This window comes from Marinobacter salsuginis, from assembly GCF_009617755.1.
In the GTDB taxonomy this organism is placed as follows: Bacteria; Pseudomonadota; Gammaproteobacteria; order Pseudomonadales; family Oleiphilaceae; genus Marinobacter; species Marinobacter salsuginis.
The window spans coordinates 115,344-345,245 of sequence record NZ_BGZH01000002.1 but is presented as its reverse complement, the minus strand read 5'-3'; the positions used below and the strand labels follow the sequence as shown (position 1 = coordinate 345,245).

The window sequence follows — 229,902 nt, the reverse complement described above, 5'->3', positions numbered from 1 at the left end:
AGTCCATCGCTTGCAGCCCTTTGGCGGCTACCTGTCAGAGTTTCGGGAGTTTGACGGGTTTCATTTACCGACCCGGGTGGAAGCCGGGAACTTCTTCGCCACGGAAAATTATTTTCCTTTCTTCATTGCAAGCGTAACGGGCATCGAATTTCCGAAGCATGACGCACTCGGGCACCCGGAATAGGGCCCCGGATGCCCCGCTATCTTTAACGAACAACAAATACCGAAATATCACTGTGTTTGACGATATTGGCGCCGTTCGAGTGGAGAATGTGTAGCCGGTCGCCAATTCCCGGAGGATGTGAGGCCATCACCACCAGGTCAGTGCCGGTTGTTTTGATCGCCTCAAGCAACTTGTCATCAAGCTCTACGGCCGTATCAGCAGATTCAATCACCATGCTGTCGGTGTCGATCCCATGGGATTTCCCCTGCTCTTCCGCGAACACACTCAGCTTCTCGGCAAGCTCTTTCGGGTTATGGGCAGCCGCTCCCGGGGTGCTGTTTGTCACGCTTACGTAGCACAGGGTGGCGTTGTAGTGTTTGGCAATATCAATGGAGGTATTGAGCGCCTTGACCATTTTATCGGTATGGGCGAGGTCGACCGGAACGAGTATCTTGCTGTACATACGAGTTCTCCTTTTCCGCCTGAGCCGCAGAACCTTGGTCTTCTGTCCTGAACCCAGATTGGCAGTACCCTTTCAGGTATGTCAAAAAAAGCCCGGTGAAGTTCACCGGGCTGTTGCGGTCCAAGGTGCCTGGTTACCGTTACACCAGGTTGTAAAGAAACACCACGGCGATACCCGCAGGCGTCAGGTATCGAAGAATGAACATGAATGCCCTGTAGCTGCTTCCCTGCAGACCAATATCGGCCGGCAGGCCTTCACGTTTCATTGCCCATCCGGCAAACAGGGCAATGGCCAGCCCGCCGAGTGGCATCATCAGGTTGGAGACCAGGAAGTCGAGCAGGTCGAACACCGTCTTGCCCTCGAAGAACGGGATGAAGCCGAGCGGATGCACGCTATCCCAGACGTTGAACGACAGCACGGTACCGATACCGATAAACCAGATCGCGAGGCCACCACCAAGCGCGCTTTTCGCCCGGCTGACGCCTTTGTGTTCCTCCAGCCATTCCACCACCGGCTCCAACATGGAAATGGCAGACGTGATGGCTGCGACCAGTAGCAGGGCGAAGAAAATAGTGCCAAACAGAGCGCCACCACTCATCTGGCCAAAGGCCAGTGGCAGGGTGACAAAGATGAGGCCGGGGCCGGCACCAGGTTCCAGGCCATTGGCAAACACCAGCGGGAAGATGGCGAGTCCCGCAAGAAGGGCGACGCTGGTGTCCAGAACGGCAATGGTCATGGCGGTTCTGGCAATATTCACCGTCTTTGGCAGGTAAGAGCCGTAGGCCATCAGAACACCAATGCCGATGCTCAGGGTGAATGCTGCGTGACCCAGGGCGGTCAGAACACCAGCGGTGGTGAGCTTGCTGAAGTCCGGCGAGAACATGAAACTCACGGCCCGGCCAAAGCTGCCGCTGTTCATGGCGTAGATCACCATCGCAATCAGCAGCACGAACAGCAATGGCATAAGCATGTTCACGGCTTTCTCAAGCCCGGAGCGAATGCCCCGACCGACGATAAACGCGACGATGGCCATGAACACGGAATGCCACATCAGCAGTTCCCAGGGATTGGCCAGCAACCCGCCGAACTGGCCGCCAATGGCCTCGGCATCGGCACCGGTAAACAGTCCGGTTGCAGCCTTGCCGATATAGACCAGCGCCCAGCCGCCAATCACGGCGTAAAAAGACAGCACCAGGAACGAGGCAATAACGCCATTCCAGCCGATCGCCCTCCAGCCTCTGGCGGTGCCTTCGGTTTTGGTCAGGGTGCGCATGGTCGCTACAGGGCTCTGTCCGCCCCGGCGGCCAATCATGGTCTCGGCAATCAGAACCGGCACACCAATCAGGAAGATGCAGGCCAGGTAGATCAGAACGAAGGCGCCGCCGCCGTTCTCTCCGGTAATGTATGGAAACTTCCAGATATTCCCGAGGCCTACCGCCGAGCCGGCAGCGGCCAGGATAAACGCCATCCGTGAAGACCAGAGGTTGTTGGCCTGCTGGTGTGGTTGGGTACTCTCACTCATTCTTTTCTCCGGCTAATTGTTTTTGTCGGATTGATGGTTATTGTCTCAACAGTAATTACTTGCCGAGCACCTCGCGCAGGGCTGGAGCCACTTGTGGCAAAACGCGGTCATTCAGGCCGGCGACATTCACCCGGCTGCTGTCGAGCATGTAGATGCCATGCTCCTTGCGTAATTCGCTAACCTGCTCGGGGCTGATACCGAGGAACGAGAACATGCCCCGCTGACGGGCGATGAAGCTGAAATCGCCCACCGGCGCGAGGGCGTCAGCAAAGGCGTGCCGCAGGTGCAGGATGCGCTCGCACATGCCGTCAAGTTCCTGCTGCCACTGGGATCGCAGGCCGTCATCGTCGAGGATGGTCTCCACAATCGCGGCACCATGGGCGGGCGGCATCGAATAGTGGGACCGGATAACGCTGAGCAGTTGACTGGTGGCAGCTGCGTTCACCGATGCTGTTCCCGAAATCAATGCGAGAGCGCCGGTGCGCTCCCGATAAAGCCCAAAGTTTTTGGAGCACGACGCTGCCACCAGCATTTCCGGTACCGCTCCGGCCAGATGCCGCAGGCCCGCCGCATCCGCATCCAGGCCCTCGCCAAGGCCCTGATAGGCCATATCCACAAACGGCAGCAGACCCTTCCGCTGGATCAGGCTGGTCACTTCCTGCCACTGGGCCAGGCTCAGGTCGGCGCCAGACGGGTTGTGGCAGCAACCGTGTAGCAGCACCACATCGCCCGCGTCGGCCTGCTCCAGGGTTTCCAGCATGGCGCCGAAGTCTACCTGCAGCGTCTGTGGATTGAGGTAGGGATATTCGCGAATGGTCAGGCCTGCGCCACCCAGCAGGGGGAGGTGGTTGGCCCAGGTGGGCGTGCTGACCCAGACTTTTGTATCCGCCTTGCACAGGCGCAGGAATTCGGCGGCCATGCGCAATGCGCCGCAGCCTCCCGGCGTCTGTATTACCGATACACGGCCGTCCCGGATCAGCGGGCTGTTGCTGCCCAGAATCAACTCCGCCATGGCACTGTTGAAGCTGGCAGAACCGGCAGGCCCCACGTAGCTCTTGGTGGTTTCTCCCTCAAGCAGGCGACGTTCTGCTTCATGCACGGCGGCCATGATGGGCGTATTGCCGGCATCATCCTTGTAGACTCCGATGCCCAGATCTACCTTGTCCGGCCGGGTGTCCTCGCGGAAGGTCTGCATCAGCTTCAGGATCGGATCCTGGGGCAGGGGCTGGAGCGCTTCAAACATGGTTTGCCTCCTTGTCGGCCTGTTGCGTGCGGATCAGCGTCGGGCGACCGGTGTCGAGCGCCTTGATCAGCTGTGTCTGTTTTTCACGGATGCTCTCTGCAGCTTGTTCCCTGACAGGACCGTAGCCCCGGACATCAGCGGGCAGTTCTGCCAGTTGCAGGAAGGTTTCGTAGTTGCTGGCATTGAGTTCACGGCAAATTCGCGCAACCAGGTTCTGGTAGTCCTTCAGCATGGCGCGATCAAGCTTGCGGTCTGCGGAGTAGCTGAACGGGTCCACTGCGGTTCCTCGCAGGCCGCGAAGTTTGGCCAGAAGTCGGAAAGCCCGGAACATCCAGGGGCCGAAACGGCGCTTTTTCGGGCGACCCTGGGCATCGGTTTCACCGCTGAGCAGTGGCGGGGCGAGGTGGAAATGAACCTTGTAATCGCCTTCGAAGGTTTCCTTGACCTCTTTCATGAAGTCGGTTTCGGCAAACAGTCGGGCCACTTCGTACTCATCCTTGTAGGCCATGAACCGATACAGCTGTTGGGCCACTGCGCGGGTCAGCAGAAGATTGGTTTCACCGAGGGCTTCCTCGGCCTTGCGGACTCCGGCAACGGCGTCCCGGTATTGGTCGGCCCAGCGCTGGTTCTGGTAGTTGATCAGATGCTTGTGACGGGTGTTGATCAGCTCGTCCAGGGTTGGTTCGGGCTTAACCTCGACCACCTGGGCGTTGTTGTCGTCCAGCAGATCGGTGACAGCGCTCGGATCCACGGCTGCCAGACGGCCCCAGCCGAAGGCTTCCTTGTTCCTGTCGATGGCGACGCCATTGAGTTCGATGGCTTTCATCAGAGCCGCCTCTGACAGGGGCAGCAGGCCTTTCTGCCAGGCAAAACCGAGCATCATCACGTTGGAGAACACGGTGTCGCCCATCAGCTTTTCAGCGATACCGTTGGCGTCCAGCTGGTCGAAGTGATCCTCGCCCACGGCGTTCTTCAGTAGCCCAAGGCGCTTGTCGGCCTTCATATCGGCGTCGCGGAAGAGCACGTAGTCGGCAGTCGGCAGTTCCGCCTCGTTCGCGACAATCCGTGTGTGGTTTGGCCGGAGCACGCTCAGGGCCTTCTGGGAAGACGCCACCACCAGATCGCAGGCGATGACCGCATCGGCCTGGCCATTGCTGATCCGCACCTGATGAAGCTTGTCCGGAGACGGTGCCATGCGCACGTAGCTCAGTACCGTGCCGCCTTTCTGGGCGAAACCCATGAAATCCAGTACCGAGGCACCGCGGGATTCCAGATGAGCAGCCATGGTGATCAGCTGTCCCACGGTCACTACGCCCGTGCCGCCGACACCGCCCACGAGCAGATCGTAGGAGCCGCTCATCTCCGGTAATTTCGGAGCTGGAATGTCAGCCAACTTGCGGGTGAGTACGGAGCCGGTGTCCACGCCCCGGGATTTGCGTAGCTGCCCGCCTTCAATGGTAACGAAACTGGGGCAGAAGCCGTTGACGCAGGAGAAGTCCTTGTTGCACGAGGACTGGTCGATCTTCCGCTTGCGCCCCAGTTCCGTCTTGCGGGGTACAACCGAAAGGCAGTTGGACTGTACCGAGCAGTCGCCGCAGCCCTCGCACACATGGTGGTTGATAAAGGCCCGCTTGGCCGGATCCGGGAACTGCTTGCGCTTGCGCCGGCGGCGCTTCTCGGCAGCACAGGTCTGGTCGTAGATCAGAACAGTACAGCCAGGGATGTCGCGCAATTCACGCTGCACCTGGTCGAGCTCGGATCGATCGTGGAAGGTGACATCTTCGGGGAACAGATCATGATGACCATCGTATTTCTCCGGCTCATCGCTGAGCACGACAACCCGCTTCACCCCTTCTGCGGCCATTTGCTGGGCAATCCGGTCGACGGTGATCTGCCCGTCCACGGGCTGACCGCCGGTCATCGCCACGGCGTCGTTGAACAGGATCTTGTAGGTAATGTTGACGCCGGCGGCCACCGCCTGGCGGATCGCCATGGAACCGGAGTGGAAGTAGGTGCCTTCACCCAGGTTCTGGAACACGTGGGGGTTGCCGGTATAGCGGCTCTTGCCAATCCAGTTGACGCCTTCGCCACCCATCTGGATGAGGGATTCGGTGTTTCTGCCCATCCAGGATGCCATGAAGTGGCAGCCAATGCCGGCCAGGGCCTTGCTCCCCTCCGGCACCTTTGTGGAGGTATTGTGGGGGCAGCCGGAGCAGAAATAGGGCATACGCTTGACGCCACCGGGGTCCTGGGCGTTGGTCATGGCGCTGATCTCTGCCATCCGCTCGCTGAAGTCCATCGAGAAAAAGCGCCCTAGACGGGCGGCCAGAAAGCCAGCAACCAGTTTGGGACTCAGTTCACCAACGTAGGGGATCAGCGGTCTGCCCAGTTCGTCCTGCTTGCCGGTGATCAGAACCTCGCCGGGGCGGTCCGGCTCGGACATGTATTCCTTGATCTGGCTCTCAATAATGCCGCGCTTTTCCTCGATCACCAGGACTTCTTCCTTGCCGTGCACGAAGTCCAGGATGCCGCGACGCTCCAGGGGCCAGACCATGCCAACCTTGTAGATATCCAGCCCCGTGTCCCGGGCCTTGTCTTCATCAATGCCCAGCAGGTCCAGGGCTTCAAGCAGGTCCAGATGGCTCTTGCCGGTAGTGACAATGCCGAAGCGGGCTTGCTTGTTATCGTACAGGCAACGGTCTATGCGGTTGGCGCGGGCAAAGGCCTGAACGGCCGCAAGCTTGTGTTCGATGCGGGTTTCCAGTTGCGGACCCGGCAGATCCGGCCAACGGTAATGCAAACCGCTTTCAGGGGCGGTGAAGTCATCCGGCGTGATGAAATCCGGTTCCGGCGGGATTTCGACAGACGCCGCGCTTTCCACGGTTTCCGAGATCGCCTTGAAACCGACCCAGCAGCCGCTGTAGCGGGACAGGGCGTAACCCCAGAGGCCGAACTCCAGGTACTCGGCGATGTTGGCCGGGTTGATCGTCGGCATGAAAAAGCTCATAAACGCCACATCGGACTGATGGGGCATGGACGACGACACGCACCCGTGGTCGTCACCCGCCACGACCAGCACACCGCCATGAGGCGAAGAACCGTAGGTGGTGCCGTGTTTCAGGGCATCGCCGGCCCGATCCACGCCCGGGCCCTTGCCATACCAGAGGCCGAAAACCCCATCCACCTGCCGGTCTTCATCGGTCTCCACCTGCTGGGTCCCCAGCATGATCGTCGCGGCGAGATCCTCGTTGATGGCGGGAACAAAATCGATCCGGTTCTCGTCCAGCAGGCCCTTGGCCTGCCAGAGCGCCTGGTCGACGGCACCGAGGGGGGATCCCCGGTAGCCACTGACCATGCCTGCGGTGTTCAATCCCTGTTTTCGATCCAGGGCGGCCTGCATCAGGGGAATTCGAACCAGGGCCTGCGTGCCGGTCAGGAAAACCCGGCCGGATTCCCGCAAGTAACGGTCTTCGAGTTTGTAATTGTCGAGCTGGGGGGTATCGGCGGACATGGCGCCCTCCTTTTTGTGCGTTTTATGACCAAAATTCTAGAGGGAAGTCCGCAAAAGGTGCTTGCTTATTGGGTCAGGGTTTTGAGAGTTTGCGAAAGGTTCTTTGATAAATGACAATAAAGAGAAAGAACCTTTGATTAAAATCAGGTGTTACCAAATGAAACAGGTGGGATTGGACAAGTTGGACCGGAAAATCCTCTCGGCACTGCAGCAGGATGGGCGCATCAGTAACCAGTTGCTGGCAGAGCAGGTGGGGTTGTCACCGGCCGCTTGCTGGCGCCGCGTGCGGACACTTGAAGAAAGCGGCGTGATTCAGGGGTACAGCGCCAGAGTGGATCCGGAGCGCATTGGTCAGGGCCTGTGCGTACTGGTCAATTTGTCACTGCAGCGGCATAACATCGATAGCACCGCGGAGATCGAGCAGCAGGTGAGCAGTTACCCGGAGGTGCTTCAGTGTTTCGCGGTGACCGGGAATGCCGACTTTGTGCTCAGGGTCATCGTGCCGGACATGGCCAGTTACGATCGGTTCCTGAACGAAAAGATCTTCACCCTGCAGGGCATTGCCCAGGTGAATTCAAACTTTGCGTTGCGGGAGATAAAGAATACCGAGACGATCCCGGTGGAAGGGATGCAGTAGGTTTGGTTGGGAGCAACAACGAAAAAAGGCAGCCTCGGCTGCCTTTTTCTAAACGTGTAGCCTGTTATTTACAGGGCAACTACGTTTTCCGCCTGAGGACCTTTCTGGCCCTGGGTAACGGTGAACTCGACCTGCTGGCCTTCAGCCAGAGTCTTGAAACCGCCGCCCTGAATAGCGCTGTAGTGAACAAAAACGTCCGGGCCGCCTTCGCGAGTAATAAAACCAAAACCTTTTGCTTCGTTGAAAAACTTAACGTTGCCGGTAACTGTAGACATAGTATTCTTTCCTGATTTCAATCATTTAGTGTGCCGTCAGATCATCATTCGTGATCATTGATCGGCGGTATGCGGGAAACAAAAAACTGGCGGGATCAAAAACAGGACAAGCTACTTATTACAGCTGAGCGGTCTTATTGATGAAATGCTTTGCTCAATCTTTCCAACGAGCCCCACTGTACTCCTGCCAATGAGAAAAGCAAAGCTATTTCTTGTAGGCATAAACCGGGTTAGTAGAAGTCCCGGTACCAAGGCTGTCCAGCCTGCGCGGTTTGGCAATGGCAAAGCCCTGGGCGTAGTCCACCTGGATCTCCTTGAGTGTGTCCATGATTTCCATGTCCTCGACGTACTCCGCAATGGTCTGCAGATCGAGGAAGTGGCACAGTTCGTTGATCGACCGCACCATAGCGTAGTTGGTCAGGTTGGTGGCCATGTCCCGCACGAAAATGCCGTCGATTTTCACGAAGTCCACGGGCAGTTTCTGAAGGTAGGCGTAGGAAGATAGCCCGGTGCCAAAGTCGTCCAGCGCGAACCGACAGTTCAGGCGCTTCATTTCACGCATGAAATCCGAGGCAAAGTGGAGGTTGGCGACAGCCGAGGTCTCGGTGACCTCGAAACACAGCTTGTGCGCCAGTTCCTGATGGGCCCGGAGGTTTGACTCCAGCCCGAGCATAAAGCTGTCATCGCTCAGTGAGGAGCCTGACAGGTTGACGTTCAGGGTGGCAATCCTGTCGAGCGACTCGGGGTTGTTACGCATCCACGCCAACACTTCGGAAATGACCCACAGATCAACCCGGGTACTGCGTTTGAATTGTTCGGCCGCCTCAATGTAACCCTGGGGCGAAATCTCATTGCCCGAGCTGTCTTTCAGGCCCAGCAGGAGTTCATACATCTTGCCTTCGCCGCTTTCAGGAGCGAGTGCAACAATTGGCTGTGCCCGGAGGTAGAGGCTGCCGTCGCGGATGGTCCGGTCGATTTCCGTAACCCACTGAGGCGTGCCAAGCTTTGACGGGTCCCTCTGTCCTTTCGCCAGCTCAATCCGGTTTCCTCCCAGTTTCTTGGCCGCCTTGAGGGATAGGCTCGCCTGGTTGAGAAGATCGCCGGGGGAGTGAGCGGCACCAGTAACCGGTCGAATACTGATACTGACCGTTGCCTTGTATTCCGCCGGCCCATGCTGGAAAACCTGCTGCTCGAAGTTTCGCCGCAGGGATTCTGCGAAATCCAGGCAGTCCTCCGTGCTGATGTTATTGATGAGCACGGCAAACTCATTACCGCTGATTCGGCCAACGTAGGATTCCGGGAACTTGGAACCGCACGCTCTCCGCAGCAGTTCGGCGACATCTCGCAACAGGGCATCGCCGGCTTCCGCACCATAGGAGGCGTTGATGACACTGAACTCGTCTATATCCAGGACCATAAGTGCGGAATCACTCTCGTCCGGCGACGAGGGTGCCGCGCTGATCAGCCTTGATACCTGTTTTTCGAAGTCGTGGCGGTGCATACAGCCGGTCAGGGCGTCATGTGTGGCCTGAAAATTCAGCTTCCGGTACACGTCCTCAACAATGCTGAACAGGCTTTGATCAAGGAACGGGATGTCGCCATCTTCAACCAGCCAGGCTTCGCCTTCGGCGAGTTTCTGGACAAACTCCGGGAATCCGTAACTGACTTCACTCATACCTTTGGGCGAGAGAAAAACAAACCGGAGTGAATCCTCGCCACCCCAGACCAGGCGCATGCGACGGGTCTCCCCGTTTTCAAACCAGGCTTCAACCCAATCGCCGACGGCAATGTCCTTTGCCCTGGAAACCCAACGGCTGTCTTCGAGCTCCGGGGGCAGCGTCAATGGTGTCTCATCGGCGTCGCCGTATTCCTCCACCCAGGTGGTCTCTGCCTCCGTAGTGCCCTGCAGGATTCCGGATAGCTCGTCTATGGCTGGTCGGGTTCGGGAAATATCACCGGTGGTTTTGAGTTCCCGCTCAATGAATTGCAGCATAACACTGCTTTCAAGTTCCCGTTCAAATGCCAGCTCACCAGAGGTGCCGGCTGGAGACAGCCAGGCCTGGAGCTGTGCTACGACATCAACAAGTTCCTCACAGTGTCGGCTTTCCGGGCCTTCCCGCAACATTGTCAGGACGATCAATTGTTCCCAGCCCGCCTGAAGCAGTCGAATCAGCGTTTTTGGAACCTGCCTGCCGCCGAGGAGTTCATTCAGTCGTTGCCGGGCTTCCTTGCGAGTTTTGCGCAGGCGCTCTTTGCCCTCCAGGGTTTTGGCCAGCCGTTCCGAGTTTCGGATAAATGATTGGTCCTGCCGCTCAACCAGCTGTTTCAGGCGTTGGCCCAGACTTTCCAGCAGGTCTGGATCCGATACCTCGATTTCCGTCAGTTCCTCGACAATGTCGGCAACCGTCGCTTCCAGTTTCTTGCTCGATGCCCTCTCTGCAAGGCAGATGTGCATCAGGTTATTGATTATGTCCCGGGCGGGGTGATCGTCGGTATTCAGAAAGTCCGGTGTTTCGACCAGCGTTTCAAACACCGGCAGCCGAAGTTTCTGCAGTTGGTGGCGAAGCGAACCCGAGAGTCCTTCGTTTGTTTCCAGCGGTGCAAACAACCGGTCCACCAGGTTGGCTTTTTCCACGGCTGTCCGGTCAAGGGCGCTGGCCAGTTCGGCGTCCGAGTCGGCCAGTTCCCGCAGCAAACCTGCCATATTCGGTTCATCCTCGTGCAACCTGTTCAGGAGTTCGCGGCGCCTGGAACGGAGGTTTTCCGAGAGCTTCGGATTGGGTTCCTCCCAGTCTGCGGGTTCAGACGAGGGGCTTGCCTCAAGCGCCATCAACTGGAACAGGGAACGGCCAGCCGATGGCATCCCTGACATTGAGTGCCCGGTGGCGTCGGCTTCCGCCGGCTTGTCCGATGTGCCCTTGTCCGTTTCACCTGGAGAACCTGTGTCCTCCTGGGCGTATTCCCTGAGCGACCAGTTCGCCGGCAGCTCGGTGATGTCCAGGGCTTCCAGTCCTGCCCGGCGGCAATCATTGATCAGGGAGCGGATGGCTGCGGGCCACACCCTGCCCAGAGCGCTCTCCCAGGCCCGGTAGATGGTCAGGCGGTGCTCCCGCGCAATACCCAGGTGGTCGACCATGTATTGCAGGCACACGCACAGTGCGCGAGGCGTTAGCGGGTTGTTGTCGTCGTTGACGTCCTGACGGAAGATCTGGTTAAGGAACTGGTTGAGCAAAAAGGTTGCGCCGGAGTTTGCTTTACTTATGCCCGTGGCGATGGCCTGCAAATCAAGCCAGTCTTCAAACTCGTGCTGTTGCAGCAGATGCAATTCTTTGGCGTTGTTGCCGGATTCGGGAGCTGGTTCAAGAGTTGTCTGGTTGGCCTGAAACTGCGCCTGAAAATCCTGGAGCATCCGCTGCTGTCGGCTCTGGAAGATGAAGCGCATATCCTTGAGTCGGGTGATTTCACGGAGCTCGGCCGCTTGTTCCAGATCGGCTTCAATGCCTTCGAACGTGCCCTCCATAAATTCCGGAAGCAACTGTTCCAGAAGTCGCCGGCAATGCTGGTGATAAAGTTGTTTCAGCGCGGGCGCCGGCCCGGGGTCCGCCAGTTTGCTCTTGCCCGTGTGCTGCACCAGAAGATCAACTTCGCGTTCGAGGTCCGGGGTGATGCCCTGGAGTTCGAGCGAAATACTGTCGCCCCGGCCGCTGCGAACCGCTCCCCGAAAATGGAGATGTTGCTTGTCATGATCATGATCGAGGAAAACGTGCAGATCCGCCTGGGCGGAGGCAGACGATGACAGTTGATCAAGCACAGCGGGTGAGGAGAAATGCTTCAGGCCGAGGCGGAGTTCTTTGCTGTCCAGAGTCACGCTGTCGATGATACAGCCACAAGGAATGAGGCCGGGAGTGACGACGACCGCATCCTTGCTGAGACTGGACTGTTTTGCGTTAAACCGGGCCATTGACCGCCTTCCTGAGCAGTGAAAAGTGAATTGTTGTTCAGATTATCCCCGATTGCAGTGTAATTTGAACTTCGCCGAACGCAAAGGCGAATCTACAAAAGCGACACATCAATTTGCTGACGGCCCAGGAGCCACGCCCTCATTATAGACGCTCGGAAGGTCTCAGTATCAGATCCCTGCCAAGCTCATAGCAGGCAAAGTCGTTTGCCAGATACAGGTTCCCTCTATAGATGCCCCTGGCTTCGGATTCGATCTCACCAATGTGTGGATAGGCGTTCGGGTTGAGCTGGTAGCGGGAGCTGAAATGGGTCAACACGAGATGCGGAACACCGGCGGCCTCAGCGAAACGGGCTACCTGGGCCGCGGAGCTGTGTTGTGGCCAGGGGCCGACCCGGTCCGAGACCTCCTGCGTGTAAGTTGCCTCGTGAATCACAACCTGGACATTCGTGCTTGCTTCGAGAAGCAGGTCAGGTTGGTCATTGTCACCGGCAACAATCACTTTGCGTGGTTTTCTGGCAATTTGGGTGTAGTCGTCGCAATGGGCCAGGCGGCCATCTTCCAGAACCACATCGTGGCCCTGTTGCAGTCGGCCCCAGGCTGGGCCGGCCTCAATACCGTCAGCTTCAAGCTTGTCACGCAGCAGCTGGCGTTCGAGGTTCTTTTCAGTGAACACAAATGCCCGGCAGGATACGCGATGGGAGAGGGCAACTGCCGTAACTGACAGCGCTTCGTCCTCCCAGTGGAAGCTTTCTGCCTCGGAATCAACAAATCGTATTTCAAAACTGAGGCTTGAGTCACTGTTGCCCAGCGCTGCCTCAACGAAGGTTTTTACCGGACGGGGCGCGATCAGGTAGAGCGGGGCGGTTCGGCCCAGCATGGAGGCGCTTGTGAGCAGCCCCGGCAGCCCGAATGTGTGGTCGCCGTGAATGTGGGTGATAAATATGGCCTGGAGTTGCATCACCGAATGATGCGTTCGCAACAACTGGTGCTGGGTGCCTTCCCCGCAGTCAATCAGGTACCAGTGTTTGGGGCCTCCATGACTCAATGCCAGGCCGGTTACGTTGCGAGCTTTCGTGGGTGTTCCGGCTGACGTGCCGAGGAAGGTGAATTCCATACCAGGCCTTTTCGGGTTAACGTGTCGTCTCTCTGTCCGCCATAATACGAAGGTAGCAGAATAGAGAAACCATTATTCGCGGTGATCGCTTAAGAGCCGGTTTTCGGAATACATAATAAGGAGTGCTGTCTTGTCTGAGTTGTCCAGTTACGAGAGTTTTTCGATCGAGGTCAAAGACCATATCGCCCATGTCCAGTTCAACCGCCCTGAGGCGCTGAACACCATGAACAAGGCGTTCTGGCTCGAGTTGCCCCGTTGCATGCAGGATATTGAAGCCAACACCGACGCTCGCGTGATTGTCATCTCTTCCACCGGCAAACACTTTTCGGCCGGCATGGACCTGGGTGTGTTCAGCGATCCCAAAGCGGTGCCCATGAATGGGGACCCTGGCCGTATGGCGGAGAACCTGCGCAGGGTTGTGCTGCAGTTGCAGGATACGCTGACCTCCCTGGAAAAAATCCGCCTGCCGGTACTTGCTGCCATCCATGGTGGTTGCATTGGCGGAGCTCTTGATCTGGTGTGTGCGGCGGACAGCCGTTATTGCACGGAAGATGCCTACTTCACCATCAAGGAAACCGAGCTGGGCATGACCGCCGACGTTGGCACGCTTCAGCGCCTGCCCAAACTGATGCCCGAGGGTGTGGTGCGCGAACTGGCGTACACCGGGCGCAAATTCTCCGCTGCTGAAGCCCGGAATCTCGGCTTTGTAAACGCAGTATACCCTGATCAGGAAACCATGCTGGAAGCGGTCATGGGCATTGCCGGTCAGATTGCCGCGAACTCACCACTGGCGGTGACTGGTTGCAAGGAAATGCTCAATTACAGCCGCGATCACAGTGTGGAAGACAGCCTGAAGTACATGGCCACCTGGCAGGCGGGCATGTTCCGTCCGACGGACATGATGAAATCCTTCCAGGCGAAAGCCCAGAAGCAGGCGCCCCAGTACGATGCGCTGTTTCCGCTGAAGCGGCTGTTCGATCAGTAAATGGCGCTTGGTAAACGGCGAAAATCCGGTATTTCCCCCAATGCTGCGCTGCTGTTCCAGGGCGGCATTGGGGTCGTAGGGTTGGTGGCCATTCTGGTATTCGGGATTCCGGTGCTGCTTATCGGCCCGGGGCTCTGGCCAAGCCTGATTTACGGCACATTGGGTGCCGTTGCGACTTACGGCTTGCTGCTTCTGCTGACGCGCGTGCCACGCCTGTTTCCGGAGAATCTTGAACGCCAGATGCAGGGGCTGTATGACTTTGCCTCCAGTTATTCTCCGTTGGTGTTGGTCTTGCTGTCCCTATTGGCCGGCGTTGGTGAAGAGCTGTTGTTTCGCGGCGCAATCCAAGGCTGGCTGATGGCGCATACCGATCCGGTGACCGCCGTGTTGGCGGCATCTGTGCTGTTCGGGCTGGTGCACTACGTATCGTTCACCTACTTTCTGGTAGCAACCGGGCTCGGTTTGATACTGGGCGCGGCCTATGCGCTATCAGAGAGCCTGGCGCTGGTTATGATCTGGCATGCCGTTTACGACATGATCGCGCTCTATTGTCTGCTCCGGTTTCCGCGCTGGTTTGGTGTGAAGATTGTCGAGCCCGCCGCAAACCGGCCTCATGAATAGTCGACATCTTCCCGGCCGGCACTCTTGCGCGCCTCAAAGTTGGACAGCTCAACGTTGATCGCATTGGTCGAGATCTGGATTTCATACAGTGAGTACAGCAGCGAGAGAGACAGCAGCACCAGGCTGGCGCCAAACGCCACCACGCCCGGCAATTCCGCGCCCAGGAACAGCAGGAACATGGAGACGGTACACAGGAAGAAACTGAGTACCCCGAATGCCTGCATGCGTTTGGTCAGCACAATCCGTTTGCGCAGCATGCTGATCTGCCGGGCGATGAGCGCGTGATCTTCCTCGGTGTCCATCTGCTTGAGCTGGCGTATGAGCTGCGCGAGCACCAGAAAACGGTTGGTGTAAGCGAGCAATAGCAACGAAATGGCGGGGAAGAGCAGGGCAGGTGTTGTCAGATCCAATCTCGTGTCCTTTTTTGTGGCGGGGTGTGAGCTGGCCTACCAGCTTCCGGAGTTCAGCCGTTGGATTGTTTTGACCGGCCGGTTGTAAAGATACACCCAGGCCGGCCCGTGGCGGGTGTCCATGGTCCGACGGATATACAGACTGCTCTGCGGGCGTTCAGGAAAGAAGTCTTCCAACTCGTCCAAAATCTTCAGCGTGGAATCGTTCACTTCATAGATTTCCACGCGAACGCCCGTGGAAGGTTCCTCTACAGCGCCTGGGTAGGGGCCCAGATGATACAGGCTCAGCTTCGGCATCCAGTCGGTTCCAACAAACCGCTCGCCTCGCAGAATATGGCTGTTGTTTCGGCCTCGCTTCAATGTGCCGTAAACCGCTACACGGTGCTTGAATCTGATTGGTGCTCCTCCTTTGTTCATGCGCTTGAATTGAGCATGGCAGCAGAGCGCAGGGCAGAAGTCAGTCGGTCCATCACGCCGCCACCGTGGCGCCAGAAGTGCCAGTATAGCCGTACTTCCAGGGTTTGTTCAGGCGCAATGCTTACCAGCCGTCCCGCAGCAATTTCCGGGCGTGCCTGCATTTCCGGAATCATGCCGTAGCCCATGCCGGCCAGCGCAAGGTTCACAAAACCTTCCGAGGAAGGACAGAGGTGGTGGGGGAAGGTGCCGTGATAGCCGCACTGGGCCAGAAACCTGTGTTGCAGCTGGTCATTTGGCCCAAAAACGATGGCCGGGGCATTCTGCAGGCTGGCCTCACTGAGTCCGTTCCCGAAATATCGGTCAACATACTCCGGCGTTGCCAGGGGCATGTAGATCATGGTGCCAATTGGCACGCATCGCGCACCGGCAACTGGCTGGGGGCTGCTGCACAGGCAGGCCGCCACATCCCCCTCGCGCATTCGGCGAAGGCCGATGTCCTGGTCCTCTACCACGAGATCCAGTAGCAGGGTTTCGTCCGCGCAGAAACTGCCTACGGCGGCCGCCCACCAGGTGGCCAGGCTGTCGGCATTCAGTGCAATGCGGAGTCTGGCGGTGGGTTCCGAGAGCGCCGGAATGGATTTGGTCAGGTCTCTTTCCAGCAGTTGCACCTGCTGAACGTGATTGAGCAGGCGCTGCCCGGCGGGTGTCGCTTTGAGTACCGGACTTCGGACCAGAACCGGTTGCCCCAGCCGGATTTCAAGTGTCCGAATGCGTTGGGAAACGGCCGACTGGCTCAGCCCAAGCGCCAGACCGGCGCGCTCGAACCCCCCGCACTCAACAACCGTCGCCAGCGCTTCCAGCAGTTTGTAGTCAATCATAAGGAAAACTGATGCAGCATAATGAGTATGAATTTCCAGTATAGATGTAAACCGGTAACCTTGCGCCATTGAGTGAGGAGAAACCAACGTGCTTGAGAGTTACCTGACCGGATTGATCGTGTGTGGCGGCATTATCGTGGCGATTGGCGCGCAGAACGCCTATTTGCTGAGCCAGGCAATTCGCCGGGAACACCACTGGTGGTCAGCCGGCTTGTGCATGGTGGCGGATGTCACGCTTTTCACGCTGGGTATGTTCGGCATCAGTGCTGCCCTGATGGCCATGCCGGAGGCCCTTGAGATTCTCCGCTGGCTGGGGGTGGCGTTCCTTGGCTGGCTTGCAATCCAGTCATTTGTTCGCGCCAGCCGCGGCAGGGCAGCCCTGGAAGCGGGTGAGGTGACCAAGCGAAGCCTGAAGGCCGTCGTGTTCACGACCCTGGCGGTCACACTGCTCAACCCTCAGGTTTACCTGGATACGCTGCTTCTGATTCCGGCTGTCGGCGCCCAGCAGGAAGACGCGACTACCTTCGTGGCTGGTGCGAGTAGCGCCTCGATTCTCTGGTTCGGCCTGCTGGCCTGGGGTGGCTCGGCGCTGGCCCCGATTCTCGCGCGGCCGCTGGCCTGGCGCATTATTGATGGCGTCATCGGCGTTATGATGGCTGCTATCGCCCTGCACCTCACGTTCAGTGGTCTTTAATATCGGTGGTCTTTAATATTCAAACGGTCGTATGAATTTCTTGCATCAGCGCACGACACAGAGGAAGATAGTGTGCTACTGAATTTGCAGTCATTTTTACCACCGAGGATATGTGATGAATTCCACCATACGTCGCTGGCTTGCCAGCGCAGGGGCCATGCGCCGCATGCTGTCCACGTTTGCTCCCTATCTCGGAGCAGGCATTCGCGTTACCGATATTGCCGATGACTTCAGCTCGGCAACGGTGGAGATGGGCCAGCACTGGTACAACACCAACTACGTCGGCACCCACTTCGGCGGCTCTCTCTACAGCATGGTTGATCCCATGTACATGCTGCTACTGATGCGTAGGCTGGGGAACGACTACATCGTGTGGGACAAATCCGCGAGCATCGATTTTATTCGCCCCGGCAAAGGCAAGGTGATGGCCCGGTTTGAGCTGACCGATGAGCGTGTTGACGAGATCCGCGCCGCAACGGCAAACGGAGACAAAATGCTGCCAGAGTGGGACGTGGATATTGTTGATGAATCCGGTGATCTGGTCGCGCGCGTGCACAAAGTACTCTACGTGCGTCGCAAAAATCGTTGAAGCGGGCTGGTCAGCCCGGCTCAGTCGAAGCGCCGCGCTTCGGTCAGGCGCCCTTTCCAGTAATAACCGCTGATTGAAGACTGGATAACGCCGGCAGACGTGGAGGCGTGGATAAACCGGTCTCCGCCCATGTAGATGCCCGCGTGCTGCTCCTTGCCGCCAATCTGGAAGAACACCACGTCGCCCGGCTGAATCTCGCCAGGATGTACTACATCACCACTGGCCAGCATTTGGCCGGTTGTCCTGGGCAACTGTTTGCCGAGGCCTTCCTGATAGGCGGTAAGAATAAATCCGGAGCAATCGAAGCCGTCAGAAGAGGTGCCGCCGTATTCGTAGGGGGTTCCCCGGTAGCGCTCGAACACCTGCCAGAGCTTTTGTGCCTTGTCGGAACCGGATGCCTCAACAGGCAACGGCTGCACCGGCGCGGATGAGGACGGCTTGATATTTCCGCTGCTGGCGCAGCCGCCAAGTAAGAGCGCCATGACTGCCAGAGCGAGAAGATTTTGCAGGGAATTGCGCATGCTCAATCCTGTATCGGTGTCCTCAGCCTACACTCTAAGCCCCGGGCCGCCTGATGTCAGGTTACGATTCGTGAGATTTTGTAGATCTCGTTATTGGTTTACCGGCTGATTCCGGAGGCCTCGAACCGGGATCACGAACCTCCGGACAATCAGGTTTCCCGGATCAGGTCCGGCCTGTCATGTCTCGGGTTATTGACCTCCTGGGACACGGGAACGGCTTTCAGATGTTCCGGGTCCAGGCGGTGGGTTACTGCCCGTATCCGGGTGCGATCACTGATTTCCGGGTTCAGCCAGTCCCTCAGACAGCCGGGGTGGAGTACCACTGGTTGGCGATCATGAATGTGTTTCAGGCTCTCGCTGGCGGGCTCGGTAATAATGGCGCAGGCGGTGGTTTCGTCGCCCTCCCTCGGTGTCCAGAGACCGGCAAAGAAAATGGCCGGATTCTCCCCGGTGTCCGATGGCGTGATGTAGTAAGGCGTCTTGCCCTGTTCACTCTGCTGCCATTCGTACCAGCCATTGGCAGGAATCAGGCAGCGGTGGTGGGCAAAGGCGTCCCGGAAGTACTTCGAGGTAGCCGCTGTTTCTGCCCGGGCATTGATCGGGGCGGGGGCCTTTTCATCTGCCCAGGACGGGCGAAAGCCCCAATGGGAGTGCGCCATGATCAGGCTACCGTTCATGCTCATGCGGATCATGGGAATGCCAGTACCGGGCGGAATGTTGTAGCTGGGATTAAAGCGCCCGTCCACTTCCATACCTTCGGGAAAAAACTCGAGGATCAGCGTATCCGGAGGTGTATAAAACGTGAATCGTCCGCACATGGTGTCGGCTGCTTCCTGTCCCGGGTTTAATGGGGAGCGGTCCTCATGGGAGCCCGCTGGTTCGTATTTTGTTAACCTTAGCAGATGCTGAAAATATCCAACGCTGTTGAAATTGGCGACTGGGAGATCGAAATCACCCAGATCCGCGCCCAGGGTGCCGGTGGCCAGAACGTGAACAAAGTGGCCTCCGCCGTACACCTGCGCTTTGATATCCCACACTCTTCCTTGCCGCCTTTCTATAAGGAGCGGCTGATGTCGCTCAATGATCAGCGAATCAGCAAAGAGGGTGTGCTGATCATCAAGGCGCAATCTTTTCGGACCCTGGAACTGAACAAGGAAGATGCACTGGAGCGGCTGAAAGAGCTGATTCTTGAGGCGGTAAAGCCCCGCAAGGCCCGCCGACCCACCAAACCGACCCGCGCTGCCCAGCGCAAGCGGGTGGATCGTAAAACCCAGCGAGGCAAAACCAAGGCCCTGCGGGGCAAGGTGTCGGTCTAGCCAGTTCCCGACCGACTGTTCAAAGTCAGGCCGAAGCCGGGCTCAGGTCGCCAGATTCAACCTCTGCCAGGAAGGCCCGGATATCCTCGAAGGCCTCTTCGGCTTCCGGGAGCAGTGGCACGAATATCTGCCACACATGCACCATGCCTGGCCAGGTGTGGAGCGCGACCGGAGAGCCGGCAGCCTTTGCCCTGGCGGCATAGCGACGGGCATTGTCCAGCAACATCTCGGTGTCGCTGGCCTGTATCAGTGTTGGTGGCAGGTCCCTCAGGTCCCCGCGCAGTGGCGAGGCAACAGGACTTGTCGGTGAGACCCGGAATGCCGCCAAGGTGGCCCACCAGATCACTGGCAGGGGGATTTTCGACAAGCCGCCGAACACAGGCCCGAGCAGGGGATCGGTACCAATGTTGTTGCGGTTGCTCGGCGCCGTCAGGGTCAGATCGGTGGAAGGCGAAAAAGCGATTGCGGCGTCGGCCTGTCGCAGGCCATTGTCACGAATCCACGCAATGAGCCCCAGGGTATGACTGCCGCCGGCCGAATCCCCGGCGATCAACATAAAGTCTGAAGGCTCGTCACCGTCCGGCCCGTGCTTCAGCAGCCAGGAGTAGGCATCCCGGCAATCCCGGACACCGTCCATGAAACGGTTCTCAGGCATCAGCCGATAATCCACGGCAAAAACAGCGGCACCAGTGATCGCCGACAGCCTGTCCGTAATCGCCCGATGGCTTCTGGGGCTGCCGGCAGCCCAGGCACCCCCGTGGATGTACAGAACTCGCCGCCGCGTATCGCAACCCGGGGCCAGGACCCACTCTCCCCTGGGCGATGCGTTGAAACGAAACTCGGAAGCCAGTTCCAGCCCTTCACTCAGGCCATCCATGTGCTTGCGGAGCGCCATCAGTCTTGCCTTGCCCCGAAGTCCCCGGGAGGACTCGCCCATCTCCCGGATGCGCCCCAGTACCTCGCGATTTGCCGGGCTTGGTTTGCCCTCCCGAACCGGAGGATTGTCTCCGTCCAGATGCGACAGATCTTCAAGCCGGAACAGCAGAAACGTTGCGGCAACAATGAATACGATGACGGCAAGAATAATCCAGAGCATGGTCGATCCGTACGTTATTGGCCCCTCATTGCGGGGCGAACTATCCTTTAAATAATACTCGCAGATTTGTCCCGGTTCTGCCCGGAACGGTCACAGAAGGAGTCGCGTGTTGCAAATTGCCTATCGGGCCAAAGACATAACCGAAGCCCACATCGTGGCAGGTCTGTTGGAAGCCAACGGTATTGAGGCTTATGTGGGCGGCCACTATCTCCAGGGGGCAATGGGCGAGATCGGTGCCGCAGGTTTCAGTAATGTCCATGTCGATGACGAGGATCTCTACCGGGCAAGACAACTGGTGTCAGAGTATGAGCAGACTTCCGGTGGCAGTGTCAGCCGCGCGGTCAGCGACGATGAGGATCGCCCCGACCACTACGCCCGCTGGTTCCTGTTCGCCTTCGCCATCCTCACCCTGATCCTGCTGCAAATCTACTGACTGATCGATCTGGTGTCAGCGGGCGTAGCCCTAACCACATATCACAAGCAACAGGAGACGAATCTTATGGCAGACCAACCTGTAATGCTGATCACCGGCGCGTCGTCGGGTATTGGTGCAGAGACAGCGCGAGCAGCGGCGAAACAAGGCTATCGTCTGGTGCTGGCGGCCCGTTCCGAAGACAAGCTCAAAGGCCTGCAACAGGAACTGGGTGGCGAGGACACGGTGTTGACGGTGCAGTGTGACGTCCAGAGCGGTGATGATCAGAAGAACATGGTCGACCAGGCTCTGAAAGCCTTTGGCCGTATTGATGCGGTGTTCGCCAATGCCGGCCGGGGCGGTGAGCCGGGCGGATTCAGTGGCGCTGATCCTGAGGTCTGGAAGGACATGATCCTCACCAATATCTACGGTGTCGGGCTCACGCTTCAGCACTGCATGCCAGCACTCAGGGAGAGCAAGGGCCACTTGCTGCTTACCGGCTCTGCGGCAGGCCGTACCACCATCCCCGGTTCCATGTACAGTGCGACCAAATGGGCGGTTTCCGCCATTGGATATGGTGTTCGTGAGGAGCTTCGTGGCTCCGGTATCCGCGTTACCCTGATTGAGCCAGGCATGGTAGACACGCCTTTCTTCGATGAACGTCCTGGCCACGCACTGAAGCCGGAAGACATTGCCAATGCGGTCATGTATGCCGTGGCGCAACCGGCACATGTGGATGTCAACGAAATTCTTGTCAGGCCCACGCCGAAGGTTGAGTAAGTCGGCGGATCAGCCAAAAAGGAGGTTGTTTTGAGCCAAACAGATCGCGTCGCATTGGTAACGGGCGGCGCTCGGGGCATCGGCCGGGGCATCGTGCTTCACCTGGCCGGTGCCGGTTGGAAAGTGGCGTTCTGTGATACCGACAAGGCCGTGGGTGAGCGATTGGCCGCCAGTGCCGAGCACCAACTGCGCTTTCTGCCAGGCGATGTGACCTCGGAAACCGATGTGGAGCGTATCGTTGCCGAGACTCTCCGCTGGGGCGGCCGCCTGGACGCCGTTATCAACAACGCCGGAATCGCCAATCCGGAGACCGGACCGGTGGAGGAGCTGAGCCTTGAACAGTGGCAGCGTCGGCTGGATGTGAACCTGACCGGGCCGTTCCTGGTCACCAAACACTCGGTACCGCACCTTCGAAAAACGAAAGGCGCTATCGTAAACATGGCCTCGACAAGGGCGCTTCAATCCGAGCCAGACACGGAGGCGTATGCCGCCACCAAGGGAGGCATTGTGGCTCTGACCCATGCCCTGGCCGTGAGCCTTGGTCCGGATGTCCGGGTTAACTGTATCAGTCCGGGCTGGATCGATACCCGGGCCTGGCAGGGGGACTCAGAAGAGTTTGAACCGCTCTCCGAAACCGATCACTTGCAACATCCGGCGGGCAGAGTAGGGCAGCCCGGTGATATCGCCTCATTGGCGGCTTACCTGATATCGCCCGAAGCTTCGTTTATCACCGGTCAGAACTTCGTGGCAGATGGCGGCATGGTACGCAAGATGATCTACGAGGAATAAGGAATTGCCACGGATCTTCTTCGGCCTGGAGCTCCCCTCCGAAATCAAGGAGCGCTTGCTGAACGTCAGGGTCTCGGTGCCGGGCGCCAAATGGCAGAGTGCCGAACAATTGCACATCACACTGCTGTTCCTGGGTGGGGTGGAAGAGAGCCGTCTGGAAGCCGTGGTTGATTCTGCCCGTGCAATTCGACCAACCCCTTTCGAGCTGGAAGTCTCTGGCCTGGGCTGTTTCGGCCAGTCGCGGAGGCCGCGGAACCTTTGGGCCGGCGTTCAGCCGGAAGCGCCGGTGGCCGACATCCACGAGGCGCTTGGGCAGCGAATGGAGAAGCTCGGGTTTGAGGCGGAGCGCCGGTCCTTTCTTCCGCATATTACCCTGGCCAGATTCAAGCGACAGCCGGGCTCTGTTGAGCGCCTGCTGGCCGAACAGGGTGCATCCGTGTTCGGGCAATTTGCGGTAACCGAGTTCGCCCTGTTCGATAGCAAACCGGGCCCGGCAGGGTCTGAGTATCGTGTCATCGAACGCTTCCCGCTGAGTGGGCCCGGGTAACGGATTTAGCTTGACGAAAAGCCGTTGCTCCACCAAAGATGAGGGCAAATCAACGCCTTTGCTGAGGTGTCTATGTGTCCCCCGTTTTCCGATCCTGATCAGCGCCTGTATGTCCGCAATGCCACGCTGGCGGATATTCCCGGCATCATCCAGCTCAGCCGTCGGGTTTATGAAGGCACAGGCATGTACGGCTACACCAAGGGGCCGCTGACCGGGCAGATCAATACCTTTCCTGACGGGCAGTTTGTCGCCATGCTTGGGGATACTGTAGTCGGCTACTGTGCCACGTTCCGGATCGCCGAGGAGATCGCCCTGGCCGCTCACGACTGGACGTCCATAACCGGCAATGGCTATGCCTCAAGGCATGATCCGGAAGGCGACTGGCTCTACGGAATGGAAGTCTGTGTTGATCCGGAATGCCGTGGCTACCGCATCGGTGAGCGGCTCTACAACGAGCGCAAGCAGTTATGCCAGACGCTGGGGTTGCAGGGTGTGGTCTTCGCCGGGAGATTGCCGAGTCTGCGCCAGCGCCTCAAGAAATTCACCAGTGTCGAAGAATACGTCGAAGCGATCCGGAGCAAGGAACAGAAGGATCCGGTGCTGTCCTTCCAGCTTCATCAGGGGTTCGAGGTACACGGTATCATTCCGCATTATCTCGACGCCGATCACGACTCCATGGGCTATGGCATTCACCTGGTCTGGCGCAATCCGAAAGTACCCCAATCCGAGAAAAACGGGCGCAGGAAACGGTACGGTCAGCGCATGCGCGATACCGTGCGAATCGGCACGGTTCAGTATCAGCAACGCCCGGTAGCGTCGTTCGATGAATTCAGTGAGATTGTCCGGTATTTCGTGGACGTTGTTTCCACCTACAAAGGCGACTTTGTCGTGTTTCCGGAGCTGTTCACCCTGCAGCTTCTGTCCATTGAGGCCCGCAAGGGCAGCCCCGCCGAGACCTTTGCCGCCGTTACTCATTACGCCGAGCGCTACCGCGAACTGATGCGCGATCTGGCGTTGCGCTATAACATCAATATTGTGGCCGGCTCCACCCCGGTCCGTGAGGAAGACGGCACCATCCGGAACATGGCGTACGTGTTTCTCAGGGATGGCCAGGTGTTCAGCCAGCCCAAGATCCATCCGACGCCCAACGAGGCCTTTTGGTGGAACGTGCAGGGCGGTAACCGGGTCAGCGCCATCGAGACCGACTGTGGCACAATTGGCGTGCTGATTTGCTATGACGCGGAGTTTCCGGAGTTGACCCGGCATCTGGTGGATCAGGGCGTGCATATTATCTTTGTGCCCTTCTGTACCGACGAACGGCAAAGCTATTTGCGGGTGCGCTACTGCTGTCAGGCCAGGGCCGTTGAAAACCAGGTCTACTTGGTGTTGTCCGGCAACGTGGGCAACCTGCCGAACGTTCCGAACATGGAAATCCAGTACGGACAGAGTTGCATCCTGACACCCTGCGACTTTCCGTTTGCCCGGGATGGCATTGCTGCTGACACGGAACCCAACGTGGAAACCGTCGCTTTTGCCGATCTGCGCCCGGAAGTGCTGATCACCGCCCGCAACAGTGGTACCGTGAAAAACCTTCAGGACCGCCGGCACGATCTTTACAGCGTGACCTGGCGCGGTGAGTGAACCGGATCGACAGGAGTGTCGTTTTGCCCGATAAAGGGTCCGTACAGTCCAGACGCATCGGACGTCGGCTTTTCTGGATCGGTGGCCCGGCACTGCTCGCCTGGCCCCTGGCAGTCGCAGGCTGGTCTTTTGCCATTGATCAGGGCTCGATAGGCATGGCGTTGCCGGATATCCGGTCTGGTGGTTGGGAAGTCACCGGAAGCCAGGCGGATATCAGACCCTCTGTCACGGCCGATAGTGATTCTGCGATTATCGAATTTGCTCCTTCCTCCCTGATTATCACGGAATATCTCGCCTATACCGGGGCGGAGCAGCCGTTGAGGTTCAACACCCTGCGCACAGACCTGAGCAATTCCACCGTTACATTGGACTATGGCGCGTCAGGCTCCTGGGCAGACCGAATTGCGATTGACGGCGATATCGCCGTTTCTGCCACCCGTGTTGAGCATCCGATCCTGTTGCCGCAGGCATGGAACTTCGAGGGAAGGGCAGAAGGTCGCCTTTCCGAACTCCGCGTCCAGGGAACCTTGGTTTCTGACTCTGGTTTCTCCGCCGATCTCGACGTTCAGCTTGACCCCGATGGCGGCGTTTCGGTTGCTATCGAGTCTGTTATCGACGGTAAACAGGGCGTTCGGGCCCTGGCAGGCACTCTGTCTGGCTGGCCGGATCTTCTGACCGTCGATTCCGGCAATGCCCGCCTTCGGATGGCAGTTTCCACCGGCAGGGGCGGTGAGCTTGAAGCCAGTGGGATCGCGGATTTGCAGGATGTCGGGGGTGTGTATAACCGCACGGCCGTGTCCGGACTCTCAGGCCGGGTGCGGGTATCTCTTGAGAATTCGCAGGTGGCGGGCAGTTTCAGGGACCTGGCCGTTGGTGAGATCAATGCCGGCATCCCCGTCAGCTCGGTTCGGTTCTCGGCGAACTACAACGCCCCGATGACGGAACTGCTGGCCGGAACTCTGGAGGTTCAGCAGGCCAGAGCCCGGTTCCTTGAAGGTACGCTCAGAGTTCCTCCTGCGGTGTACGAGTTGGCAGGTGGCTCTGGCCGTATCCCCGTTGAGGTTGAGGATATCTCCCTGAGCCGTCTGATGGCGGTGTATCCAGCGGAGGGGTTGTCCGGAAGCGGGCAGCTTCGTGGAAGAATCCCTCTGGGTATCAGTGGCGACGGGGTGCAGGTGAGTGCAGGAACAGTGTCAGCCATAGACCCGGGTGGCCGTTTGCAGCTGCCGGCGGACAAGCTTCAGGCAATGCTGGGTGGCAATCAGGCCATGGATGTTGTGGTTCAGGCGTTGCAAAACTTTCACTATTCAGTGCTTAACAGCACGATAGACTACGATGAACAGGGTAAGTTGACGCTGGGCCTACGACTTGAAGGTAAAAACCCGGAGCTCAGGGGCGGGCAGCCAGTCGTGCTCAATGTCAATCTTGAGGAAGACATTCCGGCGCTGCTGACCAGTCTTCAGTTGAGTGGCCGGGTGAATGAAGCCGTTACCAGACGTGTCCGGGAGTTGCTGCAGGAATCCGGTGAGGAGACAGCACCATGAGAAAGCCCTTGCGGCCGGAAAGGCCGCCATATGCGAGAATACTGATGACAGCGATGCTGCCAATGGCCATGGCGGCCTGCACACCCACAGTGCAGATGGCGGCACCCAAAGAGCCGATTACGGTCAACCTGAACGTGAAAATCCAGCACGAAATCTACGTGAAAGTGGATAAGGAAGTGGATGACCTGTTCAGCGAACAGGGTCTGTTCTGACTGTACGCGGAAAGTTTGAGGGGTTAACGATGAAACGATTGATGCAGATGTTTGCGCTGGTTCTGGCGTTCGGTATCAGCGCCTCCGTTCTTGCCATGGGGCTGGACGAAGCCAAGCAGAAACTGGAATCGGTCAAGCAACAGGGGCTGGTTGGAGAAACGCCAACGGGTTATCTGGAGGTGGTGCGCGCCGAAGGGCAGGCCAGCGAAGTGGTGGAAGCCATCAATAGCGCCCGCCGGGATGAGTACAAGCGGATCGCTGAGAAACACAACATTCCCGTCACCCAGGTGGAGACGGTTGCAGGCAAGAAGGCGATCGAGAAGACTCCGTCCGGCCAGTACGTGCAAATGGGCGGCAAGTGGGTGAAAAAGTAGCCCGACGCGGCCAGATGCAAGCCTCGCTTACCGTTTAACGCTCTTCTGCCTTGGTTTGCCGCCTTTGGGCCGTTTACCGGAGGTGGGTCTTTTGCCAGGCGTGGGTTTTCCTTTAGGGCCTGGTCGCCGAGCAACGCCGGGCTTGCCCGGTGCTGATGAAGATCCAAGCTTTCGATTGGTCTGTGGTTTGGTCTTCGCCCCGGGCTTCTTTTTTGCAGGCTTGCCAGAGTTGGGCGGCGCCTCTGACGACGAATCCCGTATGGCATCGAACAGCCCGGCCAGTTCTTTCTCGGTCAGGTCCCGCCATTGGCCCACCGCGAGCCCTTTCAGACTGACGTTCATGATCCGGATACGTTCGAGTTTGGTAACCTCGTAACCAAAATACTCACACATCCGGCGAATCTGGCGGTTAAGGCCCTGAACCAGGATGATCCGGAAGACAAATCGTGACTCCCGCGACACCTTGCACTTTTTCGTCATGGTTCCGAGGATCGGCACACCATTGGCCATACCCTCCACGAATTCCCGGGTGACGGGCTTGTCGACGGTAACCAGGTATTCCTTTTCGTGGTTGTTGCCCGCCCGCAGGATCTTGTTGACCAGGTCGCCGTTGCTGGTCATGAAGATCAGGCCCTGGGAGTCCTTGTCCAGGCGTCCGATCGGGAAGATGCGTTCGCTGTGACCCACAAAGCGCTGGATATTGTGTTTCTCCGCGCTGTCCGTGGTACTGACAATCCCTACCGGTTTGTTCAGTGCAATGAACACGAGATCTTCTTCAGCCCGTGGCTCGATCACCTGGCCGTTCACCTTGACCGTGTCACCCGGAAGCACCTGGTCGCCGACGGTCGCCCGTTTGCCGTTGATGTAAACATTGCCTTGCTCGATGTATCGGTCAGCCTCCCGGCGGGAGCACATACCGCTTTCGCTGATGTATTTGTTGAGCCGGGTGGAATTGCCAGAGGTCATCGGGAGTCCGGTTGCCAGTGAGAATGTCGGGCATCATATCAGTCTGGAACACCGGTCGCAGCAGGGCTGGTTCTTTCTAACCGTCTCTGCCATTCTTGGCGGCGCCCTCAACCAATCAAACAAAAAAGACCATCATGGAAAAGACACGCATCACTATTGTTGCCGTTACCTGTATTGCCCTGTTCTTCCTGACCAACTACCTGTTCCGGTATCTGATCGGATTTACCGGGTTGTTGGCTTCATTGGTCATTGCGGCCCTGATTGCCGTCTACATGAGCTTCTCGGTGGCCCGGACCCTCGAGCGTTTGCCAATGCCGGAGGAGCGCTCACGGGCGCTATGGATTTATGGCGGTTTTCTCGGAGCCCTGTTCGTCGCTTTCGGCGCCTGGATGTTCCTGGATGCCGGGATGGATGCGGTCACCCTTGCCACCCTGTTTGTTCACTATTTGCCCTATCCGGCTCTCGCGCATGCGCTGCTATCGGATAAGGCCGTCGGGATGTTCCTGAAGAAGGATCGTCCTGGGGGATAAGGTGTTACAATATAACGTTTCGATTCTTCAAGGAGTGCCTCCGACGCCATGGCTCAACCTATTCCCACCAGTCTGATACTTGGTTTTCTCGGTGTCGGTAAAACCACCGCCATTCTGGATTTGCTGAAAAACAAACCGGAAAACGAGGTCTGGGCCGTTCTGGTCAACGAATTCGGCGAGGTGGGCATTGATGGCGCCATGCTGCAAACCGAGGGCGCCTTCATCAAGGAAATACCCGGTGGCTGCATGTGCTGCGTGGCCGGCCTGCCGATGCAGATCGGGCTCAACCAGCTGATCCACAAGGCCAAGCCGGATCGGCTGCTGATTGAGCCCACCGGGTTAGGGCACCCCTCCCAGATTCTGGATACCCTGACCAGCGAACACTACCAGGATGTGCTGTCGATGGGGCCGGTGATCTGCCTTGTGAACCCTCGCAGGCTCGAGGAGCCGAAAGTGCTGGGCAATGTCCAGTTCCGGGATCAGGTGGCTGCGGCAGATATTCTTGTCGCCAACAAGACTGATCTTTGCACTCCCGAACAACTGGCCCATTTCGATAACTGGGCGGCTCAGCTGGAGCCGGCCAAGCGGGCGATTCACCACACACGGTTCGGACAGCTTGCGCCGGGATGGCTGGACGGCCAGTCCGATGCCCTGCCAGTGACCAATCCGGACGCTCACCATCACCACCATCACAAGAACTCAGCGCCGGCCCCCGCTATTGATGACGAACCCTGGCAGCAGATGACCAATCAGGGGCAGGGGCACTTCAGTGTTGGCTGGCGGATTCATCCGGAACTGATCCTGGACGAGAACGCATTGCTGGTGATGGCCATGGACTCGGCGTTTGTGCGCTTCAAGGCGGTCGTTCACACAGTCGATGGCTGGCGGGCTATCAATGTTGTGGATGGTGCTCTGACCGTTATTCAGGGTGAACCGCAGGCCTATAGCCGGGCGGAAATAATCGCGTCTGATCAGATTGATGCCCGGGAACTTGATGCCCGCATGCGGGCGGCCGCAGGTCTGGATCCGAGGTGAACGAGTGAGCCTTTGTCCGGTATGTGAGCAGGGCAGTCTCTTGAAGTTCCGGGTGGTAAATACCCAGCGTTACCTTCGATGCGATGTCTGCCAGGCCACGGTGATGGATGCGTCCTGCCGGCTATCGCCCGAGCAGGAACGGGACATCTATCAGCTCCATGACAATGACCCGTCTGATGCGGGTTACCGGAAATTTCTCTCAAAACTGACGGAACCTCTTCTTGAGCGACTGCCACCGGGCGCCAGCGGCCTCGATTTCGGCTGTGGTCCAGGCCCGGCTCTGGCGCAGATGCTTGAGGCGGAAGGTATGGACGTCAGTCTCTACGATCCCTACTTTTATTCATCGACGTCCGTCCTTGATCAAACCTACGATTTCATCACCTGCACCGAGGTGGTCGAACATCTCTATGCGCCGGCTGCCGTATTCAGGGATCTGGACCGGATGCTCAGGCCTGGTGGCTGGCTGGGCGTGATGACCTGCTTCCAGACCGACGATGACCGGTTCGACAACTGGCACTATCGCCGCGACCCGACCCATGTGGTTTTCTACCGGGAATTCACCTTCAAGCTGCTGGCCAACCGGTTTGGTTGGCATCTGGAGATACCGAGAAAGGATGTGGCGCTGTTCCGGAAGCCAGCCTAGGGCCTTTTTTGCGAGCACTCCGGTAGTGCAGGACAGTGTTCTGCGGATTTGGCATCGTCATGGCTCAGCAATTCCGACTGACCAAAACGATCCGGTGCCAGAGACGCAGCACACCGCGCAGCCTGCTTTGCTGTCCCCGAACAGCCGCTTTCCTGCAATGCGAAAGCAAGGTTGTTCCAGCCCTCGGCGAACTCCGGAAAACGTGTTGCCGCGCGCAGGAAATGGCCCCTTGCCTCATCCCGGCGGCCCAGTTTCCAGGCCAGGTTGCCTCTGGCCATGGTGGCCGTCGGTTGGTCTGGCCAGGTGATTTCGGCCGTCTCATAGGCGATGCCAGCGGCGGTGGTTCGCCCGGTTGTTTCAAGGTCATGGGCGGATTGCAGAAAACGAAGTGGTTTTGCGGTCGCAGGCACCCGGTCCGGCGGCAGAATGGTCACGGCCCAGTTGTCCGCCCGCCCCCAGGTGTTGCTGAAAACCTCCAGATCTATGGCCTCCCGCTTGCGGGTATCGGTATGGAGGATCAGGTCTCGCTCCTCCGAGTCGTAGCCCATGACAACTGCAAAGTGCCATTGGGGCCACCAGTCGAATCTCAGATTCTGCATCACCAGCACCGGGTTGCCCGAGTCGATTTCGACCAGCAGGCTCTCGAGCTCTCCATCCAGCGGGTAAACCAGCATGCCGTGCGCCCGCGCGGCGGCCACCATCTCGACCTGAAGGGACCCTTCGCGACCGGGGATGTAGACGAGTTCTTTAAGGATGTCGGGGTCGGTGTGAAGTCCCTGGCTATTGAGCATCATTGCCAGGGACGCCGGCCCGCACTGATACTTCTCCTGCGGGTAGAAAGGCACATCGTCCAGAGTAACCCGATCGGGCCTTGAGAGCTGGTCGTCTTTAGGTGACGGCCATTCTGGCGTGCTCGCACAGCCAGCCAGCAGGCTGACCGTCAAAAACACGGTCAGCCCGCCGGAAATGGCTTTCAGTCTGGAGAACAGGACTGTCACTGCCCGCTGCTAGCGGATGCAGTTCACGAACGGGAAGATGTTCGTGGCGCAGAGCATATCGGTGATGATGAACACCAGCAGGAACAGCACAATAATGCCGACAACATCCTGCCCTGCAGGTGCTTCGGCAAGCTGACGCTCGAAATCCGCCAGTTCCGCGGGCGTGAGGTTCTGGATGCGTTCCTTGACCTGGTCCTGGCTGACCCCGAGGTCTGCCAGCTTGGCCTGAACGTCCTGTCTGTCGAGCATGCTGATAAGCTCTTGCCGATCCAGTTGAACCTGTTGTTGGCCGATCATCTCGCCGGTTCCAACCATGCCGGCAGTAGCGGTAGCCGACCAGACAGAGCCCAGCGCCATCATCATCGCCATGAAAAAGGAAACGTACCTCAGGTGTTTGCGAATGCCTGACATGATTCACTCCTGTTATTGGCTACTTCCGCTGTAGCTGATGTGTTGGGTCATGTTGCACTACTTTCACGATAGATCAGTCTGTTGCGTTCCCTCAACCTACAAAATGTTCATGATCCCCGGACTTCAAGCTTGCGCTCCGGCCAATGGAGGATCGCTGAGCGAGTAACCATCCTGGTGGCCAGCTCAGGAAAAGCCTGGCGGATAACCTCGGCCCCGAAGTCTGCCAGGAATGCCGATTTCAGTTCCGCCCGGGCTTTCTGCGTGCCCGGCTCCTGATAGGGCGCAGAGCAAAGCAGCAGGAAACCATCGTCGGGAATCCGGCCGCTGTCCATATTGCTTTTGATAATCCCTGCCGCCTGGCGGATGGGGTGAGATAGATCCGGACTGTAGGGACCAATGATCAGGGCCACGTTCGGCGCGTGCAGGAAATCGAATCCCCGGCCGAGGCAGATTACCCATTCCCGGTGCTCGATGTTCAGCTCCCGGTCAAACTGGCGGATCTCGTTGACGTGTCGGATATTGCCCTCAACCAGGGGCAGCAGATCGCGTTGCACCGGTTCCGGCATATCCGGACAAAGGGAGGCGATTTCGGAGGCCATGTCGTCAAGTCTCGACACAGGAATGGTGGACAGATCCAGCGTTCGCTCCTGGCTACCGTGCAGAACCAGCGCATCCTCGTCACTCTCGAAACCACATACCAGGGGATAGACCGTGCGGTGGCCGTTCCCGAACAGTTTTTCCACCTGGCTGCGGATCTGGAACGCATGGCGCATGGCGGCCTCACGGTCGCAGTCAAAGCCGGCGCAGCCCCGTTCCCGTAAACCTTTTGAGTAGTGATAGGTAATGATGATCAGCACCCGGCGCCCCTGACTGACTGCCTGCTGTACCGTGTCCGCAAGCATGTCGCCCAGATAGGGCCAGCCCAGCTCAAAGATGCCGCCGAGATTCCTGAAGGGGTGTATGACCCCAAGGGGCGTCTGGGTCACGTAGGGCAGGTGAATGCGACCGTCCATGCACTTCATGGCAATGATCTGGGTGTTGTGCTCCGCCAGGTAACGCTGCCTGGCCAGATGGTTTTCCGGACTGCAGAAGCTGGCCGAGTGGGCCCGGCTCAGTTCCATCAGCCAGTCGATCCGTTCTGAAATGGGGCGTGCATGTACCGGTGTTGTCATGGCTGTGTCCTGTGATGTTCAGAAGGTCGACAGGCCGGTGGCCTCCATTATCCGGTAGCGCCAGTAGCGAAGCCTGGATTCATCGGCCCAGTCCTCGTAGGGCAGGCTCATTACCGGATCGTCCCCGGACCCTTGTTGCCATTGTTGGTCGAAAAAGTCTCTGGCCCGGGTGGCAACCTGCGACTGGTCGGCCACCGACACCCAGACATCGGCTTCGAGATTCAGGTCGTCAAGATTGCGCCGGGTAAAATTCGCCGATCCCAGCAACAGCTCTGTTGCGCCGTTTTGTTTGCCCAGCAACAGAAGCTTACTGTGACATTGCTCGCCCAGGGTATTACACCAACGGACGGGAACGCCTGCCCGAACCAGTTCCATGGCTACCTGTCGATTGGGAATGCCACTCTTCTGGTGGCCGAAGGCCTCGTTGTTGGCATCAAGCAAGACCCGCAGCGCCACGTTCCGTTTTGCCGCATCTATCAGGGCTTCGACGATATCGCGGTGGGAAAGATAGAACATGGCCATATCCAGTTGGTCGCCTGCTGAGGCCTTTCGAATCATCGCCAGGGCCTCATCCAGGATGGCTGATTCGGTCAGCACTGCCACCCGGGGCATTGCAGGTTCATCGGGTGGCGCAGTCGCTTCGGAAACCTGACTGATTTGCTCATCGATCGGTTGGGTGTTGGCGCCGGACATGGCGAGCACGGCACGCTCGCTTTTCAGCAGATCAATCACCGCCGGGCCCTTGAAACTCAGCCCCAGGTTGCTGTGCCGGCTGCTGCCGTCGTGGGGGTTGGCCGAGGTAACAATGGCTCTGAGGGAACCGGCCTCATCCGCAACTACAACCTTGCGATGGTTGGCCTTGAAGTTCAGCAGCGCGAGGTAGCTTCGAAGGGTAACGGGCCTGGTGCCCAGGGCGTTGTCCAGCCAGCCGTCCCGTGGGTTGTTTCCGAACCACTGGCAACACAGGCGCCAGATCGCAGACCAGGTCGGGTTGCTGTCTCTGAGTGGACGAAGCGCGGTCTCCACAACTGGAATGCCACCATTACGCAGGGCCTCGAACCAGGGTGAGATAGTGCCGCCGTACATGGTGTTCAGAGGATCGGAGATCACCGTAATGGAGAGCTCCGGTTTCTCAGCTTTCCTGGCCAGCAGTGCCTCGGTCAGTTGTTGTGCCAGAGGGCGGTGGGCGACATTCTCCGGTGCGGTGCTGTTAAATAGAAACATGTCGACGAGAATGAACTCGTTGGCCTGTCCCACAAGCCGGAACACCTCGTCGAAGATTTCATGGTCGCGCTCTTCCCGGCCGTCCTGATAGTGACGGGTGACGTCTGTCAGCAGCACGGGTTCTTCCAACGGCACCGCGGTTCCACGGTAGCTGATGCCCGGTGGCAGTGGCTTTTGAGTGTGGTACAGGCCGATGCCGGCCAGGGTGAGCAACAGCAGGAGAATCAGTAACTTCAGTGTCATGTGTGTATTTCCATCATCCCTGAGGTAAACGACGGCATAACTATACGTGACCTCTCTCTCAGGTAAACAAACACTTACAAAAAACACCCCGGCCGTTGTATCGAAGTTCCGCCACGCTTCCTAAACTAGTCAGATCAACCATTTATAACAAAGTTGCCTGTGAACGCCATACTCTCTTTCATACCGCGCCTGTTCAGTTTGCGGGCCGTTATTCTCGTTCTGGCTGTTGTGTTTGCCCTGATGGGGGACCAGCTTGCTCTCGTTGGCTGGGCCGACCGCGCACTGTTCAGCATTCTCGGCGTGCCAGACGGCTCTGACCCGTCCACGATTGTCCCGCAGGAGGCATTCGGGCCGGCCATGGCTGATCGGGGCCTTTCGGAACCACTCTGGTCCGACATGGCAGTGACCGCAGGGCTGGCAATTGCGGCCCTGTATCTGGTGCTTGCTATCCCGGTGATGGGCGCAGCCGTTTCCCTGCCTGTCACGCTTTTGCTTGGCGGCTCGCTCGTGGTGATCCAGGCCGCGTTGATGTTCTACCACAACGCCTGGGTTCCGTTTGGCGTTGTGCTCACTTTGCTGGTGGTTGGTTATGTGGTGATGCTGTTCTGGCTGCAGCCACGGAAACACATCCGTGCACTGACAGACAATGTGCGCGATGCGCGGCTGAAGCTGGCCAAGGTGTTTCTGCAGCAAGGCCATACAGACGAGGCCCTTGAAGCGCTGGATCGCTGCCCCGACTGTGAGAGCGAGATCGAGCTGCGCTACGATGTCGCCATCCAGCAAGAGCGCAAACGCCAGTACGACAAGGCGGTCAGCACCTACCGCAGTATTCAGGAACGAAAAAAAGGTTTTCGGGACACCGCCGCGAGGCTGTCGGCACTGGAGAAGCTCGCACCGGATAACTCGTTGGTGCAGGGAGGGAGTTTCGACAACACCCGCACCCTGTTGATGCCGGAACCGTCAGTGAGTCGCCCGACCCTGGGGCGCTATGAAATCGAGCGGGAGATTGGTCGTGGTGCCATGGGTGTGGTCTATCTGGGCAAGGATCCGAAGATTGCCCGAACCGTTGCTATCAAGACCCTCAGCTACCAGGCGTTTGATGATGGCCAGCTGCAGGATCTCAAGGAGCGATTCTTCCGGGAAGCGGAAGCCGCTGGCCGCCTGAGCCACCCGGCTATCGTTACCGTGTATGACGTGGGAGAGGAGGCCGACCTCGCCTACATCGCCATGGACTATGCGAAAGGGCGGCCGCTCAGTGAATTCGGCAGATCCGGCCGGTTACTGCCCCTGCCCAGGGTGCTGGATATCGTTGCCCGAGTGGCAGACGCATTGGCCTACGCCCACAGCCAGAAAATCGTCCACCGCGACATCAAGCCCGGAAATATTATCTTCAATCCCGACTCTGGCGATATCAAGATCACCGATTTCGGCATTGCCAAGATTTCCGATGACTCCCGAACGCGAACCGGGGCGGTCATGGGCAGCCCGCTGTATATGTCGCCGGAACAGTTGAAGGGCCAGAAGGTCACCGGAGCCTCTGATATCTATAGTCTGGGCGTGACCCTTTACAAGCTGGTGAGCGGCGAAACGCCCTATCAGGGCGACACCCTGGCCAACCTGACCTACCAGATTCTCAACAAGCGCCCGCGCAGCGTCCGCGAGTTCAACCCGGACCTGCCAAACGGCGTGGTCCGTCTGATCAACAAGGCCATCCAGCGTGAGCCGGACAAGCGCTTCGCCAGCGCAGCAACCATGGCAGAGGCTGTGCGTCGTCTGGCCGTTCGCGAAGCTGGCCAGGAGGTGTCCTGATGCGCTATCACGTTGCTGGTCAAAGTCACCGGGGAGCCGTGCGGGAGTCGAACCAGGACGTTGTCGACTGGCGGATCAATGATGCCGGTGATCAGGCGTTACTGGTGGTTGCCGACGGCATGGGTGGGCATCAGGGTGGTGAGGTCGCCAGCCGTCTGGCAGTTGATGCCGTTATCGAATCCCTGGAACCGGCCATTGCTGGTGGCGCGTTCGACGGCACCGATGGTGCCATCCGGGAACATCTGGAGCGGGCCTTCTCGCTGGCCAATGAGCGGATAGTGAACCGCCGTTCCGGGGACCCGAAACTTGAAAAGATGGGCACCACACTGGTGGTGGCCTGGGTGATTGAGGATCAGGCGCACATTGCCCATGTTGGAGATTCCCGGTGTTACAGCCTGCGTAGCAGCCAGGCGGTGTGTCTGACGCGGGACGATACCGTGGTCCAGAATATGCTGGAAGACGGCAGCATTACCGCGGCGGATGTGCCCAATGTGCCGTTCAGGAATGTTCTGACCCGGGCAGTGGGAACAGTGGAGCAGGCGGTTCCGAGTTATCGGCGTGAAACCCTCGAAAAGGGGGATGTGCTCCTGCTGTGTTCCGATGGGTTAACCGATTCGGTCCCGGAATACCGGTGGCTTGAGATCCAAAAGGAAAGTGGCGGCATGGAGCGCACGGTTCAGGCACTGATTGATGCCGGCCTGGCAAACGAGGCTGGCGACAATCTGTCTGTGGTATTACTGACGTTGGAGTATTGAGGAAACTGACATGGCTTCGCTTTCGCAACTGGTGGATAACGTGGTTGTTACCACCTTTGAACTCGGGCAACCGGAAACCCGCATCGGTCGGCGTCCGGATAACGATATCCAGATCGATGAGATTTCCGTGAGCGGTCAGCACGCCCTGATAGAAGCGGTGCCCAACGCCTATCTTGAAGGAACGGTGGATTACTACATCACCGACAGCAACAGCACCAATGGCACCTTCGTGAACGAGCTACGGGTTGCTGACCGGCAGCGCCTCAACAGCAACGACATGGTGCGCATTGGCTGGAACGAGTTTCGCTTTATCGACGAAGAAGAGCAGGCGCTGGAAAAAACCGCTTACATCCTCGACTGACAGAAACCGATGGTGCCCGTTTTAATGGATCCGGTCCTGAACAAACCGGCTAAAACGGGCCAGTAGCGAGGACGCGTCTGGCGCTGGCTTTACGCCGGCGATCAGGGCCTCCGCATCCAGCCCCTCCCGGATCAGATCCGGCGCCTGTACTTTCAGGTAGGCACTCATAATGGCGTCCGTGAACTCCGGATGGAACTGCACGCCCCAGGCGCAGGGGCCAATTCTGAAGGCCTGGTGCGGCTCGAACCGGTTACGCCCCAGCAGCACCGCGCCTTCAGGCAGGCGCAGTACGGATTGCCGATGCGTCAGTTGTGCCGGGAATGTCTTTGGGAGGTCGCGGAACAGGACATCGGAGGCGGCTTCTGGGAGAAGTTCAATCTCGTGGGTGCCGGTTTCCCGGCCATTCGGATGGTAACCCGCTTCACCTCCCAGCGCGTGGGCCAGTAACTGGTGGCCGTAGCAGACACCCAGTACCGGAACTTCACTTTTCACAGCCTTTGCGAGCCAGCGTCCCGCATTCTCGCTCCATTCGGCCCGGTCGCTGACCATGGCAGGCGAGCCTGTCACCACAATGCCGTCCCAGTCCTCCGGGTTGCCCGGCAGTTCGCCGGCTTCGGCGTTGGCTACAGTGATCTCCAGCTCCTCTGAAAGCCCCCGCAGGAACCATTCGTCAAAATCGCCAAACTCTGCCCGAAGGTCCGGGTAGGTGGTTCCTGTTTTCAGGACCACCACTCGCGCTTTGCGGATTGCGGGAGCGTTCTTCTGCATGGTGTTATCTTCCTGCATGGCCGGAGGCCGGGCTGTTTACTGGTCTGGCAGCTCGGCATTGTGGAACACGTTCTGTACGTCGTCCAGCTCGTTCAACATGTCCAGGAATTTCTCGAACAGGGGGATATCATCACCTTCCACCACCGTGGTGGTTTTGGGCAGGAACTGGATTTCATCCACCTCAAAATCGATGTCTTCAATGGCGTCCACCAGCGCCTGACGGGCTTTAGCGTATTCGGTGTTCGGCGTGAACACGGTGATCAGACCGTCTTCATTTTCGATGTCGGTGACATCCACATCCGCTTCCATCAGCGCTTCGAGAACGGCCTCTTCATCCTCGCCCTTGAACGCAAAGATAGCGCTGTGGTCGAACATGTGAGACACCGCACCGGGCGTTCCGATCTTGCACTTGGTTTTGGTGAAGGCCAGACGCACATCGCCAAAGGTGCGGTTCGGGTTATCGGTCAGGCAGTCGACAATTACCATGCAGTTGCCCGGTCCATAGCCTTCGTAGCGAGCGGGGGAATAGTCCTCGCCAGCGCCACCCTTGGCTTTGTCGATGGCTTTCTCGATCACGTGGGAGGGCACCTGGTCTTTCTTGGCCCGCTCGATCAACCCGCGCAGGGACAGGTTGGCCTGGGGGTCGGGGCCTCCGGACTTGGCGCTCATGTAAATCTCGCGGCCGTACTTGCTGTAGACCTTGGTTTTTGCCGCAGCCGTCTTGGCCATGGATTCTTTGCGGTTCTGGTAGGCTCTGCCCATCTGCGCTGCCTCTTGGTTCTCTGGAAAAGGCCGGATTTTACTCAACATTGCCGGTTTGGGACAGGCTTATTTGGCAACCGTTCTGGCCTAGACGTAATCAACCGGTCGGCGATAGTTATCCTGTGTCATCAGGTCGATACCGCACTCGATGTCGCTGACCCAGTTCAGGAAGCGATCAACCATTACTGGCCCTTCAAAGCGTTTTCCATGCTGGGGCACGATCATCGAAACGTCCATGTCGCGGACCATGTTGGCCCACAGTCTGCAGACTTTCTGGGAGGCGATGTAGCGCCGATGGAAGCCAATCATGCTTGGTATGTGCTTGTCGAAGTCTTTCACTGGCAGATGATCGTCCTCACCGCCCAGCGAAGCTCCCAGGTCGCCGGAGAAGAGGATCCTGGAGACCGGATCGTAAAACTGAAGATTGCCTACCGAATGCATGAAGTGGGCTGGCAGGCACTGCAAATAGGACTCGCCAAACTTCACATTGGCACCGGCATCCGGAATGCTGACGATGCGGTCGTACACGCTGCCGCTGAGCTGATTGGTCACGTAGCTGGAAACCAGGTGCGGAAGGAACCGCGCCCAGAGTTTCGAGGTGACGATTTTCGCGCGGGTATGAACAATCCAGCGGTCGATGGCGCCAATGATGTCCGGGTCCTGGTGAGAAGCGAACACGTAGTCCATATCGCGAATGTTCATATAGCGAGACGCGGCCACCGACAGGGGAGTGTAGGTAAGGTCACCGCCCGGATCGATGAGCGCTTCGTGTTTTCCGTCGACAATCAGGAACTGGTTGGACTGGACGCCCTCGCCGGTCACCAGGGAATCGAACATCAGGCATTTGTGGTGTCCATTATCGAACAGGACAATCGGCTCGGCTGCCATTTCGGTCTCCCGCTGAATACAGTGTGGTCCGGCCGGAATGGCCGGATATTGCAAGCTGCGCGGAGATTACAAAATTGACAAAAGCCAACTATTGCCTCAGGTCAATTCTCTGATATTCCTCAAGTAACGATTTGTTGTTGCCGACCATCAGGCCAGCCGGGGCACCCGTTTGATCCCGCGGCGAATGCCCTGTTCCAGGGCGCTGCTGACCACCTTGCCGGTAAACGGCACGATGTCTTCAAAGGTGATGGTGTAGTTCACCCGGGTATGACCTTCAGGCGTGTCCTCGAACCGGATACGGCCAAGGTGATTGCGGATCGGACTCATGCTGGTGATGGTGTACTCGATCAGTGAATCCGGCTCGAAGTTGGTCACGGTTTCTTCCAGCCCCACCGGCCCGATGCCGATCTTACGGACGGAACCAATGCCATTGGGATCGGCCTGGTCGCTGTCCTTGATGCGTTTTACGGGCGCACCCAGCAGTTTTCCAAAACGGTGGTGGTCGGCGAACAGGGCAAAGACCCTTCGTCGCGGTACATCGAAGGTTTCATCAATTTCTATGGTGTACATGGCCATCAGCTCACTCTTTTTGTCGTTCGATACACCAAGCCTAAACCCTTGGCTCCTACAACAAAAGTCGTAGAAAGCGGCAGGTTTCAATCTGGCCCGGACTGACCGTTCAGTGCCGCGCAGTATGCCGGTAGTCCCGGGGCGACTGGCCCATTACCTTTTTGAAAAGCCGCGAAAAATAGTAGGCGTCGTCGTAGCCCAGCCGTCGGCTGATGTCGGCAAAACTCAGGCTGCTGTTATCCAGCATCTGGCACGCCCGCTCTACCTTGAGGTGCAGGAAGTGCTGGATCGGGGAGGTTCCGGTCTGCTCCCGATAGCGGGTGGCGAAATGGGCGGGGGACAGGCCGGCAAGGTCAGCCAATTGCTCCAGGCTGATACGCTCATCCAGGTGCTCCCGCATATAGTTGTGGATGGTTTCCAGCTCGGCCTGCCGTTCATGCCCGGTCTCGTCGGCGTTGATCGGAACCGCCGCTAACAGTTGCCGTAGCCGGTTGGCCGCGTGGATAAGGCCGCGGACCCGGAAACCGGTCTGCCGCACCGACAGCAGACCATTGAAGTCAACCAGAAGCCGGGGTTGGCGGCCCATGTGGCGAATGCGGGTCGGGCCGTCAAAACCCATATAGTGTCGGAAATCCTCAGCCAATGGTCCGGTGTAGTGCACCCAGTGAATGGTCCATGGATTGTCCGGATCGGCGGTATAGCGGTGGTTGGCGCCGGCCGGCAAAAGCAGCAGGTCGCCAGCCTCCACCGTGTAGGGCTCACCGCCGACGTTCAGGAACGCCCGGCCCTCGGTACAGTAGATCAAAAGATTGTCGTGATGGTGCTCCCGGTGCATGTGATGGCCTACGGCGCGCCGATAGTGGCCGAACGCCAGCGGGTAAAGATCCCGGGTGAGCGGATGGCTCGCCAGCAGTCGGATGATTGGTTCAGGCACGACGTAGCGAATGCTGTCTTTGGGCACCGGCCACTGTGAGGTTTGGGTCATTTCAGGTCTTTTGTTTTTAGGCTTAATCGAAAGATAGTCCATTACGGGCGAAATTTAGTCAATCGCCCCTTGGTCGATCCCGTGCTAGCCTTTGGTTAAACGTGGCCGCAACCCTTTGGTTCTGGCCGGCTTCCCGCACAACAACAAACAGGGACATCAACATGAAAAATGTACCGCTGTATCTCGCAGGTGAGTTCGTCGATAGCCAAACCAGTGAATGGATCGACGTTACCAACCCCGCCACCAACGAAGTGATTGCCAAGGCGCCTTGCACCACCGATGCGGAAATGCGCAAGGCCATCGAAAGCGCCGGCGAAATGTTCAAGACCTGGAAGGAAGTGCCTGTCTCTGAGCGCGCCCGGGTTATGCTCCGTTACCAGGCTCTGCTGAAAGAGCATCATGATGAGATCGCCGAAATCCTGGCACAGGAAACCGGCAAGACCTTTGATGACGCCAAAGGTGATGTCTGGCGCGGCATTGAAGTGGTCGAGCACGCTGCCAACGTCGCTTCCATGATGATGGGCGAAACCGTTGAAAACGTGGCTCGCGAGGTGGATACCCATTCCTGGATCCAGCCGCTGGGCGTCTGCGCGGGTATCACCCCGTTCAACTTCCCGGCCATGATTCCGCTGTGGATGTTCCCGATGGCCATTGCCTGCGGCAACACCTTTATCCTGAAACCGTCCGAACAGGATCCGCTGACGCCTATGCGCCTGGCAGAGCTGTTTGAAGAAGCCGGTGCGCCCAAGGGCGTTTTGCAGGTGGTTCACGGTGGCAAGGAGCAGGTTGACGTACTGCTGACTGATCCCGCCATCAAGGCCGTCTCTTTTGTAGGTTCTGTGCCAGTCGGCCGTTACATTTACGAAACCGGCACCCGCAACATGAAGCGTGTACAGAGCTTTGCCGGCGCCAAGAACCATATGGTGATCCTGCCGGACGCTGACAAGCAGCAGGTGATCAATGCCCTGGTTGGTGCTTCAGTAGGTGCTGCCGGCCAGCGCTGCATGGCAATTTCCGTCGCCGTTTTCGTGGGCGAAGCCCAGCAGTGGATCCCCGAGCTGAAAGAAGCCATGGCTAAAGTGCGTCCCGGCGCGTGGAACGACTCCGGTGCCAGCTATGGCCCGATCATCTCCGCCAAGGCGAAGGACCGCATTGAATCTCTTATTGCGACTGGCGAAGCCCAGGGCGCCAAGCTCCTGCTGGACGGCCGTGGTTGCACAGTAGATGGTTTGCCGGACGGCAACTGGGTTGGTCCGACGCTGTTCTCCGGTGTAACCACCGACATGGACATCTACAACGAAGAGATCTTCGGCCCCGTGCTGTCCTGCGTCGAAACCGACACCCTCGGTGATGCCATCGAACTGGTCAACAAGAGCCCGTACGGCAACGGTGTGTCCATCTTTACCAGCTCCGGCGGTGCCGCACGTCGCTTCCAGCATGAAATCGATGTAGGACAGGTGGGCGTGAATATCCCCATTCCGGTGCCCCTGCCGTTCTTCTCGTTCACCGGCTGGAAAGGTTCCTTCTACGGTGACCAGCATGCCTACGGCAAGCAGGCGGTTCGCTTCTACACTGAGACCAAGACGGTTACCTCCCGCTGGTTCTCCAGTGAAGCAACCAGCACCGAAGCTAACTTCTCTATCCAGTTGCGTTAATTGCGTTGAAGGTGGGGTATTTGGGCCGGAACCTGTTTCCGGCCCCTTGTTTTCCCTGCCCAATGCCAAGCCTTCTCTATCTGGAGCGTAACGATGGACTTTAACCTCACCGAAGATCAGCTGGCGTTTCGCGAAGCGGCTCGGGCGTTCGCTGAAAAATCCATGGCACCCCATGCGGCGAAGTGGGATGACGAGCATATCTTTCCGGTCGATGTGATGAAGGAAGCCGGAGAGATGGGTTTCATGGGTATGTACACGCCCGAAGCACTCGGCGGCATGGGCCTTTCCCGTCTGGATACGTCGGTTATCGTGGAGGAACTCGCCGCTGCGTGTCCTTCAACCGCTGCGTTTATCACCATCCACAATATGGCTACCTGGATGGTCGCCAGCTTTGCGTCTGATGATCTCAAGCAGGAAATCGTGCCTAAGCTGGCCAGTGGCGAATGGCTCGCCTCCTACTGCCTGACCGAGCCGGGTGCCGGTTCAGACGCGGCCAGCCTTCGCACCAAGGCCGTGCGGGATGGCGACAGCTATGTGATCACCGGCAGCAAGGTATTTATTTCCGGCGCCGGTGCCACCGATATTCTGGTGCTGATGGCCCGGACCGGAGCGCCGGATTCCGGTTATAAAGGCATTTCCACCTTCGTGATTCCTGCAGATGCCGATGGCGTTTCCTACGGCAAGAACGAAGAGAAAATGGGCTGGCACAGTCAACCGACCCGGATGATCAGCCTCGAGAATGTCCGCATTCCGGCCAGCAACCGGGTGGGTGACGAAGGTGATGGGTTTGCCATCGCCATGAAAGGCCTCGATGGCGGCCGGCTGAACATTGCTACCTGCTCCCTAGGCGGTGGTCAGGCGGCTCTTCTCCGCGCCCGAAACTACATGCATGAGCGCGAACAGTTCGGCAAACCGCTGGCTGCTTTTCAGGCCTTGCAGTTCAAGCTGGCCGACATGGCCACCAATCTGGTTGCCGCGCGGCAGATGGTTCGCCTTGGCGCGTTCAAGCTCGACAACGCCGATCCGGAAGCGACACTGCACTGTGCCATGGCCAAGCGTTTCGCCACCGATGCCTGTTTCGAGGTGGTCAACGAAGCGCTGCAGCTTCACGGCGGCTATGGCTACATTCGCGAATATCCGCTTGAGCGTTACCTGCGCGACCTGCGCGTGCACCAGATTCTGGAAGGCACCAACGAAATCATGCGTCTGATTGTTGCCCGTCGCCTACTCGATGACGGCGTGGCTGAGGCAATTCAATAAGCATAGAAATGGGGCCAGATGACGATTTCGTCTGGCCCCATTTTCAGGATGAGGAATAAGAAATGAGTGACCTGATTCAGCTCGAAAAACGCGGACACATCGCGGTACTGACTATCAATAATCCACCGGCTAACACCTGGACAAAGGATTCCCTGATTGCCCTGACGAAAATCGTCAATGAACTGAACGAAGACCGGGACATCTTTGCCCTGGTGATGACCGGGCAAGGCGAGAAGTTCTATTCCGCCGGCGCCGATCTGAAAACCTTCGCCGATGGCGACAAGGCACGGGCCAATGAGATGGCCCAACTGTTTGGCGAGGCCTTTTCCACGCTTGGTCGTTTCCGGGGTGTCTCCATCGCCGCCGTGAATGGCTATGCCATGGGTGGTGGCCTGGAATGCGCCATGGCTTGCGACATCCGCATTGCCGAAGAGCACGCCCAGATGGCGCTGCCCGAGGCCGGCGTTGGCTTGCTACCCTGCGCCGGTGGTACCCAGAACCTGCCCTGGTTGGTAGGTGAGGGCTGGGCCAAGCGGATGATTCTGTGCGGTGAGCGGGTAAAAGCTGATACCGCACTGCGGATCGGCCTGGTTGAGGAAGTGGTGCCGAGCGGACAGAGCCTTGATAAGGCGCTGGAGCTGGCGGAAATGGCGTGCCAGCAGAGCCCGTCGTCTACCGCCCGGTGCAAGACCCTGGTAATGAGCGCCCGTGATGGCCGCAGCCACGACGACGGCTGGCGCATGGAGCGGGAACTGTTTGTCGAGCTGTTCTCCACCGAAGACCAGAAAGAAGGCGTAAACGCATTTCTCGACAAGCGCAAACCGGAATGGAAAAACCGCTGAAGCCGGCTGGAAAAGGCTGGCTCAAGGACCTGTTATGAGTGATCAACCCATTGTCTTTGAAGAATGGAAAACGGGCGACGGCACGCTGATCGCCGTGGCCCGATTGAATACGCCGAAGGCGCTGAACTCGCTGTCTCTGGAGATGATCCGGTTACTGACGCCGCAACTGAAGCGCTGGGCGGAAGATCCTGCAATCCAGGCTGTCTGGTTGGAATCTGAAGGCGACAAGGCGTTCTGCGCCGGTGGAGACATCGTCGCGCTGTATCGCAGCATGACTGAGCCGCAGGGTGCGAGCGAGGGCGAGGCGTTCTTCAATGAGGAATATGAGCTGGATTACCTGATCCATACTTTCCAGAAACCGATCGTATGCTGGGGACATGGCATCGTGATGGGTGGCGGCATGGGCATTATGGAGGGCGCTTCCCACCGGGTGGTAACCGAAGGCTCGAAACTCGCCATGCCCGAGATCACTATCGGCCTATACCCCGATGTCGCCGCCGGCTGGTTCCTTAACCGGACCCCCGGCCGCACAGGCCTGTTTCTGGGGCTGACCGGCGCCCGTCTCAACGGTGCCGATGCAGTTTTCACGGGGCTGGCGGATCGCTTCATCCGGCATGATCTGAAGGCCGATGTTGTTGCTGAACTCTGCAAGCGTGACTGGCAGGGCGACGATCCCCATGCCGTGGTTGGCAGCGTGCTCCGTCAATTCGAGCGTGAGAGTGCCGACGCCATGCCGGAATCACCGGTTCGTACGCATTTCGATGAGATCAACCGGGTAACCGATGCGGACTCCCTGGAAGCAACGGTTAGCCAGTTGAAAGAACTGTCCGGAGGCGACGGATGGGTGGCAAAAGCAACCCGCTCCCTGGCGAGTGCGTCACCCACATCTCTGGCTCTGGTCTGGCGGCACCTGCACGGTTGCAAACACAACAGCCTGAAAGAGGTGCTCGACAAGGAACTGGTACTTTCCACCAAGTGCCTCACCAAGGGCGAATTCGCCGAAGGTATCCGCGCGCTTCTGATCGACAAGGATCAGCAGCCCCGCTGGCGCTATGCGTCTCTTGCGGAAATGGATAGTGCGTGGATCGACGACTTTTTTAGCTGATCTATTACAAGAACAAGGAGAAAAGGCATGGCAAAAATTACCTTCATCGGCCTCGGTAATATGGGCGGCCCCATGGCCAGCAACCTCGTGAAAGCGGGCCACGAGGTCACCGTATTCGATCTGTCCAAAGACGCTGTTGCCGCCCTGGTGTCCGAGGGCGCGAAAACGGCAGACACCGCCCACGAAGCAGCCAACGGCGCAGAGTGCGTCATCACCATGCTGCCGGCCGGCCAGCATGTGGAAGCGGTATACCTGGGGGACGATGGTCTGCTGGCAAAACTGCCGGCCGGCACCCTGGTCATCGATTCTTCCACCATCGCACCGGAAACAGCCCGGGGCGTTGCCGAAGTGGCACGTGCCAAGGACATTCCATTCCTCGATGCGCCAGTCTCTGGCGGCGTTGGCGGTGCCAAGGCCGGTACCCTGACGTTCATTTGTGGCGGTTCGGAAGAGGCCTTCAACAAGGCCAAGCCGATTCTCGATGCCATGGGCAAGAACATTTTCCACGCCGGTGATCACGGTTCCGGCCAGGTGGCCAAGATCTGCAACAACATGCTGTTGGCCATTCTCATGTCTGGCACCAGCGAGGCGTTGGCGCTCGGCGTGAAGAACGGTCTGGATCCGGCGGTGCTGTCGGAAATCATGAAGCAGAGCTCCGGTGGCAACTGGGCGTTGAACGTCTATAACCCCTGGCCGGGAGTGATGGAAGGTGTACCCGCGTCCCGTAACTACGAAGGCGGTTTCCTGGTGAACCTGATGACCAAGGATCTGGGTTTGGCCTTCGACAACGCTGTGAAGAACCAGGCCTCTATTCCCATGGGCTCTCTGGCCCGTAACCTGTTCCAGCTGCACGCCGGGCAGGGTAATGGCAGCCTGGATTTCTCCAGCATCCAGCGGCTTTACAAGCCTGAATAAAGATTGGGTAAGGACACGATCAAAACGCCGGACGGGCGCTACCTTGTGGTAAAGGGGCGCCTGTGGCGTTGTTCGAATCCCGATCTTCCGGAGCAGGTGTATCGGGACCAGGTCAAGCGCCTGATGTCTGCTCGCCGGAAGGTGCGCGATGCGAGAGCGTCCCGCGATGAGAGTCAGGAGCGTGAGGCTCGGCAACAGGTGGATCAGGCCAAGCGCGCCCTGGGTGAGCGCGGGCCGGTTTGGTGGTCTGATGGCGAACCGGACTACACCCAATGCAAGATCGAGAACACGCCTTACGCCGAATGGTATCGTTCGCTTCAGGAGGCGAGTAAGTAACGTTTGGTCTTTTCGTTGAATAACCGCGAATACGCTGTTAATGTTTCACCCGCTACGATGGAAGAGCTGCCAGGGATAGTGCAGTTTCTGTAGCAGAATCATCCGGATTGATGACTTCAAAGGATTGAAGACATGCCCCAGGCAAATGGATTGCAGTTCACCGTCCGTGTTGGCGGTCTCCCCTCTGATATTTTTTCACTTGTTGGCTTTACCCTGACCGAACGCCTGTCCGAGGTTTTTTACGGTCGGCTTGAGCTGGCCAGCACCGATCCGTCAATTCAGGCCGCGGAAATTCTTGAGCAACCGGTGGATCTTGTGGTCTGGCAGGATGGCGAGCCGCTCAGGCGCTTCACCGGTGTGGTCAACGAATTCGTTCGGGGCGATGCCGGTCATCGGCGAACCCGCTATGAACTAATCATCCAGCCGCCGCTCTGGCGCCTGGGCCTGATGCACAATAGCCGGATCTTTCAGACCCAAAGTACCGAGGTCATCGCGCGAACTTTGCTGGAAGAGCGCGGCATTATCGACTCGGTTTTCGATCTGAAACGCACTCCAGAGCAGCGGGAGTATTGTGTTCAGCATCGAGAAAGCGACCTGGCCTTCCTCGAACGCCTTGCGGCTGAAGAGGGTTGGCATTACAGGTATGAACACGGGAGCGTGGACGCAGAAACACAGCCGGCGCTTATAATCGCCGACCATCATGGCGATGCACCGAAGCTTGAGCCGGCAGAATATAACGCCAAAGCCGGCGGCAGCAGCAGGCGCCCGGTCGTGTACCGATTTCGATATGAAGAGCGGGTGCGGGTGGCCTCTGTGGCCATGAAGGATTATACCTTTAAGAATCCCGCCTATAGTCTGATGCATCAGCATGCTTCCGGCGACCTGAAGCACCGGGAAGACTACCAGCACTACGATTACCCCGGCCGCTTCAAGGCCGATGTCAGTGGCCAGCCGTTTACCGAAGCCAGACTTCAGTCTCTGCGTAATGATGCCAGTACCGCATCCGGTGAGAGCAATCGCCCGGACTTCAGCGTCGGCGCCAAGGTTGAACTGAAAGAACATGACAGCGCCGGCTTGAACCGGGAATGGCTGCTAACCGAAGTTACTCATACTGGTTCTCAGCCCCAGGCGTTGGAAGAAGAGGGAGGCAGCGAACCCACCACTTACCACAACCAGTTCAATGCAATACCGGCCGATCTGACCTGGATACCGCAGAGGGCCCACCGTCCTCTTATGGACGGCCCGCAAATCGCGATTGTTACCGGCCCGGAAGGCGAGGAGATCCACTGCGACGAATATGGTCGGGTGAAAGTGCGCTTTCCCTGGGATCGATATTCAAAGAATGATGAGCACAGCAGCGCCTGGCTCCGAGTCAGTCAGGGCTGGGCCGGCGGGCAGTATGGCTTCATGGCCTTGCCACGAATCGGCCACGAAGTGATTGTCTCCTTCCTGGATGGCGACCCGGACCAGCCCATCATCACCGGGCGAACCCATCACATCTCCAACACGCCACCCTACGGGCTGCCGGAACACAAAACCCGCACCACCCTTAAAACCAAAACCCACAAAGGCGAGGGCAGCAACGAACTGCGGTTTGAGGATGAGGCGGGCCAGGAACAGATCTACGTTCACGCCCAGAAAGACCTGGACCTGCTCACCGAGAATAACCGCACGGAGGTGATTCGGAACGACAGTCACCGTACGGTCGAAAACCACGATTTCACTCACGTGAAAGGCAATGAGCACCGCACGGTCGATGGCGAACAGCGTGAATCGGTCGGAAGCGATTACAGCCTATCGGTCGGTGGCAGTCTTCACAGCAAGCAGGGCAAAAACCAGCTCGTTGAAGCCGGCACCGAGATCCACCACAAGGCGGGCATGAAAGTGGTAATTGAGGCAGGCGCCGAACTCACGCTCAAGGCTGGAGGCAGCTTTCTGAAGCTGGATCCCAGTGGCGTGACGGTGTCCGGACCCTCAGTCCGAATGAATTCCGGTGGTGGGCCAGGGAGTGGAAGTGGGGTGGCAGATAAAGCCCCTGCGCTGCCTGCCGGCATTGTTGGCCAAGACGGAAGTTCGGGCGCTGCGCAGCTAGAGGAAACCGACCAACGTGATACAGGAAAGAGTGCTCCGCAGGTTCTGGCAGATCACTCAACACTGCTGAAGGAATCAGCCAACCAGGGAGCGCCAGTCGTTTCCGATTGTGAGTTTGACGAGAATGGACGCTGCAAACTACATCAGCACGCTTGATAGTCTGGACTTGCTGGCCCAGGAACCCTCCAGCGCGGACTTTGCCATCATTGACCTTGCGGTCGACGATCGCTTCCTCAGGTTTCTTTACGAAGCTGATCAGCACGGCTCGGTTCAGTGGTGGAGCCTTCTGGAGAATACCCGATGGCAGGCCTCATGGAATCAGGGACCCATACTCCTAGCGTTCAATGGAGACACCCAATTTCATAAAAAGCTTAAAGAGAAATTGAGCTTTATGCCGCTGGGAATCGTCATTGACTCGCCGGAAAGCTCGACATGTGTCTTCAATTGGGCTCAGGGATGGTTGCTAGCCCTTGGAAAGTCAGATGAGCGCCTTTTTCGATTTTACGATCCAAGATCTTTTCGTCCATTGCTGGCGGCTTTTGCAGGGCGAGAAAAACAGATCATTAGTTCCGGTGTGACGATCTACTGGCATAACGGGTCTGGTTGGCATGGATACCGGTCGCCTGACAACGCCATAAAGGAAGAGCTCCCTGAACAACCTTCGTTGGTTCAGGCTGAACTCTCCGAGTTGCCGGCCTTCAGATCGGCTGATCGTGCAATGGTCTATGAGCAAGTCTATCGGGATTATTTGCCTGAAACCGGAGACCGAAGAGTCTGGGTTTTGGAGCAGCTTCAGAGAGCCTCGAAACTTGGTTTTGAAACTGTTTCTTTACAAGAGCGTTGGTTAAGACTTTGCATCCGCATTGGCTCTGATCCGATTGCTAGGGCAGATGTTCAGGAAGTGATTAGAAGGTCGGAGATGACGCCGGCGGACCGTTTGAATGCGATGGAGAGCATATTGGAGGGCAAGGATGCCACAGCATGAAGTTCAGTCAGGAGAGACACTCTCAGCTATTGCTTCGAAATATCAAGTCTCGTTAGATGCGATCAAAAGTGAGAACCCGATTATCAAGGATGTGAACCACATAGAGGCTGGCTGGAATCTAACTGTCCCTGAAAACTCCGCTGATCGGGGTGTACTTCCGGCAGCGCAGTCGGCTAACGATGATACAAAAGATGATCTCGAGTGCTCTCAGTGCTCGATCGAGTGCGAAGCGCTTGTTCATGTCACTGGTGAGGAGGACACGGTTTATGCGCTTAGCCGCACTCAGCTGCAGGATCTGTATAGGGAGATTGAGACTCTCAACAAGCCTTTGGCTGAGTTGAAAAGGGCCGAGGCGGGGCCTGAAGAGGATATACCTGCTGCGCGCGAAAAGGCTTGGGGCAGCCTTCGAAAGTTGGGGGCACTCCCCGAAACTGAGCAAAGTTCTACAGCAAAGGAGCTGCTCAATGACTACGAGGCCCGCTGGAAACGAGAGCGACAACGACTCGAGCATCAGCGCCGTAGAGAAAAACGGATTGAATATGAGATCAACCAGATCCGAAGCCAGATTCTGTTGCCCGCGAGCCAAGCCAACCTAACTGAAAGGAAAGATCTGCTCTCAGTAAGAGTTTTCACAACGCTTTGTGCCGAACTGGAAGCGACACTGCCTGGAGTGAAGGCAAAGGTTGAGGCCCACGAGCTAATAACTGAAGCCAGTAAGCAAGATCTGGATGAAATGGACGAGAGGCTCAGGTTCCTCAGGGCGGCTTTGGAGGCTGAGCTTCAGTATCGGATGGTTCAGAACGATCAGGACGCAGATAGCCATCAAGTGCAAAGGCTCAAACATGAAACCCAGGAGCTGAAGAAATACACGCGTTGGCCGGATTTCATTGCTGAGGCTGATCTTCAGTCTTTGGTAGACAAAAAGAAGCGACTGAACGAGCTCGATGATGAGCTGATTCCCTACATGGATTACGTCAACGAATATGCAGCGAGAGTGTCCTGGGTCGTCCGGCTTTGGAACGTAATCCACCATGAAGAAGTCGAAAAGCACCGTAACGAACAGCAGGAACGACGGGATCTTATCGTAGATATAGAGAAAACCCTTAGGCGTTTGGTGGAAACCAGTCCGCCTTCGGCCGTCGATGTTCTCGCCAAGCCGAACACCGGCTCGATGAAGTCTCGCCCACTGGTTGAACTTAAGCATACCGGTGGCGCGGGTTATCGCTACGCCCGCCAGGAGGTTCTGAATCAATTGCGCGGTAACTGGAAGGCGCTCAAGACTTCGGATGTTCGTGCAGTGATGAGTGCTTCCGACTTTGAACGAGCCTGGGACGAGGCGAAAAACGGCCTTAAGAACGACCGGTCGCTCAAGGTGAAGTTTGCAGAGTGGAAGAGCAAAGAGGACAACTTCTTTAACCAGTTGGAAATTGAATTACTTAAAAAAGAAGCTTCAACCGAAGATGGTCGTTTCGCCGCAAGTGCCGAAGCCCAGATGTTCCGGTTTGCCGCGCAGTGCAGCCTGGAAGCCAACTACGAGCCCGAGAAGGGCCATGCCTATATTGGTACCCAAATGCAAGGAGCGTACAGTCTCCTGCAGGGTGAGGCGACCTTTGCCGCCAGGCTGCCGGATGAGACCGGAGCAAAGGTGCTCCTCGAGTACGAAAATCATCAGGGAAATTCGATAAAGCTCCATTGTGGATACTTCAGGGCAGACGCGGAATATCGGATTCAGGGGTTCGCGGGTGCCTGTCTGTCTCTCGCAGCAAACGCGAAGTTATCGAGCGCACCTGGGGACGTTAGTATCTCTGGAGAGACCAATGGTGAAGCTTTTGCTGGAGCGACCTTGAGCAATGAGGCCAGCTTTGGGGTCAAGTGGAAGGCTGCGTATCAGGAAATGGAGATTCCAGTCACTGAATTGAGCCCAAGCCAGCGTGACGTCGACCAAAGTTATCGATCCTTGTTAGAGGTTAAACCCGAATTCGCGATATCAACTGGGATCGGTGCGGGGTTTGACTTTAAAGTGTTCTTGGCGGATCGCCAGTTGTACATGACAGTAAAGGGGAGGCTGGTCTTAGGGCCTGGCGGGGGCGGCGGTATTGCTGCAGAACTGAATGGCGAACAAATTTGGGAGTTAGTTAAGTTCGTTAGGTGGTCCTTAGAAGTGAGTGATTTTCGTTTTTTGGACTGGATTTCGGAGGAAGCTTTCGAAAGTTTATCTCGCCTATTGAGCATGTTTGCCTTCAGTGAGGAAGCTTTTGCGTCGATAGTTGCCAAGGGGACAGATACCTTATCGGAAATCTGGCGGTCGCTTTATCAAGCAGATGGAGAGGTTCGAAAGATTGCTGAGGGTGTGCTCAAAAATAATCGTCTGGAGGTACTGACGCCCTCTGCTAAAGCACAGTTACTGACGGTGTTGAATCAAGATAGCAGGCCCGTATTGGGCGGCGACGATCCCCATCAAAGAATCGCTAATCAAGCTATGATCGAGATCTTTGAAACCATTCATAGTCATCGAGAGTTTATCGAAGTCCTAAAAAGAATCGGGAATGAATCAGGAAAGGGATCGCTTCAAGACTTAATGAGCAACTATTACAAATTGTTCCCGCGACGATTGTTCCAATCGTCTCAAGCGCAAAGAGCAGAGAATTGGCTTGATTCGATAGTTTAATTATCGGCGAGGGAACAACGAAAACCGGTGGTTTCATTGGTTACTCGTTGTATAGCTTTGCGCCTTGTAACTGTTGTGTTTCCAGAAAAATCTTTGAAGTCACCACCTCGAAGAACCCTGAAGGGCTCGTTGCTCCAGCTTTCTATCATTGGGCTCTCGGGTCCTTTAGGGTTATTTACGGGGGAACGCTCATAATAATCGGCGTGATAATAATCTCTCACCCATTCCGCAGCATTCCCTGACATGTCGTACAGGCCAAGCAGGTTTGGAGGGTAGCTCCCTGGCGGCTGCGGAAGTGATTTTTTCTGTCGTCTGTACTGTGATGGGCGTGCTGCCATTGTTACACCTTCTTTCGCGTCTCCGTTCTCAGTAGCATAGCGAAACGGTTTGCCACCGCTTCGGGCTGCATATTCCCACTGTGCCTCTGTCGGAAGTTCAACGGCTCTACCAGTCTGAGATCCAAGCCATTCGCAAAAATTCGACGCATCTTTCCATGAAACTACTGCCGGGAAGCTTGATTGAAAGCGATCTGGAGAATGATCTTTAAGGCTTTCATAGGAACTGTTCGAGTGTTCATACCCCGTCACCGCCATAAACAGCTCAAAGTCCCCCTGAGTAACCTCATACTTTTGAATATAGAAATCGTCCAGCACTACTTTATGCGGCGGCCAGCTGTCTTTGCTTCCGTCCCATCCCCCAGGATTCCCCATCATAAACTCCCCACCTTCGACAAAAACCATGGCGTCCATCTGGCGCTGAACCATGTCTTTTGCCTGGGATTCGTAATAGAGGCTGCATCCGGAAAGGGCAGAGGTGACAACAAGTAAAGAAAAAACGAGGTAACGCATGCTTGCTCCGTGCAATGGGGTTAACACTCCATGTGTTAGCAGCATTCTATCAACTTGCTTGAAGCAACAGAATTACCAGAGAGACAGTTTGTGCCCATTGGCGGAACCGCGTCTTATCTCATGACTTCCAAGCCCTGTTGAATCAAGTATAATTTCGACGCTCGAAAACAGGGTGTTTTCGAAATAAGGAAGCAAACTTCAAAGGAACTGATATGAAAACCTTCAATACGCTGCGGGTGATTTTTGCACTCGTGGGTGTCGGCATGCTTGTCGGCGCCTTTTTCTCTTTCCAGAGCACTTCAACCTTTCTTGAAACCGCAACAGCCAAGCGGGGTGTTGTAACCGACCTGATTCGATCACGATCCAGCGATTCCAATGCCTACTATCCTCTCGTCCGTTTTGAAGACGAAAAAGGCAGGCTCACAGAGTTCCTCTCATCCAGCGGGAGCAACCCTCCGAGTTATAGTCGCGGAGAGACGGTTCGTGTGTTGTTCATGCCCGGCAATGCTGAGTCTGCAAGAATCGACGGTTTCTTTTCGCTGTGGGGAGTAACCCTGATCGTCGGTGGTTTGGGCGGCGTTTTCTTTACGGTTGGAGCCGGTATGTTTGTTGTGCCGGCTGTCAGGAACAGTGGGGCTGCCAAACTTCGCAAAACCGGGCAACGGGTTCAGGGTATGTTTCAGGGTGTCGAAAAGAACCAGATGATCGTCATGAACGGCAAGAGCCCCTATCAGATCGTCTGCCAGTGGCAAAATCCAGTCACTTCCGATGTCCATGTCTTCAGGAGTGGCAACCTCTGGTTCGATCCCTCCGACCATATCCAGAGCGAGTCAATTCCCGTTTACATCAACCCCACGAACCCCAAGCGGTACTGGGTGGATACCTCCTTTTTGCCAAAGATGGCGAGCTAATCGCGCTGAAATACGACTCATGTGAACCTCACGTAACTCTCTCTTGGGTGCGCCCGGTCAATGGTGAATGTAGACTGACCGTCTTTAACGCTGGCCTGGATTTACCAGGCCAGCCTTTTTCCACGGTATACAGGCTTCACCATGGACGACCAATCCACAGATAGGGAACCGGTTGGCGAGAACAAGCGCCCGCTGATTTCATCAGATCTTGCCACGCCGATCTACGGGCTATTCGGCCTGGGCATCCTGTACACCCTGTACGTCGCTCACCAGATCGTCCTGCCCATCATTCTCGCGGTGATGACAAGCCTGCTACTCTCGCCTCTGGTCAAGAAGGCTTACGTTAAGTGGCGGATTCCCCGGATGATCAGTTCCCTGGTTCTGGTCCTGTTGGTACTGGCCGGAATCGTCGGCATAACTTTGGCCGTGGCGACTCCGGCGCTGAAGTGGGCGGAAGAGGTCCCGCAGGGCATCTCGCGCTTGCTGGTCGGTGAAAGTGAAATCAGTCGCCAGATCGCCCGGGTTACCGAATCTGCAGAGCAAGTTGAAAAGTCGGTGGAGGAGCTCTCAGAGTCAGAACAGCAACAGCCAACGGCGGTGGTTCTGCAAACGGACTCCTGGCGCAGCCAGTTGATGACCAAGGCTCGAAACGGCATTGCCGGCCTGGCATTGGCACTGGCATTGACCTATTTCCTGTTGGTCAGTGGAGATCGTCTGATCAAGAACTTTGTCCGTCAGCTCCCGATTGATCAGCGAAAAACCGTACTTCGGATTACTCACGATTCCCAGCATCAGATTGCCCAGTACCTGGGCGTTCTCGGCCTGAGTAATCTGGCCGTCGGCACCACAACGGGCCTGATCTGCTGGGCCGTCGGGCTGCCGGATCCAGCTGTGTGGGGGTTGGTCGCCGGGCTTGCCCGGTTTATTCCCTATCTGGGCGTTATTCTCTCTATCTCCATGTTGACGATTGTCTCTGCCATCAGCCTTGATGAATTCTGGATGATGGCCATTGCGCCGCTGGGGTTCCTCGGCCTGACCACGCTGGTCGGGTTCTTTATCGAACCGTGGATTCATGGTTTTCGGATGGCGATCAATCCGGTGATCATCTTCGTCTCGATCTTCTTCTGGGGCTGGCTCTGGGGGCCGGTGGGTGTGCTTCTGGCAGTGCCTTTGATGACCGTGATTCAGGTGGTTCTCAAGCAGATTCCCAAGCTGCGACCAGTCTATAAAGTGATTGCGAGGTAGTCTGGTAATGGATACCCGCAACACGCACTGACACGCCCGGTAAACTCACCTATCCTCTCTGAATACCCGAAATTCAGCAAACAGGGAGGATCGTCAGCCCATGATCCCGAACACCATGAAAGCCATGGTTCTTACCGGTCACGGTGATGTCGATAAACTGGAGTATCAGGACGTGTCTGTTCCTGCTCCCGGGCCGGGAGAGGTGCTTGTCCGGGTCACAGCCACGGCGAAGAACAACACCGATCGCAAGGCGCGGGAAGGGCTTTATCCCACCAAAAAAGGCGAAATGACATCCTTTCAGATGGGCGGTAAGCCCACGCTGACGTTTCCCCGGATTCAGGGGGCGGATATCGCCGGGCGTGTCGCGGCCGTTGGCGAAGGGGTGGATGAGTCCCGAATCGGTGAACGGGGCCTGCTGGATTTCAACATCTACGCCAATGATCGGCGGGACATCAACCTCACGCCCGATTACTTTGGTCACGGCGCCGACGGCGGCTATGCGGAATATGTAGCGCTCCCGTCGGACCAGTTTCATCACATACCCAATGCCGAACTCTCAGATGCCGAAGTGGCGTCCATGGGCATGTGTTCCTATCAGACTGCCATGCACATGCTTACCTCGGCCAACATCAAGGCCGGGGAGCGGGTTCTGGTTACGGGGGCCAGCGGTGGCGTTGGCACCGCGCTGATCCAGCTTTGCCGGATCATGGGGGCTATTCCCTATGCCCTCAGTAAACAGGACAAGGCGGCAGCGCTGCTGGAACTGGGTGCCGAGGCGGTACTGGATCGCTCGGACATGGATAGCTTCGTGGATCGGGTGAAAGCGGAAACTGGCGGCAAACCCATTGATGCGGTGATGGATCTGGTCGGCGGTGAGATGACCGATGTGTTCATCGACACCATGATCTTTGATATGAACGCCCGCAGCACCTATCCGCGACTCAGTATTGCTGGCGCCAGCGGCGGCAATATCAGCGAAATCCTGTGGACCCGGATCTACCTCTACCAGGTACAGATCTTCGGGGTATCCCACGGCACCCGGGAGGAGGCCGAACAGTTGATGGCCTGGATCCGGGGAGGGCAACTGAAACCGGTTCTGCACGGTGCCTTCAGGCTCTCTGATCTGCATCGGGCAGAAGAATACTTTGTGAACCGGGGTAGCAATTATCTCGGCAAGATCGTGATCGTTCCCGACTCACAATGGGAAGAACACGGCCAACCCTGGTCACTGGAGAGAGCCTGATGAAACCCGAGCTAACCATTCAGTTGATGGATACCCATGCCGGCGGTGATGTCAGCCGGATCGTGACCGGTGGCATTGATCAATTGCCCGGCGATACGGTTCGTGCGCAGATGGAATACCTGCGCGATGATGCCGATGGCCTGCGTCGGCTTTTGTTGGAAGAGCCATATGGCGTGCCCGAAATGTCCGTGGATTTGCTGGTGCCGCCAACGGATCCCCGAGCGGCCGCCGGTTACATCATCATGGAAGTCATGGGTTACCCGATTTACTCCGGCTCCAACACCATCTGCACGGCCACCGCAGTGTTGGAATCAGGTATCGTGCCGAAACAGGAAGGCAATCAGAACTTTCTCCTGGAATCTCCTGCTGGCCTGGTTCAGATCGAGGCGACCGTACAGGACGGCGTGGTGGAAGCCATCACCTGTGAAGGGTTGCCCAGTTATATTCACACCTACAAGGCCAGCATCGACGTGCCCTCGTTGGGTGAGATTACCTACAGCGTGGCCTACAGCGGTGGCTTTTATGCGCTGGTGGATGCGTCCAGTCTGGGCTTTGATCTGACCCTGGACGAAGAGCGCAAGCTGTCGGAAACCGCCCATGCCATTGTTGAGGCCATTCAGGCCGAACGGGGCTTTTCTCATTACACCCTTGGGGACGTGGGGCCACTGCCGTTCCTTCACTTCATGGGGCCCGTAGAGCATGTGGCCGAAGGCTATTATCGCTCCCGGTCTGCAACCTATGTGCATCCCGGTGTGATTTGCCGGAGCACCACCGGCACTGGCACCTCCGCCCGCCTGGCTTTGATGAACTACGAAGGCAACATTAAGCCGGGCGACAAGCTCGAAACCGTTTCCCTGAGAGAGACCGGTTTTATCGGTGAATTTACCGCCGTTGAAGAAGAGGGTGAATACCAGGTAATCAAGAACAGCATCACCGGCAAGGGTTATGTCATTGCCCGCTCCGACATTGTGGTGAACTGTGACGACCCAATGGTTGAGTGCGGATCCCTCCACCATATCCTGTCTAGCCGCCATTCCGAAAAATTTCCCCCTCAATCCTGAGGTCCGTTCGGGAGCTCTTTCCCGGGCGCGGCATGCCCGCTGCGCCCGGTTTTCCACCTCATAAAACCACGCAGATTTCTTCCTTTTTGGTCTAAAGTTTACCTTTACGTAAAGTGAAGCCTGTGCTAAACCTTGACCCGTGCTTTCAATGATAAAAACAACAGGAGTTGAGAATGAGCCTTCCGGAATATACCGACGTTTACAACAACTTCGATCCTGCTGCTCTGGAAGCGGACATCCTGGATGGACGTCTGGATAGCGGGCTCAACGTATGTCACGAAATCTGCGACAAGTGGGCGGATGATCCCAGTCGCGTTGCCCTTTACTACGAAACCGAGGATGGCGGTGACGGCACCCTGACTTTCGCCGAACTGAAAGAGGCCTCCGCGCGTTTTGCCAATTATCTGAAATCCAAAGGCATCGGGAAGGGCGACCGGGTGGCTGCACTCCTGCCGCGCACGCCTGAGCTGCTGATCGTTATCGCCGGAACCCTGCGTGCCGGCGCCGTGTATCAGCCACTGTTCACTGCCTTCGGTTCCGGGGCCATCGAATACCGTTTTGAACGAGCCTGTACCAAGCTGGTAGTGACCAACCCTGAAAACTACCCCAAGCTGAACGACGTCAAGGTGTGCCCGCCAGTTGTTGGCGTCAACGCCAGTGAGATTGGTGCGGACATTCCCGATTTCGAACAAACTCTGGCCGCCCAGTCCAGCGAGTTTGAGCCAGTCATGATCAAGGGCGATGATCCGTTCCTTCAGATGTTCACCTCCGGAACCGTCGGTAAATCCAAGGGCGTCGCGGTTCCCGCCAAAGCACTGCTGGCGTTCTACGTCTACATGAAGTATGCCATTGATCTGCAGGACGGCGACAAGTTCTGGAACGTGGCCGATCCTGGCTGGGCCTACGGTCTTTACTACGCGGTGGTAGGGCCCCTGCTGATGGGCCACGCGACCCATTTCAACCCGGGCGGTTTCACGCCGGAATCCACCTACGACATGATCCGCAAATACAAGATCACCAACCTGGCAGCGGCGCCTACGGCTTACCGCCTGCTCAAGGCCAACGATCACGTTCTGCCGGAAGGCGAAAACCTGGGCCTGCGGGTTGCCAGCAGTGCCGGTGAACCTCTGAACCCGGAAGTGGTGAACTGGATTCGCAATCGCCACTTCTGCCCCGTGAAAGACCACTACGGCCAGACCGAAACCGGCATGACCTGTTGCAACTTCCACGGTCTTGCGCATCCGGTCCGCGAAGGTTCCATGGGCTATGCGTCCCCGGGCCACAAGGTGGTTGCCCTGAATGAGAAGAACGAAGTTGTGGGCGAGGGCGAAGTCGGGCAGCTGGCTGTCGACGTGAAGGCCTCCCCGCTCTTCCATTTCGACGGTTACACCTGGGGTGAGAAAGATCCGTTTGTGAACGGTTACTACCTCACCGGCGACATGGTTATCAATCACGGCAACGGCAACTTCTCCTTCAGCGGCCGGGACGATGACATCATCACCACCGCCGGCTACCGCGTGGGCCCCGCCGACGTGGAAAGCACCTTGCTGGAGCACGCCGCTGTGGCGGAGTCAGGTGTTGTCGGCAAGCCCGATGAGAAGCGCGGCTCCATTATCAAGGCCTATGTGGTGATCAAGGGCGATTATGCCGTCGGAGATGAACAGGCCCTGAAAGATGAGCTTCAGGAACTGGTGCGTCGCAGACTCTCCACCCACGCCTTCCCCCGGGAAATCGAGTTTGTTGATGAACTGCCCAAGACGCCCAGTGGCAAAATACAGCGGTTCGTTCTGCGTAATCAGGCCAAGGAAGAAATCGGCGCATGATCATTACGTTTGAAGAGCTGCAGGCCTTCCTCGACGAGGAGTTTCCGCAGGGGGCCGCCTACGGCACCCTGCAGAAGCTCGGGGATGGCTGGGCAGAGATGAAGCTGGAAGTGGATGAGGAGCACCTCAGGCCCGGGGGAACTGTCTCCGGGCCGGCCATGATGGGACTGGCGGACGTCACCCTTTATGCGGCGCTGTTGAGCAAGATTGGCCTGGTTCCCCTGGCGGTAACCACCAACCTGAACATCAACTTTCTCCGCAAGCCAGTGGCCCATCAGCCCATCTGGGCTCGGGCTACCATGCTGAAAGTCGGCCGAACCATGGGTGTGGGCGAAGTGTTCGTTTACTCCGAAGTCGCCGAAGAGCCGGTTGCACACTCCACCATGACCTATTCAATTCCTCCAAACAGGTAGCGCCATGCAGATTCGAGACACGATGGTGCCGGTGGGCGACGGTGTGGAGCTGGAGGTCAGACGAATCCAGCATAAGGAGCCGAAAGGGCCGGTGCTGGTTTTTCTGCATGAGTCCCTCGGTAGCATTGCCCTGTGGCGGAAGTTTCCGGAAAAACTGGCCAAAGCCACCGGCTGCGACGCACTGATCTACAATCGTCAGGGTTATGGCCACTCGTCTGACGAAGAGCTCCCTCGCCCCTATGATTACCTGGAAGTTGCCGGTCATCGGTGGTTGCCCAGGTTGCTGGACAAGCTCGCAATTCAGGATATTGTGCTGGTAGGGCACAGTGATGGTGGATCCATTGCCCTCGTGACGGCCGGTACCATGGGTGAACGCGTGAAGGCTCTGATAACCATGGCTGCGCATATCTATGCGGATCACCTTACCCTTGCCGGCATAGAGGAGATGGCTGTTCGTTATCGGGAGACCGATATCCGGGAGCGTTTGGCACGTTATCATGGCGACCGGACCGACGACCTTTTCAATGCCTGGCAGACAGTCTGGCGCGATGAGGGCTTTCAGTCAGCCATGGATTTCCGTCGCTGGCTGGCAGCGATCGAATGTCCGGCTATGATCATTCAAGGGGAGAACGATGAATACGGCGTGCCTGAACAGGTTGCAGACATCGTTGCTGGCATCGGGGAGAGCGCCCACGGCGTGATTCTGGAGGATGCCGGGCATTCTCCGCACCTGGAAAAGCAGGACCAGGTAGTAGACCTTCTATACGACTTTTTGCGTAGCGAGAGTGTACTTAAAAACTGCAATTAAGTGTTGACGTTTACGTATACGTCAATCTAATCTGGTAAACAGATAAAACGCACAACAATAACAAAGGTAGATTGGCTCATGAGTGAACAGTACGTTCTGGAGACCCGTAACCTTGTCAAAGAATTCAAGGGCTTTGTTGCGGTCGACGACGTGAACCTGAAGGTCCAGAAAGGCCATATTCACGCCCTGATCGGCCCTAACGGTGCTGGCAAGACCACGGTCTTCAATCTGCTCACCAAATTCCTGATCCCGACTCGTGGTCAGATCCTGTTCAAGGATCAGGACATCACCACCATGAAGTCCGCCGCCATCGCCCGCCAGGGCATTGTCCGCTCGTTTCAGATCTCTGCCGTATTCCCTCACATGACAGCGCTGGAGAACATCCGCGTAGCCTTGCAGACGTTCGAGGGCACCTCCTTCAGTTTCTGGAAATCCGGCAATTCCCTGCACAAGCTGAATCAGCGCTGCATGGAGCTTCTGGATGCCGTTGGCCTTGCAGAGTTTGCCAATACCACCACCGTTGAGTTGGCCTACGGGCGCAAGCGTGCACTGGAATTGGCAACCACGCTGGCCATGGAGCCGGAAATCCTGTTGCTTGACGAGCCAACCCAGGGCATGGGTTCGGAAGACGTGGATCGTGTGGTAGAGCTCGTACGCAAGGCGGCAGCGGGACGAACCGTTCTGATGGTTGAGCACAACCTCAGCGTGGTCAGCAAATTGTGCGATCGCATCACCGTGCTGGCTCAGGGGGCTGTTCTGACCGAGGGTGATTACGCCTCGGTCTCTGCAGATCCAAGGGTGCGCGAGGTATACATGGGTAGTGATGGTAGTGGAGAGCGGGGTACTACCGCTGACAGCGAGCAGTCGGAGGCGGCGCAATGACCAGTAAATCAGATCGCGAATACGAGCAGCTCCGACTCTCGGGATTGCACGCCTTTTACGGCGAATCCCACATCCTCCATGGTATCGATATGGTGGTGCACCGTGGTGAGCTGGTGACCCTGCTGGGCCGCAATGGTGCAGGTCGGAGTACAACCCTCAAAGCCATTATGAATATGGTTGGCCGGCGCACCGGCTCAATCATGATTAACGGTGAGGAAACGATGTCTTGTGCGCCTCACCACATTGCCAGGTTGGGTGTCGGGTATTGCCCCGAACATCGGGGCATTTTTTCCTCGCTCAGTGTCCAGGAGAACCTGACGCTGCCGCCAGTTGTGCGCAGTGGCGGCATGAGCCTGGAAGAAATCTACAACATGTTCCCTAACCTGTATGAACGACGTTTCAGCCAGGGCACCAAGCTGTCCGGTGGCGAGCAGCAGATGCTGGCTATGGCGCGCATTCTGCGCACTGGCGCCAACATGCTGCTGCTGGACGAAATCACCGAGGGTTTGGCCCCGGTTATTGTAGAAAAGCTGGGTGAGGTCCTGATTGCCCTGAAAAACAAGGGGCTGACCATTGTCCTGGTTGAGCAGAATTTCCACTTCGCAGCACCGTTAGCCGACCGTCATTACGTTGTTGAGCACGGTCAGATTGTGGAAGAAATCAGCGCCAACGAACTGAGTTCCAAGCAGTCGGTGCTGGATCGCTATTTGGGGGTCTGATCCCGGATAGGACGAGAGCAAGAAAAGCAACAACAACCCGAACCAACGCAAGACAGTAGCGGAGATACAACAATGACAATGATGAAAAAGCTTCTGACATCAGCCGTTGCATCAGCCATGATGGCAAGCGGAGCCCAAGCGGCTATTTCCAACGACACGGTCAAGATCGGTTACCTGGCAGATATGTCCGGCACCTACCGTGACCTGGCAGGTCCCAACGGGCTGAAGGCCCTGGAAATGGCGATCGCTGATTTTGGTGGTCAGGTAAATGGCGCCAAGATCGAAGTGGTCAGTGCTGATGACCGTAACAGCCCCGATACTTCCTCCAGCACCGTTCGTCGCTGGGTTGAGAACGAGGATGTTGATCTGGTGGCCGGTATGGTGGCTTCTTCCGTTTCCATTGCCGTGAGCAAGATTCTGGAAGAGAACGATCGCCTGGGTATCATCTCCGGTTCAGCCGCTTCCAGTATCACCAACGAGCACTGCACCCCGAACCACATCCACTACGTTTACGACACTTATCCGCTGGCCAACGGTACCGCCAGTGCGGTGGTTAAAGAGGGCGGCAAAACCTGGTACATGCTGACTGCGGATTACGCGTTCGGCCACGCTCTGGAAGGCGACGTTACCCGCGTTGTTGAGGCTAACGGCGGTGAAGTGATCGGCACCGTGCGCCATCCGTTCCCGACCCAGGATTTCTCCTCCTTCATCCTGCAGGCCCAGGCGTCCGGCGCTGATGTAATCGGCCTGGCAAACGCCGGTGCTGACACCACCAACGCCATCACAACAGCCAGTGAGTTCGGTGTCACCCAGTCTGGCCAGACGCTCGCGGCTCTGCTGCTGTTCCTGACTGACGTGCACGCACTGGGTGCGGAAACCGCTCAGGGCATCCAGTTGACCACCGGCTGGTACTGGGACATGAACGACGAGACCCGTGAATGGTCTGATCGCTTCATGGAAGAGACCGGTGTTCGTCCGACCATGGTTCACGCCGGTATCTACTCCAGCACCATGCAGTACCTGAACGCAGTCAAGGCGACCGGGTCTGATGATGCCCAGACAGTGCGCAAACAGATGATGGATACGCCCATCAACGACATGTTTGCCAAGAACGGCAAGATCCGTGTTGACGGCCGCATGGTGCACGATATGTACCTGGCGGAAGTGAAAACCCCGGCTGAGTCCACGAATGAGTGGGATCTGTACAAGATCCTGAGGACTATTCCGGCGGAAGAATCTTACCGTCCGCTCTCCGAGAGCAAGTGCAAGCTGGTTAACAACTAAGACCGGCATCAGGGCTCACCCGGCAACAGGGCAGGGTGAGCCCGCAACTCAGAGAATTGAGTAAGAACAACAACCAACCCCTGTGCTGCTTCTGGAGTTAGCCCAATGTCCATGATTTTCGGCGTCCCTGTAGCTGTGCTCTCCGGCCAGCTCCTGATCGGAATCATCAATGGCGCCTTTTACGCCCTTCTGAGCCTTGGGCTCGCGGTCATCTTCGGTTTGCTGAAGATCATCAACTTCGCCCATGGTGCCATGTACATGCTTGGCGCCATGACCACCGTCCTGATGTTTGACTATCTGGGCGTTAATTACTGGGTCGCGCTCCTGCTGGCCCCCCTGCTGGTCGGCGCTTTCGGCGTCGTCATAGAGTATTTCCTGCTGCGCCGCATCGCGGGGCAAGATCATATTTACAGCCTGCTCCTGACTTTCGGTGTGGCGCTGATCATCACCGGCGTGCTCGTGAACTGGTTTGGTGTGTCGGGCCTTCGCTACACCATGCCCGACATGTTCAAAGGCGGTGTGAATCTCGGCTTTATGTTCATGCCGTATTACCGGGCCTGGGTTATCGTTGCGGCACTGGTCGTGTGCTTCGGAACCTGGTTTGTGATTGAAAAAACCAAGCTGGGTGCCTACCTGCGGGCCGGTACCGAGGATTCCCAGCTTATGCAGGGTTTTGGTATCAACGTGCCCCTCCTGATCAGCCTGACTTACGGCTTTGGTGTGGCGCTGGCAGCGTTTGCCGGCGTCCTGGCCGCGCCGATTTACTCGGTGACCCCTGTCATGGGGTCTGCCACCCTGATTACGGTCTTTGCGGTTGTGGTTATCGGGGGTATGGGTTCCATTGGCGGCGCTATCATCACCGGTATTCTCATGGGTGTTATTGAAGGCCTCACCAAAACCTTCTACCCGCCGGCTTCCTCGGCGGTCATCTTCCTGGTCATGGTTCTGGTTCTGATGTTCCGTCCCAGTGGCTTGTTCGGTAAGGAGGCATAAACATGAATCAGCCAGTCAATTCCGCCGATATTCACAAGTCTATCGTTCAGGAACAGGCCAACCAGGATCGCAAGAAAATGATGCTCAACGGCGTGCTGCTGCTTATCCTGCTCGCTGCGCCGTTTGTGATTTACCCGGTCTTCCTGATGAAAATCCTGTGCTTCGCGCTGTTTGCGGTTGCCTTCAACCTCCTGTTCGGGTTCACCGGCCTGCTGTCATTCGGTCATGCGGCCTTCCTGGCCACGGGTGGCTATACCACCGGTTACCTGCTCAGCAATTACTCCGGGCTTACCACGGAGATGGGGATCATCGCCGGCACCCTGGCGGCCACGGTTCTGGGCACTGGCTTTGCCTTGTTGTCGATTCGTCGGCAGGGCATCTATTTCGCCATGGTTACCCTGGCCCTGGCGCAGCTGGTTTTCTTCTTCTTCGTCCAGTCCGAGTTCACGGGCGGCGAAGATGGTATGCACGGTATCCCCCGGGGTGAGCTGCTGGGATTCATCAATCTCGAGGATAACCTTAACATGTACTATTTCGTGCTAGCGGTGTTTATCGCCTGCTATCTGCTGGTACAGCGCATTGTCAGTAGTCCGTACGGTCAGGTATTGAAGGCCATCAAACAGAACGAGCCCCGCGCTGTATCGCTTGGCTATAACGTGGATCGTTACAAGGTGCTGGCATTCGTGATTTCCGCAGCGCTGGCCGGTCTTGCAGGTTCCATGAAATCCGTCGTGTTCCAGCTCGCTTCCCTGAACGATGCGCACTGGCATATGTCGGGCGAGGTCATCCTGATGACCCTGGTCGGCGGTATGGGCACCCTTCTGGGCCCGGTGGTGGGTGCAACCTTCGTGGTGAATATCGAGTACAACCTTTCCCAGGGTCCCTTACGGGATTGGGTAGATCCGATTCTTGGAGGCATCTTCGTGATCACGGTTCTGGCTTTCCGAAGCGGTATCGTGGGCGAGATCCAGAAGTTCGTGAAAAAGAATCTGGGCTGACGCACTTTTTTCCCTGACAACCAAAAGGGCCACCTCTGGGGGTGGCCCTTTTGCATTGCCCGGGGTTGGATGATTGTCACGGCTTCAGGCCGGATGCCTGAAAACAAAGGCATCCATGGCCAGAACGCCGTGTTCGATCCCGCCATCAATCAGCACGCCGGGTTGCTGTTCCCCGGCCGCACCGGCCGCCACCAACAGAGGCAGGAAGTGCTCTGTGGTGGGGTGCGCACGTTGTGCATGGGGCGCTTTCTCCAGCGTCGCAATCAATTGTTGGTGGTCGCCTGCCGTGACCTTTGCGCGAACCCAATCCGTGAACTCCCGAGCATAGCCAGAGGCGTTCTCGTCCCCCCAGCGAACCTCATACAGGTTGTGGGTAAGGCTCCCCGACCCGACAACAAGCACACCCTCATGCTCGAGTGGCTGCAGGGTCTGGCCCAGCTGCCAGGCCGAGGCAGGGTCAAGATTGGCAGGCATTGAAACCTGAAACACCGGAACCGAGTGATCGGGGAAAAGGTGCATCAGGGGAACCCAGGCCCCGTGATCCAGGCCCCGCTTTTCGTCAGCTCGTGCCTTCCAGCCTCCTGCCTCAAGCAAGGCGAGGGTGGTATGGGCCAGTTCCGGATGCCCGGATGCCGGATATTCAAGTTCATACAGTTCGGATGGGAAGCCGCGAAAATCATGAATGGTCTCGGGCGTTCCGGAAACGCCCACCCGGACTTCCGGCGTCATCCAGTGGGGTGACACCACCAGCACAGCTTCGGGCCTGGTAAGGCGTTTGCCCAGCTCCGTCAGGGCCGGGCCAGCGAGGCCCGGCTCCAGTGCGAAGGTGGGAGCGCCGTGGGAAACAAACAGACTCATGATTGCTCCTCCGGGTTGCGGTGGTTATCGGGCTGCAATCGCGCGATCAATGGACGCGCGGCCTGCGCCGCTGAATACCAGGGACACCGACACGGCCAGCAAGGCCAGGCCAAACTCGTAGCCATTGTTACTCATGAACAGGCCGTTGCCGATATGAACGCTGAAAATGGCGACCAGCATGGCAAATGCAAGTACCGCGCTGGCAGGGCGAACCAGCAGGCCGATGATCAGTGCCAGGCCGCCGAAGAATTCCGCGCCACCGGCCAACAGGGCCATCAGGTAGCCCGGGCTCAGCCCGATGGAATCCATCCATTGCCCCGTGCCTTCCAGGCCGTAGCCGCCGAACCAGCCAAACAGTTTCTGGGCGCCGTGAGCGGCGAAAATGATACCGACGGGAATCCGGAGGGCCAATGCGCCCCAGCCTGCGTCAGTGCTGATCAGTTTGTTCAGGAATGCGTTGTTCATGATGAATCTCCTTGGGTGTGTTTTGACCGTGGGAGAACTTTACAAATATCAATAAACGGGATAAACATGGCTTTATTGAATTAACTGTTCCGGAATTTGAGACAATGGATCGACTGTTGGAGATGCAGACGTTCTGCAACGTGGTTGAGGCCGGCAGCTTCGTCGCTGCATCAGAGAATCTGGGAATGTCCAAGGCCGCTGTCTCGCGCTATGTCAGCGAACTGGAAAGCCGTCTCGGGGTTCGGTTGTTGCAGCGGACCACCCGCCGCCTGTCTCTCACGGGGGAGGGCGAGGTGTTCTATGTCCGGTGCCGGGAATTATTGGCCGGGGTTGAGGAGGCCGAAGCAGAAATTACCGCCCGTAATGATGTCGCAAGGGGCACATTAAGGGTGAATGCGCCGGTCAGTTTCGGAATCAGCCACCTGGCACCTTTGTGGGGAAAATTTCACGCCCGCTATCCGGACGTGGAGTTGTCGATCGACCTCTCGGACCGGCTGGTGGACATCGTCGAGGAAGGCTTTGATCTGGCCATTCGGATTGCCACCCTGCAAAGCTCTACACTGGTCAGCCGAAGGATTACCTCCACCCGGTTAATAGCCTGCGCCTCGCCGGATTACGTTGCCACCCATGGCTTCCCCGTCAAACCGGATGATCTGGCGAGCCACAGGGTCATCGGCTACAGCAACTTCACCACGGGCAATGACTGGCCCTTTGAGGGCCCGGACGGCAAGACCAGTGTGCGGGTCCGGCCATGGATGTATGCCAACAACGGTGAAACCTGCTGCGCCGCTGCCGTGGCCGGGCAGGGCATCGTGCTGCAGCCCGGTTTTCTGGTACACAAAGACCTGGAAGCCGGGCGGCTGGTGGAGCTGATGCCTGACTATCGCTCCACCGAACTTGGCGTTTACGCCGTCTATCCCACCCGCAAGTTCGTGACGCCCAAAGTCCGGGCGCTGGTGGATTACCTTGTCTCCGCCTTTCCCGATGCGCTCTAAAGCGGTGGGCTAGGCGTCCGGAGTCTGCAACCGCTTCCGTTCCGCCCGACGCATCAGGTACCAGGCAATGAACGCAATCAGCGAGACTGCCAGAATGATCAGGGTGGCCAGCGCGTTGATCTTCGGCGAAACCCCCATCCGCACGGATGAAAACACCACCATCGGCAGCGTGGTCGCCCCTGGCCCGGACACGAAGCTGGCAATCACCAGGTCGTCCAGGGACAGTGTGAATGCCAGCAGCCAGCCGGACACCAGCGCCGGAGCAATCACCGGCAGGGTGATCACGAAGAAGGTCTTCAGGGGCGTACAACCCAGGTCCATGGCCGCCTCCTCTATGGAGCGATCCACTTCCTGCAACCGCGCCGATACCACCACCGCCACATAGGCACTGCAGAAGGTGGTGTGGGCAATCCAGATGGTTGCCATGCCGCGGTCAACCGGCCAGCCAATGGTCTGGGCCATCTGCACGAACAGCAGCAACAGTGACAGGCCGGTTATGACCTCGGGCATAACCAGCGGCGCGGTAATCATGCTGGACAGCAGCGTGCGCCCGCGCATCTTCTTGAACCGGGTAATCACAAACGCACACAGCGTGCCCAGGCACACCGCCATGCTGGCGGAGTAGAAGGCAATCCGCAGGCTCATCCAAACCGCCGACAGAATCTGCTCATCCCGGAACAGCTCGCCGTACCAATGGGTGGAAAATCCGGCCCAAACCGATACCAGCCGGGACGCATTGAACGAATACACGATCAGCACGAACATCGGCAGGTACAGGAACAGCAGGCCCAGAATCAGCATGACCTTTGAGAAACTGAACGAGCGTGACTTAACCATGCTTTTCCATCTCCCGGGCCTGGAACCGATGGAACAGCACAATCGGCACCAGCAGTAACAACAGCATCACGATCGCGAGGGCAGACGCCACCGGCCAGTCGCGGTTGTTGAAGAACTCCTCCCACAACACCTTGCCGATCATCAGCGTGTCCGGCCCGCCGAGCAGCTCCGGAATCACGAACTCGCCCACCGCGGGAATAAACACCAGCATCGAGCCGGCGAGGATGCCGGCCTTTGAGAGCGGCAGGGTGATGGCCCAGAAGGTGGTCAGGCTTCGGCAACCGAGGTCTGAGGCTGCTTCCAGCAGGCGCACATCCAGCTTCACCAGATTGGTGTAGATGGGCAGCACCATGAACGGCAGGTAGGCGTAGACGATGCCCAGCACCACTGCGAAGTTGGTGTTCAGCATCTTGAGGGGCTGGTCAATCAAACCCAGCCACATCAGGAAACTGTTCAGCAGCCCCTGATTGCCGAGGATGCCCATCCAGGCATAGACCCGGATCAGGAACGAGGTCCAGGAGGGCAGCATCACCATCAACAGCAACACCAGTTGCCAGTGCTTGGGCGCCCTCGCCATGGCGTACGCCATCGGGTAGCCAATCAGCAGGCACACGACGGTGGCCAGGAAGGCGGTTTTCACCGATCCCCAGTAGGCCGCGAAATACAGGCTGTCGGACAGCAGGAACAGGTAGTTCCCGATATTCACCACCACCGAGAAGGTGTTGTCCACCCACCGGAATACGGGCTCGTAAGGGGGAATGGCCATCACCGCCGAGGTCAGGCTGATCTTCAGCACCAGCGCAAACGGCAGGAGGAAGAACAGCAGCAGCCACAGGAACGGGATACCGAACACCACCCGCCGATTGAAAAGGACTGCACGCACCCGCTCGGTCAGAGGGGCGGGTAAAAGTTTGCGTCTCATCGGCTCAGTTCCAGAGCAGGATGGGGCTGGAGGCTTCCCAGGATACGAATACCCTGTCGCCCCAGGTTGGCCGCTCACCACGACGTTCGACGTTCGCCATGGTCGCCTGCACCCGTTTGCCGCTGGCCAGCTTCACGTAGTAGGACGTGATGTCGCCCAGGTAGGCAATGTTGTCCACCGTACCGCAGCTCCAGTTGTGCTCGCCGTCCGGTTTGTCGGCGGTCAGATAGATCTTCTCCGGACGCAGGGCGATCAGGGTTTCGGTGGTTTCCGCTGGCGTGGTTACGCCACGGTCGATGAACACCGGCGCATCCAGCAGGGTGCTGGTCAGCGTGATGCTGTCGGCCTCGTCTTCGCGGATGTGCGCCTCGAAAATGTTCACCGAGCCGATGAACTCTGCCGTCATGCGGCTGTTCGGGCTCTCGTAGATATCGATGGGCGAGCCGATCTGGGCAATCCGGCCCTGGGCCATGATCGCAATACGGCTGGCCATGGTCATGGCTTCTTCCTGGTCGTGGGTCACCATCAGGCAGGTGGCGCCAACATTTTCCAGAATTTCCACCAGTTCCAGCTGCATTTCGGTACGCAGCTTCTTGTCCAGGGCACCCATGGGCTCGTCCAGCAACAGCAGCTTGGGACGTTTGGCCAGTGAGCGGGCCAGGGCAACCCGTTGTTGCTGTCCACCGGAAAGCTGCTGGGGTTTGCGCCGGGCATAGGGTTCCATCTTGACCAGCTTCAGCATGGCCGCCACACGGTCGCGAATTTCGCTTTTCGGCAGCTTGTCCTGTTTCAGACCCATGGCAATGTTCTGCTCCACCGTCATGTGGGGGAACAGGGCATAGGACTGGAACATCATGTTAGTCGGGCGCAGGAACGGGGGCAGAGCCGTAACGTCCTGGCCGTCGAGCATGATGGTGCCGGCGTTGGGCGTTTCAAAACCTGCGAGCATGCGCAGCAGCGTGGACTTGCCGGAACCCGAGCCACCCAGAAGGGCAAAGATCTCGCCCTTGTGGATGTCCAGATTGACGTTGTCTACGGCCAGCGTGCCATCAAAGCTTTTGGAAATGCCCCGAATGCTGAGTAACACCTCCGCTTGCGCGGAGGTGTTGTTGCCGTTTTCCACCGCTTAACGACCAGACTTCACGTTGGTCCAAGTGCGGGTCATCAGACGCTGGGCGTCCTGAGGCCGGCCTTCCATGATGTACAGCTTCTTCATCACTTCGTCTGTGGGGTAGATGCTGGTATCGCTCAGAATCTCCGGATCAACAAACTCGTTGGCCGGCTTGTTCGGGTTGGCGTACCACACGTAGTTAGTCACATCGGCGATGATTTCCGGGCGCATCAGGAAGTTCATCAGCTTGTGGGCGTTCTCCACGTTCGGCGCACCGGCCGGAATGGTCATCATGTCGAACCACAGCGCCGCGCCTTCTTTGGGAATGGTGTAGCGGATCAAGTTGCCATTTTCGGCTTCCTCGGCGCGTGCGGCGGCCTGCAGGATGTCGCCGGAGTAACCGGCAGCCACGCACAGGTCACCGTTGGCCAGGTCGCCAATGTAGCGGGACGAATGGAAGTAGGTGATGTTCGGACGAATGGCCTTGATCACCTCACCGCCTTTCTTGATGTCGTCGGCGTTGTTGCTGTTCGGGTCCAGGCCGATGTAGGCCATGGCCGCACGCACCATCTCTTCGCCGGAATCCAGCATGGCAATACCGCAGCCGCCGGCGGCGAGCTTGCCGGTGACTTCCGGATCGAATACCAGGGCCCAGGAATCGGTAGGGGCGCTGTCGCCCAGGATTTCCTGAATGCGGCCTTCGTTATAGCCATAACCGTTGGTACCCCAGAGGTAGGGCAGGGCAAACTGGCTACCCGGGTCAACCTTTTCCAGATCGTCCATCAGATCCGGGTTCAGGTTGCTCATGTTTGGCAGTTTACTGTGGTCCAGAGCCACGAACGCGTTGGCAGAGATCTGCTTGGCCACGTAGTGGTTGGAGGGCACAACAAGATCATAGCCGGAACGACCGGAAAGAAGGGCAGCTTCAAGGATCTCGTTACTGTCGTAAACGTCGTAGATCACCTTGATGCCGGTTTCTTCCGTGAACTTCGCCAGGGTGTCCTCGGCGATGTAGTCGGACCAGTTGTAGACGCGCACTTCCTCGGCTGCAAAAGCGGAGGAGGCACACAGAGACAACGCAACAGAGGCGGCCAGCGCCTGTGGCTTACACAACTTCAACATTGGATGATGTCCCTCACTCAAAAGGGATTAATACAAAACGTGCAGGACGCACGCAGTGTTGTGCAGGTCTGCTGAGGGTGGCCGCAGTTGGCTGTTGTCCCGGACGGAACCCGTCGCCGCCTTTTGACTCCTTTAAGGCTTGTCCTGGAAACGGCGGTTGGGAATCCGCCGAATTCTCGCGATATGTATCATGAGATTCCGGGTTGCGCTATAAAAATTTAACTCCGGGATTTGTGGTATGTCCCTATCTTGCCAAACACCCCGGAAACCGGGATAAAGGAGTGTTGAAACTCCTGCGCCGGCTCCTCGGCACCAGGCCTGTTTGCGTTGTGGAAGGCGTTCCCTATGGCTTCTGGTTCTACGAGTGCCGACTCGTTCCTTCTGGCACACCCCGAACTGCAGTTTGTTGATCTGCTCATCCCGGATATCAATGGCATTGTTCGCGGCAAGCGGGTGGATCCGTCTGCGCTGGCAAAAGTATTTGAGCGTGGCGTGGCCATGCCGGCTTCCATCTTTGCCCTGAACATCCAGGGCACCACGGTGGAGGAAACCGGTCTGGGGCTCGACATCGGCGAGGCAGATCGCGTCTGCCTGCCTATTGAGAACACCCTCACCATGGAGCCCTGGCAGAAGCGGCCCACCGCGCAACTGCTGCTGACCATGTATGAGCTGGACCGTGAGACACCGTTTTTCGCCGACCCGCGGGTGGTATTGCAGAACATTATTAAGCGGTTTGAGGAATTGGGGCTGACCCCGGTGGCTGCCTTTGAGCTGGAGTTTTACCTGATCGACCAGGAGAACCTCTCCGGTCGCCCGCAGCCGCCGAAATCGCCGCTTTCGGGTAAACGCCCGGCGGGCACCCAGGCCTACTCCATTGATGATCTGGACGAGTACGCGGAATTCCTGGCGGACGTGCTGGATGCCGCCCACGAGCAGGAGCTGCCGGCGGATGCGCTGGTGGCCGAATCGGCGCCCGGCCAGTTTGAAGTCAACCTGCATTACGTGGATGACGCCGTGCAAGCCTGCGACCACGCCACCCTGCTCAAGCGCCTGATCAAGAACATGGCCTACGACCATGAAATGGACACCACCTTCATGGCCAAGCCGTATCACAACCAGGCCGGCAGTGGCATGCACCTGCACGTGAGCCTGGTGGATAGTGAGGGCCGCAACGTATTCGCCGGCGACGCCGAGCAGCCAAACGACATGCTGCGCTGGGCCGTGGGCGGGTTGGTGGCCACCATGAACGATGCCATGGCGTTGTTCTGCCCGAACATCAATTCCTACCGACGGTTCAGCCCGGAGTACTATGTGCCCAGTGCGGCTACCTGGGGCGTGGATAATCGGACTGCGTCACTGCGTTTGCCGGGCGGTGATCCTGAAGCTCTTCGAATTGAACACCGTGTGGCCGGCGCCGATGCCAACCCGTACCTGCTGATGGCAGCCGTGCTGGCGGGCATGCATTACGGTATCTCCAACCGGATCGAACCACCGCCGGTCACCGTGGGTAATGCCCATGAACAGCACGAGGCCTCATTGGTGAATAACCTGCGGGATGCCTTGCGGGAGCTGGGCCAATCCAGAGTCATGGCTGACTATCTCGGTCGGGAGTTTCTGGACGTGTTCGTGGCCTGCAAGGAGCATGAGCTGAATGAGTTCGAGATGACCATCTCGGATCTTGAGTATCTCTGGTACCTGCACACAGTCTAGTAGATGCGGGATTATCAAAAACGGCGCCTTCAAGGCGCCGTTCTCGTTTGTGAAGCGGCGTTTCCTGTTTATTCCAGAACCAGCCAGGTGGCCTTGAGCTCGGTGTACTTGTCGAAGGCATGGACCGACTTGTCGCGGCCGTTGCCGGACTGTTTGAAGCCACCGAAAGGCGCTGTCATGTCGCCGCCGTCATAGTGGTTGATCCACACGCTGCCAGCCCGCAGGGCCTTGGCTACCTTGTGAGCGGTGTTGATATTCGAGGTCCATACCGCCGCAGCCAGGCCATAGATGGAATCGTTGGCAATGCTGATGGCCTCCTCGGTGGTATCGAATCCGATGACCGAGAGCACCGGCCCGAAGATTTCCTCAGAGGCAATACGCATCTGGTTGTTTACCCCATCAAACACCGTGGGCTGAACAAACAGACCGCCGGTATCCTCCATGATCCGCTGGCCACCCTCCACCAGGCGTGCGCCCTCAGACTGGCCGATGCCAATGTAGTCGATAATACGATCCAGCTGTCCCTGGTCGACGATTGCGCCACAAGTGGTGGCCGGGTCCAGCGGGTGGCCAGGGCGCCACGTTTTCAGGGCCTCGCGAATCAGCCCAACGAATTCTGCACGAATGCTGTTCTCCACCAGAAGGCGACTGCCGGCGGTGCACACCTCGCCCTGGTTGAAGGCAATGGCACTGGCTGCATCGGCAGCGGCCTTTTTCAGGTCTGGCGCATCAGCGAAGACAATGTTGGGGCTCTTGCCACCGGCTTCCAGCCACACCCGTTTCATGTTGGATTGGCCGGCGTAAACCATCAGCTGCTTGGCCACATTCGTGGAGCCGGTAAACACCAGGCAATCCACGTCCATGTGCAGGGCCAGGGCCTTGCCCACGGTGTGGCCATAGCCCGGAAGCACATTGAAAACGCCCGCGGGGACGCCCGCTTCCTCTGCCAGAGCAGCCAGTCGAATAGCGCTCAGGGGCGATTTCTCGGAAGGTTTAAGAATCACCGAATTGCCTGTGGCCAGGGCCGGGGCGATTTTCCAGGCCGCCATGATCATCGGAAAGTTCCAGGGCACGATGGCCGCCACCACACCCATGGGTTCCCGGGAAATCATGCCGATCTGGTTGTGGGGGGTAGGCGCAAGCTCACCGTAAACCTTGTCGATGGCCTCGGCGGTCCAGCGGATTGCCCGGGCCGTGGCCGGTACGTCCACGGTTCTGGCGTGGCTGATGGGTTTGCCCATGTCCAGGGTTTCCAGCAGGGCAAGCTCGTCGCCGTAGGCCTCGATAAGGTCAGCGAACCGCAGCAGCACCGCCTTGCGTTTGGCGGGCGCCAGTTGGCTCCAGATGCCCGCCTCGAAAGCAGTCCTCGCAGCCAGAACAGCCTGGTCCGCATCGCTCTGGTCACAGCTGGCAATGGCGGCCAGTTCCCGTCCGTCGATCGGGCTGATTGAAGCAAACGTCCCACCATCAACGGCCCATTGATAGGCGCCGTTCAGGTAAGCGCGGCCCTCAAGTGTGAGGTTGTCGGCCAGTGCTTGCCATTCGGCCTGGCTGGAGGGAGTGGAAGAGCTGACGGATTGGTTCATGGGCGCCTCGCAGGCTGTAGAGTTGAGCAATCATAGCAGCACTTTCATGCCCGGGCGCCGCCCTCGATATAGGTATAAGAACGTGTCTTTCCGAACGCCCTGCGCTGGAATAGACTTTCTGCGGCGCGCAGCATCGCCGCCGGCCTCTGAACGTCTCTTTCACCCTGTCTGGCGTCATATAATGATCGAGTATCCCCTGGTTCCCTCGTATTACGCAGCTTCCGCCAACGCGGCCCCTGTGCGCCCGGCTCTGCGCGGGTCCTGCGAGGCAGATGTGTGTGTCATAGGTGCCGGTTATACCGGCCTGTCCACGGCACTGTTCCTGGCAGAGGCCGGGTTCAGGGTGGTGGTTCTGGAGGCCGCAACCGTTGGCTGGGGTGCGTCGGGTCGCAATGGCGGGCAGATCGTTAACAGCTTCAGCCGTGACCTGGACAGCATCGAGCGGCAGACCTCAAAAGAGCATCTGGGGTTGCTGGCTGAAATGGCCTTCGAGGGCAGCCAGATTATTCGCCAGCGGGTGAAGAGTTACGGCATTCACTGCGACCTGAAAGAGGGCGGTATCTTTGCCGCGCTCAATTCAAAGCAGCTCAAGCACCTGGAATCCCAGCAGGCGCTGTGGCGCCGATTCGGTTATGACCAGCTGGAATTGCTGGATCGAAACGCTATCCGCGCCCGGGTTGTTACAGAACGGTATGTCGGCGGCGCCATCGATCACACCGGCGGCCACATTCATCCCCTGAATCTGGCTCTGGGCGAGGCCGCTGCGCTGGAGTCTCGCGGCGGCGTGATTCACGAGCACTCCAGGGTAACGAGCATCGTCCCCGGTAAAACCGTAACCGTTAAAACCGAGATGGGTGAGGTGAGGGCGCAAACGGTTGTTCTGGCGGGCAACGCCTATCTTGGCGGTCTGATACCGGAACTCGGCGCCAAATCCATGCCATGCGGCTCGCAGATCATTGCCACCGAGCTGTTGGACGAAGCCGTCGCCAGAGAGCTGCTGCCCAGCGACAACTGTGTCGAAGACTGCAACTACCTGCTGGACTACTTCCGGTTGTCTGGCGACAAACGCCTGATCTACGGCGGTGGTGTGGTCTACGGTGCCCGCGACCCGGTTAACATCGAAAGGCTGATTCGTCCGAATATGCTAAAAACCTTCCCACAACTGGCGAACGTGAAGATCGACTACGCCTGGACCGGTAATTTCCTTCTCACCCTGTCGCGCCTGCCTCAGCTGGGGCGCCTGCACGAGAACGTGTTCTACTCGCAGGGCTGCTCCGGGCACGGAGTCACCTTTACCCATGTAGCCGGTAAGGCATTGGCACTGGCAATTCAGGGTCAGGCGGAAAGGTTTGATGCCTTCGCCAGCCTGCCCCATTACCCGTTCCCGGGTGGAAGGGCCTTCCGGGTGCCTTTGACGGCAATGGGCGCCTGGTATTACGCGTTGCGCGACAGGTTGGGCGTTTGATTCTCCGGAAAACTGTGAAATCGCTCTCGTTCTGTCAACGTTTAAATTTGTAATCGGGGAGTCCGCCGATCCTTATAAGCTCAAAGCCTGAAAAAGAGCGTCGAACACAAAATCACAACAAAACAATATCTTATGCATCCTGATTCGGGCATCAGGCTGTAACCTTCCATCACAACGTGTATCCCTCCGTAACCGCCAAATTCCTGACGGACTTGCCCCGGTAAATCCGGAACTGCGCCGCATATAACCGAAAACTGCCGCTGTAAGATTTGCTCAAATTCGTCAAATAATTGGTGTGAAACGATGTCATATTGCGGCAAAAAACTAACGAAGCAAGGACTGCTGATGTTTCCTGCGGCGGTCTTGCTATCGGGCTGCGGTCTGGACATTTCCAGTGAAGACGACAATGCCTCGACACAGTCTTCGGTCGCGGCCGAGCCAACGGTCCAGATTGCTGGCGCAGCGATGAAAGGTGTCATCCAGCAGGGGCTGGTTGTTGCCAACCGTCTGATTGCGGACAAAGATGGCTATTACGCCCCCCAGCGCCAGGCAGCAAAACCGGTGTTGACGGCAGACGACGGCAGTTACGAGTGGCAGCTTCGCGGTAAGGCCGAAGGCTGGGCCCTGGTTGAACTGACGGCTGATGGCGGCACCCGCATGATCTGCGATGTGGTGCCCCAGTGTGATCAGCCGGGTAGTGCGCCGGTGGCATTTGGTCAGCCCATGCCGCTGGATAGCAGTTTCAGCCTCCTTGGTGCCGGCGATCTGCGCATGGAAACCGTCAACCTCACTCCGCTGACCCACCTCGCCGTAACACTGGCCGAGCGTAGCGGCGACGGCCTTTCACCGGTTGCCATTTCCAATGCCTATTCCACGGTCGAAAACTGGTTCGGGCTCCCGGCCGGCGCTCTTCGCCTGACCCCGCCGGACCTGACCAGCCTGGATGAAATGACCAGTGTATCCGCTGACGCCATTCAGGTGGCGATTGCCAACGCGGCTTTTCTGGCTCTGGTTAACGACAACACCCAGTGGGATTCCATTTCTGATGTGCTGGCGGATGTTACCTCACAGGTCAGTGCCACCGGCCAGATCAGCGTGATGGGTGATGGCACCAATGTGGCGCTGGCGGACCTTATCAGTGCCGCTGCCCTGCAGTCTTCTGAGCTTCAGAATGCGGTTGATTCGAGCGTCATCAGCCAGAAACTGGTGGTTGTCGAGTACCGCAACGTGCAGCGCTTTAAGACCATTGCCGATGTAAACGAAGAGACTGACACCGGTGTTGCCGACTCGGGCGAGACCACCACCGACACCTCAACGGATACCAGTACGGATACCTCTACCGATACCTCGACTGGTTCAACAGACGAGCAGGTTGCCGGAACAACCGAGCCGGATACGTCAGGCGATGTCACCTCAGGCGGTGATACAACCACTGATACCACGACTGACGAAACCGTCGCAGATACCGGGACAGACACTGAAACCAGTGAGCCAGTCACTGAAACTACGCCCGAGGAAACTGTCCCGGCAAATACAGCACTGCTGAGCTGGACCGCGCCGCTGACCCGCGAGAATGGCGAGAGCCTGGCCATGGGCGAAATCGCAGGCTTCGAGGTGGTTTACGGCACCAGCGCTGAAAACCTGGACCAGAGCCTGGCCATTGGTGATGCCTCGGTGGATGAGTTGCTGGTAGACGAGCTGACTGAGGGTACCTGGTACTTCGCTATCCGCACCCTGGATACCGATGGTAACCGCAGCCGGCTGTCCGAGGTGGTCTACAAACAGATCTGATAAGGCACGAAAAGGCAGCGCTGTCCTCTGTGGGCTTCGCTGCCGGCCTGCTACCATGTACTGGAACGAGGCCCCACTCCGAGTACATGATGGAATTTTCAGACGATCATCAAGCCCTCCTTGAAGTCATCCCCGATGTGCGCGATGGCCTGACGCGTACCGAGCGAATCATTCTTTACGTTCTGCAGCAAACGCAGCGCGAGCTGGAAGGCCGCAACGTGCCGACTGCCATGCTGTATGGCCGGGTGCTCGAATACGTGGATATGAGCGAGGCGGAGCTTCATCTGTATCTGGACAGGTTGGGCGTGAAGGGAGATGGCAGGTAGGTTTGTTTGCGGTTCGTGTTGCCGGCCGCTTTCGCCAGTGAGCCTAGCAGCCGGCAATTCCGCAGCGATTATTTCGCGGTAATGGTCGACATCACCAGCTTTCCGTCCCGCTTGATCGGGCCGTCTTCCTTGGCACCCAGGGTGTACTCGAAAATTCCGGTTTTCATGCCGCCGTCTTCGCTGTGAACCATCAGCATCAGCATGTCACCGGATTGCACCTCTTCGGTCAGGATAGCCGCGACATCCATGTTCATGCCTTTGCGCAATGGTGCATGGGCAACGACAGGGCCGGGCTTCATGGATTCGTCGGTGCGGTGAACCACCAGCCAGCCATTCTGTTCGGCAACCACCTTTCTGGCGGATACTACACCGTTGGCAACGGACTGATCATTGGTCCAGACTCCGGCTTTGTGCTCAGCGGCCAGTGCCGAGCCGGTTGCGAATGCGCCGGAAAGCAGGGCGGCCAGAAGTGCGGATGTTTTTGCGTGCTTGGTCATTGCGTTCTCCTTAGTCTCAGTATTTCCCGCCCGTTGGGTTGTTGTTGGGCGGGTTAACTGCAGCTACGGGAGCGGATGCGCAAAGTTTCAGGCACCGGTGATTTTTTGTGATGCTGACTACGGATTGTTCCCATCGGTGGGGTAGAGGTAGCCATGAATCGCCGGCCCGGTGGGTTGACCTGTCGGTGAGCCGCCCTCGGGCTCGACACTGATGCCAAACGTGGCTTCCTTGAGAAGGGCCGGTTCGTAACCGCTCAATGCTCCCTCATCAAGCCTGAAATCGTTGCCCAGAACGCCCACTGAACGCGGGTTTGGTCCCAGCTCGTCCGCCTTGATCCACAACTGATAGGATTTTCCGGGCCTTGGCTCAGCGGTCACCGGCCGGATATTGAGCCGTTGCGCCTCCAGGTCCACCGTAAGCAGGAAGGCAGGCTGTTCATCATTATGCTGGAACACCGCCACGAAAGACTGAGTTTGTGGCGTGGGTTGTGGCTGGAACGCCAGAATGGCCACCAACACCAGGGCAGCCGCCGAAGCAATTGCCGTACTCCAGCGCCAGCGGTTCAGCTGGCTGCGCAAAGCAACCACTTTGAGGGTTTCGGAAGGCTGCCGGGGCGTCGATTCGATGCGGTCCAGCGCCTTCTCGATTTTTGCAAACAGCGCAGGCGAGGGCTGAACGGGCTCGGTTTCATCTGCCAGCCTGCCCAGTCGCTCTTCCCACTGCAGGATTAGAGTTTCTACCTTGGGATCCTCGCGGCGTCGGGTTTCAACATACTCCCGCTCCGGGGCCGGCAAAGTGCCCAGAACGTACTCTGCAACCAGCATGTCCAGGTCGTCGCGTTCCGTCATGATTCCAGGCACCTTTTGATCTGTTTCAGGGCGCGGTGCAGCCAGGTCTTTATGGTATTTACTGGCTGCTCGAACTGGCTTGCCAGTTCTTCCCGGGACCAGCCGTTGAGGTAGGCCAGGCGTACCATGTCCTGTCGGTCTTTCTCAAGTTGGTCGATGCAGTGATTCAGTTTATTTGCCGCCCGCTGGTCTTCCAACTGTTCCTGGGCCGTTGACTGTCTTCCCGGCATCTCGTCCAGCTCATCGCTGTTCGTGGTACGACCGGCAGGGTGTTTGCGCAGCTCATCAATTGCGCTGTTACGGGCGATCGAAACCAGCCAGGTGATGGGCGACGATTTGCCGTACTGAAACTGTTCGGCCCTTTGCCAGATCTTGAGGTAAGTGTCCTGAATAACATCGTCTGCCCATGCTCTGTCTCTGAGGATACGCAACACGGTGCCCAGAAGTTTCGGGGCCGTTGCCTGGTAGAGGAGGGCGAAAGCCTGGCGGTCTTTCTGAGCCACATGGTGAATCAGCCCAGCGACGCGCTCGGGCGACTGCGAACTCTGTGCGTCGATGGCATTGCCTGGGAGCTGATGGGAGTCGGGCTTCATGAGGCCTCGGGCTGTGGTGTCTGTTCAGCAGGGTACTTGCTGGTTCGCTGCTGCTCAACAGGAATTTGCCCTTGGGCGGCAACCCATCCTGAGAGGTAAAGCTCTCGTTAGCCAAGATGCTTCTGCTTGCGCCACCGCACCGGCGGCATGCCCGTCCAGCGCCGGAACGCGCGGTAAAACGTGCTTACCTCGGCAAAGCCCAGCGCCTCGGCGATTTCGGGTAGGGAAGAGCTGGAATCGGCCACCGCCTGCAGAGCCTTTTCGCGGCGAACGTCGTCAACAAGCCCATCGAAGGTCTGGCCCTGTTCCCGGAGCCGCCGGGCCAGGCTGCGTTCGCTGATGCCCAGGGCTTCCGCGGCGTCTGAACGGCGGGGCAGCACCGGCCCGATGCGAGCAGTGAGCCATCGGCGTATTTCCGGCACTGAGGCACTGTTAATGGAGAGGGCGGCAAGGCGGGCATTGGTGTAGCGCTCGTGCACCTGGGCAAGCTGGGGGTCCGCCTGGGGCAGGGGCTGGTCCAGAACGGAGTTGTCGATCTGTACGCCGCTGAATGCCTGCTCGAACTCCACCGGGCAGTTGAACACGGTCTGGTACCCGGCCAGCGGCCCGAGCCGGGGCTGACTGAATTGCACCCGGGCCGGTTGCATCCGGGTTCCCGTAACCCAGCTCCCGAAGCCCACCACCGATGCCAGCACCGCCTCAATCTGGTGGGGACTGAACGCCAGTCGGCCCTGCCTGGGATGGTAAACCAGCCAGGTGGCAGCATTGCCGGCGACAACCTGGAAGCGCCCGCCATCGGAGATCAGCCGCTGAAAGCGCTGAACCATCACAATGGCCTCCCGAAGGGTGGCGGCGGACTGCAGCGCGAACCCGACACCACTGATGCTCATCGGCGAGAACTCCGCGCCCACTTTCAGGCCGAAGCCCGGGTCGCCAGTGCAACGCTCGGCGGCGTGCCAGAGCCGGGTAATGTCGTCGATCGGCCAGCGTTCCAGTTCGCAGGCGGAGTGCGGAATACCTGCGGCGGCCAACAGCTGGTCTGCCGTAACAGATAGCCTCTCGGCAGCACCGATCACGGTGTTGACCCAGCCAATGGAAACCGTGGCCTCTAAAGTCAATTTTGTTGGCCTCTAAAGTCAATTTTAAAGCTATGGTACCGGTATATCTTTAAACCTGACAACTCATTGCAATCGGGTCGGATGCGATATGGCCAAGGTAATTACCTCGGATATTCTGGTGGTCGGCGGAGGGCTGGCAGGCATTGTCGCCGCGCTTGAAGGCTTGCGTGCTGGTAAGTCGGTAACCCTGGCGGACCGGGACACGGAAGAGCGGATGGGTGGCCTCGCGCTGTGGGCCTTTGGCGGAATGATGCTGGTGGGCACGCCGCTGCAGAAACGCATGAAGATTGCCGACACACCGGAAATCGCCCTGGAAGACTGGCTCAGTTTCGGCGAGCTGGCACCCGAGGATGAATTGCCCCTGCAATGGGCCCGTTACTATGTGGAGCATTCACGCTCCGAAGTCTACGACTGGCTCAGCAAAGAAGGGATTAAATTCCTGCCGGCCGTTAACTGGGTTGAGCGTGGCCGTTTCGGCGATGGCAACCGTTTGCCCCGTTACCATGTGGTCTGGGGCACCGCCCGGGAACTGGTGCGTTGCCTGATGACGGCGCTGCATCGGGAAAACACCAGCGGCAAGCTCACACTGCTGCACCAACATCGCATCACCGAACTGGACCACCAAGCAGGCAAAGTCAGCGGCGCTCTGGCCATTAACGAAGCCACCGGTGAAGAAGTCCGCTTCGCGGCGTCGGCCGTGGTTCTTGCCACCGGCGGCATCAACGGCAGCCACAAAGAGTGCCGCGCCAACTGGCCGGTGGATCGCCCGCAACCCACCCGCATGCTGAACGGCGCCCATCCCTATGCCGATGGCCGCATGCATCACTGGGTGGCCGATGCCCTCGGGGGGCAGATTACCCACGCCGGCGAAATGTGGAATTACGCCGCCGGCTTCCCGCATCCGTACCCCCATTTCCCCGGCCACGGCCTGTCCACCATACCCTGCAAATCCGCGCTGTGGCTGAACCACCAGGGGGAGCGGATTGGCCCGGAGCCCCTGGTAACCGGCTTTGACACCCACTGGCTATGCCAGAGGGTGGCGGAACAGGAAAAGCCCTGGACGTGGCACCTGCTGAACTGGCGCATTGCCGCCAAGGAATTTGCCATCTCCGGCGCCGAGCACAACGCCCGCATCCGCGATAAACAGTTCCCGCTGTTCGTGAAAGAACTGTTGCTGGGCAATCACGCCCTGATACGACAAATGCAGCACGAAAGCCGGGATTTCCTGGTGGCGGACAGCCTGACGGAACTGGCCGGCAAGATGAACGCGCTCACCTGTTCCAACGACATCAACCCGGCCACACTCAAGGCCACCGCCGATGCCTTTGATGCCAACTTCGCCGCAGGCACCAGCCTTCACGACGATCCCCAGATCCGCATGATCCAGCATGCCAGGGAATGGAAGCCGGACCGCCTGCGCACCTGCAAGCCGGCCCCGCTGCAGAAACCGGGCGCCGGCCCCTTCATCGCCATCCGCATGCAGCTGATCACCCGCAAAAGCCTGGGTGGCTTGCAGACCGATCTGCAGAGTCGCGTTCTCAATGGCCATGGGCAGCCGGTGGGCGGCCTCTACTGTGTTGGCGAGGCAGCCGGCTTCGGTGGCGGTGGTGCTAATGGCAAACGATCCCTGGAAGGCACCTTCCTGCCTGGTTGCATCATGACCGCCCGCGCAGCGGTGCGCTCCATCGTGGCCGGAGGCTGAACCCCGTGGGCAAATCATTCAACCGAAACCCTGAACCCGGAAAGCTTGGAGAACAACAATGACAAACGGCGCTCAAGCCCTGATGAAAACCCTGGTGGATGCCGGCGTTGAGGTTTGCTTCAGCAACCCCGGCACCAGTGAAATGCATTTTGTGGCCGCCCTGGACGACGAGCCCAAAATGCGGGCGGTGCTTGCCCTGTTCGAGGGTGTTGCCACCGGCGCTGCGGATGGCTACGCCCGCATGGCCGACAAGCCCGCCGCCACCCTGTTGCACCTGGGTTGCGGGCTGGGCAACGGCCTGGCCAACCTGCACAACGCCCGCAAGGGCAAGGTGCCGGTGCTGAACATTGTTGGCGACCACGCCACCTACCACGTGAAATACGATGCCCAGCTGCAGTCGGATATCGAGACCGTGGCCCGTAACGTTTCGCCCGGGTTTGTGCGCACTGCCACGAGTACCGAAACCCTGTGCCAGGATGCCGCCGAAGCCATTGCCGCTGCCCGCACGGCCCCGGGGCAAGTCGCCACATTAATACTGCCTGCGGATGTGTCCTGGGGTGAGGGTGGTGTGCCCAGCGCGCCCATGGCACCGCCAGAACCGGAGCCGGCAGACGATGCCACGGTGGAAGCCATTGCCAAGGCGATCCGCTCCGGCAAGAAAACTGCCTTGCTGATGGGCGGCCATTCCCTGCGCGAACCCAGTATGCTGGCGGCTGCCAAACTGGCTGCCCACAGCGGCGTCACCCTGCTGGCGGAAACCTTCCCCACCCGCATGGAGCGGGGTGCCGGGCTGCCTTACATCGAGCGAATCGCCTACCTGGCCGAGCTGGCCACGGTTCAGCTTACCGACATCGAGCAACTGATCCTGGTGGATTCAAAAGCGCCGGTTTCCTTCTTCGCCTATCCCGGCAAGAAGAGCTATCTGGTGCCGGACACCTGCCAGGTACACACCCTGGCCGCCCCGGACCAGGACATCCTCGCCAGCCTCAACAAACTCAATGACGCCGTTGGCGCCAGCCAGGCGCAGCCGAAGCTTCAGCCCGCGAAACGCCCAGGCCGCCCCCGGGGCAAGCTCACTGCTGAGAAAGTCTGCAAAGCGGTGGGTGAGCTGATGCCGGAGAACGCGATCATTGTGGACGAGGGCATTACCTCCAGCCTGATGCTCTCGGTGATGACCGCCGGAGCGCCCCGGCACGACATGCTTACCCTTACTGGCGGCGCCATCGGCCAGGGCCTGCCCAATGCCGTGGGTGCCGCCGTGGCCTGTCCGGATCGGCCAGTCATTGCCCTGATCGGCGATGGTACTGCCATGTACACCATCCAGGCCCTGTGGACCATGGCCCGGGAGCAGCTGAATGTAACCTCCATTATCTTCAACAACGCTTCCTACTCCGTGCTCAACATCGAGCTGGAGCGGGTAGGAGCGGAAGACGCCGGAGAGAAGGCCAAGTCCCAGCTGGACCTGCGCGGCCCGGTGATCAACTTCGCGGAAATGGCCAACGGCATGGGCGTTCACGGCGTGCGGGTGCACACCGCCGAGGAAATGGCAAAGGCCCTGGAATACGCCCAGAGAATGCCGGGCCCACACCTGATCGAAGCCGTGATCCCGGAATCCCTGAGCGGGGTGAAGCGCCGGATATTGCCCTGGATGCTGCGCTCACTGCCCAGCCTGCCGCTGTCGGTTTCCAAGGCGCTGAAGCGCAAGCTGGCGCCCTGAGGCGGGAAGGAGGGGTTAGCCTCCCTGATTGGTGAGGCTGACCCTGTCTGCCAGTGCCTCGGCAATATAGCGGTAGCCCTTGTGGCCGGGGTGATAGCCATCCCTGGCCAGAAGCTCAGGATCGGTAACCACCGGGTAGTTCAGGTAACGGAAGTCTTCAGGAAACTGACGCGCCAGACTGATATAGAGGTTATCCAGCTGCCGGGCTCTCCACCCCATTATGTGCCGAAGCGGAGAAGGCAGTGCCGTGAACAGATGCATCGGCGGCACGCTCAAAAGCAGAATGGGTACTGAATACTGTGGTGCCAGCAATTGACGCAATTCCCGCAGTTGCTGGCGGAAACGAAACCGGGGTGTGAAGCCAGTGGTGTCGTTCACGCCCATGCTCAACAGCACCACATCCGCCTCTGGCAATTCAGCGGTTTCCAGCTCCCTCAGCAGCGCCCCAAGCCGAATACCGTTAACGCCGAAGGTATGCCAGGCAATGGACTTGCCGGTGCGCTCGTGAATCTGCTTCGCCAACTGGCTGGCCAGCCCCTGATCGTGGGTTCTAACACCCACGCCGGCTGCGGTGGATTCGCCAATCACCAGGATTCGCCTGGCGGGATTGCCTTCACCATATTGACCGCACGGAGACCCGCCGGCTTCCGGCAACCTGGGCGTTGTGCGGCGCGCCTGCTTGCCCTGGTAGAGCAGTACCGGAAAGAGCAGGGCGGTGGTCAGCCAGAATGGAAGGTGCATTGGAAGGCTCCTGATTTACCGGCAGGCTAGTGAGCGACCGACTTGGAAAACAGATTGATCACCGCAACACCGGTGATGATCAGCGCCATACCAATCACAGTGGCGGCATCCAGAGCCTGCCCGTAAATCAGCCAGCCGATAAGTGCTACCAGCACAACGCCCATCCCCGCCCAGATGGCATAGGCCACGCCTACGGGAATTTCCTTCAGGGTCAGCGACAGGAAGTAAAAGGCAATCGTATAGCCGATAATCACCAACAGGCTGGGCCAGAGTTTGGTGAAGCCTTCACTGGCTTTCAGGCCGGTGGTGGCAATCACTTCCGCAACGATGGCAACGCCCAGAAAAATCCAGCTCATCACAACTGACACACTCCTGTTGGTTAAAACCGCCCTGCGATTACAGGGTTACTCTTTGGGCGGTGGAGTCTATCAAAAACCAGGCTGAACGCGCGCGGGCTTAGCCCGGCCAGAGCGGTGGCCATTGGCCGTGGGTCTTCTCGAATTGTTCGATCGGCTCGCTGCGGTAACCACTGGCGTAGCGTTCTTTCACGCTCGGATGGACCCAGGTGCGGTTATTGTCAGGTGGCGGTATCGTGCGCACCAGCTTGCCCAGCAGCTTGTACTTGCCCTTGTATTCGTTGTGCTGTTTTGCGTTGGTGTGGGTTACGGAGGGCAGGGAATCGTTGAACACCAGGGACTGCTTTTGAGCTTCCGCCTTCAGCCACAGCAGGGGAATATCGGCCAGGGTGCGACCCTGCTTGTCTGGCCCATAACCACCGCCGACGTCCGAGTGCACGCCAGCAAACCACACCTGCTCCAGATCCGTGCCGTCTCGCGGCTCCCAGAGCGTGGGCTCGAAATCCTCCCGCTGCTCGTCCAGCGAGAGCGCGTGGCGGGCGACGCGAATGTTGCTACCGATCTTGCGATCGTAGAACAGGTCCTGATCCTTGATCAGACCGAAGAACGTGAAGGGCAGGCCCAGTGCGCCCACGGTATCCCACACCCCGACAAACCGGATCGGCGTGCGCTGCTCCAGCGAATACTTCGCCTTCCAGGCCATGGAGTGGTCGCCATTGGCTTTGTGCTTCTTGGTTTTGTAGAGCTTGAAGGCCTCCTCGATCCGGCTGCCATGTTCCTTTCGCACAATGCTGCAGTTATTGATCATCCCGCACAGGCTGCGGGCCGTGTAGGCACCGCGACTGAACCCGAACAGGAAAATTTCGTCGCCCGGCTCGTAGTTGTGCACCAGAAACCGATAGCCGTCCATGACGTTCTTCTCCAGCCCGTACCCGGTGGCACCGGCCCGAAGTGAATCGTGGTAGGAGCCAATGCCCCAGTCGTAAAACACCACCTGCTCCACCCCGTTACCGTCGGTAGGCCGGATGGCGCGGGCAAATTGCAGAACGTTGGTGGGATAGTCCTCACCCAGAATTTCCTCCGGGCGGTTCCAGGTGCCATCAAAGCAGACAGCAATGCGTTTCATGGGAATGACCTCCTGTCGTTTTTGTTCCACGTTGCCCCGCCTGTAAACCAGGGAGCAACTTTGCCCACTCTCCGGCGGATGGAAACGGCCGGTACATCCTGTTTGGTGGGTATAGATGAGTATCTCAGGTATGTGGCTGGGAGGGTAGTGCCACGACCCAGAGTGCCGGAGTTATACGAACGCGTTCGCAAAACTCCAGAAACCGCGTGAGAAATGTCGGTAACTATCTGATAGGGTTAAAAAGTTGGAAAAGGATGGGTGGAGTTATACGCCCACGGTAGGAGCAGGAGTGGCTTAAACAAGGGCGTATAACTCCGGCGGTAGCCGTGGTAAGTGGTGGTTAAGAGCGTGTTTTTATTCAACAAACTCATATCTTGTTGAGCGTTTTTGAATGGAGTTTTACGAATGGGTGATATACGAACGCGTTCGTATAATTAGCTGTTAACTGTCATGGAAGACATCAGTGAAATTTGAAGTATCGAGCAATCTGAAAATCAGTCCCGAAGATGTCGATGGGCTTCTCACCATGAAGGGTGTGAATAGGGAATTGAGTCCTCTCATCCGAATGACGGCACCGTCAGAATGGTCAAGTAAGCCGATCTTTGAATGGCCTACGGGCAAGGTGCTCTTCTCAAGCTGGATACTCCTTTTCGGCATCTTACCCATCGATCGGCACACGTTCTTTTTTAACTCCATTGATCGCCAACGGGGTTTTGCGGAGTCGTCGAGCTCTATAACCAATAAGGTGTGGCACCATCGTCGAGACATCAAGATAAATGAGGCGTTGCCCCAGATCACAGATACTGTCGAATTCCAGTGTAGGTTGCCGATGCTGGCATATGTTCTGGCACCTGTTTACCGCTTCATCTTCACGCATCGTCATCGGGTGCTAAGGTCTTACTATGGTGGTAGCGCCAGTTAACCAGTCAATTAAGTTCGTTCCGGCCTGCGGCCTCCACCGGACGACCCTGTCGGGCCGCCGCTTATTTCAGCGTTAGAAAAGATCTTTATTGCAAGTCTACTAGGGGTATAGGGATTGTACGCGCTAATAGAATTGTTCCTCGGAGTGGGTTTTGTAGTTGGCTTAATCTACCGCGGTGAGTATCTATTACATAATCGTCGTCGAAGGCCTTGTCCTCGTTGTGGAGGGACAGGGTACTTGCCGCACTTCAAGCATGTTCAGAATGGAATATGTTTTTTATGTCGAGGTGGTGATGGTCAGTACATTAATCCGGTAATTGAGCGACAGGAACAAGAAGCGCGGCTGAGGGAAAAAGCACTGCAGTACGAGGTTGAGTTCCAGCACTCCCGATCCATGTACCTGTCGGAGCGTGAATCTCACTACAGGTCCTTATCGGAAAACGACTTGTTTGATTTATGGACCCAGCGTGAGTCGCTAGATCTGGAGCAGGACGAAATTGAGCTGATCCGAAAAATTCTCCGACAGATCAAGGGTATAAGTAGCATTGAGAAACCTGCGCTCCATGTTTGTGCTGACTGTGGCATGGTAGGAAGCAACTGTACCTGCCGAAAGGTCTGACATTTTCTAACCAGTGGAGGCACGGCGACGCCCACTACATTGCGCCTTCGGCTCCATTTCGCAGGCACGCATGCTGCAAGCGTTATATTTTTTGAGTCAAGAAGAGGATCTTGTCATGGACGAACCAAGAAAGTCTCGATTGAAGCAGTTGGTTCAGGCTTACGCTTTCATTGGTGACAAAAGCTCGGACAGGGCTCGCCGAATCATGCGTTTGATCAATGTCCTCCGAGCGCGCCGTGACTTGAAGCGTTTGGAAGAGCAAAGGGCAAATGAAGCCGAGTACCGAGAAACGTCCCTGATGCACAACAAAAATATCCACGGATACTGCACCAGGTGCCACAACAAGGGAATGGGTGTCTACAGGCACATTTTGCGCGGAGTTTGTTTCCAGTGCGGGAGAATGCCGACACCATGAAAATATAACCAGTCATTCCAGTTTGTTCCGGCCCTGAAGGGCCTCCACCGGACGGCCTTTTCTCCGCTTCGCTGCGCAAAGGCCGCCGCTGAATATTGGCGTTAGGAAGCCTGATGGAATCTATATGGTCGACAAGAAAAGCCAAAAATTAACCAAAGTGCAAGCTGAAGTGCTGGGGCTTCTAGATGCAGGAGCGGTCATGGCTATTGATTCCACTAATCTCGCCAAGATCGGTGATCGGGACATTGCATCGAAGACCCGCTATTTTTTAACAGACAATAGACTTGTGACACGCAAAGACAAAAACAAAGCTGTAACAACAACTGGAAATGGTTATGTGATTACAGAGAAAGGTAAAAAGCTCTTATCTGAGTATCAGGGAGGTCAAAAATGAGTGCGCGCCACATATCTGCTGAAAAGCTCGCAGCGCTAGTACCAACCGCCAGCTGTTGTGATTGCTCAAGGGAAGCAAGCCAGGCACCGAATTCACAAATTTGGACAATTTGGAATGGATCCCGTTATTACTGTCCTGCTTGTGCCGCAAGCGAAGGCATTGGGGCCAATAGCTGAGATTTTCCAAGATTCCTAACCATTCATTCTAGTTCGTTACGGCTCTGGCGGGCCTCCACCGGACGGCCTTTTCTCCGCTCCGCTACGCAAAGGCCGCTGAATATTGGCGTTAGAGCTGATAAACCATGAAGCCCAGAAAGGTTATTCTAGCGACCAACAGACGATACTCTGATCAGTATGAGCCACTGTTGGAAGAACTATTCAACCGGCGCATAGAATTGTTTTGCGCATGGGGAGCCCATTGTGAGCAGTGGGAGTCGGCAATGGACCTGTTTGCGACGGATCCTGATCGTATTGAAGAGCATCATATCACCACGACCAGCCACTCGGACGAGTCACTGGAAGATGTTCAAAGCATGGCTCGCATGTGTGTTGTCGAGGGCGGTGGCAGCAATGACGTTGAGATCATCAGGCTCTAACCAATCGGTCAACCGGACGCCAAAAGCGTACCGCTTTTGGTTCCCTCCGCTGCGCTACGGCGCCGGTTACCATCAGCGTGAAGTTCTACCATTTACCCGATAAGGAGAGGCAACATGGGAACATATTTTACGAGTTCAGGGTTCAGTAGCTGTGAAGTAGGCGGGTTTGTTGCGTCTGCATTGCTTCACGATCTCAGGGTCAACAATTTTACTTTTACGAATTTTCCAGAAGTCGACGTTTCCTGGGACGACAACCATTTTCACATAACCCTAAAAGTCCATGGGGTTAGTAGCTCGACCTTCAGTTTTGATTACGAGACAGTCAAATCTGAGGTTAAGCGTTTTCAAGATAAAAAGGACGTGAGCGCTCAGGTATTCGATGTTATCCAAAAGCATGCTGCGGAGTTAGAGGGTGCAGTCAAAAGAACTTAACAATCGCAGGTACGGCGACGTCTTTTCCATTGCGGCTTAGCCTCCATTCCAAAGCCTCGCGTGCTGCGGGCGTTAAGCTTTATTGTTGCGTGATGCGCAACATGCTATCTTTTCCTCATGATTAAATCATTCCGTCACAAAGGACTGAAACGGTTCTACTCAACTGGCAACACGTCTGGCATACAGCCTGACCACGCCAAGAAGCTGCGAATGCAGCTGGCTGCTCTGGATACGGCCACTTTGGTGGAAGATATGGATATACCGGGTTTCCGGCTTCATCCATTGAAGGGTAGAGATAAAGGGCGGTGGTCGATTCGTGTTAACGGAAATTGGCGCATGACGTTCGAGTTTCAGGACGGCAACGCCTACATTCTTGATTATGAGGATTATCACTAATGACTATGCATAATCCGCCGCATCCTGGTGAATTCATTCGGGAGGTGTACCTGGAGCCTTTTGGCATCAGTTCCCGTCAGCTTGCGTCTAGCCTGGGGGTCTCACCTTCCACGTTGTCTCGTCTGCTCAAAGGAGATAGCGGCATAAGTCCGGAAATGTCTCTGCGGCTATCCAAGGTTCTCGGGCGTACACCTGAAAGCTGGTTGGCGATGCAGGATATGTACGATCTGTGGGTGGCCCGCAAAACGGTCAACCTGGATGGAATCCATCCCCTGGACTTCGAGGCAGCTTAACCAATGGCTGTTGTCGGACGCGCCTGCGCTGGCGCTCCGGCACGCCGGAAAGCCAGGCGTTATCGGCTTTAGTCTCAGATATGGAAGTTTAGAGTGGAAATTAAGATCTTCGGCATTTCGTTAGCGATAGGCATAGGGTTAGCCGCTGTGTTCTGGTTACCCGTCTTGTGGGGTTATTTCTTTGCCAGATGGAAGGGGCTTTGCTCTCCAAAGCGCTTCGCGTTTTTCAGTGGTTGTACGAGCTACGGGATTCAAACTCTGATCGGAGCACTGCTGATATTTCCCTTTTGCCGTCCCAGCGACAAAGTCTGCGCCGCAGTATTGTTATGGCAACCCTGGTGCGTGGCTCTGCCACTTTCTGGATTTCGCCGAGGATTGGTCCGGTACATTTGGGTTGATTGCGGCTGTGGTCGTAACAGTCTTAGCACCGGCAATATTTAATAAGTATGTGTGGGCCGGTGCCAATAGCCGTTAACCAAGCGGTCAACCGCACGCCAAAAGCCTGCCACTTTGGGTTCCCTCCGCTGCGTCCCGGCTCCGGTTACCATAGGTGCTATAAGGAGAAGGCGTGCATCATCTAGCTGTCCAGTGGATTGTGGGGTTACTGAGGGATAGGAATATTCCCTTTCTGATCTGTGGCGGGCTCGCAGCGAAGGGATATGGCTCTGAGCGCGATCTGAATGACATCGATCTTTTCGTGCCCGGTGAATGCTTTTGGTCAGTGGTTGAGGCTGGCCAGAAATTTGTATCCAAAGCTGCCGCTCACCGTCGGGAGGAAGGCTGGGATCTGACCTACGTCCAGTTCAAGTATGAAGGTGTCAAAGTGGAGGTGGGCAGTTCTGATGGTCCGCGAATTTTTGATGCAAACAGGCAAACCTGGGTTCCGCTTAGCATAGATTTCTCTCGATATGCGACGGTGTCTTTGCTTGGCATTGAACTTCCCCTTATGTTGAAAGAGGACTTGGTCCATTATAAGACCGCGCTCTCACGCCCAGTGGATATCGAGGATGTTTGTGCTATCCGTGAGAGTGAATAAACAGACTATGCACCGGAGACCAGAACCTCTGCTTCGCGCCGGTTTTGTCACCGGTGATAGTGAACCATGCCATAAATCAAGGAGTCAGATTTGAGATCAGGAATCTTCATTGTAGTCAGTGCTTTGCTGGTTGGATGTGCAACCCATGAGCAACCCATTTCTACAGCAACAAGTACAGGCGAAATCGTCGAATCCTCTTTCGACCAAAAGGCTGTTGGAGAGAACTCGCTCATGACAAATCAAGCCTTAAAGTCTTACCGAGAAGGGTATGTTCATGCAACCGAACACAAAGCTTTTGCGCAATCTGATGTGGGTGCCTGGTCCTGGAAATCAAACAGAACCTCAGTCAGGTACGCGATAGAGAACTCTTTGAAAGATTGCCAAAGAAACAACAAAAGACATGAAGCTGAATACCCGTGCAAGATCATTAATGTTGATGGGAAATGGGTCGGAGAGCAGTAGACCCTGTAGCCGCGCATGCTGGCTAGTGTTGAATCAAGGAGACTTTCCGCTGCGGAAAGTCTCCCTAAAACACCTGGGTGCTTATTGGTAGGCCCCCGCACTGTAAATCAACTCATAGCTGTGGCTGTAGATTTCCAGGATGTTGCCAAAGGGGTCTTCCATGTAAATCATGCGGTAGGGCTTTTCGCCAGGGTAATAGTAGCGGGGTTTCTCCATGCGCTTTTTACCGCCCGCAGCCACAATCCTCTCAGCCAGTTCCTCTACGTTCGGGTCTTGCACACAGAAGTGAAACACCCCGGTTTTCCAGTACTCGAAATTGTCTTCCGGGTTGGTCTGGTTCTTGAACTGAAAAAGCTCCACGCCGATTCGATCGCCTGTTGACAGGTGAGCGATACGGAAGCTGCCCCAGCCTGCGCCGAATACATCAGTGCACATCTCTCCGATGGCGCTGTCGTCCTCTTCGATCTCGGTTGGTTCCATAATCAGGTACCAACCCATCACCTCTGTGTAAAACTTTACGGCTTGCTCAAGGTCGGGCACGGATATGCCGATGTGTGAGAAATTTCTTGGGTAAGCGTTGTTCATGTCCTGTCCTCCTCTGTTGAGACTGAGAGCAGGTTACATTTGCTGATTGATCATTTAAAATTATCATTTATTCTCGTAAAGATTATGTAGTGTAATGATAAATACGACCTGGTTGCGCACCTTTTGCACACTGGTGGAAGTTGGTCATTTCACCCGTACGGCTGAACGCCTTCACATGACACAGTCGGGCGTGAGTCAGCATGTGCGTAAACTCGAGGAGCAACTGGGTGCCGAATTGCTGGTGAGGCAGGGCAAGCAGTTTTCTCTATCCGGTGCAGGAGAGAGGCTGTACACCGAGGCGCAGAGCATCCTTTTCGCGTTGTCGAATCTTGAGCAGACAGTGGGAGAGGACCCGCCTTTTGAAGGCAGTGTGCGAATCATGTCGCCGGGCAGTGTCGGGCTGAAGCTCTATCCACACCTGTTGGCTCTTCAGAGCAAACACCCGAAGCTGGTTATCGATTACCGGTTTGCGCCGAACCCCGATGTGGAAACTGCCATTGCCGGGTCTGCTGTTGACCTCGGATTCATGACGTCGAGATCGACGCTGGCCGACGTAAGTTGCACGCCCGTCGCCCAGGAATCGCTGCTGTTGGTAACACCGGCCACCGTGAAGGAACCGGATTGGGACACGCTGATGAACCTCGGCTTTATCGACCATCCCGATGGCAGTCATCACGCCAGTCTGCTTCTTGGTGCCAATTACCCCGAGTTTCAGCACAGCAACCTGTTTCCGAAGAAAGGCTTCTCAAACCAGATTGGTTTGATTCTGGAACCGGCAAGTATGGGGTTGGGATTTACCGTTCTGCCTGCCCACGCCGTTGAAGCCTTTGAGAAGCGTGAGCACATCAGAGCTCATCGTCTTGCTAACCCGGTGAGTGAAACGCTGTATCTGTGTGTTCCACGGCACCGGGCACTTGCGGCGAGAATGCGGACTATAATTGCGGAAACCAGGAAATGGCTTTAAACCGGCCTGGAATTTGGCACGTCGCGCCACTCGTGTGCGCAGTGATGTTGCCATCTAACTGCTCAGTAAGGGATTAAGATGACGACGCATTCTGGCTCTTGCCTGTGTGGCACCGTGAAATATGAGATAGAGGGCGACTTCGAGAGCTTCTACCTCTGTCACTGCCGGCACTGTCAAAAAGATACTGGATCGGCTCACGCGGCAAACCTGTTTTCACAGTCCGCTGAATTAACCTGGTTGGCCGGTGCCGATGCTGTAACCTCCTTTACGCTTCCTGGCACTCGTCATAACAAGAGCTTTTGTAAGCTGTGTGGTTCAGCATTGCCCGACACTCAGATAGCCGGTTTGCTCGTTGTTCCAGCAGGGGGCCTGGACACGGAGATCTCTTTGTCGCCAACGGCGCATATCTTTTTATCCAGTAAAGCCGCCTGGGAAGAGGCGTCAGCGGGAGTGCCAGAGTTCGAGGGACTGCCACATTGAGCTGTCTGGGGCTCTGAGTTCTTCGGCCACGGACACTTGCGGTGAGAATAAGGACTATAATTTCTGGGGCCAGGCGGGAGATTTAGTGCGATCGACTTTGAGATTCGTCGAATGTGAGGGTCTGGATTATGGACGAGAAAAACAGACCAAGTGATAAAACAAGCTGGGCTATAGGTGGCGGCGTATTGCTCGGGCTTGGCGTTGGTTTTGTTTTTTTGCCGACCTCAGCTTTGGCATTTGTTGGCTCAATTATCGGAGGCTTGGGTATTGGCCTGATTATCGCAGCGGTATTGTCACGCCTGTAGACCGTTGTTCGAACCCCCAAACAGAACGCTGCGCGAGATAACTGGCCAGCCATCGCTCACAAATCCCCGCTCAGCGTCGCTTAGTCCCTCTAACCTACCAGGCGCTATCGCTTGGGCAGCGCATCATCAATGTCGACGATTCTACGGTCATAGAAGAAATGCCCGTTGGGCTGATAAGACTCCGGAAGTGTGTATCCGTTGGTCTTGAGCACCAGGATCTGTGAAACCAGCTTCCAGCCCATGGCGTTGGTGTTGTAAAGCACCTCGCCACAGTCAGCACAGAACACGCGTTTCATGCGTTTGGAAGGGTGCTGGAATGTTTTCACACTCGGCTCGCCCTTTGTCACCGAAACCTGCTCTGCTTCCCAGGCCAGCACTGAGTGATAGGGGACCTGAAGCAGGTCTCGGCAATCTTCACAGTGGCAGAAAGCGTGGACTTTTGGTTCACCGGTCATGGTGACTTCCACGGTGCCGCAGTCGCAATGTACTTGATGTGTTTCAGTCATGGTGCTTTCCTCCTGACTAAAAACGTTGAATTCGCACTAGCGTTGCTCCGGATGAACCCGGTGAAGGCTATGGATCATGAGGAGCACATCGAGCGATCGAGCCATAAGCGGCTCCGATTGCTCATGGTTTGTCCTCAACAATGATTGCAACCACCTCGCTCTTGCCGCTGTTAGTGACCTGATGGGTCCAGCTCTCGTGCCACATCACGTGTCCATCAGGCACGTTCGCCTGAAATGATTCTCCGCCCGGCTTGGTGATGGTGAGTTGGCCGCCTTTCTGGAAGTAGACCGTTTCATTGTGATGGCGGTGCATGGCGTCTGATTCACCAGGCTGCAGTACCATCTTCAGCACTAAAACATGCTCGTTCTCTTTGAGCACGCTGTAATACTCGGGGGAGGCCACGTGCGCGGCTTGGTCCGCCTGGCTTTCTGCGGTGGCGCCCCCGGTGGCCGCCAGAAAGGCGGCGCCGAAAAACAGGTTCCGTAGATTGGTGCTGGGCATGGCTGCCTCCTTTAGGCGGTTGGAATTTGGGCAGCGAGGTGGGCCCGAAAACGCTGAAAATCTTGCTCCACCTGCGGATTTTTCATCACGTCGTAGCAGGCGAAGGTGTTCAACGCTTCCATGCCGAAGAAGCGGAAGTTCATGTGCATGGGGAATAGCAGGTCGTCCACGCTACCGCCCCGGAAGAGATATTCATCCGGGTTATTGAAGGCTTCTTCGGGGGCATTGAAGGTGAGCGAGAGCAGGTATTTTTTGCCCTGCAACGTGCCGCCATTGCCATAATTCGCCTTGGGTGCTTCTTCGGTGCGGCCATCGCCGTTGCACAACGCGCCGCCCATTCCGGCTGTGTAGACTTCGTCCATGTATTTCTTGAAGCTCCAGGGCACGCCCATCCAGTTAACCGGGGTTTGCAGCAGGATGATGTCTGCCCACTGGTGGTTTTCCAGCTCCTGGTCCACGTCCCAGCCTTTATCGACTTCCACGATTTTTGTCTGATGCCCGTCGGCAGTAAGCAACTCGTCGGCCATCTGAACCAGAGTTCCGTTGAGTTTGCCTTCTGCGAAGGGATAGTAATGGTGCGCATTGATGATGAGGATATTGCTCATCGGAACCTCCATCTGTGGTAACGAATGTAGTGCTGGTATACTATGGTTACCTGTAAATGATGATCAATTAGTATACTTTTGGTAACCTTGTTCCAAGTGCTGGAGAACGGATGGAAAGTCGCGTAGAAACAGACGATTACGGTCGGAAAAAAGTTTTTAACGCCTGCATGGAACCCTGCGCTATTGAAAGGGGCATGCGCATCATCGGCGGAAAATGGACCGGCTCCATCATTTATCACCTGAAAGACGGCCCGGTGCGCTTCAACGACCTTGCCCGCATGCTCGGCGGTGCCAGCAAGAAGATGATTGATCAGCGCCTCAAGGAGCTGGAGTCGCGGGAGATGGTGGTGCGAAAGGTCATCAATGACCGGCCGGTCGCGGTTACCTATGAGTTGACCGATTTTGGTCGCAGCGCGCTGAAGATTCTTGATGACCTGAGGGTGTGGTCTGAGAAATACGATATCAGCTAGTTTGTTGTGCTCCGGCCAATTTCAACGTCATTTCCCCGGCTGCGATTTCCTCGCACCCCGTAGTGTTCTGCCCCGCCCACAGTGGCGAAAAGTCTCCCTTTCCGCACTTTTCAGCCTCCGATCTCAAGGGCGCCAGCGCACCTGCGGCATTGGGAAAGTCCGGCACGCGCGTACTGAGAGGGCCTTGCTCTCTGATAAGGCGGTTGGCGATGCCGCGCGCCGGGCGACCGGAAAATACATTGGTGATTTCGGTGTGGGACGCCTGCTCGGACTGGAGCGCGGCACGGTGGATGGCGCTGGTTTTCGTTTCGGTGCAGAGAAGGTAAGCAGTGCCGACCTGGGCGGCGACGGCGCCCAGTTTTCTGGCTGCTTCGACGCCTGCGGCGGAGGCAATACCCCCTGCCGCAATAACCGGGATTTTTACCCTGGATACGATTTGGGGGAGCAACGCAAAGGTACCCATGTGCAGGCCAAGGTCGCCAGACAGAAAGTGGCCGCGATGGCCACCGGCCTCGAGCCCTTGTGCAATGATGGCGTCTGCGCCTCGTTCCTCCAGCCACAAGGCTTCGGCCACGGTGGTGGCGCTGGCCAGTACCTTCACTCCGCTGGATTTTATGTAGGCCAGCAAGTCGGGGGCCGGTAAGCCGAAGTGAAAGCTCACTACCGCAGGCTTCAGTTCAGCCACCAGATCGGCAGTTTGTTCATCGAAGGGTCGACGGCTTGCGCCGCCGGCGTCATCGTTCAGGTCTAGCCCCAGCTCTTCGTAGTAAGGTTGCAGGCTTTGTCGCCAGGCCGCTTCTTTCTCCGGGTCTTCCGGTGGCAGGGTGTGGCAGAAGAAATTCAGGTTGAAGGGCCGGTCGGTCGCGGACCTTATCCTGGCGACTTCTTCGAGTATTTTGTCGCCTGTGAGCATGGCACAGGGGAGCGAACCCAGCCCTCCCGCTTTGGAAACCGCGATGGTCAACGCGCTGTCCTGCACGCCGGCCATGGGTGCCTGAATCACTGGATACTCCACTTTCAGTAATTCCCTGAGGATGGTCATGGTAAGTGTTGCTCCCCTGTTTGTTGGTTATCGTTTTCGCAGATTGGTGACGGTTTCTCCTTTCACGCCCCAGTTGTCGGTCGACAATTCGTCGATGACCACGTGGGTGGCGTCAGGATTCTTGTTCAGGACATCGACCAGTAGCTGCGTTGTTCCCTGAATTAATTGGCGTTTCTGTTCGACGGTTACGTTGTCGTCGGTGACTTTGATATTGACATAAGGCATTCGAAATTCCTCTCGATAAATGGTTTCGGGTTTTCGGTCAGGCGGTGGCTGGCGCGTACATTTTGTTTACGATCTTCCAGACACCGTCTTCCCTGAGGAAACCCAGATAGTCGGTAAAGTCGCCGTGGGGCAGGGGGCACGCCACTTTCACCATGGCCTGGTTTCCGGCCAGTTCCACCCGGAGGATGCGATAGTCCTCCGGGTGTCCGATGTTCGCGGGTATTGGTCGCGTTGCGACATCGGCCAGCCATTCATCCAGTGTGCGCCGCAGGCCGGGTGCCTTGAGTACACAGTCCCTGTGGAACAACGGCGCCAGTCGTTCGGCATTCCCCGTGTGCAGGCCCTGAAAATACTCATTCACCATGGTTTCCAACTGGCGTTTTTCGGTGTCCATTTATGCCGCGGCCCCCGCGCTGTATGCCTCTTCCCGCTGCAGGGCAAGTTGCATGCTGTCTCGCCTCAATACGGCATCCACCATCTGCCGGCTGCGCGGGCCGAGTACGATATCCACGGGGAAGAAGTCGCCCCAACGGGAGTACACGGCCAGCAGAATGTCGGCGGGGGAGATGTCATGCCCCCCGAGGTAGGGCATGTGCTCCAGCTTCGCTTCCACCACCTGCCACAGTTTGTTGATGGCCACCGCCGCAGAATCGAAAACCTGCTGTCTGGCTGCTGCATCGTTCACGTTGGCCTGGGCAAAGAACAGGCGGCCGTAGGCGGGATGCATGGTGGCGTTTGCGAACAGCATGTTTTCGATGGCCTGATGCCGCGCGTCCCCGCTTTCAGCGATCAGGTTGTTCTTATGCTTGTTGAGCAGATGGAGGATGATCGCCACGCCCTCGTTCAGCACCTTGTCGCCGTCGACCAGTACTGGCACGGTTCCGGCGGGGTTCAGGGTTTCAAAGTGGTCGGCTTCCAGCTTGTGAACCAGGGTGCTTTCCTGGTTGAGCTCGTTGAGAATCGCCTGCGTGGCCAGTGAACAGGCGCCGGGAATGAAGTACAGGGTGTGCATATAAAACCTCGTTTGTTGGGTTATTGCGTGACTGCAAGTGAAGTTTGGCGCTTCCCTTCGTGTTCTTAAATGGCAATAATGTTTTATCAGTATCAACATTTTGGAAACAGTAAGGCCGGGCAGTATGGACAAATTGCGGGCAATGCGGATGTTTGTTCGGGTGGTGGATGCCGGTAGCTTTACCAGTGTGGCCAACGAGCTGAATGTAACCACCTCGATGATCAGCAAGGAGATAGGGCGGCTGGAGGAGGATTTGGGGGTGAGGCTGCTGCACCGATCGACCCGCGGGCAGCAATTGACGTCCATTGGTGAGGGATACCTGGAGCGGTGCCGGGAATTGCTGGTTCAGGTAGACGATGCGGACGCCTATGTGCAGCACATGCAGGACAACCCGCGCGGCAAGTTACGCATCAACGCTCCTATGGCGCTAGGCATTACCGATCTGTCGCAACTGTTCTCCGCCTACATGAAGCAATACCCGGATGTGGAGCTGGACATACAGCTGGGAGACGAGAGCCTGGATTTGATCGAGCATGGATTCGATCTGGGGTTTCGGGCGTCCAGCCAGATGCTCGATTCCAACTATGTAGGCAAACCGCTGGTCCGTTTTACCTACAAGGTGTGCGCCTCACCCGGGTACCTGGAGAGCCATCCGCCGATTCGTGATGTGGAGGATCTGGCCGCCCATAATTGCTTTGTGTACAGCTATTTCAAATCGGGAAATTTTTGGCCGCTGGCGCAGGGTATTACCGTCGGTGGTTCCCTCAAGGTGAACAGCACGTTGTTCATGAAACAGGTGATTGAGGACGGGCTGGGCATCGGTTTTCTTCCCAGCTTTGTGGCCAGGGAAAGTATAGAGCAGGGCAAGTTGGTGGAAGTGCTGCCGGAGGCTAGCCGCCCGGACCTAACGCTTTATGCGCTATACCCGAACCGGCAGTTTACGCAGCCGAAACTGCTCAGCTGCATTGAGTTTCTGCAATCCTGGTTTCTGTCCCGGAACCTGGACTAGCCGCGTTCTGGCAATGGGGCGAGTTTGTCGGATAGAGTTATGCACCGTTGTTTCGGGGGGAGCGACCATGGTGAGTGAGTACATAGAATACCTGAAAGAGGCTTTCGCCGAGTTCGGCGAGATTCGCGCCAGAAAGATGTTTGGTGGCTACGGCCTCTACCACGATGATGTGATGATCGGCCTTGTCGCCGAGGATACGCTCTACCTGAAAGTCGACTCTGAGACTGTCAGTTGTTTTGAGGAACGTGGGTTATCCCAGTTTATGTATCCTAAGGGGCAGAAAATGGTGGGCATGTCGTATTACCAGGCACCCGAAGAGGCGTTGGAAGACCCATCGGAGATGTGCCATTGGGCGACACTGGCCTATGGTGCAGCACTCCGATCCCGTCAATAATACTCACCGCTGGGCTACTGTTGGCGGATGCACTTGTGGTGCGCTCTGACACTCCTGGAAGGCAGAGCATTAGCTAAAAAAGAGGACAGAATGCGATACATCATAGGTGTGCTAATCCCGATACTTCTTCAGTCTTTTGTTGTTTTTATTGTGATTGCAATGAATACCGGAAACGGTTCATGGGCTGGTTTAGCCGCTTTGCTACTTGGTATGTTCGCGATTCCCGCGACAGGAATTGCTAATTTTTTCTATATCAGAGCAAGAAAAGATCGACAAACCTTTTCTGTCATGTGGCCCTGCTTTTTGATGGCCCTGATAATGCCCATCATCGTAATTTTATTAGTTATCATCGGGTAACCGGACTTTCCGGTGCCACCACCCGCAGAGGTGGGTTCTTTGTTTGTGAACCATAGTAATGGATTTCTCGCATTGGCAATGATCGGAGAAAGAAGCGATATGAAGACGGCTGAAACTTACCCAATCGGTACTCCTGGCACGCCCTGGGGCGATGCGGAATGCGCCGAGTGGTTGTCTAGCCAGACCCGTCAGCGTAGTTATGAGGCGGAGGTGTTGAGTGTGATCGAGCGCCTTCGCTCGCGCTTCGATGTGGAAGAGTATGGCGCTTTGGATTACGGCCCGGATTATTACCCGCTGATGGCTATTCGCAGCCGTGACTGGAACGACGATTTGCCGGTGGTACTGATCACGGGCGGGGTTCACGGGTATGAAACCAGCGGGGTGCATGGGGCGCTGCAGTTCCTTGATAAACACGCGGCGGAGTATGCGGGCCGCGTGAACCTGCTTGTTGCGCCCTGCGTGAGTCCCTGGGCGTATGAGCGTATTCATCGCTGGAACCGTAATGCGATCGACCCCAACCGTTCCTTCCACGAAGGTAGTCGGGCGGAGGAGTCTGCCGCACTCATGCGATTGGTAGCGCCTATTCGTGACAGTGCTCTGATTCATATCGATCTTCACGAGACCACTGATACCGACGAATCAGAATTTCGCCCGGCGCTGGCAGCCCGCGACGGCAAGCCGTTCGAACCGGCAGGCATTCCCGATGGCTTTTACGTGGTTGATGACAGTGAGAACCCGAAACCCGATTTTCAGCAGGCGGTGATCAAGGCGGTGGAGCAGGTGACGCACATTGCGCCAGCGGATGAGAATGGCGAGATCTTCGGCTCCAAGGTCGTTGCGCGGGGCGTGATTGAGTACCCACTTGCCCAGTGGGGCCTGTGCGCCGGCATGACTCGGGCGCCCTACCGAACCACTACCGAGGTTTATCCGGATAGCCCGCGAGTTACCCCCGAGCAATGCAATGCCGCGCAGGCTACTGCGGTTTGTGCGGCCATCGATTACGGGCTGGCACAGCCCAGTTTTTAATCGTTTTCGGAGAGATATGGCCGCGCCAATGTCTCAAGTTTTTCTTCTCTGAGTTCGCCGATGGCATCCCAGATCTGCTCGGAGAGCTCTGGGTGGGCTGCTGTGAATTGGCGCGAAAGCATCAGGTAGTAGGGTTTGGTCTTGAGGGGCGGGGCGATCCGGACAATACCCTCCAACTGGTCGGGATTGTTGGCCAACAGATAATCGGCGGTCACCGATTGCAGCGCCACGGCTTTTACACGCTTCGCCTTGAGTAACTGCAGACTTTGCATCGAGCTGCGGACTTTGATCACGGAGACACCAAGATTCTCAAGATCGTTCACGATTGAGTAACCGAGTGGGGCGCCAATGCTGATGTCCGGATCTTCGAACGCTTCGCCGTTCCAGCCGATTTCAGTGTTGGGCAGGGTATAGAGATAGTAGCTAATGGTGGTCAGGCGGCGTGAGGGATCAACCTGGCCATCCTCCCAGGGGTATTCGCCAATGCGGGTACGCGAGCTGTTGAAAGAGGCGTTGAATATCCCGTCTACCTGGCCGGTTTTGAGCATCGTGAGGCAACGCTTCCAGGGATAGCGGCTGAATCTGATCTGCAGGCCAGGTATCCGTTCCTCAAGCATTTTGACCAGTTCAACCGCGGCGCCAGGCTTGTCCAGTACCCGTTGGGTGTCACCCATGTAGTATGGGAACTGGGTCTTATCTTCATAGGCAACATGCAGCACGGTGTCTGCCGCCGCCGGAAGGCTTGCACTCAGGGTAAGACCCGCCAACAGAGCAAAAGCGAGAACGACCTGAATACAAGCTTTCATGAGCATACTCTAAATGTTTGAGGGAACCCGCTTAGCTTAGTTCGCGGGTGATTTTTTTCCATTCGTCCCGGAATTCAGGCGCCTGCAGAACGGACGAGTCAGTTCTGCAGGCGAATATCATCCTTCCAGCGAAAGCCAACACCACCGGCTTGCCACACGCCGTCTTTGTTGAACGGATGGGGGCCGGCCATATTAATGTACTGCGGTAAACCGAAGTGAGGCGACAGATTGCGAGGGGCCTTTATGGTAACCCGGTCCATAATGCGCAGACCCTGTTGTTCTGCCGGCAGGTGGGCCTCCGGTGAGGCTCGGTGGGCCACCGCCCAGTTGTCGATAAACAGCAGATCGCCGGTGTCGTACTCGAAGCGAATGCCGTAGCCATCCTCGAAGGAATCGTTCAGCAAATCGTTGTAGTCGTTGAACAGTTCTTTCATAGCCGCTTCGTCCAGCAGGCGGAAACTGTCTGCATGTGCGGGGAGAGTTTTGAGTTGGTCGATTGTCAGTCCTTCATCCGGCAGGCGTTCGATGACGGCGCCGGTCATGCCCAGGTGCAGCCACACGCTTTTTCGGCCGGAAATCGGATGCGTATGAACCACGGGGTGTGTGACGCTGGACGCGGAGTTAACCGAGACAAGGCGTTCCCAGAAGTCCTGCTTCTCCGGCGGCAGTGAATCAAACGCGGCGCCCTGGTGAGCGAAATGGGTGCCGCCGCCGTTTTCCGGCGCGCGAGCCATGTAGTAGGCGCTGTGGGAAAAGGTAGCGGCTTCGAAACTGCCGTCGTTGTGCCATTGGGGACCGACGCCGAGGATGCCCTGGCGGCCATCGTTCGAGCAGCGGAAGATGTGCCGGTTCCGGCCGGGCGTTGCCGGATGAACACCGTGGGTGGAGTGGATTTCACGGCCGCCCCACCACTTGCAGGCATCAATCAGTTCTTCGGGCGATAGACCGGCCTGGTGTTTGAAAACGATGAATCCGCGATTGGCCATTTCCTCTTCCAGGGCCTTGATGGCGGGCTCTGGCAGTTGGTTGCGCACGTCGGCGCCGTAGATTTCAACGCCGATGGGATCCAGTGGCTTAAGCGACAAACCGTGCTGTTCAAGCAGAGTCACGTTCTCCGGGTTCAGGGCCGCTACGGTGGAGGTGGGTTCGCGGGGTATTTCCTGGGTCTGTGCCATAGCCGTCACTACCATGCTGCTCGCTTTTCAGACAGCCTAACCCAGCGGGTTTTGGGAATTCAAACCTGAATAATCTCTGTACATGTCTTCAACTGGACGGGTCGCGCTTCCACCCGGCAAGACCAATTCGCGTTTGCCTTCGTAGATGCGGCCTCTAGACTGTTATAGGTAACCAAAACCAGAGGAATGGCCGTGACTCCCAAAACCCTTTTTCGCCGCACACTGGCATTGTTCGCTTTCGTGATGTCCGGATCTTTGTTGGCTGCCGACCCGGTAGTGGTGTCTTCGAAGATTGATACCGAAGGCTCGGTATTGGGCCAGATGGTATTGCAGTCCCTCGAAGGAGCCGGTATTCCGGTTGAAAACAGGCTTCAGCTGGGCGGTACGAGCATTGTCCGCAATGCCATCAAGGCCGGGGAAGTAGATATTTACCCGGAGTACACCGGCAACGCTGCCTTCTTCCACGACCAGGCCGACCGGGATATCTGGAAGGATGCCGGAAAAGCTTACCAGGAGGCCGCTCGCCTGGATAAAGAGGCACACAACATTGTCTGGCTGGAACCGGCAGAGGCCAACAACACCTGGGCCATGAGCGTACGTGGAGATCTGGCCCGTGAGAACAACCTGGCCACGCTCGAGGATCTGGCGCGCTATATCAACGAAGGCGGTGCCTTCAAGTTTGCGGCCAGCGCCGAGTTTGTGGAATCCGCCAGTGCCCTGCCGGCGTTCCAGGAGGCCTATGGTTTCAAGCTTGAATCCGACCAGCTTTTGATTCTTTCAGGTGGTAATACGGCGGCTACATTGCGTGCGGCGGCGTTGAACAATAACGACGTGAACGGGGCGATGACGTACGGTACCGATGGCGGCCTGGATGCGCTGGATCTGAAGGTGATGGAAGATACCGCGGGCGTTCAGCCGGTGTACCAGCCTGCGCCCATAGTGCGTGGCGAGGTGCTGGAAACCTACCCGCAGATCCGGGAGGTGCTCACTCCGATCTTTGAATCGCTGGATCTTGAAACCCTGCAGCGCCTGAATGGCCAGGTAGCGGTAAACGGGGTGCCTGCGGATACTGTCGCGCGGGATTACCTGGATTCCCTCGCCCAGGACTGAGGTTTGTCAATTTTCAGCTCCGTTACTCCGAATTTCTTGCCTAACCGTGTCCTGCCCGTGCTGGGATGTCTTGCCCTGGCGCTGGTCTGGTTGCTGGACTTGGGCGTGATCCAACCCAACCGGATTGTCCCGGGTACCGGTCACGGCCTGTTGTCGGCGCTCGGCGGAGCCGGGGCCGGTCTGGTCTCGCTGATCCTGGCCGGTTGCGTCTTGCTGTCTCTTCTGCCGCTGCGCCGCCGTTACCTGCCGCTGCTGGCTCTGGTAGGGCTTTCACTGGCGCTGTTGCCACTGCTGCTTGAGGTTTTTGCGAGCCGGCATCTTCCAGAGAACGCCCCTTACGCACGATCGTCCATCGGTGCCGGTTTCTGGTGTCTGCTGTTTCTGCTGTCCCTGATGCTGATCGAAATTCTCGGGCGTCTTGGAAGCGGGCGAGGGCTGCAGCTGCTGATTCTGGCCTTTGTCAGCGGAAGCTGGCTGTGGTTCCTGCGAGGCGATGGCCTTGAGAGTCTGTCCCTGGTTCGGGAGTTCACCGCCCGGCCAGACAAGTTTGAGCAAGCATTCTGGACCCACCTGGCTTTGGCATTCGGGGCAGTCAGCATCAGTGCGTGCCTGGCGTTTTTCCTTGCCCTGAAGATGATTCGCAGCGTCGCCTGGCGCCGGCCCATCCTTGGTGCTGTCAGCTTTCTGCAGACCATTCCCAGCCTGGCGGTGTTTGGTTTGCTGATCGCGCCGCTCAGCGCTCTGGCGGCTGCCTTTCCGGCACTTCAGGCGATGGGGATCCGCGGAATTGGCTGGGCGCCGGCTTTGCTGGCGCTGGTGGCCTACAGTCTTCTGCCGATGGTGCGTAATACCTTTGTGGCGCTCACTGAAGTGCCCGAAAGCCTCTCCGATGCTGGGCGAGGAATGGGAATGAATGAACGGCAGCTGTTTTTCAAACTCAAGCTGCCGCTGGCACTGCCGGTGATTGTGGAGGGCGTTCGCATTACCACGATTCAGGCCATTGGCCTGACGGCGGTTGCCGCACTGATCGGCGCTGGCGGTTTCGGCAGTTTTATCTTTCAGGGCCTGGGGCAGGCGGCGATGGACCTGGTATTGCTGGGCGCCTTGCCAACGATTGCACTCGCGCTGCTGGCGGATGCTTTGCTTACCATGCTGGCGGCGAGTCTGAAGCCGACACCGGCGACGGCCTGACAGGAAAAGGATAAGCCCGGATGATCGAACTGAAAAACGTAACCCGCCGCTTCGGTGACGCCGTCGCCGTGGACAGCATCAATCTGACGGTCGAAACAGGAGAGGTTTGCGTGCTGGTGGGCAGCTCGGGCTGCGGCAAGTCCACCACCTTGCGGATGATCAACCAGTTGCTGCCCCACAGCGAGGGCGAGATTCTGGTGGACGGCAAGGATGTGACCGCCATGAACCCGGAGCAGCTGCGGCTGAACATGGGGTATGTCATCCAGGGCACCGGGCTGTTTCCGCACTGGACGGTGGCCCGCAACATAGCCATGGTGCCCCAGCTTCTGAAATGGCCACGGGAGCAGATCGACGAACGTGTTCATGAGCTGCTGACGCTGCTGGACCTTGACCCGGCCGTCCATGCCAACAAGTATCCCCAGCAACTGTCCGGCGGCCAGGCCCAACGGGTGGGGGTTGCCAGGGCACTGGCGGCCAATCCTAATATTCTGCTGATGGACGAACCCTTCGGTGCGCTGGATGCCATCACGCGCGAAAATCTGCAGCTGGAAATGCTGCGCATCCAGAGACAGTTGAAAAAAACCACGGTGTTCGTGACCCACGATATCGACGAGGCCCTGAGACTGGCGTCTCGCATCGCCGTTATGGACCGGGGCCGTATCATTCAGCACGACACGCCAGAGAACATCCTCCGCCGGCCGGCCTCCGAGTTTGTCGAGAATCTGGTGGGCAAGCAGGACCGGGGACTAAAACTGATGAGCCTGCGCAGCGTGCGTGACCTGATGCAAGCATACCCACAGCCGAGGCAACCGGAACCCGGAGCCGATGGTCTCAACGAAGACGACAGTCTGCGGGTGGCGCTGTCGATCATGCTCTGGCAGAACTGGAACCATGTGCCCGTGTTCAATGCCGAGGGCCAGGAAACCGGAACCATCACGCGCGAACGCATTATCCAGGAAGGTGCCTGATGCGGATCTGGGTGCCACCGGTATTGCTGACCGCGCTGCTGTGCGCCCTGAGTGCGGGCATGCCGGCTCTGGAGCCACTATTCGAATGGGTGCAGCCGGACAAACAGAACGTCATCTATGAGCGGGAGAGCTTCCTGTTTCTGCTGCAGAATCATCTGACGCTGGTGGTGATTTCCGCGCTTGTGGGCACGGTTGCTGCGGTAGCGGGCGGAATCTTTGCCACCCGGCCTTCCGGCCGGGATTTTCTGCCACTGGTGAGCCAGATTGCGTCCATTGGCCAGACCTTCCCGCCGGTGGCGGTTCTGGCCCTGGCGGTGCCGGTTCTTGGCTTCGGCGAGGCGCCGATTCTAGTCGCATTGATCCTGTATGGCCTATTGCCCATTTTGCGCAACACCCTGGCGGGCCTTGAGGGGGTTGATACCACCGTCAGGCAGGCAGCCCTGGGCATGGGCATGTCGCCGCTGCAGGTGCTTCTGCAGGTGGAACTGCCGCTGGCGGGCAGGGTGATTCTGGCCGGCATTCGCACTTCGGTGACGATCAACATTGCCACCGCAGCCATTGGCTCAACCATTGGGGCCCGAACCCTTGGTGATCCGGTGATTGCCGGTCTGGTGAATGGCAACACGGCCTACGTGCTGCAGGGTGCGATTCTGATTGGGCTCTTGGCGCTCACCGTGGATAGCCTGTTTGAGGCGGTGGAGCGGGTCTGGGATCGCCGATTTCTGCCCCAGGCTGCAGGCTGAAACCGTTCGCACTGTACGCTCACCGCCGCCATGCAGGCGCTGGTCAGACGCTCCCTCCACGGCCGGGTCAGCTCGGTAATGAACGCGGGCACGAGTGTGGGTGTCATGGTCGCTGTACCAACCATTCTTTTCCTGGCCGGTGCCTGGCGCTATGCCTACGCGTTCTTTGCGGTGCTGGCGGTTATTGGCGTGATTGCCACCTGGTTCTTCATTCCCTCGGTTTCACGTGTGGTTCCCGCCAATGCGGCGCCCGTGCAGCCAATCAGTGCGGATCAGTGGTGGCGACTGCTCCGGCTCTCTTTGTTCGCCTTCATGATGGGGTTTGTGTCTGCCGCCTTCTGGATTTTCGCGCCGGACCTTGTCGTTAACCTCGGATCCATGCCCTCCGATGCCACCGGCTGGCTGTGGTTGGGTGTTGGCTTCGCAGGTCTGGGCGGTGCGGTGGTGGCCGATCTGGCAGACCGGAACAATCCGCCGGTTACCCAGGCCCTGATGTTGATGACATTGGCTGTGAGCCTGGCGTTGCTGGCAGCCAGCCCGGACAACCTGGTGATTTCGGCGTTTTCCGCACTGGTTTTTGGCCTGGCCTATATGAGTCTGACCGGCCTGTATCTGATGACCGGCATTCGCCTGTTGCCGGGGCGGCTGTCCATGGGGCCGGTGCTGCCATTTATCGCCGTATCCCTGGGCCAGGCGGCTGGCTCGCCAGTGGTTGGTCTTCTGGTCGGCAGCGTGGGTTACGCCGATGCCTTTGCCATGTTCTGCTCTATCGGCATCGTTGTGGCCATGCTGTCTCCCTTCTATCCGCGGTATCTCGAGTATGAGCCGGAGGAGGAGACTGAAGAGGATACCGGCCTGCAGGCCGCCTATGACTACCAGCTTCAGGACGAGGAAGGCGAACCCTACTCGCCGGTTACAGGTAAGACTGAGAGCTACTAGGCTGCGCCGCTTCAGGGGCTAGCCCGGGGACCCGTCGGTGGGCGCTGCCCAGCTGGTATAGCCAAGGTCCATAACGCGGGCGACTTCCTCATCCGGTATGGCCGAAAGGTCGCCAAGCTCCAGGGGGTCGAAGTGGAAGGCATAGAGGCGGGAGGTGAACTCGGCAATAGGCAGGGAAGCTTCGCCTCGAAATTCGCCGTTGCCGTGGGTTGAGCAGGTAATGCCCTGGCCCCAGTTCTGGCCGCTGTCGTTGTTTGGGTTGAAGAAATAGACCCGCATTTCGTTTTTTGGGCTCAGGGCAACCCGCAGTATGTTAATGGCGTGGCGGCCGACGAATCGGGCGGCGCTGTCGGTAACAGCAATGCCGGCGGGCTGGGCGTGAATCACCGGGATGTTGCCGTTGTAGAAAGGGTGATAACTGGCGTAAAAATGCCGGATAAAACCTTCATAGTCGTGCACCTCACCGGTTTTTACATCGGTGACCGCGCGGAAACCATGGCTCACCCACCAGCCGTAGAATTCCGGGTTGATCCAGCGGTGGGCATCCTCATCCCGGTTCTCACAGCGGCGCCACATTTCGCCGTAAAGGCGGTCCAGATGGGGGATGAGAACCAGCGAAACCGGGTCGACATCCACGGGCGTTCCTTTGACAAGCCCCGGCTCCAGATCCCGGGATGATACCTCCTGGCCCTCGAATCGACTGAGTACCTCATTGTCCCGAGCCGCCCAGGCCAGAACCTGCAGCAGGTAATCCGCCTCGTTCGATGCCCACATGGAAAGGCCAATGGCAGACTGGCAGGTGGGGTTGTTGCCCTGGCCAACACCCAGTGGCTGTCCCAGAAGATTGATAACACCGGCGAGCAGGAAAACCCGCGGCGGCCGCGCATCGCCGAATGTCTCTGCCAGGGCCTGGTTGGTTTCGGCAGACGGCTGGAGCTTGATTTGCCGCCATAACGCCTGGGCCACGGAGGGGGTAAACAGCGACCCGCGCTCCAGCATCATGGTCAGGCCATACACGGCCTGGCAGGTTTCCGGGTAAATGGCCTCGTCAATCAGTGCATGGACCAGTTCGGTGTAGCAGTAGAGATCGTCCAGGCCGGTCATGGTCAGGCCCAGGGTGTTGGGGATCAGTTCGTCCTGGCCGGTATCGCGGAGAAACCTGAGCATCACGGCATGGTAGGGGGAGGCCAGGCCTGTATCGAACATGCTGCGGGCAAAACTGCTGGCTTCGGAGGACAGCGCCAGGTCATCCATATCTTTCAGGCGTTGCTCGTAAACCGCAAGGCCCGGGTCCTCCGCACTGGCGGGGGTAGGGGCAAACAGTGCTCTCACCAGCCGGGTGGCGTCGGAACTCCCCCGGGTTTTCATCTCGGGGTCATACAGGCACTTGGCAATCTGCCCGATCATCTCGCAGATGCTGTCCACTTGCACTGGCCCCTGGTCCAGCAATCGCCACACTTCAGCCACCAGGCTGTCCAGCAGGCTCTCGTAGCCGAGGTGAGAGACCAGATAGCGATAGAGTTCGAGGACGATGGTGCCGAGTTGCTTCGGACGTTCCCGATCGGCTTCGGTGAGTTGGCCAGACAGCAGATCCAGGTTCAGGGCCATCACCTGGGTGAGGAAGTGCCTCGCCTGCTCCGCAGAGATACCGGGATGGAAATAGTCGCCCCGGGTAACGGCCAGCATGCGCAGCTCGCTGAGCGCCTCGACGATGGTGGTGACCGCACCGGCCGCCCGAAGCGAATGTTTTGCCAGGGCGGGTTGCAACAGGGCTGGCCGGGCCCAGTCACTGGTTCCGAAAATACCGGCGGATTCCAGTGAGCGAACCCTGCGGTACAGGGCGTCGAACCCGCCGGGCAGGGTCATCAGCAGTCTGGAACGCTCCAGTACGCCAAGACTGGACGCCTTCGGATCGGCGCGGCGGGCGCGGGCAAACTCTGCCAGCGCCATATCAAACTGCATCAGTGCCGGCTTGAGCGCAGGATCTGGGTCTTGGCGCTCCATAGCGTTGGCTCCCTTGCGGTTTTATCCGCCCTGACGAAAGCGTTGGATAAAGGCTTCAGACTCCGCGATTGACTGTTCCATATTGCGAATCAGGTAATCCACATCCTGCCGGATACTCACCAGTTCGTTTTCCAGTGAGCCGATCGCCTGGGCGTTCAGGTTGTGTTTAAGATACAGCACCTGGTCTTCAAATGCCTGTAACACCGGCTCCATACGATCCTCGGCATCGTGCATTCGGCTGATCAGCTGGCTGTACTGAACACGGGTATCCTTCAGTTGTTGCTCACTGCTGCGGCGCAGTGAGGCGCTCTCGTAGAGGCTGAGCTCGTCTTCCCATTCATCAAACAGGTCCTCGGCGACTTCTTCCACCTTGTCGATTCGGTCTCTAACCTCTTCGGCACTCGCCAGGCTGTCTTCGTAGGCATCGCTGATTTCGGCATATTGTTCCTTGAGCTCGGTGTCAGGCGTGTCCACCACACTCTGGAAACGCTCAAGCGAAGAACGGAAGGTTTCCTGGGCGTCGTTCTGGCTGTCCCGGGCATCTTCGACCCGATCTACCAGTATGTCCCGCTTTTCATACCCGAATTTTTCCATGGTTTTGTAGTACACCGTGGAACACCCGCCCAGCAGCACAGTGGCAAACAATAACAACCAGAAACGCTGGATGCTGGTTTGTGTCTTCGGGAAGTCGGTAGCGGGTATGGGCATAGAGGCGTCTCCGGTTGCATGCTAATCAGAGAAGTGAAGCATGGCGATGGAGCGCTGACAAGCACGGATTCGGCCCGCTTTTGCTGGTGCTGTTAACAACAAACCCCGGCGCGGAGCCGGGGTCTGTGAATTCAACCTGGAAGAAAGGCTGATTATTTCTTCAGTCCCATTTCCTCGATCGAGATCTCGCGCATCTTGAACTTCTGGATCTTCCCGGTGACGGTCATCGGGAATTCGTCCACGAACTTGTAGTTCTTGGGGATCTTGAAGTGGGCAATCTTGCCTTTGCAGAAGGCCTGCAGGTCCTCTGCGGTGACGGGCGCCGCTTCCGGTGCCAGCTTCACCCAGGCAATCAGCTCTTCGCCGTATTTGTCATCGGGAATGCCGGTTACCTGCACTTCTTCGATGGCCGGATGGGTGTAGAGGAACTCTTCGATTTCTTTAGGGTAGATGTTCTCACCACCGCGGATGACCATGTCCTTGATGCGGCCAACGATCTGGATATAGCCCTCTTCGTCCATGGTGGCCAGGTCGCCGGTGTGCATCCAGCCGGCATCGTCGATGGCTTCGCGGGTTTTCTCTTCGTTGTTCCAGTACTTCAGCATCACGCTGTAGCCACGGGTGCACAGCTCACCGATCTCACCGCGCGGGACCACGTTGCCGGTGCCCGGATCCACAATCTTGGTTTCCAGGTGCGGCTGGGTGCGGCCCACGGTGGTGACCTGCTTCTCGAACGGGTCGAGGGAGCTGGTCTGGGTGGAAACCGGGCTGGTTTCGGTCATGCCGTAGGCAATCTGAACCTCTTTCATGTTCATCTTGCCGTTGACCTTCTTCATCACCTCGGCCGGGCAGATGGAGCCGGCCATGATGCCGGTGCGCAGGGTGGAGAGATCGTAGGTCTCGAACTCCGGCTCTGCCAGTTCGGCGATGAACATGGTGGGCACGCCATACAGGGCGGTAGCCTTCTCCTGATGCACAGCCTGCAACACGGACTTGGGCTCGAAGCCTTCGCCCGGGTAAATCATGGTGGAGCCGTGGGTGATGCAGCCCAGGTTGCCCATGACCATGCCGAAGCAGTGGTACAGCGGCACCGGAATCACCAGGCGGTCTTTTTCGGTCAGCAGCTGGCTCTCGCCCACAAAGTACCCGTTGTTGAGGATGTTGTGGTGGGTGAGGGTGGCGCCTTTCGGGTTACCGGTGGTGCCGGAGGTGAACTGGATATTGATGGGATCATCGAACTGCAGTTCGCCCTGGCGCTTCACCAGATCGTCCTGGGATACGTCGCTTGAGAAGCCGAGGAATTCCTCCCAGGTCCACATGCCATCGTGTTTGTCTTCGTGCACATTGATCACGGCACGCAGTTCCGGAACGTGGTCGGCCTTGAGCTTGCCAGGAGCGCTACGCTTCAGCTCCGGTGCCAGCTCGTAGATCATTTCCCGGTAATTGGAGGCCTTGAAACTGTCTGCTGTTACCAGGGTAGTGATGCCGGCCAGGTTCAGGGCGTATTGCAGTTCGTGCACACCGTAGGCCGGGTTGATGTTCACCAGGATGGCGCCGACTTTGGCAGTGGCGAACTGGGTAACGGTCCACTCGTAGCGGTTGGGGGACCAGATGCCCACGCGGTCGCCACGTTTTACGCCGATGGCCATGAAGGCGCGGGCGGCCTCGTCGACCTTTTCAACAAACTCTTTGTAGGTCCAGCGAATGTCCTGGTGCAGGCACACCAGGGCTTCGTTGTCGGGGTACTTCTCGGCGGTGCGGTCGAGCATTTCACCGATGGTCATGCCAAGCAGGGGCACTTCCGCGGTTCCGCTGGTATAGCTTGGTAGAGTCTTGCTCATATCTCTGCCTCCATTGTTTTTGTATTCGAGGGCGAGCAGGGTGGTGTACCTGCTAGCGACTCTGACTGTGATATTCGGGGTTAGGTTGCATATCGCTGGCAATCGCTACGCGGTTGGACATGTTGTAGAAACCGATCAGGTTACTGAGATCCCAGATGCCCCGGTCGCTGAGTCCGGCATCCCGCAGGGCCTGGATGTCGTCCTCGGTAACAGTGGCCGGCGAGCGGGTCAGGTGCGACGCAAAATCCAGCATGGCCCGCTGGCGCTTGTCGAGTTTGGCGCTGCGGTAGTTCATCACCATGTGCTCACCCAACTGGGGATCACCGCTCAGGACGCGTACGGCGGCGCCGTGGGCGACCAGGCAGTAGAAGCATTTGTTCTCGGAGGAGACCACCACGGCAACCATTTCCCGCTCCAGTTTGGAGAGTTCACCTTCGCCGAGCATAAGCTCGTTGTACAGGCGGGTGAAGCCCTCAAGCTGTTTGAGGTTCTGGCTGTAGGCGGTGAGTACGTTCGGGATCATGCCCAGCTTTTCCTGGCAGATCTGGAAGTACTTCTGGGTGTCTTCCGGCATGTCGCTGATCTCGGGAATTGGCAGATCCAGTGCGACCACATTCTTGTTGCTCATGACTACTCCTGGTTTTAACAGTTACCGCCCAGTGCCTGGCCGACCTTGGAACCGTTGTGGCGGTTCAGTTGGCCGCAGATCCAGTCGCCGGTGGCGACCAGTTTGTCCAGATCGACACCCGTTTCGATGCCCAGACCGTTCAGCAGGTATAGCACGTCTTCGGTAGCGACGTTGCCCGATGCGCCTTTGGCATAGGGGCAGCCGCCGAGGCCAGCGACGGAGGCATCGATCACTGATACACCTTCTTCGAGCACCGCGTAGAGGTTGGCCAGCGCTTGGCCGTAGGTGTCGTGGAAGTGGGCGGCCAGTTTTTCCATGGGTACGTGGGCGGCGACGGCTTCGAGCATGCGTTTGGCTTTCAGCGGCGTGCCGACGCCGATGGTGTCGCCCAGGGAGATTTCGTGGCAGCCCATGTCGTAAAGGGCTTTGGCCACGGTGGCCACCTGCTCGGGTGCAATGTCGCCTTCGTACGGGCAACCCATCACGGTGGAAACGTAACCGCGCACGGGGATGCCGTGTTTGCGGGCTTCTTCCACCACCGGGGCGAAGCGCTCAAGGCTTTCGGCGATGGTGCAGTTGATGTTCTTTTTGGTGAAGGATTCGGACGCGGCGCCGAAAACGGCGACCTCGTCGGCCTTCGCCGCCAGTGCGCCTTCGAACCCTTTCAGGTTCGGGGTCAGGGCAGAGTAGCGAACGCCGGCCTTGCGGTTGATGCTGGCCATTACTTCGGCGGCATCGCCCATCTGTGGCACCCATTTAGGGGACACGAAGCTGGCGGCCTCGATGTGGCTCAGGCCGCTGTCTGCCAGGCGGTCGATCAGCCCGGTTTTGATGGCGGTGGCGATCACCGGGCCGGGCTCGTTCTGGAGTCCGTCCCTGGGGCTCATCTCAACCAGGCGAACCTGTTTGGGAAAGGCCATCAGCCTGCCTCCTCTTCATCTACTTCAATGGCAATCAGTTCGGCACCTTCGGACACCTGGTCGCCTTCGGCGAAGAAGATGTCGGTAACCACGCCGTCGGCCGGGGCCTTGATGGCGTGTTCCATCTTCATGGCTTCCATGATCACCAGGCTCTGACCGGCGGTGACCTTGTCACCCACCTTGGCCTGCACGGCCACGATGGCGCCGTTCATGGGTGCGGCCAGGCTGCCTTCGCCGGCCATTTCCTCGAAGCCGTAGCTTTCCTTGTACACGGTGCAGTTGAAGGTGTCGCCTTCGTAGAACAGCACCAGCTGGTCGTTGTGCAGGTTGCCGTGGATGCTGATGCGGTGGCCGTTGATGACGGCCTGCAGGTAGTCATCGTCCAGTCGGGCAGTAAGGTTGTATACGCTGTCGCCCACGAACACCTGATAGCGGTCGTCGCGTTCCAGGACCTTCAGGTCGTGAATCTCTTCACCCACCTGCAGCTGCAATGGCTGGGCGAACTCGGAGTTCATGCGCCAGCTGTTCTGGCGGCCGAACGGCGACCAGGGGTCGGTGCTGACCACTTCCCGGGATTTGCGCTGTTCCAGAACAAAACCGGCGGCCAGTACCAGGGCCTTGTGGGTATCCAGCTTGGATTTCGGGAACAGCAGTTCCCGGTGATCCTCAATGAAGCCGGTGGTCAGGTCGGCTTCCCGGAACGGCTGGGCGTCGGCCAGGGCGTGCAGGAACCGGATATTGGTCTTCACGCCGGCGATGCGGTAGTGCTCTAGGGCCTGGACCATGCGGTTGATTGCCTGGTCGCGGGTTTCGTCCCACACGATCAGTTTGGCGATCATGGGGTCGTAGTGGATGCTGATGTCGTCGCCTTCGGTCACACCGGTATCCACCCGCACATGGGCGCTTTCGTCCGGGGTGCTCAGGTAGCGCAGGTTGCCGGTGGCCGGCAGGAAGTCCTGGTCCGGGTCTTCGGCGTAGATTCGCGCTTCGAGGGCATGACCACGGGTTTTCACCTGGGACTGTTCCAGCGGCAGGGGCTCGCCCCAGGCCACTTTCAGCTGCCATTCCACCAGATCCTGGCCGGTGACCATTTCGGTAACCGGGTGCTCGACCTGCAAGCGGGTGTTCATTTCCATGAAGAAGAAGGAACCGTCCACGTCGTACAGGAATTCAACGGTGCCGGCACCCACATAGTTGATGGCCTGGGCAGCGCGCACGGCCGCTTCACCCATGGCCTTGCGGGTGTCTTCGCTCAGGCCCGGGGCTGGGGCTTCTTCCAGGACTTTCTGGTGACGGCGCTGCACGGAGCAGTCACGCTCGGCCAGGAACACGCCCTTGCCGTCCTGATCACAGAACACCTGAATTTCCACGTGCCGCGGCTGGGTCAGGTAGCGTTCGATGAGCATGTCCGGGTTGCCGAAGGCGTTCTGTGCTTCACGCTTGGCGGCCGCCAGGGCATCGTCAAATTCGCCCATGCTGTTGACCACGCGCATGCCTTTACCACCGCCGCCGGCAACGGCCTTGAGCAGCAGCGGGAAGCCGCATTTCTCGGCTTCGGCCCGCAGGGTTTCAACGGACTGGTCATCGCCATGGTAACCGGGCACCAGGGGAACACCGGCTTCTTCCATGATGGCCTTGGCTGCAGACTTGGAGCCCATGGCGGCAATGGCTGAAGAGGGCGGGCCGATGAAGACAATGTTGTTGGCTTCGCAGGCTTCGGCAAACGCGGTGTTTTCCGAGAGGAAACCGTAGCCCGGGTGAACGGCCTGGGCACCACTCTTCTTGGCAATCTCGATGATCTTTTCGGCGCGCAGGTAGCTCTCGGAGCTGGGTGCGGGCCCGATGTGGAAGGCTTCGTCGGCCATGGCCACGTGCCGGGCATTGGCGTCGGCGTCGGAATAGACGGCGACGACCCGAATGCCCATGCGGTGGGCGGTTTGTATGATCCGGCAGGCGATTTCGCCCCGGTTGGCGATCAGAATCTTGCTGAACATTGTTATTCTTCCTCCGGAACCCAGTTGGCCTTGCGCTTGTTCAGGAAGGCGCTGAGCCCTTCCTGCCCTTCTTCACCCACCCGGATATCCGCGATGCGGTGTGCGGTGTCGTCAATCACGTCGTCGTTGATCGGTTTGTGGCTGACGGCGAATACCAGATCCTTGGCGGCTTTCATCGCTTCGGGCCCGTTCATGGCCAGTTGCTGGAGCATCTCGTTGCAGCGGGCTTCCATGGCTTCGACATCGTCACAGACGATGTGGACAAGGCCGTATTCCTGAGCTTGCTTTGCGGTAAACACTTCGGCAGAGATGAAATACCGCCGGGCCTGGCGCTCGCCGATGGCGCGCACCACGTAGGGGCTGATCACCGCCGGAATCAGGCCAAGTTTCACTTCGCTGAGACAGAAGCTGGATTTCTCGGTAGCGATCACGATATCGCAGCAGGCGGCAAGGCCCACCGCGCCACCGAAGGCCGCACCCTGTACCAGGCCAATAACCGGCTTGGACAGGTGGTTGAGTACGTTCATCAGCCGCGCCAGTTCCCGCGAATCGTCGAGGTTTTCCTGGCGGGTGTTCTCAGCCATGCGACGCATCCAGCCAAGGTCGGCCCCTGCGGAGAAGTGTTTGCCTTCGGAGCGCAGGATGACCACTTTCACGCTTTCGTCGGCGTTCACCTCGGTGAGGGTGCTGATCAACTGCTGAATGATCACGTCGTCAAAGGCGTTGCGCTTGTCGGGGCGGTTGAGAACCACCTCGGCAATGCCTTCGGAACGGTGCCTGAGCAGAACTGCGGATTCGTTGTCTGTCATGTCAGTCTCCCCGATTACATCCGGAACACGCCAAAGCGTGTCGGCTTGGCGGGTCGGTTAAGGGTGGCAGACAGGCTCAGGGCAACCACTTCCCGGGTCTGGGCCGGGTCGATGACGCCGTCGTCCCACAGGCGGGCACTGGCGTAGTAGGGGTGGCCCTGCTCTTCGTATTTGTCGATGACCGGTTTCTTGAACTGGGCTTCTTCCTCGGCGCTCCATTCCTGGCCTTTGCGCTCCATGCCTTCGCGCTTTACCTGGGCCAGTACGCCGGCAGCCTGCTCGCCGCCCATGACCGAGATGCGGGCGTTCGGCCACATCCAGAGGAAATCCGGGCTGTAGGCACGGCCACACATGCCGTAGTTGCCCGCACCAAAGGAACCGCCGATCAGCACGGTAATCTTGGGCACGTTGGCACAAGCCACGGCCATAACCATCTTGGCGCCGTGCTTGGCGATGCCTTCGGATTCGTATTTCTGGCCGACCATGAAGCCGGTGATGTTCTGCAGGAACAGCAGCGGGATGTTGCGCTGACAGCACAATTCAACGAAGTGGGCGCCTTTCTGGGCCGCTTCGCTGAACAGGATGCCGTTGTTGGCGATGATGCCCACGGGATAGCCGTGAATGTGGGCGAAGCCGGTGACCAGGGTCTGGCCGTAGTAGCGTTTGAATTCGTCAAACTCGGAACCGTCGACGGTGCGGGCGATCACGTCGCGCACGTCGAACTGTTTGCGCAGGTCGGTGCCGACAATGCCGTAGATTTCTTCAGCGTCGTACAGCGGCGCCTTCGGCTTGCGGATTTCCACATCCGTTGGCTTGCGACGGTTCAGGTTGGAGACGCTGCGCCGGGCGATTTCCAGGGCGTGGGCGTCGTTCTCCGCGTAGTGGTCTGCCACACCGGAGATTTTACAGTGGACGTCGGCGCCACCGAGGTCTTCGGCGCTGACCACTTCACCGGTGGCCGCTTTTACCAGCGGCGGCCCGGCCAGGAAGATGGTGCCTTGGTTGCGGACGATAATGGATTCGTCGGCCATGGCGGGCACGTAGGCGCCACCGGCGGTGCACAGGCCCATGACGACGGCGATCTGTGGGATGTCGTCGGCGGACATGCGGGCCTGGTTGTAGAAGATGCGGCCGAAGTGGTCGCGATCCGGGAAAACTTCGTCCTGGCGGGGCAAGTTTGCACCGCCGGAGTCGACCAGGTAGATGCACGGCAGGCGGTTCTGCAGGGCAATTTCCTGGGCGCGCAGGTGTTTCTTGACCGTCAGCGGGTAGTAGCTTCCGCCTTTTACGGTGGCGTCGTTGGCGATAATCATGCATTCGGTGCCGGAGACGCGGCCCACGCCGGCGATGACGCCTGCTGCGGGGACTTCTTCATCGTAGACGTTGTAAGCGGCGAACTGGCCAATTTCCAGGAACGGGGAACCGTCGTCCAGGAGGCGGTTGATGCGCTCTCTGGGAAGCAGTTTGCCGCGGGCGATGTGGCGCTCCTGGTAGGAGGGGCCGCCACCTTGCTGGATGGTGGCGACTTTGTCGCGCAGGTCGGCGACGGCCTTGGCCATGGATTCCTGGTTGGCCTGGAACTCTTCGGACCTGGGGTTAATCTTGCTTTGCAGTATTGTCATTGTTTCGGGCCTCGAGGTTCGGGGCGGCGGGACTGGCAGGCTGTCTTTCCGGGAACCGCTACGAGCACATCCATGTGCGCTTGACGTCGGCCATCCATGGCCGCCGACATTCCCGGAAAGACACCCTGCCACTCCCTCGTTTTAACTTGGGAGCAGGCCGTCCCCGGTGCAGGGTTGAACGGCCTCGCCTTGTAACGGCTGCTTACTTGTTCAGGTACAGCTCACGACCGATCAGCATCCGGCGGATCTCGGACGTACCAGCACCGATCTCATACAGTTTGGCGTCGCGCAGCAGGCGGCCTGTCGGGTATTCGTTGATGTAGCCGTTACCGCCGAGCAGCTGGATGGCGTCCAGGGCGATTTTGGTGGCCATTTCGGCGGAGTAGAGGATCGCGCCGGCGGCGTCTTTCCGGGTGGTTTCAGCGCCGCGGTCGGCGGACATGGCAACCATGTATACGTAGGATTTGGCGGTGTTCATCCAGGTGTACATGTCGGCAACTTTGCCCTGTACCAGCTCGAATTCGCCGATGGCCTGGCCGAACTGTTTGCGCTCGCGGATGTAGGGGACGACAACGTCCATGGCAGCCTGCATGATGCCCAGGGGGCCGCCGGAAAGAACGAGACGCTCGTAGTCGAGGCCGCTCATCAGGACCCGCGCGCCGTTGCCTTCCCCGCCCAGTACGTTTTCCTTGGGTACTTTGCAGTCTTCGAACACCAGTTCGCAGGTGTTGGAGCCACGCATGCCGAGCTTGTCGAGTTTCTGGTGGCGGCTGAAGCCCGGGTAGTCTCGCTCTACGATGAAGGCGGTCACGCCGCGTGAGCCGGCCTGAGTGTCGGTCTTGGCGTAGATGACGTAGGTGTGGGCGTCCGGACCGTTGGTGATCCACATTTTGTTGCCGTTGAGAACGTAGTGGTCTCCGGCGTCTTTGGCGCTCAGTTTCATGGAGATAACGTCGGAACCGGCGTTGGGCTCAGACATGGCCAGGGCGCCGATGTGCTCGCCGCTTACCAGTTTTGGCAGGTATTTCTGTTTCTGTTCTTCGGTGCCGTTGCGGTGAATCTGGTTCACACACAGGTTGGAGTGGGCACCGTAGGAGAGGCCAACGGAGGCGGAAGCACGGCTGATTTCTTCCATGGCGATCACGTGGGCCAGGTAGCCCATGTCGGAGCCGCCGTACTCTTCTTTCACGGTGATACCCAGCAGGCCCATGTCGCCCATTTTCCGCCACAGGTCCATGGGGAATTCGTTGTTACGATCGATTTCCTCGGCGCGTGGCGCGATTTCTGCAGCGGCAAAGCCGTTGACCTGCTCGCGGAGCATATCGAGGGTTTCGCCGAGGCCGAAGTTGAGCTCTGAGTACTGTGATTTCATCGTTGGCTACCTTTGATTTCTGTCGATCATTAGTTTTCAGCGGTCTGCCTGGCCTCGTCGTTGGCCGGCGCCTGCTGTTTCTTTTTCTTTTGTAGCTCCGCCAGGGCTTCTCGGCACCGGGCTTCCGCTGTGTCTATTTCCATCTCTGCCTGGGCAATGTCGTTCTTCTGCTGTTCCAGCATGGCTTTGCGACCGTCCAGGATCTCCAGCATTTTCAGGAGCTGTTTTTCGTTACCGGTGAGGGTTTCATCCCACAGGTCAAATAGCTCCCGGGTTTCCGCCAGGGTGAAGCCCATGCGCTTGCCGCGAAGGATCAGTTTCAGACGCACACGATCCTTGGTGCTGAAAATACGGGTCTGTCCGCGTCGGCGCGGCTTCAGCAGCCCCTGATCCTCATAGAAGCGGATGCTTCGCGTTGTGACATCGAACTCCTGTGAGAGCTCGCTGATGCTGAACGTTTTCTTTTCGACCATTGCGATTTCCTTTTTCGACTTAGGTTAGATAAAGTTTACGTAAACGTAAAGTAGTTTTCTGGTCCGATTTTAAACAAACAGAATCCTGAAAAGGGGAGTGAACGATGGAATTCAAAAACGTGGCGGCCATTGTAACAGGCGGCGCTTCCGGTCTGGGCGAGGGTGCGGCCCGCGCACTGGCGGCATCGGGATGCAAGGTGGCGATCCTGGATTTGCAGAAAGAGCAGGGCCGTAAGGTGGCCGAGGACATCGGCGGGATTTTCCTTGAGTGTGACGTGAGCTCCCCCGACAGCGCCGAAGCAGCTATCAACGCTGCCCGCGAAGCCCATGGTCCCTGCGGTATTGCCGTGAACTGTGCCGGTATTGCCACGGCTTCCAAGATTCTGGGCCGCGAAGGTGTGATGCCGCTGGAGAACTTCAGCAAGGTTATTCAGGTCAACCTGATTGGTACCTTTAACATTCTGCGTCTGGCCGCGGCGGATATGGCTCAGCGTGAACCCAATGCCGATGGTGAGCGCGGCGTAATCATCAACACGGCTTCCGTGGCAGCTTATGAAGGTCAGATTGGCCAGGCGGCCTACAGTGCCTCCAAGGGCGGTGTGGTATCGCTTACCCTTCAGTCAGCCCGTGAGCTGGCTCGCGAGGGCATCCGTGTAAATACGATTGCACCTGGCCTGTTCATGACACCCATGATGGCGGGTATGCCCGAGGAAGTTCAGGAAAGCCTGGCAGCCACGCTGCCGTTCCCGAAGCGTCTCGGCAAGCCGGAAGAGTTCGGCATGATGGTTGACCAGATGGTGCGCAACCCGATTCTCAACGGCGAAGTGATTCGCCTGGACTGCGCGCTCCGCATGGCGCCCAAGTGAAGCATCCAATTGCAGGAGACATACATGACCGTGTCTGTTGATAAAGAAGAACTGGCGATGTTCCGGGATTCCGTAATCAAGGTCCTGGAAAAAGAAGTGACGCCGCACTACGAAGCCTGGGAAAAATCCGGTCTGGTGCCCCGCGAACTCTGGAACACCCTGGGCAACGCCGGCATGCTTTGTGTGGATGTGCCTGAAGAGTGGGGCGGCATTGGTGCCCCCTTCCAGTTCTCCGTCGTTGTGGGCGAAGAACTGGCCCGCATGGGATTCGGCGCACTGTCCACCAACGTGATGGTGCATTCCGACATCGTGGCGCCTTACCTTAGCCACATGGGCAATGAAGAGCAGCGTCAGCAATGGCTGCCCAAACTGGTCTCCGGCGAAGCCGTAGGTGCCATCGCCATGACCGAACCCGGTGCCGGCAGCGACCTGCAAGCGATTCGCACCAGCGCCGTGAAAGATGGCGACGAGTACATTCTGAACGGCTCCAAGACCTTCATCACTAACGGCCAGCACGCCGATATGGTGATCGTTGCCGCGAAAACCGATCCAAAGGCCGGCGCCCGCGGCATTAGCCTGTTCCTGGTAGACACCTCGCTGCCGGGCTTCAGCAAAGGCCGCAACCTCGACAAGATCGGCCAGCACTCCGGGGATACCTCCGAGCTGTTCTTCTCCGATATGCGCATCCCGGCCTCCGCTCTTCTCGGTGAAGAAGGGCAGGGCTTTGTGTATCTGATGAAGGAACTGCCCCGGGAACGCCTGGTGATCGGTGCTCTCGGCGTAGCCGCCGCCCGTGGTTCCCTGGACCTGACCATCGCCTACGCCCAGGAGCGGGAACTGTTCGGCCAGAAACTGGCCCAACTGCAAAATACCCGCTTTGAAATCGCTCGCATGGAAACCGACTACCGGGTCAACAAGGCCTTCGTGGACCAGTGCATCGACCAGTACGACCTGGGCGAACTGGACGCGCCAACCGCCTCCATGGCCAAGTACAGCGCCACTGAAATGCAGTGCCGCGTGGCCGATGGCTGCCTGCAGCTGTTTGGCGGTTACGGTTACACCACCGAATACCCGATTTCCCGGGCCTTTATCGACGCGCGGGTGCAGCGGATTTATGGCGGCACCTCGGAAGTCATGAAAGAAATTATTGCCCGGTCGGTACTGGGTAAAGCCTGATAAAGGCAGACGAACTCACAATCTGAAGGCCGGGTGCCAGATGCCTTTCAGGGACTGTCTGCAGCATGGATGCTGCAGTCAAGCGTACATGGACGTATTCACAGCGTGTCCCTGAAAGGCGTCTGGCACTTGGCCCAGCACCAAATTAGAGGGCATTTAACATGAATGGTAACGACGTAGTAATCGCAGGCTCAGCAAGAACCCCGATGGGCGGCATGATGGGCTCCCTCAGCTCCGTGCGCTCTCCAGACCTGGGCGCCATCTCCATCAAGGCCGCCATCGAGCGCTCCGGCCTACAGCCTGCAGATGTGCAGGAAGTGATCATGGGTTGCGTACTGCCCGCAGGCCTCGGCCAGGCCCCGGCCCGCCAGGCCTCACGCGCCTCCGGCATTCCCGACAGCTCAGGCTGCACCACCATCAACAAAATGTGCGGCTCCGGCATGCAGGCCGTGATCATGGCTCACGACCAGATCAAAGCCGGCACCAACAACATCATGATTGCTGGCGGCATGGAAAACATGAGCCAGGCACCGTACCTGCTGCCCAAAGCCCGCGGTGGTATGCGCATGGGCCACGGCCAAGTGATGGACAGCATGTTCCTGGATGGCCTGGAAGACGCCTACGAAGGCGGCCTGATGGGCGTCTTCGCCCAGCGCACCGCGGACAAGTACGACATCAGCCGCCAGGCCATGGACGAGTTTGCCATCGGCTCCCTCCAGAAATCCCTGGCCGCCATCGAAAACGGCTGGTTCCGTGACGAGATTGTTCCGGTAACCGTATCCGGCCGTGGCGGTGACACCGAAGTCGACACCGACGAGCAACCGGGCAACGCCAAACCGGAGAAAATCCCGCACCTGAAGCCGGCCTTCGCCAAAGACGGTTCCGTGACTGCGGCCAACTCCAGCTCCATCAGCGACGGTGCCTCCGCCCTGGTACTGGCCTCCGCCGCCGAAGCCGACGCCCGTGGCCTCGTTCCCCAGGCCCGAATCGTGGCTCACGCCACCCACGCCCGCCTGCCAGCCGAGTTTACCCTGGCGCCCATCGGTTCCATCGAGAAGGTGCTCAAGAAAGCTGGCTGGAGCGTCGACGACGTGGACCTGTTCGAAATCAACGAAGCTTTCGCGGTGGTTACCCTGGCGGCCATGAACGAGCTGAAGCTCCCGGCTGAAAAGGTCAACGTCCACGGCGGCGCCTGTGCCCTGGGGCACCCGATAGGCTCTTCCGGTTCGCGGATCATCGTTACCCTGATTAATGCCCTGAAGCAGCGTGGGCTGAAGCGTGGTGTGGCTTCGCTGTGTATTGGTGGTGGCGAGGGGACTGCTGTTGCCATTGAGTTGATCTGATTGCCTCTCCTCGTAGCCTGCCTGTGTAGGGGCGGGCTACGAGGTGGCCGGTGGAGTTTTTCTTGGAAAAAGAACTCGCTTCGCTCAGACACCTTTTTCCGGCGAAAAATCCACCAGCCACCCCCACTGCCGGCCATCCCCCAAGGCAGAAGTCCCACCATCCCAGAAAGCCTGACTTGATATCAGTCATGCGGCCAATTCAATGATTTGCTAGCCTTCAATGCATTGAAATTCCCCGGCATTGGAGAAGGAAACCCCGTGCGAAAGCGCCACGAGTTTATTGAGGAATCCCGTAAACAGTGGAGTTCTGAGCCCGCGTTTGTGGCCTCCATGGCGGCCGCTGCCGTGGGGCTGGGGAACCTGTGGCGGTTCCCTTATATGGTGGGGGAGAACGGTGGTGGCGCTTTTGTGGTGGCTTACCTTCTGGCGCTGATTGTGGTGGTCCTGCCCATCATGATTCTGGAAGTGTCTGCCGGGCGGCTCTCCAAGGGCAGTACCGTTCAGACTTACCGGCAGGTGAACCGCTTTGGCGTGGTCTATGGCTGGTTTGTGGTTCTGATCACCATGGCCATTACCAGCTATTACCTGGTGATTACCGGCTGGACCCTGGGGTATGCGGTGGATGCCGCAACGGACGATCTCCGGGTGTTCGGGGATTTTACCGCCGGGTATAACTCGCTCTGGTACTTCTTCGCCGTCACTTTGCTGGGCGCCATCATCCTGGCCAAGGATGTGACAGCCATTGAGCTGATGTCGAAGATCCTGATGCCGGTATTGATCATTGTGATGATTGGGCTGGTGGTCTTCGCCAGCCGAACGCCCGGTTGGGAGCAGACCAAGGATTTCTTTTTCCAGGTGGATTGGAGCCGGCTGGCGCATGGCAAGCTTTGGGCATTCGCCTTCGGTCAGGCGTTCTACACGTTGGCGATTGGCCAGGGCTATCTGGTGACCTACGGCAGTTTTATCCCCCGGCAGACTCATGTTCCCAGGGCCTGTCTGATTGTCGCAGGCACGGAGACCAGCGTGGCATTGTTGGCAGGCTGGATGATCTTTCCGTTTGTGTTCAGCCTTGGCATGGAGCCCACAGAAGGCAGCCAACTTGCGTTCGTGACCATGCCCCGGGTGTTCGAGGACATGGTTGGTGGCTACTGGGTGGGCACGCTGTTTTTCAGCCTGTTCTTCATGGCGGCGTTCAGTTCCAGTCTGGCCGGTTTGAAGGTGATGATTGCTGCGGTGGCGGAAGAGTTCCGGCTGAGCAATGGCCGGGCGGTCAGTTTGGTTACCCTGGTTATGCTGGTGCTGGGTACAGCATCGGCGCTGAGTTTCACACCACTGGAGTGGAACATTGCCGGGGAGCCGGTTCTGGATGTGATCGACCGGGTGGCCGGCGGCAATGTGATTATCTTCTCCGGGGTCCTGGGCGCGGCCATGTTCTGCTGGTTTATACCACCGGAGAAGATCCGGACTGTGCTGGGCACGGAAAGCCGTTGGTGGGAATGGCGGATGTACCTGGTTGGCCGCTATCTGCCGCTGGTAATGCTGCTATGGATCGCGGTGACTTACGCTTTGAACCAGATGGGCATTACTCAGGCCTGACCTGAAATTCCCGGGGTTCGATCTTCAGTTTTTTCAGGCGCGAGGTCAGGGTGGTGGGTTTTATGCCCAGCATGGCCGCTGCGCCATCTTCGCCGAAGACCCGGCCACTGCTCATGGTGAGGGCCCGGGTCAGGTTCTGTTTCTCCAGCTCCCGTAACTCCTGTTCCGTCATCAATTCGCCGCTGTAATGTCTCGCGGGGGGCGTTGTTGTGTTTATACGGGCGGTGGAATCCGGCCCGGGCAGGTCCAAGTCCAGCCGGCCGTCGGCGGTGATCACCTGGCGCTCGATCACGTTCTCCAGTTCCCGCACATTGCCCGGCCAATGATAGGCCTTCAGAGTTTCCACATCCCTCTCGCGCAGCGCCAGGGTGGGGCGGTTGAACTTCTGGCAGGCCCGGTTCAGAAACTCCTGGGCCAGGATGGGGATGTCTTCCAGGCGGCGGCGCAAGGGAACGGACTCGATGGGAAACACGTTCAGACGGAAATACAGATCCTCCCGGAAGGTTTTCTGCTGCACTTCGGCTTTCAGGTCGCGGTTGGTGGCGGCGATAACGCGCACGTCCACGGCCCGGGTGCGGTTTTCCCCCACCCGCTCGAATTGCTGATCCTGAAGCACGCGGAGTAGTTTGCCCTGCAGCTCCAACGGGATTTCGCCCACTTCATCCAGGAACAGGGTGCCGCCGTCGGCCAGCTCGAACCGGCCGACGCGGTCGCTGACGGCGCCGGTGAAGGCTCCTTTGATGTGGCCGAAAAATTCGCTCTCGAACAGATCCTTGGGGATGGCTGCACAGTTCACCCGGATCAGGGGGCGATCCCGCCGGCTGCTGGATTGGTGAATGGCCCGGGCGATCAGTTCTTTGCCCGTGCCGGATTCACCGGTGATCAGCACGTTGGCATCGGTGGGCGCCACCATGCCAATCCGGCGTACGATGGCCTTGATGGCATCGCTTTGGCCGAAGATCTCGTGGAAGTGGTACTCGGCGCTTAATTCTTCCTGCAAATAGGCGTTTTCCATTTCCAGGCGGCGCTTGAGGGTCTCCACCTCTTCCAGTGCCTTGTGCAATTCGTTCTGGGCTTCCTGGCGGGCGGAGATATCTCGGAATACCACCACAGCACCTACCGGATGGCCGTTGTCGAGAATGGGTGTGCTGGTGTATTCCACCGGGAAGCCGCTGCCGTCCTTGCGCCAGAACCAGTCCTCTCCAACCCGCTTCACGCTCGCATCGCGGAAGGCGGCGTATATCGGGCAGTCCTTGAGTGGGTACAGGCTGCCATCGGCATGGGAGTGGTGCACCACCCGGTGCAGAACCCGACCCATAAGCTCGTCGATTCGCCAACCCAGCATGCGTTCTGCTGCGGGGTTTGCGAAGGTGCCTCGGCCCTCGGCATCCACCCCGTAGATGCCTTCCCCGACGGCATGCAGGATCAACTGGTTTTCTCTCTCCATGTCCTTGAACAGCTCTTCCACCCGTCGCCACTCGAGCAGGCCGCCCCGGTGGTAGTGGTTGGCATCGTGGCGTTCCCGGAGGGTGCGTAATTGGCGCCGGTCTCTAAGCAAAAGAAGTATGTTCTGGGATTCCGCCTCGCCGACCCGGGACGAGGAGATTTCGAGTTCCACAGTGTGGCCGTCCCGATGCTGCAGAAAGAAATCGCGGCTCCAGCCGTGACTGCGAAACAGAGTCTCTTCGGTAAAGGCGATCAGTTGCGGGCGCTGGTCTGTAAACAGATGGGTGCAGGGTTTCCCCGTCAGCGATTGACGGTCTGTGCCGATCATCCGGCCCATGGCGCTGTTGGCTGACAGAATCAGATCCCGCGCAGCGTCCACCAGCAGGGCCGCTTCCGGGAGATGATCGATCCAGTTGCCGGTTATTTCAGGGCTGATGATGGCTTCGTTATTCATGGTGGCTTCCCGAGTCAGTCTGACGGAGAAGAATCAATCCCCGTGCCAACTACGAAAATTCGCAGTCGACGCTACGAAAAATCGTTAATTACGAAATATCGTAGCTCGACTGTTTGCTGATTTCTGAATATTGGGCATTTAAAAACAAAGAGTTAAAAAAATTTCTGCACTTGGCACAAACCCTGCGATACCCCCTTCAGAACGCGTAGCCGGCCTGCCCCTGTTTCGACCGTCGGGCCCGAGCCGCATCTTTGTTGCACCACAAGAGTGCAGAAATAACCAGTAAATCACGCTAAACGCAGGAGAGTGCCCCATGACCACGAAAAGCCTCGGAAATCCTTTTGATGGTGACAAATCCCTGATTCACGCAAAGACCTGCGGCTGCCCTGAGTGCAAGCCGGGCGACAGCGCCCCGTCTATTTCCCTTGATCTCAAGCCTTCTGCCGGCCAGCAGGCAGTGGCGGATGAGCATCTGGACTCGGAAGCGATGATGGATCGTGCCATTGAAGGCGCCGTCGTGCGCTCAGTGTTTGGTCACAACGAACACAGCCGGCGCAGCTTCATGAAGATGATGGGAGCGGGCACCGCAGCGGCCGTTCTGGGCAGTGTGTTCCCTATGGAAAAGGCCAAGGCCGCGGTGAAGGAGTCTCTCGGCAAGCTTGAGAAAACCAAGCTGAACGTCGGCTTTGTACCCATTACCTGCGCCACGCCGATCATTATGGCTCACCCGATGGGTTTCTATGAGCGCTACGGACTGGATGTCACCGTGACCAAGACCGCCGGCTGGGCGGTGGCTCGCGACAAGTCACTGGCGGGCGAATACGACGCTTCCCACATGCTGACTCCCATGCCCCTGGCCATGACCATGGGCGCTGGCTCCACACCGGAGCCGTATATCATGCCCGCGGTTGAAAACATCAATGGCCAGGCGATCGTCCTGCACGTGGACCACAAGGACAAGCGCGATCCCAAGCAGTGGAAGGGCTTCAAGTTCGGGGTGCCGTTCGAGTACTCCATGCACAACTTCCTGTTGCGCTACTACCTGGCCGAGAATGGCGTCGACCCGGACAAAGACGTGCAAATCCGTGTGGTACCGCCACCTGAAATGGTTGCTAATCTGCGCGCCGGTAACCTCGACGGTTACCTCTCCCCGGACCCGTTCAACCAGCGTGCGGTTTGGGAGAAAGTGGGCTTTATCCACATGCTGACCAAAGACATCTGGGAAGGCCACCCGTGCTGCGCCTTTGCCTGCAGCCAGAAGTTCGCCACCGAAAACCCGAACACCTATGGCGCTCTGCTTCGCGCCATCATCGACGCGACCCAGTACTCCAACAATCCGGATAACCGCAAGGAAATCTCCGAAGCCATTGCGCCCAAGAACTACCTGAACCAGCCGGTGCCAGTGATCCAGCAGGTGCTGACCGGATACTACGCGGATGGTCTTGGCGAGGTGAAAGACGTTCCGGACCGCATTGATTTCGATCCGTTCCCCTGGCACTCCATGGGCGTCTGGATTCTCACCCAGATGAAGCGCTGGGGGTATATCGAGGGTGATGTGGACTACAAGGCCATCGCCGAGCAGGTGTACCTGGCCAGCGAGACCGGAAAGCTGATGGAAGAAATGGGTTACTCCGCACCGGATAAAACCTACAAGACCCACACCATCATGGGTAAAACCTTCGATCCGGATAGCGCCGAAGAGTACACCCGCAGCTTCGCGATCGGGAGGGTGTAATCATGGCTTCCCTGAACGTCCGGGCAGCACTGCTGTCGGTGTCGTTCCTGATTCTGGCCCTGGGGCTCTGGGAGATGGCAACCCAGCCCCCGGAGGCCCAGACCGGAATGACCGAATACGAAATGCTGATGGGTGGCGCGGATCAGGAATCCCGTGTGCCGCCACCCTCGGCGGTGATCAAGCTGGCCTGGGCAGAGCTGTCCAACCCGTTCTATGACGCCGGCGCCAACGACAAGGGTATCGGTATCCAGTTGGCCTACTCGGTATACCGGGTGCTGACCGGGTATCTGGCGGCCATGGCCATCGCACTGCCCATTGGCTTCCTGATCGGTATGTCGCCGCTGATGTACAAGGCCTTGAACCCTTACATCCAGGTGCTGCGACCGATCTCACCGCTGGCCTGGATGCCGCTGGCCCTGTTCATCATCCAGGACTCCGACGCCTCGGCGATCTTCGTGATCTTTATCTGCTCGATCTGGCCGATGCTGCTGAACACGGCCTTCGGCGTGGCCAACGTACGGCAGGACTGGGTGAACGTGGCCCGTACCCACGAGCTCAGCCCGATCAAGACCGCGCTTACGGTCATTCTGCCGGCCGCCGCTCCCACCATCCTGACCGGCATGCGCATCTCCATCGGCATCGCCTGGCTGGTGATCGTCGCCGCGGAAATGCTCGTGGGCGGCACTGGAATTGGCTACTACGTGTGGAACGAGTGGAACAACCTGGATCTAGCGAGTGTGATCTTCTCCATCCTGATGATCGGGGTGGTGGGCATGCTGCTCGACCTGGCCCTGGGCAAGGCCCAGAAACTGGTGGAATACAAAGAATGAGCGGTCCGGCACCGGCTTCCGGTGCCGGCCTCAACCCTCCGAATGGAGACCTGTTATGAGTAAATCATTCCTGGAAGTAGATGGCCTGTCCAAGGTGTACCCGGACGGCCAGGGCGGTGAGTTGACCGTCTTCGAGGATATCCGCTTTGCCCTGGAGAAAGGTGAGTTTGTTTGCATCATCGGCCACTCCGGCTGCGGCAAATCCACCATCCTGAACGTGCTGGCAGGCCTCGACGAAGCCAGCGCCGGCAACGTGGTGATGAACGGCAAGGAAATCAAAGGCCCCGGCCTTGAGCGCGGCGTTGTGTTCCAGAACTACAGCCTGCTGCCCTGGAAAACCACCCTCAGCAACATCGTGTTCGCAGTGAAAGCCCGCTGGCCTGAGTGGTCAAAAGAGAAAGTGAAGGAACATAGCGAGCGCTACCTGAAAATGGTGGGCCTGGACCATGCCCTGAACCGCAAGCCGTCCCAGCTGTCCGGCGGTATGCGCCAGCGGGTGAGTATCGCCCGGGCCTTCGCCACCCAGCCGGAACTCCTGCTGCTGGACGAGCCTTTCGGCGCGCTGGATGCGCTCACCCGTGGCGTGATCCAGGACGAACTGGTGAAAATCTGGGAAGAAACCCGCCAGACCGTGTTCATGATCACCCATGACGTGGACGAAGCCATACTGCTCTCCGACCGCATCTTCCTGATGTCCAACGGGCCCAACGCCCGCATCGCCGAAAGCGTGAAAGTGGATATCCCACACCCACGGGCCCGGGCCACCATCTTCCAGAACCCGGCCTACCACAAAACCCGGGACTACCTGGTGGACTTCCTGGTCAACCGCAGCGGCTCGGCCCTGCCGGAAAAAGACGGCAGCCCGAAAGTTGCCGAGCCTGCCAAGGGCGTTAGCCAATCAACGCCCGAGGTGTCCAAAACCGAATCCGAAACCACCGCCCGCGCGGTGAATGCCTGACGTTACAACCCAAGAGAGGAAAACAGCCATGATGAACAAAGAACTGATGACCGCAAAAATCCTGGAAGCCAAAGTGTCCAAGGGCATGACCTGGGAAGCCATCGCCGAAGCCATCGGCATGTCCCCGGTGTTCACCACCTCGGCCGCCCTGGGCATGAACAGCCTCAGCGAAGACAAGGCCTTTGCCCTGTGCGAAACCCTGGGCCTGGAAAAGCCGGTGGCCGAAGCCCTGCAGGTCTGCCCGAAAAAAGCCTGGGATGGCGCCGTTCCCCAGGATCCGCTGATTTACCGTCTGTATGAAGTGGTGGGCGTTTACGGCGACACCATGAAGGAACTCATCCACGAGAAGTTCGGTGACGGCATCATGAGTGCCATCGATTTCACCATGGACATCGAGAAGGAAGAGAATCCGAAGGGCGACCGTGTTGTCGTGACTATGAACGGGAAGTTCCTGCCTTATAAGGCTTGGTAAACGTTCGAACGGAAGCTTCGGAGTGGGCCCGCCTTTGTAGGCTGTTGGTTGAGGGGCGGGCTTGCGGGGTGGCAGGTGGATTTCTCTTGGAAAAAGCAACTCGCTTCGCTCAGACATCTTTTTCCGGCGAAAAATCCACCTGCCACCCCCGTACCTGCCCGCCAGACCTCAGGCTACAAAAAGACCCTGCCCGCGAAATCTCAGGCTACGAAAAGACCATGCCCCCATAGCCTCAGGCCGATCGAGACCGGGCCACAGACCCAGCCGCCAGGGCAACCTCTGCAACCGTATGCAGTTTCTCCAGTTGCGACTGCAACATGGCAATCGGCCGCGTGCCCTCCAACGTCAACGCGATATCCAGATGCTCGCCGGCGGTTTCGACGGCCATGGTGGCGATCCGGAACCCTCGGATGCGGACCACCTGGCAGAGCCGCTCCAGGGCGGCGGCTTCCTGGGTCATCCGGCAGTTGATGGTGTAGCTGGGCGTTGATGGCTTGTTTTGCGGGTTCATGCAACTTGCTCCTTGCTGGCTTTGGCGGTTCGGGCGGTTTCGTCGATCATGTCGGTGTTGCTGGCGCCGGGTTTGACGATGGGCCAGACGTTTTCTTCCCGGCTGATGGCTACGTGCAGCAGCATCGGGCCGTTGTAGGCCAGGATGGTTTCGATGCCACGGCGGATCTGGTCCGTGCGTTCGATGTGCAGGGCCGGGATGTCGAAGGCCCGGGCCATGGCGACGAAGTCAGGATTGTCGTCCAGGTTTATCTGGCTTTCCCGGTTGTTGTAGAACAGCTCCTGCTGCTGGCGGACCATGCCAAGGCACTGGTTGTCCATCACGATCAGTTTTACCGGCAGGTTGTAGCGGCGGATGGTGGCCAGTTCCTGGGCGTTCATCATGAACGAGCCGTCGCCGGTCACGTTGATCACCGTGCTGTTGCGGTCGGCAAACTGCGCGCCGATGGCTGCGGGCAGGCCGAAGCCCATGGTGCCCAGGCCGCCGCTGGTGAGGTGGTGGCGTGGGTGATCGAAATCGTAGTGCTGGGCCACCCACATCTGGTGTTGGCCAACGTCGCAGGCAATTATGGTGTCGTCTGGAGCGATCCGGGAGAGCTGGCGAATGAAGGCCGGGCCGGTGATCGGGGCCAGGGGCTCTTCGTTGTCGGCGGCGTGGAAGCCACCGGTGGTGTACCAGGTGCGGCATTGTTTTTGCCACTCCTTGATGGCCAGTGGCTCTGCTTGCAATGCCTCAGTCAGTGACGTCAGGATTTCGTTCAGGTCGCCCCGGATGGCCAGATCGGCGTCGCGAAGTTTGTTGATCTCGGCGGCGTCGGCGTCGATGTGGATCAATTTGGCGTTGGGGGCAAAGCCGCCGAGTTTGCCGGTGGCGCGGTCGTCCAGGCGGGCACCGATGACCAGCAGCAGGTCGCACTCGTCGACGGCCTTGTTGGCGGCCCGGGAGCCGTGCATGCCCAGCATGCCGAGGTTGTAGGGGTTGTGTTTGCCGGGGTTGCCAATGCCCTTCAGCGTGACAACCGCCGGCAGGGCTGAGGATTCGGCAAAGGCCCGGAAGGTCTCCTCGGCATGGGCCAGGCTGATACCGCCACCACTGTAGAGCAGGGGCTTATGAGCGGCCCGCAACATCGCCAGGGCTTCCTTCAGGTCTGGCGAAGTTGGCTCACAGGACTGGGCCTGGGGGAAGGGGGCATCGGCAACGTTGCTCAGCAACAGGTCCTTGGGGATATCAATCCAGACCGGTCCGGGGCGGCCGCTCTGGGCCAGCTCGATCGCCTCTTCCATGATGGCGGGCAGGCTGTCGGCATCGTCGATCAGGTAGCTGTGTTTAACTATGCCCAGGGTCATGCCCAGTACGTCGGTTTCCTGGAAGGCGTCGGTGCCGATCAGGCCGGACGGCACCTGGCCGGTGATGACCAGCATGGGAATGGAATCCCGGTGGGCGTTGGCAACGCCGGTGATCAGGTTGGTGGCACCGGGGCCAGAGGTGGCAATGCAGACGCCCAGCTTGCCGCTGGCCCGGGCGTAGCCATCGGCCGCCAGGGCACAGCCCTGTTCGTGGCGGCACAGCACGTGTTCCACGCCCACATCGTCCACCAGCGCGTCGTATAGCGGCATGATGCAGCCGCCCGGATAGCCAAATACCGTGCTGATGTTGTGGCGGTGGAACGCTTCAAGAATGTGCTGTGCGCCGTTCATGGTCGTTTTTCCCTTTTCTTTTGCCGTAAAAAAAGAAACCCCCGGGACCTTTCGGAGCCGGGGGTTTCTGGTGTTTTGTCAGGTTTGTCGCTATCTCACCCGCTTGTCCACGCAGAAGCCCCCGGACGGTACCACGACCACCAGGACAAGCTTCACAAGGACAATCACTGCGTTGAGATTCATAAAATCGACAGTCTGCTCTGAATTCGTAAAAAGATTCTGTGTAGAATCTACCCCACGTTTTCAGACGGATGCAACCGTTAATTGCCGGTTTTTTCTGTCACCCTTCGAATCAGGAACAGTGAGCATTCAATGACGAAAGCAAAATGGGGTTCTCTCGGACTGTCACTTCTGATCGTAATCGCGTTGGTGGTCTGGATGGCGACCGGTGAGGTGAAGGTCGCCAGTGACGAGGCTCCGGAACGTCAGGATAGCGGCGATGGTCAGCTCACGACGGTTCAGGTGGAAACCCTGGCGGCTCGACTTCATGAGCCGGGGCTGATGCTGCAGGGCCAGTTGGAGCCCTGGAATTCGGTCACGCTGAGTGCCCAGGTGCCCGGCCGGGTGGAATCCCTGGCGGTGGGTCTGGGTGAGCAGGTTCGGCAGGGGCAGACGCTGCTGAGGATATCGGATGAGGGCCGAAGTGCTGCGGTTTCGCGCTGGCAGTCGCGGGTTCGGGAGCTTGAAGCGGACCTTCTGGCCGCCCGCAGGCTGCGTGCCAACAACCTTGCTTCGGAGTCGCAGATCCTGAGTCTGGAAAGTGAGCTTGCGGGGGCGGAAGCGGAACTGACCAGTGCCCGTCAGGCGGTCAGTCACCTCACCCCCAGGGCACCATTTGACGGCACGATCAACAGCAAATCGGTGGATATAGGCGATCTGGTGCAGGTGGGGTCACCACTGTTTGAGCTGGTGCGGGTGGATAGACTGAAGGCCACCGCGCGGATCCCCCAGCAATCAGTGGGTGATGTGGCGCCCGGCCAGGCGGTTCGTGTGGATTTGCTGGATGGCAGTCGTCTTTCTGGCGTTGTGACCTTTGTCGCCAGCGCCGCCTCCCCGGAAACCCGGAGTTTTGCTGTTGAAATCGCCGTTGAGAATCCGGATCGCAAGCGGGTTGCGGGTGGCAGTGCCAGCCTGCGGGTGGCGTTGCCGGAGGTGAAGGCCATGTTTATCTCGCCTGCTTACCTGTCCCTCGGTGACGATGGTCGCCCCGGTGTGAAGTACGTGAACGGCGAGAATCGCGTGGAGTTCGGTGAAGTGAAGCTGTTGAGCGTGTCCACCGAAGGCGCCTGGGTTACCGGTTTGCCGGATGAGATCCGGCTGATTACCCGCGGTGGCGGATTTGTCAGCATCGGCGAGCAGGTGGTGCCCGTTGATGCCGCCGAAAACAGGGGGTAGGGCAGATGCGCAGCCTGATCTTCGCCGCCATTGACCGCAGCCGGACCACCCTGCTCACGCTGCTGTTCCTGATTCTGGGCGGTATCGCCGCGTTCCAGACCATTCCCAAGGAAGCCAACCCCGACGTCACCATTCCGATGATCTATGTGTCCATGCCCCTGGACGGTATCAGCCCGGAGGATGCCGAGCGTCTGTTGGTGCGCCCGATGGAGCAGGAGCTGCGTTCTCTGGAGGGTATCAAGGAAATGCGGGGAACGGCCTCGGAGGGCCATGCGTCGGTCATGCTGGAGTTCGATGCCGGGTTTGATCCGGACAAGGCGTTGCAGGATGTGCGGGAGAAGGTGGATACCGCCCGTACCAAACTGCCCCAGGAAGCGGATGAGCCCAGGGTGAACGAGATCAACGTGTCCCTGTTTCCGGTCCTGTCCGTGGGTCTCTCCGGCCCATTGTCGGAGCGCGAGCTGATCACCATTGCCCGCCGGTTCCAGGATGCCATCGAGTCCATTCCGGAAGTGCTCGAAGTGGAGATTGGTGGTGATCGCGAGGACCTGTTGGAAATTGTGGTCGATCCCCAGGTGCTGGAGAGCTACGGAATCGACTTCGATCAACTGGCTTCCCTGGTAACGCGCAACAACCAGCTGGTCGCTGCAGGCTCTCTGGACACCGGAAATGGCCGCATGGCGCTGAAGGTGCCCGGAGTGATCGAGACCATTGAGGATGTTATGTCCATGCCGGTCAAGGTGGACGTCGATACGGTAGTCACCTTTGGCGATGTCGCCATGCTCCAGCGCACCTTCAAGGACCCCACCGGCTTTGCCCGTATCAACGGCGAGCCGGCGCTGGTGCTGGAAGTTTCCAAACGCTCCGGTGCCAACATCATCGAGACCATTGCCCAGGTCCGTCAGTTGATCGAAGAGGCCAAACCGCAGTTGCCGGATTCGCTGGAAATTCGCTACATCATGGATCAGTCCGAGGAAGTGCGGGATATCCTCAGTGACCTGCTGAATAACGTACTCACCGCCATTGTGCTGGTCCTGATCGTGGTGATTGCCGCCATGGGGCCCCGTTCAGCGGTGATGGTGGGGCTGACCATCCCGGGCGCGTTCCTCACGGGTATCCTGGTGATCTGGAGTATGGGGCTCACGCTCAACATTGTGGTGCTGTTCAGCCTGATCCTGGTAGCGGGCATGCTGGTGGATGGCGCCATTGTGGTGTCCGAGCTGGCGGATCGGAACCTCTCGGAAGGGCAGACGGTCAAGCACGCCTGGGCCGAGGCGGCCAGCCGCATGGCCTGGCCCATCATTGCGTCGACCGCAACCACTTTGGCCGTGTTTGTACCGTTGCTGTTCTGGCCGGGCGTGGTGGGGGAGTTCATGAAATTCCTGCCGCTGACAGTCATCATCTGCCTGATCGCTTCCCTGGCCATGGCGCTGGTGTTCCTGCCCGTGCTGGGTAGCACCAGTGGCGGCCGGCGCGCGCGCCAGGGAAACTCACAGGGTCGACTGATGCAGGGTTATCGGCAGGTACTGGCACTGCTGCTCAAGTCACCGGGGCTGACGTTGATCGGTGTGCTCTGTGTGATCGCCGTGATCTATGCCGCATACGCCCGCTTCAACCACGGGGTGGAGTTCTTCCCCAGTGTGGAGCCGGATTCCGCCCAGGTGCAGGTGAGGGCGCGAGGCGATCTCTCGGTGTGGGAACGGGATGCCATTGTGCGGGAAGTGGAGCAGCGACTGCGTGGTATGCCCGAGGTGAAGGCCCTTTACGCTCGCTCGATGGTACAGACCAGCTCACAGTTGGCGCCGGATGTTATCGGCGTTCTGCAGTTCCAGTTTACTGACTGGTTCACCCGGCGACCGGCCAGTGAGATTCTCGAGGACTTCCGGGAATTGACCTCCGATATTCCTGGCATTGAACTGGAATTCCGCAAGCAGGAGGGTGGTCCTGCAGAAGGCAAGCCGATAGAGCTTCAGGTGAGCAGCCGGAAGGCGAACAGCCTCAATGGCTACGTGGACGAAATCAAAGATCGAATGCGCGAACTCGGTGGCTTCGTGGATATTGAAGACGACCGGAGCCTGCCCGGTATCGAGTGGCGACTGCAGGTAGACCGGGAAGCCGCTGCCCGGTTTGGCACCGATGTCCTGGGTATCGGAAGTGCCGTGCGCCTGGTTACCAACGGATTGAAACTGGCGACCTATCGCCCGGAAGACGTGCGGGACGAAGTGGATATTGTGGTGCGCGTGCCCAACAACTGGCGGGAACTGGACCACCTGCAACGCCAGACCATCCATACCTCACGGGGCCAGGTGCCGCTTTCAGAATTCGTGGATCTTCGCGCGGGTGACAAGACCAACAGTATTGTCCGGGTGGATGGCCAGCGGACCGTGACGATCAAATCCGATCTGGCACCGGGCCGTCGTGTGGACGAGCTGCTGCGGGCCCTGCAGGCGGAGATGCCAGAACCACCCGAGGGTGTTTCGGTGAAGTTTGCCGGCGAGAACGAGGATCAGCAACAGGCCTCCAACTTCCTGGCGACCGCCTTCCTGGTGGCTATCGGGTTGATGCTGTTGATACTGGTGACACAGTTCAATTCGATGTACCAGACCTTCCTGATTCTGTCGGCGATCGTACTGTCGACGGCGGGCGTGCTGTTGGGCCTGCTGTTCACGGGCCAGTCGTTTGGCATTGTGATGGTGGGAATGGGCACGATTGCACTGGCGGGTATCGTGGTAAACAACAACATCATTCTGATCGATACCTATAACCAGATGCGCAAGGACGGCATGGAGGCCTATGAGGCCGCCCTGGAAACCGGTTGCCTGCGTCTGCGGCCGGTTCTGCTTACCGCGATCACCACCGTGCTGGGGCTCATGCCCATGGTTCTGGGCGTCAACGTGGATTTGATTACGCCGTCCCTCGGTCTGGGCGCGCCTTCTACCCAGTGGTGGACCCAGCTTTCCAGTGCTATCGCCGGGGGACTGGCATTTGCAACGGTGCTGACGCTGTTGCTCACGCCGTCATTGCTGGTATTGGGCAACCGGGCTGGCCAGGCTTTCGGAAGGCTGACCAGCCGGTTTCGCAGCGCCTAGTGCCTGATCCGGTTCGCCAACTCCCGGGCTTTGGTGGCCATGGCCTCAAGTTCAGGAACGGTACGCAGGTTGTTTTCTGCGGCCTGGTGCATGGCTTCTGACGTTTCGGCTACATCTGTGACATTGCGGTTAATGTCTTCACAGACGCTGGTCTGCTCTTCGGCTGCCGTGGCTACCTGGGTTGTCGCATCATTGATGCTGCCCATCCGCCGGTTGATTTCCCCCAGGGTGGCGCGCACGGCTTCCACCGCCTCGCTGCTTTCCTGAGCCACAACGCCTGACGCCTGCATGAACTCGGTGGCGTCTCTTGAAGCGCCACTGATGGCGCCAATGATCTGGTCTATCTCGACAGTCGCTTCCTGTGTTTTCGCCGCCAGATTGCGCACCTCATCGGCAACCACGGCAAAGCCACGACCGGCGTCGCCTGCCCGGGCCGCTTCGATGGCGGCGTTCAGCGCCAGCAGGTTGGTCTGGTCCGCAATCTCCCGGATGACCTGCATGACGTCGCCCACTTTTTTACCATCGCTGGCGAGCTGATTGACGGTTTCGGCGGAGCTTCGAATCTGGTCTGTAAGCCGCCGCATACTGTCTACTGCCGTGTTTATCTGTGAGTCGGCAGTGGCGGTTTCGTCAGATGTCTGACTGACTTCGGTAGCCACTGAAGCCGCGTGACTGGCGACATCTTCGGCCGTCGCCGACATCTCGTTCATGGCCGTGGCGATCTGCTCAATGCGCTGGTGGGCCAGGTCGGACTGGCTGACAACACTGTCGGCGTTCTTGCGGATCAACTCTCCGGTCTCGTTCAGTTGCCTGGCGTTCTCGCTCAGCTGATTTCCGGTATCGCTGAGGAAACGGTGCAGGCTTCGTGCGGCATCGGCCAGTTGTCCCAATTCGTCGGCGCGTTGCATGGTGACCGGATCGGAAAGGTCACCGTCTCCCAGACGAGCAATCTGTGACGTAAGCTTCTGGGCTGGACGAACCACGCCCGACAGCAGGATCAGAATCAGGGCGATGGTGCCCAGAACGATCGCGGCGATCAACAGACCTGCAACCAGCCAGCTACGTTCTGTAACTACGGTGTTGAGGGTATCGGCCCTTACAAGGCTATCTTCCCGGACCGCGGCTGCGGCATCGACGATCAGTCTGGCGGGTTCCCGGTCAATTCCTTGTACCGCCGCATCGCCCGCGTTCGGATCGAATCCGGACCGGGTGAATGCTTCAAACCCCTGACGGTAGGCTCTTCCCATCGTCTGGTGTGCCCGTTTGAAATCAGACATCAGAGCTTTTGCTTCGGGCTCCTGGATGCGGGGAATAAGCTCATCAAGCTGGCTCTGGATAGACGCCTCGCGCTCCTGGAATCGGCCCCAGTATTTATCCAGTTGATCAGGGTCTGACCCGCGGATCAGGACGTTTTTCCATTCCTGGACCTGGGTCTTGAACTCTGAAAGCACGTCCTGGGCTTCCAGAGCATTGACCATCCTGGTGCCCACGAGTTCGTTGAAGTCGTCTTTGACTTTCAGGGAGAAATTCAGGTAAATCACCGCCACGGCGGCGACAATCAGGTTTGCCGTAAGGACGACAAGAAGGACCCGGTTGAGAATGCTCTTGGAATACCAGTTCATTGATACTTACCGATCAGGATGTAGGTGACAGATCATTTGTCGTGGCAGTTTCTAGTATATGTTTATTGATATGTCGGCATCGCAACTAAAACCATGAGACTTTATATCAATTTGTTTATGAACTTTTTATGACAGGTTTCTGATGGCGAATCCGCTGAGTGTTCTTTATCGGGATGAGTATCTTCTGATTGTCCACAAGCCAGCTGGCTTGCTGGTGCATCGAAGCCCCATCGACAGACACGAAACCGAGTTTGCCCTGCAATATGCCAGGGCGCTCAATGATGGCGAGCATGTCTACCCGGTACATCGACTGGACCGGCCCACCTCGGGCATCCTGGCGTTTGCCAGGGACAGCGACACCGCTCGCACGCTGGGTTTGGCAATGATGGCCGGGGATGTGGCGAAAACCTATCTGGCCATGGTGCGTGGCTGGCCGCCGGAACAAGGGGAGATTGATTATCCCCTGAGGGAAGAGCCAGAAGATCGGCGGCTGAAAGGGATCGAACACCCGGTGCGCAATGCGCTTACCCATTACCGCACCCTGGCGACTACCGAGATACCGGTGGAAATCGAGAAATACCCGACCAGTCGTTACGCGGTGGTAGAACTGTGCCCAAAAACAGGCCGCAAGCATCAGTTGCGAAGGCACATGAAGCATATCAACCACCCGATGATTGGCGATGCAAATCACGGCCGGGGCCGACACAACCGTTATTTTGCCGAGCGTTTCGGTGAGGGGCGTCTGATGCTGGCGGCGACAATGATGGCCTTTCGCCATCCTGTTTCGGGTGAACCCCTGACGATCAGTGCCGCGCCTGAGGCGAGCTTCCTTGAGGTGTTATCAATATTTCCCGGGTTTGATGTGCACAATCACCTGGAACAATAACGGCTGATGAAGTCGGAATAGGGAAGCGGTTTGCTGTAACGGTAGCCCTGGAGGTAGTCGCAGCCTTTCTCGAACAACCAGGCTTCATGGGCTTCGCTTTCTACCCCTTCGGCGACCACCGAAAGCCCGAGTCCCCTGGCCAACCCGATGATCGACAGGGTGATTGCGCAATCGTTGTCGTCATCAGGGAGGTTGTTGATAAACGATCGGTCGATTTTGATGCGGGAGAAGGGCAGGGTTTTTAGCCGCGACAGCGATGAATAACCGGTGCCGAAATCATCTATGGCAAGCTCCGCGCCTGCTTCGACCAGCTGCTCCAGAATCCGACCTATCCCACTGAAATCGCCCTGGATCGAATCCTCGGTCACTTCAAACTGAAGGGCACTGACTGGCATATCCTGGTTCTTGCAGATTTCCCTCACCAACTCCGGTAATTCCGGCACCAGCACCTGCTCGGCGGAGAGATTGACGGATATGGTGGGTAAGGGAGTGTTCTGGTCTTTCGCCTGACGCCAGTGGGCGCAGACGTTCTTGAGTACACAGGCGCCGAGTTCGTACATCAGCCCGGCACTGCGCGCTACGTCGAGAAACTCGATCGGTGACAGCCAGCCCCGCTGTGGATGCTTCCAGCGAACCAGCGCCTCGGCACTTTCCAGCTGTGTTCCCGTGCGGTCCATGATTGGCTGGTAGAATACATCGAGGCCGTTGGTTTTGAGCGTTTCCCGCAATTCGCTTTCCAGCGCAAATCGGGAGCGTGCTGTCATCTGGATTTCCGAGTCGAACAGCGTGGATCGGTCCCGGCCCTGCCTTTTGGCATGATACATTGCCGCTTCAGCGCCGCGGAGAAGTTCCTCGGGTTCACGACAGTCGCCCGGGAAGTGACAGATACCCACGCTGGCACTCACGTTCAGGTCCTGGTCGGACACCCGGATTGGCTGGCGGATCCGGGTCTGGATCTCCTGGGTGACTTCATCAAGAAACCCGGGCAGGGTGTAGTTGCGGATGACGAGAGCAAATTCGTCGCCACCAATTCGGGCCAGGAAGTCCTTACCCGCCAACTGGATGTCTTTCAGGCGCATACCGATGTCGGCGATCACCTGATCGCCCGCCTGGGGGCCCAGTCCATCGTTAATGGTTTTCAAACGGTCGACATCTATCCAGAGCAGCGCCAGGCTGCCGGTACCCCGACGTTTGATCTTGCGCACCAGGTGGCTCAACCGGTCGCGCAGCGAATCTATGTTGGCGAGGCCGGTAAGAGAATCGTAACGGCTGACGAAATCGAGGGCGCGCTTGGACCTCAGCCACGCTTCGTGGGTGTTCATGAGGCTTATGGTGTCAGCAATGGCAGCGACCAGCGATATATCCGGGACCGACCATTCCCGGGGGGTGTCCGATTCCAGGCAGACAACACCGCTGAGCTGTTCTCCATCGAAAATCGGCGCGTCCAGCATGGAATGGATGTTCTGAACAGTCAGATAATCCCGGTCGAAGGAACGGGTGCGGATATCTTTGCGGGCATCATCCACGGCAATGACCCGTTCTTCTGTAATGGCTTGGAAGTATTCGGGATGGTCCGAGCGGTAAAGGTTGAATTCGGCGCCATTCTGCGCCAGGCAACAGTTGCTGTCGGACTGCTCCTGGTCGTGCAGCCATTCGCAGGTGATGCGGTCCCGTTCTGGAGGAAACAGCCATACACTTGCCCGTTTTACACCCAGCAAGCGGGTGCACAGCTCCATGAGGGCTGCCAGCTTCCGGGGCCGGGGCATTTCGATAAACCTGATGTTATGGCTCAGTTCCATCAGTGACCTGTGATGGGTCACCAGGACTTCACTGTCACGCATGGCAGGGCTCAATATGGTGTGCCTTTACTGGAAATACGAACGGTCCTCGGTGTCGGTTCGGCCCAGAGGTCAGGTTGTTTCTGAGCTTCCTAAAGAATATGGCAGCTGTTGTTATGGGTGTCCACTTTTACAGGGTGTCGGCCAGAGAGTCCCTGGCGTTACGGTCTTCGTTGGTTAAATCTTGCTGTTTGAGCTCGTAGAGTTGTGGCCACGGATGGTTAGCCTCCAGCGTGTAGGCGATATCAAGAAGCGTAGATTCGCCCCCATGACGGCCCATGAATTGAACGGATACCGGCAGATGATCGGGGGTTCGCCCCGCGGGTATGGAGATTGCCGGTGCGCCCGTGGCGTTGGCCAGTGGGGTGAAGCTGACATACTGGCGCAGCCGCTCGAACAGGGTATCGAAAGGTACGTCGGGGCTCAGGTGACCAAGGGTGGGCGTTGTGTGGCCGAGCACCGGCGTGAGCACGGCATCGAAACCTGCCATGGCATGGGCGTAGTCGTGCCAGGAGCGCCTGAGCCGCCAGAGTGCGGCGGGCAGGCGCCAGAACTGTCGTCTGAACATTCTGTCCAGCCCGTTGGTTAGCCCATCCGTTCTGCGTTTGTCGAAGTCCGGGTGAAGTATTTTCCGGCCGTTGGTCCTCACACCGAAAGCAAGCAGGGCCCAGTAGAGAGCAAAATCTTCAGGAAAGGCGCTGTGCACGGGTACGGGGACAGGTTCAATCCGGTGCCCGAGCCTTTCCAGTCTGAGAGCGGTTTCTTCGACGGTCTGGCGAGTGATGTTGTCGGTTTTATGGCCATTGGTGGAGTCCAGCACCAGGCCTATCCTCAGGGGCCGACCCGAAGGCCCTTGAATGTTTCCCACAGCTGGTAGCTTCGGGTTCCGGTAATAGCTCTCAGCCTGGTCGAGAAAATTGGCTGTATCCCGCACCGAACGGGTCACCACGCCTTCGCTGATTATGTTGATGGGCAGGGAAGCGGCCGCCTCGTTATCGATCAATCGTCCTCGTGTGGGTTTGAGGCCGACCAGGCCGCAGCAAGCGGCCGGAATGCGGATGGAGCCTCCGCCGTCATTGGCATGGGCAATGGGCACCACGCCGGCGGCCACCAGGGCTGCGGAACCGCCGGATGACGCGCCAGATGAATAGGCGAGATTCCAGGGGTTTCTCGTGGCCGGTCCATGGGCAGGCTCGGTAGAGGCGTTGAAGCCGAATTCGGGCAGCGTGCTTTTGCCAAGGCACAGGAAACCCTGGGCAAGCAGTTGTCGGGCAAATGGGCTGGTATCGGAAGCCGGTATTTCAGGCACGGCCAGAGAGCCCTGGCGTGTGGCCAGTCCTGTCACGTTGGTGTTGTCTTTGATAAAGGTCGGAATGCCCCGGAACAAGCTCTGGGTACCCGCCTTTGCCTCTGCGTCGCATCTGGAGGCGGTTTGGAGTGCCTCGTCGTAGTTCGCCAGAGCCACGCCATGGATCAGCGGGTCGGCTGCCTGGGCCCGGGCGATGGCAGCGCGGGTCAGTTCCGTGACTGAAATCTCCCGGTTGCGGATTTTCTCTGCCAGGGTTGTTGCGTCATCGCGCCCCATCACGTCGTTGCAGAATGTATGGCAAGACTGAGGGATTTCGGGGGCGCTCATAACAGAATTCTCCGGAAAATGACTTATCCACTCTAATGCATTTAAAAACGTGATGATATGTCATTTTAGAAAGGGTTGGCCCCAGAGTGCCCTGACTCCCACCCCAAACCCTTTTCACAGACGCCTACAGATAATAAGCTGTCGGCCTTAACCCGTTGTAAGCGATCCCGATGGAAGTTATTGAACCCCTCGTACGCCACTTTCTTGGCATTTTCTTTCTGATGATCGGTCTGCAGTTTGCTGGCCGGAGCCTCGGCTTGTATCAGCGTATGCACTTTTCGCACATTAACTATGGTGAGCGAGGCACTGCGCCCTGGTGGCATCGACAGATTTTCAATGTCTTTCGTGCGCTCATTCTGGGTATTTGCGTGGTGCGCATTTTTGCCGATGTTGACGGCTGGCTGGGCGTTTTCGGCCCGCTCTACGTCTGGCCCGTTTTGCTGGCTGGCATGCTGCTGTTGATCGGCTCATATACGGCCGTAAACTATCTGCAGGCCTACATGCACGAAGACTGGCGCTCCGGGATTGATCCGCGCAAGGATCAGCGCAAACTGCTTACAAGCGGTCCGTTTGGCCGCTCGCGGAACCCTCTGTTTATGGCTGTTATGGCGGGACAGCTCGGGTTTTTCCTGGCGCTGCCCAGTGTGTTTTCCCTGGTGTGTCTGGTGGCTGGCGTCCTGGTGATTACCCGCCAGGCCCGGGAGGAGGAGAAGGCGCTGGCGGAAAAGTTCGGCGAAGATTACGAGCGTTATCGGGTGCGCGTGCCTCGTTGGTTCTGACCTGATAACCGGCAATGGCACTACGCGGATTTTTTCCGCGCTTCCTTGATCACATCGTAGGCATGACTGATTTCGCGGGTGCGTTCCTCCGCCATCTCCCGCATGCTCTCTGGCAATCCCCGGCCCGCGAGTTTATCCGGGTGGTTCTCGCTCATCAGCTTCCGGTAAGCCTTCTTGAGTTCTTCATCACTGGCCGAAGAGGACACCCCCAGAACCTTGTAGGCATCGCTGATCTGATCCGCTGACGAAGGCTGGCCGGCGCCGGCCCGGTGGGTGTGGGCGCCCCGAAGCATGGCTTCAAGTTGGTCCACCTGGCTCTCTGGCAATCCCAGCCCCCGGGCTATCCGCACCAGCATTTCGTGTTCGGCCGGATGTATCTTGCCGTCCGCAGCCACCGCCGATACCTGAACCTGCAGAAACATCTGCAGGAAGGCCGGCTGCCGCCCGCTGGCCTGGAGAAAGCGGTTCAGCTCGGCATCCAGATCAAAGTCCGGCTCCTTGCCCCGGTTGAAGGCGGCTTTGGCCTTTTCCTTCTGGTCTTCATTCAGGCGGAAGCGCACGAACATGGCTTCGGCCATCTGGATTTCATCCCTGGATATTACGCCGTCCGCCTTGCACAGGGCGCCCATTACCGCGAAGACGGATTCAATAAAGCCGGACTGGATGCTCTGGAGCTTGCCAATCAGCCGGCGTTTGAGAAGGTTCAAGAGAAAGGCGCCAATCGCCGCACCGATCAGAAAACCGGGGAATTTGCCAAAGGCGTAGCCAATCAGGCCGCCAATTATGATTGCAAACAGCATTAAGATGTCCTTAACAGGGATGAATCAGCCCATAGAATATACGTGTTTTTCAGGCCGGCTTCATGAACAGGCTTTCATCGACCTTTCAAAAGAACTCGTAAATTATTAGGTTGAGCCTTTTAAGAGGGGGAGCGTCATCTATGAACCATGACCTGTTTGATGACCTGGCACCGGATCGGGCGACTGAGCATCTTATGGACGGCGCGTTGGTTATACGACAATTCGCGCTCCCGAATGCCGAATCGCTCATGGAAGGTATTGAAAAGGTCACCTCAGAAGCGCCATTCAGGCACATGAAAACCCCGGGCGGCCATTCGATGTCTGCCGCCATGAGCTGCTGCGGGAATCTTGGCTGGGTCACCGATCGCCAAGGTTACCGGTATCAGTCCGAAGATCCCGAATCCGGCAGACCATGGCCTGCCATGCCGGCTGTTTTTCGAGAACTTGCCAGAAGCGCTGCAGACACCGCCGGTTTCGAGGGGTTTGAGCCGGATGCCTGCCTGATTAACCGGTATCAGCCCGGGGCAAAAATGGGGCTGCACCAGGACAAGGATGAAGAGGATTTCAGCCAGCCGATTGTGTCGGTTTCACTCGGTTTACCCATTGTTTTCCAGTTCGGCGGCCTGAAGCGCAACGAACGCCCGATGCGTGTGCCCCTTGGCCACGGTGATGTCGTGGTCTGGGGTGGCCCTGCCCGGATGCGTTATCACGGTGTGCTGACACTCAAGGCCGGAGAGCATCCGCTGACAGGCGGTTACCGTTACAACCTCACGTTCCGCCGAGCCAGGTAAGAAATTATTGCAGCCAGGCGACCAGCAGTCCGGCTGCCAGGGAGAACACCATGGGGATGCCGACCAGGAAACCTGTCTGACGGTTGCCGACAAACCCAGCCAGCCCCGACTTCACCAGGTTGTTGGTGGCTGCGGCGATCACAATGCCGATTACGGCTGTGCCTGCTGCCAGACTGTTATTGGACATGCGGGTCAGGGAGAGGGTGATGGCATCGACGTCGGCAATACCGGAGGTGGCCGCGAGAAAATAGATGCCGGCGTCACCCAGCCAGGTGCCCAGATACTCGCCCAGCAGGAGGATGCCCGTCAGTAACCCACCAAAAACCAGAGCCGAAGTCAGGTCCAGCGGGTTCTGGTTGAGTGCCGGCTGGCTGACCCGAAGCTGTCGTTCGTTTTTTCGCCAGATGAATAACGCTGGGCAGTACAACAGCGCGGTCATCACAACGACCGGCCAGACAAGGCTGGGCAGCAGGTCCGGATTGATCACCAGGCAATACACAAGAATGCGCGGGAACATGGTGCCACAGGCGATGAGTATGCCGGTGGCGAACTGGGCATTGAGCTGCGGATTTTTCGAGGCCTGGCGGGCAAAGTGCAGGGTGAGGGCGGTGGAGGAACTCAGTCCTGCGAAAAGGCTGGTAAAGAGGATTCCCTTTCGCGTGCCCGCCACCCGTATGGCGAAATAGCCCACAAAGGAAATGGAAGCGATCATCACCACCATCCACCAGATTTCCCGGGGATTCAGCACTCCGCCGGGCCCCATCTTTTCATTCGGCAGCAACGGCAGCATGACCACGGAAATCAGCAGCAGTTTCAGTGCGGCGTCCAGTTCATGTTCCTTCAGCTTGTTGACCCAGCCGTGAATTTCTTCCTTGTTATCCAGAATGATTGCAGTCACGACCGCTGCGGCAGTGGCGATCACCGGGTCCACTGCTACTGCAACCGCACCGAAGCAAAACGTCAGCACCATACCGACCATGCCAGTGATGCTGAAGTTGCGGATGTGCTCAAGCCGCTCGCTGTAAGCCACAATGGCCATAGCCACAACGCTGACCAATAGCACCGGAAACGCCCACTCGGTAATTTCCTGGGCCAACACGGCCGAGATGCCACCAAGCAGACCGACCATGGCAAAGGTGCGGATACCGGCAATGCGTTCGCCCGATTTCTGTTCCCGGGCATCCCATCCTCGCTCCAGCCCGATGATGGCACCGAGCAAAAGCGCAACAGCGAGATTCAGCGTGGTCTGGTTTCCGGCCAGAAATTGGGAGGCAACGTCGTCCATGGGTTGGTGCAAACTCTTGTTAATCAATGAATGTTCTGATGATAGCAGTACAGCGGGTCGGTCGTTAGACCTCTAAGAAGATACCGCTAGCGACCTTACTTTCCGGTAAGGGGGCTGATAAGCTTCGCGACCTTTGAATTCCTAGCAAGCTGGAAATCCGAAATCATGGTGAATTCCCTTAAAGCCAACTGGCTTTCAAACATTCGTGGCGATGTACTCGCCGGTATCGTTGTGGCCCTAGCGTTGATACCGGAAGCCATTGCTTTCTCGATCATCGCTGGTGTCGATCCCAAGGTGGGGCTTTATGCCTCCTTTTGTATTGCCGTAATCATTGCTTTCGTTGGCGGGCGCCCCGGGATGATTTCCGCCGCAACGGCGGCCATGGCGGTACTGATGGTAACGCTGGTCAAGGAGCACGGTTTGCAGTACCTGCTGGCCGCGACGCTGCTCACCGGTGTGTTGCAGGTGATTGCAGGCTATCTCAAGCTCGGCAGTCTGATGCGCTTCGTGTCACGCTCGGTGGTCACCGGTTTCGTGAACGCCCTTGCCATCCTGATCTTCATGGCCCAGTTGCCTGAGCTTACGAACGTCACCTGGCATGTGTACGCGATGACCGCCGCCGGTCTGGGGATTATCTATTTGTTTCCGCTGCTGCCGGTGGTGGGCAAGGTTTTGCCTTCTCCCTTGGTCTGCATCGTTGTTCTGACGGCGGTTGCCGTGATTACCGGCATGGATATCCGCACGGTGGGGGATATGGGTGATCTGCCGGATACGCTCCCCGTTTTCCTGTGGCCGGATGTGCCGCTGAATCTGGAAACCCTGATGATTATCCTGCCGTATTCGATTCCGTTGGCCATCGTAGGGCTGCTGGAATCCATGATGACAGCGACCATTGTGGACGATCTGACAGACACCACCAGTGACCGCAACCGGGAGTGCAAGGGTCAGGGCATCGCCAACATCGGCTCTGGCCTGATCGGTGGTATGGCCGGTTGTGCCATGATCGGCCAGTCCATCATCAACGTGAAGTCTGGCGGCCGGACCCGGCTTTCCACACTCACCGCTGGTGTCTTCCTGCTTATCATGGTGCTGCTGCTCGACAATGTCCTGGTCCAGATCCCCATGGCGGCTCTGGTGGCGGTCATGATCATGGTCTCGATTGGTACTTTCTCCTGGGATTCCATCCGCAACCTTCGCAAACATCCTCTCTCCACCAACATCGTGATGCTGGTGACGGTTGTTGTCGTGGTTGCCACCCATAACCTGGCCTTTGGCGTACTGGCCGGCGTCCTGCTGGCGGCTTTGTTCTTTGCCAACAAAGTGGGCCATTACATGCTGGTGACCTCCGAGCTGGATGAAACCACCGATACCCGTACTTACCGGGTTGTGGGCCAGGTGTTCTTCAGCTCCTCGGAAAAGTTCATGGAATCCTTTGATTTCAAGGAAGCAGTCGATAATGTGGTGATCGACCTGAGTCGCGCGCATTTCTGGGATATCACCGCCGTGGGTGCCCTGGATAAAGCCGTGATCAAGTTCCGCCGGGAAGGCTCGGAGGTTGACGTCATCGGGCTGAATGAAGCCAGCGCAACGATAGTTGACCGCTTTGGCGTGCACGACAAGCCGGACGCCGTCGACCAGTTGATGGGGCACTGATATGACACAGACCAGGGAATCCAACACCGATTCCGGCCAGAATAAAAATCACAAGGACCAAGAAGGCGAGGTTGAGATGCTACGAGTAGTTGCCTGTATCGATGGCTCCCAGGCTGCCCCCGCAGTTTGCGATTACGCTGCCTGGGCCAGCAAGCACATGGAAACCCCCATGATGTTGCTGCACGTCCTTGATGAAGAGCGTTACCCGGCAGAGCCGGATCTGGCAGGCAATATTGGTCTGGGCAGTCGTGAACAGCTCCTCGAGGACCTGGCAGAGCTGGACCGCAAGCGCGCCAAGCTTGCCCTGGAACATGGCCATCACATGCTGGATGAGGCGCACAAGCGCGTCACCGAAGCCGGCATCGGTGAGGTGATCCAGCGCCAGCGCCACGGTGATCTTACTGAATCCTTGCTGGCGCTGGAGAACCAGACTCGCCTGCTGGTGATGGGGCTGCACGGCGAGAGCAGCTCCGACCGTGACACCCACGTTGGCAGCCAACTGGAGACGGTGATTCGTAGTATGCATCGCCCGATTCTTCTGGTGCCCGACGAGTACACTGAGCCCCGAAGCGCCATGCTTGCCTTTGATGGCAGCGCCACGGCGTTCAAGGGCGTGGAATTGCTGGCTGGCAGCCCGGTTCTGAAGGGCATGCCGCTGCACCTTGTAATGGTGGGTCCGGATACCAACGACCGTTGGGAGCAGCTCAGGAAAGCCGAGAAAATGCTGGCAGGGCTGGAATCCGAGATCACGCTGGCGATCCGGGCCGGCGATGTGGAACCGGCTTTGCACGCTTATCAGGAAGAGCAGGATATCGACATCCTGGTGATGGGCGCCTATGGGCACTCCCGCATTCGCCAGTTTCTGGTAGGCAGTACCACCACCCGGATGCTCGAAACTGCCAGAAAGCCGCTGGTGGTGCTTCGCTAGGCGACTTCCCGGGCTATGTCGGCCAGATAGGCCATCGCTGCGCGGTGGCCTTGCTGATAGCCCAGATCCAGCTTGTTAAGGTCTGTGGTTAGTCGACTCACCGGAAAATCCTCTGGCGGTGCGATAATCCGTAGATGGCAGTCGTCTGGCGGATTTTGAATGAACTCCAATGTCTCGTTATATCGCTCGCCGCGCCGGATCAGGGCCTCGGCCAGTCCAGGTTGCTCCCGGAACATCCGTTTGGTGAGTGCCGGAAAGGCCAGAGGTTTTTTCTGATAGCCCAGAGGTCGGGAAAGAACGACGGTAATATCCCGTGCGCCCCGCCGATAGGCCTCGGCAACCGGAATGGAATCGGCAATGCCGCCATCACTCATGGGCTCATTCTCCACGATCGGGTAATCACGGTAGGCCAGGGGAATCGAGCAGGAGGCAGTGAGCACGTCATGGATGTTCTGGTCGTCGACGGAAAAATACCGGGCCTCGCCGGTCACCACTGATGTGGTTGCTACCCAGAGCCTGGTGGTGCCAGACAGGTAGCGTTCCAGGTCGAGCGGCACGTCCTCGTAGGATCGGTGCCAGAGCCAGTGAACATCGCAGAGATGCCCGCCCTGAAAGAAACGGCCCCAGTTGATGAACTCCGGGCGGCACGCGTGGTCGGTAATCACCTGATGGTTGCGGCCGTGATGGCCGCAGAGGTAGCCGATGAGGTTGGTTGAACCGGCGGAGACACCCCAGGCTTCGGTGAACGGCTGATAGCGCTGCTCCAGAAACGCATCAAGCACACCGGCGGCGAAGATGCCGCGCATGGCACCACCCTCCACTACAAGGGCATTGCTGGTTGCGGTGTCATCGTGGCTGTGGAGCATCCTTTCCCCTTATCGGTCGTAGTGTCTGGTTATGCCAATACATGGACTCAGGTTACCAGTTCTACGCCAGCTTTGGGCAATCGGATGTCCGTTCAGGCGCTGTTACCGGCTGCCACACCCGAGGCCCAGGCCCATTGGAAGTTATGGCCGCCGAGGTGGCCTGTCACATCCACGACCTCACCAATGAAATACAGGTTTGGCCGTTCCAGCACTGCCATGGTCTTGGAGGAGAGCTGGCGGGTATCAACGCCCCCCAGGGTGACTTCTGCGGTTCGGTAGCCCTCGGTGCCAGCTGGCTTGATCGACCATTGGCCCAGAGTATCGGCAACCTGTTCGATATCGCTGTTCTTGTAGCCCTGCAAAGGGCCGGTCCAGCCCCGCAGCTCGTTGAAGGCCTGGGCAAACCGTTTTGGCAGGTGCTGGGTCAGGTAGTTTGCAATGGTCGATTGCGGGCGGGTTTTCCGCAGGCCCAGAAGGTCGTCCCTGATGTTGCAGGCCGGCAGCAGGTTGATAGCCAGGCTGTCCCCCGGTTCCCAGAAACTTGAGATCTGGAGCATCGCCGGGCCACTGAGCCCCCGATGAGTAACCAGCATGGGTTCCCGGAAGTGCTGGTCATGGCATTGCACGTCCACCGGGCAACTGATACCAGACAAAGGGGCAAGCTGTTCTTTCAACTCCGGCTGCAGGGTAAAGGGCACCAGGCCTGCCCGGGTGGGCAGTACCTTCAGGCCAAACTGCTCGGCCACCCGGTAACCAAACGCCGTGGCGCCCATGGTGGGAATGGACAGGCCGCCGGTGGCTATCACCAGGGATTCGCAGGTGAGATCGCCGGAGCCGACGCGCAGGCGATAGCCGTTGTCGGTTTCCGCTATGCGGTCGACCGCAGTCTTCATCCTCACTTCCGCGCCGGCCCACTCACATTCGGTCAGCAGCATGTTGAGGATGTCCTTGGCGCTGTCTTTGCAGAACAGCTGGCCTGGGGCTTTTTCCTCGTGCTCAATGCCGTGTCGATCCACCAGTTCCAGGAAGTCCTGAGGGGTGTAGCGCTTGAGCGCGGAGATGCAGTAGTGCGGGTTGTCCGACAGGAAGTTGGCGGGTGTGCTGTTCAGGTTGGTGAAGTTGCAGCGCCCGCCTCCGGACATGAGGATTTTCTTGCCCGGCTTGTTGGCGTGGTCCAGCACCAGCACCCGGCGGCCGCGATAGCCGGCGGTTGCCGCACACATCAGGCCCGCCGCGCCGGCGCCGATAATGATTACGTCGTACTGTGATGCTGAACCTGCCGTCATGCTGCCCGCCGCTGCAAAGAAAACGGCGGGCAGTATACCAGTCTCAGGGCAGGTAGACTGAGCCTTCCATGTAGAAGGCAGCCTGCCCGGCGATATCGACCCGGTCGCCTTTCAGTTCGCAGCGCAGTGCACCGCCCCGGGCCGAAACCTGCCTGGCGTCCAGCTTCGTCTTGCCCAGTTTCTCAGCCCAGTAGGGTACCAGTACACTGTGAATGGAACCGGTCACCGGGTCCTCATCAATGCCGGCGCCCGGAGCGAAATATCGGCTGACAAAATCGCAGTCGGTGCCCGGTGCGGTAATGATCAGCCCCTGGTTACCCAGTTGCTTTAATTTGCGCATGTCGGGCTGGGCAGCACGCACGGCCGCTTCGTCCTTCAGAACCACCATGTAGTTGGTGTCGTTGGGAACAAAAAAAGCGGTATCAGGTGCGCCTTCCAGAGCTTCCCGAATCAGCGTTGGCGTGGTTTGCTCCTCGAAGGCCAGATTCGGGAAATCCAGGACCAGCCAGCCGTCATCGGACTGCCTGACGGACAGCCAGCCGCTTTTGGAGTCAAAGCGGATTCGCTCTTCATCCCAGCCAAGCTTGTTGAAGATCACCCAGGCGCTGGCCAGAGTGGCGTGGCCACACAGCGGCACCTCTGTGCCCGGCGTAAACCAGCGGATATGGAAATCGGCTTCTTCGTCCTCGGGAAGCCGCACGAAAAAAGCCGTCTCGGAGAGATTGTTCTCCATGGCGAGCGAGAGCATGACATTGTCCGGCAGCCATTGCTCCAGGGGCATGACCGCGGCCGGGTTGCCACCGAATACCTTGCTGGTAAAGGCATCCACCTGATAGAGGGGGTGTGTCATGGTCTCATCTCCTTGGGTTGTTTGGCCTCACCTGGAAGCACCTTGGATGTTGAGCTTATTGTAGGAAATGAACTGACTGACATAACAGATTCAGATAATCTCATTTTGAACCGGTACAGAGTGTGGTTTTCGGAATCTGTGCCGGTCATATTCGACAGAATCTGTACTGCATGAAGAGGTGCTGCTTCTGGTGCAATGGAGTGGCAACTCCCGAAAGACAGTCAGACGAGGGGCGTAGGATGGGCATTCTTTACAATCAGGTGGCGGATCAGCTTCAGGAGTTGATCAGGGACGGTGTCTACCGTGACGGTGATCGATTGCCGGGCGTGCGAATGCTGAGCCGGCAGTATGGCGTAAGTATTTCGACTATCCTGCAGGCGCACCAGACCCTGGAAGCACGAGGCTTTCTGCAGGCCAGGGAGCGCAGTGGCTACTTCGTAAGGCTGCCGACGGTGGATGCACCCGAGCCTGTGATGCGAAGGCACCGCAGCCGTCCGGTGCCAGTCAGCGCCCGGGAAATGACCCTGGACCTTTGTGCCGACGAGCAGAAGCGGATGGTGCCTCTGGCGACAGCGATTCCCCATCCTGATTACCTGCCGCTTCGGCAAATCCAGCACAGCACGCTCTGGGCCGCACGACGAGGCCTGGAAACACTCGACTATGCCTTTCCCGGCAAGGAATCGTTTCGGCGGCAGATTGCCCAGCGGATGGCGACACTTGGAGTACCGGTAACGCCGGATGATGTACTCGCCACCAACGGTGCCCAGGAAGCGATCATCCTGGCGCTTCGTGCCGTGACCCAGCCTGGTGATATTGTGGCCGTGGAATCCCCGTCCTTCCCGGGAATTCTCCAGGCGCTGGAGGTGGTGGGGCTAAAGGTCATTGAAATTCCTACCCATCCTTCTGAGGGGTTGAGCCTGGAGGGCTTGCAGCTGGCGCTTGAGCAGTGGCCCCTGAAAGCCTGTGTGGTGGTGACCAATCACAGCAATCCCATGGGTGCGCGAATGTCCGACGAACGCAAGAAGCAGCTGGTTTCCATGCTGGCGGCTGCTGCGGTGCCTCTGATCGAGGACGACATTTACGGGGATCTGCATCATTCCGGAGACCGGCCAAAACCGGCCAAGGCATTCGATCGTGCGGACAATGTGATTTACTGCAGTTCGTTCTCCAAGACTATCTCACCGGGCCTGCGGCTTGGCTGGATGGTCCCGGGGCGGCACATGGCCAGCGCCCGGCAGCACAAATACTTTGTCAACCTGGCAACCTCATCGATTCCCCAGATGGCGGTGGCGCATTTTCTGGAGCAGGGCGGTTACGATCGCTATCTGCGCTCAGCGCGTCAGCACTATCGTGAATCTACTGAGCGTATGCGCACAGCCGTGGCCCGGGCATTTCCGGAGGGCACGGCTGTGAGTCGGCCCCAGGGCGGCTTTGTACTCTGGGTGCAGTTGCCGGATGGTGTTTCCGGCACCGAGGTGTATCACAGGGCCAGGGCTGAGGATATCAACGTGGCGCCGGGGTTGATGTTCTCCACCGCGGACAAATACGAAAACTGCCTGAGGCTGAACAGCGCTAACCCCTGGAGTGAACGTATAGAGCAGGCTGTGGCCAGGCTGGGAGTGCTGGCTCACGAGGTGCAGGCGGCCTCGGGGTAGGAGTTGCTCAGCTTTTTTCGCTACGCAGGTCCAGCGGGTCAAGCAGACCGGCGGCGATGGCTTTGCCGGTGACATCTGGCAGGCGATCGGCGCCCAGGCGTTTCATCACCCGGGCCCGGTACAGATCGATCGTTTTAACACTGACATCCAACTGCTCGGCGATTTCCCGGCTGGTGTAGCCCTGGGCCAATGGCAGAAACACATCCCGTTCGCGCCGGGTGAGGGTGGTCAGCAGGGCTTCGGTTGACTCATCGCCCTGTAGCTGTGGGGCCGAGTGTTGATGTTCCTGTAGGGCCTGCTGAACGCTGTCCAGCAGGAGCTGTTCGTTGAACGGCTTTTCGATGAAATCGAAAGCGCCGGATTTGAACGCCCTGACGACAATGGGTACATCGGCATGCCCAGAGACAAAAATGATGGGCACGTTAAGCCCTCTCTTCTGCAGTTCTTCCTGAACGTTCAGGCCGCCGAGCCCCGGCATTCTCACATCGAGAACCACGCAGCCGGCTTTCTTGTTGCCTACCGCGTCCAGAAATTTTCGGCCGTCGCTGTAGGCTTCCACGTTCAGGCCCACCGATTCCAGCAACCATTGGGTGGACTCCAGCATGCCGGCGTCGTCGTCAACAACGTAGACGGTGGTGGCTTCCGGGGCAGAATGGTCAGTCATCAGGCTGGTTCTCCGTGATTGCGGTTTTGTGCTTCTGGTTCTGGCTGGCCGGGAATCGACAGATTAGCGACAGGCCACCGGTTGCGGCGGGGCGGGCGTCGAGGAAGCCACCGAAACCCTCGATAATGGAACGGCTCATGGACAGCCCCAGGCCAAGGCCCTGGGGCTTACTGGTGAAGAACGGCTGGAACATCTGGCGGATGCCCTGTTCATCCAGGCCTGGGCCTTCATCGGTGACTTCAATCAGGGTTTCGTTCTGATCGTTGATGCAGGTAGTTACGACAATCTGCGCGGGTGCGTCCTGAGTTTCTTGGCCACGGGCATCGATCGTGGCTTCAATGCCGTTGCGGATCAGATTGATCAACACCTGTTCCAGCAGCACCGGGTCGGCAGTGATGACCGGCGCGCAGCAGGCCAGTCTCTCAAGAATCTGCACATTGTTTTTTTCCGCTTCCCACTGACACAGCCGGGCCACGTTGCTCACGACGTCGTTCAGGGCGATTGGCGCGGTCCGCTTCTGCCCTTTGCGTAAGAAAGCCCGGAGGCGTTTGATCACTTCCGATGCGCGGTTGGCGTGGTGAACAATTTTCTGCAGGCCATCATCCACGCGATCCAGGCATTCAGGGTTGGTTCGGGCACTTTTCAGATAGCGCTGGCTGGCGCTGGCGAAGTTCACAATGGTGGCCAGCGGTTGGTTCATTTCGTGGGCAATGCTGGAGGCAAGCTCCCCGAGAGTCGCGAGCCTGGCTGTATGGGCCAGTTCCTCGGCCAGCCTGCGGTTGTTCTCCTCGGATTCCACCCGGGCGGTGATATCCCGGGATACGCTGATGACCTCAATCACGGCGCCGGTATAGGTTTCCCGGATGGCCCGGCTGGCAATCTCGAACCAGCGACGGGAGCCGTCCCGGTGGATGATCTCCAGGGTCATGGTGGCGTAGCCGTCATCCCTGAGCAGGTTACGGGTCTCCGCCAGTTTCTGGGTCACATGGTTGCCGCGAAAGACCTCTTCGAGGGGTTTGCCACGCAATTCCTCCGGCCAGTAGCCCAACAGTCGCCATGATGCGGGAGTGGCATCAATAAAACGCCCATCCGGAGCGTGTCGGGAGATCAGGTCGGTGGTGTTTTCGGTGATCAACCGGTACAGGCGGTTGGAGCGGGTGGCCTCTTCCTGGGTCCGGACGTCTTGCGTGGCGTCCCTTGCCCGTGCCAGAACCTGGGCCGTCTTGACGTCCGGGATGAACGTCCACATCAAGATCGTCCCGGTTTGGCCCGGTTGCGTCCGCGATTCGACGTTTTCAATGGCCCGGATTTGTTCCAGGGATGATTTCACCAATGCCCGGGCGTTGATTGGCAGAAGCTCCTCGGGCGAGGCCAGGCCGGCTGTTTGACGCAGTTCCCTGGCTGCACGGTTCTCCCCCAGGACAGCGCCCGCGCCATCCAGGATTAATCCGGGTTGCGGGTCGGCGTCGTGCAAACTAAATACACTTGAAGGGGAGTTATCGTTCATGGCTCTTCGATATAGTAACTAAACTATAATACGTTGGTATAATTTCTAGTATTTATTCTATTCAATACTATTTTGGCCAGCCCGAAGTATAGCTAGTTTAGCGATATTCCTGAATACGCCATAAGAACAACAGCACTCAAGAGGACCACGCAATGACCTCGATATTTGACCAGGGCCTGGCGCCCGTTGACGCCAATTACGCCGTCCAATCTCCCGTCGATTTTATTGAACGCACCGCCACCGTTTACCCGGAGTACCCCGCGGTAATCCATGGTGCGATCCGTTACACCTGGGCGCAGACCTATGAGCGCTGTCGCCGTCTGGCCTCGGCCTTGAAAGGGCGCGGCATCGGACGAGGTGACACCGTTGCCGTCATGCTGCCGAACATTCCGGCCATGGTGGAGTCCCATTTCGGCGTGCCCATGATTGGTGCGGTGTTGAACACCCTGAATGTTCGCCTGGATGCCGAAGCCATTGCTTTCATGCTGGAGCATGGTGAGGCCAAGGTTGTGATTGCCGACCGTGAATTCGGGGAAGTGATCAAGGACGCCGTCAGCCGCCTGGACACCAAGCCGCTGGTAATTGATGTGGACGATCCCGAGTACGGTGAGGGCGTTCAGGTCAGCGATCTGGACTACGAGGCATTCCTGCAGGAAGGCGATCCGGCGTTCCAGTGGAGCTTCCCGGAAAACGAGTGGGACGCCATCTCCCTGAACTACACATCCGGCACTACCGGTAACCCTAAGGGTGTGGTCTATCACCACCGTGGCGCCTACATCAATGCCATTGGTAACCAGGCGGTCTGGTCCATGGACATGCACCCGGTGTACCTGTGGACCTTGCCGATGTTCCACTGTAACGGCTGGTGTTTCCCCTGGACCATCACCGCCATGGCTGGAACCCACGTCTGCCTGCGTCGGGTTGACCCGGAGAAGATCCTGCAGCTGATCCGTGACCATCAGGTGACCCACATGTGCGGTGCGCCGATTGTTCTTAACGCACTGCTGAACGTGCCGGAATCCGCCAAAGCGGGTATCGACCACGAAGTGAAGTCCATGACAGCCGGTGCGGCGCCCCCCGCCCAGGTGATTGGTGCCATCGAAGAGATGGGTATCCAGGTAACCCACGTTTACGGCCTGACCGAAGTGTATGGGCCGGTGACGGTTTGCGCGTGGAAGTCCGAGTGGGATGCGCTGCCGTTGCACGACCGGGCCCGCAAGAAGGCTCGCCAGGGCGTTCGCTACCACACCCTGGCCGGCACCATGGTTGGCGACCCGAACACCATGGAGCCGGTGCCCAAAGACGGCAAGACCATCGGTGAAATCTTCCTGCGCGGTAATACCGTGATGAAGGGCTACCTGAAGAACCCCAAGGCCACCGAAGAGGCCTTCCGGGGCGGCTGGTTCCACACTGGCGACCTGGCCGTGTGGCACGAAGACGGCTACATGGAGATCAAGGACCGGCTGAAGGATATCATCATCTCCGGTGGCGAGAATATCTCTACCATTGAAGTTGAGGATACCCTGTACCGTCATCCCGCTGTCCTTGAGGCGGCTGTGGTAGCAAGGCCTGACGAGAAGTGGGGTGAGACTCCCTGCGCCTTCGTTACCCTCAAGCCGGAGGCGGGGCAGGTCAGCGAGGAAGACATCATCAATTTCTGCCGTGAGCACCTGGCCCGGTTTAAAGTGCCCAAGACCATCGTCTTCTCGGAGCTGCCCAAAACCTCCACGGGCAAGATCCAGAAGTTCGTGCTGAGAGATCAGGCCAAAGATCTGAACTGACCCTGTGATCGGCTGCGCCGCCCTGGCGCAGCCGACTTTAACCAGAAAAACAACGCTGTCAGGCACACGCACCGCGTGAGCCCGGAGACCTTTTTATGCAAATGTTTCACCGAAAGAACGGGGAAGAGCAGCCATACTGGCCGGCTGGTCCCTTCAAGGTTCGTCTGCCGTTTGTTCATTACCGCTGGGAATTCGCGGAGATGGTGCAGGCCCTGATCATGTTCGTGGTCAGCCTGGCGATGATCCCCCTTCTTGAGAAATACCTGGGAGTGCCTTACGACGTGGCTCTGGCATACGTGGTGATCTGCGGTATCGGCTTCATGCTGCCGGCCCTGCTGGGTGTGCCTCTGGTGCCTGGCTGGATTACCCCGGGTATTCCGGTTGTCCTGTTGTTCCTGAGTGACTACGAGCCAGGCCCCGAAGCCATCCAGGCTCTGTTCGCCCTGCAGTTCCTGGTGTTCATTATTTTCCTGGTTCTGGGTATTACCCGCCTGGGCAGCAAGCTGGTGGAGCTGATTCCCCGTTCCATGAAAGGCGGGATCATCATTGGCGCCGGCATCGCGGCCCTGATGGGGGAAATCGAAGCGGGCGGCCGCCTGGCCAATACGCCGATTTCCCTGATCATCGGTGGCCTGGTGTGCCTGTACCTGATGTTCTCCGTATCGTTCAAAGGCTTTGTGGAAAGCAGCTCCATCGCCCGCAAGATTGCCAACTACGGCATGGTGCCGGGTATGGTGGTTGCGATTCTGGTCGGCTTTGCCACTGGCGAATACGAGGTGCCCAATGTCGAGTGGGGCATTACCAAGCCAGCGTTCGACGAGCTCTGGAACTACCTGCCGTTCGCTGTCGGTTTCCCGGACGCTAACGTCTTCATGTATGCCATTCCCACGGCGGTGATCGCCTACGTGATTGCCTTCGGCGACATCGTGGTGGGCCAGTCTCTGATGAACCGGGTTGACCACCTGCGTAAAGATGAAGACATCGACAACAGCATCGACCGGGTGCACCTGGTAACCGCGATCCGCAATGGTGGCCACGCTTTCTTTGCACCATACCCGGGCCTGGCCGGGCCGATCTGGACGGCCGTCACAGCCACCATGGCCGAGCGTTACAAGTACGGCCGTAATGCCATGGACTCTATCTACAGCGGCGGCGGTACCTTCTGGATTACCGGCTTCATTGCCCTGTTCGTGCTGCCCCTGGTCAGTTTCTTCCAGCCAGTACTGCCGATTGCCCTGTCACTGACCCTGCTTCTGACCGGCTATATCTGCCTGATGGTAGGGCTGGAGCAGCTGGAGAATAACACCGAGCGAGGTATTGCCGGCACCATGGGTGTGGTCCTGGCTGTCTACGGAGCGGGCTGGGGCCTGGCAACCGGCGCCATCCTCTATTTCCTGATTGAACGTACCAAATTGCTTGGCTTTACCGCCGACCCGGAAGCGCCGGGCGTGAGAGCCGCAGAAGAGCACTAAACCTGCGCTTTCCGGCTCTGCACCGGAAAGTGCTGACCCCCTGTGTGTCCTTGGGAGGCTTCGTGCCTCCCTTTTTTGTGTCTGCCTTTTCTCTTGAAACTCGATCGTTGACAGAATGTCATTTCGTGACAATTTGTCCAAATTTCCCTCTTGAAGTATTCCTTCCGTGTGGTTTTCGAGTTTAAACTGCTTTGACTGATGAATTTTTGTCCGCTGTTCATTACTGATAACAACACTACAAAAACAGGAGGCAGTCATGACCATCAGCTCCACGCCCGAGGGCGTGTCCGTTGAGCCGAGGCATCTACGGTTCGATGTCAGCGAAGACCTCAAGACGCTCTGGCACGGTAACGACGCTTTCCGGACGGCATTCTTTAACGCGCTTTCCCTGCAATTCCCTGATGGAGAACAGCAGTTCATAAATGCTGTTCGACTCTATCGGGACAAAATTGAGGATCCCAAGCTGAAAGCAGAGATTCGCGGCTTTATTGGTCAGGAAGCCCTGCACAGCCGTGAGCACAAGGACTACAACGAAGCCTTGAAGGCCAGGGGTTATGACATTGATGCCCTGGACCGGCGGTTCCAGAAACACATGGCATGGGTGGGCAAGTTACCGCCAAGCCGCCAACTGGCAGGCACCTGTGGCGCCGAGCATTACACCGCGGTTCTGGCCAATGCCATTTTGAGCCACCCGGAATGGATGGAGGGCGCTACGCCGGCCATGGCGAAACTCTGGCGCTGGCATGCAATCGAGGAAACCGAACACAAATCCGTGGCCTTTGATGTCTACCGGGAATGTGTCGGCAACGAGCGGCTCCGCCGGATCGTCTTCCTGTTCGTGACCTGGAATTTCTTCAAGTACACCTTTCTCAATACCTGCAGCCTGCTGAAGGCCGATGGCAAGCTTTGGAGCCTTCGTACCTGGCTTGGTGGCGTGAATTTCCTGTGGGGAAAGCCCGGCGTGCTTCGCAAGTGCCTGCCGGAATTCCTGGCCTATTTCCGCAAGGGATTTCATCCCTGGCAGCAGGATAACCGGGAACTGCTCGAACGGAATCTTCGGGAGCTGGACATGACATCCAGTGCGGGTTAGACCTGGGTTGCTGAAATTCTGATCGGGGTGTGTAAAACTGTGCGGCATAAAAAATAACGACAAAAAAGGGGGCTTCCGGTCAAGAAGCTTCCCGGAGCTGGAGGCACACCATGCGAGTTGGTTTGATCGTCGATTCTGCGTGCGACTTACCTTATGAATTCAGCCGCAAGCACGACCTGTTCATCCTTCCGGTAACCGCTGTAATTGACGGCCAGACCTACATAGACGAGCACGATCCTGTGCGGACCCAGGAGTTCTATCAGAGTGGTCTGCTACAGAAGGGTCATCAGGCGGAAACCCGCGCCTTCACCGCCGAACAGATCCACGATCTGTTCATGGAAAAGATCGTTACCCAGTTTGATGTCGCTATCTGCGAGACGGTCACCAAAACCCGTAGCCTGATTTTCCAGAACGCCACCGAAGCCATGAACAGTGTTCTGGCCAATTATGAAGGGGCGCGGCAGGCAGCCGGTCGCGATGGCCGCTTCTTTATGCGGGTGATCGACAGCAAGCAGATCTTCGCCGGTCAGGGCCTGCTCGCGGCACATACCCTCAAGCTGATCGACCAGAAGGTTTCCAAGAATGCCCTGCGGCATGAGGTTGAATCCTTCAGCGACAAGATCTACACCTGTGTGATTCCCCGGGACCTGCATTACATCCGTGAGCGGGCAAGGCGTCGTGGTGACAAGAGTGTGTCGGCGTTGGTGGCCTTTCTTGGTAAGGCACTGAACATTACTCCGGTTATCTTCGGGCAGGGGGCCGAAGGCCAGCCGGTGGCCAAAACCCGCAGTTTCGATGTGGCGGTGGAGAAGGTGATGAACTATGCCGCAGCACGGGTGGAAGCCGGTCTCCTGACCCCGTACGTGAGTCTTTCCTGTGGCCTGACCTGGACTGAAATCGAGGATTTGCCCGGGCTTAACCGCCTGCGGGATGCCTGTGAGCGTAACGGTGTGGAACTTCTACTATCCCAGATGGGCATCACCAGCAGTATCTATGTCGGCCCCGGCAGTCTTTGCCTGGCCCTGGCGGCAGAGCCCCACACGTTCAACGATTTTCAGTGAATCGGCCACGCAGTCCGCGGGTGTGCGGGACTGGCCGGGCCGCACCCTCCCACCTGTAGTTTTGGCAAACCTGCCAATCTGAACTTCATGTTAGCCTCTGATCAGTGTCTTTCATTTTAACGACAGGAAGAATTGCGCCATGACCAAAGGCAAAACGGATCTCGCCAACCAGCTGCTGGAACAGCACGTAAAGCATGAACTGGCCTCGCTCAAGGGCACGAAGCTGCGTAAATTTCTGGAGCAGGAGCTGGATGAGCTTTGGGGCTATGCCAATGAGATAACCCTGAACCGGATTACGTCGGAAGACCAGGTGATGGGCGTTATTCAGCGTATTGTTATGGATATGGAGCTGGATGCAGGTATCCCTGAACTGGCCGCCGAAATGGCAACCGAAGTGCTCAATGCCGACGTGCAATCGCAAACCACATTGGGCGAGATCATCACCCGCGAACAGGCTACCGGTTTTCTTGAGGAGGCTCTGGAATTGCGGCAGCAGCGGGAGCGGGTGATCAGTGAAATCATGGCTCACCCGGTCTATCAAGAGTTGGTCTCCAACGTGGTTTACCACGGTCTGGTGAACTACCTCTACGAGGACAATCTGATCACCAAGTCCGTGCCGGGCGTCGGTTCAATGATGAAGTTTGGCAAGCGCATGGCCAACAGGGCGGTGCCTGGGCTGGATGAAACCTTTGAGCGGCGCCTCAAGGCCTGGCTGTCTGACAGCCTGCCCGGGCTGATTAGCCGGAGCGAGCAGTTTCTGCACAGGGCTCTGTCTGACGACGAACTGCGGGACAGCGTGATGGCGGCCTGGGTGTCACTGGAAGATCGCACCATTGCCGAGCTGCACGAGGGCCTGGGAGACGTCGAACTGCAAGAGTTTGTCGTGCTGGGCTATGAGTTCTGGCTGCAGTTTCGCAAGACCGGCTACTTCGAGAACTGTGCCCGTGCGGTGGTTTCTCACCTGTTCGTAAAATATGGCGAAAGACCGCTCACAGAACTGCTGGGCGATTTGGGTGTCAGCCGTGAGGTGGTCATGGCAGAGATCGACGCCTACGCAATTCCGGTTATAGACGTATTGCGTGAAGAGGGCTATGTTGAGGCCCTGGTTCGCCGGCGGCTTGCACCGTTTTATAAGTCCGCCACGGCGCGTAAGATTCTCCACCAGGAGGCCTGACTTACCGGTTGCGGGTCCGGCCCCTGAAGCGTTCTGTACAAGAGTTTGATAGGGGACGGTTTTGATATCGGATTTGTTCTGGGCCTATCTCGTTGCCATTACCCTGCTCACCATCACACCGGGTGTTGATACCCTGCTGGTGATGAGGAACACCGGCCGGGGTGGTTTGCGGGATGGCTGTGTCACCAGTGTTGGCATTTGCAGCGGACTGTTCATTCACGCCACGCTCTCGGCTTTGGGTATTTCACTTCTGTTGGTGGAAACCGCCTGGGCGTTTTCCGCCCTGAAGTGGGCGGGTGCCTGCTACCTGGTATGGCTGGGCATCGGTTCGTTGCGCCAGGCCCTTCGCCGGGGAGACGCGCCCGAGGTAAAAAAAGAAGAGGTCGTTCGCCGGAAGGTTGCCATGGTGGCCTCATTCCGCGAAGGACTCCTGTCCAATGTTCTGAATCCGAAGACCGCGCTCTTCTACATGGCCCTGCTGCCACAGTTTGTGGACCCCGCCGGTAACGCTTTCCAGCAGTCTCTGATGTTGGCGGGCGTGCATTTTCTGCTGGCCATGCTCTGGCAGTGTGGTCTGGCCTGGGTGGTGGTCACCTTCCGCAGCCTTGGCGTGAATGTGAAGATGAAACGGATGCTGAACGGTCTGACGGGCGGCTTTTTCGTGGCCATGGGCGCCAAGCTGGCCAGTACCTGAGGCCACCCGATTACCTTCAGACAAAGAAAAAGGGAAGCCGCGGCTTCCCTTTTTTGATCCCCAGCTCTGGAGGCTTACTTTTCCAGATACTGCAGCTTGTTCGGCTTGCCATCCCACTCTTCGGCGTCCGGCAGCGGATCTTTCTTTTCGGTGATGTTTGGCCATTTCGCGGCCAGGTCGGCGTTCAGCTCCACAAACTGGACCTGATCGGCCGGCAGTTCGTCTTCAGAAAAGATGGCTTCGGCCGGGCACTCGGGCTCGCACAGGGCGCAGTCGATACATTCGTCCGGGTCGATTACCAGGAAGTTCGGTCCCTCGTAGAAGCAGTCTACCGGGCAGACTTCCACGCAGTCTGTGTATTTGCACTTGATGCAGTTATCAGTAACGATAAACGCCATAGTCAGATCCCTGGTCCAGTGGTCGGTCAGTCTCATCAGGAGCGCCTTCGGGCGCCGCCGTTATATTTTAGTGCGCGATATTGTAGGGAGCGACCCGCACAGCCGCAAGCGTTCGACTGCTATAACCTTATTACACAGATCAATTCTTCGCTATTTCTTCACCAGCGCTTTCAGTTCATAAAGCTGATTCATGGCATCCCGTGGGGTGAGTCCATCCAGGTCCATGTCTTTAAGGGCCTCTTCCACCGCGCTGGGTTCCAGGCTCGCGAACATGTCCCCTTGGAGTACAGGTTCATTAACCTGGGGCGCAGGTTTGGTCCGGACCGTGTCTTCCTTCTGCTCACCAGCCGAAGCCGCCGGCGCGGCCGGTGAGGCACTGCCTTCCAGATGGGAAAGCTGGGTCTTGGCGTTGCGGATCACATCCTGGGGTACGCCTGCCAGCTTGGCCACCTGAAGCCCGTAGCTCTGGCTCGCCGGGCCATCGTGGACATTGTGCAGGAACACAATGCTGTCGTCGTGCTCGGTGGCGGTCAGATGCACGTTAACGGCATGCTGCAGCTCATCGGCCAGTTGGGTGAGCTCAAAATAGTGGGTGGCAAACAGGGTGTAGCAGCGGATCTCACGGGCCAGGTGCTCGGCGGTGGCCCAGGCCAGTGACAGGCCATCAAAGGTGCTGGTGCCGCGACCGACCTCATCCATCAATACCAGGCTGTGTTCGGTGGCGTTGTGCAGGATGTTGGCGGTTTCGGTCATTTCCACCATGAAGGTGGATCGGCCGCCGGCGATGTCGTCCGAGGAGCCCATGCGGGTGAAAATGCGGTCGACGGGGCCGATGACTGCCCGGTTGGCGGGCACAAAGCTGCCGGTGTAGGCCAGCAGGGCAATCAGCGCTGCCTGGCGCATGTAAGTGGATTTACCGCCCATGTTCGGGCCGGTGATCACCAGCATGCGGCGTTGGGTATCCATCAACAGATCATTGGGTACGAAAGGCTCATCCAGCAACTGTTCAACCACCGGATGGCGGCCTTCCTCAATGTCGAACCCGGGAGATTCGCTGAATTCCGGCGCGGAAAAGCGCAGAGAAGTGGCCCGCTCTGCAAAGTTGCTAAGCACGTCCAGCTCGGCCAGTGCCTGGGCGGCATCTTGCAGGGGCGCCAACTGTCCGGCTACGGTTTCCAGCACTTCGTCATACAGGCCTTTTTCCCGGGCCAGAGCCCGGCTCTTTGCACTGAGGGCCTTATCTTCGAATTCCTTGAGTTCTGGGGTGATAAAGCGCTCGGCGTTTTTCAGGGTCTGGCGGCGAATGTAGTCCACCGGCGCCTGGTCGGACTGGGCGCGGCTGATTTCTATGTAGTAACCGTGCACCCGGTTGTAGCCGACCTTGAGGGTGCTGATGCCGGTGCGGTCCCGTTCACGTGTTTCCACGTCGAGCAGGTACTGGCCGGCGTTCTCGCTGATGTTGCGCAACTCGTCCAGCTCTTCGTCAAAGCCTTCCCGGATGACCCCACCATCGCGAATCACGACCGGAGGGTTGTCGATGATGGAGCGTTCCAGAAGGTCCGCCAGTTCCGGGTATTCACCAATGGTGGTCGCCAGCTTGACGACATGGTGGGAATTCACCGGTTTCAGTGTTTCCTGCAGGTCCGGCAGGGCCTGGAAGGCATCCCGGAGTCGTGCGAGGTCCCGAGGTCGCGCTGAGCGCAGGGCAACTCGCGCCAATACCCGCTCAATGTCGCCCACGGCTTTCAGCAGGTCGTGTACCGGTTCGTAATGAAACCCGTCCAGCAGTGCCGAAACCGCCTGTTGGCGCTGACGGACAGTCTCCACGTCCCGCAACGGGCGGTTCAGCCAGCGGCGAAGCTCCCGGCCACCCATGGCCGTGGCTGTGCGGTCCATCACCCAGGCCAGGGTGTATTGATGGCCGCCCATCAGGTTAGTGTCGATTTCCAGGTTGCGACGGCTGGCGGCATCCAGAATCACAGCTTCATCCCTGCGTTCGCGGGTCAGCTTGCGGATATGGGGCAGGGCGGTTCGCTGGGTCTCCCTGGCATACTGCAGCAGACAACCGGCGGCACAGACGGCCAGATTGAGCTCCTCACAGCCAAAACCGGTCAGATCTCTCACCTGAAGCTGTTGGGTAATCACCCGGCGGGCCGTGTCGGATTCGAACAGCCAGGGGCCCTGACGGCGGATACCGGTGAAGCCCTCCAGTATTTCCTCGTAGGGAAAATCCTCGCTGATCAGAATTTCCGCCGGACGCAGGCGCTGGAGTTCGCCCTGCAGGGCTTCCAGGTTCTCCAGCTCTGATACCGCAAAGCGGCCGCTGGAGATGTCGAGCGAGGCAAAACCGAACTGTTCCCGGTGGTTGTATATGGCGACCAGAAGGTTGTCACGGCGATCCTCAAGATAGGCGTCGTCACTCAGGGTCCCCGGTGTGACGATCCGAACCACCTGGCGCTCAACCGGTCCCTTGCTGGTGGCAGGGTCACCGATCTGCTCGCAGATGGCGATGGATTGACCTGCCCGAACCAGGCGGGCAATGTAACCCTCAGAAGAGTGATAGGGGATGCCGGCCATGGGGATCGGGTTGCCCCCGGACTGGCCCCGGGCCGTGAGGGTGATGTCCATTAGCTCGGCCGCTTTCTTGGCGTCTTCGTAAAACAGCTCGTAGAAATCCCCCATGCGGTAGAACACCAGTTCATTGGGGTGTTGGCCCTTGATCTTCAGGTATTGCTGCATCATCGGGGTGTGCTTGGAAAGATCGGTCTGAGCTGCTGACATGAACGGGTCCGGTAGCCTTGCTTTGGATGAAGGCGTGAATTGTAAGAAAATAACCGCCGCGATGAAATGAAGGAGGTCATTATGCTGGCCAGCGATCAGGAATTGGAAGACGCAGGCAATCGCCTCGGTGAGCGGTTGCTGCGCACCGGCCGTACAGTGGCTACGGCAGAAAGTTGTACCGGCGGCTGGGTTGCCAAAGTGCTGACCGACCGGGCGGGGTCTTCGGCCTATGTGCTCGGCGGTCTGGTAACCTACAGCAATGAGGCCAAGCAGGGGCTCCTGGGCGTGACCCGGAAGTCGCTGGATGAGCATGGTGCGGTCAGCGAGCCGGTAGTGCGGGAAATGGTGGCCGGCGCCCTGGTGGCAACAGATGCCGACGTTGCCGTGGCCATCAGTGGCGTTGCCGGGCCTGGCGGTGGCAGCGAGGATAAGCCTGTCGGTACCGTCTGGTTCGCCTGGGGCAGCAGTCCGGCCACCACCGTGGCGCTGGTAAAGCACTTCGAGGGCGACCGTGATCAGGTCCGCCGCCAGGCCGTTCTGTTTGCTCTTCAAGGGGTTAGCGATTTTGTGGGCGAACTCTGACGGCTTTCACATCCGCAGGGGTTGGTCTCCTCTCCGGGTTATGTTTTAATACTGTTCAAATATACAGGGAATTGACTGGTCAAGCTGTAGAGATTCCCGATCCACTATTTCGCTGCCGGCCTTGATTGGGGCCCGGCGGCCCAGGCGACAGAGGGTTTGCACTGATGGAAGACAACCGCAAGAAAGCATTGAGCGCAGCACTTGGGCAGATCGAGCGCCAGTTTGGCAAGGGCGCCGTGATGAAAATGGGTGACCAGCCCCGCGAAGCCATCCCTGCGGTTTCCACCGGTTCCCTGGGCCTGGACGTTGCCCTGGGTATTGGTGGCCTTCCTTATGGTCGAATCTGTGAGATCTACGGTCCGGAGAGTTCCGGTAAAACCACGCTCACCCTGCAGGTGATTGCCGAGGCACAAAAGGCGGGCAAAACCTGTGCGTTTGTCGACGCCGAGCACGCCCTCGACCCGGTCTACGCAGAGAAGCTGGGCGTGAATGTGGACGACCTTCTGGTTTCCCAGCCTGACACCGGTGAACAGGCCCTGGAAATTGCCGACATGCTGGTTCGCTCGAACGCAGTTGACGTGATCATCGTTGACTCGGTTGCCGCCCTGACACCAAAAGCGGAAATTGAGGGCGAGATGGGCGACAGCCACGTTGGCCTGCAGGCGCGACTGATGTCCCAGGCGCTGCGGAAACTGACGGGTAACGTCAAGCATGCCAACTGCCTGATGATCTTCATCAACCAGATCCGTATGAAAATCGGCGTCATGTTCGGCAGCCCGGAAACCACCACCGGTGGTAACGCCCTGAAATTCTATTCCTCTGTGCGCCTGGATATCCGCCGTATCGGTTCCGTTAAAGACGGCGACGAGGTGGTGGGTAACGAGACCCGCGTGAAAGTGGTCAAGAACAAGGTGTCCCCGCCGTTCAAACAGGCCGAGTTCCAGATCATGTACGGCAAGGGCATTTACCACATGGCGGAAGTCCTGGATATGGGGGTCAAGGAAGGCTTTGTGGATAAGTCCGGCGCCTGGTACGCCTACAACGGCGACAAGATCGGCCAGGGCAAGGCGAATGCCTGCAAGTTCCTGGAGGAAAACATGGACATTGCTAACGAGATTGAAGCCAAGGTTCGTGACAAGCTGATGCCCAAGCCGGTCTCGAAGAAAGACGCTGAAGAGGCGCCCGCAGAAGCGAACGGCGAGCTTCTCTAAACCTTCCTCAGCGATGTCAGGGGCGGCAGGTGTAGATCCAGACCTGCCGCACCACCGTTGCCTTCGGCTTTCCTTTCAGGTATCAGTCTTCTTTTCAGCTCTCTCCTGAAGTGGCCCGGTTCAGCACCGATGTCGACTTCCAGGCGCCTGAGGTAATCTGCCCCTCCAGACTGTTGCAGCTGGATTCTGATCCACCTTCTGTATTTCATTTGACGATAGAGAGTCTGCAGTTTTCTGCTGTTGGGAAAATGCATTGGTTTCTCCTCCTTTGACTGCTCAGTCCATAGTAAGCAGGAGTCTTTGCAGGGTATCCGTTCAGATGGTTTAAATGTTCTCGTAACAGATCTCTTAATTTCGTCTCTGTGCTGCTCAAATAATGATCATCTGTGCTTGCTGTCCGTTCCTCTGGTTTGAGCTGGTATCACAATGAATTCATACTCGGTGAGTATTGGGTTTCTTTGCTCTTCAGATACAGATCAGAGTCGGTATGGAAGCAAAAAAGAGATTATTGATCGTCGCTCATGCGCCTTCCCCGAATACTCTCAAGCTCAGGGAGGCGGCTGAGCAGGGCGCACGCCATGAAGACATCGAAAGCGTCGAAGTCAAGGTAATGGCACCTCTGGATGCGGGGCCTGAAGACATTCTGGCCTGCGACGCTATCATTCTGGGCACCACTGAGAATCTCGGGTATATGAGTGGGGCCCTGAAGGACTTCTTCGACCGCAGCTACTATCCCTGCCTCGAGAAAACCCAGGGGTTGCCCTTTGCCTATTACATTCGGGCCGGCCATGACGGAACGGGCACCAATCGGGCAATCGAAAGCATTGCGACGGGTCTGCGCTGGAAGCTGATACAGGAGCCTCTGATCTGCAGGGGTGAGTACCGCGATGAGTTTGAAGATCAGTGTCGCGAGTTAGGGATGTACGTCGCTGCCAGCCTTGACGCGGGGCTGGTGTGAGCCCGGAACCGGATCAGCTGGCAAACCGGTTGTAGAAGCCTTCGATGCGGGAGAGAGCATTGTCGACGGTGCGCGAATAGCCTTTTTTGTCCAGGCAATAGCTGAACTGGACGCTGACGCGATAACCCGCCTGGTAAGGTTGACACTCCACCACCCGGGCGCAAACCCGCGATTCGCTGATGTATTTGCCGTCGAAATCCATGAACAGGCGGGCCCCGGGTTCCACCGGCCTGGGGCAGAGAACGGCCATACCGTAGCGGTTCAGGTCCAGGCAGGTAACCGGCGTTGGTTGCTTGCCCCGACCAAAGAAGCCACGCTCCCGGAGCTGAACCTTCAGGCAGGAGGCGGGGTAACGATCCTTGATTCTGCGTTCGGCGGAATCACTGGTCATACGCTGGCGTCCGTTGCGTGCATTGTATTTATGGTTGGGAGATGAAGTGTAGTTCCGGAACGGCTGGTTGAAAAATGAACGGCTACGGATTTGTGAACTGCCTAGCAAATTCCTGCGCGCTGTGCGCAACTCCAGAAATCTTCGTGCCGAACGCGACAGAGCCGACCGCAGAATCTACAATGACCGGCCAATGTGTTAACCGTTACAGGACCAAACCTTGAAGTCACTGTCTCTGCACCAGCTTTACAAAGCCTGTGTTCTGAAAGATCTGCCGTTCAAAACCACCAAACAACTTGAGCCTCTGGCTGAAATCGTCGGCCAGAACCGCGCCCAGGAAGCTGTGCGTTTTGCCCTGGCGATGCCTCATGGCGGCTACAACGTCTATGCCGTTGGCCGAAATGGCCTGGGTAAGCGCACCATGATGTTGCGTTACCTTGAGCACCATGTGGATACGGATCAGCAGAGCCATGACTGGTGCTATGTGGCCAACTTCGAGGAGCCGCGTATTCCGAAGCTGTTGCAGTTACCGGCAGGAAAAGGCACCCAGCTCAAGCAGGACATGGAAAAGCTGATGAGTCGCCTGGTGAAGGTGATTCCCCAGACGTTTGACAGTGACAGTTTTCTGGAACGCTCGGAGCAGCTAAAGAACGAATACGGCAAAAAGCAGGAAGACGAGCTGGAGAAGGTGGCGGCCCAGGCGCGACGCAAAAAGGTCAGCCTGACGGTCACTACGCCAGGTGGTTATCGGCTGGTGGCCATGAACGGTGACGAACCCCATACCGCAGAATCGTTTCAGGCTCTTACCGAGGAGCAACGGGACAAGTTTGAAGACGCGATAAACAAGCTTGAGAAAAAGCTTCGCCAGGCCCTGCGCAAACTGGCGGACTGGGAGCAAGAGTACGCCGATAAGCAACAGGCGCTGAACCAGGAAACTCTGGAAAGTATCTCGGGCCACCAGATTGATGAGTTGATCGAAAAGTACAAGGATCTGCCGGATGTGGTCGCCTACTTTGAGGCGGTTCGCGTCGACCTGGTGGAGAACCTGGAGATATTCCTCGACGACAATGAAGAACAGGCTGCCATTGCTTACGCCTCACTCGACAAAAAAATGCCGCGCCGTTATCTGGTTAACGTACTGGTGCACCAGAAGACGAACGAGGTGCCCGTGGTGGTGGAAGATAACCCCACCTACCACAACCTGTTCGGCTACGTCGAAAATGTTACCTACAAGGGCACGGTGTTCACGGATTTCTCCCTGATTCGCCCCGGCAGCCTGCACCGGGCCAACGGCGGCTATTTGCTGATGGATGCCATCAAGGTTCTGGAACAGTCCTTCGTGTGGGACGGCCTCAAGCGCGCCCTGCGTTCGAAGTCCATACAGATAAATTCCCTGGAGCGGGAACTGACTTTATCCGGAACCATCTCTATTGAACCGGAATCGGTCCCCCTGGACGTGAAGATCGTTCTGTTTGGTGATCGCGAAACCTGGATGTTGCTGCAGGAATACGATTCCGAGTTTGCCGAACTGTTCAGGGTCACGGCGGATTTCGAGAACGAGATGTACCGCACCGATGACAGCCAGTTGCTCTATGCCAAGTTCATCGCCAGTCTGGTGAGTGAGAAAAAGCTTCTGCATTGTTCTAACAAGGCCGTTGCGCGGGTAATCGAGCATAGTGCCCGGATGGCAGAACATCAGGATCGACTCTCCCTGCACGCCGCGGATATTGCCAACCTGCTGCGGGAATCGGATTTCTGGGCCAGGCAGGCCGGTGCGAAGCTGATCCAGGATCTTCATGTTGAGCGCGCGCTGGAAAGTGCGAAATATCGCAGCAGCCGTATCCGGGATCAGTTCTACGATTCCATCCGTGATGGCACGACGCTCGTAACTACCAGTGGCAAGTGTGTTGGCCAGGTCAATGCGCTGTCGGTGCTGTCCACGGGCGGATTTGAATTCGGCCTTTCCAACCGTGTCACGGCTACCTGCTATTATGGAGATGGCGCGGTGATGGATATAGAGCGTGATGTAAAGCTCGGTGGCAATCTTCATTCCAAGGGCGTGATGATCCTGAGTTCCTGGCTTGCCTCCCATTTTGCGGTCAACGACCCGATGCACCTTTCGGCAAGTCTGACCTTTGAGCAGAATTACGGTGAAGTGGATGGTGACAGTGCATCGTTGGCGGAGCTGTGCGCGCTGATCTCGTCCCTTTCCGGTATTCCAGTGCGACAGGATCTGGCAATCACCGGGTCGGTCAACCAGTTTGGCGAAGTTCAGCCTATAGGCGGCGTGAATGAGAAAGTTGAAGGCTTTTTCACAACCTGCCAGCTTAAAGGCGGGCTTTCCGGCACCCAGGGTGTCATTGTACCAACCACCAATGTGCAGAATCTGATGCTGGACAGCGAGGTGGTAAAGGCAGTACGCGGAGGCCAGTTTGCGGTATACGCGGTTGCCCGAGTCGAGGAAGCGATAACCCTGCTGCTCGGCAAGCCGGCCGGCAAGGCCGATGATAAAGGCAGGTACCCGAAACAGAGCGTTTTTGGCATTATCCAGCAACGACTTGAGAAAATGCGGGAACACGAGCGCCAGGAACATGCTCGTGACTACCACAAAGACCCGTCAATTCACTGACCGGCGATGATAAGAAAACGGACAGGAGAGAACACACCCATGACTGATATCCAGCAAACCGTGTACGTTGTAGAGGACGATGAAGCAGTCCGAGATTCCCTGGAGCTGCTGCTGAAATCCGACGGCAAGCCGGTCAAGACCTATGAGAGTGCAACCGCTTTCCTGAAGGACTACTCCGACAAGATGGCAGGTTGCATCGTGCTGGATATTCGCATGCCCGGCATGGACGGGATGGAACTCCAGAAAAAACTGAATGAAAAGCACTCCATCCTGCCTATCATCTTTGTAACCGGGCACGGAGACGTGCCCATGGCCGTGGACGCCATGAAAGAGGGCGCCGTTGACTTTATCCAGAAACCATACCGTGAGGAGGCGTTGCTGGAGAAAATCGAAGCGGCACTCAAACAGGATCTGGAGCAGCGCAAGTCTCTGGATGAGAAGCAGGAGATCATCCGTCGTGTTAAAAGCCTGACCCCCCGCGAACACGAGATCATGGACCGGATGATTGCCGGGCAGGCCAACAAGGTCATCGCCATTGAGCTAGAGATAAGCCAGCGTACGGTGGAGATTCACCGTTCCCGCGTCATGCACAAGATGGGTACCCACTCCCTCGCACATCTCGTTCGTATGGTCCTGTCCGTAAAGGACCTTATCGACGCAGGGTGATCCCGGCGGCATCATACGGTTACTATTTTAACCGGTCCGACATTTATGACTGAAGCTGTCAGCGAGAACTCGGAGGTGACGGTTCTGCTTGTGGACGATAACCCGCAGAACCTCAAAGTCCTCTATGAGACCCTGAAAGACAAAGGTTACCGGCTGCTCATTGCCAACGAAGGCGAAAAGGCCCTCGACCTTGCCCACCGCCATCAGCCCGAAGTGATTCTCCTGGATATCATGATGCCGGAGATGGACGGCTATGAAGTCTGCGAGCGCCTCAAGGCGGATCCCCAGACGGCGGACTGCGCCGTTGTCTTCCTGTCCGCGCTGGATGATCTTCAGGCGAAGGTGAAAGGCTTCTCCCTGGGAGGTGCCGACTACATCTCCAAGCCCTTCCAGTCCCAGGAAGTGATCGCCCGGGTGAAAACCCACGCCAGCGTGATTCGCCTCGAGAGAGAACTGCAGGCCCGCAATCGCGAGCTACAGAGTGATCAGGCCCGGATTCTCAATTCCATCAGCGAAGGCATCTATGGCCTTGATGAGAACGGTATTATCGAATTTGCCAATCCGGCGGCGGCGTCCATTGTCGGCTGTCCGGTGGAGGAGCTGATAGGCCGTAATTTTTTTGAAACCCACTTTGCAACAGCCGGCGACAACCCGGACAGTCTCCCGGTAAAGGCCACCTGTCAGCAGGGCGTCGCCGAGAGCCAGAGGGATATCCGGATGCTGCGGGCCGATGGAACCGGCTTTCCGGCAGAATACCGTTCGACCCCCAAGTTGGACTCTGACGAGCTCCATGGCGCGGTTGTGGTGTTCCGGGATATCAGCGCCGAGTTGGACAACGAAAAGGCGCTGGAAGAGGCCCGGCAACTGGTCCAGGAACAGCGTGATCAGTTGGCCCATACCTCGCGTTTGACCACCATGGGTGAAATGGCTGCCGGCGTGGCCCATGAGGTAAACCAGCCGCTGACCGCCATCACCAACTATGCACGCGTCGCCAAACGGATGATGGCAAAGGACAATGCAGACATGGGTCTGCTTCAGGAGACCCTGGACAAGATCGAGGCACAATCCCACCGGGCCAGTGAAATCATTCGTCGCATCCGTCGATTCATGAAAAAGCCGGCCACGGGCAAGGAAGTGCTGTCCGTGCCTGCGTTGCTGGAAGATACCCGGCAGTTTGCCGAAGTGGATATGCGCAACAACAAGGGCGCTATTGAGCTTTCGGTGCCTGAGGACATGCCAGATGTCCTGGCCGACCCGGTCCAGGTGCAGCAGGTGGCGCTCAACCTGATCCGCAATGCCCTGGAGGCCACCAGCAGTATTGACTCCAGCGCGCCGGTCGAGGTGAGCGCGAGTGTGAAGGGTGATACCTGTGTGCGGATCCAGGTGCGCGACCATGGCATTGGTCTTTCGGAAGATGCGGAAGAAAAGTTGTTCCTGCCGTTCTTTACCACCAAGGACGAGGGGATGGGGATTGGCCTGTCAACGTGCCGCTCCCTCATACAGGCCCAGGGTGGCGACATCGGTTTTGAGCGACCAGAAGATGGCGGCGCCTGCTTCTACTTTACACTGCCCGTTGCCGGCGCCCAGGGTTCTCCCTGCGCACCGGAAACTGATTCCTCCCACGCCTAGAGCCAGTCGATGCGCCCGGTCAAATGGGGCGCATCGCCTTTGGCGTTCAATACTTGATAGTCCCAGCCTTTTTCTCCCGTTTGCCAGTTCAGTTGGGCCGTGCCTGGCAGAAGCAGGGGTTTCTTGAACTGACAACTGACGCTCAGAGCGCCACCTTTCCAGCCTTCCTGTCGTTCCAGTAGTGCCAGTGCGTGGGCCTTGGTCCACATCCCATGGGCGATTGCCCTCGGAAAACCGAATGCCCTGGCACTCAGGGCGTGCATATGGATCGGATTGGTGTCACCGGATACACGGGCGTATTGCCGGCCAATGGACTCCGGGGCCTTCAGGTTCTCTGTGTTCGGATAATGCTCGAGTTGCGGCGGCGCCTTTTTCCCGGAAGGTTTACTATCACTATCCGGTTGCCGGAATAGCGTCGTACTAGCTTCCTCCCACACCAGTCTGCCCGCCGAGCGTGCCTCGGTAATCAGATCGAACTCCACTCCCCGGTTACTTTTTACGGTATTGCCGAGGCTCACCTTGAGATCCAGGTTTTCTCCGGTGCCGATCGGTCGGTGCTGGGTGATGGTATTGCGCAGGTGTACCAGGCCAAGCAGCGGGAGGGGAAAGTTTTTCTCTGTCAGCAACTTCAGGTGCAGGGGAAAAGCCAGCACGTGCGGCCAGGTAACCGGCAAGTGACTGCGAGCCTCGAAACCGCACACCCGCTGGTAGCGCTTCAGGTTGTTTCCGGCGGTACTGATACCCAGGAGGCTTGCCGAGAGATCCGGGATACTTATATCCCCATCCGTTTGCTTCTGCCGTGGGAGCAGTGTTCGGCCATACATCGGTAACAAGGCGGGCGCTTTGTTGTGATAAACGAGGGTCTCTGGCATTGGTATTCTCCTTTACAGTCAGGACCGTGGATCCCGGCATTGCCTGATCAGAACGCTTTGTCGCAAAGGGTATGCTTTTTTTTACATTTTGGTACAACTCGGCGTCTGTGGCCTGATATGCTCTAATATAAGACGATTGTCTAACAGGGAGCGGTTCATAGGCCCCTTGAGTCTGACAAACCTCTGGAGTCTGGCAAACCTCGCCAGATCAGGCATTGACCCGGCGTGCCCCGGCGTCTGTCGGGAGGGTCACAGTAGTAAACCAATAAAAAGCGGAATCTTATGCAGGAACTTCGTGACGCGGGAGTGATGTTGCGCCTGATTTATGAGGCGATGAAAAAGAAAGGAATCGATACCGATGCCATCTTCACTCGCCTGGGTGTGGATGAGAATTACGTTTATACCGAGCAGCTTCGAACCCCCCACAGCGCCCAGATGTACTTCTGGCAGGCTGTTGAGGACGTTTCCGGCGATCCTGATGTTGGCCTGCACCTTGGGCAACTGCTGCCAGCTTACAAGGGGCAGGTGCTGGAGTACCTTTTCCTGAGCAGTCCAACCTTTGGCGAGGGCCTGCGCCGGGCCCAGAACTATCAGCGTCTGCTGAGTGACGCCGCCAACACCGATTTCTTCATTGAGGGTGATGATGCCTGCATGGTGCTGGATGCGGCGTCTGATGACGTTCGCCGCTTGCGACATTTCAATGAATGTTTCGTGCTGGGGTTGATTACCTTTTTCCGTTCGATCACCGATGGCAACTTCTACCCTTCGCGCATTGAGTTCGAGCATGAACGGGCCGAGGGTCAGGACCATGTGCGCGAGGTGCTTGGATGTGACGTCACCTTTGGTGCGCCGCAGAACCGGCTGTACTTTCCTGCAAAACTGCTGTCCCATGCCTCACCTCATGCTGAGCCGGAGCTGCTGGATCTGCATGAGCGGTTTGCCAGCGAACAGGTGGCCCGGCTTGAGAAAAAGGATATCGTTGGCCAGGTGGAGCGGATCGTGGCCGAGCTTCTGGATAGTGGGGAAGTCACTCTGGACGCCGTGGCCGAACGTCTTGGCATCAAGCCGAGAACTCTTCGCACGCGCCTGACTGAGGCCGAGACCAGCTTCAATCAGGTACTCGCGGATTTCCGCTATCGTCTGGCCCGTCAGCTTCTGGCAACGACCGATGAATCCATTGATGAGATTGTTTACCTCACCGGCTTTTCCGAGCCCAGCACCTTCTATCGGGCCTTCAAACGTTGGTCGGGCATGACGCCGATTGAATACCGCAAAACCGCCCAGGGCAAGGACGCCATGGTCGACGCAATGTAACGGAACGCTTTTTCTGAATATTTTTCAGAAAAAGCGTTGACATAACAGGGCGCCTCTTTATAATGCGCCCTCGTTGTCACAGAGCATTCACGCCAGTGATTGCAGGGCCTCCAAGAGGTCAGTCGTGACAAACCGCACGGAGCGGTAGTTCAGTTGGTTAGAATACCGGCCTGTCACGCCGGGGGTCGCGGGTTCGAGTCCCGTCCGCTCCGCCATTTTTACCCTTCTTTTGCAATTCCCTGCGCTCTCAAGCTTCCCGATTCACTCTCTGTTTTCCAAAACACGTCTGTGTCATCCTGCTGTCATTCAGGCAATCTATCCTGTCCCTGAAAGTTCAAGAACAGGTCGACCGCTATGCTGGATTACGAAGAAGAATTGATTGAAAGCCAGTTTGAGGAATATGAGGACGATGACGGCTGGGATGACGCTATGGAGCTCTGATTTCAGGAATGCCGGATTCGCTTTCGGTGTTCTCCCGGGCTCAGGTTGAACCATCGCCGATAAGCCTTGTGAAAGGCTGCAGGATTGGCAAAACCAAGAAGCCAGGCAATTTCCGCCAGTGATGTCTCTGTTTCCCGAATATAGTCCCGCGCCAGCTGTTTCCGCGTTTCATCCATAAGTTCCCGGAAGCCGGTTCCCTCGGCAGCCAGTTGTCTCTGAAGTGTCCAGGGTGCCACCCCAAGTTTCATGGCGATGGTTTCCAGGCTGGGCGTCTCGCCCCGGAACAGCGGTGTGAGAAGGTTTTTCACCCGGTCTCCCGTCGTCCACCCCCGTTGGATCTGCTGCAGTTCCCGTGCGCACAGCTCTGTGAGCTTTTCATGCATGGCCGGTTGAGCCTGTTGGCTCGCGCTTTCCCAGATGTCCTGCCGCACGGTGAGGCTGTTCTTTGTTGCTCCGAATTGCACCGGGCAGCGGAACCAGCCTTCGAACAGGTCATCCTGCCCGATGGACCGGTATTCGATGGTAACTCTCTCCAGAACATCGTAGCGGCCGGTCACGGTTCGCAGGAACTGGGTCCAGGCGGCGAGAACGGAATCCACTACGAAATAGTTAAAGCCATTGTACGGGCGAATCGAATAAAACTGCGCCTGCCGAAGGTCTGGTCGAACCGTTGGCACGCCGCGGCTGTTGCGGCTGGTCAGCAGGGCGTAGCGAATCAACGTGCTAATCGCTGCCCCGGCAGTGCTGGCGGTTTCTCCGGCGAGCCCGGCAATGCCGGCGTCGACGGGGCGGGATAATGCACCCATTCTCAACCCCAGGGCCGGGTTGCCAGTCTCATGGATGGCAGCGTGCCCCAGGCGCATGAATCTTGGAATGCTGATCCGTGCTTCAGGCGATGTCAGTGTCTGTTGGTCAAGCTGGAAACGGGATGCCAGTTCGGTACTGTTGGCGCCTTCTGCCTCGGCTGCCCTCATCAGCGCAGATACATAGAGGACACTGATGTCTCCCAGTGAGTTACGGCGTTTGGGTGGGGCGTGCGTGGAGTCGCTCATAAAAGTCTTTGTCAGGCATGTTATGCAAGGATAATAAAATGTTATCCTGGGATATTGTCGATGGCAAGGAGCGCGAGTAGTTTAAGGCTCAACAATGAACGGGGCCCTGGCTTTGGGGGAGCCCCGACAAAGATCACGATGAGGAGACCGACTATGACCGCGACCACGACGCCAGGCGTTGCCAAATACCCGAACCTGCTCGAGCCGCTGGATCTTGGTTTTACCAAGCTGCGCAATCGCACCCTGATGGGATCCATGCATACGGGGCTGGAGGAGGCCAAAAATGGCTTCGAACGTCTTGCTGCATTCTATGCCGAGCGTGCCCGCGGTGGCGCTGGTCTGATCGTGACTGGCGGTATTGCCCCGAACGTGGAAGGAGGGGTGTTCCAGCACGCCGCCAAGATGACCACCGAAGAGGAGTCCGACAAGCACCGGATTATCACCGACGCCGTCCATGCAGCCGATGGCAAGATCTGCATGCAGATTCTCCATGCTGGCCGTTATGCCTACTCTCCGGAGCTGGTAGCGCCTTCCGCCATCCAGGCACCGATCAACCCATTCAAGCCCAGGGAGCTGGATGAAGCAGGTATTGAAAAGCAGATCCAGGACTACGCGGATTGCGCCGCACTGGCGCAGCGAGCCGGTTATGATGGCGTTGAGGTCATGGGTTCGGAAGGCTATTTCATCAACCAGTTCATTGTTTCCCACACCAACCACCGCACCGATCGTTGGGGTGGCAGCTACGAAAACCGGATTCGCCTGCCGATCGAAATCGTCCGTCGGGTTCGTGAAAGGGTGGGAGAGAACTTCATCCTGATCTACCGTCTGTCCATGCTGGATCTGATTGAGGATGGCAGCACCTGGGAAGAGGTTGTGCACCTGGCCAAGGAAATCGAGAAGGCGGGTGCGACCATTATCAACACCGGCATCGGCTGGCACGAGGCCCGGGTGCCCACCATTGCCACGTCGGTTCCCCGCGGGGCCTTTACCAAGGTGACGGCGCGCCTGAAAGGGGAGGTGAGCATTCCATTGGTCACCACCAACCGGATCAACATGCCGGACGTGGCCGAAAAGATTCTGGCCGAGGGTGATGCCGATATGGTGTCCATGGCCCGGCCGTTCCTCGCAGATGCCGACCTGGTTCTGAAGGCAGCCGAGGACCGCGCTGATGAGATCAACACCTGTATCGGCTGTAACCAGGCCTGTCTTGATCACACCTTCAGCGGCAAGCTGACATCGTGTCTGGTCAATCCCCGCGCCTGTCACGAAACCGAACTGACCTATGTGAAGACCGCTGCGCCCAAGTCTATCGCGGTCGTGGGTGCCGGCCCTGCCGGGTTGGCGTTTGCCACGGTGGCTGCAGAACGCGGCCATAAGGTGACACTGTTCGATGCCGGCAGTGAGATCGGCGGCCAGTTCAACGTTGCCAAGCTGATACCCGGCAAAGAAGAGTTTTACGAGACCTTGCGTTATTTCCGGGTGATGCTCGACAAGCACCAGGTGGATGTCCGGCTGAACACCCGTGTCAGCGCCGAGGATCTCAAGGCCGGCGGCTTTGATGAGGTGATCCTGGCGACCGGCGTCAAGCCGCGTACTCCTGAAATTGAAGGCATCGATCATCCGAAAGTGATCGGTTATCTGGATGCGCTGCTGGAGCGCAAGCCGGTTGGGCAGAAAGTGGCGGTGATTGGTGCCGGTGGTATCGGCTTCGACGTCTCCGAGTTTATCGTCCACAAGGGTACATCGGCCGCTGTCGACACTGATCACTTCATGCGTGAGTGGGGCGTGGATCTGAGTGTTGAGCACCGGGGCGGCATTCAGGGCGTTGAGCCCGAGGTGCCGGAGCCTGCCCGTGAGGTCTATCTGCTGCAGCGTAAAGCATCGAAGGTGGGCAAGAATCTGGGCAAGACCACCGGATGGATTCACCGTACCTCCCTGAAAAACCGCCAGGTACAGATGGTGCCGGGTGTGACCTACCGCAAGATAGACGATGAGGGATTGCACATAACGGTCACGCCGAAAGGCGCAGAGCAGGGCGAAGACCGTGTGCTGCCTGTGGACACCATTATCGTGTGCGCGGGTCAGGAGCCGCTGCGTGAGCTGCAGAGCGATCTGGAGGCTGCTGGCCTGCCGGTACACCTGATTGGTGGTTCGGATGTGGCTGCAGAACTGGATGCCAAGCGGGCGATCAATCAGGGTAGTCGTCTGGCTGCAGAGCTCTGAGCGTAAACACGATCACAAATCGTTGCAGTTTTTCCCTGTGCAGACACGATTGTCTGGCTAGACTAATAGCTTTGGGTCTGACTGCTTGTCCCTTCTATGCTGCCTCAGGATTGTCCGCATAGCAGGGGCGGCATCACGATCAGATGGAACACCTTTCGGGGTTCTGTCGTGTGGTGTCGAATCGACGATTTGTGGAGAGCGTGCAATGGTGTCTGCCGACCAGGCAACCGATGGGTATTCGGCGGTATTTTTTGTGGAAGGGAACCAGGTGGCCCGCGAGATGCGGGCTACCGAATTCGGGGCCTTCCTGGATGGCTATGTAGGGCTGTCCGATCTCGCCGAAACCGAGGTCAGGGCTGTATTGGTTGAGCTGAGTCCTGACCTCAAGGTGCAGGCCCTGGTTTTCTTCAAAATCTGGTTTGATGAGGAAGGTCGGGCAGACAGCCATTGGAACCTGCCTATTGAAGAGTTAGCCAGAACAGGCGCCAAAGGGCCTGACATGGGTGGCGGTGCAATCCGGCTGGTTTGCCGGAGTCAATGCCCTGACCCCAAGTTCAAGGAGGATCTCTGGGACCCGGACATGACGCCCGGGAACAACCATTTCCAGGCGATCCGCAAAGCGGTTGAAGCCAACAGCCTGAAATTCCGGAAAGTGGAGCCTGTTCAGGAAGAGAATATTCCGGTTCTGAGCGAACAGGCGGAAGATTCCTCCGAGCGGGAAGAGTCGGCTGCGGCGGCGGATCGCTCCCGTCTGGCGCAACTCATCCGGGAACAGCGCCTTCGGATCAAGACCCTGCAGAGTGTTCACCGCGATGCCCTCTCGGACATCCAGCGCGAACATCGGCTGGAAATCCAGGGTTTACGCAGTGATATTGCCGATCTCGAGCAGAAGTACGAGCGTCAGCGCCTGAGCAATGAGCAGCTCAAAAAGCGCTTGTCGGAGCGAAACGAACAGTACCTCGCCATGCAGGAGCAGATGGCTGCCGTTGGTGAGGAAAAACAGCGCGAGGATTCAAACGCGAGCGCAGAACTCCTGCTGCTCCGGGAACAGCTGGAGCGGCGCCAGCGGGAGCTGGAACTGAGGGACGAGAAAATCGTTGCCCTCGAGGAGGAGAACCACGAGCTGCGCAATCGGGAGCCGCCGGAAGACTCCATCATGGACCACCTCAAACGCCAGTCCGTGTTTCTGGTGGCCTACCAGCCCGGCGTCGGCCATGTGACGCTGCCTTTCAAAGATATTGATACATACTTTAGCAACCCTACCGCCTACGCAGCGGAACGCTGCGGTATGAACGAACCTGCCTATCGGGAGTGGCTCGAGCATTACGAGAACCCCGTCTGTGGCCATGAAAACGAGGACGGCAAGCCGTGTGGCGAGCCCATTCTTCGAATCAGCCAGCCGTCGGAGTTCCGTCCGGGTATTGATGACCGGTGCGAGAAACACCAGGCCTGAGGCCGGAACTTTTTCAGTATCGGGGTGACTTTCGTTAAACTGTACGCCAGATTGTCCCCGGGGTAACGGTTTCGTTCGTCCCCACCGCATTCCGACACCACAGGAAACTTCATGGATCAGTTCAGGAACATTGGTGTGATTGGTCGTATGGGCAGCGTGAAAGTGGTCGAGTCACTGCGCCAGCTCAAACAGTACCTGATCACCAACAACTACCACGTCATTCTTGAGGAAGACACCGCCAGCATGTTGCCCGGGCATGGCCTGCAGGTGGCGAGCAAAAAACTGCTGGGCGAGATCTGTGATCTGGTGATCGTGGTCGGCGGTGATGGCAGTCTTCTGGGCGCCGCCCGTGAGCTGGCCAAGTCCAAGATTCCCCTGCTTGGGGTCAATCGTGGCCGCCTGGGCTTTCTGACCGACATATCGCCCTCCGATCTTGAGGAGCGCCTCGGTAAAGTTCTGGAAGGCGAGTACATGGAGGAGACCCGGTTCCTGCTGGATGGTAACGTGGAGCGTAATGGCCAGCCTCTGGGGTTCGGTACCGCCCTGAATGATGTGGTGCTGCATCCGGGTAAATCCACCCGGATGATTGGTTTCGATCTGTTTATTGACGGTCATTTTGTTTACAGCCAGCGTTCGGATGGCCTGATCGTCTCCACGCCGACCGGGTCTACCGCCTACTCGCTCTCCGCTGGCGGCCCTATCATGCATCCCAAGCTCGATGCCATTGTCCTGGTGCCCATGTTTCCCCACACTCTCAGTAGCCGGCCGATCGTTGTCGATGGCAAGAGTGAGATCAAGCTGGTGATCGGGGAGACCAATGAAACCTATCCGCAAATCAGCTTTGACGGCCAGATGAACATTGCCTGCGCGCCGGGCGATATCATTCGCATCACCAAAAAGCCGTTCAAGATCCGGTTGATTCACCCCACTGACCACAATTTCTACGCCACCTGCCGTGACAAGCTTGGCTGGGCTAGTGAGATTTCAGCGAGTTGATCATGGCTGCAACAAAATCGACCGCAAGTCGCGGTTACGACATCATTGGTGATATTCACGGCTGCGCCCATACCCTGGCCAGATTGCTGGACCAGATGGGCTACCGCAAAGTTAACGGGGTTTATCAGCACCCGCGTCGTCAGGCCATCTTTATCGGCGACATCATTGACCGTGGCCCGCGGATTCGCGAGGCGCTGCACCTTGTGCGGGACATGGTGGAGCATGGTTCGGCGCGCATTGTCATGGGCAATCATGAGTACAATGCCCTGGGCTACTGCACGCGGGCGCGGCCGGGCAGCGGCAAAACCTTCCTGCGTGAGCACAACGCCCGACATAACCGTCTGATCCGGGAAACTCTGGAACAGTTCGAGGCCCATCCATACGAGTGGAATGAGTTTCTCGAGTGGTTCTACACCATACCACTGTTCATCGACGATGAGGATTTCCGTGTTGTACACGCCTGCTGGGACGGCGATCTGATCGAAAAATTCAAACAGGTGCAGGGTGGTGCCTGCATTGATGAGGATTTCCTGCACGCTTCTGCTGCTATTGAGTCCTTTGCCGGGCAGGTTATGGATACCCTTCTGCGCGGAACGGATCTCAGGCTCCCCGAGGGTATGGCCATCACCGGTCGGGACGGCTATGTGCGTGAGTTTTTCCGAACCAAGTTCTGGGCTGACGATCCACACACCTATTCCGATGTTGTCTTTCAGCCAGACCCGCTGCCTCCGGAAGTGGCAAGCCGGGTATTGACCGATGCGGAGCGTAGGCAGCTGATCAGTTATCCCCTGGATGCGCCGCCGGTGTTTGTTGGTCACTACTGGATGGAAGGTGAGCCGGCGCCGCTCAAGCCCAACGTTGCCTGCATTGACTACAGTGCCGTGAAGTATGGCCGGCTGGTGGCCTACCGGATGGATGGCGAGCGGGCACTTTCCCGTGACAAGTTTGTCTGGGTAGATGTGGAAAGGCCGGAACAACCGGACTATCCCACCAGCGAAGACAGTGTCGCGCGCTAAACCATGCGTTTCGGCTGAACCAATCCCGGAGGCGGAGCAAGCGGTGTACCGAGTCAAGCAGTTGGATACCACGGTGAACCTGGCTGGCTTCAGTCGTTGGCTGAGCGGCCAGGGTGTGGCGCACCGGATCACGGAAGAGGGAGGATTCCAGGTGCTCTGGCTGGAAGACCCTGCCCATGCTGAACCCGTGCTTTCCGCCCTGGACCGCTTCATGGCGGAGCCCGAAATCAGGCAAGCTGTGGACCGCCAGAATCGGTCGCCGGTGTTTGTTGGCGGGCGCTGGCAGCCTTCACCGAGGCACGCGCCGCTGGTCCTCGGGATCATTGTCTTTGCCGTGGCCATGGTCTGGCTCACGGCCATGGGTCAGAATGAACTGGCGGCCAGCCTGATGATGATTGACCCCCGGGATTATGATTGGAGTACGTTGGCCGGTCGCATCGACGCGTTAACCGCGACCCTGGCCAGTGGCCAGATCTGGCGACTGCTCACGCCGGATTTTCTGCACTTTAGTTGGACCCATATCATTTTCAACTCCGTGATGCTCTGGTTTCTTGGCAGCCAGATCGAATGGTTCGACGGTCGGGCCAGATTGATCACCCTGTTTGTGATCACGAGCCTGATCTCCAACGGCTTGCAGTATTTCGTGTCCGGACCTCTTTTCGGTGGGCTATCGGGGGTTGTTTATGGGATTCTGGGCTATTGCTGGTTGAGCCAGCGAACGGCACCGCGGTTCCAGTTTCCGCCGGCGCTGGTTACCTTTGCGGTTGCATGGATGGTGATCGGGTTTACGTCGCTCCCGGAAATCATCGGGCTCGGGCGTATGGCAAATGAAGCGCACCTGGGGGGATTTATTGCCGGACTGGCCCTTGCGGTGGTTTTGCCCGTAAGACGCAGAAGGGGCGCATAAAAAAGCCCCGCCAGAGGCGGGGCGTTAAAAGAGCTTTTAGCTCCTGATGAGAGAGACCAAATGATACGACCGTCGTCATTTGGTTAGGCAATGATAATCATTATCGTTTGATTCTGTCAAACGATTCCGCCACATTTTTGATGAACGTTTTTTCAGGAGAGCGGGATGACTTACGAAGAACTTATCGAGCGACTGGATCCGAATGTTTACCGGAGTCTCCGGCAGTCCATTGAGCTCGGAAAATGGCCCGATGGCCGCAAGCTGACACCCGAGCAGCGTGAAATCAGCCTGGAAGCAGTGATCTACTACGAAAATCTGCACAACATTCCGGAAGAGGAACGCACCGGCTATCTCGACCGGGGCAGCAAGGCGGGAACTGCCTGTGATCCATCGGTTCGGCGCACCCAGGGCAACGGCGATGTTGATCCCGACCAGTTTGTTGAGGTCAAGTCTTGAGTGAGCTGATTGATGTTGCGGGCCGGCTGCGCAAAATGCCGGTGGAGGCGGGGGAACCTGTGGCGTACTCCATTTCCGTGGGCGACACCCGCATTCCCCTGAATGATCTGATCGGGCGGCCGTTGCGCCTGGATTTCGATGGCGTGATCCGGTGCATTCACTGCGACCGGAAGACCAACAAAAGCTTCAATCAGGGCTTTTGTTACCCCTGCTTCCGCAAACTGGCGGCTTGTGACAGTTGCATCATGAGTCCGGAGAAGTGCCACTATCACCTTGGCACCTGCCGAGAGCCGGAGTGGGGTGAAACCCACTGCATGGTGGAGCATGTGGTGTATCTGGCCAATTCGTCGGGCCTGAAGGTAGGCATTACCCGGGCTTCCCAGGTGCCAACCCGCTGGATAGACCAGGGTGCGGTGGACGCCATCCCGATGGTGCGAGTTGCGACGCGGTATATTGCCGGTCTGGTCGAGGTTGCCTGCAAAACACACGTGGCCGACCGGACGAACTGGCGGGCCATGCTCAAGGGCGACGTTCCCGAGCTGGATCTGGCGAAGGAGCGCCAACGAATGCTTGGACTGATCGCCGCCGATCTTGATGCGCTCCGGCAGACCCACGGTGAGGATTCTATCCGGGCAGTAGACGAAGAGGGCCTCGGCCTGAGCTATCCCGTCCAGATCTGGCCAGAAAAGATCAAAACCCATAACCTCGACAAAACGCCGGAGGTAGAGGGCGTTCTTGAGGGCATCAAAGGGCAGTACCTTATTCTGGATACCGGTGTGATTAACATTCGAAAATTCACCGGTTATGAAGTCCGGTTCCGGGTTTTGGAACGCTGACAGCGCCTCGCCCGGCCAATCTTTTCACGTCTGTGGGCTATGAATGCTGCGTCCGCAGGCCGCGAACTCTGGAGAAATGCAATGCGTACCAGCCAGCCACAGACCATTTATTTGAGCGATTACAAGGTACCTGCGTATCTGGTCGACACTGTCGACCTGAGGTTCGAGCTGTTTGAGGACGGGGCGCGAGTGCACAGTACGCTTGAGCTTCGCCGTAACCCTGATTCTGATGAGGTCTCGGCACCCCTGGAGCTTGATGGCGACAGCCTGACGCTGGAATCCGTCGCCCTGGATGGTGCCCAGCTCGCAGCGGGTGATTATGAAGACCGCGGAGATCAGCTTGTGGTTCGTTCGGTACCGGAACAGTTCACGCTGACTGTGGTGACCTGGATAGAGCCCCAGAACAACACTCGTCTGGAAGGCCTGTATAAATCATCGGGTATGTTCTGCACCCAGTGCGAGGCTGAAGGATTTCGCTGCATTACGTTTTTCCCGGACCGTCCGGACGTGATGGCACGTTTCCGTACCCGCATCGAAGCCAACAAGGACGCCTACCCGGTGCTCCTCTCCAACGGCAACGATGTGGAAAGAGGCGAGCTGGAAAACGGCCGGCATTATGTCACCTGGGAAGACCCGTTCCCGAAACCTTGCTATCTCTTTGCCCTGGTGGCCGGAGACCTGGTCGAGAAGCGGGATACCTTCTCAACGTGTTCAGGTCGTGACATTGACCTGCGCATGTACGTGGAGCCTCGCAACGCCGAGAAGTGCGATCACGCCATGGATTCCCTGAAGCGTTCCATGCGCTGGGATGAAGAAGTCTATGGCCGCGAATACGACCTCGATATCTTCATGATCGTGGCGGTGGACGACTTCAACATGGGCGCCATGGAGAACAAGGGGCTCAACATCTTCAACTCCTCCTGCGTGCTTGCCAGCCAGGAAACCGCCACGGACCTGGCGTTCCAGCGTATTGAGGCGATCGTTGCCCACGAGTATTTCCACAACTGGTCGGGGAACCGCGTTACCTGCCGCGATTGGTTCCAGCTCAGCCTTAAGGAAGGTTTCACGGTATTCCGGGACTCCCAGTTCTCGGCGGATATGGGCTCCCCAACCGTGAAGCGGATTGAAGATGTGACCCTGCTGCGTACGGCCCAGTTTGCGGAAGACGGTGGCCCCATGGCGCACCCGGTGCGGCCTGCGTCTTATATGGAAATCTCCAACTTCTACACCCTGACCATTTATGAGAAAGGTGCAGAAGTGGTGCGCATGATTCACACCCTGCTGGGGCCGGACCTGTTCCGCAAGGGTAGCGATCTGTATTTTGAGCGCCATGACGGCCAGGCGGTCACTACCGATGATTTTGTCAAAGCGATGGAGGACGCCTCGGGGCGTGATCTGCGCCAGTTCCGGCTCTGGTACGAGCAGGCCGGCACGCCGGTTCTGAATGTCTCGGACGACTATGACGCCGATAAAGGGGTGTATCGCCTTAACATCGAACAGAGCATTCCGGATACTCCGGGACAGACCAACAAGAAGCCGCAACACATACCGTTTGCGCTGGGCCTGCTGGGGCAGGACGGCCAGCCGCTGCCGTTACAGCTTGGGGCGGGTGAGGCAGATGCCCCGACGGAGCGGGTCCTGGAGTTGACCGAAGCGACCCATTTGTTTGAATTTCATGGCATCGAATCCAGGCCGGTCCCGTCACTGTTGCGGCATTTCTCCGCACCGGTTCGGGTTCGCTACGCCTGGAGTCGCGAACAGTTGCTCTTCCTGATGAGCCACGATCCGGATGGATTCAATCGCTGGGATGCGGGCCAGAGACTGGCTGTGGATGTCATCCAGTCGCTGGTTGGCGCGCCTGACGATGCGGAAATTGAACCCAGACTGGTCGAAGCCTATCGCAAGCTGATTTCCGACACTGAGTTGGATCAGGCCCTGGTGGCCAAGATGCTGCAACTTCCCTCCGAGGCCTACCTGATTGAACTGGCCGATAACGCCGACGTACCAGCCATTCACCGCGCCCGCGACGCGGTACTTCGCCATCTGGCGGGCGCCCTGAAAGCCGAACTCATCGCGTGCTACCAGCGCCATCAGGACGGCGGTCCTTACGAGGTGACACCGGAAGCCATTGCCCGTCGTAGCCTGCGCAACACTGCGCTGGCCTGGTTGCTGATGATTGACGACCAGGAGGGCCGGGAGCTGGCGGTGAGTCAGTTGAGCGCCGCCGACAATATGACCGATCGGATGGGCGCTTTGCGGGCGCTTGTGAATTCAGGCTTCGAGTCTGACCGCCAGCAGGCGCTGGATGAATTCTACGATCGCTTCAAGGATGATCCCCAGGTTGTTGAACAGTGGTTCTCTGTGCAGGCGGCCAGCGACCAGGCCGGTCAGCTTCCGGACATCCAGAGACTTCTGGAGCACCCGGCCTTCGACTGGAAAAATCCCAACAAGATTCGCTCTGTGGTGGGCGCGTTTGCCGGTCAGAACCTGGCTGCTTTCCACAATCCTGACGGTTCTGGTTACGAGTTCCTGGCGGATCAGGTCTGTCGCCTGGACGACAGTAACCCCCAGATTGCCGCGCGTCTGGTGACGCCGCTGACCCGGTGGAGAAAGTTTGCGCCGTCGTACAGTGCCCGGATGAAGTCCGCCCTTGAGCGGATTCGTGACAAGTCGGGATTGTCCAGGGATGTCTATGAGGTGGTGCACAAGAGCCTTGCCGATTGAAGTCAGATACAAAATCGCACTTTCGGTCGATAGACTTTAGTCTGGGATCGGGTAATCTGGAGTAAGGTCTGTAATTCCATCAGACGACAATAAAAAAGCCTCCGCAGAGGCTTCCAGACGCACTTAAGGTTTCACAATGATGTATAACAAAAATGCGATTCTCGGCAGCCTGCTGGCTCTCTCCGTGGCATCAGCGCCTGCGTGGGCGGCGGTTTCCGCCAGTGAAGCGGCCCGTCTGGGCCAGGAGTTGACACCCTTTGGCTCACCCAAGGCCGGCAACAGTGCCGGTACTATCCCGGCCTGGACCGGTGGGCTGACAGAACCGCCTCCCGGCTATGAGGGCAGCGGACAGCACCACATCAATCCGTTCCCGGATGATGAAGTCCTGTTTACCATCACGCCCGCCAACATGGATCAGTATGAGGAATACCTTACTGACGGTGTGAAGGCGATGCTGGAAACCTACCCCACCACATTCCGGGTACCCGTTTATCAGACTCGTCGTACCCATGCCGTTCCCGACTGGGTGGCTGAGAATACCCGTGAAAACGCGGTAAACGCAGAGATTGTGGGTCAGGGCGAAGGCCTGGATGGCGCATTTGGGGGCTACCCTTTCCCAATCCTGCACGGAAATGACGAGCAGAAGGCCTGGCAGGCGGTCTGGAACCATCTGACCCGCTGGCGCGGGGTTAATGTAACCCGTCGTTCCAGTGAGGTGGCGGTTCAGACCAACGGCGACTACTCGCTGGTGACCTCTCAGCAGGAAGCCTTCTTCAACTACTATAATCCGGAAGGCGGTGAAGAAGATCTGGACAACGTGATCTTCTACTACCTGTCGTTTACCCAGTCACCACCCAGACTGGCCGGTGGTGCGATTCTGATTCACGAGACCCTGAACCAGATTATCAATCCCCGGAACGGCTGGGGTTACAACGCCGGCCAGCGTCGAGTGCGCAGGGCACCGAACCTGGGTTACGATTCCCCGATTGCAGCGGCCGATAACCTGCGTACGGCAGACGACACCGATATCTTTAACGGGGCTCTGGACCGCTACAACTGGAATTACGAAGGCAAGCGGGAAATCTACATCCCCTACAACAATTACCGCATCGGTGAAAAAGGTCTTCCGTACGAGGAAATTCTGGGAATCTCCCACTTGAATCCGGACCTCACCCGCTGGGAACTTCATCGCGTTCACGTGGTTGAAGCCACGCTGAAAGATGGTGAACGCCATATTTACGGCAAGCGCCGGTTCTACATTGACGAGGACAGCTGGAATACGGTTCTGCTTGACCAGTACGACGGCCGTGGCGAACTCTGGCGTGTAACCATGGGGCTGCCTAAAAATTATTATGAACTTCCGGGTGTGTGGACGGTTCTTGACGTCTATCATGACCTTCAGGCCCGTCGTTATCATGTGCTCGGTCTGGACACAGAAGAGGCTAACACCCGCGTGTTCACCGACGAGGTCCCCAATACGCGCTACTTCTCGCCGGCGTCACTGCGCCGCAGGAGTGTTCGCTAGCGCACTGTTGGTCGAGGGATGCGTCCCCGCCCACAGGAAGTGGCGACCCGACATACCGGCAACCGCAGGGTTGCCGGTATGTTTACAGTTATTCCCGGCTTTGCCGGTCAGAGACACAGTTCAATACAACATAATAGGCAATCTGAATGGCTAAAAGGTTGATGTGCAAGACTCTGGGCGCTGCCTGCCTTGGACTTTCCATGGTCTGGTCTGCCCCTGCAGCGTTTGCGCTTGCAGATATCATCGAAACCCCGGCCCGGCTAACGGATCTGGCCCCGGAGAATCTTCTCACCGATGCGACCCGGGTTGGTGATCGTATTGTGGCCGTCGGAGAACGCGGGCATATCATCTACTCGGATGACGAGGGGAAAACCTGGGTTCAGGGTGAAGTTCCTGTTTCTGTGACCCTTACAGCGATTGATTTCGGTACCGACACCCATGGCTGGGCAGTGGGGCACAGTGGCGTGGTTCTCAAAACCACTGACGCCGGAGCCACCTGGAGCCTTCAGATCGACGGGATCCGGGCCATGGAGCTGGCCATCGAGAGCCGCGAAGAACAGATTGTTGCCATGCAGGAGCGCATCGAAGAAGCGCCTGAGGAAGAAAAAGAAGACCTCGAGTGGGCACTGGACGATCTTTACTTTGCCCTTGAGAACATTCAGGCGGACATGGATATCGGTCCGGTCAACCCGCTGCTGGACGTCTGGTTCGAAAACGAGAACCGCGGTTTTGTGGTGGGAGCCTACGGCATGTTCCTGCGTACGATGGACGGCGGTGAAACCTGGAAAGACTGGGCGCCAAGAATTGATAACCGGCAGAACTTCCACCTGAATGGCATTACCCGGATTACGGGTGGAGCCCTTGTGGTTGTGGGTGAGGCCGGTCAGATACACGTCTCTGTGGACGGTGGTGAGACCTTTGAGCGCCGCGAGGCACCCTATGAAGGCTCCCTGTTCGGTGTTATTGGCACAGGTCAGGTGAACGAGATTCTCGCGTTTGGCCTCCGGGGCAACATGCTGTTCTCTTCCGATCTGGGCAAGAGCTGGCGGATGGTCCCGAATTCTGCCGGGGCGACCCTCAACAGCGGCGTCGTTGCTGAAGATGGCCGCATTACCCTCGTGGGTAACGGTGGCGCGGTGCTGATGAGTACCAATGGCGCAGAAACCTTTCGAGAGCATTTCCGCAGTGATCGGGAGGGCGTCATGAGTGCCGTGCCTATTTCAGGAACAGACCTGCTGATTGTCGGCGAAGGTGGCGCGAAAATTACAGACGCCCGTGGAAGAAACCTTCAATAACGCCCTGATGTGGCAACAACCGAACGAACAATAGAGGGGCTTTTGAATGTCCAACCCTAAGCATGACAAGGGCGAGCACTACCTGACCACGCCCAAGGCGGAACCCTTTCTCGAAAGGCTGCTCTTCAATAACCGGCCGATCATTCTTATCTTTTTTGCCGTATTGACGCTGTTTCTTGGTTACAACGCCGTCAAGATCCAGCCTGATGCCAGTTTCGAGAGGATGATTCCTCTCGAGCATCCCTATATCGTGAACATGCTCGAGCACCGGGATGACCTGGAAAACCTGGGTAACTTTGTCCGTATCGCCGTCGAGGCAAAAGAGGGCGATATTTTCACCCAGGAGTACATGGAGACCCTGAAGCAGATTACTGACGAGGTCTTCTACCTCAATGGTGTGGATCGTTCCGGTCTCAAATCCCTGTGGACATCGAACGTGCGCTGGGTGGAGGTTACCGAACAGGGTTTCCAGGGCGGTACGGTTATACCGGACGGGTACGACGGCTCCCGGGACAGCCTTGAGCAGCTCCGTCAGAATGTTCTGCGTTCCAACGAAGTTGGTCGCCTGATTTCCGACAACTTCAAGTCAACGATCGTTTACGCGCCACTGTACGAGAAAAATCCGGAAACCGGTGAGGCCCTGGATTACGGCGAATTTTCCCGTCAGCTCGAGGAAAAAATCCGGGAAAAGTACGAAGAGCAGAACCCGAACATCCAGATTCATATTGTCGGTTTCGCCAAGAAGGTTGGTGATCTGATTGAAGGTATCGGATCCATTGCATGGTTTGCCGGGATTACCATCCTGCTGACCACGCTTTTGTTGTTCTGGTACTCCCGGGCCATTGCCGGGACCCTGGTTCCGGTCTTTACCTCGATTATTGCCGTTTTCCTGCAGTTGGGGACCCTTCGGTTGCTGGGGTATGGTCTTGACCCTTACTCCGTTCTGGTGCCCTTCCTCGTGTTCGCGATCGGTATCAGTCACGGTGTTCAGATTGTCAACGCCATGGCCGTTGAAGCTGCCAAGGGCTTCGATGCGGTAACTGCTGCGCGTCTTGCTTTCCGAGCCCTTTACATACCTGGCATGTTGGCACTGATCTCGGACGCCTTTGGCTTCCTGACCCTGTTCTTTATCGAGATCGACGTTATCCGGGACCTTGCGATTGCCGCGGGTATTGGTGTGGCGTATGTCATCCTCACCAACCTGGTTCTGCATGTGTTGATCATGTCCTACGTTGGTATCTCCAAGGGCGGTATCCGCCACGTACAGAACCACGGTGAAAAGCAGGATCGAAAGTGGCGCGCGATGTCTTACTTCTCGCATCCGGGCGTGGCGCCCATCTCCCTGCTGATTGCTGTCATTGGTCTTGGCCTGGGTCTCTACTACAAGCAGGACCTCAAGATCGGTGACCTTGACCAGGGCGCGCCGGAGCTCCGCGCGGATTCCCGGTACAACAAGGATAACGCCTACATCATCGATAACTATTCCACCAGTGCGGATGTCTTGGTGGTGATGGTTAAAACGCCGGAAGAGCAGTGCACCCAGTACAATGTGCTGCGGGCCATGGACACCCTGCAATGGGAGCTTCAGAACACGCCGGGCGTGCAGTCCTCGGCATCCCTTGCAGATGTTTCCAAGATGGTCACCAAGGCTCTGAACGAAGGTAACTGGAAGTGGTACGAGATTTCCCGCAACCAGACCATCATCAATGCCTCCATTCGCGAAGCGCCTGCGGGTCTGATCAATACCGACTGTAGTCTGACCCCGGTGCTGGTGTTCCTTGAGGATCACAAGGCAGAGACCCTGGAAACCGTTGTTGAGCGCGTCGAACAGTTTGCCGAGAAGAACAGCAACGAGGAACACAGGTTCCTGCTGGCGGCTGGTAATGCCGGTGTTGAGGCTGCGACCAATGAGGTTATCTCCGGCGCCAAGGACAAGATGCTGATTCTCGTCTACAGCGTGGTGAGTTTGCTGTGCTTCGTGACCTTCCGTTCGGTCCGCGCGGTACTGTGTATCGTGATACCTCTGGGACTGACGTCGATCCTCTGCGAGGCGATCATGGCGGTGTCCGGCATTGGTATCAAAGTGGCAACCCTGCCGGTTATTGCCCTGGGTGTTGGTATAGGTGTCGACTACGGCATCTATATCTACAGCAAGCTGGAGAAATACCTGCTTGAGGGCAGAACACTCCAGGAGGCCTATTACGAGACGCTGCGCTCCACGGGTAAGGCGGTTATGTTTACCGGTGTGACGCTGGGCCTGGGTGTTGTCACCTGGATCTTCTCGCCGATCAAGTTCCAGGCCGACATGGGCTTCCTGCTGTTCTTCATGTTCCTGTGGAATATGGTGGGAGCCATCTGGCTGTTGCCGGCTCTGGCCCGGTTCCTGCTACGGCCGGACCAGATGCTCGCCAAGGCCCGAGCTGCGAAATAACACTCGCAATTATCTGCAAAAAAGCCCGCATCGCGGGCTTTTTTGTTGTCTGCTCAACCGTTTAGCGAGCTAATCCATACTTTATTTATGGTGTGAAGTGGTCTATGTTTTACGGTGTTCGTACCATTTGCCCGCCCACGAGGCGGGCGCTTCATTACAATGAACAGAAAAAAGGAAGAACTCACATGACACTGAAACTGAAAGCCTCCGCATTTGCTGTCGCTGCCGCAGTCAGCCTGGGTGCTGCTTCCACCTCCGTTTCCGCGCAGGAGCAGCGCTTTGTGACTATCGGCACCGGTGGTGTAACCGGTGTTTATTATCCGGCCGGCGGTGCGATCTGTCGTCTGGTGAACATGGACCGTAAAGAACATGGTATCCGCTGCTCCGTTGAGAGCACCGGTGGCTCCGTCTACAACCTGAACGCCATCCGCCAGGGCGAACTCGATCTGGCCGTGGCCCAGTCCGACTGGCAATATCATGCCTATAACGGCACCAGCCAATTCAAGGACGATGGCGCCAACAAGGACCTTCGCGCGGTCTTTTCCCTGCATCCAGAGCCGTTCACCGTTGTTGCCAGCAAGGGTTCAGGCATCAAGACCTTTGAAGACCTGGAAGGCAAGCGGGTTTCCGTGGGTAACCCGGGTTCTGGCCAGCGGGCCACCGCCGAGGTTCTGATGGAAGAAATGGGTTGGGGCATGGACAAGTTTGCTCTTGCCGCTGAGATCAAGGCCGCCGAGCAGTCACAGGCCCTGTGCGACGGCAACATCGACGCTTTCTTCTACACCGTCGGGCACCCCTCAGGCGCCATCAAGGAAGCCACTACTTCCTGTGACAGCGTGATTGTCAACGTTGATAACGAGGCGACCCAGACGCTGATCGAAGAGAATCCGTATTACCGCAAAGCGGTCATCCCGGGTGGTATGTACCGTGGCTCTGACGAAGACACCACTACCTTCGGTGTGGCGGCAACCTTTGTTTCTTCCACCGATGTACCGGAAGATGTGGTTTACGCCGTGGTCAAGGCGGTGTTCGAAAACTTCGACAGCTTCAAGCGTCTGCACCCTGCCTTCGCCAATCTGAACAAGGAAGAGATGGTCTCTGATGCCCTGAGTGCGCCGCTGCACCCGGGTGCTGCCAAGTACTACAAGGAAGCCGGTCTGATCGACTGATCTGACTTGAAACCGGACCGGCGGGCCCAGGCCCGCCGGGTTTCCCTCCAGAGAACAACCTTTCACGCTACAGGAAGAACTTATGGCAACGAGCGATCCGTCGAACGGAGGTAGCGCTGGCGGCGGCAATGTAGAAGAAATCCTGCAGACCGAAACCGGGGGAAGGGCCGCGACCGGTTACGCGGCTGTTATTCTGTTCATCGTTCCCCTTGTGTGGTCGCTGTTCCAGCTCTGGATTGCGTCACCGCTCCCATTTATTCTTGATTTCGGCATTTTCAATTCGACGGAAGCCCGTTCGATTCACCTGGCGTTCGCCGTTTTCCTGGCCTTCGCGTCTTTTCCGATGATCCGCGGTCGTCATGTCAACGCGGTCCCGATTTACGACTGGATCCTCGCCGTTGTGGCGGCGTTTTGTGCCTCTTATCTATACGTTTTTTATGAAGAGCTTTCGACGCGTCCCGGTGCGCCGATCACCCAGGATCTCTGGGTTGCGCTGATCGGTCTGGTGCTACTTCTGGAAGCTACCCGGCGTTCACTTGGTCTGCCATTGACTATCGTGGCCGCGGTATTCATAACCTACTCTATTGCCGGCCCCTACATGCCGGATGTGATTGCCCACAAGGGCGTCAGCCTGAGCAAGCTGGCTTCCCATCAATGGCTTGGTACGGAAGGCGTGTTTGGTGTGGCGCTCGGGGTGTCCACCAGTTTCGTCTTTCTCTTTGTTCTGTTCGGCGCACTGCTGGAGAGGGCCGGTGCCGGCAACTATTTCATCAAGGTGGCCTATGCCATGCTCGGGCATATGCGGGGCGGCCCGGCCAAGGCCGCGGTTGTGTCCAGTGGCCTAAGTGGTGTGATCTCCGGCTCCTCCATTGCCAACGTGGTGACTACTGGTACCTTCACCATCCCACTGATGAAGCGTGTAGGATTTCCGGCAACCAAGGCTGGTGCCGTGGAAGTGGCCGCCTCGACGAACGGCCAGCTGACGCCGCCGATCATGGGGGCTGCGGCTTTCCTCATGGTGGAATACGTGGGTATTTCCTACCTTGAGGTCATCAAGCACGCGATCCTGCCGGCGATGATTTCCTATGTCGCCCTGATCTACATCGTTCACCTCGAAGCCTGCAAACTGAAAATGCAGGGTATCGAGCGGTTGAATAAGCCCACCCTGGCGCAGCGCATGCTGAACTGGGTGGTAATATTGCTCGGCCTTATCGTGCTCACCCTGGCCGTCTATTACGGCATAGGCTGGACCAAGACATTGCTTGGTGACGCGGCCATGTGGGTGCTGGCACCGCTGCTGGTGGCGGTCTACGTTGCACTGGTGGGTTACGCGACACGTTTCCCGGAATTGGAAGAAGACGACCCGAACAAGGACATGGGCGAGCTGCCCCCGGTCGGGCCAACGGTCAAAACCGGCCTGTATTTCCTGCTGCCGGTGGTGGTTCTGGTGTGGTGCCTGACTGTTGAGCGTTTTTCACCCCAGCTTTCCGCGTTCTGGGCTACCGTGTTCATGATCTTTATTGTGATCACCCAGCGGCCGCTGAAAGCCTTTTTCCGCAAGCGTGGCGACTTTGCCCGCCTGACCAAAGACGGCTTTTTCGATCTGGCCCATTCGCTGGCCACCGGCGCTCGCAACATGGTGGGTATTGGCGTGGCGACCGCCACCGCGGGGATTGTGGTGGGCACCGTCACCCTGACGGGTATTGGCCTTGTAATGACGGCCTTCGTGGAGTTCCTGTCCGGCGGAAATCTTCTGCTCATGCTCATCTTTACCGCCATTATCAGTCTGATTCTCGGTATGGGGCTGCCAACTACGGCGAACTACATTGTTGTCTCCACACTGATGGCGCCAGTGATTGTCACCCTCGGTGCCCAGAACGGACTGATCGTACCGCTGATTGCGGTGCACCTGTTCGTGTTCTACTTCGGCATCCTCGCGGATGATACGCCACCGGTGGGTCTTGCCGCCTACGCGGCGGCGGCCATTTCGGGTGCCGACCCGATACGGACCGGTGTGCAAGGTTTTACCTACGATATTCGAACCGCAATCCTGCCGTTCATGTTTATCTTCAACACCCAGTTGTTGCTGATCGGCCTGACGGGGTGGTTTGACCTGCTGGTGACCATCTTCAGTGCGGTCACGGCCATGCTGGTATTCTCGGCCGCTACCCAGGGCTACTGGTTTACCAAGAGCTATAAATGGGAAACAGTGTTGCTGCTGCTCATCACCTTCACTATGTTCCGTCCAGGTTTCTGGTGGGACATGGTTTACCCGCCGACTGAAGACCAGCCGGGTGCACAGGTCATGGAGTATGTCGAAGAGGTTCCGGCGGGCCAGCCGATCATCCTCAAGGCATCTGGCATGAATATCGATGGCGATGAGGTGAGCACCTATGTGCGGCTGCCGATTCCCGCAGGCGAGACACCTGAGCAGAGACTGATGGAGGCAGGCCTGGAGCTGAGCCCTGACGGCGACAAAATGGCGGTGGACTTTGTCGGGTTTGGCAGCCCGGCGGAAGAGGTCGGTATCCAGTTTGGCTGGACCATCGATGCCGTGCAGGTTCAGCTTTCGCGACCGCCGAAGGAGCTGATGTTCATTCCGGCCCTGGCGCTTCTGGGTCTTCTGGCCTATGGCCAGCTCCGGCGACGGGCCCGCGAAGAGGCATCCGGCCAGGCGGCCTGACAGAGCCCTGGATGCGAGAAACCCGGCATTAACCTGCCGGGTTTTTTTCTGTTAGACTTCGCCTCGAATCGGCCCGCGGTTTGTATCGCGTCGCGCCGTCACCATGTGGTCTCTGGTATAGATCACCGCTGAGTAACCAACAGGAGCTTTTCATGCCCGTCGTAACCCTGCCCGATGGCAGCCATCGCAGTTTTGCCGAACCCGTAACCGTTCATGACGTTGCCGCCGATATTGGCGCTGGCCTTGCCAAAGCCGCCCTTGCCGGAAAGGTGGATGGTCAGCTCGTGGACACCAGCTATCGCATCGAGAATGATGCCGACCTCGCCATTGTCACAGAACGTGACGAGGAGGGTGTTGATATCATTCGCCATTCCACGGCGCACTTGATGGCCATGGCTGTCCAGGAACTGTTTCCAGGAGCCCAGGTTACCATCGGCCCGGTGATCGACAACGGCTTCTACTACGACTTCAAGTACGACCGCCCGTTCACCAATGAGGACCTGGCGCGGATCGAGAAGCGTATGGAAGAGCTCGCCAAGCAGGACCTTCCGGTTTCGCGCTCCATCATGTCCCGTGATGAGGCGATCAAGCTCTTTGAAGATATGGGCGAAGAGTACAAGGTCCGTATCATCCAGGACATTCCGGGCGACGAAGACCTTTCGTTCTACAGTCAGGGCGACTTTATCGACCTGTGCCGCGGTCCCCACGTGCCAAGCACCGGCAAACTGAAAGCCTTCAAACTGACCAAGGTGGCCGGCGCCTACTGGCGGGGCGACACCAGTAATGAGCAGCTTCAGCGCGTTTACGGAACCGCCTGGGGCAACAAGAAAGATCTGAAGGCCTACCTGCACCGTCTGGAAGAAGCAGAGAAGCGAGATCACCGCAAGGTTGGCAAGAAGCTTGGCCTGTTCCATATGCAGGAAGAGGCGCCGGGCATGGTGTTCTGGCATCCCGATGGCTGGTCGCTCTACCAGGAAGTCGAACAATACATGCGCCGCAAGCAGCAGGAGCATGGCTACAAGGAAATCAAGACTCCACAGGTGGTGTCGCGAACCCTGTGGGAGAAGTCAGGGCACTGGGACAAGTTCAAGGACGACATGTTCACCACCGAGTCGGAAAAACACGACTACGCCATCAAGCCCATGAACTGTCCGTGCCACGTTCAGGTCTTCAACCAGGGGCTGAAAAGCTACAAGGACCTTCCGCTGAGGCTGGCAGAATTCGGTTCCTGCCATCGGAACGAGGCTTCCGGAGCGTTGCATGGACTCATGCGGGTTCGGGGCTTTACCCAGGACGACGCCCATATCTTCTGTGAAGAAGACGCTATCCAGCAGGAAGTGTCGGCCTTTATCGAAATGCTGCACGAAATCTACACGGACTTCGGGTTCACTGAAATCCTTTACAAGCTCTCAACCCGTCCGGAAAAGCGGGTTGGCTCCGATGAAGTCTGGGACAAGGCGGAAGCCGCCCTGGAAGAGGCGCTGAATCGTGAGGGCGTAGACTGGGAACTGCTGCCGGGCGAAGGGGCCTTTTACGGGCCCAAGATCGAGTTCTCCCTGAAAGACTGTATCGGACGGGTGTGGCAGTGTGGCACCATCCAGGTAGACTTCTCGATGCCGGGTCGTCTGGGAGCGCAGTATGTTGCCGACAATTCGGAGCGGAAAACTCCGGTAATGCTGCACCGGGCGGTGTTGGGTTCCTTCGAGCGTTTCATCGGGATCCTGATCGAGGAATACGAAGGAGCATTCCCGACCTGGCTCGCGCCGACACAGGTGGCAATCCTCAATATTACCGATAATCAGCGTGATTATTGTCAGAATCTGGCGAAAAAGTGGGATTCTTTGGGGTATAGGGTTAATGCTGACTTGAGAAACGAGAAGATCGGCTTTAAAATCCGCGAGCATACTCTTAACAAGGTTCCCTATCTTGTCGTCGTAGGTGACAAGGAAATCGAGAATAACGCGGTTGCCGTACGTACCCGCAAGGGCGAAGATCTGGGAACTTTATCGCTTGAAGCGTTCGAACAGCTGTTGGCTGATGAAATTCAACGCAAAGGCAGAACCAAGACGGAGATCTGATTATTAAACAGCGAACGAATCGGGGTGGGCGTACTCCGAAAGCGCCTATCAATGAGAATATTGACGCAACTGAAGTCCGCCTGATCGATGCCGAAGGCAACCAGGTCGGAATTGTGCCAATTGAGGAAGCTCTAAAGCAGGCCGAAGAGGCTACCCTTGATCTGGTGCAGGTTACGGATTCCGATCCGATCGTCTGTAAGATAATGGACTACGGCAAGAAGATCTTCGAAGAGAAGAAAGCCAAGGCGGCTGCCAAGAAGAAACAGAAGCAGACGCAGGTCAAAGAGCTTAAGTTCCGTCCCGGAACTGAAGAAGGGGATTATCAGGTCAAACTACGCAACCTGATACGTTTCCTTGAAAACGGGGACCGCGGCAAAATCACGATCCGTTTCCGAGGCCGTGAGATGGCACACCAGGAAATTGGTATGCAGCTCATGCAGCGCATCGAATCCGACGTGGAAGAGCTTGCCCAGGTAGAGATGCGGCCGAAAATGGAAGGCCGGCAGATGACCATGGTAGTGGCGCCCCGCAAGAAGAAGTGAACCTGATCGGGTGCTTGTCCCCCGCGCATGCGGGGGATTTGTCGTTCAGGGGCACATCATTGTTTATTTAAAAATAGAATGCGGAGTTTTAAAAAATGCCCAAGATGAAAACCAAAAGCGGAGCCACCAAGCGGTTCAAGAAAACCGCCACCGGCTTCAAGCACAAGCAGTCCTTCACCAGCCACATCCTGACCAAGAAGAGCCCGAAGCGTAAGCGTCAGCTGCGCGGCACCAAGCTCATCGCCAAGTCGGATGTTGCATCTATCAAGCGTATGACCGCGTGCTGATCCAGCCGCGAGAATCATTCCTTAGAAAGTACAGGTAGAAGGATTAAAGTATGGCTCGTGTAAAACGTGGTGTGGTCGCACGCCGTCGTCACAAAAAGATTCTCAATCAGGCCAAAGGTTACTACGGCGCTCGTAGCCGGGTATTCCGTGTAGCCAAGCAGGCGGTTATCAAGGCCGGTCAGTACGCGTACCGTGACCGTCGTAACCGCAAGCGTGCTTTCCGCGCTCTGTGGATTGCCCGTATCAATGCTGGTGCCCGCGCTAACGGTCTGTCTTACAGCCGTCTGATCGCTGGCCTGAAAAAGGCTAACGTTGAAATCGATCGTAAGGTTCTGGCCGATCTGGCCATGAACGAGCAGCAGGCGTTTGCCGCTGTTGTTGAGAAGGCCAAAGCGTCCCTGTGATCGCTTAGCTCTTTCATCGATTGCTGATCGATATGGGCGCCCCATGATTTCATGACGGCGCCTCCTGATAGGGGAAGGGCACGCTCTTCCCCTATTTTTGTTTTTGAAGTTACGTTTTTAAGCACTTCCATTTCTGGTTTGGAGCAGGGTCAATGGAAAACCTGGAGCAACTGGTTCAGGACGGTCTGGCAGCAGTTGATAGCGCCGACAGCCTGCAGGCACTTGATCAAATTCGTGTTGAGTATCTTGGCAAGAAGGGCGTGATTACCCAGCAGGCGAAAACTCTTGGCAAGCTCTCGGCCGAGGAGCGCCCTGCCGCCGGCCAGAAAATCAATGAAGCCAAGGGGCAGGTTGAAGAGGCCATCAACGCCCGGCGAACAGACCTTGAGCGTGCTGCCATTGAGCAGAAGCTCGCCAGCGAATCCATCGATGTGACCTTGCCCGGCCGTGGCCAGGACCTGGGCGGCTTGCACCCGGTTACCCGCACCCTGCAAAGGATTGAGCATTTCTTCGCCCGCGCCGGCTATACCGTCGAGCAGGGGCCCGAGATTGAAGACGATTACCACAACTTCGAAGCGCTCAATATTCCGGGGCATCACCCGGCCCGTGCCATGCACGATACATTCTATTTCAACCCGGGCACCCTGCTGAGAACCCACACCTCGCCGGTACAGATTCGCACCATGGAAGCGGGCAAGCCGCCGTTCCGGATGATATGCCCCGGGCGGGTTTACCGTTGTGATTCGGATATGACGCACACCCCCATGTTTCACCAGGTGGAGGGTTTGCTGGTCGAGAAAAACGTCAGCTTTGCGGATCTTAAAAGTACAGTCGAAGAGTTCCTGCGAGTGTTCTTTGAGCGGGATCTTCAGGTCCGCTTCCGTCCCTCGTATTTCCCCTTTACGGAGCCTTCTGCAGAAGTGGACATCGAGTGGGGGCGGGAAGCGGACGGCAGCATCAAGTGGCTTGAAGTCATGGGTTGCGGAATGGTGCACCCCAAGGTGTTTGAGTATTGCGGAATCGATGCCGAGGAGTACCGTGGCTTCGCATTTGGCCTGGGCGTAGAGCGCCTGGCCATGCTTCGTTACGGCGTCAACGATCTGCGCATGTTTTTCGAGAACGATCTGCGCTTCCTGCGCCAGTTCCGTTAACAGGCAAGATTACGGGCATCCAACCAAACAGGCATAACCGCATCAGGACAAGGCAATAACCATGAAATTCAGTGAACAGTGGCTGCGCGAGTGGGTAAATCCGCAAATCGATACCCAGGAATTAATGGACCAGATCACCATGGCAGGTCTGGAAGTGGACGGTTTCGAGCCGGTGGCCGGTCAATTCAACGGCGTAGTCGTTGGAGAGGTCAAATCGGTAGGTCCACATCCTGACGCAGATAAACTGCGGGTCTGCCAGGTCAGTGACGGCACTTCTGAAGTGCAGGTGGTTTGTGGCGCTCCCAATGTCCGTGAAGGAATGAAGGTGCCTTTTGCAGTGGTTGGTGCGGTCCTGCCCGGTGATTTCAAAATCAAGAAGGCCAAGCTTCGCGGCCAGCCCTCCGAGGGCATGCTCTGTTCCGAGTCGGAGCTGGGGCTGTCCGACAATCACGATGGCCTGATGGAGCTCCCCGCGGACGCACCGGTCGGTCAGGACGTAGCGGACTATCTGAAGCTGAACGACGTCACCATTGACGTGGACCTGACGCCCAACCGCGCCGACTGCCTGTCTATCAAGGGCATCGCCCGGGAAGTGGGTGTTCTGAACAGCATGCTGGTCGACAGCCCCGAAATCGAGCCGGTGGAATCGGTGCACTCTGAAGTGCCTGATATCCGTGTCGAGGCGCCAGCAGGTTGTCCACGGTATCTGGGTCGGATTCTTCGGAACGTGAACCTGCAGGCGGAATCGCCCCTGTGGATGCAGGAAAAGCTCCGCCGTTCCGGGATTCGCTCAATTGACGCCGCCGTGGATGTCACCAATTACGTGATGCTGGAACTTGGTCAGCCCATGCACGCCTTTGACCGAGATGAAATCGAGGGCGGGATCGTTGTCCGGATGGCGCGAATTGGTGAAAAGCTGGTTCTGCTGGATGGCCAGGAAGTTGAACTGACCCAGGGCACCCTGGTAATTGCAGATCACGAAAAACCGATCGCCATTGCCGGTGTCATGGGTGGAGAACATTCCGGTGTCAGTTCCAAAACCCGGGATCTGGTGCTGGAGGCCGCCTATTTCGATCCGATTACGCTGGCAGGCAAGGCTCGTCACTATGGCCTGCACACAGACGCATCGCACCGGTTCGAGCGGGGCGTCGATTACAAGTTGGCGCGGGAGGCCATGGAACGGGCAACCCGTTTGCTGATGGATATCGTGGGCGGTGAGCCTGGAGAAATTGTTGAAGTTGCCAGCGATGAGGATATTCCCGCGGATCGGGCCGTCGATCTGAGAGCTCGCCGTCTTAACGATGTGCTGGGCATGGAAATCGACCGAACGACCGTTGAGGAAATTCTTACCCGCCTCGGGCTGCGGGTCGAAAAGCTTCTGAAAGACGGGTGGCGGGTCAGCGTGCCCAGCTTCCGCCCGGATATCTCTATCGAAGAGGATCTGATCGAAGAGGTTGGTCGGATTTATGGCTATAACAATCTGCCCGTAACCGAGCCAACTGGCTCGCTCGGTCTGCGTCCGGAGCAGGAAGCTGTTCGACCGGTATCTGCTATCCGCAACTTCTTTGTGGATCATGGGTATCAGGAAGCGGTCACCTACAGTTTTGTCGATCCGAAAGTTCAGCAGCTGGTGGATCCTGATCGTCAGGGCATTGCGCTGGCCAATCCGATTTCCTCGGACCTGTCGGTGATGCGAACCACCCTGTGGAGTGGTCTGCTGAAAACCGTCGCCCACAATCAGAATCGTCAGCAGCCGCGCATCCGGCTGTTCGAAACCGGTCTGCGCTTTCTGCAGGAGGGCGAGCGGATTGATCAGCAGCCGATGCTGGCCGGTGTCGTGGTTGGTAGCCAGTATCCTGAAAACTGGGCAAACGGTCGCAGAACAGCGGATTTCTATGATGTAAAAGGGGATCTGGAGAGTCTGTTCAGGTTGTTGGGTATAGAGATTAAGTTTATCGGCAGCAAACACCCTGCGTTGCATCCGGGACAGACCGCGGAACTTATGCGCGATGGCGAGCACGTGGGCTGGCTGGGTACTCTGCATCCACAAGTTCAGAAAAATCTTGAACTTAATGGCACGATCCTGATGTTTGAGCTATTCTTGAATTCAATCGTTACCGGATATGTGCCTAATTTCAAAGAAATTTCAAAATTCCCGGAAGTTCGTCGGGATTTGGCTATTATTATCGGGAGCGAGGTAGCGTTCGCCGATGTAGAGCGTGTGGCCAGAAAGCATGCCGGTGAGCAGCTGACAGCGTTGCGTGCGTTTGATGTCTATGAGGGCGAGAGCCTGGGTGAAGGTAACCGGAGCCTGGCCCTGAGCCTGTTCTGGCAGCATCCCGAACGTACATTGAACGAGGATGAAGTGCATTCGCTCTTCAACGGTGTGATCGACGCATTGAAAGAAGAGCTGGGGGCAACACTGAGGAGTTGAGAAATGGCGGCTTTGACGAAAGCGGAAATGGCAGAGCGGTTGTACGAGGAATTGGGCCTGAACAAGCGCGAAGCCAAGGAAATGGTAGAAGCTTTTTTCGATGAGATCAGAGGCGCTCTCAGCCATAACGAACAGGTGAAGCTGTCGGGTTTCGGTAACTTCGACCTTCGGGACAAGAAGCAGCGGCCGGGACGGAACCCGAAAACCGGTGAAGAGATTCCCATCAGTGCACGGCGTGTCGTTACGTTTCGCCCGGGACAAAAACTAAAGCAAAAAGTAGAAGCGTATGCTGGAACCCAGTCATAACAACGAACTTCCCACGATTCCGGGGAAGCGCTATTTCACCATCGGTGAGGTGGCGGAGCTGTGCGCGGTAAAAGCGCACGTACTTCGCTATTGGGAACAGGAGTTTCCCCAGCTGTCGCCGGTAAAGCGCCGGGGCAACCGCCGGTATTATCAGCGGGCGGATGTTATTACCATTCGCCAGATTCGGAGCCTGCTCTACGACCAGGGCTACACCATCGGTGGCGCCAAGCAGAAACTCAGTAGCCACGAGGTAAAGGACGACACGTCCCAGTACAAGCAACTGATCCGGCAAATGATTACCGAGCTGGAGGAAGTACTCGAGGTGCTGAACGCGCCCGTCAAATAGAGTTCACCAGACTCTGAAGAAAAACCGGGACAGCATGGCTGCCCCGGTTTTTTTATGCCCGCATGGTTACTGCTTACTGCAGGTTTTGATGCCCAGCAACGAATAGGCAGGGCAGTTGCCCACTAAAGCGGTTGCCAGGGGCACAATGCCAATCCAGCCCCAGGGTGTTTGCGGGCCCACAAATACGAGAGCCAGCAGTACAATGCCGACGATGGCGCGAATGATACGGTCCGCAGATCCCATATTGATGCTCATGATCCTTTCTCCTTGCTTGATATGCGATGACAGAACGGACTTTAGCGTCTGCTCGCTGGCGGTTCAGTGATAAAGTCACACAAGGCCGGCCGCTGAGCTGAGCTAATCTGATGATCTATGGAAAAGTCGATGGTGCAACACAGCATTCTTGAAACATTGTCTGGGCCTCTTCGCAAAGAAGTCCTCAGCAGCCTGCAGTCTCTTCACTTTGAGCATGGAAAGATTCTGTTCCGGGCTGGGGATCCCTGTCAGGGACTTCCTCTGGTACTGAATGGAACCGTAAAAGTCCAGATGACCGGCCTGTCAGGTCACAGCATCGTGCTTTATCGGATGGGGGCTGATGATATTTGCACACTGTCTATCGGCTGTCTGATGACAGGCGATGGCTTTCGGGCAGAAGCCGTGGTTGAAGAAGATGCCGAGGTATTCATGGTGCCCAGGGGGCTGTTTGACCGGCTGATGGACCAGTCTGCCGATTTCAGGCTTGGCATTATGGAATCCTACGGACGCCGTTTGAATGACCTGATGTTACTGGTGGAAGAGGTCGCTTTCAGGCGTATGGATGAGCGTCTGTTTCAGTGGCTTGAGGCCAGGGTCGGACAGGGAATCATGACTATCACCCATCAGGAACTTGCAGTGGAGTTGGGAACCGCCAGGGAAGTGGTTAGCCGCCTGCTGAAAGAGTTTGAACGCAAGGGCATGCTGCGGCTTGCCCGAGGAAAGATCGAGTTCACCAGTTCGTTTCCCGGTAAGCCCTGAAGCAAAAAGCCCGGACCTTTCGGCCCGGGCTTTTTGTCGGAATCTGGTCGGGACGGTAGGATTTGAACCTACGACCCCTTGCACCCCATGCAAGTGCGCTACCAAGCTGCGCTACGCCCCGATTCGCTCTTTGCCAGCTGGAAAAACTTGAGAGTATTCTCAGTGGCTTAGCGGGAGCGAAGTCTACACGAGCCCATGGAAAAAATAAACATCCGATGGCGATTTTGATGCCCGTTTTTTAGCGCAGCTTGGTTTCCCGGAGTTTCAGGATAAATTCGGGTGGTTCAAAGGTGTTTGGCCGGGCAAATTCCCAGTATTTGTCGAACACCGTCAGCCCGGTTTTTCCCTCCAGCAGGGCCCCGGGTTCGAGGAATGGAAACAGATCCATGTAAGAGTGCACCTCTGTTTTGGATACCCGCCGAACGATGTGCTCCGGGCCGAGTTCGGAAGGGTGCCTGAGCCCCGAGGCTTCCAGCAGGTTCTGCAGCGCGTCGAGCGTATTCTTGTGGTAGTTGTATACCCTTTGGCTCTTGTGCTCTACGTCGAGCTTGTTGCCGCGTCGGGGGTCCTGGGTGGCTACGCCGCTCGGGCAGCGCCCGGTGTGGCAATTGAGCGCCTGTATGCAGCCCAGCGCAAACATATAGCCCCTGGCCGCGTTGCACCAGTCAGCCCCCAGCGCCAAGGTTCGCGCAATGTTGAAGGCCGACGTGATCTTGCCGGCGGCGCCAATGGCAATGTCCTCCCGAAGACTGGTACCCACCAGAGTGTTGTGAACCAGCAGGAGCGCTTCGGTCATTGGCATTCCCAACCGATTAATAAACTCGAGGGGAGCCGCACCGGTGCCGCCTTCTCCGCCGTCGACCACGATAAAATCCGGTTTTCGCCCGGTCTCCAGCATGGCTTTAACGATGGCAAACCATTCCCATGGGTGGCCGATAGCGAGCTTGAAGCCAATGGGCTTGCCTCCGGACAGCTCCCGCAGCCGGTCAATGAATTCCAGCATTTCTATTGGTGTTGAGAACTCCGAATGGCTGGCAGGGGAGACGCAGTCCTCGCCAACAGAAACGCCTCGTGCTTCGGCGATCTCCGGCGTTACCTTGGCGCCGGGCAAAATTCCGCCATGACCGGGCTTTGCGCCCTGAGATAGTTTGAGCTCTATCATTTTGACCTGATCAAATGAGGCATTCTCGCGAAACATGTCTTCGTTGAACGAACCATCTTTGTGACGGCAGCCGAAGTATCCCGAACCGATCTCCCAGACCAGGTCACCGCCGGACTGTTTGTGGTAGCGGGAAATGGAGCCCTCTCCGGTGTCGTGATAGAAGCCTCCCATCCTGGCGCCGGTATTGAGACTGAGGATGGCGTTGGCTGACAGCGAGCCAAAGCTCATGGCAGAGATGTTGAACACGCTTGCGTTGTAGGGCTTGTCGCAGTTTTTTCCGATCAGGATACGGAAATCGCTACTACTGAGGCGGGTGGGTGCAAGGGAATGATTCATCCACTCGAAACCCTCATCGTACATCCCGAGCTGTGAGCCGAAAGGGCGCTTGTCCAGAACATTCTTCGCGCGCTGATAGACGATGGTGCGCTGTTCCCGTGAAAAGGGACGCTCTTCCGTGTCTGACTGGATGAAATACTGCCGGATTTCAGGGCCCACGGATTCAAGCAGATAACGAAAGTTGGCCATGATCGGATAGTTCCGGCTGACCGTGTGTTTTCGTTGCATCAGGTCGTAGGTACCCAGGGCCGCGAACGCGCCAAATATTACCGGAAACACATAACCTTCCTCCAAGACCAGGGCAAGCCCGAGCGAGACAAAAAATCCGGCAATGCTGAGTGCATAGGCGGTATAGCGAAGCGGAAAGGTCTTTGTTTTTTCCATGGGATCCTCTGATTGGCTCGGAAAAGCCGACTCGAACAGAGCGGCAGCTGATGAAGAGTTTAGTCGTACGATGCGGGATCCTGTCGCGATTGGTCCCGAATCTGGCTGGTCCGTTTTCGATCATGGTCTATGATTAATATCAAGGCGGCAAAATAATCGTGGTTTTGATGTTTTGAACTCAAAACATTATGATAACGCGCTTGTAATGTCTGAATACCGATTCTGAATAAACGATTTACCAACTCAGGAGGCTCCATAACGTGGGCGAGGTAGTTAAAGACGAATATTCCACGGATTACGTGGCTGGCCAGGACAATATCACTCCGTTCGGGCTGGATCTCCATGCACCGGTATTTCCGATTACGGCGATACTGGTTGTTGCGTTTGTGATAGGCACCCTGATGTTCCCCGGGCCAGCGAAAGAGCTGCTCGACGGGGCAAAATGGGACATTATCGCGACGTTTGACTGGTTTTTCCTGATCAGTGCCAACATCTTCGTGGTGGTGTGCCTGGCTCTGATCTTCCTGCCGATGGGTAAAATCCGCATCGGGGGGCAGGACTGCAAACCTGAATTCTCAACGCTTTCCTGGTTCTGCATGCTTTTCGCCGCCGGTATGGGCATTGGTCTTATGTTCTGGGCCGTGGCCGAGCCGGTGGCTTACTACACGGGATGGTACAAGACGCCGTTCAATGTAGAGGCAAACACAGAAGACGCCCGTAATCTTGCGATGGGCGCGACCATGTACCATTGGGGTCTGCATCCCTGGGGCATCTATGCAGTCGTTGCTCTTTCCCTGGCGTTTTTCGCCTTTAACAAAAACATGCCTTTGACCATTCGCTCGGCCTTTTTCCCGCTGCTGAAAGACAAGGTGTGGGGCTGGCCTGGACACATTATCGATGTGCTGGCTGTTGTCGCGACGATCTTTGGTCTGGCAACGTCACTCGGTTTCGGTGCCCAGCAGGCGGCTTCCGGTCTGAACTACCTGTTCGGTACGGGTGCAGACACGAATATCCAGATGGCGATCATTGTCGGTGTCACAGCCCTCGCATTGATCTCGGTGCTCAGGGGGCTCGACGGTGGCGTAAAGATTTTGAGTAACATCAACATGGCCGTTGCGGGCATTCTGCTGTTGTTCGTTATATTTGCCGGTCCGACGATGACGGTTCTGGAAACTCTCTGGGTGACTTCCTCCAATTACGTGGGCAACGCATTGCAACTGAGTAATCCGTTTGGCCGCGAGGACGAAGCCTGGTTCCAGGGCTGGACTGTATTCTACTGGGCCTGGTGGATTTCCTGGTCACCGTTCGTAGGTATGTTTATTGCGCGCGTGTCCAAGGGCCGTACCGTTCGTGAATTTGTCACTGCCGTGTTGATCGTCCCGACTGTTATCACTGTTGTATGGATGAGCGCCTTCGGTGGTGCCGCCATTGAACAGATTCAGCAGGGCATTGGTGAACTGGCTGAGAACGGCCTGACCGAGGTTTCGCTGGCTACGTTCCAGATGTTCGCGAACCTCCCGTTGACTGGAATCCTGTCATTTGTCGGTATCGTTCTGGTTCTGGTGTTCTTCGTAACATCTTCCGACTCTGGTTCGCTGGTCATCGACAGTATTACGGCTGGTGGCAAGACTGATGCACCGACCGCCCAGCGTGTGTTCTGGGTAGTTGCCGAGGGTGCGATTGCTGCAGCTCTGATCTTTGGCGGCGGTGAAGATGCACTGGGCGCGATCCAGGCAACCGCTATCAGTGCGGGGCTGCCATTTACGGTGGTTCTCCTGATCATGACCTGGGGGCTTCTGAAGGGCCTCAGTCACGAGCGGCAACTGTTGATCGCCCGGGGCGAACTGTCCTGAGGGGTCGTGGAAATAAAAAACCGGGGCTTTGGCCCCGGTTTTTTTATGTTTGCTATTAACTCAGTTACTGGCAAACGTTTCCATGGCGAAACGTGAACGCTCCAGAGGCGTGAAGTGTGGACGTTTGAGCGCTTCAATCGCGCGGAGTCGGGGAAGCAGTCCGCGGCCATTTGCCATCTGGATTGCCAGTCCGGGCCGGGCGTTCAATTCCAGTAGCAGTGGCCCCTCGTTCGCATCTACCACCAGATCAACCCCCATGTAGCCCAGCCCGGTTGCTTCGTAGCAGCGGGAGGCCATTTCCAGCATCTCATCCCAGGCTTCTATCTGGATATTCTCCAGTGCCAGACCGGTGTCCGGATGGAGGGTTATGGGGCGGTTGAACTGAACGGCATTCAGTCCCTGGCCAGAGCCGATATCCAGGCCAACCCCAACGGCGCCCTGATGCAGGTTTGCCTTACCGTCAGACGCGGTTGTGGCCAGCCTCAGCATCGCCATTACCGGGTAACCCTGGAAGACGATAATCCGGATGTCGGGCACACCCTGGTGAGAGTATTTCGCCAATGAGGGGGCGGACTCCACCAGGTTTTCGACGATCGCCACATCTGGGGTACCCGCGAGCGAGTAGAGCCCGGCCAGAATGTTGGTCAAATGACGTTCCAGGAACGGAGAATCTACCCGCGACCCGGATGCCTTGATGTACTCATCGCCATCCCGACCGGTTATGACGGTAATCCCCTTGCCGCCAGACCCTTTTGCCGGTTTTATCGCAAATCCGGCCAGATCCTCTGCCATTTCCCGGAAGTGTGATATCTCATGCTGTTGGCGGACAACCTGAAGCAGTTTCGGGGTTTTTACGCCGTATTCGGCAACCACCAGTTTTGTTTTCAGTTTGTTGTCTACCAACGGATATGATGACCGCTCATTGTACCGGGCAATGTAATCCACATTGCGCCGGTTCATGTTCAGCATTCCCAGCCTCTTGAGTGATCTCGGCGATATCCAGTCCATGTCAGTCGTACGCCTTCATTGGCGTAAAGCGCCTCAGCTCGCTTAGCTTGTAGCCGGTGTACTGACCCATCAACAGGATCAGACCGAGAATAACAAGGTGCAGCTCCGGGAAGTTGAAGGTGAGGTGGCCGGCCAACGGAGCGCTCATCAGCAAATAGGCGCAGATGGCCACAAACAGACTGCCTGCACCTTGAACCATGACCTCATGCGCCCCTTCTTCTTCCCAGAGGATGGACATGCGCTCGATGGTCCAGGCGATGATCACCATCGGGAAGAAGGTGACCGTCATGCCGGTATTGAACCCCATCTGATAGCCGATGATGCTCAGGCCTGCGGTTATAAAGATAACCAGGATGATCAGGGCGGATATGCGGGATACCAGCAGCAGGTTAAGGCTGGACAGGTAGCCGCGCATCAGCAAGCCAATAGATACCACCGACAGGAACGCGATCAAGCCCGGCACCAGAGTTGTCTGGACAAAGGCCACTGCGATCAACACGGGCATGAAGGTGCCAGAGGTGCGAATGCCGATAACAATCCGCATGAAAGCGACCATCAGTGCCCCCAGTGGCAGCAACAGCAGCATTCGGAACATGCTTTGCTCTTCTATGGGCAGTTCGTAAAAGCTCAGGAAGCCGAGACCATTGGCTGCGGATTCCATGGTTGCAAGTTGAAGGGCAGGAACCGTTTGCCTGAGCATCGAGAAGCTTACTTCCGAGTTCTCGCCACCTACCACATCAAGCAATGAGGCTGCCCCCTGGCGCCAAAGCAGGAGGTCTTCAGGCACGCCCTGTTCGGCAGTCTTGGGGTTGAAGGTGAGCCAACGCTTGCCGTTGTAAATTTGCAGGTAGGGCATCAGCTGTTGCCGCCGCCGGGCATCTTCGAGTCTCAGTCCGTCCGCTGTTCTGGCGGCAATACCACTGTGGTTGAGCATGTCGACCAGAAGATCCAGGTAATTCTCTTCTGAAACCAGCAGGGTTGTGTTCTGTGTCCGGCTGTCTGGCTGCATCAGCCGGATAAGCTCGCGGGTCATGCTTTCCGGTGTGCTTGAGCGGGCTTCTGCCTGGCTAAGAATTTCCTGTACCGCTGTTGCCTCGGGCTCTTCCCAGAAGGTCCTCGGTGTTTTCGGTTCGCGCGCCGGGATTTCCGGTCCGGCGTCTGGGTCCGGAATGAACTGGGCTTTGAAATACAAAGTCTGCGGCCCGGACACTTCCCGCTTGCTCCATTCCGCTCGGCGGCTGCCCGAGGTGTCGATGATGGAAAAGCCATAGCCGGGCGAAGCCGCCTGTTCGGTCAGGATGCGAAAGCCCGGTGGTTGCTCGGGGATATTGAGACTGGCAAGAACCGAGCCGTCCACTGCGTCAAAATCAATGCGGGCCTCGACCATCCAAACTGGTCGTTGTTCGCCTGTGAGCCAGGGTATGCCAAGCTCAACGTGCCTCCAGACAGCAAGCGAAATGCCCGCAGAGATGAGCAGGAAAACGGCGATATAAAAAGGCAGGCGCGAGCGGGTGGTCACGATTCGTTCCCGTTGCTGTTGCGGATGGATTCAGGCAGCTCGGTTGCATATTCCTTGCCGACATCGATCAGCATGACGTCACGCAGAATATTGCGGCCGATCAGAACCTCGTAGGTGAGGTTGGTTCTGTCGGCAAGTGTAAACTCCGCAACCTGTTGGTGATCGCCAATAAAAAACTGAAGCTCGACGACGACCCGACGCTCCGCTTCATCGGCGCTGGCCTGGATTACGCGAACCCGGCGAGAGATCTCTTTTTCCAGGGTTACAAACTTGTCTGCACCGGGAACAGGCACATCAAAGCGCACCCAATTGTTGCCGTCCCGCTCGAACCGGGTGATGTTGCGTGCGTCTATCGAGGAAGTTTCGGCACCGCTGTCAATGCGAGCCTTGTAGATCAGGCCGGGGCCCGCAAGGTAGAAGTTTTCAACCTCGCCGACAATCACCTTGCCCTTCAGGCGGTCTGCACGCCCTTTCGAATTATCTGTTGCGGGGCATTGTGTCTGGGCCCGCACTGGCGGACATTCAGGTTTTTCCACCTGGGTGGCAATTGCGTCGAGTATGGTCTGAGTCGAAGAGCGGGTTTGGGCAATGGCTTGCTCGTGCCTGACCGCTGAGTTTTCTTCCATGGTAACGAGAGTTGCCCGCTGACTCTTGATGGATCCCTGGAGTTCATTCATATCCGTTTTGGGAACCATGAAATAGCGGTCTGCCGAGCATCCCGTCAGCAGAAGAATGCCTGCAAGTGTGGTGACGGAAAGCTTAGGCAGTCCAGCCCGATACCATTTGAAACCCATTAAGAACCCCTGAGCTGGCAGTCTGTCACGCTCGATACCGAGCTATTGTGACGGTCTATGCGTGTGAAACCGGATAAATAGGAAGGGAAGTATACAACATCCAATCTGTGTGGTTGATTTACAGATGGTTAAGGGGCAGTAGTGTTTACCGTGACAGGAAATTCCCCTCTCCGAGAACAGTCTCAGCGCGCAGGTATTCCTGGATTACCGGGGAGCAGTTAAGGTAGAAAAGCAATAGTTCGCGCTGCACATCCTGATCCTGGATTCTGGCTGCGAAGCTGATCAGCTCCCGGATTTCCTGGTCACTCTCAGACTTGCTGGAGGGCATGCCGAAACTCTTGCCATACCGCGCCTTCAGCAGGTTGGTAAGACGCTCGAGATGAAACTCGCCCGTGTGGGTAATGTGCGGAAGGATTCTGAAGCCGTCCTTGTTGCCGTTCGGACGGGTGCCGAATAAGCCTGCCTGGCTGTCCTGGCCGGAGCAGTCATTGTGCAGAAACTCCGCCTCCAGTTTTCGCCACAGTTCTTTCAGCATGATCTGTTATCCGTTTCTGATCTGGTTCGGGCCCGCCGTGCGGTTAAAAAAGGGTAATAACCACTTGGCGAGTGAACATTTTACCCTTTTAGACGATATTACGTTGGCCGTCCAGAGGCAGATGCCCGAGCTTTAAAATAATGCCAAACAGTCGTGGTCCTTAGTGCCTCGCCATTCTGATTGACGGCGTGCCGGGCAAAAGGTTCCCTTCGTGGGGTAGACTGTTGTGGGGCCGGGAAACACCGGTTCCTCAATCAAACACAGAACCGTAACAGGAGTAGTACCAGGTGTCTGAAGCCCTCACGGAACTGATCTTGTCCCGGCCCGATCTGATGGCGGGATTGATGGTTGTGTTAATCCTTTTGATCGTTCTGAAAGGGCTCTGGGGCAGGAATGGTCGACTTGGGCAGGACGTTGAACAGTGGCGACAGCATGCAACCGCCCTCGAAAATCGGGTGGCCGGTCTGGAGTCGGATCTGGAAAATGGCAAGCAGCGCGTGGCACAGCTGGAGAGCGAGCGTCAGAGCCTGCAGGCGAAGTCGGACGAGCTTTCCCGCGAGCTGGGCGAGGCCCGCGTCGCGCTCCGCGAGAAGGAAGTGACCATTGAGAAGGAGCGCCGATCCGCCCATGAAAAACTGGAGTTGCTTGAGCGTAACCGTGATGCCTTGAAGACGGAGTTCGAGAATCTGGCCAACAAGATTTTTGAGCAGAAGAGCGAGCGTTTCAGCCAGCAGACCCGCACCAGCCTTGATACTCTGCTCAATCCCTTCAGGGACCAGTTGCAGGACTTCCGCAAGCGGGTTGAAGACGTGTACACCACCGAAACCCGTGATCGTCAGGCCCTCCGTAGTGAGATCAAGTCACTGCAGGAACTGAATCGCCAGATAACCGAGGAAGCATCCAATCTGACCCGCGCCCTTAAAGGCGACAAGAAGATTCAGGGTAACTGGGGTGAACTGATCCTTGAACGGGTACTGGAGAAATCCGGTCTGCGCAAGGGTGTGGAGTATGATACCCAGGGAAGCTATCGCGACGGCGAAAATCAGCTCTACCGGCCGGATGTCATTGTCCATCTGCCGGATAGCCGCAACCTGATTATCGATTCCAAGGTCTCACTGGTGGCCTACCAGCAGTGGGTGACGGAGGAAGAGGATTCCGGGGTCAAGGAGGAGGCGCTCAAGCAACACGTCGAGGCCGTGAGGAATCACATTCGTACCCTTAGCGAAAAAGACTACAGCCAGCTCCACGGCCTCCATTCCCCGGACTTTGTGTTGCTGTTCATGCCGATAGAGCCCGCTTTTGTGGCAGCATTTCAGCAGGACGAGAACCTTTTCGCAGAAGCCTTTGAGCGAAAGATTATTGTGGTAACGCCAACCACGCTGCTGGCAACACTGCGAACCATTGAGAACATCTGGCGGTACGAACGCCAGAGCCAGAATGCCCGGCAAATCGCTGAGCGGGCTGGCGCTGTTTATGACAAACTCAGGGTGTTTGTTGAGGCGATGGAGCGCCTGGGCACACAGTTGCATACTGCCCAGGGAACCTATGATTCGGCCATGAATACCCTGACCCGTGGGCGCGGCAACCTGATCTCCCAGGCGAATCGATTTGTAGAGCTGGGTGTTCGGGTGAAAAAGGAATTGCCGAAGGGGATAATGGACCAGGCCGAAGTAGACGAGGGTGAAGAATTCCGTCATTCAGGGGACAACGACCTGCCTGATTCAGAGAAGCAGGCGATTGGTGCAGATAACGAGCAGGAGTAGATGCCATGGCAGTATTATTTGGAACAGGTCGCTGTTTTGCCCTGGGGGCTGTATTGGCTTCCGCGCTCCTGTCCGGGCCCGCGCTGGCGCTGGCGCCCGAGCACGAGACTCGCAGATTGATGCTCGCTACCGAAGGGGCAGTGGTTGCGGAAAACTGGGGCGAGGCCGCTGAGTATCTGAACCGCTTGCAGCAACTGGAGGGTGAAAAGCCGGCCGATTACTATTTTTATCGGGGGCGGGTGATGCTGCAGTCTTCCCACCTGAACGAAGCCCAGTCTGCTCTTGAGACCTATGTGAGCCGCGCCGGCGCTGAGGGTGCCCACTACCAGGAATCCCTGCAGTTGATCACTTCCATTGAAAAGACCCGAAAGCAGAATGCCCTGGCCCCACAGGCAACCGGTGAGAGTGAACAGGTTGCGGTCATTGAGCCGGCGGGTGAGGGCCGTATCGAGTCTTTGCGCAAGCTGTATCTGGCAGATTCAGACCGCGAGGCACTGACGCTTCATATCAACAGCCTGCTCGAATTGGCTGGCTGGCGCCGTGATCAGGCGGTCGTGCGGCTCGATCGGCCAGCCGATGTTGAATACCGTCTTGGCACCCAGGGAGAGGAAATCCAGATTCAGGAACTGAAGCGCGCCGAGGATGGCCGGATACTGCGAAGCACAGAGACGATGTCGGTGTTTGGCATCAACCCCAGGGTGGAATGGCGTTGCGAGGCGACGGTCTCAACTTGCTGGGTCTATGACCCGAGGGATGGTTCCCGACTGCTTCAACTGGCCGAAAACCGGGAAAGGGCCCAGGAAATCGCCGAAACGCTCGGGCAGCTGATCCGTTCGCTTCAGGCGCCCTCGGGGGCCTGAGTCAATCGGAGAGATCACCACGCTCGCCTTCACGATAGGCGCCTGGCGTCACCCCGGTCCACTTCTTGAAGGCCCGATGGAAGGTTGAGGGTTCGGTGAAACCGACTTTGGCGGCGATGTCGTTAATAGGAAGTTCCTGCCGGCTCAGATAGTAAATAGCCATATCCCGGCGTAACAGATCCTTGATCTCCTGGAACGAGGTATTCTCCTGCTTCAGTCTGCGTCGCAGTGTCTGCGGGCTGGTATGCAGGCCCGCTGCAATCCATTCAAAATCCGGCAACGGCTTCGAAAGATCCCTGCCGATCAGCGCCCGAATGCGTCCCGTAAAGGTGTTACTCTCGTCCGGACGGGATAGCAGGTCTGCCGGGGAGGTCTTAAGGAATTGCCGCATCTCCGGCTTGTCGCGGATGACGGGCGCAGACAGGAAGCGCTTGTCGAAGGTGAGGGCGATTCTGTCAGACTCGAATGCCAGGGGGCAGTGGAAAATGTGCCGGTATTCGTCGCCATGGGCCGGCCGAGGGTAATCGAACTCGGCCTTCTCCAGCTCGATGGGTTGGCCGATGAGCCAACTGCCCAGTCGGTGCCAGATCACCAGAATACTCTCCCGCAGGAAAAAGCTCGGATCGTTGATCTCGCCCTCTATCCGGGTTACGAGCTGAGCCTTGTCCTTGCCAACCTCCAGTTCCATGGACACCATGGGTTCAAACAGACGGGAAAACTGGAAGGCCTGCCGGTATACAGATTCCAGATTGGGGCAGTCAATCACCAACGCGCACATGGTGGCAAAGGTTCCTGTTCGGGCCCTTCTGGGCCCCAGCCCCATGAACTCATCTCCCATGCGGTTCCAGAGCACCTGCATCAAATGGCTGAACTGATCACTGCTGACCCTCGCCATCTCGATGCGCAGCAGGTCGGGAGAGATTCCGGCTTCCCGGAGCATTTCACGGGTATCAAAACCAAGTCGCTCGGCGCCCACAAGGGCCGCCTGTACAAAGTGCTTCGAAACCGTCAGATCGGACATTACGCTCGCCATTCCATGAAAACGAAACCCATCATAAAACCCCGGCAGAACAATGCAACCGAAGCCGTTTGGCCACACTGGTAGAAACGGCCAATCGGAATGAAGGAACCGGCAGTTGGCCCGCTTGGCAAAACCGGGCAGCATGAAGGAAACGAATGCTATTTGCGTAAACCTGAGAATAAAAAGGAGATTATCATGGCGGGTCCTCTGACTTCGCTGAAAGTTCTGGATTTCAGCACCTTGTTGCCCGGCCCCTACGCCACCATGCTGTTGGCGGACATGGGGGCAGATGTATTGCGTGTGGAGGCACCGGACCGAGTGGATCTGACCCGGGTAATGCCACCCCACGATGCCGGCGTGAGCACGGCCCACGGGTTTCTGAACCGTGGCAAGAAGTCGCTCGGGCTTAACCTTAAAGAGGAGGGCAGCCGGGAGAAGGTTCTGGAATTGGTCAAGGACTATGACGTTGTCGTTGAGCAATTCCGGCCGGGAGTGATGGATCGGCTTGGTATCGGCTATGAAGCCCTCAAGTCGGTAAACCCTCGCCTGATCTATTGCTCCATCACCGGCTATGGCCAGACCGGCCCCTACAAGGATCGAGCGGGCCACGACATCAACTATCTCTCCCTGGCTGGAGTAAGCAGTCACTGCGGCCGGGCTGACAGCGGGCCGCCGCCGATGGGTATCCAGATTGCGGATGTGGCCGGCGGTTCACACCACGCCGTCATGGGCATTCTGGCCGCTGTTATCCATCGACAGCAGACCGGAGAAGGGCAGTTTGTTGATATCAGCATGACCGACGCCGCCTTCGCTTTGAACGCCATGGCCGGGGCCGCCTGCCTGGCTGGTGGCCAGGAGCAGAAGCCGGAGAGCGCATTGCTCAACGGCGGCTCATTCTACGACTACTACCAGACCAGCGACGGTCGCTGGCTCTCGGTAGGCAGCCTCGAACCCCAATTCTCCGCCCGCCTGTGCGACACCCTCGGTATTTCCGATATGAAAAGCCTGGCCATGAGCCAGAAGCCCGAGCATCAGCAGCAACTTAAAGCCGCCATCAAGGCAAAAATTGCTGCGAAACCGCTGGCCGAGTGGCAGGAGATCTTTGCCGACCAGGACGCCTGCGTGGAGCCGGTTCTAACGATCTCGGAGGCGGCCAAGCATCCACAACTTAAAGCGCGGGATATGGTGATTGGAGTTGACCGGGGAGACGGCACTCAGCAGCCGCAGATCGGATTCCCGATAAAGTTTGAAAAAACGCCATCGCAAACGTCCCGGATCGGGAAAATGCTTGGGGCTGATAATGATCAGTTTCTTTAGAAGAAAATAACGTGAATAAGTGTTCAGTTTTGTCTGGCTGAAAAGGAGGGCTCTGCTAATTTTATAGATGTCACCGGACATGGTGAAAACGTAGTGAACAAATACAAGGAAAACACTATGAAGCTCAGGAAAACACCGAGTGGCAGACATGCCCTCAGTCTCACTGTCGCCCTGCTTGGCAGTACCTTGCTGGCGGGTTGTTTTGACAGCGACAATGACTCTTCTGGACCCTCACAGGCTGAGGTGGATCCCAATCTCTTTCCTTCGGATGGTCAGCTTGAGGCAACCATTCGTCGAACAACGGGTGGCGTTCCTCACATTGTTGCTGATGACCTGAAATCTGCCGCGTTCGGGCACGGATACGCTCAGGCTCAGGACAACGTCTGTATGCTGGCGGAGGCCGTCGTCAAGGCCCGAAGCGAAAGGGCGAAGTATTTTGGACCGGGGCCGGATGCAGGATTTGGCGTCGGTATCAATGTCGTCAATGACTTCAGCTTCAAGGCCCAACAGATATACGCAGGCGCTGAGGCCGAGTTCCCCACGTTAAGCCCGGAGAGCCGTGCGCTTATTGAGGGCTTTACGGAGGGGTATAACCGCTACGTTAACGAAACCGATGCCTCCCAGTTCCCGGCAGAGTGTGCGGATCAGGAATGGGTGCAGCCGATAACTCCGGTGGATCTGCTGGCCCATTATCGCATTGTCGGCCAGTACGCGAGCGGTGCGTTATTCGCGACGGGGGCCGTGTTCCTCGCAGTCCCACCAACAGCGAGTCCTGCACCTACACCAGTAAGCTCGGTGACCAATGCTGAGGAAGTAAACAACCTACTCAAAAGCGTTGTGGCTACCGCAGAGGCCGGCGCGAGATCACAGACCAATTTCGCGGATATGGGCCTTGCCAGCAACGCGTGGGGTATTGGTAGCGAGTTGACCGAGCAGGGACGGGGCGCTCTGTTGGCGAACCCCCATTTCCCTTACACAGGACATCGGCGCCTCTACGAGGTTCAGATGACCGTGCCGGGTTATCTGAATGTTCATGGCGCTGGACTGCTGGGTACGGCAATTCCGCTGATCAATTTCAACGAGAATCTTGCCTGGTCTCACACGGTTACGACCAGTCGCCGCTTTACCTGGTATGAGCTGGTGCTGAAGGATGATGGAGAATTCCTGACATACGTGAAGGACGGGGTTGAAAAGCCGATCACCACTGAGACCTATCAAATCGAGGTCGACATGGGGATGCCGCAACCTGTTGTGCTGGAGAGAACCTTCTATTTCTCCGAGTATGGTCCCATGATCGCCGCCAATGCCGTCAGCAATCAGCTGCCAGCCTGGGGTGACAACGGTGCCCTGAACGCGTCTTCAATGGTTGCTCACACCTATCGTGATGCCAATGCCAACACGGGCGGTCTTCTGGACACCTGGTTGGGCATGAGCCGAGCCAGCAACCTTGAAGAGTTCCAGAGTGTCTTCCAGAACTGTGGGTCGACCCTCTGGACCAATACTACCTACGCTGATGACCAGGGTAATGCGTTCTACATTGACAGCAGTTCGGTACCAAATCTCTCCGAAAAAGCTATCGCCCTCGTTAATTTGAGAAGAGCGAGTAGCGACGCTTATGCCGGTCTATTTGATCAAGGCGTGACACTACTGGATGGCAGGCTTTCCCAGGAGGACTGGGTTGAGACAGCATGTGGTCCTCTGGTTCCCTATGACCAGAAGCCGAAGCTGGTAAGATCGGACTGGGTGCAGAACTCCAACAGCAGTTACTGGTCAACCAATCCGGACGAGTTCCTGACAGGCTTTTCACCTCTGTTTGGTGATGAAAAGGCGCCTATCAATCCCCGTACGCGCCTGGGCATCAAGATGCTGCAGAATCTGATGGATCCTGGCTTCCCGGACGCGCCGCTACCAGCAGGGCAGGATGGCAAGTTCAGCGCGGAAGAACTTATTGGTGTGATCTGGAACAACCGGGCATGGTATGCAGAACAGTTCCTCCCGGAGCTTCTGCAGCGCTGTGATGCCATCGGCACCACCGCGGTGAACGGTGTCGATTTGTCGTCCTGGTGTCAGTCTCTGAGCAACTGGGATGGGCTATACAACCGGGATAGCGTCGGTGCTCATATCTTCCGTGTTTTCATGGCTAATTATCGCAACGAACTGGACTCAGATCTGACGACGCCTTTCAGCCCGGCTGATCCGGTAGGCACGCCTGCGGATCCCTCAGAAACGAACGCAGGGACAGCAAGCGACACGATGCTTCTGGCGCTTTCCGATGGTGTGGCTGCTCTGCAATCTCAGGGAATTTTGCCGACTGATGCCCTTGGAAGCCTTCAGTATTACCGCGCTTCCGGTGGCGTGGCCCCAGGCTCCGGCGCGACACCAGTGTTCCAGACTCAGCCAATTCCCTGGCACGGTGGTGACGGCAACATAGATGGAGCGTTCAACGCGATCGGTGTGGTGACGGATCCGTTCCTGGAAGACACGCGTTTCCCGCGGATTGCACCGTCAACGATCGACAATACTGCCGGATTGTCTGACGGAACGGATGGCATTGATGGCTGGTTGATGGCCAGAGGTACTAGTTGGCATTTTGGTCTGGAGTTCACGGACAACGGTCCGGAGGCTTATGGCCTTGTGAGTTATTCGCAGTCCACAGACTCCATGTCACCTTTCTTCAGTGATCAAAGTGAACAGTATTCCAACAAGGAGTTCCGCCAACTGTTCTTCACGGAAGAGGACATTCAGGCGAATCTGTTGCCACAAGGTCAGACTGTTATTTCTTCGGATTGAGAAACAGTCCACTATGAAAACGCCGCACCCTAACAAGTGCGGCGTTTTTCGTTGCTATTGGTCATGTCGTTGAGAACAAATGGCAGTGCCATCTAAGCTCTCGCAACGCCTGAAATCTCCACGCCTTTACTGCCTATCCTGCCCGACACCACCCCCTTCGCTGGTCAGCTGAGGGCCGTTAACAAGCCTCATGATAAGAACTTCTCTAGAAAACGTGAGCCGCTGAAATCGACGCATGAGTTGTGGGACGTGTGGGCTGTTCGGAATATTGATTGTTCGTGTCTGATCCATGTCGGGCATCGTCCAAAAAAAAAGCCCCGGCGATGCCGGGGCTTGGTAGACAGAAGCCAGTCCTTACGGAGCAGCCTGCTCGTCCTGATCGAGTGCGTTGGCCAGAGTCGGACTGGTTCCCAGTGCATCGATGTTGTTGGGGGAAGCTGGCACGTTGCCGCCGCTCAGAGCTTGCGCTGTTTGCGTGACCATTACCGTAAAGGCGTCACTGGTAACGGCAAACCCACCCGGGCAAGCATCATTTGGCGCTTGAGGCGCTACAAAAGTACCGTGATTGGCGGTAGAGCACGGGTTGCTGCCGTCAAAGAATACTGCGACCGGAGTGGCTGAAGCCCCAGAGACGTCTTCGCTCTGAAGGAGGTTCAGGTCAGCTCCATCGGCAAGATTGGTTCCGCCTGCTCCCAGATCCAGCAGTGCCATCAGAGGCTCCGTGCCAGTCAGCGGTGCGGAGAATGCGGGGCTGAGTGGATTAACGTTAGCTTCGTTCGGTACGGTGCTGTCTCCAACCACCTCAGTGACAAGCAGGTTTCCAGTGGAGGCGCCAAGAGACTTGGCAAAGTTCACTGGATCACCAGCATCAGAGATTGACTGGAACACGTAGAAGAAGCTCTCGAAAGCAGAGGTTCCCTGGGTTACACCTGCATTAGCCAGTCCACCAAGAACTTGGCCGGAGAAGGCCGGTGAGTTCTCAATCAGGCGAGTTACTTGGCCGCTCGTGTTGTGCAGAACAACCGAGCCAAGGGTCGGGAACGTAAAGTTATTAAGGGGAGCCCCGGCATCCTGATAGGTCTGATTCAGCACCCCGTTCAGGCTGCTGTTAGCCAACGCTGAGAAAACGGTTCCAGAAATACCGCCGAGGGAGTGACCAATGAAGTTCACATTGATTCCCGGACCAACGAGATCAAAGGGTTGATAGTCGCCATTAATGTCAAAGGTTTGGATTGACGCTGCCACGTTAAGGAGATCAACGACGCCCTGACGCAGGTTATCGCGGCTGTTCATCATATTGAGAGGATTGATAAACAGGCTACCTGATGAGATGTCTGCCAGAGGGGCTGGTACCGGCTGCAGAGATGCATTTGCGGTATACCCAAAGTGTCGCTCGCCGATGTAGTCAGCAGAAATCAGCGCATTGAGTTGTGCGATGACGGGTGCGAGGGCTGGATTGTTCTGCGCCTCAAGTCCCTGAATCGTAGCCTGTACGGTGGTTGTCAAAGTCTCTTCGTCGAGCTCTGATAGGCCAGCAACCCTGCCTACGCTCGCTCCAGCAAGCCCGTGCAGAGGCTGATCGATTGCTACAACCGTTTGGCAGGCACTTTGTGCCAACAGAATGGCGGGCAGCATTGAGACACTCCGATCTACGGTAATGCCATGCTGGAAAATAGTTACGCCGTTGGGCTTAAATCCTCCCGTTGGGTCTTGATCAACGCAAGACGCTGGGCGCGAATCCGTTGAAGGATTAAACACCACGACTGGTACAGTAGTATCGGCTTTTTTCTGCGGGAATGGGAAGTAGCCATTCACGTTCAGTGTGCCGTCGATATCACGAAGGAAGGAGAAAATTGTGTCTCCCGGAGTCAGATTCTCATTCAGGCCAGCTTCCATGCTTGTGTTGCCTGTCCAGCTGCCTGTGACAATTCCGGCTCCGGTTTCGCCAGGAAGACTCTGGTAGTAGGGCAGGGTGATCGCGCCCTGATGTACTTGAACCTGGGCTGCCGCCTGTGCAATTGGGTTTGTAGGATCTTGTGCTGCCAGACCCTGAATGGTTGCCAGATCTGCCGCCTCAGTTTTCGGATAGAAGAACGAAGGGCGTGGTACTGGCAAGTGAATCGTGTCCCCGATTTCCGGAACAATGGCCTGCGTAAGCGTCGTCTGCGGAGTCTGTGTTCCGTCAGCCGTCAACACATCTTGCACGTTAGACAATGCCGTAACGGCGGCGATTTCTTGCGCACTCAGAGTTGAAGGGTCAAGTTGGCCAGCGCCGAGTTGACCGGCAATCTCGGTGATTTCACCAAGCTTTGTTGTAAGTTGGGAGAAGTTGAGAGTGGGGTAGTTGTCTCTGATTGCTTTCAATTGGGCAGTGAAGCCAATCTTTTGCCCCAGTCCCGACGCATATGCCGCCGGCGCCATCATCGCCCGAAGAACGTCAGTGTCAGAGTTGGTTGTGAATGTGTAAGCCAGCGCAGATTCAGAGCCTGTCTGCATCTGAGCAAGGAATCCGTTCGCCAGCTGGTCAGCAGTCTGCAGAATGGTTTTCACGTTGCCTAGTGCGGGGTTGCCCAGCACGCCATCTGCTAGAGCGACATCCTGAACGGAACGCTCAATTGGCTTACCGTTTGCACCCTGGACGTCGTCAGTGACAACAACCAGGTATTTCTGACCTTCAGTCAAAGGTTCAAGCGGAACAACGCGGATAGCGTTGTTTGTGCCGCCATCAACACTTACAGGGTCCGCGCGGAAATTAGGCTGCTCAAGTCCCAAGCCCTGACCAAAGGGATTACTTGCAACGATGCTGGTCGGGTTGGTGTTCGGAAGAGCTTCAGGAGCCGAATCAATTGCAGGGCCAACGTTAAGTGGGAGCAAAAATACTGTCGCGTTTGCCATGACGGTCGCTGGATTCAGCTCACCGTCAAACTTCAGGGTAAAGGCGCCTGAAGTGGAAAAACCCGAGAGATCGTTAACAGCGTCATCTGCCGGAGTGTTGCCAGTTGAAAGGCCTGTAAAGTCATAGTTGGCGCTCTGGGTTGCGCCCAACAGCAGGATCAGGTCGGCATTGATCGGGAACGCAGGCTCTTCCGCAATCGGGTTAGGGTTGTAGATCGGACGAACAATCGACCGGTCAATCGTCGTATCTTCAATCTGGTAGTCCGGATTGGCATTCGCCCCCGTCTCGCCGCTATCAAAGCAGCCTGTGAGTCCAACGGAAGACGCCACGGCAAGACTTATTAGAGTTTTCTTGAACATGGGTGGAACCTTTTCCTGTTGTTGTGTCGTTATGTTCGGCAGCTGACGGGGCCGGTCTGATCCGGTAAGCCCGTTGTCAGTGGCCTGTTCTGCTTAAACTGTTGTCTGAAATTGTAGCCAGCGCTGTAAGCCAATTTCTGTATCTCTGACTATAGCGACAGTATGGCAAGTGTTGATCAGCCAAAAGTGTGATTCTGGTGGTTGGAGTCCTCCCCGCACGATTGGAGTTCGGCCTTTGAGAAAAATAGTTGCCGGATAACGGTTTGTCGAGGTCCGGCAACAGGGAAATTGGGGCCTGGTCGACGTTTATTCGAAGCGCGAGAAATCCGGTTGGCGTTTTTCCATGAAGGCCCGGAAAGCTTCGGCAGCTTCGGGGGATTTCAACCGTTCGGCGAAGAGCTGTCCCTCCTCCAGCATGGTTTCCCGGAGTGCTTCCATGGTTGGCTTGTTCAGAAGCGCCTTGGTGGCCCGAATCGCTGCCGGGGCTTTTTCAGTGAGCCTCTGGCAGGCTTCGAAGGCATTGGCTTCCGTTTGCCCAGGCTCGCAAACCCGGTTGATCAGGCCAAGCCGAAGAGCTTCTTCCGCGGAGAAGGCGCCACCAAGCATCAGAAGTTCGGCGGCGCGCACCCGGCCGATCCAGGAAGGTAGCAACAGGCTTGAGCCACCTTCGGGGCACAGGCCGAGGCTGGCAAAGGGCATCTGGAATGCCGTGTTGTCGCCGGCGAACACCAGATCACAGTGCAGCAACATGGTGGTGCCGATGCCGACGGCTGCGCCGTTGACCGACGCCACTACGGGTTTGTTAGCACTGGCCAGCAGTAAAAGAAAACGGCCAACAGGCGTCTGCTCGAAATCACCCGGTAGGCCTGCGGCAAATTCTCCCAGGTCGTTGCCTGCGGTGAAGCACTCGCTGGTGCCGGTGAACAGCACGCACCGGATGTTGGTGTCATCCGTGGCCTGTTCCAGCGCGTCGCCCATGGCTGTATACATCGCGTGGGTAAGGGCGTTCTTGCGTTCTGGCCGGTTCAGTCGGACGATGAGGGTCCGGTCTTTGATTTCGGTGTGGACGAGGTCAGTCACGGCGTCTCCTGGGGTGTTATTATCGTTTGGTTAGGATGATACCTTTTTCTGTTGGCGTTTTTCACGGGTTTTAATCCTTGTTTCGCCATCTGTCGAATCACTCGCCAAACCGATTTTCTGGTAAACTCTCGCCTCCCGATTTCTGATGACACGACATAACGATATCAAGCTGATGAGGCGCCTATGACCACCGTAATCCGCCAGGACGACCTGATTGAAAGCGTAGCGGACGCGCTGCAGTTCATTTCCTACTACCACCCGAAGGATTTCATCCAGGGCGTCTATGAGGCCTACCAGAAGGAAGAATCCCAGGCGGCCAAAGATGCCATGGCCCAGATCCTGATTAACTCGCGCATGTGTGCCCAGGGCCACCGCCCGATCTGTCAGGATACAGGCATTGTGACGGTATTCGTGAATGTCGGCATGAACGTCCAGTGGGACTGCGATATGCCGCTGGACGACGTAATCAATGAAGGCGTCCGTCGCGCTTACACCCACCCGGACAACGTGCTGCGTGCTTCGGTACTGGCCGACCCGGACGGCAAGCGCCAGAACACCAAGGACAACACCCCGGCCATCATCCATTACAAGATTGTTCCGGGTGATACCGTAGAAGTGCACGTGGCTGCCAAGGGTGGCGGTTCTGAAGCCAAGTCCAAGTTTGCGATGCTGAACCCCTCTGACTCAGTCGTGGACTGGGTGCTGAAGATGGTCCCGCAGATGGGTGCTGGCTGGTGTCCGCCGGGCATGCTGGGTATTGGTATCGGTGGCACCGCCGAGAAGGCGATGGAGCTGGCCAAGGAATCCCTGCTGGACCCGATCGATATTCACGACCTGAAAGCCCGGGGCGCTTCCAATCGTGCCGAAGAGCTTCGTCTGGAACTGTTCGACAAGGTCAACGAGCTGGGCATCGGTGCTCAGGGCCTGGGCGGTCTCACCACGGTTCTGGATGTGAAGGTGAAAGACTATCCGACCCACGCGGCCAAC

212 protein-coding genes and 2 tRNA genes (2 of these 214 running past the window's edge) are annotated in these 229,902 nt (G+C 57.6%); 127 read left to right on the top strand and 87 right to left on the bottom strand.

Annotated elements, in window-relative coordinates; genetic code table 11:
* Positions 1–184, top strand: partial view of a DUF6544 family protein gene (locus GJU83_RS12870; protein ID WP_069184186.1) — the end only. Its footprint begins 677 nt before the window's first position; the window shows 184 of its 861 coding nt (coding positions 678–861); its start codon lies off the left edge, out of view; the stop codon is at positions 182–184.
* Positions 185–206: 22 nt separating this feature from the next.
* Here GJU83_RS12870 and GJU83_RS12865 read toward each other — a convergent pair whose 3' ends face one another.
* The 4 genes from GJU83_RS12865 to GJU83_RS12850 form a co-directional block, all read right to left on the bottom strand.
* Positions 207–626 carry a universal stress protein gene (locus GJU83_RS12865; protein WP_069184187.1) on the bottom strand — a complete coding sequence of 140 codons (420 nt, stop codon included), beginning with the start codon at positions 624–626 and terminating at the stop codon, positions 207–209.
* A gap of 139 nt (positions 627–765) precedes the next feature.
* On the bottom strand, positions 766–2,148 hold the full coding sequence (locus GJU83_RS12860; protein WP_069184188.1) for a sodium-dependent transporter: 1,383 nt from the start codon (positions 2,146–2,148) through the stop codon (positions 766–768).
* A 55-nt stretch (positions 2,149–2,203) separates the two neighbouring features.
* Positions 2,204–3,391: an amino acid aminotransferase gene (locus GJU83_RS12855; protein WP_153634510.1), complete on the bottom strand. Its 1,188-nt coding sequence runs from the start codon at positions 3,389–3,391 to the stop codon at positions 2,204–2,206.
* A complete protein-coding gene (locus tag GJU83_RS12850; protein WP_153634509.1) occupies positions 3,384–6,902 on the bottom strand; it encodes an indolepyruvate ferredoxin oxidoreductase family protein in 3,519 nt (1,172 codons plus the stop codon). Before GJU83_RS12850 ends, GJU83_RS12855 begins: the two co-directional genes overlap by 8 nt.
* A gap of 157 nt (positions 6,903–7,059) precedes the next feature.
* Here GJU83_RS12850 and GJU83_RS12845 point away from each other — a divergent pair, with 157 nt between their 5' ends.
* Positions 7,060–7,539 (top strand): Lrp/AsnC family transcriptional regulator, encoded by a 480-nt coding sequence (locus GJU83_RS12845; protein ID WP_069184191.1) that lies wholly within the window; start codon positions 7,060–7,062, stop codon positions 7,537–7,539.
* Between the two features lie 68 nt (positions 7,540–7,607).
* Here GJU83_RS12845 and GJU83_RS12840 read toward each other — a convergent pair whose 3' ends face one another.
* The 3 genes from GJU83_RS12840 to GJU83_RS12830 all read right to left on the bottom strand — a co-directional run bounded on the left by GJU83_RS12840 (position 7,608) and on the right by GJU83_RS12830 (position 12,889).
* Complete coding sequence (locus GJU83_RS12840) at positions 7,608–7,814, bottom strand: cold-shock protein (protein WP_069184192.1); 207 nt, start codon at positions 7,812–7,814, stop codon at positions 7,608–7,610.
* A 205-nt stretch (positions 7,815–8,019) separates the two neighbouring features.
* Positions 8,020–11,775, bottom strand: coding sequence for a DUF1631 family protein (locus tag GJU83_RS12835; protein ID WP_069184193.1), 3,756 nt, complete (start codon positions 11,773–11,775; stop codon positions 8,020–8,022).
* Positions 11,776–11,917: 142 nt separating this feature from the next.
* Positions 11,918–12,889, bottom strand: a complete 972-nt coding sequence (locus GJU83_RS12830) for a ribonuclease Z (protein ID WP_153634508.1) — start codon at positions 12,887–12,889, stop codon at positions 11,918–11,920.
* 139 nt (positions 12,890–13,028) lie between these two features.
* Between GJU83_RS12830 and GJU83_RS12825 the strand changes: the two genes are divergently transcribed.
* Complete coding sequence (locus GJU83_RS12825) at positions 13,029–13,874, top strand: crotonase/enoyl-CoA hydratase family protein (RefSeq protein WP_228715192.1); 846 nt, start codon at positions 13,029–13,031, stop codon at positions 13,872–13,874.
* Positions 13,875–14,495, top strand: a complete 621-nt coding sequence (locus GJU83_RS12820) for a CPBP family intramembrane glutamic endopeptidase (RefSeq protein WP_174805043.1) — start codon at positions 13,875–13,877, stop codon at positions 14,493–14,495.
* Here the strand turns inward: GJU83_RS12820 and GJU83_RS12815 are convergent.
* The 3 genes from GJU83_RS12815 to GJU83_RS12805 are packed head-to-tail and all read right to left on the bottom strand — an operon-like array spanning position 14,486 to position 16,200.
* Positions 14,486–14,905, bottom strand: coding sequence for a DUF2721 domain-containing protein (locus GJU83_RS12815; protein WP_069184196.1), 420 nt, complete (start codon positions 14,903–14,905; stop codon positions 14,486–14,488). The two genes, GJU83_RS12820 and GJU83_RS12815, sit on opposite strands and share 10 nt — an antisense overlap.
* A 36-nt stretch (positions 14,906–14,941) precedes the next feature.
* Positions 14,942–15,322 carry a gamma-glutamylcyclotransferase family protein gene (locus GJU83_RS12810; RefSeq protein WP_153634506.1) on the bottom strand — a complete coding sequence of 127 codons (381 nt, stop codon included), beginning with the start codon at positions 15,320–15,322 and terminating at the stop codon, positions 14,942–14,944.
* Complete coding sequence (locus tag GJU83_RS12805; protein WP_153634505.1) at positions 15,319–16,200, bottom strand: LysR family transcriptional regulator ArgP; 882 nt, start codon at positions 16,198–16,200, stop codon at positions 15,319–15,321. The genes GJU83_RS12810 and GJU83_RS12805 overlap by 4 nt, the downstream gene beginning before the upstream one ends.
* 88 nt (positions 16,201–16,288) lie before the next feature.
* Between GJU83_RS12805 and GJU83_RS12800 the strand changes: the two genes are divergently transcribed.
* Both GJU83_RS12800 and GJU83_RS12795 read left to right on the top strand, forming a co-directional pair.
* On the top strand, positions 16,289–16,894 hold the full coding sequence (locus GJU83_RS12800) for a LysE/ArgO family amino acid transporter (protein ID WP_069184198.1): 606 nt from the start codon (positions 16,289–16,291) through the stop codon (positions 16,892–16,894).
* A gap of 115 nt (positions 16,895–17,009) precedes the next feature.
* Complete coding sequence (locus GJU83_RS12795; protein WP_153634504.1) at positions 17,010–17,483, top strand: DUF4442 domain-containing protein; 474 nt, start codon at positions 17,010–17,012, stop codon at positions 17,481–17,483.
* A 20-nt stretch (positions 17,484–17,503) separates the two neighbouring features.
* Here the strand turns inward: GJU83_RS12795 and GJU83_RS12790 are convergent, their stop codons facing one another.
* Both GJU83_RS12790 and GJU83_RS12785 read right to left on the bottom strand, forming a co-directional pair.
* Positions 17,504–18,004, bottom strand: coding sequence for a C40 family peptidase (locus tag GJU83_RS12790; RefSeq protein WP_153634503.1), 501 nt, complete (start codon positions 18,002–18,004; stop codon positions 17,504–17,506).
* A 149-nt stretch (positions 18,005–18,153) separates the two neighbouring features.
* Positions 18,154–18,822, bottom strand: a complete 669-nt coding sequence (locus GJU83_RS12785) for an SOS response-associated peptidase (protein WP_153634502.1) — start codon at positions 18,820–18,822, stop codon at positions 18,154–18,156.
* 84 nt (positions 18,823–18,906) lie between these two features.
* Here GJU83_RS12785 and arfB point away from each other — a divergent pair, with 84 nt between their 5' ends.
* Positions 18,907–19,320, top strand: a complete 414-nt coding sequence (arfB, locus tag GJU83_RS12780; protein ID WP_153634501.1) for an alternative ribosome rescue aminoacyl-tRNA hydrolase ArfB — start codon at positions 18,907–18,909, stop codon at positions 19,318–19,320.
* 25 nt (positions 19,321–19,345) lie between these two features.
* On the opposite strand, the gene GJU83_RS12775 is transcribed toward arfB, so the two are convergent.
* Positions 19,346–20,416 (bottom strand): alpha/beta hydrolase, encoded by a 1,071-nt coding sequence (locus GJU83_RS12775; protein WP_153634500.1) that lies wholly within the window; start codon positions 20,414–20,416, stop codon positions 19,346–19,348.
* Positions 20,417–20,522: 106 nt separating this feature from the next.
* Between GJU83_RS12775 and GJU83_RS12770 the strand changes: the two genes are divergently transcribed.
* The 8 genes from GJU83_RS12770 to GJU83_RS12735 all read left to right on the top strand — a co-directional run bounded on the left by GJU83_RS12770 (position 20,523) and on the right by GJU83_RS12735 (position 26,715).
* The gene (locus GJU83_RS12770; protein WP_228715188.1) at positions 20,523–20,849 is read left to right on the top strand and encodes a putative signal transducing protein; all 327 of its coding nucleotides are present in this window, start codon (positions 20,523–20,525) and stop codon (positions 20,847–20,849) included.
* Positions 20,850–20,915: 66 nt separating this feature from the next.
* Positions 20,916–21,608: an SDR family oxidoreductase gene (locus GJU83_RS12765; protein ID WP_153634498.1), complete on the top strand. Its 693-nt coding sequence runs from the start codon at positions 20,916–20,918 to the stop codon at positions 21,606–21,608.
* Between the two features lie 30 nt (positions 21,609–21,638).
* Positions 21,639–22,397: an SDR family oxidoreductase gene (locus tag GJU83_RS12760; RefSeq protein WP_153634497.1), complete on the top strand. Its 759-nt coding sequence runs from the start codon at positions 21,639–21,641 to the stop codon at positions 22,395–22,397.
* A gap of 4 nt (positions 22,398–22,401) precedes the next feature.
* Entirely contained in the window at positions 22,402–22,944 is a 543-nt protein-coding gene (thpR, locus tag GJU83_RS12755; protein ID WP_136631636.1) for an RNA 2',3'-cyclic phosphodiesterase, read from the top strand.
* A 72-nt stretch (positions 22,945–23,016) separates the two neighbouring features.
* Complete coding sequence (locus tag GJU83_RS12750; protein ID WP_153634496.1) at positions 23,017–24,585, top strand: bifunctional GNAT family N-acetyltransferase/carbon-nitrogen hydrolase family protein; 1,569 nt, start codon at positions 23,017–23,019, stop codon at positions 24,583–24,585.
* Positions 24,586–24,608: 23 nt separating this feature from the next.
* Positions 24,609–26,129 carry an intermembrane phospholipid transport YdbH family protein gene (locus GJU83_RS12745; RefSeq protein WP_228715187.1) on the top strand — a complete coding sequence of 507 codons (1,521 nt, stop codon included), beginning with the start codon at positions 24,609–24,611 and terminating at the stop codon, positions 26,127–26,129.
* Positions 26,130–26,173: 44 nt separating this feature from the next.
* On the top strand, positions 26,174–26,341 hold the full coding sequence (locus GJU83_RS12740; protein ID WP_228715191.1) for a YnbE family lipoprotein: 168 nt from the start codon (positions 26,174–26,176) through the stop codon (positions 26,339–26,341).
* A gap of 29 nt (positions 26,342–26,370) precedes the next feature.
* The gene (locus GJU83_RS12735) at positions 26,371–26,715 is read left to right on the top strand and encodes a YdbL family probable chaperone protein (RefSeq protein ID WP_069184210.1); all 345 of its coding nucleotides are present in this window, start codon (positions 26,371–26,373) and stop codon (positions 26,713–26,715) included.
* A gap of 27 nt (positions 26,716–26,742) precedes the next feature.
* Here the strand turns inward: GJU83_RS12735 and rluF are convergent, their stop codons facing one another.
* A complete protein-coding gene (gene rluF / locus GJU83_RS12730; protein WP_153634494.1) occupies positions 26,743–27,681 on the bottom strand; it encodes a 23S rRNA pseudouridine(2604) synthase RluF in 939 nt (312 codons plus the stop codon).
* 134 nt (positions 27,682–27,815) lie between these two features.
* Between rluF and GJU83_RS12725 the strand changes: the two genes are divergently transcribed.
* The 3 genes from GJU83_RS12725 (at position 27,816) to GJU83_RS12715 (ending at position 29,889) form a co-directional block, all read left to right on the top strand.
* The gene (locus tag GJU83_RS12725) at positions 27,816–28,211 is read left to right on the top strand and encodes a hypothetical protein (protein ID WP_069184212.1); all 396 of its coding nucleotides are present in this window, start codon (positions 27,816–27,818) and stop codon (positions 28,209–28,211) included.
* 48 nt (positions 28,212–28,259) lie between these two features.
* Positions 28,260–29,246, top strand: a complete 987-nt coding sequence (locus GJU83_RS12720) for a CobW family GTP-binding protein (protein WP_069184213.1) — start codon at positions 28,260–28,262, stop codon at positions 29,244–29,246.
* A 103-nt stretch (positions 29,247–29,349) separates the two neighbouring features.
* Entirely contained in the window at positions 29,350–29,889 is a 540-nt protein-coding gene (locus GJU83_RS12715) for a class I SAM-dependent methyltransferase (RefSeq protein ID WP_370686086.1), read from the top strand.
* Here GJU83_RS12715 and GJU83_RS12710 read toward each other — a convergent pair.
* The 4 genes from GJU83_RS12710 to GJU83_RS12695 all read right to left on the bottom strand — a co-directional run bounded on the left by GJU83_RS12710 (position 29,886) and on the right by GJU83_RS12695 (position 33,937).
* Entirely contained in the window at positions 29,886–30,887 is a 1,002-nt protein-coding gene (locus GJU83_RS12710; protein WP_083231838.1) for a PA2778 family cysteine peptidase, read from the bottom strand. The genes GJU83_RS12715 and GJU83_RS12710 overlap by 4 nt on opposite strands.
* A gap of 9 nt (positions 30,888–30,896) precedes the next feature.
* The gene (locus tag GJU83_RS12705; RefSeq protein WP_069184215.1) at positions 30,897–31,298 is read right to left on the bottom strand and encodes a PA2779 family protein; all 402 of its coding nucleotides are present in this window, start codon (positions 31,296–31,298) and stop codon (positions 30,897–30,899) included.
* A gap of 107 nt (positions 31,299–31,405) precedes the next feature.
* Positions 31,406–32,470 (bottom strand): carboxysome shell carbonic anhydrase domain-containg protein, encoded by a 1,065-nt coding sequence (locus GJU83_RS12700; protein ID WP_069184216.1) that lies wholly within the window; start codon positions 32,468–32,470, stop codon positions 31,406–31,408.
* A gap of 18 nt (positions 32,471–32,488) precedes the next feature.
* On the bottom strand, positions 32,489–33,937 hold the full coding sequence (locus GJU83_RS12695) for a phospholipase D family protein (RefSeq protein ID WP_069184217.1): 1,449 nt from the start codon (positions 33,935–33,937) through the stop codon (positions 32,489–32,491).
* A 159-nt stretch (positions 33,938–34,096) separates the two neighbouring features.
* Here GJU83_RS12695 and GJU83_RS12690 point away from each other — a divergent pair, with 159 nt between their 5' ends.
* From GJU83_RS12690 to GJU83_RS12680, 3 genes are read left to right on the top strand one after another with little or no spacing between them, the layout of a single operon-like run.
* Positions 34,097–35,746 (top strand): serine/threonine-protein kinase, encoded by a 1,650-nt coding sequence (locus tag GJU83_RS12690; RefSeq protein WP_069184218.1) that lies wholly within the window; start codon positions 34,097–34,099, stop codon positions 35,744–35,746.
* Positions 35,746–36,501 (top strand): protein phosphatase 2C domain-containing protein, encoded by a 756-nt coding sequence (locus GJU83_RS12685; RefSeq protein ID WP_069184219.1) that lies wholly within the window; start codon positions 35,746–35,748, stop codon positions 36,499–36,501. The genes GJU83_RS12690 and GJU83_RS12685 overlap by 1 nt, the downstream gene beginning before the upstream one ends.
* 10 nt (positions 36,502–36,511) lie before the next feature.
* Positions 36,512–36,862 (top strand): FHA domain-containing protein, encoded by a 351-nt coding sequence (locus tag GJU83_RS12680; RefSeq protein ID WP_069184220.1) that lies wholly within the window; start codon positions 36,512–36,514, stop codon positions 36,860–36,862.
* Positions 36,863–36,883: 21 nt separating this feature from the next.
* On the opposite strand, the gene GJU83_RS12675 is transcribed toward GJU83_RS12680, so the two are convergent.
* The 5 genes from GJU83_RS12675 to GJU83_RS12655 all read right to left on the bottom strand — a co-directional run bounded on the left by GJU83_RS12675 (position 36,884) and on the right by GJU83_RS12655 (position 40,835).
* Positions 36,884–37,630: a glutamine amidotransferase gene (locus GJU83_RS12675; RefSeq protein ID WP_083231839.1), complete on the bottom strand. Its 747-nt coding sequence runs from the start codon at positions 37,628–37,630 to the stop codon at positions 36,884–36,886.
* A gap of 36 nt (positions 37,631–37,666) precedes the next feature.
* Complete coding sequence (locus GJU83_RS12670; RefSeq protein WP_069184221.1) at positions 37,667–38,392, bottom strand: YebC/PmpR family DNA-binding transcriptional regulator; 726 nt, start codon at positions 38,390–38,392, stop codon at positions 37,667–37,669.
* A gap of 87 nt (positions 38,393–38,479) precedes the next feature.
* Positions 38,480–39,280, bottom strand: a complete 801-nt coding sequence (locus GJU83_RS12665) for an oxygen-binding di-iron domain-containing protein (RefSeq protein WP_069184222.1) — start codon at positions 39,278–39,280, stop codon at positions 38,480–38,482.
* A gap of 147 nt (positions 39,281–39,427) precedes the next feature.
* Complete coding sequence (locus GJU83_RS12660) at positions 39,428–39,856, bottom strand: SRPBCC family protein (RefSeq protein WP_069184223.1); 429 nt, start codon at positions 39,854–39,856, stop codon at positions 39,428–39,430.
* Positions 39,857–39,959: 103 nt separating this feature from the next.
* Entirely contained in the window at positions 39,960–40,835 is an 876-nt protein-coding gene (locus GJU83_RS12655) for an AraC family transcriptional regulator (RefSeq protein WP_069184224.1), read from the bottom strand.
* Positions 40,836–40,996: 161 nt separating this feature from the next.
* Here GJU83_RS12655 and GJU83_RS12650 point away from each other — a divergent pair, with 161 nt between their 5' ends.
* The 9 genes from GJU83_RS12650 to GJU83_RS12610 all read left to right on the top strand — a co-directional run bounded on the left by GJU83_RS12650 (position 40,997) and on the right by GJU83_RS12610 (position 52,692).
* Positions 40,997–42,490, top strand: coding sequence for a CoA-acylating methylmalonate-semialdehyde dehydrogenase (locus GJU83_RS12650; protein WP_069184225.1), 1,494 nt, complete (start codon positions 40,997–40,999; stop codon positions 42,488–42,490).
* A gap of 93 nt (positions 42,491–42,583) precedes the next feature.
* The gene (locus GJU83_RS12645; RefSeq protein ID WP_069184226.1) at positions 42,584–43,750 is read left to right on the top strand and encodes an acyl-CoA dehydrogenase family protein; all 1,167 of its coding nucleotides are present in this window, start codon (positions 42,584–42,586) and stop codon (positions 43,748–43,750) included.
* 62 nt (positions 43,751–43,812) lie between these two features.
* Positions 43,813–44,592 carry an enoyl-CoA hydratase gene (locus tag GJU83_RS12640; protein ID WP_069184227.1) on the top strand — a complete coding sequence of 260 codons (780 nt, stop codon included), beginning with the start codon at positions 43,813–43,815 and terminating at the stop codon, positions 44,590–44,592.
* Positions 44,593–44,626: 34 nt separating this feature from the next.
* A complete protein-coding gene (locus tag GJU83_RS12635) occupies positions 44,627–45,697 on the top strand; it encodes an enoyl-CoA hydratase/isomerase family protein (RefSeq protein ID WP_069184228.1) in 1,071 nt (356 codons plus the stop codon).
* 27 nt (positions 45,698–45,724) lie between these two features.
* Complete coding sequence (gene mmsB / locus GJU83_RS12630; RefSeq protein ID WP_069184229.1) at positions 45,725–46,612, top strand: 3-hydroxyisobutyrate dehydrogenase; 888 nt, start codon at positions 45,725–45,727, stop codon at positions 46,610–46,612.
* 3 nt (positions 46,613–46,615) lie between these two features.
* On the top strand, positions 46,616–46,948 hold the full coding sequence (locus GJU83_RS12625) for a hypothetical protein (RefSeq protein ID WP_069184230.1): 333 nt from the start codon (positions 46,616–46,618) through the stop codon (positions 46,946–46,948).
* Between the two features lie 132 nt (positions 46,949–47,080).
* A complete protein-coding gene (locus GJU83_RS12620) occupies positions 47,081–49,195 on the top strand; it encodes a type VI secretion system Vgr family protein (RefSeq protein WP_153634493.1) in 2,115 nt (704 codons plus the stop codon).
* Positions 49,164–50,024 carry a DUF4123 domain-containing protein gene (locus GJU83_RS12615; protein WP_153634492.1) on the top strand — a complete coding sequence of 287 codons (861 nt, stop codon included), beginning with the start codon at positions 49,164–49,166 and terminating at the stop codon, positions 50,022–50,024. The genes GJU83_RS12620 and GJU83_RS12615 overlap by 32 nt, the downstream gene beginning before the upstream one ends.
* A complete protein-coding gene (locus tag GJU83_RS12610; RefSeq protein ID WP_167516404.1) occupies positions 50,011–52,692 on the top strand; it encodes a LysM peptidoglycan-binding domain-containing protein in 2,682 nt (893 codons plus the stop codon). Before GJU83_RS12615 ends, GJU83_RS12610 begins: the two co-directional genes overlap by 14 nt.
* Here GJU83_RS12610 and GJU83_RS12605 read toward each other — a convergent pair.
* A complete protein-coding gene (locus tag GJU83_RS12605) occupies positions 52,689–53,540 on the bottom strand; it encodes a formylglycine-generating enzyme family protein (RefSeq protein ID WP_167516403.1) in 852 nt (283 codons plus the stop codon). The two genes, GJU83_RS12610 and GJU83_RS12605, sit on opposite strands and share 4 nt — an antisense overlap.
* A gap of 212 nt (positions 53,541–53,752) precedes the next feature.
* Between GJU83_RS12605 and GJU83_RS12600 the strand changes: the two genes are divergently transcribed.
* From GJU83_RS12600 to GJU83_RS12545, 12 genes are all read left to right on the top strand, one after another.
* Positions 53,753–54,451, top strand: coding sequence for a DUF3592 domain-containing protein (locus GJU83_RS12600; RefSeq protein ID WP_153634489.1), 699 nt, complete (start codon positions 53,753–53,755; stop codon positions 54,449–54,451).
* A 141-nt stretch (positions 54,452–54,592) separates the two neighbouring features.
* Positions 54,593–55,696, top strand: a complete 1,104-nt coding sequence (locus GJU83_RS12595; RefSeq protein ID WP_153634488.1) for an AI-2E family transporter — start codon at positions 54,593–54,595, stop codon at positions 55,694–55,696.
* A 100-nt stretch (positions 55,697–55,796) separates the two neighbouring features.
* On the top strand, positions 55,797–56,939 hold the full coding sequence (locus GJU83_RS12590) for a zinc-binding dehydrogenase (protein WP_153634487.1): 1,143 nt from the start codon (positions 55,797–55,799) through the stop codon (positions 56,937–56,939).
* On the top strand, positions 56,939–58,000 hold the full coding sequence (locus GJU83_RS12585) for a proline racemase family protein (RefSeq protein ID WP_153634486.1): 1,062 nt from the start codon (positions 56,939–56,941) through the stop codon (positions 57,998–58,000). The genes GJU83_RS12590 and GJU83_RS12585 overlap by 1 nt, the downstream gene beginning before the upstream one ends.
* Before the next feature lie 173 nt (positions 58,001–58,173).
* A complete protein-coding gene (locus tag GJU83_RS12580) occupies positions 58,174–59,823 on the top strand; it encodes an AMP-binding protein (RefSeq protein ID WP_153634485.1) in 1,650 nt (549 codons plus the stop codon).
* The gene (locus GJU83_RS12575) at positions 59,820–60,236 is read left to right on the top strand and encodes a PaaI family thioesterase (protein WP_069184242.1); all 417 of its coding nucleotides are present in this window, start codon (positions 59,820–59,822) and stop codon (positions 60,234–60,236) included. The genes GJU83_RS12580 and GJU83_RS12575 overlap by 4 nt, the downstream gene beginning before the upstream one ends.
* 4 nt (positions 60,237–60,240) lie before the next feature.
* On the top strand, positions 60,241–61,044 hold the full coding sequence (locus tag GJU83_RS12570) for an alpha/beta fold hydrolase (protein WP_069184243.1): 804 nt from the start codon (positions 60,241–60,243) through the stop codon (positions 61,042–61,044).
* 78 nt (positions 61,045–61,122) lie between these two features.
* Complete coding sequence (locus GJU83_RS12565) at positions 61,123–61,926, top strand: ABC transporter ATP-binding protein (protein WP_069184244.1); 804 nt, start codon at positions 61,123–61,125, stop codon at positions 61,924–61,926.
* On the top strand, positions 61,923–62,645 hold the full coding sequence (locus tag GJU83_RS12560; RefSeq protein WP_069184245.1) for an ABC transporter ATP-binding protein: 723 nt from the start codon (positions 61,923–61,925) through the stop codon (positions 62,643–62,645). The genes GJU83_RS12565 and GJU83_RS12560 overlap by 4 nt, the downstream gene beginning before the upstream one ends.
* 72 nt (positions 62,646–62,717) lie before the next feature.
* A complete protein-coding gene (locus GJU83_RS12555) occupies positions 62,718–63,929 on the top strand; it encodes an ABC transporter substrate-binding protein (RefSeq protein WP_069184246.1) in 1,212 nt (403 codons plus the stop codon).
* 105 nt (positions 63,930–64,034) lie between these two features.
* A complete protein-coding gene (locus tag GJU83_RS12550) occupies positions 64,035–64,922 on the top strand; it encodes a branched-chain amino acid ABC transporter permease (protein ID WP_069184247.1) in 888 nt (295 codons plus the stop codon).
* Between the two features lie 2 nt (positions 64,923–64,924).
* Complete coding sequence (locus tag GJU83_RS12545) at positions 64,925–65,920, top strand: branched-chain amino acid ABC transporter permease (protein ID WP_069184248.1); 996 nt, start codon at positions 64,925–64,927, stop codon at positions 65,918–65,920.
* Positions 65,921–66,004: 84 nt separating this feature from the next.
* Here the strand turns inward: GJU83_RS12545 and GJU83_RS12540 are convergent, their stop codons facing one another.
* Positions 66,005–66,778: a DODA-type extradiol aromatic ring-opening family dioxygenase gene (locus tag GJU83_RS12540; protein ID WP_069184249.1), complete on the bottom strand. Its 774-nt coding sequence runs from the start codon at positions 66,776–66,778 to the stop codon at positions 66,005–66,007.
* Positions 66,779–66,802: 24 nt separating this feature from the next.
* Positions 66,803–67,243: a DoxX family protein gene (locus tag GJU83_RS12535; RefSeq protein WP_069184250.1), complete on the bottom strand. Its 441-nt coding sequence runs from the start codon at positions 67,241–67,243 to the stop codon at positions 66,803–66,805.
* Between the two features lie 104 nt (positions 67,244–67,347).
* Here GJU83_RS12535 and GJU83_RS12530 point away from each other — a divergent pair, with 104 nt between their 5' ends.
* Positions 67,348–68,238: a LysR family transcriptional regulator gene (locus GJU83_RS12530; RefSeq protein WP_069184251.1), complete on the top strand. Its 891-nt coding sequence runs from the start codon at positions 67,348–67,350 to the stop codon at positions 68,236–68,238.
* Between the two features lie 9 nt (positions 68,239–68,247).
* Here the strand turns inward: GJU83_RS12530 and GJU83_RS12525 are convergent, their stop codons facing one another.
* From GJU83_RS12525 to GJU83_RS12510, 4 genes are read right to left on the bottom strand one after another with little or no spacing between them, the layout of a single operon-like run.
* The gene (locus tag GJU83_RS12525; protein ID WP_069184252.1) at positions 68,248–69,075 is read right to left on the bottom strand and encodes an ABC transporter permease subunit; all 828 of its coding nucleotides are present in this window, start codon (positions 69,073–69,075) and stop codon (positions 68,248–68,250) included.
* Positions 69,068–69,997, bottom strand: coding sequence for an ABC transporter permease subunit (locus GJU83_RS12520; protein ID WP_069184253.1), 930 nt, complete (start codon positions 69,995–69,997; stop codon positions 69,068–69,070). The genes GJU83_RS12525 and GJU83_RS12520 overlap by 8 nt, the downstream gene beginning before the upstream one ends.
* A gap of 4 nt (positions 69,998–70,001) precedes the next feature.
* Positions 70,002–71,120, bottom strand: coding sequence for a polyamine ABC transporter ATP-binding protein (potA, locus tag GJU83_RS12515; RefSeq protein WP_069184254.1), 1,119 nt, complete (start codon positions 71,118–71,120; stop codon positions 70,002–70,004).
* Positions 71,121–71,123: 3 nt separating this feature from the next.
* Complete coding sequence (locus tag GJU83_RS12510) at positions 71,124–72,230, bottom strand: polyamine ABC transporter substrate-binding protein (protein ID WP_069184255.1); 1,107 nt, start codon at positions 72,228–72,230, stop codon at positions 71,124–71,126.
* 345 nt (positions 72,231–72,575) lie between these two features.
* Here GJU83_RS12510 and GJU83_RS12505 point away from each other — a divergent pair, with 345 nt between their 5' ends.
* Entirely contained in the window at positions 72,576–73,940 is a 1,365-nt protein-coding gene (locus GJU83_RS12505; protein ID WP_069184256.1) for a glutamine synthetase family protein, read from the top strand.
* A gap of 68 nt (positions 73,941–74,008) precedes the next feature.
* On the opposite strand, the gene GJU83_RS12500 is transcribed toward GJU83_RS12505, so the two are convergent.
* Positions 74,009–75,526, bottom strand: a complete 1,518-nt coding sequence (locus tag GJU83_RS12500; RefSeq protein WP_069184257.1) for an aldehyde dehydrogenase — start codon at positions 75,524–75,526, stop codon at positions 74,009–74,011.
* A 181-nt stretch (positions 75,527–75,707) separates the two neighbouring features.
* On the opposite strand from GJU83_RS12500, the gene GJU83_RS12495 reads away from it, so the two are divergent.
* The 3 genes from GJU83_RS12495 (at position 75,708) to GJU83_RS12485 (ending at position 79,108) form a co-directional block, all read left to right on the top strand.
* Entirely contained in the window at positions 75,708–76,991 is a 1,284-nt protein-coding gene (locus tag GJU83_RS12495; RefSeq protein WP_069184258.1) for an NAD(P)/FAD-dependent oxidoreductase, read from the top strand.
* Between the two features lie 345 nt (positions 76,992–77,336).
* Positions 77,337–78,782, top strand: a complete 1,446-nt coding sequence (locus GJU83_RS12490) for a fibronectin type III domain-containing protein (protein WP_069184259.1) — start codon at positions 77,337–77,339, stop codon at positions 78,780–78,782.
* Between the two features lie 89 nt (positions 78,783–78,871).
* Entirely contained in the window at positions 78,872–79,108 is a 237-nt protein-coding gene (locus GJU83_RS12485; protein WP_069184283.1) for a hypothetical protein, read from the top strand.
* A gap of 68 nt (positions 79,109–79,176) precedes the next feature.
* On the opposite strand, the gene GJU83_RS12480 is transcribed toward GJU83_RS12485, so the two are convergent.
* The 4 genes from GJU83_RS12480 to GJU83_RS12465 form a co-directional block, all read right to left on the bottom strand.
* Positions 79,177–79,605, bottom strand: coding sequence for a DUF7282 domain-containing protein (locus GJU83_RS12480; RefSeq protein ID WP_069184260.1), 429 nt, complete (start codon positions 79,603–79,605; stop codon positions 79,177–79,179).
* Between the two features lie 117 nt (positions 79,606–79,722).
* Entirely contained in the window at positions 79,723–80,454 is a 732-nt protein-coding gene (locus tag GJU83_RS12475) for an anti-sigma factor (RefSeq protein ID WP_069184261.1), read from the bottom strand.
* Positions 80,451–81,047, bottom strand: coding sequence for a sigma-70 family RNA polymerase sigma factor (locus GJU83_RS12470; protein ID WP_069184262.1), 597 nt, complete (start codon positions 81,045–81,047; stop codon positions 80,451–80,453). Before GJU83_RS12470 ends, GJU83_RS12475 begins: the two co-directional genes overlap by 4 nt.
* A gap of 107 nt (positions 81,048–81,154) precedes the next feature.
* Complete coding sequence (locus tag GJU83_RS12465; RefSeq protein ID WP_069184263.1) at positions 81,155–82,165, bottom strand: AraC family transcriptional regulator; 1,011 nt, start codon at positions 82,163–82,165, stop codon at positions 81,155–81,157.
* Positions 82,166–82,253: 88 nt separating this feature from the next.
* Between GJU83_RS12465 and GJU83_RS12460 the strand changes: the two genes are divergently transcribed.
* Positions 82,254–83,867 carry an FAD-dependent oxidoreductase gene (locus GJU83_RS12460; RefSeq protein WP_069184264.1) on the top strand — a complete coding sequence of 538 codons (1,614 nt, stop codon included), beginning with the start codon at positions 82,254–82,256 and terminating at the stop codon, positions 83,865–83,867.
* Between the two features lie 58 nt (positions 83,868–83,925).
* Positions 83,926–85,584, top strand: a complete 1,659-nt coding sequence (locus tag GJU83_RS12455; RefSeq protein WP_069184265.1) for an acetolactate synthase large subunit — start codon at positions 83,926–83,928, stop codon at positions 85,582–85,584.
* 15 nt (positions 85,585–85,599) lie between these two features.
* Here GJU83_RS12455 and GJU83_RS12450 read toward each other — a convergent pair whose 3' ends face one another.
* The 3 genes from GJU83_RS12450 to GJU83_RS12440 form a co-directional block, all read right to left on the bottom strand.
* Positions 85,600–86,325: an SGNH/GDSL hydrolase family protein gene (locus tag GJU83_RS12450; protein WP_069184266.1), complete on the bottom strand. Its 726-nt coding sequence runs from the start codon at positions 86,323–86,325 to the stop codon at positions 85,600–85,602.
* Between the two features lie 26 nt (positions 86,326–86,351).
* Entirely contained in the window at positions 86,352–86,684 is a 333-nt protein-coding gene (locus GJU83_RS12445; protein WP_083231841.1) for an SMR family transporter, read from the bottom strand.
* Positions 86,685–86,781: 97 nt separating this feature from the next.
* Positions 86,782–87,807, bottom strand: coding sequence for a T6SS phospholipase effector Tle1-like catalytic domain-containing protein (locus GJU83_RS12440; RefSeq protein WP_069184268.1), 1,026 nt, complete (start codon positions 87,805–87,807; stop codon positions 86,782–86,784).
* A 463-nt stretch (positions 87,808–88,270) separates the two neighbouring features.
* Between GJU83_RS12440 and GJU83_RS12435 the strand changes: the two genes are divergently transcribed.
* The 7 genes from GJU83_RS12435 to GJU83_RS12405 all read left to right on the top strand — a co-directional run bounded on the left by GJU83_RS12435 (position 88,271) and on the right by GJU83_RS12405 (position 92,908).
* Complete coding sequence (locus GJU83_RS12435; RefSeq protein WP_069184269.1) at positions 88,271–88,729, top strand: Rv1443c family protein; 459 nt, start codon at positions 88,271–88,273, stop codon at positions 88,727–88,729.
* Positions 88,730–89,886: 1,157 nt separating this feature from the next.
* On the top strand, positions 89,887–90,156 hold the full coding sequence (locus GJU83_RS12430) for a hypothetical protein (protein ID WP_069183939.1): 270 nt from the start codon (positions 89,887–89,889) through the stop codon (positions 90,154–90,156).
* Between the two features lie 301 nt (positions 90,157–90,457).
* On the top strand, positions 90,458–90,751 hold the full coding sequence (locus GJU83_RS19235) for a DUF7684 family protein (RefSeq protein WP_420492531.1): 294 nt from the start codon (positions 90,458–90,460) through the stop codon (positions 90,749–90,751).
* A gap of 114 nt (positions 90,752–90,865) precedes the next feature.
* On the top strand, positions 90,866–91,183 hold the full coding sequence (locus tag GJU83_RS12420; RefSeq protein WP_069183938.1) for a hypothetical protein: 318 nt from the start codon (positions 90,866–90,868) through the stop codon (positions 91,181–91,183).
* 117 nt (positions 91,184–91,300) lie between these two features.
* Positions 91,301–91,579, top strand: a complete 279-nt coding sequence (locus GJU83_RS12415) for a type II toxin-antitoxin system RelE/ParE family toxin (RefSeq protein ID WP_069183937.1) — start codon at positions 91,301–91,303, stop codon at positions 91,577–91,579.
* A complete protein-coding gene (locus GJU83_RS12410) occupies positions 91,579–91,872 on the top strand; it encodes a HigA family addiction module antitoxin (RefSeq protein WP_153634483.1) in 294 nt (97 codons plus the stop codon). Before GJU83_RS12415 ends, GJU83_RS12410 begins: the two co-directional genes overlap by 1 nt.
* Before the next feature lie 568 nt (positions 91,873–92,440).
* Entirely contained in the window at positions 92,441–92,908 is a 468-nt protein-coding gene (locus tag GJU83_RS12405; RefSeq protein WP_069183936.1) for a hypothetical protein, read from the top strand.
* A gap of 543 nt (positions 92,909–93,451) precedes the next feature.
* On the opposite strand, the gene GJU83_RS12400 is transcribed toward GJU83_RS12405, so the two are convergent.
* Positions 93,452–93,955, bottom strand: a complete 504-nt coding sequence (locus GJU83_RS12400; RefSeq protein ID WP_069183935.1) for a lactoylglutathione lyase family protein — start codon at positions 93,953–93,955, stop codon at positions 93,452–93,454.
* Positions 93,956–94,049: 94 nt separating this feature from the next.
* Here GJU83_RS12400 and GJU83_RS12395 point away from each other — a divergent pair, with 94 nt between their 5' ends.
* From GJU83_RS12395 to GJU83_RS18965, 3 genes are all read left to right on the top strand, one after another.
* Positions 94,050–94,919 (top strand): LysR family transcriptional regulator, encoded by an 870-nt coding sequence (locus GJU83_RS12395; protein WP_069183934.1) that lies wholly within the window; start codon positions 94,050–94,052, stop codon positions 94,917–94,919.
* Positions 94,920–94,997: 78 nt separating this feature from the next.
* The gene (locus GJU83_RS12390) at positions 94,998–95,399 is read left to right on the top strand and encodes a GFA family protein (protein ID WP_083231831.1); all 402 of its coding nucleotides are present in this window, start codon (positions 94,998–95,000) and stop codon (positions 95,397–95,399) included.
* Between the two features lie 128 nt (positions 95,400–95,527).
* Positions 95,528–95,704, top strand: a complete 177-nt coding sequence (locus GJU83_RS18965) for a hypothetical protein (RefSeq protein ID WP_167352707.1) — start codon at positions 95,528–95,530, stop codon at positions 95,702–95,704.
* A 104-nt stretch (positions 95,705–95,808) separates the two neighbouring features.
* Here the strand turns inward: GJU83_RS18965 and GJU83_RS12385 are convergent, their stop codons facing one another.
* From GJU83_RS12385 to GJU83_RS12375, 3 genes are all read right to left on the bottom strand, one after another.
* Positions 95,809–96,210: a GFA family protein gene (locus tag GJU83_RS12385; RefSeq protein WP_069183933.1), complete on the bottom strand. Its 402-nt coding sequence runs from the start codon at positions 96,208–96,210 to the stop codon at positions 95,809–95,811.
* Between the two features lie 121 nt (positions 96,211–96,331).
* Entirely contained in the window at positions 96,332–96,712 is a 381-nt protein-coding gene (locus GJU83_RS12380) for a cupin domain-containing protein (protein WP_069183932.1), read from the bottom strand.
* A gap of 11 nt (positions 96,713–96,723) precedes the next feature.
* The gene (locus GJU83_RS12375) at positions 96,724–97,317 is read right to left on the bottom strand and encodes an NAD(P)H-dependent oxidoreductase (RefSeq protein WP_069183931.1); all 594 of its coding nucleotides are present in this window, start codon (positions 97,315–97,317) and stop codon (positions 96,724–96,726) included.
* Between the two features lie 110 nt (positions 97,318–97,427).
* Here GJU83_RS12375 and GJU83_RS12370 point away from each other — a divergent pair, with 110 nt between their 5' ends.
* Positions 97,428–97,787: a winged helix-turn-helix transcriptional regulator gene (locus tag GJU83_RS12370; protein WP_069183930.1), complete on the top strand. Its 360-nt coding sequence runs from the start codon at positions 97,428–97,430 to the stop codon at positions 97,785–97,787.
* Here the strand turns inward: GJU83_RS12370 and GJU83_RS12365 are convergent.
* The 4 genes from GJU83_RS12365 to GJU83_RS12350 are packed head-to-tail and all read right to left on the bottom strand — an operon-like array spanning position 97,780 to position 100,066.
* Positions 97,780–98,829, bottom strand: a complete 1,050-nt coding sequence (locus GJU83_RS12365; protein WP_069183929.1) for an NAD(P)H-dependent flavin oxidoreductase — start codon at positions 98,827–98,829, stop codon at positions 97,780–97,782. The genes GJU83_RS12370 and GJU83_RS12365 overlap by 8 nt on opposite strands.
* Before the next feature lie 27 nt (positions 98,830–98,856).
* A complete protein-coding gene (locus GJU83_RS12360) occupies positions 98,857–99,054 on the bottom strand; it encodes a tautomerase family protein (RefSeq protein ID WP_069183928.1) in 198 nt (65 codons plus the stop codon).
* 37 nt (positions 99,055–99,091) lie between these two features.
* Positions 99,092–99,448: a nuclear transport factor 2 family protein gene (locus tag GJU83_RS12355; RefSeq protein WP_069183927.1), complete on the bottom strand. Its 357-nt coding sequence runs from the start codon at positions 99,446–99,448 to the stop codon at positions 99,092–99,094.
* Entirely contained in the window at positions 99,449–100,066 is a 618-nt protein-coding gene (locus GJU83_RS12350) for a glutathione S-transferase family protein (protein WP_069183926.1), read from the bottom strand.
* Between the two features lie 124 nt (positions 100,067–100,190).
* On the opposite strand from GJU83_RS12350, the gene GJU83_RS12345 reads away from it, so the two are divergent.
* The 4 genes from GJU83_RS12345 (at position 100,191) to GJU83_RS12335 (ending at position 102,852) form a co-directional block, all read left to right on the top strand.
* A complete protein-coding gene (locus tag GJU83_RS12345; protein WP_069183925.1) occupies positions 100,191–101,075 on the top strand; it encodes a LysR family transcriptional regulator in 885 nt (294 codons plus the stop codon).
* Between the two features lie 67 nt (positions 101,076–101,142).
* A complete protein-coding gene (locus GJU83_RS12340) occupies positions 101,143–101,469 on the top strand; it encodes a TfoX/Sxy family protein (RefSeq protein WP_083231829.1) in 327 nt (108 codons plus the stop codon).
* 90 nt (positions 101,470–101,559) lie between these two features.
* Positions 101,560–101,826: a hypothetical protein gene (locus tag GJU83_RS19010; RefSeq protein ID WP_069183924.1), complete on the top strand. Its 267-nt coding sequence runs from the start codon at positions 101,560–101,562 to the stop codon at positions 101,824–101,826.
* A gap of 99 nt (positions 101,827–101,925) precedes the next feature.
* Positions 101,926–102,852, top strand: a complete 927-nt coding sequence (locus GJU83_RS12335; RefSeq protein WP_069183923.1) for a M14 family metallopeptidase — start codon at positions 101,926–101,928, stop codon at positions 102,850–102,852.
* On the opposite strand, the gene GJU83_RS12330 is transcribed toward GJU83_RS12335, so the two are convergent.
* Complete coding sequence (locus GJU83_RS12330; protein ID WP_227514535.1) at positions 102,849–103,658, bottom strand: substrate-binding periplasmic protein; 810 nt, start codon at positions 103,656–103,658, stop codon at positions 102,849–102,851. The genes GJU83_RS12335 and GJU83_RS12330 overlap by 4 nt on opposite strands.
* A 98-nt stretch (positions 103,659–103,756) precedes the next feature.
* Positions 103,757–104,833, bottom strand: a complete 1,077-nt coding sequence (locus tag GJU83_RS12325; RefSeq protein ID WP_069183921.1) for a TauD/TfdA dioxygenase family protein — start codon at positions 104,831–104,833, stop codon at positions 103,757–103,759.
* 243 nt (positions 104,834–105,076) lie between these two features.
* On the opposite strand from GJU83_RS12325, the gene osmF reads away from it, so the two are divergent.
* Genes osmF through GJU83_RS12300 form a run of 5 tightly spaced genes read left to right on the top strand, consistent with a single transcriptional unit; the run spans position 105,077 to position 109,784 of the window.
* The gene (gene osmF / locus GJU83_RS12320; RefSeq protein ID WP_370686085.1) at positions 105,077–105,943 is read left to right on the top strand and encodes a glycine betaine ABC transporter substrate-binding protein OsmF; all 867 of its coding nucleotides are present in this window, start codon (positions 105,077–105,079) and stop codon (positions 105,941–105,943) included.
* 3 nt (positions 105,944–105,946) lie between these two features.
* Positions 105,947–107,134, top strand: coding sequence for an ABC transporter permease (locus tag GJU83_RS12315; RefSeq protein WP_069183919.1), 1,188 nt, complete (start codon positions 105,947–105,949; stop codon positions 107,132–107,134).
* Between the two features lie 20 nt (positions 107,135–107,154).
* Complete coding sequence (locus GJU83_RS12310) at positions 107,155–108,102, top strand: ABC transporter ATP-binding protein (protein ID WP_069183918.1); 948 nt, start codon at positions 107,155–107,157, stop codon at positions 108,100–108,102.
* The gene (locus tag GJU83_RS12305) at positions 108,102–108,845 is read left to right on the top strand and encodes an ABC transporter permease (RefSeq protein WP_069183917.1); all 744 of its coding nucleotides are present in this window, start codon (positions 108,102–108,104) and stop codon (positions 108,843–108,845) included. Before GJU83_RS12310 ends, GJU83_RS12305 begins: the two co-directional genes overlap by 1 nt.
* A gap of 30 nt (positions 108,846–108,875) precedes the next feature.
* Positions 108,876–109,784, top strand: coding sequence for an MFS transporter (locus GJU83_RS12300; RefSeq protein WP_228715186.1), 909 nt, complete (start codon positions 108,876–108,878; stop codon positions 109,782–109,784).
* An 18-nt stretch (positions 109,785–109,802) separates the two neighbouring features.
* On the opposite strand, the gene GJU83_RS12295 is transcribed toward GJU83_RS12300, so the two are convergent.
* The 10 genes from GJU83_RS12295 to GJU83_RS12250 all read right to left on the bottom strand — a co-directional run bounded on the left by GJU83_RS12295 (position 109,803) and on the right by GJU83_RS12250 (position 122,155).
* A complete protein-coding gene (locus GJU83_RS12295) occupies positions 109,803–111,788 on the bottom strand; it encodes a hypothetical protein (RefSeq protein ID WP_153634482.1) in 1,986 nt (661 codons plus the stop codon).
* 21 nt (positions 111,789–111,809) lie between these two features.
* Positions 111,810–112,496 carry a DUF2959 domain-containing protein gene (locus tag GJU83_RS12290; protein WP_153634481.1) on the bottom strand — a complete coding sequence of 229 codons (687 nt, stop codon included), beginning with the start codon at positions 112,494–112,496 and terminating at the stop codon, positions 111,810–111,812.
* 152 nt (positions 112,497–112,648) lie between these two features.
* Positions 112,649–114,337: an AMP-binding protein gene (locus GJU83_RS12285; protein WP_153634480.1), complete on the bottom strand. Its 1,689-nt coding sequence runs from the start codon at positions 114,335–114,337 to the stop codon at positions 112,649–112,651.
* Positions 114,338–114,389: 52 nt separating this feature from the next.
* On the bottom strand, positions 114,390–114,965 hold the full coding sequence (locus tag GJU83_RS12280) for a peroxidase-related enzyme (RefSeq protein WP_069183914.1): 576 nt from the start codon (positions 114,963–114,965) through the stop codon (positions 114,390–114,392).
* Positions 114,966–114,979: 14 nt separating this feature from the next.
* The gene (locus GJU83_RS12275; protein WP_069183913.1) at positions 114,980–115,885 is read right to left on the bottom strand and encodes a hydroxymethylglutaryl-CoA lyase; all 906 of its coding nucleotides are present in this window, start codon (positions 115,883–115,885) and stop codon (positions 114,980–114,982) included.
* Positions 115,885–117,879 (bottom strand): acetyl/propionyl/methylcrotonyl-CoA carboxylase subunit alpha, encoded by a 1,995-nt coding sequence (locus tag GJU83_RS12270; protein ID WP_136631344.1) that lies wholly within the window; start codon positions 117,877–117,879, stop codon positions 115,885–115,887. Before GJU83_RS12270 ends, GJU83_RS12275 begins: the two co-directional genes overlap by 1 nt.
* Positions 117,880–117,881: 2 nt before the next feature.
* The gene (locus GJU83_RS12265) at positions 117,882–118,688 is read right to left on the bottom strand and encodes an enoyl-CoA hydratase-related protein (protein ID WP_136631345.1); all 807 of its coding nucleotides are present in this window, start codon (positions 118,686–118,688) and stop codon (positions 117,882–117,884) included.
* 14 nt (positions 118,689–118,702) lie between these two features.
* On the bottom strand, positions 118,703–120,310 hold the full coding sequence (locus tag GJU83_RS12260; protein ID WP_069183910.1) for a carboxyl transferase domain-containing protein: 1,608 nt from the start codon (positions 120,308–120,310) through the stop codon (positions 118,703–118,705).
* Positions 120,311–120,512: 202 nt separating this feature from the next.
* Complete coding sequence (locus GJU83_RS12255) at positions 120,513–121,682, bottom strand: isovaleryl-CoA dehydrogenase (RefSeq protein WP_069183909.1); 1,170 nt, start codon at positions 121,680–121,682, stop codon at positions 120,513–120,515.
* Positions 121,683–121,711: 29 nt separating this feature from the next.
* Positions 121,712–122,155 carry a MerR family transcriptional regulator gene (locus GJU83_RS12250; RefSeq protein WP_153634479.1) on the bottom strand — a complete coding sequence of 148 codons (444 nt, stop codon included), beginning with the start codon at positions 122,153–122,155 and terminating at the stop codon, positions 121,712–121,714.
* Between the two features lie 104 nt (positions 122,156–122,259).
* On the opposite strand from GJU83_RS12250, the gene GJU83_RS12245 reads away from it, so the two are divergent.
* The 4 genes from GJU83_RS12245 to GJU83_RS12230 all read left to right on the top strand — a co-directional run bounded on the left by GJU83_RS12245 (position 122,260) and on the right by GJU83_RS12230 (position 127,136).
* Positions 122,260–123,021, top strand: a complete 762-nt coding sequence (locus GJU83_RS12245; protein ID WP_014576485.1) for a 3-hydroxyacyl-CoA dehydrogenase — start codon at positions 122,260–122,262, stop codon at positions 123,019–123,021.
* A gap of 24 nt (positions 123,022–123,045) precedes the next feature.
* On the top strand, positions 123,046–124,197 hold the full coding sequence (locus GJU83_RS12240; RefSeq protein ID WP_014576486.1) for an acyl-CoA dehydrogenase family protein: 1,152 nt from the start codon (positions 123,046–123,048) through the stop codon (positions 124,195–124,197).
* Positions 124,198–124,358: 161 nt separating this feature from the next.
* Positions 124,359–125,540 (top strand): thiolase family protein, encoded by a 1,182-nt coding sequence (locus GJU83_RS12235; RefSeq protein ID WP_069183906.1) that lies wholly within the window; start codon positions 124,359–124,361, stop codon positions 125,538–125,540.
* Between the two features lie 258 nt (positions 125,541–125,798).
* A complete protein-coding gene (locus tag GJU83_RS12230) occupies positions 125,799–127,136 on the top strand; it encodes a sodium-dependent transporter (RefSeq protein ID WP_069183905.1) in 1,338 nt (445 codons plus the stop codon).
* On the opposite strand, the gene GJU83_RS12225 is transcribed toward GJU83_RS12230, so the two are convergent.
* Entirely contained in the window at positions 127,123–129,036 is a 1,914-nt protein-coding gene (locus GJU83_RS12225) for a sigma 54-interacting transcriptional regulator (RefSeq protein WP_069183904.1), read from the bottom strand. The genes GJU83_RS12230 and GJU83_RS12225 overlap by 14 nt on opposite strands.
* 313 nt (positions 129,037–129,349) lie before the next feature.
* Here GJU83_RS12225 and GJU83_RS12220 point away from each other — a divergent pair, with 313 nt between their 5' ends.
* Genes GJU83_RS12220 through cynS form a run of 4 tightly spaced genes read left to right on the top strand, consistent with a single transcriptional unit; the run spans position 129,350 to position 133,031 of the window.
* Positions 129,350–130,771: an ABC transporter substrate-binding protein gene (locus GJU83_RS12220; RefSeq protein WP_069183903.1), complete on the top strand. Its 1,422-nt coding sequence runs from the start codon at positions 129,350–129,352 to the stop codon at positions 130,769–130,771.
* 2 nt (positions 130,772–130,773) lie between these two features.
* Positions 130,774–131,601: a nitrate ABC transporter permease gene (gene ntrB, locus GJU83_RS12215; protein ID WP_069183902.1), complete on the top strand. Its 828-nt coding sequence runs from the start codon at positions 130,774–130,776 to the stop codon at positions 131,599–131,601.
* Positions 131,602–131,656: 55 nt separating this feature from the next.
* On the top strand, positions 131,657–132,559 hold the full coding sequence (locus GJU83_RS12210) for an ABC transporter ATP-binding protein (protein WP_153634478.1): 903 nt from the start codon (positions 131,657–131,659) through the stop codon (positions 132,557–132,559).
* A 28-nt stretch (positions 132,560–132,587) separates the two neighbouring features.
* On the top strand, positions 132,588–133,031 hold the full coding sequence (gene cynS, locus GJU83_RS12205; RefSeq protein ID WP_069183900.1) for a cyanase: 444 nt from the start codon (positions 132,588–132,590) through the stop codon (positions 133,029–133,031).
* A 232-nt stretch (positions 133,032–133,263) separates the two neighbouring features.
* On the opposite strand, the gene GJU83_RS12200 is transcribed toward cynS, so the two are convergent.
* Both GJU83_RS12200 and ilvG read right to left on the bottom strand, forming a co-directional pair.
* Positions 133,264–133,542: an ACT domain-containing protein gene (locus tag GJU83_RS12200; RefSeq protein ID WP_069183899.1), complete on the bottom strand. Its 279-nt coding sequence runs from the start codon at positions 133,540–133,542 to the stop codon at positions 133,264–133,266.
* Positions 133,539–135,239, bottom strand: a complete 1,701-nt coding sequence (gene ilvG / locus GJU83_RS12195; RefSeq protein ID WP_069183898.1) for an acetolactate synthase 2 catalytic subunit — start codon at positions 135,237–135,239, stop codon at positions 133,539–133,541. The genes GJU83_RS12200 and ilvG overlap by 4 nt, the downstream gene beginning before the upstream one ends.
* Before the next feature lie 312 nt (positions 135,240–135,551).
* On the opposite strand from ilvG, the gene GJU83_RS12190 reads away from it, so the two are divergent.
* Positions 135,552–136,634 (top strand): efflux RND transporter periplasmic adaptor subunit, encoded by a 1,083-nt coding sequence (locus GJU83_RS12190; protein WP_069183897.1) that lies wholly within the window; start codon positions 135,552–135,554, stop codon positions 136,632–136,634.
* Positions 136,635–136,639: 5 nt separating this feature from the next.
* Positions 136,640–139,723: an efflux RND transporter permease subunit gene (locus GJU83_RS12185; RefSeq protein ID WP_069183896.1), complete on the top strand. Its 3,084-nt coding sequence runs from the start codon at positions 136,640–136,642 to the stop codon at positions 139,721–139,723.
* Here the strand turns inward: GJU83_RS12185 and GJU83_RS12180 are convergent.
* Positions 139,720–141,345, bottom strand: a complete 1,626-nt coding sequence (locus GJU83_RS12180; RefSeq protein WP_069183895.1) for a methyl-accepting chemotaxis protein — start codon at positions 141,343–141,345, stop codon at positions 139,720–139,722. The genes GJU83_RS12185 and GJU83_RS12180 overlap by 4 nt on opposite strands.
* 142 nt (positions 141,346–141,487) lie before the next feature.
* Here GJU83_RS12180 and GJU83_RS12175 point away from each other — a divergent pair, with 142 nt between their 5' ends.
* Positions 141,488–142,231 carry a pseudouridine synthase gene (locus GJU83_RS12175; protein WP_069183894.1) on the top strand — a complete coding sequence of 248 codons (744 nt, stop codon included), beginning with the start codon at positions 141,488–141,490 and terminating at the stop codon, positions 142,229–142,231.
* Here the strand turns inward: GJU83_RS12175 and GJU83_RS12170 are convergent.
* Positions 142,216–144,072: a putative bifunctional diguanylate cyclase/phosphodiesterase gene (locus GJU83_RS12170; RefSeq protein ID WP_069183893.1), complete on the bottom strand. Its 1,857-nt coding sequence runs from the start codon at positions 144,070–144,072 to the stop codon at positions 142,216–142,218. The genes GJU83_RS12175 and GJU83_RS12170 overlap by 16 nt on opposite strands.
* 127 nt (positions 144,073–144,199) lie before the next feature.
* Entirely contained in the window at positions 144,200–145,705 is a 1,506-nt protein-coding gene (locus GJU83_RS12165; protein ID WP_069183892.1) for an amidase, read from the bottom strand.
* Between the two features lie 170 nt (positions 145,706–145,875).
* Between GJU83_RS12165 and GJU83_RS12160 the strand changes: the two genes are divergently transcribed.
* A complete protein-coding gene (locus GJU83_RS12160) occupies positions 145,876–146,484 on the top strand; it encodes a methyltransferase family protein (RefSeq protein WP_069183891.1) in 609 nt (202 codons plus the stop codon).
* A 20-nt stretch (positions 146,485–146,504) separates the two neighbouring features.
* On the opposite strand, the gene djlA is transcribed toward GJU83_RS12160, so the two are convergent.
* Positions 146,505–147,284 (bottom strand): co-chaperone DjlA, encoded by a 780-nt coding sequence (djlA, locus tag GJU83_RS12155; RefSeq protein ID WP_069183890.1) that lies wholly within the window; start codon positions 147,282–147,284, stop codon positions 146,505–146,507.
* A 140-nt stretch (positions 147,285–147,424) separates the two neighbouring features.
* Here djlA and alkB point away from each other — a divergent pair, with 140 nt between their 5' ends.
* A complete protein-coding gene (gene alkB, locus GJU83_RS12150; RefSeq protein ID WP_069183889.1) occupies positions 147,425–148,075 on the top strand; it encodes a DNA oxidative demethylase AlkB in 651 nt (216 codons plus the stop codon).
* Positions 148,076–148,079: 4 nt separating this feature from the next.
* On the opposite strand, the gene GJU83_RS12145 is transcribed toward alkB, so the two are convergent.
* Entirely contained in the window at positions 148,080–149,360 is a 1,281-nt protein-coding gene (locus GJU83_RS12145; RefSeq protein ID WP_153634477.1) for an MgtC/SapB family protein, read from the bottom strand.
* Between the two features lie 165 nt (positions 149,361–149,525).
* Between GJU83_RS12145 and GJU83_RS12140 the strand changes: the two genes are divergently transcribed.
* Both GJU83_RS12140 and GJU83_RS12135 read left to right on the top strand, forming a co-directional pair.
* A complete protein-coding gene (locus tag GJU83_RS12140; RefSeq protein ID WP_069183887.1) occupies positions 149,526–151,013 on the top strand; it encodes a SulP family inorganic anion transporter in 1,488 nt (495 codons plus the stop codon).
* Between the two features lies 1 nt (position 151,014).
* On the top strand, positions 151,015–151,941 hold the full coding sequence (locus tag GJU83_RS12135) for a universal stress protein (RefSeq protein ID WP_069183886.1): 927 nt from the start codon (positions 151,015–151,017) through the stop codon (positions 151,939–151,941).
* On the opposite strand, the gene GJU83_RS12130 is transcribed toward GJU83_RS12135, so the two are convergent.
* From GJU83_RS12130 to GJU83_RS12120, 3 genes are all read right to left on the bottom strand, one after another.
* Positions 151,938–152,807, bottom strand: coding sequence for a patatin-like phospholipase family protein (locus GJU83_RS12130; protein WP_153634476.1), 870 nt, complete (start codon positions 152,805–152,807; stop codon positions 151,938–151,940). The genes GJU83_RS12135 and GJU83_RS12130 overlap by 4 nt on opposite strands.
* 92 nt (positions 152,808–152,899) lie before the next feature.
* Positions 152,900–154,093: a BaiN/RdsA family NAD(P)/FAD-dependent oxidoreductase gene (locus tag GJU83_RS12125; RefSeq protein WP_069183884.1), complete on the bottom strand. Its 1,194-nt coding sequence runs from the start codon at positions 154,091–154,093 to the stop codon at positions 152,900–152,902.
* Between the two features lie 43 nt (positions 154,094–154,136).
* Positions 154,137–154,943 (bottom strand): PhzF family protein, encoded by an 807-nt coding sequence (locus tag GJU83_RS12120; RefSeq protein ID WP_069183883.1) that lies wholly within the window; start codon positions 154,941–154,943, stop codon positions 154,137–154,139.
* A 239-nt stretch (positions 154,944–155,182) separates the two neighbouring features.
* Here GJU83_RS12120 and GJU83_RS12115 point away from each other — a divergent pair, with 239 nt between their 5' ends.
* Positions 155,183–156,598: an aminotransferase-like domain-containing protein gene (locus GJU83_RS12115; RefSeq protein WP_069183882.1), complete on the top strand. Its 1,416-nt coding sequence runs from the start codon at positions 155,183–155,185 to the stop codon at positions 156,596–156,598.
* A 7-nt stretch (positions 156,599–156,605) separates the two neighbouring features.
* On the opposite strand, the gene GJU83_RS12110 is transcribed toward GJU83_RS12115, so the two are convergent.
* Together GJU83_RS12110 and GJU83_RS12105 are read right to left on the bottom strand one after the other, a co-directional pair.
* Positions 156,606–157,262 carry a response regulator transcription factor gene (locus GJU83_RS12110; protein ID WP_069183881.1) on the bottom strand — a complete coding sequence of 219 codons (657 nt, stop codon included), beginning with the start codon at positions 157,260–157,262 and terminating at the stop codon, positions 156,606–156,608.
* Positions 157,255–158,769 carry a PAS domain-containing sensor histidine kinase gene (locus GJU83_RS12105; RefSeq protein ID WP_069183880.1) on the bottom strand — a complete coding sequence of 505 codons (1,515 nt, stop codon included), beginning with the start codon at positions 158,767–158,769 and terminating at the stop codon, positions 157,255–157,257. The genes GJU83_RS12110 and GJU83_RS12105 overlap by 8 nt, the downstream gene beginning before the upstream one ends.
* Positions 158,770–158,921: 152 nt before the next feature.
* Here GJU83_RS12105 and GJU83_RS12100 point away from each other — a divergent pair, with 152 nt between their 5' ends.
* The 6 genes from GJU83_RS12100 (at position 158,922) to GJU83_RS12075 (ending at position 166,041) form a co-directional block, all read left to right on the top strand.
* Positions 158,922–160,550 carry an acyl-CoA synthetase gene (locus tag GJU83_RS12100; protein ID WP_069183879.1) on the top strand — a complete coding sequence of 543 codons (1,629 nt, stop codon included), beginning with the start codon at positions 158,922–158,924 and terminating at the stop codon, positions 160,548–160,550.
* Positions 160,551–160,645: 95 nt separating this feature from the next.
* Entirely contained in the window at positions 160,646–162,022 is a 1,377-nt protein-coding gene (locus GJU83_RS12095; protein ID WP_069183878.1) for a solute carrier family 23 protein, read from the top strand.
* A 256-nt stretch (positions 162,023–162,278) separates the two neighbouring features.
* Positions 162,279–163,112 carry a metal-dependent hydrolase gene (locus GJU83_RS12090; protein WP_069183877.1) on the top strand — a complete coding sequence of 278 codons (834 nt, stop codon included), beginning with the start codon at positions 162,279–162,281 and terminating at the stop codon, positions 163,110–163,112.
* 110 nt (positions 163,113–163,222) lie between these two features.
* Positions 163,223–164,173, top strand: coding sequence for a DegV family protein (locus GJU83_RS12085; protein WP_069183876.1), 951 nt, complete (start codon positions 163,223–163,225; stop codon positions 164,171–164,173).
* A 139-nt stretch (positions 164,174–164,312) separates the two neighbouring features.
* On the top strand, positions 164,313–165,347 hold the full coding sequence (locus tag GJU83_RS12080; protein WP_069183875.1) for a hypothetical protein: 1,035 nt from the start codon (positions 164,313–164,315) through the stop codon (positions 165,345–165,347).
* Positions 165,348–165,411: 64 nt separating this feature from the next.
* Positions 165,412–166,041: a LysE family translocator gene (locus GJU83_RS12075; protein WP_174805050.1), complete on the top strand. Its 630-nt coding sequence runs from the start codon at positions 165,412–165,414 to the stop codon at positions 166,039–166,041.
* Between the two features lie 74 nt (positions 166,042–166,115).
* On the opposite strand, the gene fdxA is transcribed toward GJU83_RS12075, so the two are convergent.
* Together fdxA and mutS are read right to left on the bottom strand one after the other, a co-directional pair.
* A complete protein-coding gene (gene fdxA, locus GJU83_RS12070) occupies positions 166,116–166,439 on the bottom strand; it encodes a ferredoxin FdxA (RefSeq protein ID WP_008170541.1) in 324 nt (107 codons plus the stop codon).
* A gap of 150 nt (positions 166,440–166,589) precedes the next feature.
* Complete coding sequence (mutS, locus tag GJU83_RS12065; RefSeq protein ID WP_069183873.1) at positions 166,590–169,220, bottom strand: DNA mismatch repair protein MutS; 2,631 nt, start codon at positions 169,218–169,220, stop codon at positions 166,590–166,592.
* An 81-nt stretch (positions 169,221–169,301) separates the two neighbouring features.
* Between mutS and pncC the strand changes: the two genes are divergently transcribed.
* Positions 169,302–169,802: a nicotinamide-nucleotide amidase gene (pncC, locus tag GJU83_RS12060; protein ID WP_069183872.1), complete on the top strand. Its 501-nt coding sequence runs from the start codon at positions 169,302–169,304 to the stop codon at positions 169,800–169,802.
* Between the two features lie 164 nt (positions 169,803–169,966).
* Entirely contained in the window at positions 169,967–171,013 is a 1,047-nt protein-coding gene (recA, locus tag GJU83_RS12055) for a recombinase RecA (RefSeq protein WP_069183871.1), read from the top strand.
* On the opposite strand, the gene GJU83_RS12050 is transcribed toward recA, so the two are convergent.
* Entirely contained in the window at positions 171,010–171,267 is a 258-nt protein-coding gene (locus tag GJU83_RS12050) for a hypothetical protein (RefSeq protein ID WP_069183870.1), read from the bottom strand. The genes recA and GJU83_RS12050 overlap by 4 nt on opposite strands.
* A gap of 233 nt (positions 171,268–171,500) precedes the next feature.
* On the opposite strand from GJU83_RS12050, the gene GJU83_RS12045 reads away from it, so the two are divergent.
* On the top strand, positions 171,501–171,971 hold the full coding sequence (locus tag GJU83_RS12045) for a flavodoxin family protein (RefSeq protein ID WP_069183869.1): 471 nt from the start codon (positions 171,501–171,503) through the stop codon (positions 171,969–171,971).
* Between the two features lie 13 nt (positions 171,972–171,984).
* Here the strand turns inward: GJU83_RS12045 and GJU83_RS12040 are convergent, their stop codons facing one another.
* On the bottom strand, positions 171,985–172,362 hold the full coding sequence (locus tag GJU83_RS12040) for a PilZ domain-containing protein (protein WP_069183868.1): 378 nt from the start codon (positions 172,360–172,362) through the stop codon (positions 171,985–171,987).
* Positions 172,363–172,579: 217 nt separating this feature from the next.
* On the opposite strand from GJU83_RS12040, the gene GJU83_RS12035 reads away from it, so the two are divergent.
* From GJU83_RS12035 to GJU83_RS12025, 3 genes are read left to right on the top strand one after another with little or no spacing between them, the layout of a single operon-like run.
* On the top strand, positions 172,580–174,988 hold the full coding sequence (locus GJU83_RS12035) for an ATP-binding protein (protein WP_069183867.1): 2,409 nt from the start codon (positions 172,580–172,582) through the stop codon (positions 174,986–174,988).
* A gap of 39 nt (positions 174,989–175,027) precedes the next feature.
* Positions 175,028–175,654 (top strand): response regulator FixJ, encoded by a 627-nt coding sequence (gene fixJ, locus GJU83_RS12030; RefSeq protein WP_069183866.1) that lies wholly within the window; start codon positions 175,028–175,030, stop codon positions 175,652–175,654.
* 45 nt (positions 175,655–175,699) lie between these two features.
* Complete coding sequence (locus tag GJU83_RS12025; protein WP_069183865.1) at positions 175,700–177,283, top strand: ATP-binding response regulator; 1,584 nt, start codon at positions 175,700–175,702, stop codon at positions 177,281–177,283.
* Here the strand turns inward: GJU83_RS12025 and GJU83_RS12020 are convergent.
* Positions 177,280–178,155 (bottom strand): MaoC family dehydratase, encoded by an 876-nt coding sequence (locus GJU83_RS12020; protein ID WP_069183864.1) that lies wholly within the window; start codon positions 178,153–178,155, stop codon positions 177,280–177,282. The genes GJU83_RS12025 and GJU83_RS12020 overlap by 4 nt on opposite strands.
* Before the next feature lie 282 nt (positions 178,156–178,437).
* Between GJU83_RS12020 and GJU83_RS12015 the strand changes: the two genes are divergently transcribed.
* Both GJU83_RS12015 and GJU83_RS12010 read left to right on the top strand, forming a co-directional pair.
* Positions 178,438–179,469 carry an AraC family transcriptional regulator gene (locus GJU83_RS12015; protein WP_069183863.1) on the top strand — a complete coding sequence of 344 codons (1,032 nt, stop codon included), beginning with the start codon at positions 178,438–178,440 and terminating at the stop codon, positions 179,467–179,469.
* A gap of 138 nt (positions 179,470–179,607) precedes the next feature.
* Positions 179,608–179,684, top strand: a tRNA-Asp gene (locus GJU83_RS12010).
* 228 nt (positions 179,685–179,912) lie between these two features.
* On the opposite strand, the gene GJU83_RS12005 is transcribed toward GJU83_RS12010, so the two are convergent.
* Positions 179,913–180,962, bottom strand: a complete 1,050-nt coding sequence (locus GJU83_RS12005; protein ID WP_069183862.1) for an AraC family transcriptional regulator — start codon at positions 180,960–180,962, stop codon at positions 179,913–179,915.
* Positions 180,963–181,115: 153 nt separating this feature from the next.
* On the opposite strand from GJU83_RS12005, the gene GJU83_RS12000 reads away from it, so the two are divergent.
* The 21 genes from GJU83_RS12000 to GJU83_RS11900 all read left to right on the top strand — a co-directional run bounded on the left by GJU83_RS12000 (position 181,116) and on the right by GJU83_RS11900 (position 208,224).
* Complete coding sequence (locus GJU83_RS12000) at positions 181,116–183,185, top strand: NADPH-dependent 2,4-dienoyl-CoA reductase (protein WP_136631666.1); 2,070 nt, start codon at positions 181,116–181,118, stop codon at positions 183,183–183,185.
* A gap of 205 nt (positions 183,186–183,390) precedes the next feature.
* Entirely contained in the window at positions 183,391–184,638 is a 1,248-nt protein-coding gene (locus GJU83_RS11995) for a DNA repair protein (protein WP_069183860.1), read from the top strand.
* 111 nt (positions 184,639–184,749) lie between these two features.
* Complete coding sequence (locus tag GJU83_RS11990) at positions 184,750–185,634, top strand: NAD(+) kinase (protein ID WP_008170512.1); 885 nt, start codon at positions 184,750–184,752, stop codon at positions 185,632–185,634.
* Between the two features lie 2 nt (positions 185,635–185,636).
* The gene (locus GJU83_RS11985) at positions 185,637–186,650 is read left to right on the top strand and encodes a metallophosphoesterase (protein WP_069183859.1); all 1,014 of its coding nucleotides are present in this window, start codon (positions 185,637–185,639) and stop codon (positions 186,648–186,650) included.
* Positions 186,651–186,693: 43 nt separating this feature from the next.
* Complete coding sequence (locus tag GJU83_RS11980) at positions 186,694–187,557, top strand: rhomboid family intramembrane serine protease (RefSeq protein WP_069183858.1); 864 nt, start codon at positions 186,694–186,696, stop codon at positions 187,555–187,557.
* Positions 187,558–187,722: 165 nt separating this feature from the next.
* Complete coding sequence (locus tag GJU83_RS11975) at positions 187,723–188,013, top strand: YeaC family protein (RefSeq protein ID WP_069183857.1); 291 nt, start codon at positions 187,723–187,725, stop codon at positions 188,011–188,013.
* Positions 188,010–188,849 (top strand): DUF2797 domain-containing protein, encoded by an 840-nt coding sequence (locus tag GJU83_RS11970; protein ID WP_153634475.1) that lies wholly within the window; start codon positions 188,010–188,012, stop codon positions 188,847–188,849. The genes GJU83_RS11975 and GJU83_RS11970 overlap by 4 nt, the downstream gene beginning before the upstream one ends.
* Positions 188,850–188,930: 81 nt before the next feature.
* Positions 188,931–191,573 carry an aminopeptidase N gene (gene pepN / locus GJU83_RS11965; protein ID WP_153634474.1) on the top strand — a complete coding sequence of 881 codons (2,643 nt, stop codon included), beginning with the start codon at positions 188,931–188,933 and terminating at the stop codon, positions 191,571–191,573.
* A gap of 136 nt (positions 191,574–191,709) precedes the next feature.
* Positions 191,710–193,098, top strand: a complete 1,389-nt coding sequence (locus tag GJU83_RS11960) for a DUF1329 domain-containing protein (protein WP_153634473.1) — start codon at positions 191,710–191,712, stop codon at positions 193,096–193,098.
* Positions 193,099–193,244: 146 nt separating this feature from the next.
* On the top strand, positions 193,245–194,393 hold the full coding sequence (locus tag GJU83_RS11955; RefSeq protein ID WP_227514533.1) for a WD40/YVTN/BNR-like repeat-containing protein: 1,149 nt from the start codon (positions 193,245–193,247) through the stop codon (positions 194,391–194,393).
* 46 nt (positions 194,394–194,439) lie between these two features.
* A complete protein-coding gene (locus GJU83_RS11950) occupies positions 194,440–196,824 on the top strand; it encodes an efflux RND transporter permease subunit (RefSeq protein WP_153634472.1) in 2,385 nt (794 codons plus the stop codon).
* Between the two features lie 185 nt (positions 196,825–197,009).
* A complete protein-coding gene (locus GJU83_RS11945) occupies positions 197,010–197,993 on the top strand; it encodes a TAXI family TRAP transporter solute-binding subunit (protein ID WP_069183852.1) in 984 nt (327 codons plus the stop codon).
* Positions 197,994–198,075: 82 nt separating this feature from the next.
* Entirely contained in the window at positions 198,076–200,676 is a 2,601-nt protein-coding gene (locus GJU83_RS11940; RefSeq protein ID WP_153634471.1) for a TRAP transporter permease, read from the top strand.
* 152 nt (positions 200,677–200,828) lie between these two features.
* Positions 200,829–202,754: a threonine--tRNA ligase gene (gene thrS / locus GJU83_RS11935; RefSeq protein ID WP_069183850.1), complete on the top strand. Its 1,926-nt coding sequence runs from the start codon at positions 200,829–200,831 to the stop codon at positions 202,752–202,754.
* Positions 202,751–203,296, top strand: coding sequence for a translation initiation factor IF-3 (gene infC / locus GJU83_RS11930; protein ID WP_083231826.1), 546 nt, complete (start codon positions 202,751–202,753; stop codon positions 203,294–203,296). Before thrS ends, infC begins: the two co-directional genes overlap by 4 nt.
* Before the next feature lie 95 nt (positions 203,297–203,391).
* Positions 203,392–203,583: a 50S ribosomal protein L35 gene (rpmI, locus tag GJU83_RS11925; protein WP_007151842.1), complete on the top strand. Its 192-nt coding sequence runs from the start codon at positions 203,392–203,394 to the stop codon at positions 203,581–203,583.
* Positions 203,584–203,633: 50 nt separating this feature from the next.
* Entirely contained in the window at positions 203,634–203,987 is a 354-nt protein-coding gene (gene rplT / locus GJU83_RS11920) for a 50S ribosomal protein L20 (protein WP_008170485.1), read from the top strand.
* Between the two features lie 152 nt (positions 203,988–204,139).
* Positions 204,140–205,138: a phenylalanine--tRNA ligase subunit alpha gene (gene pheS / locus GJU83_RS11915; RefSeq protein WP_069183848.1), complete on the top strand. Its 999-nt coding sequence runs from the start codon at positions 204,140–204,142 to the stop codon at positions 205,136–205,138.
* Positions 205,139–205,199: 61 nt separating this feature from the next.
* Positions 205,200–207,572, top strand: a complete 2,373-nt coding sequence (gene pheT, locus GJU83_RS11910) for a phenylalanine--tRNA ligase subunit beta (protein WP_069183847.1) — start codon at positions 205,200–205,202, stop codon at positions 207,570–207,572.
* A gap of 3 nt (positions 207,573–207,575) precedes the next feature.
* A complete protein-coding gene (gene ihfA, locus GJU83_RS11905; RefSeq protein WP_007151838.1) occupies positions 207,576–207,878 on the top strand; it encodes an integration host factor subunit alpha in 303 nt (100 codons plus the stop codon).
* Positions 207,859–208,224 (top strand): MerR family transcriptional regulator, encoded by a 366-nt coding sequence (locus tag GJU83_RS11900; RefSeq protein WP_008170477.1) that lies wholly within the window; start codon positions 207,859–207,861, stop codon positions 208,222–208,224. The genes ihfA and GJU83_RS11900 overlap by 20 nt, the downstream gene beginning before the upstream one ends.
* A 66-nt stretch (positions 208,225–208,290) precedes the next feature.
* On the opposite strand, the gene GJU83_RS11895 is transcribed toward GJU83_RS11900, so the two are convergent.
* Positions 208,291–208,479, bottom strand: a complete 189-nt coding sequence (locus tag GJU83_RS11895) for a YgaP family membrane protein (protein WP_069183846.1) — start codon at positions 208,477–208,479, stop codon at positions 208,291–208,293.
* A gap of 129 nt (positions 208,480–208,608) precedes the next feature.
* Here GJU83_RS11895 and GJU83_RS11890 point away from each other — a divergent pair, with 129 nt between their 5' ends.
* Positions 208,609–209,238: a Crp/Fnr family transcriptional regulator gene (locus GJU83_RS11890; RefSeq protein ID WP_153634470.1), complete on the top strand. Its 630-nt coding sequence runs from the start codon at positions 208,609–208,611 to the stop codon at positions 209,236–209,238.
* 44 nt (positions 209,239–209,282) lie between these two features.
* Here GJU83_RS11890 and GJU83_RS11885 read toward each other — a convergent pair.
* Positions 209,283–209,359, bottom strand: a tRNA-Pro gene (locus GJU83_RS11885).
* Between the two features lie 117 nt (positions 209,360–209,476).
* Positions 209,477–211,120, bottom strand: a complete 1,644-nt coding sequence (locus GJU83_RS11880) for an FMN-binding glutamate synthase family protein (protein ID WP_069184934.1) — start codon at positions 211,118–211,120, stop codon at positions 209,477–209,479.
* Between the two features lie 260 nt (positions 211,121–211,380).
* Between GJU83_RS11880 and GJU83_RS11875 the strand changes: the two genes are divergently transcribed.
* Complete coding sequence (locus GJU83_RS11875; RefSeq protein WP_069184933.1) at positions 211,381–212,973, top strand: BCCT family transporter; 1,593 nt, start codon at positions 211,381–211,383, stop codon at positions 212,971–212,973.
* Between the two features lie 60 nt (positions 212,974–213,033).
* Here the strand turns inward: GJU83_RS11875 and GJU83_RS11870 are convergent, their stop codons facing one another.
* The 4 genes from GJU83_RS11870 to GJU83_RS11855 all read right to left on the bottom strand — a co-directional run bounded on the left by GJU83_RS11870 (position 213,034) and on the right by GJU83_RS11855 (position 216,829).
* Positions 213,034–213,981: an alpha-L-glutamate ligase-like protein gene (locus tag GJU83_RS11870; RefSeq protein ID WP_039881821.1), complete on the bottom strand. Its 948-nt coding sequence runs from the start codon at positions 213,979–213,981 to the stop codon at positions 213,034–213,036.
* A 1-nt stretch (position 213,982) separates the two neighbouring features.
* Complete coding sequence (locus tag GJU83_RS11865; RefSeq protein WP_008170458.1) at positions 213,983–215,500, bottom strand: inactive transglutaminase family protein; 1,518 nt, start codon at positions 215,498–215,500, stop codon at positions 213,983–213,985.
* Positions 215,497–216,294, bottom strand: coding sequence for an ATP-dependent zinc protease family protein (locus tag GJU83_RS11860; RefSeq protein WP_069184932.1), 798 nt, complete (start codon positions 216,292–216,294; stop codon positions 215,497–215,499). The genes GJU83_RS11865 and GJU83_RS11860 overlap by 4 nt, the downstream gene beginning before the upstream one ends.
* A 145-nt stretch (positions 216,295–216,439) precedes the next feature.
* Positions 216,440–216,829 (bottom strand): hypothetical protein, encoded by a 390-nt coding sequence (locus GJU83_RS11855; protein ID WP_153634469.1) that lies wholly within the window; start codon positions 216,827–216,829, stop codon positions 216,440–216,442.
* A gap of 287 nt (positions 216,830–217,116) precedes the next feature.
* On the opposite strand from GJU83_RS11855, the gene GJU83_RS11850 reads away from it, so the two are divergent.
* Together GJU83_RS11850 and GJU83_RS11845 are read left to right on the top strand one after the other, a co-directional pair.
* On the top strand, positions 217,117–218,592 hold the full coding sequence (locus tag GJU83_RS11850; RefSeq protein WP_153634468.1) for a DNA recombination protein RmuC: 1,476 nt from the start codon (positions 217,117–217,119) through the stop codon (positions 218,590–218,592).
* 5 nt (positions 218,593–218,597) lie between these two features.
* On the top strand, positions 218,598–219,452 hold the full coding sequence (locus tag GJU83_RS11845; protein WP_153634467.1) for a hypothetical protein: 855 nt from the start codon (positions 218,598–218,600) through the stop codon (positions 219,450–219,452).
* Position 219,453: 1 nt separating this feature from the next.
* On the opposite strand, the gene GJU83_RS11840 is transcribed toward GJU83_RS11845, so the two are convergent.
* Positions 219,454–220,473 carry an AraC family transcriptional regulator gene (locus GJU83_RS11840; protein ID WP_153634466.1) on the bottom strand — a complete coding sequence of 340 codons (1,020 nt, stop codon included), beginning with the start codon at positions 220,471–220,473 and terminating at the stop codon, positions 219,454–219,456.
* 195 nt (positions 220,474–220,668) lie between these two features.
* Here GJU83_RS11840 and GJU83_RS11835 point away from each other — a divergent pair, with 195 nt between their 5' ends.
* Complete coding sequence (locus GJU83_RS11835; RefSeq protein ID WP_153634465.1) at positions 220,669–221,790, top strand: CaiB/BaiF CoA transferase family protein; 1,122 nt, start codon at positions 220,669–220,671, stop codon at positions 221,788–221,790.
* Positions 221,791–221,907: 117 nt separating this feature from the next.
* Complete coding sequence (locus tag GJU83_RS11830) at positions 221,908–224,580, top strand: penicillin acylase family protein (RefSeq protein WP_069184928.1); 2,673 nt, start codon at positions 221,908–221,910, stop codon at positions 224,578–224,580.
* Positions 224,581–224,934: 354 nt separating this feature from the next.
* On the opposite strand, the gene GJU83_RS11825 is transcribed toward GJU83_RS11830, so the two are convergent.
* Both GJU83_RS11825 and GJU83_RS11820 read right to left on the bottom strand, forming a co-directional pair.
* Entirely contained in the window at positions 224,935–227,835 is a 2,901-nt protein-coding gene (locus tag GJU83_RS11825; protein ID WP_069184927.1) for an MECDP-synthase, read from the bottom strand.
* Between the two features lie 306 nt (positions 227,836–228,141).
* The gene (locus GJU83_RS11820) at positions 228,142–228,915 is read right to left on the bottom strand and encodes an enoyl-CoA hydratase (RefSeq protein WP_069184926.1); all 774 of its coding nucleotides are present in this window, start codon (positions 228,913–228,915) and stop codon (positions 228,142–228,144) included.
* 183 nt (positions 228,916–229,098) lie between these two features.
* Between GJU83_RS11820 and GJU83_RS11815 the strand changes: the two genes are divergently transcribed.
* Positions 229,099–229,902: the 5' portion of a fumarate hydratase gene (locus tag GJU83_RS11815; protein WP_008170439.1), read on the top strand. Its footprint extends 711 nt past the window's final position; only the first 804 of its 1,515 coding nucleotides appear in the window; it begins with the start codon at positions 229,099–229,101; its stop codon lies beyond the right edge, outside the window.

Bases quoted from the DNA above. Each gene is read 5' to 3' on its own strand.
- GJU83_RS11880 (WP_069184934.1), bottom strand. From the start codon at position 211,120: ATGGAAAAAACAAAGACCTTTCCGCTTCGCTATACCGCCTATGCACTC.
- GJU83_RS12160 (WP_069183891.1), top strand. From the start codon at position 145,876: ATGGAAGTTATTGAACCCCTCGTACGCCACTTTCTTGGCATTTTCTTT.
- GJU83_RS12850 (WP_153634509.1), bottom strand. From the start codon at position 6,902: ATGTCCGCCGATACCCCCCAGCTCGACAATTACAAACTCGAAGACCGT.
- GJU83_RS11960 (WP_153634473.1), top strand. From the start codon at position 191,710: ATGATGTATAACAAAAATGCGATTCTCGGCAGCCTGCTGGCTCTCTCC.
- GJU83_RS12045 (WP_069183869.1), top strand. From the start codon at position 171,501: ATGGAAGCAAAAAAGAGATTATTGATCGTCGCTCATGCGCCTTCCCCG.
- GJU83_RS12440 (WP_069184268.1), bottom strand. From the start codon at position 87,807: ATGAAACGCATTGCTGTCTGCTTTGATGGCACCTGGAACCGCCCGGAG.
- GJU83_RS12855 (WP_153634510.1), bottom strand. From the start codon at position 3,391: ATGTTTGAAGCGCTCCAGCCCCTGCCCCAGGATCCGATCCTGAAGCTG.
- GJU83_RS12775 (WP_153634500.1), bottom strand. From the start codon at position 20,416: ATGCTCTGGATTATTCTTGCCGTCATCGTATTCATTGTTGCCGCAACG.
- GJU83_RS12330 (WP_227514535.1), bottom strand. From the start codon at position 103,658: ATGAAAGCTTGTATTCAGGTCGTTCTCGCTTTTGCTCTGTTGGCGGGT.
- GJU83_RS12395 (WP_069183934.1), top strand. From the start codon at position 94,050: ATGATAAATACGACCTGGTTGCGCACCTTTTGCACACTGGTGGAAGTT.
- GJU83_RS12535 (WP_069184250.1), bottom strand. From the start codon at position 67,243: ATGAACAACGCATTCCTGAACAAACTGATCAGCACTGACGCAGGCTGG.
- GJU83_RS12725 (WP_069184212.1), top strand. From the start codon at position 27,816: ATGGAAAAGACACGCATCACTATTGTTGCCGTTACCTGTATTGCCCTG.
- GJU83_RS12610 (WP_167516404.1), top strand. From the start codon at position 50,011: ATGCCACAGCATGAAGTTCAGTCAGGAGAGACACTCTCAGCTATTGCT.
- GJU83_RS12685 (WP_069184219.1), top strand. From the start codon at position 35,746: ATGCGCTATCACGTTGCTGGTCAAAGTCACCGGGGAGCCGTGCGGGAG.
- GJU83_RS12025 (WP_069183865.1), top strand. From the start codon at position 175,700: ATGACTGAAGCTGTCAGCGAGAACTCGGAGGTGACGGTTCTGCTTGTG.
- GJU83_RS12235 (WP_069183906.1), top strand. From the start codon at position 124,359: ATGAATGGTAACGACGTAGTAATCGCAGGCTCAGCAAGAACCCCGATG.
- GJU83_RS12520 (WP_069184253.1), bottom strand. From the start codon at position 69,997: ATGAGACGCAAACTTTTACCCGCCCCTCTGACCGAGCGGGTGCGTGCA.
- GJU83_RS12355 (WP_069183927.1), bottom strand. From the start codon at position 99,448: ATGGACACCGAAAAACGCCAGTTGGAAACCATGGTGAATGAGTATTTT.
- GJU83_RS11860 (WP_069184932.1), bottom strand. From the start codon at position 216,294: ATGGGTTTCAAATGGTATCGGGCTGGACTGCCTAAGCTTTCCGTCACC.
- GJU83_RS12185 (WP_069183896.1), top strand. From the start codon at position 136,640: ATGCGCAGCCTGATCTTCGCCGCCATTGACCGCAGCCGGACCACCCTG.
- GJU83_RS12640 (WP_069184227.1), top strand. From the start codon at position 43,813: ATGAGTGACCTGATTCAGCTCGAAAAACGCGGACACATCGCGGTACTG.
- GJU83_RS12365 (WP_069183929.1), bottom strand. From the start codon at position 98,829: ATGACCATCCTCAGGGAATTACTGAAAGTGGAGTATCCAGTGATTCAG.
- GJU83_RS12865 (WP_069184187.1), bottom strand. From the start codon at position 626: ATGTACAGCAAGATACTCGTTCCGGTCGACCTCGCCCATACCGATAAA.
- GJU83_RS12325 (WP_069183921.1), bottom strand. From the start codon at position 104,833: ATGGCACAGACCCAGGAAATACCCCGCGAACCCACCTCCACCGTAGCG.
- GJU83_RS12420 (WP_069183938.1), top strand. From the start codon at position 90,866: ATGGGAACATATTTTACGAGTTCAGGGTTCAGTAGCTGTGAAGTAGGC.
- GJU83_RS11840 (WP_153634466.1), bottom strand. From the start codon at position 220,473: ATGTCCGATCTGACGGTTTCGAAGCACTTTGTACAGGCGGCCCTTGTG.
- GJU83_RS12255 (WP_069183909.1), bottom strand. From the start codon at position 121,682: ATGAAATCACAGTACTCAGAGCTCAACTTCGGCCTCGGCGAAACCCTC.
- GJU83_RS12335 (WP_069183923.1), top strand. From the start codon at position 101,926: ATGAAGACGGCTGAAACTTACCCAATCGGTACTCCTGGCACGCCCTGG.
- GJU83_RS12145 (WP_153634477.1), bottom strand. From the start codon at position 149,360: ATGGACGACGTTGCCTCCCAATTTCTGGCCGGAAACCAGACCACGCTG.
- GJU83_RS12510 (WP_069184255.1), bottom strand. From the start codon at position 72,230: ATGTTGAAGTTGTGTAAGCCACAGGCGCTGGCCGCCTCTGTTGCGTTG.
- GJU83_RS12310 (WP_069183918.1), top strand. From the start codon at position 107,155: ATGATCGAACTGAAAAACGTAACCCGCCGCTTCGGTGACGCCGTCGCC.
- GJU83_RS12165 (WP_069183892.1), bottom strand. From the start codon at position 145,705: ATGAGCGCCCCCGAAATCCCTCAGTCTTGCCATACATTCTGCAACGAC.
- GJU83_RS12240 (WP_014576486.1), top strand. From the start codon at position 123,046: ATGACCGTGTCTGTTGATAAAGAAGAACTGGCGATGTTCCGGGATTCC.
- GJU83_RS11845 (WP_153634467.1), top strand. From the start codon at position 218,598: ATGGCAGTATTATTTGGAACAGGTCGCTGTTTTGCCCTGGGGGCTGTA.
- GJU83_RS12580 (WP_153634485.1), top strand. From the start codon at position 58,174: ATGAGCCTTCCGGAATATACCGACGTTTACAACAACTTCGATCCTGCT.
- GJU83_RS12480 (WP_069184260.1), bottom strand. From the start codon at position 79,605: ATGACCAAGCACGCAAAAACATCCGCACTTCTGGCCGCCCTGCTTTCC.
- pheS (WP_069183848.1), top strand. From the start codon at position 204,140: ATGGAAAACCTGGAGCAACTGGTTCAGGACGGTCTGGCAGCAGTTGAT.
- GJU83_RS12595 (WP_153634488.1), top strand. From the start codon at position 54,593: ATGGACGACCAATCCACAGATAGGGAACCGGTTGGCGAGAACAAGCGC.
- osmF (WP_370686085.1), top strand. From the start codon at position 105,077: ATGTCCGGATCTTTGTTGGCTGCCGACCCGGTAGTGGTGTCTTCGAAG.
- GJU83_RS12795 (WP_153634504.1), top strand. From the start codon at position 17,010: ATGAATTCCACCATACGTCGCTGGCTTGCCAGCGCAGGGGCCATGCGC.
- GJU83_RS12290 (WP_153634481.1), bottom strand. From the start codon at position 112,496: ATGCCCATACCCGCTACCGACTTCCCGAAGACACAAACCAGCATCCAG.
- GJU83_RS12225 (WP_069183904.1), bottom strand. From the start codon at position 129,036: ATGAATAACGAAGCCATCATCAGCCCTGAAATAACCGGCAACTGGATC.
- GJU83_RS11940 (WP_153634471.1), top strand. From the start codon at position 198,076: ATGGCAACGAGCGATCCGTCGAACGGAGGTAGCGCTGGCGGCGGCAAT.
- GJU83_RS12095 (WP_069183878.1), top strand. From the start codon at position 160,646: ATGCAAATGTTTCACCGAAAGAACGGGGAAGAGCAGCCATACTGGCCG.
- GJU83_RS12200 (WP_069183899.1), bottom strand. From the start codon at position 133,542: ATGAACCCGCAAAACAAGCCATCAACGCCCAGCTACACCATCAACTGC.
- GJU83_RS12380 (WP_069183932.1), bottom strand. From the start codon at position 96,712: ATGCCCAGCACCAATCTACGGAACCTGTTTTTCGGCGCCGCCTTTCTG.
- GJU83_RS12110 (WP_069183881.1), bottom strand. From the start codon at position 157,262: ATGACTGACCATTCTGCCCCGGAAGCCACCACCGTCTACGTTGTTGAC.
- ilvG (WP_069183898.1), bottom strand. From the start codon at position 135,239: ATGAACGGCGCACAGCACATTCTTGAAGCGTTCCACCGCCACAACATC.
- GJU83_RS12560 (WP_069184245.1), top strand. From the start codon at position 61,923: ATGACCAGTAAATCAGATCGCGAATACGAGCAGCTCCGACTCTCGGGA.
- GJU83_RS12125 (WP_069183884.1), bottom strand. From the start codon at position 154,093: ATGACGGCAGGTTCAGCATCACAGTACGACGTAATCATTATCGGCGCC.
- GJU83_RS12590 (WP_153634487.1), top strand. From the start codon at position 55,797: ATGATCCCGAACACCATGAAAGCCATGGTTCTTACCGGTCACGGTGAT.
- GJU83_RS12285 (WP_153634480.1), bottom strand. From the start codon at position 114,337: ATGAGCAAGACTCTACCAAGCTATACCAGCGGAACCGCGGAAGTGCCC.
- recA (WP_069183871.1), top strand. From the start codon at position 169,967: ATGGAAGACAACCGCAAGAAAGCATTGAGCGCAGCACTTGGGCAGATC.
- GJU83_RS12830 (WP_153634508.1), bottom strand. From the start codon at position 12,889: ATGGAATTCACCTTCCTCGGCACGTCAGCCGGAACACCCACGAAAGCT.
- GJU83_RS12670 (WP_069184221.1), bottom strand. From the start codon at position 38,392: ATGGGCAGAGCCTACCAGAACCGCAAAGAATCCATGGCCAAGACGGCT.
- GJU83_RS12740 (WP_228715191.1), top strand. From the start codon at position 26,174: ATGACAGCGATGCTGCCAATGGCCATGGCGGCCTGCACACCCACAGTG.
- GJU83_RS12340 (WP_083231829.1), top strand. From the start codon at position 101,143: ATGGTGAGTGAGTACATAGAATACCTGAAAGAGGCTTTCGCCGAGTTC.
- GJU83_RS12120 (WP_069183883.1), bottom strand. From the start codon at position 154,943: ATGACACACCCCCTCTATCAGGTGGATGCCTTTACCAGCAAGGTATTC.
- GJU83_RS18965 (WP_167352707.1), top strand. From the start codon at position 95,528: ATGGACGAGAAAAACAGACCAAGTGATAAAACAAGCTGGGCTATAGGT.
- GJU83_RS12550 (WP_069184247.1), top strand. From the start codon at position 64,035: ATGTCCATGATTTTCGGCGTCCCTGTAGCTGTGCTCTCCGGCCAGCTC.
- GJU83_RS12785 (WP_153634502.1), bottom strand. From the start codon at position 18,822: ATGTGCGGACGATTCACGTTTTATACACCTCCGGATACGCTGATCCTC.
- GJU83_RS12840 (WP_069184192.1), bottom strand. From the start codon at position 7,814: ATGTCTACAGTTACCGGCAACGTTAAGTTTTTCAACGAAGCAAAAGGT.
- GJU83_RS12680 (WP_069184220.1), top strand. From the start codon at position 36,512: ATGGCTTCGCTTTCGCAACTGGTGGATAACGTGGTTGTTACCACCTTT.
- arfB (WP_153634501.1), top strand. From the start codon at position 18,907: ATGCTGAAAATATCCAACGCTGTTGAAATTGGCGACTGGGAGATCGAA.
- GJU83_RS11835 (WP_153634465.1), top strand. From the start codon at position 220,669: ATGGCGGGTCCTCTGACTTCGCTGAAAGTTCTGGATTTCAGCACCTTG.
- GJU83_RS12860 (WP_069184188.1), bottom strand. From the start codon at position 2,148: ATGAGTGAGAGTACCCAACCACACCAGCAGGCCAACAACCTCTGGTCT.
- GJU83_RS12530 (WP_069184251.1), top strand. From the start codon at position 67,348: ATGGATCGACTGTTGGAGATGCAGACGTTCTGCAACGTGGTTGAGGCC.
- GJU83_RS12305 (WP_069183917.1), top strand. From the start codon at position 108,102: ATGCGGATCTGGGTGCCACCGGTATTGCTGACCGCGCTGCTGTGCGCC.
- GJU83_RS12805 (WP_153634505.1), bottom strand. From the start codon at position 16,200: ATGATTGACTACAAACTGCTGGAAGCGCTGGCGACGGTTGTTGAGTGC.
- GJU83_RS12645 (WP_069184226.1), top strand. From the start codon at position 42,584: ATGGACTTTAACCTCACCGAAGATCAGCTGGCGTTTCGCGAAGCGGCT.
- GJU83_RS12635 (WP_069184228.1), top strand. From the start codon at position 44,627: ATGAGTGATCAACCCATTGTCTTTGAAGAATGGAAAACGGGCGACGGC.
- pheT (WP_069183847.1), top strand. From the start codon at position 205,200: ATGAAATTCAGTGAACAGTGGCTGCGCGAGTGGGTAAATCCGCAAATC.
- GJU83_RS12605 (WP_167516403.1), bottom strand. From the start codon at position 53,540: ATGCGTTACCTCGTTTTTTCTTTACTTGTTGTCACCTCTGCCCTTTCC.
- GJU83_RS12430 (WP_069183939.1), top strand. From the start codon at position 89,887: ATGGTCGACAAGAAAAGCCAAAAATTAACCAAAGTGCAAGCTGAAGTG.
- GJU83_RS12000 (WP_136631666.1), top strand. From the start codon at position 181,116: ATGACCGCGACCACGACGCCAGGCGTTGCCAAATACCCGAACCTGCTC.
- GJU83_RS12455 (WP_069184265.1), top strand. From the start codon at position 83,926: ATGACAAACGGCGCTCAAGCCCTGATGAAAACCCTGGTGGATGCCGGC.
- GJU83_RS12505 (WP_069184256.1), top strand. From the start codon at position 72,576: ATGGCTTCTGGTTCTACGAGTGCCGACTCGTTCCTTCTGGCACACCCC.
- GJU83_RS12750 (WP_153634496.1), top strand. From the start codon at position 23,017: ATGTGTCCCCCGTTTTCCGATCCTGATCAGCGCCTGTATGTCCGCAAT.
- djlA (WP_069183890.1), bottom strand. From the start codon at position 147,284: ATGCTGTTTGCAATCATAATTGGCGGCCTGATTGGCTACGCCTTTGGC.
- alkB (WP_069183889.1), top strand. From the start codon at position 147,425: ATGAACCATGACCTGTTTGATGACCTGGCACCGGATCGGGCGACTGAG.
- GJU83_RS12490 (WP_069184259.1), top strand. From the start codon at position 77,337: ATGTTTCCTGCGGCGGTCTTGCTATCGGGCTGCGGTCTGGACATTTCC.
- GJU83_RS12570 (WP_069184243.1), top strand. From the start codon at position 60,241: ATGCAGATTCGAGACACGATGGTGCCGGTGGGCGACGGTGTGGAGCTG.
- GJU83_RS12540 (WP_069184249.1), bottom strand. From the start codon at position 66,778: ATGAGTCTGTTTGTTTCCCACGGCGCTCCCACCTTCGCACTGGAGCCG.
- ntrB (WP_069183902.1), top strand. From the start codon at position 130,774: ATGGCTTCCCTGAACGTCCGGGCAGCACTGCTGTCGGTGTCGTTCCTG.
- GJU83_RS12450 (WP_069184266.1), bottom strand. From the start codon at position 86,325: ATGCACCTTCCATTCTGGCTGACCACCGCCCTGCTCTTTCCGGTACTG.
- fdxA (WP_008170541.1), bottom strand. From the start codon at position 166,439: ATGGCGTTTATCGTTACTGATAACTGCATCAAGTGCAAATACACAGAC.
- GJU83_RS12100 (WP_069183879.1), top strand. From the start codon at position 158,922: ATGACCTCGATATTTGACCAGGGCCTGGCGCCCGTTGACGCCAATTAC.
- GJU83_RS11890 (WP_153634470.1), top strand. From the start codon at position 208,609: ATGGTGCAACACAGCATTCTTGAAACATTGTCTGGGCCTCTTCGCAAA.
- GJU83_RS12180 (WP_069183895.1), bottom strand. From the start codon at position 141,345: ATGAACTGGTATTCCAAGAGCATTCTCAACCGGGTCCTTCTTGTCGTC.
- GJU83_RS12600 (WP_153634489.1), top strand. From the start codon at position 53,753: ATGAAAACCTTCAATACGCTGCGGGTGATTTTTGCACTCGTGGGTGTC.
- GJU83_RS12265 (WP_136631345.1), bottom strand. From the start codon at position 118,688: ATGACAGACAACGAATCCGCAGTTCTGCTCAGGCACCGTTCCGAAGGC.
- ihfA (WP_007151838.1), top strand. From the start codon at position 207,576: ATGGCGGCTTTGACGAAAGCGGAAATGGCAGAGCGGTTGTACGAGGAA.
- GJU83_RS11995 (WP_069183860.1), top strand. From the start codon at position 183,391: ATGGTGTCTGCCGACCAGGCAACCGATGGGTATTCGGCGGTATTTTTT.
- GJU83_RS12105 (WP_069183880.1), bottom strand. From the start codon at position 158,769: ATGAACGATAACTCCCCTTCAAGTGTATTTAGTTTGCACGACGCCGAC.
- GJU83_RS12715 (WP_370686086.1), top strand. From the start codon at position 29,350: ATGGATGCGTCCTGCCGGCTATCGCCCGAGCAGGAACGGGACATCTAT.
- GJU83_RS12135 (WP_069183886.1), top strand. From the start codon at position 151,015: ATGACACAGACCAGGGAATCCAACACCGATTCCGGCCAGAATAAAAAT.
- GJU83_RS19010 (WP_069183924.1), top strand. From the start codon at position 101,560: ATGCGATACATCATAGGTGTGCTAATCCCGATACTTCTTCAGTCTTTT.
- GJU83_RS12260 (WP_069183910.1), bottom strand. From the start codon at position 120,310: ATGACAATACTGCAAAGCAAGATTAACCCCAGGTCCGAAGAGTTCCAG.
- GJU83_RS12345 (WP_069183925.1), top strand. From the start codon at position 100,191: ATGGACAAATTGCGGGCAATGCGGATGTTTGTTCGGGTGGTGGATGCC.
- GJU83_RS12735 (WP_069184210.1), top strand. From the start codon at position 26,371: ATGAAACGATTGATGCAGATGTTTGCGCTGGTTCTGGCGTTCGGTATC.
- fixJ (WP_069183866.1), top strand. From the start codon at position 175,028: ATGACTGATATCCAGCAAACCGTGTACGTTGTAGAGGACGATGAAGCA.
- GJU83_RS19235 (WP_420492531.1), top strand. From the start codon at position 90,458: ATGAAGCCCAGAAAGGTTATTCTAGCGACCAACAGACGATACTCTGAT.
- GJU83_RS12375 (WP_069183931.1), bottom strand. From the start codon at position 97,317: ATGAGCAATATCCTCATCATCAATGCGCACCATTACTATCCCTTCGCA.
- GJU83_RS12845 (WP_069184191.1), top strand. From the start codon at position 7,060: ATGAAACAGGTGGGATTGGACAAGTTGGACCGGAAAATCCTCTCGGCA.
- rpmI (WP_007151842.1), top strand. From the start codon at position 203,392: ATGCCCAAGATGAAAACCAAAAGCGGAGCCACCAAGCGGTTCAAGAAA.
- GJU83_RS12810 (WP_153634506.1), bottom strand. From the start codon at position 15,322: ATGAACAAAGGAGGAGCACCAATCAGATTCAAGCACCGTGTAGCGGTT.
- GJU83_RS12210 (WP_153634478.1), top strand. From the start codon at position 131,657: ATGAGTAAATCATTCCTGGAAGTAGATGGCCTGTCCAAGGTGTACCCG.
- GJU83_RS12140 (WP_069183887.1), top strand. From the start codon at position 149,526: ATGGTGAATTCCCTTAAAGCCAACTGGCTTTCAAACATTCGTGGCGAT.
- GJU83_RS12275 (WP_069183913.1), bottom strand. From the start codon at position 115,885: ATGGCCTTTCCCAAACAGGTTCGCCTGGTTGAGATGAGCCCCAGGGAC.
- GJU83_RS12015 (WP_069183863.1), top strand. From the start codon at position 178,438: ATGCAGGAACTTCGTGACGCGGGAGTGATGTTGCGCCTGATTTATGAG.
- GJU83_RS12410 (WP_153634483.1), top strand. From the start codon at position 91,579: ATGACTATGCATAATCCGCCGCATCCTGGTGAATTCATTCGGGAGGTG.
- GJU83_RS11990 (WP_008170512.1), top strand. From the start codon at position 184,750: ATGGATCAGTTCAGGAACATTGGTGTGATTGGTCGTATGGGCAGCGTG.
- GJU83_RS12705 (WP_069184215.1), bottom strand. From the start codon at position 31,298: ATGTCAGGCATTCGCAAACACCTGAGGTACGTTTCCTTTTTCATGGCG.
- GJU83_RS12390 (WP_083231831.1), top strand. From the start codon at position 94,998: ATGACGACGCATTCTGGCTCTTGCCTGTGTGGCACCGTGAAATATGAG.
- GJU83_RS11830 (WP_069184928.1), top strand. From the start codon at position 221,908: ATGAAGCTCAGGAAAACACCGAGTGGCAGACATGCCCTCAGTCTCACT.
- GJU83_RS12460 (WP_069184264.1), top strand. From the start codon at position 82,254: ATGGCCAAGGTAATTACCTCGGATATTCTGGTGGTCGGCGGAGGGCTG.
- GJU83_RS12270 (WP_136631344.1), bottom strand. From the start codon at position 117,879: ATGTTCAGCAAGATTCTGATCGCCAACCGGGGCGAAATCGCCTGCCGG.
- GJU83_RS12655 (WP_069184224.1), bottom strand. From the start codon at position 40,835: ATGACCCAAACCTCACAGTGGCCGGTGCCCAAAGACAGCATTCGCTAC.
- GJU83_RS12650 (WP_069184225.1), top strand. From the start codon at position 40,997: ATGAAAAATGTACCGCTGTATCTCGCAGGTGAGTTCGTCGATAGCCAA.
- GJU83_RS12700 (WP_069184216.1), bottom strand. From the start codon at position 32,470: ATGACAACACCGGTACATGCACGCCCCATTTCAGAACGGATCGACTGG.
- GJU83_RS12820 (WP_174805043.1), top strand. From the start codon at position 13,875: ATGGCGCTTGGTAAACGGCGAAAATCCGGTATTTCCCCCAATGCTGCG.
- GJU83_RS12585 (WP_153634486.1), top strand. From the start codon at position 56,939: ATGAAACCCGAGCTAACCATTCAGTTGATGGATACCCATGCCGGCGGT.
- cynS (WP_069183900.1), top strand. From the start codon at position 132,588: ATGATGAACAAAGAACTGATGACCGCAAAAATCCTGGAAGCCAAAGTG.
- GJU83_RS12175 (WP_069183894.1), top strand. From the start codon at position 141,488: ATGGCGAATCCGCTGAGTGTTCTTTATCGGGATGAGTATCTTCTGATT.
- GJU83_RS11975 (WP_069183857.1), top strand. From the start codon at position 187,723: ATGACTTACGAAGAACTTATCGAGCGACTGGATCCGAATGTTTACCGG.
- GJU83_RS12575 (WP_069184242.1), top strand. From the start codon at position 59,820: ATGATCATTACGTTTGAAGAGCTGCAGGCCTTCCTCGACGAGGAGTTT.
- GJU83_RS12720 (WP_069184213.1), top strand. From the start codon at position 28,260: ATGGCTCAACCTATTCCCACCAGTCTGATACTTGGTTTTCTCGGTGTC.
- GJU83_RS12080 (WP_069183875.1), top strand. From the start codon at position 164,313: ATGACCAAAGGCAAAACGGATCTCGCCAACCAGCTGCTGGAACAGCAC.
- GJU83_RS12470 (WP_069184262.1), bottom strand. From the start codon at position 81,047: ATGAAGCCCGACTCCCATCAGCTCCCAGGCAATGCCATCGACGCACAG.
- GJU83_RS12555 (WP_069184246.1), top strand. From the start codon at position 62,718: ATGACAATGATGAAAAAGCTTCTGACATCAGCCGTTGCATCAGCCATG.
- GJU83_RS12415 (WP_069183937.1), top strand. From the start codon at position 91,301: ATGATTAAATCATTCCGTCACAAAGGACTGAAACGGTTCTACTCAACT.
- GJU83_RS11855 (WP_153634469.1), bottom strand. From the start codon at position 216,829: ATGCTGAAAGAACTGTGGCGAAAACTGGAGGCGGAGTTTCTGCACAAT.
- GJU83_RS12130 (WP_153634476.1), bottom strand. From the start codon at position 152,807: ATGCTCCACAGCCACGATGACACCGCAACCAGCAATGCCCTTGTAGTG.
- GJU83_RS12280 (WP_069183914.1), bottom strand. From the start codon at position 114,965: ATGAGCAACAAGAATGTGGTCGCACTGGATCTGCCAATTCCCGAGATC.
- pepN (WP_153634474.1), top strand. From the start codon at position 188,931: ATGCGTACCAGCCAGCCACAGACCATTTATTTGAGCGATTACAAGGTA.
- GJU83_RS12115 (WP_069183882.1), top strand. From the start codon at position 155,183: ATGGGCATTCTTTACAATCAGGTGGCGGATCAGCTTCAGGAGTTGATC.
- GJU83_RS12245 (WP_014576485.1), top strand. From the start codon at position 122,260: ATGGAATTCAAAAACGTGGCGGCCATTGTAACAGGCGGCGCTTCCGGT.
- GJU83_RS12385 (WP_069183933.1), bottom strand. From the start codon at position 96,210: ATGACTGAAACACATCAAGTACATTGCGACTGCGGCACCGTGGAAGTC.
- GJU83_RS12665 (WP_069184222.1), bottom strand. From the start codon at position 39,280: ATGGCAGCCGAGCCGATTGTCCTGTTCGATAATGGACACCACAAATGC.
- GJU83_RS12565 (WP_069184244.1), top strand. From the start codon at position 61,123: ATGAGTGAACAGTACGTTCTGGAGACCCGTAACCTTGTCAAAGAATTC.
- GJU83_RS11950 (WP_153634472.1), top strand. From the start codon at position 194,440: ATGTCCAACCCTAAGCATGACAAGGGCGAGCACTACCTGACCACGCCC.
- GJU83_RS12220 (WP_069183903.1), top strand. From the start codon at position 129,350: ATGACCACGAAAAGCCTCGGAAATCCTTTTGATGGTGACAAATCCCTG.
- GJU83_RS11900 (WP_008170477.1), top strand. From the start codon at position 207,859: ATGCTGGAACCCAGTCATAACAACGAACTTCCCACGATTCCGGGGAAG.
- GJU83_RS12005 (WP_069183862.1), bottom strand. From the start codon at position 180,962: ATGAGCGACTCCACGCACGCCCCACCCAAACGCCGTAACTCACTGGGA.
- GJU83_RS12765 (WP_153634498.1), top strand. From the start codon at position 20,916: ATGGCAGACCAACCTGTAATGCTGATCACCGGCGCGTCGTCGGGTATT.
- GJU83_RS12090 (WP_069183877.1), top strand. From the start codon at position 162,279: ATGACCATCAGCTCCACGCCCGAGGGCGTGTCCGTTGAGCCGAGGCAT.
- GJU83_RS11825 (WP_069184927.1), bottom strand. From the start codon at position 227,835: ATGTTCAAGAAAACTCTAATAAGTCTTGCCGTGGCGTCTTCCGTTGGA.
- GJU83_RS12790 (WP_153634503.1), bottom strand. From the start codon at position 18,004: ATGCGCAATTCCCTGCAAAATCTTCTCGCTCTGGCAGTCATGGCGCTC.
- GJU83_RS12250 (WP_153634479.1), bottom strand. From the start codon at position 122,155: ATGGTCGAAAAGAAAACGTTCAGCATCAGCGAGCTCTCACAGGAGTTC.
- GJU83_RS12295 (WP_153634482.1), bottom strand. From the start codon at position 111,788: ATGGAGCGCCAAGACCCAGATCCTGCGCTCAAGCCGGCACTGATGCAG.
- GJU83_RS12615 (WP_153634492.1), top strand. From the start codon at position 49,164: ATGGACGCTGCAAACTACATCAGCACGCTTGATAGTCTGGACTTGCTG.
- GJU83_RS12040 (WP_069183868.1), bottom strand. From the start codon at position 172,362: ATGACCAGTGATTCCGCCGAACGCAGAATCAAGGATCGTTACCCCGCC.
- GJU83_RS12300 (WP_228715186.1), top strand. From the start codon at position 108,876: ATGCAGGCGCTGGTCAGACGCTCCCTCCACGGCCGGGTCAGCTCGGTA.
- GJU83_RS12475 (WP_069184261.1), bottom strand. From the start codon at position 80,454: ATGACGGAACGCGACGACCTGGACATGCTGGTTGCAGAGTACGTTCTG.
- pncC (WP_069183872.1), top strand. From the start codon at position 169,302: ATGCTGGCCAGCGATCAGGAATTGGAAGACGCAGGCAATCGCCTCGGT.
- GJU83_RS12020 (WP_069183864.1), bottom strand. From the start codon at position 178,155: ATGCCAGAGACCCTCGTTTATCACAACAAAGCGCCCGCCTTGTTACCG.
- GJU83_RS12545 (WP_069184248.1), top strand. From the start codon at position 64,925: ATGAATCAGCCAGTCAATTCCGCCGATATTCACAAGTCTATCGTTCAG.
- GJU83_RS12170 (WP_069183893.1), bottom strand. From the start codon at position 144,072: ATGCGTGACAGTGAAGTCCTGGTGACCCATCACAGGTCACTGATGGAA.
- GJU83_RS11870 (WP_039881821.1), bottom strand. From the start codon at position 213,981: ATGGACTGGATATCGCCGAGATCACTCAAGAGGCTGGGAATGCTGAAC.
- GJU83_RS12525 (WP_069184252.1), bottom strand. From the start codon at position 69,075: ATGGTTAAGTCACGCTCGTTCAGTTTCTCAAAGGTCATGCTGATTCTG.
- GJU83_RS12400 (WP_069183935.1), bottom strand. From the start codon at position 93,955: ATGAACAACGCTTACCCAAGAAATTTCTCACACATCGGCATATCCGTG.
- GJU83_RS12495 (WP_069184258.1), top strand. From the start codon at position 75,708: ATGATCGAGTATCCCCTGGTTCCCTCGTATTACGCAGCTTCCGCCAAC.
- mmsB (WP_069184229.1), top strand. From the start codon at position 45,725: ATGGCAAAAATTACCTTCATCGGCCTCGGTAATATGGGCGGCCCCATG.
- GJU83_RS12620 (WP_153634493.1), top strand. From the start codon at position 47,081: ATGCCCCAGGCAAATGGATTGCAGTTCACCGTCCGTGTTGGCGGTCTC.
- rluF (WP_153634494.1), bottom strand. From the start codon at position 27,681: ATGACCTCTGGCAATTCCACCCGGCTCAACAAATACATCAGCGAAAGC.
- GJU83_RS12500 (WP_069184257.1), bottom strand. From the start codon at position 75,526: ATGAACCAATCCGTCAGCTCTTCCACTCCCTCCAGCCAGGCCGAATGG.
- GJU83_RS12695 (WP_069184217.1), bottom strand. From the start codon at position 33,937: ATGACACTGAAGTTACTGATTCTCCTGCTGTTGCTCACCCTGGCCGGC.
- GJU83_RS12360 (WP_069183928.1), bottom strand. From the start codon at position 99,054: ATGCCTTATGTCAATATCAAAGTCACCGACGACAACGTAACCGTCGAA.
- GJU83_RS12675 (WP_083231839.1), bottom strand. From the start codon at position 37,630: ATGCAGAAGAACGCTCCCGCAATCCGCAAAGCGCGAGTGGTGGTCCTG.
- GJU83_RS12370 (WP_069183930.1), top strand. From the start codon at position 97,428: ATGGAAAGTCGCGTAGAAACAGACGATTACGGTCGGAAAAAAGTTTTT.
- GJU83_RS12190 (WP_069183897.1), top strand. From the start codon at position 135,552: ATGACGAAAGCAAAATGGGGTTCTCTCGGACTGTCACTTCTGATCGTA.
- GJU83_RS12485 (WP_069184283.1), top strand. From the start codon at position 78,872: ATGGAATTTTCAGACGATCATCAAGCCCTCCTTGAAGTCATCCCCGAT.
- GJU83_RS11945 (WP_069183852.1), top strand. From the start codon at position 197,010: ATGACACTGAAACTGAAAGCCTCCGCATTTGCTGTCGCTGCCGCAGTC.
- GJU83_RS12660 (WP_069184223.1), bottom strand. From the start codon at position 39,856: ATGGCCATGTACACCATAGAAATTGATGAAACCTTCGATGTACCGCGA.
- mutS (WP_069183873.1), bottom strand. From the start codon at position 169,220: ATGTCAGCAGCTCAGACCGATCTTTCCAAGCACACCCCGATGATGCAG.
- GJU83_RS12050 (WP_069183870.1), bottom strand. From the start codon at position 171,267: ATGCATTTTCCCAACAGCAGAAAACTGCAGACTCTCTATCGTCAAATG.
- GJU83_RS12085 (WP_069183876.1), top strand. From the start codon at position 163,223: ATGCGAGTTGGTTTGATCGTCGATTCTGCGTGCGACTTACCTTATGAA.
- GJU83_RS12350 (WP_069183926.1), bottom strand. From the start codon at position 100,066: ATGCACACCCTGTACTTCATTCCCGGCGCCTGTTCACTGGCCACGCAG.
- GJU83_RS12835 (WP_069184193.1), bottom strand. From the start codon at position 11,775: ATGGCCCGGTTTAACGCAAAACAGTCCAGTCTCAGCAAGGATGCGGTC.
- GJU83_RS11895 (WP_069183846.1), bottom strand. From the start codon at position 208,479: ATGAGCATCAATATGGGATCTGCGGACCGTATCATTCGCGCCATCGTC.
- thrS (WP_069183850.1), top strand. From the start codon at position 200,829: ATGCCCGTCGTAACCCTGCCCGATGGCAGCCATCGCAGTTTTGCCGAA.
- GJU83_RS11955 (WP_227514533.1), top strand. From the start codon at position 193,245: ATGGCTAAAAGGTTGATGTGCAAGACTCTGGGCGCTGCCTGCCTTGGA.
- GJU83_RS11985 (WP_069183859.1), top strand. From the start codon at position 185,637: ATGGCTGCAACAAAATCGACCGCAAGTCGCGGTTACGACATCATTGGT.
- rplT (WP_008170485.1), top strand. From the start codon at position 203,634: ATGGCTCGTGTAAAACGTGGTGTGGTCGCACGCCGTCGTCACAAAAAG.